Below are 230,686 nucleotides of genomic sequence, written 5' to 3'. Positions count from 1 at the left end.
CATTTTGTCGATCAGGTAGTTCTTCAGTTTGGCCGGGGTGATCAGCGCTTTGGTTTCCTGATACAGATAGGTTTTGTTGGCGGAACCGCCACCTTTGGCAATACACAGGAACTTATACTCGTCACCATCGACGCTGTAGAGGTCAATCTGCGCGGGCAGGTTGGTGCCGGTGTTCACCTCTTTATACATATCCAGCGCGGCGTTCTGTGAGTAACGCAGGTTATCTTCGATAAAGGTGTTATACACGCCCTGCGACAGTGCGGCTTCATCGCCGCCACCGGTCCACACACGCTGACCTTTTTTGCCCATGATAATGGCGGTACCGGTGTCCTGGCAGGTCGGCAGCACGCCTTTGGCGGCGATTTCGGAGTTGCGCAGGAACTGCAACGCGACATATTTGTCGTTCTGGCTGGCTTCGTCATCCGCCAGAATTGCCGCCACCTGTTTCTGATGGGAGGCACGCAGCATAAAAGAGGCATCATGGAATGCCTGCTGTGCCAGCACAGTCAGCGCTTTGGGATCGACTTTCAGTACTTCTTCGCCATCGAAATTTGCCACGGAAACATAATCGCGGCTGAGCAGGTAGTACTCAGTATCATCTTTGGCGAGAGGAAAAGGATTCTGATAGAAGAAGGGTTTATTCGACATGTTGGCTCACTCAGTTATGTGAAGCCCGCCAGCTACAGAGAAGACGGGCTGCATCATTAGCGATTCGTTATAGGTTTTTTCTCTCGCCAGCCCGGCCTGGGGGCTGACTGGCGAGTATCATAGCATTTTAACATTCTTTCGCGGCTGCGATTTTTAACATCGAAGCAACATCATCAGAACATCAGCACCATCCACGGATAAGCAATCACCATCAGCAGTACCAGGAACAGTGCGCCGAAGATGGTGCCCAGACGCCAGTAGTCTTTGGTAGGAAGATAGCCGCTACCGTAGTAAATCGGGCTGGGGCCAGTACCGTACGGGGTGATGATGCCCATCACACCCAGTGAGGTACACAGCATCAGACAGAACACCGGCATATTGATGCCTGGGATAGCCGCCGCAATGGTCAACATGGCAGGCAGCAGCGCGGTGGTGTGCGCGGTGGTACTGGCGAACAGGTAGTGCAGAACATAGAAGGCAATCAGCAGCACCACGGCGGAAACTTGTGGGTCATAGCCTTGCAGCAATTGGCCACCTTCTTTACCCAGCCAGGCAATAAAGCCAACTTTAGCCAGACCATCGGCCAGTGCCACCAGGGTGGCGAACCAGGCGAAGGTGTTCCAGGCGGCTTTGTTACTGGTGATGTCACTCCAGTTCAGTACGCCGGTCCACAGCATCAGCACAATCACCAGCAGGGCGGCCATCGCCGGTTCAATCCAGTCGGTGGCGAAGATCCACATCAGCAGCGCGGAAATCACGAACACCAGCAGCAGGATTTCATTGCGTGACAGTTTGCCCAGTTTCGCCAGCTCGGCAGTTGCCCAGCGTGGCACTTCGTCATTCAGCTTCACTTCAGGTGGGTAGAGCCAGTAAGCCAGCAGCGGCATGGTCAGGATCAGCAACACACCCAACGGCAGGAAGGCAAGGAACCACATGCCCCAGGTGATATTGAAGCCAATCACGCTTTTTACCAGCGCCAGCGCCAGCAGGTTCGGAGCCAGCGCCGACAGGAACATCGAGCTGGTGATACAGGTGGCGGTGATAGCGACCCACATCAGATAAGAACCAATTTTGCGTGCGCTGGGGTCATTGGGTTTTGAACCATACAGCGGAGGCAGGTTGGCAATAATCGGGTAGATGGTCCCGCCGCTACGTGCGGTGTTAGAAGGAGTGAACGGTGCCAGCAACAGGTCAGCAAAGGTAATGGCATAACCCAGCGTCAGGCTGCGACGGCCCAGATATTTCACCAGGATCAGCGCCAGACGGCGACCAAACTGGGTTTTATCGTAGCCAGCGGCAAACATAAAGGCACCGAAAATCAGCCACACGGTGGAGTTACCGAAGCCGCTTACCGCCCATCTGAAGGACTGGGTGGCCATTTTGAACTTCGGATCGGCGATTTCGGCCGGACTGAACAGCAGAAACTCGCTGAACAGCGCGATGACCACCACGCCGGTCAGACCGATAACCGCACCAGGCAGCGGTTCGAAGATCAGGCCGACAATCACCCCGACAAAGATAGCGAAGAAGTGCCAGGCGTAAGGCTCCAGCCCTGCGGGAGTTGGCACCAGGAGGAGCAGCACAGCGATCACCACCGGCAGGCATAACATAATGAGCCGGTTTTTATTCCCCGGCGCGGCAGGTGGCGCTTTTAGGGGTTCACTCTGGGTAGTTTGTGTTTTCATGGTTTTGGTCTGCAAGTTGTGGAGAATGCGATTAACGTTCCGGGACAACAGGTGTTACCGTTATTAATGCTCAGCTGATACTTTTTTAAGCTGCCGTTACGTCTTTAATGCTTCTTGAATTGCAATATTGAAGAGAGAAGATTGCGTAATGTAAATATGATGCGATTTATTAAAAACTCCATTTTGATCTGGATCAAAAAATCGATTCAGTATTAAATCCTTTTTGTCTTTGTCATATATTTTTACCTTTGCTTAATTCGTTTCTGGTGAAGCCAGAACACCATGAAGCTCAAGGGATAGGGCCTTCCTGCCTAAGATGCGTCTCATAAGGTTATGATTTATCATAAATTAATTTCTATGTAAATGAAAAAATTGATTTTTGACAACCTTTCGCTAACATTTTAAGTGGCGCATATTCAGCTGTTGTGTTTATTTCCAGAATAATTTAAAAGTTAAATAACTAAACTTATTAATTATGTAACTAAAGAAATTGGTATATTGTTGGTATGAAATCGGACCTCTTAAATAAATTTGAAATAACTGCGTCTGTCAAAGAATTCGAAACTTTTAAATTTTGGAGTTGTTATCATGAATACGCTCACCCCGATTCTTAATCCACTCACTCTGCCGAAAGGCGCTGTATTGAAAAACCGCCTGGTGATGGCACCGATGACCACCTGTACCGGTTATTTTGACGGCGGTGTGACCAGCGATCTGGTGGACTACTATCGCGTACGTGCGGGCAGCATCGGTACTGTGATTGTCGAATGTTGTTTTATCGACAACCGAGGCCCGGCCTTCCCCGGTGCCATCGCCATCGATAGCGACAACAAAATCCCTGGCCTGGCGAAAATTGCCGACGCCATCAAATCCCAGGGTTCCAAAGCGATTTTGCAGATTTACCACGGTGGTCGCATGGTGGATCCCGCGCTGATCGGTGGTAAAACCCCGGTAGCGCCCAGCGCCCTTGCCGCCCCGCGTGAAGGCGCACCGACTCCCCAGGCGCTAACGGCGGAAGAAGTGGAGGTGATGATCACCAAATTCGGTGATGCGGTGAACCGCGCCATCAAAGCCGGTTTCGATGGCGTTGAGATCCACGGTGCCAACACCTACCTGATTCAGCAGTTCTACTCACCGAACTCCAACCAGCGCGATGACAAATGGGGCGGCAGCCGCGACAACCGCGCGCGTTTCCCGCTGGAAGTGCTGGAAATCACCCATAAAATGGCGGACCGCTTTGCGGCAGCTGACTTTATCATTGGCTATCGTTTCTCGCCGGAAGAGCTGGAAGTACCGGGCATCCGCTTTGATGACACGATGTATCTGCTGGAAAAACTGGCGGCGCGCGGTCTCGATTATGTGCACTTCTCCGTCGGCCAACTGCTGCGTCCATCAATTGTCGATACCAAAGATCCGACGCCGCTAATCACCAAATATCGGGCGCTGCGTTCACCTGTGCTGGCGAAAGTGCCGGTGATTGGCGTTGGCGGCGTGGTCAACAAAGAAGATGCGGAGAAAGCGCTGGAGTACGGTTTCGATTTGGTGGCGATTGGTAAAGCCTGCATCGCCTACCCGGATTGGGCCGATCGCGTGATCAAAAACGAACATATGGAGCTGTTTATCGACAGCACCAAACGCGAAGAACTGGTTATCCCGGAGCCGCTGTGGCGCTTCTCGCTGGTGGACGCGATGATCCGCGATACCAGTGATACCGGCCGTAAATACAAAGCGGGCGTGTTCCAGGAAAAAGTGGAAGCTGAAGCGCTGAAACTGAAAATCAACGTGACGCTGGATACCGACCGTATCACCGATATCTCGCTGGTGCCGGATGCCACGCTGGACGTCGATTTCACCAGTACCTTTGAAAGCCTGCGTTCCCGCATTCTGGTGGCGAACAGCCCGCATGTGGATGCGGTAACTGGCGCTACCACCCAGAGTGAGGCGCTGAAAAAAGCCGTCTCGCGTGCACTGGCAACCTCCAGCAAAGAACATGTGATTGACGAGGGCGGTAACCCGAATGCGCCAGTTAATTACGATGTGGTGGTGGTGGGTAGCGGCGGTGCCGGTCTGGCAGCGGCGATCCAGGCGCATGATGATGGCGCACGCGTGGTGATTATCGAGAAGATGCCGACTATCGGCGGTAATACCATCAAAGCGTCCGTCGGTATGAACGCGGCAGAAACCCGTTATCAGCGCCTGAAAGGCATCGAGGACAGCAAAGAGCTGTTTTATGACGAGACGCTGAAAGGCGGTAAATTCAAAAACAACCCGGTGCTGTTGCGTGAGTTCGTTGAGCAGGCGCCCGGCGCGATTGACTGGCTGACTGATAAAGGCATCGAGCTGTGCGACATCACCATCACCGGCGGGATGAGTATTGACCGTACCCACCGTCCGGAAGATCGCTCCGCTGTCGGTGGTTTCCTGATCAGTGGTTTGGTGAAGAACGTTAACCAGCGCAATATCGAAGTGCTGCTGGAGACCTCAGTGGCGGAAATCCTGTTCGAAAACGGCGCGGTCAGCGGCGTGAAAGTGGTGGATGAGTACAATGACAGCCGTATCCTCAACGCGAAAAGCGTGATTGTGGCGACCGGCGGTTTCAGCGCCAACCGTGAAATGGTAGTGAAATACCGCCCTGAACTGGATGGCTTTGTCACCACCAACCACAAAGGGGCCACCGGTAGCGGTATCGCCATGTTGCAGAAAATCGGTGCGGATACCGTCGATATGAGCGAGATCCAGATTCACCCGACAGTCGAACAAACTACCTCGTACCTGATTTCCGAAGCGATGCGTGGTGGTGGGGCGATTCTGGTGAGCCAGGCGGGCAAGCGTTTCTACAATGAAATGGAAACCCGCGACAAAGTTTCCGCCGAGATTATTGCGCTGCCGGAAAAAAGCGCGTGGATCATGTTTGATGAACAGGTGCGTCAGAACAACAAAGCGGCGGATGAGTACATTGCCAAAGGTTTTGTCATCAGCGCCCCCACTCCGCACGAGCTGGCGGTGAAACTGAATATGGATCAGGAAGCGCTGCAAACCACCCTGAACCGTTACAACCAGTTTGTTGAGCAGCAGAATGACGAAGACTTTGGCCGTAAAACCGCGCTGCGTCATCCACTCAATCACGGACCTTACTTTGCCATCCGCATCGCCCCAGGGGTGCACCACACCATGGGCGGTGTCACCATCAATACCGACACCGCAGTGCTGGATGCGCAGAAACAGGTGATTCCGGGTGCCTGGGCGGCGGGTGAAGTGGTTGGCGGTATCCACGGTGCCAACCGTATCGGGGGTAACGCTGTTGCTGATATCATCATCTTTGGTATCAAAGCCGGACGTAACGCTGCGGCACTGGCATTAGGCTAAACAACGGCTTACAACAAGCCATTCGTAGCGGCGTGATTTTAAGACCTGCGCGATAAATCGCGCCGCTACACCTGAATGAGGCGATAATGACTACAGACGCAGGCGTCTATGCGTATTCCGCCGTTCTGATGGGTTCGCCCATTCTGCTTAAACTCTTCGAAGATAACCAACCCCTCGCGGCACAGGTATTCCGGCTGATCAAACAGCAGGAGAATCTGTTCACCGTCAATCGTGCTGATTCTGAAGTGATGGCGATCAACCACGCTGCGGGCCGCCATCCGGTGGTGGTCAGTGAGCCGGTGTTTGCGCTGATCAGCATCGCCCACGCGGTCAGCCTGCTGCCAGGCAGTGCCTTCAATTTCACCATCGGCCCGGTGGTCAAGCGCTGGAAAATCGGTTTCCAGGGCCATGAGGTGCCCCCTGCTGAGGCGATCGCGGCGTTACTGCCCCTGACCGATCCGTGTCAGGTGGTGCTGAATGAAGCTGAACGATCGGTATTCCTGCAACAGTCGGGGATGGAGATTGATCTCGGTGCGATTGCCAAAGGTTACATTGCCGATCGCGTGCAAAGCTTTTTACGCCAGCAGGGCGTGCGGCAGGCGCTGATTAATCTCGGCGGCAATGTGCAGACGCTGGGGTCGCCACCGCATGATCCCGCAGGGTGGGGCATCGGGCTGAAAAAGCCCTTTGGCCGGGAGGATGAGCTGCTTGGTGTGTTACGGGTGCAGGGGAAGTCCGTGGTGACATCGGGTATTTATGAACGCTATTTCGAGCGGGATGGCCGCTGCTGGCATCATATCTTCGATCCGCGTACCGGCTATCCGCTCGACAATGAATTGCTGAGCATCACGGTGATTTCCGATCGTTCACTGGATGGCGATATCTACACCACGCTGCTGTATGGCATGGGGGTGGAGCAGGGGCTGGCGTATCTTGCTGACCAGCCCGAACTCGACGCGATTTTTGTCACGCGCGACAGGGAAATTATCTGTTCTTCACCGCGTCAGTTTCGCTTTGAGCAATTGGACACCGCGTGGCCGCTGCGTTACTGACAATATTGTTGCAGCAGCGAATGGTATTCCGGTTGCAGGCGATAGCGATACACCGGGCGGCCTGTGGCACCGTAATGGATGCTGGTGAACAGAATATTAATCTGCGCCAGCCAGATCAGATATTTACGGCAGGAGACGCGGGAGATGTTCACTTCCGCCGCCAGCTCATCGGTGGAGAATTCTGTGCCCGGGTGGGCATCAATCCACTGACACAGCGTGCGCAGCGTCTGGGGTGTCAGTCCTTTCGGCAGGCGCTTGCTGTCGTGCTGGGTTGCCGGGCTACCGTGAATCAGTAAATCGACATCGGACTGCTGATAATAATGCTGGTTATCCATCAGCGATTTTTTCTGCCGCCACTGGGTCAGCGCTTCTTCAAAACGCGGGAACTGGAACGGTTTGATCAGATAATCCACCACGCCATAATGCAGCGAGGTCTTGATGGTGGCGGCATCCGCAGCCGAAGAGATAATGATCACCTCCACCGGGCAGTTGGCTTTACGCAGTTCCGGCAGCAGATCGAGGCCGTTTTCCTGCTGCATATAAATATCCAGCAGCACCAGATCGACCGGTGGTTCGCTGTTGAGGATCTTCTCTTTCGCCTGCTGTAACGTTGCGGCAGTACCACAGCAGGTAAAGCCGGGCACCTGGCCGATATAGCAGCGATTAAGCTCTGCGACCATTGCATCATCGTCAACCACTAACACGTTGATCATGCGGTTTGATTTCCTCCATCCCAGGGTAGCTGAACTAAAAATTGTGTATACACGCCGGGTTCTGACTCCACGCTGACGTCACCGCCCAGGCTTTCGGTCTGCTGCTTCAGCAGGAACAGGCCGACACCGCGATCGTCACCTTTGGTGGAGAAACCTTTGGCGAAAATGGTGGGCAGAATCAATGGATCAATGCCGGGGCCATCATCGCTCACCTCGCACGCCAGCCAGCCATTCTGATAATGCAACATCACATGGATCTCACCTTCAGTCTGGTCACCCAGTGCATCCAGCGCGTTCTCCACCAGATTGCCGATCACGGTAATCAGCACCGCCATCTGTTGCTCGTTGCCACAGTCGGGCAAAAAGCTGGCATCGCTGATGGTCAGACTATGCCCGCGATCCGATGCGCGACTGATCTTGCTCAGCAGGAACCCGGCAATCACTGGCGACTTAATTTTCTGCACCAGCGAACCAATTTCGGTCTGATAGTTATTGGCGGTTTTCAGCACATAAGTTTCCACCTGCGCATAATTTTTCATATGCAGCAGGCCGAGGATCACATGCAGCTTATTCATAAATTCATGCGAGCGTTCACGCAGCGCATCGACATAGTTTACCATGCCGCTCAGGCGCTGCATCAGCTGGCTGATTTCCGTCTTATCCCTGAAGGTGCACACCGCGCCGATAATCCGTCCCTGGCTGCGCACCGGCACCGTATTGCTGAGCAACACATGGCCGTTCACATTCAATTCCTCATCACGGCGCGGACGGCCGCTTTGCAGCACATCCTGCAAATGGGTGTTGATCACCGAGGCATCGTAAATGCGGTCGGCACTGATGGCGCTGGTGGCGATCTCGGCACTCAGCAGTTTTTGTGCCGCCTGGTTGACCAGCGTGACCTCGCCCTGGTCATCCACCGCCACCACACCTTCTTTCACCGAATTGAGGATCGCCTGACGTTGCTCGAACAGCGTGGAGATTTCATGTGGTTCGAGGCCGAACAGAATACGTTTCAGCACCCGCACCAGAATAAAGGTACCGAGTGCACCCACCAGCGCGCCAATCAACACCGTCCATAGCACGCTCCAGCGGCTCTGGTTTATCTGGTCAGTCACCGCACTGAGGGAAATACCAATCACCACCACGCCAATCTGCTGTTTTTGCGCGTTATACACCGGGGTAAATACGCGCAGGGCTTTGACCAGCGCCCCCTGATTCACCGAGACATTTTCATGGCCACGCAGCGCAGGTTCGAGATCGTCACCGATAAAATGCTGGCCGACCAGCTCCGGGTTGAGATGGGAATAGCGAATGCCCTGCATATTGGTCACCACCACAAACAGCAGGTTATTACTCTGCTGGATTTCTGCGGCGATGGGCTGAATTAGCAGGTCATTGGGCGGCAGCAACAGTGCGCGTTGTACTTCCGGCGAATCGGCCAGGGTGCGCGCCACCGCCATGGCTTTATCTTCCAGCTGCGCACGCGTGGTGGCACCAATCTGAAAGAAGTAAATAAGGTGGACGCTGAGCAGCACCAGCGCGATCACGGTGCTAAGCATCAGCGTGACCAGCGTATTGAGTTTCATCGGTCGCTTACGCGGTGGGAAATCCGGTGGAGAATAGGGTTCTGGCATAGGCAGGTATCGTCGCGGTTTTTTTAGGGGTGCGTGCAAGCACGCACCCGGGCGGTCATTCGCTCTGCGGTTTCACGCGGTTAGCAAAGCTTTTTTTCAGCTTCTGCAACTTCGGCGGGATCACGGCGAGGCAGTAACCGTTGCGCTGACCCGCGCCATCCCAGTAATCCTGGTGATAATCTTCCGCCGGATACCATTCCCCCAGCGGTTCGATGGTGGTGACAATCGGATCTTTATTATCTTCCTGTGCGCGGGCGATAGCCGCGATGGCTTCAGCTTCCTGTTCGGCGTTGGCCGGGAAGATAGCAGAACGATACTGAGTACCGATGTCGTTGCCCTGGCGGTTAAGCTGCGTTGGATCATGGGTGACGAAGCTGATATCCAGCAGATCGCCGTATCCTATCTGCGCCGGATCGAAACCGATACGGATCGCTTCGGCATGGCCGGTGGCGCCGCTGCATACCTGCTCGTAAGTGGGATGAGGACGGGTGCCGCCGGTATAACCACTTTCGACTGACTCAACGCCAATCAGACCTTTAAATACCGCTTCGGTACACCAGAAACAGCCACCCGCGATCACCGCGTATTCAATTGCCATGTCTTTACTCCTGTCAGGGCGAAAGCGTTACTGTGGGGGCGCGCTTTCATGAAATCAACCTTGTTCAGATTAACATTTCTGGCTTAAAGTCGCGGTGTTTATCGAGCAACAGATTGCTCATCACGGTAAAACGACCTTCACCGGTATAGTGCAGGGTCGGCGGAAACTCCGGCTTCTCCGCTACATGCGCTTTGACTACCTCAAAGATAAACAGATTGTAGTTATCCACCATCGTATCGTCGTACAGCTGACACTCAAAACTGGCGAAGCACTCCTGAATCAACGGCGCGTTAACTTTTGTCGCAGGTTCTGCGGTCAGCTTAAAGGCAGCAAACTTGTCGATACGATCGCCGTGGCAGTTACCAATCGCCACTACGCTATCGATTAAATCGGATGAGGGAACGTTGATCACGCACTGGCCACTTTGCCGAATCAGTTCATGGCTGTAATTGCCTCCGGCGATCATACAGCCCACCAGCGACGGCGAGAACTCCAGGACAGTGTGCCAGCCGAGCGTCATGATGTCGTGCTGATCGCCAAACTGCGAGCTGACCAGCACCACCGGTCCTGGCTCCAGATATTTCCGCGCTTTGCTGACCGGAAAATCGATTTTATGCAGATTCTGGTTCATTGTGCTGCTCCTTTTTCTTGAAGGATGTTTTAAGTGTAGCGAACCCTGGACAGGGCTTTACCTGCGCGTCAATTGCAGGCATGGTAAGCCGTCATCTTAAAAGGAGCTGCTTTATGGCGTCTGCGCGCGCGTTAACACAATCCCCCGCCACTTTACATCTGCTGTGCGGCAAAGTTGCTGCCGGAAAATCGACGCTGGCACATCGGCTGGCTCAGGAAACGGGTGCGGTGATCATCAGTGAAGATGCCTGGCTGGCGCATCTGTTTGCCGATGAAATGCGTGAGGTGACAGATTATGTCCGCTGTGCCGCGAAACTGCGTAACGCCATGACGCCACACCTGATCTCGCTGCTGCGCTGTGGGGTATCGGTGGTGCTGGATTTTCCCGCCAATACGCTGCAAAACCGGCAGTGGATGAAAACGGTGATCCAGACCGCCGAGGCTGCGCATCAGCTGCATTTTCTCGATGTGCCGGATGAACTGTGCAAAACGCGGCTGCATGCACGCAATGCGACTGGTGAACATGATTTCGCTGCCACCGATGCGCAGTTCGCGCTGATCAACAGCTACTTTGTCGCCCCGCAGCCGGAAGAGGGGTTTAATGTAGTGAGCTGGCCGACATCGTAGCCGCGCAGGTTAACGCACCACCGGCACATCAGAAAACCGCGTGGTATAGGCGGGTGACAGCATTTCTCGTTTCATCGACCAGGTTTTCTGCATTCCCTGACCGGCGAACCACAATGCGCCGCGCTGGTGGGCATTCAGACTGTCGATCAGCTGCATTAACTGTTCGCTATTGCGTCGTGGCTGGTAGTCGGCGAACAGATCAAACTGCGCCACACCGTCACTGAAAAAATCCCCCAGCATCACACCACCTTTCAGATAGCGTTTGCCGGGCATCCAGATTTTATCCAGACAGCTCAATGCGGCATGGATAATGTCACGGCTATCCTGGGTCGGCGTGACCAGTGCGGTGCTGGCTGAATTGGCATAGTACGGATGATGGGGATCGTGCGGGCTGGTGCGGATAAACGTACCGATATGGCGGCAATATTGCCGTTCGCTGCGTAATTTCTCTGCCGCACGTGCGGCATAGTTGCAGATGGCTTCACGCATATCGCCGTAATCGGTCACCCGGTCGCCAAACGAGCGCGAGCAGAGGATGTTTTGCCGATTGGGGATCACCTCCTCAAACGCCAGACAGGGTTCGCCGCGCAGTTCGCGTACCGTGCGCTCCAGCACCACGCCAAATTGCTTGCGGATCAATGCAGTCGGGGTATCCGCCAGTTGCAGGGCTTTTTCAATTCCCATCAGGTTGAGCTTTTTCGCCAGGCGGCGACCGACGCCCCACACTTCATCCACCGGCACCATCCCCATCAGCTTGCGCTGACGCACCGGGGCGGAAAGGTCCATCACGCTCTCCGCTTTGATCCAGCGTTTGGCAGCCCAGTTCGCCAGCTTGGCGAGAGTTTTGGTCGGTGCAATACCTACGCCGACCCGCAGATGCGTCTCTTTATACAGACGATCGCGCATCTGCCGACCAAACGCTTCCAGTGAGATGCAGTTATCGACGCCAGTGAGATCGACAAAGGCTTCATCAATTGAATAGACATCAACGCGTGGTGTAATCAACTCCAGCGTCTCCATCACACGTGCCGACATATCGCCATACAACGCATAGTTGGAGGAGAACACCACCACCTGATGGCGCATTAATTCTTCACGCTGCTTAAAGTAGGGCGCACCCATTTTGATACCGAGTTTTTTGGCCTCTTTACTCAGCGAGATGATGCAGCCGTCATTGTTGGACAGCACCACAATCGGCTTGCCGCGCAGGTCCGGGCGGAACACGGTTTCGCATGAGGCGTAGAAAGAGTTGACATCGACAAGTGCGTACATAATGAATTTCATGTTAACTGTGTTTATATACAGTATTTTTCAATTGCATTTCGCAATCAAGGGGTGAGCAGGAGATAAACGCAAAGGCTTTGAAGTTGTGGAGAATTTAGTTGCCGTATCCGCGAGAAATCCGCGTTATCTTTCATTAAAGATTTTCCGCCTCAGGTCGATGCTCATAAGAGCATTTCCTGAATTTCACCCTTTTTCTGCTCGCCATCCCTCTGCGAACAAGGACACCGCGCCAGATATGTCACTCATCACCCATACATTAGAAAACCTCACAAAAGCCTTACGTACTGCGTTGCGCGTCTCAATTGAATGCAATGAGCGCAGCGAAAATACCCATAAAATTTTAAACGTGTTGCGTCAGGTTGAGCTGACGCTGATGCTGCATCAACAACCTATCTATGCGATTGCCGGTACGCAGGGCGCGGGTAAAACCACCCTGGCAAAAAGCCTGCTGGGCATTGACGATAGCTGGCTTGAGGCGAATCCGGGGCGGGGCGAGCAGATACCGTTATTTATTGAGCAGCGGCACGATGTGCAGGGTGATTATCCGCAATTTATTTATGTCTGTGCGCACCACAAAACCGGTGAAATTTTTGACAGCCAGCCGCGCAGTGGCGATGAGCTGAAACAGATGCTGCGTGACTGGTCGCAAATGGTGAATCAGGAGATAGAAGGGGGAAAAATCCTCTATCCGAAATTAATCATTAATAAGTCAGACAGTTTTATTGATGAAGAGATGGTCTGGGCACTGCTGCCCGGTTACGAGATCAGCAACAGCCAGAATCATCGCTGGCAGGGCATGATGCGGCATGTCATGGTCAACGCCAGAGGCGTGTTGCTGGTCACTGATCCGACGTTAATGGCAAATACGAACCAAAGCCTGCTGGTGAACGATCTGCGCAGTGTGTTCGCCGATCGTTCTCCGGTGATCGTCGTGACCAAAACAGAAAGCCTGAACGATGCGGAGAAGGCCGAGGTAAAAGCGAGTGCCGCCGCACTGTTTCATGCGGCCTCATCACCGGTGGTCGCTGCCGGCGTCGATAATAAAGCGCAGTGGACAGGCGAACTCCGCGCTGCATTTGCTCAAGGTATCCATAATAGCGCCGCTTCCGAAGCGGCCGCGATCGAACGTTTGATGGCCCTGGTCAATGACGATGTTGCGGATATTATTGATAACCTGAATCTGCTGTACGCGGAGCAGGACAGTGGTGAGGAGCGTACCGTTGCTATTCTTGAAGCGTTCGATAAAGCAGCCGAGCGCTATGAACAGCAGCTGCGTAAAGCTATCAAAAGAGAAACGGACGGGCATCGGCAACAAGCCACTGATTATTGCCAGCGTCGTTATCAGGAAGAAGAAGAAGGGCTGACCAATAATTTAAAAGGACTCGGTCGTCGTCTGATATTGCAGGGAGCGGAGATTGATCGTGAACGCAAAAATCGGGTACTGGACGCCTGGCAAGCCCGCTTTGAGCAGCAGTCTCTGGCCGATCACAATATGGTCGCTCTGGAAACGCTCAACCGCCGTGAGTTAAGGCATTACGGTCTTTCTCAGGAGACGCTGTCACCTCAACGGTTGGCTTCGCCCGCGGCGACAATGGGATATTTGTCGGTGGCTGAGGAGGATAATTCGTCCTCGCTGGCCCCTTTGCGTCATCTGCTGGGATCGGCTGCAACAAGGGATGCGCCGCCGCAGTTAGACCAGCTTTCCACGCTATTAAAAGTGCTGCCTGCCATGACGATGGAATATGCACGCGGTTGGGTGGCAATAAACCAGGCGATGCCCGCAGCGTCAGAGCTAACCAGCGCGTTGCGGCCACAGCAAATTCTCGACGCGATTTTTAGCGCTCAGAGTAGCATCCACCCGGTGAAGACCGCGCTGATGGCGTTTATCGGTGCCGACGCAGCGGACGGCACACTGGATGGTGAAGTGGGCACACCGCAGAATGAGGATAGCGGCGTATTTACGCCTGTCGCGATAGCAGGCAAAGCGATGCTGGTCGGCGCGGCGGTTTTTGCGTTGTATCAGGTGGCGGGCGTGGTGAGTGAGAGTGATAAAGCCCAGGCCTGGTATATTGAACGGATGATGAAGGAACTGGCGCAATATAATGAAAACGTCATCATCGAGCGTTATCAGGACACGATGGGCGATCTGCGTCAGCTGATTGAAATCAACCTCAACCGTTTATTTGGTGTGCAGGATGTCCTCACGCAGAAAAGCTATCTCTGGTTAGCTATTCAGGGACTCACGACGGTACAGAAGGAAGCCCGGCAGTATGAAGCCAGTATCAAACAATATCTGGCGTGATATTTGCCGTGAGCGCTATCGTTGGGCGGAAAATAGCTACATCAACCTGCTGCGTCAGGTTGATGCCGAGCGGTTAATCCAGCCTCATGCAGACATCTCCCGCCAGATATCGGTGATTGTCTATGGTCCGACGCAGGTGGGAAAAACATCCCTGATTCTGACCTTACTGGGCGTCAGGGATGAATGTTTTAAAGAGCTTAACCAGCTGCTGCGTGGTGGGCAGACATTAGGTAAAGCGTCAACGGCGCGAACTTACCGTTACCGGATATCACGGGATGATGCCTGGTATTTTAGCCACAAAGACCAGGGAACAACCGCCTGGTCGGATGGCGGGGCGGCAGATATTTTCGCCAGCCTGCGTGAAGAGGTTCAGGCGGGCAGACGCGACTTCGACAGTATTGACGTATTTATTCCGCAACATTTCTTCCATCCGCAGCAGCGGCAACATGGCTTGTTAATCCGCGACCTGCCGGGTATTCAGGCTGCGGATGACAATGAAAGGGAATATGTGTCTCAGCTTGCCAGCCAGTTTATTCGTTCGGCGGATGTGATCCTGCTGACCGGCAAGGCGGATTATTTAGGCTTTCTGAAACCCGAGGAGTTGGGCAATGACCTACTGGCTGACTGGTTCTGGCAGCCACATCGCTACAAAATTGTGTTAACCCGGACTTTTAGCAACAGTTCCATCCGGGAAATGTTGCGCCGTGTTTCCCCCGATAAATGCTGGCTGCAGGCTTATTTGTTTGAGCAAATCAATACGCTGGAATTGCAACTCCCGGCGGAAATGCGCGAACACATTTATCCGCTCGAATGTGGTCACTCCTGGCAAACCCTGATTGAGGGGGGTGACGATTATGGTGACTATTGCCAGCGGTTGCGCGAGCAGATATTAACCGACCTGCGCCATAATATGCTGCAGGCGGTCCATCCGCTTTCTCGTTTACGTACGGGATACGCGTTACCTGAATTAATTATCCGCCACCGGGACAGGTTGCAACAGCAGTACTCGGAGCTGCACAGCACGCTGGACAAAGAACGGGAATATTACCAGCGTAAACAACAGCAGCTGTCGCGCGCTCTGGCTGAATATGCCCCCTATCTGGCAAAGAGCCAGACACGCCTGGACAGATTGCAGCGGCTACGCGAACGACTAAATAAAAGACAGGCGCGCAGCGCGCATCAATCTATCGCTGTGCCGCCGATGGGAGCAAGAAAGGTCAGTGCCTTACTGAAAATGATTGCTGAGGCAAGAGAAGAGATGGCACTTCATCCGGCGTTAAAGTGCCTGCCTGCCCATTTCGCTGCGCAACAGATTAACCACCATGCCTTCACAGCGATTGAGCAAAAGCTGCATGGCTATCATGCGGATAATTATCTCTTTGCCAGCAACTATAAGCATGACTATCAGGAAACGATCAACGCGATCAAACAACACCTGAAACTGATCACCACATTGGCCGCTAATTTCCAGCGTAGTGAGCTGGAGAGACATATCAATGAACATCGCCGTCGCCAGCAACGTTTACAACGCCACGCCACCCGGCGAGACAAGCTCCTGACGGCGGTGGCCAATAAACTGGCGCGCATCATTGCGCAGCAACAGGAATTAACGCACAGCCATACGCGTGACGAGGATCATTATCAGCAGCTGATTGGCGAGAGTCGTCGCTTTCAGGAACTGATTAGGGTGGCAAAAAATGAACGGGCCACCCTGATCGAACAACACATTATGCGTACGGATATTGGTCAGGCTGAGCGACTGGCCTGGGTACTTGCTGCCCGTGCGTTAAAGAAAGACTACGAATATGTCAGAGCATTAGGAGAGTAGTGCATGTCTGTGGAACATGACCCGGTTATTGCGCAGGATAATGACGAGCGGATGCTGGATGAATTGGTGCAGGAACTGTTTCTGACCTTGCTGACACGTGAGCTGGCGCAACAGAAAGCGGTTATTGAAACCATTAATGATAACGTCTCGTATCAGGCTGGCGAGTCATTAAAATCGTTAAAACGGGAGATCAAACTTTCCATCAGCACCCTGGCGGATGCGCAACAGGAATATCAAGAGGAGCAGGCCATCGCCAGGGAGGAATACGAACAGCGACTGGAGAACGGCTTCAGGGAGCAGGGTAAACGTATTATTGCTCACCTGCTGACCTCGACAGAACACCAGACCCGGCTGGAGCAGCAGCTGGCTGCGCAGTTAACAGATTTACAGCAACAGCATGCCACACATCATCAGCGCTCAGGTCAGATGCTGAACAGCATTAAATGGCTGCTGGCAGGGCTGGGGGGCGTCAACCTGCTGCTGTTTGCGGTTGTCATCATGATGTATTTTCTGGGGCATCGATAATCACCCGCGCATGCAGGCTTGTCCGGATATGGTGCGTCTGGTGCACCATGACTTTTCTCTGGCACGGATAAACGGACGCACAGGCAGCGCATGACGCGTCCTGATTAAACTGGCACAACTTCTGCATTCATTTCCTCAGGCTTGTATACAAGGCCGCATACCGGCCAATGACCTGGGGGAATACACCTTGCACAACAATGATAAAGAGAAGATTAACGCTCAGCGTCGCCAGATGATGAAATATTCCATGCTGGCATTGGGTGGCGTCGCGCTCAGCGGCATGCTGGGCAGCCCATCCGCTCAGGCGGCAGATGACGAAATCCTGATTGGCTACTGGCCGATTGTGGGTGGTCTGCCGTTATATGCCGGTATTGAGAAAGGGTTGTTTAAGCAGGCTGGCGTCAATGTGCGTGCGGTGAAATTTGCCAGCCCGCAGCAGGTGGTGGAAGCGATGATCACCGGGCGGATCCATGGTTGCGCTAATGGCACGGCCACCGGCGCGCTCGGCCTGGGAGCCATTACCAGCCCGGACCTGTTCAAAATCATCTGTTCTAACCCCTCCAATGAAAAAATGGTGCTGGACGAGTTTCTGGTACCCGTCAACAGCACCGCAAAATCCATCAGCGATCTGAAAGGTAAGCGTATCGCCAGCGGTCCGGGCATTCAGAACGTCACCATGGCGAAGATCATCCTGGAAAAAAATGGCTTCACCGATACCAAAGTGATTGAGCTGCCGGTGGGGCAGCATGCGCCTTCGTTAGCCGCCGGACAAATTGATGGCGTGTATACGCTGGAGCCGACCGGCACCGTCGCGCGCATGAAGGGCATGGGGAAAGTGCTGGAAACCGGGGTGATTGCAAAATATGTGCTGGGCGATGCCAGCGCGCCGTGGTTTGGTGGCGCGGCGGCACTCACCAGCAGCTTTATCAAGGCCGATCCGGCGCGGGCGAAGCAGGTGATTGATGCCTATGGTGCCGCGGTCAAATTTATCCAGCAACAACCGGATGAGGCGCGCCAGTATGTGGCAGGTTACACCGGGATTGAGGCCGCGCTGGTGAAAGAGGTGCCGTTGCCGGGATTCGTGATGTATGACCAGTTAACCGGCAGCAACCTGCAATGGTTCCAGAAATTTTATGACGTGTTCACTGAACGGAAAATTTTCAGCAAGCCGCTGCAAGTGGAATCCCTGATCTATCGGGCATAAGGAGAAGTGCAATGATGCAGATATGGCGTCGCAGATTGCTGCCGTTGATCGGTCCGTTGCTGTTATTTCTGCTGTGGCAGACGGCGGTTAGCGCCAAATGGCTTAACCCGGTATTGCTGCCTTCACCCGGCGAAACCCTGGGCTATCTGTTTAGCGCGCTGGCTGATGGCAGCATGAATCGGGACATCGGGGATACGCTCTACCGCACGTTGATGGCATTTATTGTCGCCGCAGTGCTCGGCGTCCCTCTGGGGGTGATGCTGGGCAGTAGCGAGCGACTGTATCGTAGTGTCGAGTTTCTGGTGGATTTCTTCCGCTCAACCCCTTCTTCGGCGCTGATCCCGCTGTTTATGCTGATCTTTGGCATTACCGATACCAACAAAATCGCCATTGCCGCTTTTGCGGCGGTACTGGTGATTCTGTTTAACAGCGCCTACGGGGTAATGAACGCAAAGAAGACGCGCATTATGGCGGCGCAGGTGATGGGCGTTTCACGCTGGCATGTGTTTAAAGACATCATGCTGATGGAAAGCCTGCCGCAAACCTTTGTCGGGTTACGGACCGGTGTTTCGATGGCGCTGGTGATCGTCATCGTCGCCGAGATGTTTATTGGTTCGGAAACCGGACTGGGGCATCGCATTATTGATGCGCAGCAGTTATTCAATATTAAAGATATGTACGCATCGATTCTGATCACCGGTGCATTTGGTTATCTGCTGAATCTGGGTTTTCTGTTGATTGAAAAACGCTGTGTGCACTGGAGTGGCAAAGCATGAACAAACCCGATTATCCTCAGCCTAATACCCATGTGACGATTCGTGGACTCGATAAAAGTTTTGCCGGACAACCGTTGTATCAGGATCTCAACCTCGATTTACCGCGGGGGAAGATTGTTTCGATATTCGGCCCCAATGGCTGTGGTAAATCGACGCTGATGAACATGATTGCCGGATTGATTCCGGTCGATCGCGGGCAAATTTTGTTCGACGGTAAAACCCTGGCCGAGACCAATATTGGTTATGTGTTTCAGAACTACCGTGATGCGCTTTTTCCCTGGTTAAGCGCCTGGCAGAACATCGCCTATCCGTTAAAACGGCAGGGGATGAAAGCGGCGGCGGTGAAACAGCGCGTGGCAGAGTTGGCGGAGATGTTTGATATTCGCTTCGATTTGCAGCGTTATCCCTATGAACTTTCCGGTGGGCAACAGCAAACGGTATGCATCATGCGTGCGCTGGCAACCAGACCAGAAGTGATGTTTCTGGATGAACCATTCTCGGCGCTGGATTTTGAGATGACGCTGTTTATCCGCGATAAACTGCAACAGGTCCAACTGGCAACTGGCGTGACAATGCTGATTGTCTCGCATGATCTGGAAGACGCGGTGTTTCTGGCGGATGAGATCCTGCTGCTGACGCGCCGTCCGACGCGTGTTGCCGAAATTGTCCCGTTTGAGCTACCCCGTCCGCGCACTGCTGAGATGATGAGCCACCCGGAGTTCGTCCGGGTAAAAGCGCATACGTTGGCGGTATTTAAACGGGAAATGGCTGGTTAACAATGCGTTTTCTGCAGCGACGCAATTTATTGCGTAACACTAAATTGCGTCGCTGCACCGGGCGTTACATTCAACGTGCGGCATAAATGATAAAAGTCACCACGCCAAATATCTCCAGCTGCTCTTCTTCGCCAGGGATAATCGGCGCGTAGCGCGGGTTCATCGGCAGTAACTGCACGCGCGGCACGCGTTGTAACCGTTTAACCGTAAATTCACCGTTGAGCGCAGCCACCACAATGTCGCCATGTTTTGCGTCCAGCGCGCTATCAACCACCAGCAAATCCCCTTCGCTGATATTGGCATCACGCATCGAATCCCCTTCCACCCGGACAAAATAGGTGGCGTTAGGATGCGCGACCAGATATTCATTCATATCCAGTTTGCGCTCAACATAATCCGCAGCCGGGGAAGGGAAGCCACAGGGTACCGCATCCAGAAACAGCGGCAGGTGTAGGACTTTGGCGGTGAGGGCAGGAGAGAGAAACTTCATAATAGACACTCAAAAATACTGTTGTTATATACAGTGTAATTAATTGTGAGTCGGGATCAAGCCGGTACTCACCCTAAATCGTTAGCCGGTTGTTCCACCAGTGAATTTAGTTGCGGCGGAAAGCTCGTCTGACAAAATCCCCATTGCCGTCTACACTTAACTCTGACGATGTTCTTAGTCTGGTTGCTGTGTTGCTAATAAACTTGTTTGTTTGTGGAGCGTTACCCATCGAAATACCGTCCTGCCGGAAAACCCTCCCCGCCGTTTGTGACTTATCACTGACCCTGGCGGATCACACCCAACCTGCCTCCGAACATCGATATTGCTATCAGCCATTGATACAGGAGGAGTGACGTGACCCCTGCGGTACATGAGAACAGCACCCTGCCGTCGCTAAGCGGCGGGTTATATGCCTTCTTTTTTGATGTCGACGGCACGCTGGCGGCGATTCAGCCTCAGCCCGAGTCGGTTTCGATTCCCGCATCGGTGCGCCAGCATCTGCAACAACTCACCAATCTGAACCATGGCGCACTGGCGCTGGTGTCTGGTCGTCCCGTTGCGCAACTGGATGCGCTGGTTGCGCCACTGGAAGTCCCGGCAGCGGGTGTGCATGGTGCGGAACGGCGTGATGCCAGCGGCAGGATGCATTGCCAGTCACTGCCCGCCGATATTGCGCAAACGCTGCAACGGGAATTGCAGGAGACCATGGATCAATGGCCCGGCACGCAGCTGGAAGTCAAAGGCATGGCGTTTGCGCTGCATTATCGTCGGGCGATGGAGTATGAACAGGCCGTCATCAGTCTGGCTGAAGAGGTGGTGGCACGTTTTCCGGAGCTGGCGCTCCAGCCGGGAAAATGCGTGGTGGAACTGAAACCGCAGGGAATCGATAAAGGCGCGGCCATTCGCGACTTTATGCGGGAAGCGCCTTTTACCGGACGTATTCCGGTATTTGTGGGTGACGATCTGACAGATGAGAAGGGATTTCTGGCCGTTAATGCGCTGGGGGGAATTTCTGTCAAGGTCGGAGAGGGTACAAGCCATGCGCGCTATCGCCTCAGTAGCGTAAATGCGGTGTGGAGCTGGCTTGAGCAATTACTATTACAATCAAAGCATGACAACGTCGGTAAGGAGTCTGGGTTATGAGTCGCTTAGTGGTCGTATCTAACCGTATCGCCATTCCTGATGGGACAAAAGCCAGTGCGGGTGGTCTCGCCGTCGGTTTGCTGGATGCACTGAAAACCACTGGGGGATTGTGGTTTGGCTGGAACGGCGAAATCAGTGAGATTTCTGGCGAAGAGGAGGAGGAGGTCAGCGTCAGCGAGTATGACGGCATTACCTACGCTGCCCTGCCGCTGAATCAAAACGATTATGATCTCTATTATTGCCAGTTTTCCAATACCGTTATCTGGCCTGCCTTTCACTATCGCCTCGATTTGGTGCAATTTCAGCGCGAAGCCTGGGAGGGTTACTGCCGCGTCAATACGCTGCTGGCCGATCGTCTGAAACCGTTGTTACAGGAGGATGATATTTTATGGATTCACGATTATCACCTGTTGCCATTTGCCGCCGAGTTGCGCAAACAGGGCATTAATAATCGCATCGGATTCTTTCTGCATATCCCATTTCCGACGCCAGAGATTTTCAACGCGCTGCCGCCACATAAAGCGCTGCTGGAAATGATGTGCGACTACGATTTGCTGGGTTTCCAGACAGAATCCGATCGCGTGGCCTTCCTCGATAGCCTGAGTCAGCTGACGCAGTTGCAGAATAAAGGCGAGAAGAAACATCGCGCGTTCGGCAACACCTTTATGACTGAGGTGTATCCGATTGGTATCGAACCGGACAGTATTAAAGAGATGGCGGAAGGTGCGCTGCCACCGAAAATGGCGGCCATGAAGCGTGAACTGGGGGATGTGCAAAACATCATTGCCTGTGAGCGTCTGGATTACTCTAAAGGCTTACCGGAACGTTTCCTCGCTTATGAGGCGTTGCTGGAGCACTATCCCCAGCATCGCGGCAAAATCCGTTATTCGCAGATTGCGCCCACTTCGCGTGGCGAAGTGCAGGCGTACCAGGATATTCGTCATCAACTGGAGACGGAAGCTGGCCGCATCAACGGCAAATATGGCACCCTGGGCTGGACGCCGCTGTATTACCTTAATCAGCACTTCGACCGCCGTCTGCTGATGAAGATTTTCCGGCTGACTGATGTCGGGTTAATCACGCCGTTGCGCGATGGAATGAATCTGGTGGCCAAGGAGTACGTGGCCGCGCAGGACCCGGATGATCCGGGGGTGCTGATTCTGTCGCGTTTTGCCGGTGCGGCCAATGAAATGACCTCAGCGTTGATCGTCAATCCTTACGATCGCGACGAAGTGGCGGCAGCACTGGACCGGGCACTGTCCATGCCGCGTACCGAGCGTATTTCACGCTATAACGACATGATGACGGTATTACGCCAGCATGATATCTCACACTGGCGTGAGAGCTTCCTGCGCGATTTGAACTCGCTGCCACAGCGCAGTGCCGATCACAGTACTGCGCATAAAGTCGCGACCTTCCCGAAGCTGGCGTAATGCCGGGTGTTGCGCCGTTACGGTATTTGTAGCGGCGCGATTTATCGCGCGTTTTTCCTGCCGTGCAGGGATCCACTGCACAGCGTTTCCACACGCTTATCCTGCTCACTGTCACCCGACGCAATCGACGTTATTTCTTTAACCAGTAAAAACCCTGCCAGACAGGAGATTTGCGCACCTCTGGCGAAAAAGTAAACGATCAGGGGCAGAATACGGCTTTTTTTTCGATGCAACCCTAAAGCCTGAGCGTAATGTGCCGATAGTTTGGTTACGTCAATGCGTAAGCGCAGCGATTCATTCATATCTCTAATGTAACGCATTGTTACATCCACTGCCGTTCACTAAACACTCCCTACGAACCGTTAACGATAAGTTGCCGCACCGCGCCGACTCTTCACATAATGCTAGCACCTTGCTGTTAGTGCCTTTTCGCAATATTCCCCGTAAGTGATTAATTTGTCAGCGAATAATCCCAATGAATTTTGGAGTTTTATGCTGGGTATTCTTACCAGTTAAGAGAATTGTAGCGACCTAATCGCAACGATACAGATAAAAGATCGCTTTATATTGACATTATGCCGCATAGCTATTTGTAAGCGAATCGACAATGAAATATTAGCGAAATAAAGCAGATCTGCTCAATAAATGAGCAACAGAAAAGCAATGCTGAAGGGTTGAAGAAAAAATTTGCCTTAAAAGTGTGACGTAGATCACACTTTATCTAAAATTTCACACTTATCACGTTGTATGTCGAAATCAGACGATATAGATTTGCCTTGTTTTCAGATTAGTCTTAAAAAACTGTAAGCAGACGTCACGGAAGATGGTTAGAACTCAAGAAAAGATTGGCCTGGAGTTATGACTACTACTGATCAGTGTCCCGGTGGGAAGTGAAACAGTTCAGTACACGTTTGGCTTATGCCTGAATATTTTTTGCCATCTTTAGATTTACCAACCAGCAATCCGAACCATAGAGAAATATTTTCTATGGCCGTATATATGTCGTGTCTATCAGGATGGAAAAAATGGGTACATCAGAATTACTAAAACATATATATGACATCAATCTGTCATATTTACTGCTTGCGCAGCGTTTAATTAACCAGGAAAAAGCTTCAGCAATGTTTCGTCTGGGCATCGATGAATCGATGGCAGATGCATTGGCACAATTAACTTTACCTGAGATGGTAAAATTAGCGGAAACCAATCAACTGGTTTGCCAGTTCCGCTTTACTGACCACAACATTATTAATCGCCTGACTCAGGAATCCCGCGTGGATGATTTACAGCAAATCCACACCGGTATTTTATTATCCAGCCGTTTACTGCGTAACGCGTCGAAAGACGACGTTGGCACGAAAAAGAGGGCGGTATAATGAGCGAAAAAAGTATTGTTCAGGAAGCGCGTGACATTCAGCTGGCGATGGAGCTGATTACGCTGGGCGCGCGACTGCAAATGCTGGAAAGTGAAACGCAGCTCAGCCGCGGTCGCCTGATTAAGTTGTATAAAGAATTGCGCGGTAGCCCGCCGCCGAAAGGTATGTTGCCATTCTCCACTGACTGGTTCATGACCTGGGAACAAAATATCCACGCTTCGATGTTCTGTAACGCCTGGCAGTTCCTGCTGAAAACAGGTTTGAGCACCGGTGTGGAAGCCGTAATTAAAGCGTATCGACTCTATCTTGAGCAGTGCCCACAATCAGACGAAGGCCCGCTGCTGGCGCTGACGCGCGCCTGGACGCTGGTGCGTTTCGTTGAAAGTGGCATGCTGGAACTCTCCGACTGCAAATGCTGTAACGGCAGCTTTATCAACCACGCGCATCAGCCGGTCGGCAGCTTTGTTTGCAGCCTGTGCCAGCCGCCATCACGCGCCGTAAAAAGACGTAAACTTTCTGTCGAATCTGCCGATACCTTTCCACAACTGCTGGATGAACAGGTTAAACACGCCGTTTAAGTTTGTTCGCATCGTGGAAGCCATCCAGCAGCGGTTAATCCGCTGCTTTTTTTTTGCTCTGCGTTTGCGAATAACACCTGCGGCTCTCTGGCTTAACTTCCACCAACACGTTACGGACGTAAGGATTTTTTTGTGCTGATTATTCTGGGTTATATCGTAGTCCTCGGGTCCGTGTTAGGCGGCTACATGTTGGTCGGTGGCCATCTGGGGGCGCTTTATCAGCCGTCTGAGCTGCTGATAATAGGTGGTGCCGCGATTGGTGCTTTTTTGGTCGGTAACAATGGCAAGGCAATTAAAAAGACCTTAAAAGCATTGCCCTTGTTAATGCGCGGCTCGAAATATAACAAAGCCGTTTACATGGATTTAATGGCATTGCTCTATCGCCTGATGGCGAAATCACGACAGCAGGGGATGTTGTCGCTGGAGCGCGATATTGAAGATCCCAGCCAGAGTGAAATTTTCGCTAACTATCCGCGCATTCTGGCCGATAAACAGTTAGTGGATTTTATTACCGATTATTTGCGTTTAATGGTCAGCGGAAATATGAACGCATTCGAAATCGAAGCGTTGATGGATGAAGAAATTGAAACCTACGAGCACGAGTGTGAAGTGCCAGCGCAAAGTTTATCCGCGGTCGGTGATGGTTTACCCGCGTTTGGTATCGTCGCGGCGGTAATGGGCGTGGTGCACGCACTGGCGTCGGCGGATCGTCCGGCAGCAGAACTGGGCGCGCTGGTGGCGCATGCCATGGTGGGAACCTTCCTCGGGATCCTGCTGGCTTACGGTTTCATTTCGCCGCTGGCATCCGTGTTACGCCAGAAATGTGCTGAATCCACCAAGATGATGCAGTGCATTAAGGTGACGTTGCTTTCCAGCCTCAATGGTTATGCGCCGCAGATCGCGGTGGAGTTTGGTCGTAAGACCCTGTATTCCACCGAACGTCCGTCGTTCCAGGAACTGGAAGAACACGTCCGTAATGCTAAAAACCCGGCTAAACAAACCTCGGATGAAGCCTCATGAAGCATGGCAATCGCCCCATTGTGCTGGTTAAACGGCGCAAACATAAAAGGCATGAGGGAGGTCATGGTTCATGGAAGATTGCTTATGCCGACTTTATGACGGCGATGATGGCGTTCTTTATGGTGATGTGGCTGCTCTCGATCGCCAACCCGCAGCAGCTGATACAAATTGCAGAATACTTCAGAACGCCGCTTAAAGTGGCGTTAACCGGTGGTCAGCGGAGCAGTGATAGCGACAGCCCAATTCCTGGCGGCGGGGATGACCCGACGAAGAAGCAAGGTGAAGTGAAGAAAGCCGTGGATATGGATGCACAGAAGCGCCAGCTGGATGATATTCGCCTGAATCGCCTGCGCGAAAAGCTCGATCAGCTGATCGAGGCCGATCCACGTCTGAAGGCGCTACGCCCGCATCTGATTATCAACATGGTGGAAGAAGGGCTGCGCATCCAGATTATCGATAGCCAGAACCGCCCGATGTTTAAGACCGGCAGCGCCGAGGTGGAGCCTTATATGCGCGATATCCTGCGCGCCATCGCTCCACTGCTCAATGCGATCCCCAACAAAATCAGTCTGGCGGGTCATACCGATGACATCCAGTATGCCAACGGCGATCGCGGCTACAGCAACTGGGAGCTTTCGGCGGATCGTGCCAACGCCTCACGTCGTGAGTTGATGATGGGCGGTCTTGATGGCAGCAAAATGCTACGCGTGGTGGGCATGGCTGACACCATGAAGCTGAAAAACCGCGGTGGTGACGATGCAGTAAACCGTCGCATTAGCCTGCTGGTGTTGAACCATGACACCGAAGCGGCAATTGAAAAAGAAAATGCCGAGAGCGATGCCGTTCAGGTGAGCGACCCGGCACAGATCATTCCCGATATTACCGCGCCCGCCGTTCCGGCTGCGCCGACAGCACCAGCAACGTCAGCGACACCGGCAGTGCCGGCTGCAACGACGTCGCCAGCGGCTCCGGCCAATCCGAACGCCAGTGCGGTGACTACTGACCACTCCTCACAGCCGAGGTGATCCCGTGAGCATGGACATCAGCGATTTTTACCAGACGTTTTTTGATGAGGCCGATGAGCTGTTAGCGGACATGGAGCAACACCTGTTGGGACTGGATCCCCAGGAGCCAGATTCCGAACAGTTGAATGCCATCTTCCGCGCCGCCCACTCGATAAAGGGCGGAGCCGGTACGTTTGGCTTTACGGTTTTACAGGAAACCACTCACATCCTGGAAAACATTCTGGACGGTGCGCGTCGTGGTGAAATGGCGCTCAGCACCGACATCATCAACCTGTTTTTGGAAACCAAAGATATTATGCAGGAACAGCTCGATGCCTATAAAACCGCGCAGGAACCGAATGCAGAAAGCTTCAACTACATCTGCGAAGCACTGCGTCAGCTGGCCCTTGAAGCCAAAGGGGTAGCCCCGGCAGCCCCGGCGGTGGTGGCAGTCGCCGAGCCTGTTGCACCCACTGTCAGCAGCGCGGGTTTACGCCTGCACCTGGTTGATCTGAAAGAGAAAGAACCGGATTTGTTGCTGGAAGAACTGGGCAACCTTGGCACGCTAAGCGATGTGGTGAAAAGCGCCAACGCGCTGGAAGCCACCATTGAAGGTGTCGGCAAAGATGACATCGTCGCTGTGCTGTGTTTTGTGCTTGAAGAAACGCAGATTCTTTTCCCGGAAGGCAGCAGCGCGTCGGTGGAAACCGCACCAGCAGCACCTGTCGTGGCTGAACCGGTACAAAGCGCCACCGTCACCGAGATCACCCCGGCAGTGAAGCGTGAAAACAAACGCGCGGCAGCCCCTGCCAAAGCCAGCGAATCCAGCAGTATCCGCGTTGCGGTCGAGAAAGTTGACCAGTTGATTAACCTGGTCGGTGAACTGGTGATTACTCAGTCAATGCTGGCACAGCGTTCTGGCGCACTGGATCCGGTGGCGCATGGCGACCTGCTGAACAGCATGGGTCAGCTGGAGCGTAACGCGCGCGATTTACAGGAATCGGTGATGTCGATTCGTATGATGCCGATGGAGTACGTCTTCAGTCGCTTCCCCCGTCTGGTACGCGATCTGGCCAGTAAGCTGGGTAAAGAAGTGGAGCTGACGCTACTCGGCAGCTCGACCGAACTGGATAAGAGCCTGATCGAACGCATCATCGATCCGTTAACCCATTTGGTCCGCAACAGCCTTGACCACGGTATCGAATCGCCGGAAAAACGTCTGGGCGCGGGTAAAAGTGCCGTCGGTAATCTGACGCTGTCCGCAGAACATCAGGGCGGTAACATTTGCATCGAAGTGATCGATGACGGTGCCGGTCTTAACCGTGAACGTATCCTGGCAAAAGCGATGTCTTCGGGTCTGCCGGTGAGCGAAAGCATGAGCGACGAAGAAGTCGGCATGCTGATTTTCGCACCGGGCTTCTCCACTGCTGAGCAGGTCACCGATGTATCGGGCCGTGGCGTCGGCATGGATGTGGTGAAACGAAACATTCAGGAAATGGGCGGCCACGTTGAAATCGCCTCGAAGCAGGGTAAAGGCACCACTATCCGTATCCTGCTGCCACTGACGCTGGCGATCCTCGATGGTATGTCGGTTCGTGTGGCCGATGAAGTGTTCATCCTGCCGCTGAACGCGGTGATGGAATCGCTGCAACCGCGTGCTGAAGAACTGAAGCCACTGGCCGGTGGTGAGCGTGTGCTGGAAGTGCGTGGCGAATATCTGCCGCTGGTCGAGTTGTGGAATGTGTTCGATGTGCAGCACGCCAAGACCGATGCCACGCAGGGCATTGTGGTGATCCTGCAAAGCGCGGGCCGTCGTTACGCCCTGCTGGTGGATCAGCTGATTGGTCAGCACCAGGTGGTGGTGAAAAACCTTGAAAGTAACTACCGCAAAGTGCCGGGTATTTCCGCCGCCACCATCCTTGGCGATGGCAGTGTAGCGCTGATTGTAGATGTTTCAGCCCTGCAATCACTGAACCGTGAAAAGCGTGTGGCCGGTGCCGCAGCGTAATCGATAACGAAAAGGTAAATACAATGACTGGAATGGCAACCGTGACGAAAATCGCTGGCGAAACCGTGGGCCAGGAGTTCTTAGTCTTCACCCTCGGTGATGAAGAGTACGGTATCGATATCCTGAAAGTGCAGGAAATTCGTGGCTACGATCAGGTAACGCGCATCGCCAACACCCCGGAGTTTATCAAGGGTGTGACCAACCTGCGTGGCGTGATTGTGCCGATTATCGACCTGCGCGTGAAGTTCTCGCAGCCGGATGTGGATTACAACGAAAACACCGTGGTGATCGTGCTGAATCTGGAACACCGCGTGGTGGGTATCGTGGTGGATGGCGTTTCTGATGTGTTGTCGCTGACCCAGGACCAAATCCGTCCGGCCCCGGAATTTGCCGTGACCATGTCAACCGAGTACCTGACGGGTCTCGGCGCGTTGGGTGAACGTATGCTGATTCTGGTCGATATCGAGAAGCTGCTGAGCAGTGAAGAGATGGCGCTGATGGACACGCTGCGTAGCGCATAATTGTTGAGTCACGGGCCGGGATGACCGGCCCGTTATCATTCCTGATAGAAATAATTCCTTATAAATCAACATCAAGTTTGCAATTAATTCACTTTTTGCTCTCAATTTCGCCACCCTCTGGCCGATAAATCCACTGCATTTTTTCACTTTTCAGGGCAAGGTATGTTTACGAAAATCCGTGTTGTCACCAGTTTATTGCTGGTGCTGTTGGTGTTTGGCTTTTTGCAGCTGGCATCAGGCTCGCTGTTTTTCAAAGCGCTAAGCAATGACAAAAGCAGTTTTAATGTTGCACAACTGGCAAGCAAAAATACCGCGGCGATCAACGACGCTTATATGAGTCTTAACCAAAGCCGCGTGTTGCTGACGCGTGTCATGCTGCGTATTGCCAATAGCAAGCTTTCGGGTGAGACCGCCGATCTCGCCAGCATGTTTGAGCAGAGCAAAAGCTTCCAGAACAAGGCAGCGAATTTCTACTCGGTGTTTAAAAGTATTCCGGACACCCCGGGTCAGAATGCGCAACTCAACAAACATCTGGATGAAACCTACAGCGCCTACAGCAGAGCGTTAAACCAGATGCAGGATGCGCTCCAGGCCAACGATGTAGAAGGTGCAGGTAAACTCCCGGTCGCGCCGTCGCAGAGCGCATTTCTGACGGATTACACCCAGTGGCGTGCCGATCAGGACCGTCTGACCAACGCCGGTGTGGCGGCCAACCTCGCAGCCTATAACCATATGGTTTGGCTGCTGGCGGTGGTAATGGCGGCCGTGGTGGCGGTGATTGTGTTGTGCTGGTTTGGTCTGCGCAAAGTGCTGATCAACCCGCTTAACAGCAACATCAAACATATCCAGCACATCGCACAGGGTGATCTGACGCAGACCATCGTGATTGAAGGGCGTAACGAAATGAGCCAGCTGGCGACCAATCTGCACGAAATGCAGCAGTCGCTGGTGCGTACCGTCAGCAACGTGCGCGATGGTTCTGATGCCATCTTCACCGGTGCCAGCGAAATCTCCGCCGGAAATAACGATCTCTCCGCCCGCACCGAAGAACAGGCTGCCTCGCTGGAACAGACCGCTGCCAGCATGGAACAGCTGACGGCCACGGTGAAACAGAACGCCGAAAATGCCCGTCAGGCTTCGCAGCTGGCGCTCAGCGCGTCGGAAACCGCGCAGAAAGGCGGCAACGTGGTGGATGGCGTGGTGCGTACCATGCATGACATCGCCGGCAGTTCGAAGAAAATTGCCGATATTATCAGCGTGATCGACGGCATTGCCTTCCAGACCAACATCCTGGCACTGAACGCGGCGGTGGAAGCGGCACGCGCCGGTGAACAGGGTCGAGGTTTTGCCGTGGTGGCCGGTGAGGTGCGCAGCCTGGCACAGCGCAGCGCGCAGGCGGCGAAGGAAATCAAAGGATTGATCGAGGACTCGGTGAATCGCGTCAATACCGGCTCGGCGCTGGTGGGGACGGCAGGGGAAACCATGAGCGATATCGTCAACGCGGTCACGCGGGTGACGGACATTATGGGCGAGATTGCCTCGGCATCCGATGAGCAAAGCCGTGGTATCGATCAGGTCGGCCAGGCGGTGACCGAGATGGATCGCGTGACACAACAAAACGCCTCGCTGGTGGAAGAATCTGCGGCGGCAGCCGCCTCGCTGGAAGATCAGGCCAGCCGTTTAAGCCAGTCGGTATCGGTGTTTAAGATCCCCCGCACCCAGGTTGCTCCGGCCGTGACGCGCCATCCGCAGATTGCGCCGAAAGTCGCCGATGTACCACGTAAAGCCGTGACGGCCCCGGTGAGCGACAGCAACTGGGAAACGTTCTGACGTTGTTGTCATTCGTGTTAACCCCATGCGCCTTTTAAAGGCGCATTTTTTTTAATGTTAATTTTTTTACTTATAAAACTCTGCCACAGGAATAAAAGGCAGAATTTTACTTTGTAAAGTGGCTTAAACATCCTCAGAAATTCAGCGGCGCGGTCGATAACAGGGGAGCCGAAAACACCTTTTTGGGGAACCCATGTTAAAACGAATCAATGTAGTCACCAGCCTGATTGCCGTGTTGCTGGTATTTGGTGCTTTACAGTTAATTTCTGGCGGGCTGTTCTGGTCTGCTTTACAAAAAGATAAGGAGGCATTTGCTGTCGCACAGGTGTCCACCGACAACGTTGCGGCGATGAGTGATGCCTGGATTGAACTTAACCAGACACGCACGGTGCTGAACCGCGCGATGTTACGTATGCAGGGAAGTATGGCTGCGCAGACCAATGGCGGCCAGCTCAGTGCGCTTATCGCGCAAACGGAAAAACAACTTGATGCGGCGTCAGGCTATTTCCAGCGTTATTACAATCTGCCCGCAACGCCCGGTTTTCCGGTGGAACTGCGCGATCGGCTGGAGGCGGACTACGCGGCCTATAACGACGGCCTGAAAGCGATGCTGGAGCGGTTAAAAGCGGATGATTTGCAAGGCATGTTTGCGCAAAACATCGAAGCTAAACAGGTGAAGATGAAAGCCTCGTATGAGGTCTGGCGTACCAAACAGAGCGAGCTGGCGGCAGCCGGGGCAGAGCAGAATCAGCGCGCGTTCGACACCATGATGTGGCTGCTGGCAACGGTGGCACTGCTGGTGATTGCCGTGATTATTGGCTGCTGGTTTGGTTTACGTTCGGTGCTGATCCTGCCGCTGCAACAGCTGCTGTCGCATATCCGCCACATTGCCTCCGGCGATCTGACGCAGCCGATTCAGGTGGAAGGACGCAACGAAATGAGCCAGCTGGCGGAAGGTTTACAGGAAATGCAGCAGTCGCTGGTGCGTACCGTCAGCAACGTGCGTGACGGTTCTGATGCCATCTTCACCGGTGCCAGCGAAATCTCCGCCGGAAATAACGATCTCTCCGCCCGCACCGAAGAACAGGCGGCTTCGCTGGAACAGACCGCTGCCAGCATGGAACAGCTGACGGCCACGGTGAAACAGAACGCCGAAAATGCCCGTCAGGCTTCGCAGCTGGCGCTCAGCGCATCAGAAACCGCGCAGAAAGGCGGCAACGTGGTGGATGGCGTGGTGCGCACCATGCATGACATCGCCGGCAGTTCGAAGAAAATTGCCGATATTATCAGCGTGATCGACGGTATTGCTTTCCAGACTAACATCCTGGCGCTGAATGCCGCGGTGGAAGCGGCACGCGCCGGTGAACAGGGTCGAGGTTTTGCCGTGGTGGCCGGTGAGGTGCGCAGCCTGGCACAACGCAGCGCGCAGGCGGCGAAGGAAATCAAAGGATTGATCGAGGACTCGGTGAATCGCGTCAATACCGGCTCGGCGCTGGTGGGGACGGCAGGGGAAACCATGAGCGATATCGTCAACGCGGTTACGCGGGTGACGGACATTATGGGCGAGATTGCCTCGGCATCCGATGAGCAGAGCCGTGGTATCGATCAGGTCGGCCAGGCGGTGACCGAGATGGATCGCGTGACACAACAGAACGCCTCACTGGTGGAAGAATCTGCGGCCGCTGCGGCTTCACTGGAAGATCAGGCCAGCCGCCTGAGCCAGTCGGTATCGGTGTTTAAGATTCCGCGTGCGCAGGAAGCGACCATAATGACGCGCCATCCGCAGATTGCACCGAAAGTACCCGATATGCCACGTAAAGCGGTGACCGCACCGGTCAGCGACAGCAACTGGGAAACGTTTTAACACCCTCACCCACTGACACCTTACCGTAGCGGCGTGATTTATCGCGCGTCTTTTAAAACCCGCGCAATAAATTGCGCCGCTACAAATCGCACCGCAGGGTAGCGGCACAGTTGTCACAGCTGGTCCAACCCCTTCCTTTCAACATAAAGATCACACTTCACACGCCGATAACAGAAGCGATCCGCCAACCAATGAGGTGTTTATGTTTAGTCGTATTCGTGTCGTTTCCGGCCTGCTGTGCGTGCTGGTGTTGTTTGCCTTGCTGCAGCTGTTTTCCGGAGGGATGTTTTTTCAAACGGTGAAAGCCGATAAGGACAATTTTGCTTATAACCAGCGCCTCGTCACTCTGCAACGGGCGATGGGCACCTCATGGGTTTCTCTGGTTCAGGCGCGTAACACGCTGAACCGTGCCGGAATCCGTTATCTGCTGGATAGCCAGCAGGCGGGATCGGGCGCAACGGTGAAAGAACTGGTTGCGCTGGCCAGCGAGGAACTGAAGGCGGCCGATCAGGGCTTTGCCGAATTTAACGCCAATCTGTCAGAAAAAGGCAAAACGGCAGAAAACGTGTTGACGTTACAGGCCAACTACAACGCGTTCCACGGTGCACTGGCGGAACTGATTGATTTTCTCAGCGCCGGTAATTTCAAAGGGTTTGTTGACCAGCCGACTCAGGGCTTCCAGGACAAATTTGAAAAGGATTACAACGCGTGGCTGGGTTACAACAAAATCCTCGCGCAGCGCGGTATTGATGACAACCTGGCGGCGTATCACAAGTCCGTCTGGCTGATTATCGCCCTGCTGGCGGTCACTCTGGTCTTGATCGCGCTGGTCTGGAGTGGCATGCGTGCGGCACTGATTCGTCCACTGAAGCAGAGTATCGAACATATTCGCCATATTGCGCGTGGAGATCTGACGCAGCAGGTTGAGGTCAGCGTCACTAACGAAATGGGTGATCTGCTCAGCTCGCTGCAACATATGCAGCAGGAACTGGCACGTACCGTACGCATCGTGCGTGATGGCTCTGACGCCATCTATACCGGTGCCAGCGAAATCGCCATGGGCAACAACGATCTCTCCTCACGTACTGAGCAACAGGCGGCTTCGCTGGAAGAAACCGCAGCCAGCATGGAGCAGCTGACCGCCACGGTGAAACAGAATGCCGAAAACGCCCGTCAGGCTTCCCAGCTGGCGCTGACTGCCTCCGATACCGCGCAGCAGGGCGGCAAAGTGGTGGATGGCGTGGTCACTACCATGAAAGAAATTGCCGGTAGCTCGAAGAAAATCGCTGATATCACCAGCGTGATCGACGGCATTGCCTTCCAGACCAATATCCTGGCACTGAACGCCGCCGTCGAAGCCGCGCGCGCCGGTGAACAGGGCCGTGGTTTTGCGGTGGTGGCCGGTGAAGTGCGCAGCCTGGCACAGCGCAGCGCCCAGGCTGCGAAAGAAATTAAAGGGCTGATTGAGGACTCGGTAAACCGTGTCAACACCGGTTCGGTGCTGGTGGAGAGTGCAGGCGAGACCATGACCAATATCGTCAACGCGGTCACGCGGGTGACGGACATTATGGGCGAGATTGCCTCGGCGTCGGATGAGCAGAGCCGCGGGATTGACCAGGTGGGTCTGGCGGTTAACGAAATGGACCGCGTGACACAGCAGAACGCCGCACTGGTGGAAGAGTCCGCCACTGCGGCTGCCGCGCTGGAAGATCAGGCCAGCCGACTGAAACAGTCGGTCGCGGTGTTCAATATTGGTAAAGAATTTGTCGCCCAGGCCGTTAACGTATCTACAGCGCCAAAATTATTGCATCCGGCGGCGCCAAAAGCACTGGCTCAACCGGCGGGCGCCCGCGCTGACGATAACTGGGAAACCTTTTAAGCCCTGAGGCCGTGGCAACACGGCCCACATACCTGGGTGCGCACTGGCAGCACAGTAGCAACCGCAGTAACCATAATTTAATCAGTTTGTTGCCGGGTGACCTGAGATGAAGAAATCGACGTTATTGGATCAAAATGAAGCGACATCGCTGCTGACGCAAATGGTACAGCGTCTGCCGCTTTCCGATGCGCATTTTCGTCGTATCAGCCAGTTGATCTATCAGCGTGCCGGTATCGTGCTGGCCGACCACAAACGCGAGATGGTTTATAACCGTCTGGTACGTCGGCTACGCATGCTGAATATTGATGATTTTGGCCGCTATCTGGGTCTGCTGGAGCAGGATCCGAACAGCGCCGAGTGGCAGGCATTTATTAATGCGCTGACCACTAACCTGACCTCGTTTTTCCGTGAGGCGCATCATTTCCCGATTTTAGCCGACCATGCACGTAAGCGCAGTGGCAGCTACAACGTGTGGTGTGCTGCCGCGTCAACCGGTGAGGAACCTTACTCTATCGCCATGACGCTGGCGGAAACGCTGGGCACCGGGCCGGGGAAATTCCAGGTCCATGCCAGCGATATTGATACCCAGGTACTGGAAAAAGCGGTGGCGGGCGTTTATCGCCAGGAGGAACTGCGCACACTGTCGCAATCACAGCTACAGCGCTTTTTCCTGCGCGGCACGGGTCCGCATGAAGGCATGGTGCGGGTACGTTCTGAATTGTCCAGTCAGGTGAGTTATGCGCAGCTGAATTTGCTGGCCAATGACTGGTCGCTGCCGGGACCGTTTGATGCGATTTTCTGTCGCAACGTGATGATCTATTTCGATAAAGAGACGCAGGAGCAAATCCTGCGCCGGTTTGTTCCCCTGCTGAAGCCGGGTGGTGTGTTGTTTGCCGGGCATTCAGAGAACTTCAGCCAGATCAGTAAAGAGTTCTGGCTGCGTGGACAGACAGTCTATGGACTGACCAAGGAAAGACGATGAGCAAAATCACCGTGATGTGCGTGGATGACTCTGCGCTGATGCGGCAGTTGATGACAGAAATCATCAACAGCCATCCCGATATGGAGATGGTCGCGACTGCGCCGGACCCGCTGGTGGCACGTGACCTAATCAAGCAGTACAACCCGCAAGTGCTGACGCTGGATGTGGAAATGCCGCGCATGGATGGCCTCGATTTTCTCGAAAAGCTGATGCGTCTGCGGCCAATGCCGGTGGTGATGGTGTCATCACTGACCGGTAAAGGCTCAGAAATCACGCTGCGTGCGCTGGAGCTGGGCGCAGTGGATTTTGTCACCAAACCGCAGTTGGGTATCCGTGAGGGAATGCTGGCCTATAGCCAGATGATTGCCGACAAAATCCGTGCGGCGGCGCGTGCCAAATTGCATGCCCGCGCGGCAACGCCGCCACCCGTCACGCTGAAAGCGGTACCGTTGCTGAGTAGTGAAAAGTTGATCGCTATTGGTTCGTCTACCGGTGGCACCGAAGCGATTCGTCATGTCCTTCAGCCGTTACCGGCTACCAGCCCGGCGCTGCTGATTACCCAGCATATGCCACCAGGCTTTACCCGCTCCTTTGCCGAACGGCTGAACAAGCTGTGCCAGATAACGGTGAAAGAAGCGGAGGATGGCGAGCGCATTCTGCCCGGCCATGCCTATATCGCGCCAGGCGCAATGCATATGGAGCTGGGGCGTAGCGGTGCCAACTATGTGGTGAAACTGAACGACGGACCACCGGTTAATCGGCACAAACCCTCGGTGGATGTGCTGTTCCGATCGGTAGCGGTTAACGCTGGACGAAATGCAGTGGGAGTGATTCTGACCGGGATGGGTAACGACGGTGCGGCGGGGATGCTGGAAATGCATCGTGCCGGTGCCTGGACCATCGCCCAGGATGAAGCCAGCTGCGTGGTATTTGGTATGCCGCGTGAGGCAATTGCCCTCGGCGGAGCCAGTGAAGTGGTTGATTTAGGCCACATCAGCCAGCACATGCTGGCAAAAATTAGCGCCGGACAGGCATTGCGAATTTAACAGGCCCGTCCTGCCGGGCAAGACAACACAGGAGTAGATATGGCTGATAAAAATATGCGCTTTTTGGTGGTGGACGACTTCAATACGATGCGTCGTATCGTCCGCAACCTGCTAAAAGAGCTGGGATTCAATAACGTTGAAGAAGCAGAAGACGGCGCGGATGCGCTGACCAAACTGCGCGCAGGCGGCTTTGATTTTGTAATTTCTGACTGGAACATGCCCAACATGGACGGTCTGGAACTGCTGCAAACCATTCGTGCCGATGCCACGCTGGGCAAACTGCCGGTGCTGATGGTAACCGCAGAAGCGAAGAAAGAAAACATCATCGCGGCGGCGCAGGCCGGAGCCAGCGGATACGTAGTGAAGCCGTTTACTGCGGCCACACTGGAAGAAAAATTAGGCAAGATCTTCGAAAAACTGGGTATGTAAGGAGATGTGATGAGCGACCTTCCGAAACCAACAGAAGAAGTCTCGGCACAGGATATCATTGCCCGCATCGGCTCGCTGACGCGCATGCTGCGTGACAGCCTGCGTGAGCTGGGGCTGGATCAGGCGATTGCTGAAGCGGCAGAAGCGATTCCTGATGCGCGCGATCGTCTGGATTATGTGGTGCAGATGACGGCGCAGGCGGCAGATCGTGCGCTGAACTGCGTTGAAGCGGCGCAGCCGCACCAGGACAAAATGGAAGCCGGCGCTAACCAGCTGAAAGGCCGCTGGGATGCCTGGTTTGAAAACCCGATTGAGCTGGCGGATGCTCGCGAGTTGGTTTCGGATACGCGCGAATTCCTCACCGCCGTACCGGAGCACACCGCGTTTACCAACAAGCAGCTGCTGGAAATCATGATGGCGCAGGACTTCCAGGATCTGACGGGGCAGGTGATTAAGCGCATGATGGATGTTATCCAGGAAATTGAACGCCAGCTGTTGATGGTGTTGCTGGAAAACATGCCAGAAGTGAGTGCCGAGCAGCGTAAGCAAAGCAACAGCCTGCTGAATGGACCGCAGATTCACACCGATGCACCGGGTGTGGTGGCGAACCAGGACCAGGTCGATGATTTGCTGGATAGTTTAGGGTTTTAATTAATCCATAGTGTTTCGTAGCGGCGCGATTTATCGCGCGGGTTTTGCCGATATCGTGTATGGAATGGCGCGATAAATCGCGCCGCTACGGACGGGATGGTGATTTACATCGCCCGACGCTGCGCCACGGCCAGTGGCGGGGCAACCAGCACCTGCACACCCAGCGCTTCAAAGGCAGCGATTTGCGCGGCCGTAATGCCGCTATCGGTGATCAGATAGTGAATATGGCTCCAGTCGCAGGGCAGGGCGAACATCGAAACCTTATCAATTTTACTCGAGTCGGCCACCACAAACACGGTACTGGCTGACTGAATCATCGCCATCTTCACCTTGATATCGGTCTCGCTGGGGAAACTTAAACCCAGACGAGGAGAGATACAAGCCGTCGCCAGAAACAGCTTTTCGGCCAGCACGTTCTCAAAAAACGAGGCGGCTTTTTCTCCCGACGTCGACAGCGTGGGAAACTTAAACGTCCCTCCGGTCAGCAGGATATTGATCCCCGGCTCCCCTCCCAGTTTCAACGCAATGTTTACCGCTGTGGTGATCACTGACAGACGGCGGATATGGCCAATCGCTTCGGCAATCGCCGTAGTGGTGGTGCCGGAATCGAAAATCACCGTATCACCGTTCTCAACATACTGCGCGGCAAGGCGACCAATTGCTTCCTTTTCGTCCAGATGCGTCTGACGTTCCAGCAACAATGCACCGGTATTTTGCTTACCGGTCATCAGGGTGGCCCCCCCATGATAACGCTGCACATGCCCGGCCTTCTGCAACATGCGCAGGTCGGTACGAATCGTCGCTTCCGTTAAGCCAAAGGTTTCTGTCAGCGCTTTTACCGTGACCGTACCGTCTTCACGGATCATCTCAAGTATCTTCTCACGGCGCTGCTGCATGTCGGCCAGCTGCTCAGTTTTACTTTTCAATCGAAACTCTCCCTTTTTCCAATCACGGTCTGATCGTTGCGAAAAGAAACCCGAGCTGATTTTACTCTGCGCTCAGGGGATTTGCGAGGTGACTCGCACAAACATTGATTTTCGAACGAAAATATAAAATCGATATGGAATTGATTTCACAATGACAAAGCAGCGCTTTTATCCATGCTGATTTTTACGTTATTTTATAAATATCAATAAATACATGCATATAAAAATTATCCTGGTAATTTGTATGAAATTTGATCTCACCCACAAACCATTAACAAACGATAGCTTATATTTTTGTTCGAAAATGAGTGGCAAGTGTCATCCGCTGACCAGCCATAACCAGAGCTATCGACTGACAACCAGGGAGAGTAAGGATGAGTGGGGAATATGATGTAAATCTGCGCTACGGCGTGAATTCAGACCAGGACCTGTCCGGTAAAGTCGCGGTGGTGACGGGGGGACTCGGTGGGATCGCCATGGCCAGTAACCAGATGCTGTTGGAAAAAGGTGCCCGCCTGGCGCTGCTTTACCCTCCCTTCGAAAGCGACAAAGTCGCCAGCGTCAGCAGTCAGTTTGATGCTGAGCGCGTGTTGTTGGTCTGCTGTGATGTCACCGATCCGCAATCGGTGGAGGAGGCTTTCTCCCGCGTTGAACAGCATTACGGCCATCTCGATATCCTGGTGAACTGCGCCGGTTACGTGATGCTGCAACCGGTGCTGGAAACCGAGTTTGCCGAATGGCAGAAGCAAATTGCCGTCAACCTCACCGGGCCTTTTCTCTGCTCGCAGGCGGCAGGCAGACGCATGATCCGCGCCGGTCAGGGCGGCAAGATTATTAACATCGCCTCACAAGCTGCGTCTATCGCTATCGATAACCATGTGGCCTACACCTCGGCCAAAGCCGGGCTGCTGGGCATGACCAAAGTGATGGCGAAAGAGTTTGCGCCATATCGTATTAACGTCAACACCCTGTCGCCGACGGTGGTGTTGACCCCCATGGGTGAAAAAGCCTGGCGCGGCGAGAAGGGGGAACAAATGAAAACCCTGATTCCGTTGGGTCGCTTCGCCTACACCGATGAAATCGCTGCGGCAGTACTGTTCTTCGCCAGCAATGGCAGCGACATGATCACCGGCGCCGATCTGATGATCGACGGTGGCTTCACTATTTGGTAGTTCCGCGCCCGCACCAGAGAAGGCGACAACCCTGCAAACGTAATAATTACAATGAGAGACATCACCATGAAAACCCGTACCCTGCTGTTAACCGCCATTGCCAGCTGTCTGGTTTCACATGTCAGCCTCGCGGCGGACAAAGGCACCATTATGATTCTGGTAAATTCCCTGGATAACCCGTATTACGCCTCTGAAGCGAAAGGGGCCAACCTGAAGGCGCAGGAACTCGGCTACAAAACCAGCGTGCTGTCGCACGGTGAAGATGTAAAGAAACAGAGTGAGCTGATCGATGCGGCCATCGGCAAAAAGGTGCAGGGCATCGTGCTGGATAACGCCGATTCCACCGCCAGCGTCGCGGCGATCAAAAAGGCGAAAGATGCCGGTATTCCGGTGGTGTTGATTAACCGTGAAATCCCGGTTGACGATGTGGCGCTGGAACAAATCACCCACAACAATTTCCAGGCTGGTTCAGACGTGGCCAACGTGTTTGTGGAGAAGATGGGTGAGAAGGGCAAATATGCTGAACTGACCTGTAACCTCGCCGACAATAACTGTGTCACCCGTTCCAAATCCTTCCATCAGGTCCTCGATCAATACCCCGATATGCAGAGCGTGGCGCGCCAGGATGCCAAAGGTACGCTGATCGATGGCAAACGCATCATGGACAGCATCCTGCAAGCGCATCCGGATGTGAAAGGGGTGATCTGTGGCAATGGCCCGGTGGCACTGGGGGCGATTGCCGCGCTGAAAGCGGCCGGACGTAATGATGTCACCGTGGTGGGGATTGATGGCAGCAACGACGAACGTGATGCGGTCGAGGCGGGATCACTGAAAGCCACCGTGATGTTGCAGGCACAGGCAATTGCCGCACAGGGCGTGACCGATCTTGATAACTATATTCAGAAAGGCACCAAACCTGAGAAACAGCGCGTAATGTTCCGCGGCATCCTGATCACCCCGGAAAATGCGAAAAACGTTCAGGATTTTAACTACAAATCTTAATTTCACGCAGGTGCGCCCGCGCGTCGGGCGCCAGGGAGAATGTGATGTACAGACGACTCTGGCTGCTGCTTCCTGTTGTGATCCTCAGCGGCTGCCGCATTGTGTCGCAGCAGGAGCTGGCCGACCTGAAGAATCCCCCCAATCCGCAAATGACAAATATTGCGGGCACATGGCAACAAAAGCTGGTGCCACAGGTGGCGCATGACGCGAAGCCGCTGGCGCAACTGATGAAAGAACTGCAATCCGCGAAGGATTTTGATACCGCCTGTAAAACCTTGGGTTATCGCAGCCAGGAAGAGAATCCCTGCGTGTTCAGTGTGAGCGTGCAGGGCGAAGTCACCGGCGTTAACACCACTTCACGCAGTGGAAAAATGACGGTGAAAGATGCGTCCGGCGAAACGGTGACGGTGCAGATGGGGCCAATTATCCGCGGTACCGCCCTGCGTGATGTCTACAAAGGGGCCAGCTATCAGGACTTCAACGATCAGGTGTTGTTTGGTGACTATGGCCGGGCCATCAATCAACAGGCGTCTAACATGATGCAGACCTTTAAACCGAAAACCGGCGATAAAGTGGCGCTGGCTGGCGTGTTCAGCAGCTGGGATATTCCGCAACAGGCACCGGATATCACCCCGGCGCAAATCACCCGGCAATAAGGAGATGGCGATGCACAATCCTCAGCCCGCCGGACAGCCGGATGTGATTATCGAAACCCGCAATGTCTCGCGCATTTATCCCGGCGTCACCGCGCTGGATCAGGTTAACTATCGTGTCTACCGCAACAAGGTTAACGTGCTGATTGGTGAAAATGGCGCGGGCAAATCCACCATGATGAAAATGCTGGCGGGGGTGGAGACGCCCTCGTCCGGTGAGATTTGGCTTGATGGTGCACCGGTCACGCTCAGTTCCACCCATCAGGCGGAACAGCATGGTATCAGCATCATCTTTCAGGAGCTGAACCTGTTCCCCAATATGAATGTGATGGACAACATCTTCATCGCCAACGAGTTTTTCCAGCGTGGCGTGATCAATGAAAAATATCAGTATGCGTTGGCGAAATCCCTGCTGGAGCGACTGGAGCTGGATGTGGATCCCTATGCTCCGCTGGGGGAGCTGGGCATCGGCCATCAGCAACTGGTGGAAATTGCCCGGGCGCTGTCGAAAGACACGCGGGTACTCATTATGGATGAACCTACCAGCGCCCTGAGCCAGTCCGAGGTCAAAGTGCTATTTAACGTGATTGACCAACTGAAGCGGCGTGGCGTCACCATCATCTATATCTCACACCGGCTGGAGGAACTGATGGAAATTGGTGACCACATCACCATCTTCCGTGATGGACGTTTTATCAGTGAACGCGAAGTTCGCGATGCCTCTATCCCGTGGATCATTGAACAGATGGTCGGGGACAAGAAAAAACATTTTGATTACCAACCTGCGCCACAGGGCGAGACGGTGCTCGATGTCACGGGGCTGACGGCGTTACATCAGAACGGCGGCTACAAACTGAATGATGTGTCGTTTTCATTGCGCAAAGGTGAGGTTATCGGCATTTACGGTCTGCTCGGTGCCGGGCGTACCGAGTTGTTTAAGGGGCTGATCGGCATGATGCATTGCCAGTCGGGCAGTGTCTGTCTGAATGGTGCCATCCTCGACAAACAAAGCTTTCAGCAGCGGCTGAAAAAAGGCATCACCCTGGTGCCGGAAGATCGTCAGACCGAGGGTGTGGTACAGCTAATGTCGATCACCGCCAATATGACCCTTACTGAACTCAGCCTGCGCGGTTTTCGTCGTGCGTTGCGGATGCTCAATCCGCAGCAGGAGCGGGGCCGGGTGGATGAGATGATCAGTCAACTGGCGATTAAAGTCAGCGATGCGGAACTTCCCATCACCTCACTCAGCGGCGGGAATCAGCAAAAAGTGGTGCTGGGCAAAGCGCTGATGACCGGTCCACAGGTGGTACTGCTGGATGAACCCACGCGCGGCATTGACGTGGGGGCGAAAACCGATGTCTATCACCTGATTGGCAACCTGGCGCAACGTGGGCTGGCGGTGATGTTCTCTTCTTCCGAGCTGGATGAAGTGATGGCACTGGCTGACCGTATTCTGGTGATGGCCGATGGCCGTATCACCGCCGATCTGCCCCGAAGCGAAGCGACCAGGGAAGCCCTGATTAGCGCTTCGACACCGCATGATTAAGTGAGGCAAACAATGAATCAAAAATATCTGCTGTATATGTATTTGCTGAAGGCGCGCACGTTTATTGCCCTGCTGATCGTTATTGGCTTCTTCAGCCTGATGGTGCCGAACTTTCTCACCACCTCCAACCTGCTGATCATGACACAACATGTGGCGATCACCGGCTTACTGGCCATCGGCATGACACTGGTTATCCTGACCGGGGGCATTGATTTGTCGGTGGGGGCGGTGGCCGGGATTTGCGGCATGGTGGCCGGTGCATTGCTCACCAATGGACTGCCGCTGTGGGGCGGTAACGTGATGTTCTTCAACGTCCCGGAGGTGATTCTGCTGGTGGCGTTGTTCGGTATCGCTCTCGGTTTGATCAATGGCGCGGTGGTGACACGGCTGGGTGTGGCTCCCTTTATCTGTACCCTCGGCATGATGTATGTCGCACGCGGCTCGGCGCTGCTGTTTAACGATGGCAGCACTTACGCCAACCTGGTGGGGATGCCGGAACTGGGTAATACCGGTTTTGCGTTGCTGGGTTCGGGCACCGTATTGGGCATCTATATCCCTATCTGGCTGATGGTCGGTTTCCTGCTGCTCGGCCTCTATCTGACGCGTAAAACCCCGCTCGGTCGTTATATCTATGCCACCGGCGGTAATGAATCGGCCGCCCGGCTGGCCGGGGTGCCGATCATCAAGGTGAAGGTGTTTGTCTACGCCTTCTCTGGTCTGTGTGCGGCGTTGGTGGGGTTGGTGGTGGCATCACAGTTACAAACCGCGCACCCGATGACTGGCAACATGTTTGAGATGGATGCCATCGGGGCCACGGTGCTGGGCGGCACGGCGCTGGCGGGCGGACGTGGCCGGGTGTCTGGCTCGATTATCGGCGCTTTCGTTATCGTCTTCCTTGCCGATGGCATGGTGATGATGGGCGTCAGCGATTTCTGGCAGATGGTGATCAAAGGTCTGGTGATTGTCACGGCCGTGGTTATCGATCAGTTCCAGCAAAAATTACAAAGCAAGGTGGTGCTGCTGCGCAGACACGAAAAAAAGCAGCAATCAGCCGCCCTGTCTGAAGTCACTCATGGATAACAGGAGGCAATATGACACGCGATTTTAGTGGAAAGACAGTGGTGATTACCGGGGCCTGTCGCGGCATTGGGGCAGGCATCGCCGAACGTTTTGCCCGCGACGGTGCCCGGCTGGTGATGGTGTCCAATGCCGAACGGGTATTTGCCACGGCGGAAAAATTAACGCAGGAATATGGCAGCGAGATCCTCGCACTGCAGGTGGATGTTACCAATGAAACCGAAGTGCAGCAGCTGTATCAGCAGGCTGTCGGGCGTTTTGGCAGCATTGATGTCTCGATCCAGAACGCCGGGGTGATCACCATCGATCGCTTCGACAGCATGCCGAAAAGTGACTTTGAAAAGATTCTGGCGGTCAATACCACGGGCGTCTGGTTGTGTTGCCGTGAAGCGGCAAAATATATGGTGAAGCAGGGGAGCGGCAGTCTGATCAATACCTCATCCGGGCAGGGACGGCAGGGGTTTATCTACACGCCACATTACGCCGCCAGCAAGATGGGGGTGATCGGCATTACACAAAGCCTGGCGCTGGAACTGGCTCCCTGGCACATCACCGTTAACGCGTTTTGCCCCGGTATTATCGAGAGCGAAATGTGGGATTACAACGACCGCGTCTGGGGCGAGATCCTCAGCAATGATAAGAAGCAATATGGCAAAGGCGAGCTGATGGCGGAGTGGGTGGAGAATATCCCACTGAAACGTGCCGGACAGCCGCAGGACGTTGCCGGGCTGGTGGCATTTCTGGCATCGGATGATGCGCGTTATATCACCGGGCAAACCATCAATGTGGACGGTGGTTTGATCTTTTCCTGAACGTCAATCCACCCGGTGCGAATGCATTCGCACGTGACAAATGTCGGGTCGGCATTTATGCCGACCAGGCAAATATTGCACGACATCAAATCGGCTATTCAGACAGAGTGACACTGCGGAAATTGAGAAATATGTTAAGGTTATCTTTACGCTGTTTTGTGAGAGACCTCTAATTTTTATCTGAATTGAACCCGATTTCGTTATGTTACCAGCTGTTTTGATACCTCAATTCCTGCGTTTTACCCTCGGTGCTGCGGCACTGCTTATGGCTGTGCCTACTGCCCAGGCGCTGATGCCTGACAACAATATTTCCGCTACCCCATTTGATGACGCGGCGCATTTCGTGAAGATGGCCGATGATTTACCCGCCCTTGGTTACCAGGCTGACAGTGAAAACCTCGCGAAAAAGCTGGCAGATATGGCGAAAAGCATCGGCGAGGCGAGCGAGAGCAGCAGCGATACCACTTTTGGCCATCAGGCGGGCGTCTGGGCATTTAACCATTTCCGCGATGAAGTGGCAGAACGGGTGCAGAGCGAAGGACAGTCAATGCTCTCACCTTATGGCACTGCGCAGATTGATTTGAATGTCGATATGGATGGCAACTTTACCGGCAGTGGTGCCGAATTGCTGACACCCTGGGCCGATCGCCAGCGTTATCTCACCTTTAGCCAGCTGGGATTTCATCAGACGGATGACGGCCTGGTGGCCAACGCCGGGCTGGGCCAGCGCTGGGTGGCCGGTAGCTGGTTGCTCGGCTACAACGCGTTTGTCGATCATATGTTCGATAGCAGTTTGCAACGCGGTTCGCTGGGTACGGAGGCCTGGGCGGATTATCTGCGTTTTTCTGCTAACTATTATTACCCGCTTTCAGGCTGGCACAACGGCGATCCTAATCAGCAGCAACGCATGGCGCGTGGCTATGATTTTACGACTCAGGGGTATCTGCCGTTTTATCGTCAGCTCGGCGTCTCGGTCAGCTGGGAACAGTATCTGGGGCAGGATGTGGATCTGTTTAATTCAGGCACCCGCTATCACAACCCCTCGGCACTGACCTTCGGTCTTTCCTACACGCCGGTGCCGCTGGTTACCGTCTCCGCCAGCCACAAAACCGGCAGTGAAGGGGAGAGTCAGGACCAGTTCGGCCTGCGGCTGAATTATCGTTTTGGCGTGGCCTTAAGCCAGCAGCTGGATGCCGCTAATGTGGCCGCTGCCCGCTCGCTTCGCGGTAGCCGCTACGACACAGTCACGCGTAATTACACGCCGGTGATGGAGTACCGGCAGCGCAAAACGCTGGCGGTATTTCTTGCCACACCGCCGTGGCAGCTGAACGGGAGTGAAAGTTTACCGTTGAAGCTGCAAATCCACTCGGTCAATCCGATCATTGCGGTCAGCTGGCAGGGCGATACCCAGGCGCTGAGTCTTACCCCGCCAGCCAACCCGAATGATCCCCAGGGATGGAGCATCATTATGCCCGCGTGGGACAACACGCCAGGGGCGAGCAATCATTATCGCCTCGCGGTAACGCTGGAGGACAGTAAGCATAATCGTGTGACATCTAACTGGATCACGTTACAGCTGCAACAACCGTTCACGCTGAATCAAACCGAAGGCACACGTTTTGATGTGCTGGAGCCGTAAAAGAAAAGGGCAGCTTACGCTGCCCTTTGGGGACGTCCGGTTGACACGGGCCGGACGACAATGAGGGTAAACCAACTTAGAACTGGTACACCAGACCCACAGCAGTGATGTCGTCGGTAGCCAGACCCAGCGGGTTGTTGTCCTTCAACAGGTTGATGCGGTATTCCGCATAAGCAGACATGTTTTTGTTGAAGTAGTAAGTTGCACCAATTGAGGTGTACTTGATGATGTCCGCATCGCCGATGCTCTCAATGTCTTTACCTTTCGAAGACACGTAGCCCACAGACGGACGGAAACCGTTCAGGAACTGATACTGGGCAACCGCTTCGAAGTTCACCGCTTTGTTGGCGAAGCCACCAGAAATCGGCGTGGCATTCATGGTCTGACCGTACATGGTCGCCAGATAGATCTGATTAGCGTCGTATTTGATACCGGTTGCCCAATGCTGCGCTTTATCACCGTGACCACGGGTAGCGGCATTCTGCGTCTCAGTACGATCGAGGCTGGCGTAAGCACCAACCAGGCTCAGGCCGAAGTCGAAATCGTAAGAAGTCGAAAGGGCGAAACCATCACCATTCGAACGGCGTACCGCGATGGTAGAATAATCGGTGCGGTCGTTTTTGCCTTCGTACTGAGCAGCAACGTTCAGGCCTTTAACCAGACCGAAGAAATCTTTGTTACGCCAGGTCAGCACGCCAGTAGAGCGGCCAGACAGGAAGGCGTCGGTGTAACCTGAGTCACCGCCGAAGAACGGCAGCATATCGGTGTAGCCCAGCACGTCATAAACCAGACCGTAGTTACGGCCGTAGTCCAGTGAGCCGAACTCACCATATTTCAGACCTGCGTAACCCAGACGGGTACGGTTACCGGTTTGTGAATCAGTACCGCCTTCGGAGTTGCTCAAGCTGTACTGATACTGCCAGAAACCATAGCCGGTCAGCTGGTCAGTAATTTTGGTTTCGCCTTTGAAACCCAGACGGGTGTAAGAGGAAGTTTCACCGTTGTTGTTGTCATCATCAGAAAACAGGTGTGAAACGTTGATTTTCCCGACCAGGTCAAGTTTGTTGCCATCTTTGTTATAGATTTCCGCGGCGTGAGCAGTAGAAAGTCCCAGCAGTAACGGCATTACTGCTGCCAGTAAAGAACGCTTCATCATTTAATTTTTACCCTATGTTATTTTTTAATTGTTGCCCTGCTATGGGGCGAAACGAAAATGACACAAAAGGTTCAAGATCGAAAGTGCAATAAATGTAACAAATTATTTCATGTTGGCTTTTTGTGCGAATGTCGTTCACGTATTCCAATATATGGAAATGGTTATTGTTTTTACTTATCTGTGAACATAACCGAAATCATGAATTTAAAATAACTAAGTGAATGAAATTAATCATTTTATTGTTTTTCTACTTTGCCATGTTATTTGATTTTATAATGTCCGTATATAGGATCTGTCTATGTGATTTTGTTCAATAACATATTAGCGAAGTCACCTAATAGTTAGCCTGATCACTTTTTCTATAAATACGCTGTTTCTGTTTATTTCTGAAATTATAATAACCTTAGTCACTATAAAACTTTCCATCCTCGCGCCATTCCACAATGGCGAAAATAACCGCAATGGCGTTATTTGTTTGTTAAAATCTGTATTAAAAATAGCCAGTTCAATGGGGCGTTTTCGCGCACTAATATCGTGCCATTACGCACCATAAGTGATCATTGCGCCCTGAATTGGTGCTTTCTTTGCCTCGCACTGGCGAAATATTTGCTGGCTGGTCACAAAAGCAATATTTCATTTTGTGAATGCATAAATCCTCTTAAGAATTCTCTGACATATAGACGCCATCAGACTGATATTCACTTTTTATGCATTTAAAGTGAATAGTGACATGGCGTAACTCATTGATATTTCGTTGCATGAATCCATTTATGCATTTTTTCCTCTGGCTGGCACGGTTACTGCAATATACAGTTAAGTCGAGGGTTACTAGTTTTTAACATTTTTAAAACAATGGCTTCACGTTAAGTGGAGCAGGAGAAGGGTTATGTCAATGCAGGTTTCACGTCACGATTTCGATCAATGGATGATGCCAGTTTATGCTCCCGCCGCGTTTGTTCCGGTGCGCGCTGAAGGTTCAACACTCTGGGATCAGCAGGGTAAGGATTATATCGATTTCGCCGGAGGAATTGCCGTCAATGCGCTGGGACATGCGCATCCGGCACTGCAACAGGCGTTGCAGGAACAGGCCAGCAAACTGTGGCATACCGGTAACGGCTACACCAATGAACCTATCCTGCGTCTGGCAAAACAACTGATTGATGCCACCTTTGCTGACCGCGTGTTTTTCTGTAACTCCGGTGCTGAAGCCAATGAAGCGGCGTTGAAGCTGGCGCGTAAAGCGGCTCATGACCGCTTCGGTGCAGAAAAAAGCGGAATCGTTGCTTTTAATAACGCCTTCCATGGTCGCACCTTATTTACCGTCTCGGCGGGTGGTCAGCCTGCTTATTCCCGCGATTTTGCGCCGCTGCCGCCGGATATCCAGCATGCGCCGTATAACGATCTTGCTGCGGCGGCAGCCTTAATTAATGACCAAACCTGTGCGGTGATCGTTGAACCGATTCAGGGTGAGGGCGGCGTGGTACCGGCTGATCCTGCGTTCCTGCGTGGCCTGCGTGCACTCTGTGACCAACATCATGCCGTACTGATTTTCGACGAAGTCCAAAGCGGCGTAGGCCGTACCGGTTCGCTTTATGCTTATATGCACTACGGCGTGACCCCGGATGTCCTCACTACCGCCAAAGCTCTGGGTGGTGGATTCCCGATCGGCGCGATGCTGACGCGTGAGGACCTGGCACTGGTGATGGGAGTGGGTACCCACGGCACCACCTATGGCGGCAACCCGCTGGCTGGCGCGGTCGGGGGCAAAGTGATGGAGCTGATTAACCAGCCCGCCTTTATGGCCGGGGTGAGTGAACGCCATCAGTGGTTTGTTGACGCCCTGGAAGAACTGAATCAACGTCTGCCGCTGTTTAAGGAAATCCGTGGACTTGGTCTGTTGATTGGCGCGGTGCTGAACGACGATTTCGCCGGTAAAGCCAAACAGTTCAATCTGGCCGCAGCGGAAGAAGGTGTCATGGTATTGATTGCCGGTGCCAGCGTGGTGCGCTTCGCCCCGGCGCTCAATATCAGTGAGCAGGAAGCGAAAGAAGGGCTGGCGCGTTTCGCCCGTGCCTGTGAACGCGTGCTCAAAGGAGCAGCATTATGATGGTAATCCGTCCCGTCGAACGTGACGACCTGGCGCAGTTGCTGTCGCTGGCGGGCAAAACCGGTGGCGGCCTGACGTCGCTGCCGGCGGATAGCCATACCCTGCAGGCCCGTATCGAACGCTCATTGCTGACGTGGCAGGACGCTCTGCCGCGTGCCGAACAGGGCTATGTGTTTGTGCTGGCTGACAGCGAGGATAATCGTGCGGTGGGGATTTGCGCGATTGAGGTGGCCGTGGGGTTACAGGATCCCTGGTACAACTTTCGTGTGGGTACGCAGGTGCATGCGTCAAAAGAGTTGAATGTCTATGCCAGCCTGCCAACGCTGTCGCTGAGTAACGACCATACCGGCAGCAGTGAGCTGTGCACCTTGTTTCTCGATCCTGATTATCGCGATGGTAAGAATGGCTACCTGCTGTCCAAATCGCGTTTTCTGTTTATGGCTAATTTCCGCAACCGTTTTATGCAGCATGTGGTGGCGGAAATGCGCGGGGTCAGCGATGAAAACGGCCATTCGCCGTTCTGGGATAGTGTTGGCAGCCGCTTTTTCTCAATGGAGTTCAGCAAAGCTGACTTCCTTAGCGGCACCGGGCAGAAAGCCTTTATCGCTGAACTGATGCCGAAGCATCCGTTGTACATCCATTACCTGAGCGAAGCCGCACAACAGGTGATTGGAGTGACCCATCCCAAAACTGCGCCTGCGCGGGCGGTGCTGGAAGCCGAAGGGTTTCGCTACCTCAACTATGTCGATATTTTTGACGGCGGCCCGACGCTGGAGTGCGAAATCGACCGCATCCGCGCCATCCGTAAAAGCCAGCTGCTGACGGCGGTAGCCGGAGAAGCCAGCGACGAATGGCCGCTGTGTCTGGTGGCGAACCTTAATTATCAACAATTTCGTGTTGCGCTGTTGCCGGTGGATATCGCCTCTGGTCGCGTGCGCCTCAACGACAGCCAGCGTGATGCGCTGTGCTGTGGCTATGGCGACAACCTGCGTGTTGTGACGCTCGGTCGCGAGGAGAAAAAAGCATGACGCATTTTATTAATGGTCAATGGTTGACCGGTGGCGCAGACGCCTTCAGCAAACAAAACCCGGTCAGCGGTGAAACCCTTTGGCAGGGCAAATCGGCATCGGCGTCTCAGGTCGCCGCCGCTTGCGAAGCGGCGCGTGCCGCGTTTCCGCACTGGGCGCGCAAAACCTTTGCCGAGCGCCAGGCGCTGGTGGAGGCATTTGGTCGCCAGCTGGAAGCCCATAAGAACGAACTGGCGGCAACCATCGCCTGCGAAACCGGTAAACCCCGCTGGGAAACGCTGACTGAAGTCCAGGCGATGATCAACAAAATCGCTATTTCCGTGAAGGCCTACCATACCCGCACCGGCGAGCAGGCTGAGGGTGAAAGCTCGTTGCGCCATCGTCCGCATGGGGTGCTGGCGGTATTTGGCCCTTATAACTTTCCCGGTCATTTGCCGAATGGTCATATTGTACCGGCGCTGCTGGCAGGTAACTGCGTGGTGTTCAAACCCAGTGAACTGACGCCAATGACCGCAGAAAAAACTGTGCAGCTGTGGCAGAAAGCGGGCATCCCTGCCGGGGTACTCGGTATGGTGCAGGGCGGTCGTGACACCGGGCAGGCACTGGCGGCGGAAAGCCAGATTGATGGCCTGCTGTTTACCGGCAGTGCCGCAACGGGCTATCACCTGCATAAGCAGTTTGCCGGGCAGCCGGAGAAAATGCTGGCGCTGGAGATGGGCGGTAACAATGCCCTGATTGTTGAGGATCCGGCTGATATCGACGGTGCGGTGCATATCGCTATTCAGTCGGCGTTTATCACCGCCGGGCAGCGTTGCACCTGTGCGCGCCGCTTACTGGTGAAACGCGGAGCGGCGGGTGATGCGTTTCTGCAACGTCTGGTAGAAGTGAGTGGCCGTTTACACCCTGCGGCCTGGAATGCTGAACCTCAGCCGTTTATGGGTAGTGTGATCTCCCCGGCTGCGGCCGGACAGATCTTTGCTGCCTGGCAGAAGCGGGTGGATATGGGCGGGAAAGTGCTGCTGGGTATGCACTGGCCGGATCGCGACAGCGCCATCATCACGCCGGGCATCATTGATATGACCGATGTCCGTGCATTACCGGATGAAGAAGTCTTCGGCCCGCTGTTGCAGGTGGTGCGCTATGACAGCTTTGAACAGGCGATTCGTCTCGCCAATCAGACGCGTTATGGTCTCTCCTGTGGCCTGATTTCTCCGCAGCGCGCGCAGTTCGATCAACTGCTGCTGGAAGCGTGCGCTGGCATTGTTAACTGGAACAAACCACTGACCGGGGCGGCCAGCTCTGCTCCGTTTGGCGGCGTTGGTGCCTCTGGTAACCACCGTGCCAGCGCCTGGTATGCGGCGGATTATTGCGCCTGGCCAATGGCATCGCTGGAAAGTCCCAACCTTAATCTGCCGGGCAGTTTATCGCCGGGCCTCGATTTTTCTGCGACGGAGGCCTCTGAATGAATGCGTTCGAAGCTAACTTTGATGGCCTGGTCGGCCTGACGCATCATTACGCCGGATTGTCGTTTGGTAACGAAGCTTCGACGCGCAATCAGCTGCAACCCTCGAACCCGCGTCTGGCGGCGAAACAGGGACTGCTGAAAATGAAAGCGCTGGCGGATATGGGCTATGTGCAGGGGGTAATCCCGCCACATGAGCGGCCCAATCTGCCGTTACTGCGTCAGCTCGGATTCAGCGGAAGCGATGAGCAGGTACTGGCCCAGGCGGCAAAGCAGGCGCCACAACTGCTGTCGGCAGCCAGTTCAGCGTCGGCGATGTGGGTCGCCAATGCTGCGACGGTTTCTCCCTCCGCCGACAGCGCCGACGGCCGTGTGCATTTCACCGTTGCCAATCTCAACAACAAGTTTCATCGCGCGATTGAAGCGCCGGAAACCGCCGATTTGCTGCGGGCGATCTTTCGCGATCCGCAACACTTCAGCGTGCATGATGCGCTGCCGCAGGTCGCACTCTTTGGTGATGAAGGCGCGGCTAACCATAACCGCTTCGGTGCGGCTTATGGTGACGCCGGGGTCCAGCTGTTTATTTATGGTCGTGACGGGAAGCAGCCGGGGGCTGAACCGGCGCGTTATCCGGCGCGGCAGACGCGTGAAGCCAGTGAGGCGGTGGCGCGTCTGCATCAGCTCAACGCGGAGCGGACGGTTTTCGCGCAGCAAAATCCGCGCGTGATTGACCAGGGAGTGTTCCATAACGATGTGATCGCCGTCAGTAATCAGCAGGTGCTGTTTTGCCATGAAGAGGCGTTCGTCAATCAGCCACAGCTGCTCGCCGATTTAGTGTCTCGGGTGCCGGGTTTCTGCGCGATTGAAGTGCCGGGCAGCAAGGTTTCCGTGGCCGATGCGGTGAATACTTATCTATTCAACAGCCAGCTGTTGCAGCGCGCCGATGGCGGCATGCTGCTGGTGCTGCCGGAAGAGTCGCGTCAGCACAGCGGCGTCTGGCGTTATCTGACCGAGCTGGTGGCGAGCGGCGGGCCAATTCGCGAACTGAAGGTTTTCGACCTGCGTGAAAGTATGTACAACGGCGGCGGTCCGGCGTGTCTGCGTTTGCGTGTGGTGCTGACTGAAGCGGAGCGTCAGGCACTGAATCCAGCGGTACTGATGAACGATCGCCTGTTTGCCACCCTGAATGACTGGGTCGATCGTCATTATCGTGATCGCTTAACCCAGGCGGACCTGGCCGATCCGCAACTGTTACGTGAAGGACGCACGGCGCTGGATGAACTGACACAGCTGCTAGACTTAGGCAGTGTCTACGCGTTTCAGCGCTAATGTCGGGGGCGAATATTTCGCCCCTGGCTTTACGTAAGGAGAGAGAATGCAGGATTTTTTACAACAAACACTGTCTGGCCGGGTGCCGCAGGAACGTCAGGGGAAAAATGCCCACCTGAGCTGGCAGTGGCTTGATGAGGGCATTCTGTCCTTAACCCCGCACGCACCGACGTCTCAGGCGTTGGTACTGTCGGCGGGGATCCACGGTAATGAAACCGCCCCGGTTGAGATCCTTAACCTGCTGCTCACGCCCCTGCTGCGGGGAGAAAAACCGCTGGCGGTGCGCCTGCTGGTGTTGCTGGGGAATCCACAGGCGCTGCGTAGCGGCAAGCGCTATCAGCAATATGATATCAATCGGTTATTTGGTGGCCGCTGGCAGCAGGTATCTGACGTAGCGGAAGCGCGACGTGCGATGCGGTTGGAACAGGCACTGGAAACCTTCTGGCGTAACTGCATCGGCTCTGAGACGCGCTGGCATCTCGATCTGCATACCGCGATTCGCGGTTCGTATCATGCCCGCTTTGGTGTGATGCCACAAAATCTGCGTCCGTGGCCGGATGACTTTATGCACTGGCTGGCGGCGGCGGGTCTGGAAGCGCTGGTGTTCCATCGTTCACCTGGCGGTACTTTTACCCATTTCAGCTGTGAACATTTCTCTGCGGCCAGCTGTACGCTGGAACTGGGTAAAGCGCTGCCGTTTGGCGAAAATGATCTTACCCAGTTCAGTGCGGCACAGCAGGCACTGGCGGCGTTGTTATACGGTGATGTGTTGCCGGCGATCGAGGCGTCACCTCGTCATTATCGTGTTGCCCAGCAAATTACCCGACATGGGGAAGATTTTGTGTTGCACATGGGGCCGGAAACCCTGAATTTTACCGCCTTTCCGCAAGGTACCCTGCTGGCGGAGGAGGGGGACACCCGTTATTACGTGCAGCAGGCACGTGAATATGTGCTGTTTCCCAATCCCAATGTGGCACCGGGTTTACGCGCTGGCCTGATGCTGGTGGAAGAGAATGAACAGACCCAGGCGCTGGCGTTGTAACGATCGCACCTGGCCGTAGCAGCGTGATTTATCGCGCTGCACCCTTTCGTTTTACCGACAATAACGTTACACTCCTCCTTAATTCCTGCGTTTTTTACCTTATTTGTCATACTCTTTTGCAATTCCTCACGCATTTCTTCTCAATCTCTCCATGATCGCCTGATATCTGTCTTTTATGCTTTCAGGGCTTTACTCAGCCTCTGAGTAGTTGACGTTCAGCGTCGTATGCTTGTTTCCGAAGACGCGACACAGGCTGTCGTCATGAAACTGAAAAGTAAGGACAATATTATGCGTAAACTGACTTCCCTCTTCCTGGCTACCGCGATGGCTCTCGGTGCTGCCAATATCGTCCATGCTGCGGCAGACAACCTGACGCCTCCGCCAGCCGGCAGCGAGAAACCCATGCATAAGCCGCCGATGATGCGCCATGGTGGCATGAACATGATGTTCAAGGGTCTGAACCTGACCGACGCACAGAAAAAGCAGATGCATGACATCATGCGTGAAAGCCATAAAGACTTTAAACGCCCGTCGCTGGAAGAGCGCCGCGCTAACCACGCCATCATTGCGTCTGACAGCTTCGACCGTGCGAAAGCCGAAGTGCAGGCAGAGAAAATGACCGCCAACGCGAAAGACCGCGCCGTGGCGATGATGGAAACCCAGAACAAACTCTATAACGTCTTGACGTCTGAACAGAAAAAACAGTTCAACGCCAATTTTGAGAAACGTCTGACAGAGAAAGGCCCGCACGACGGTAAAATGCCACCACCACCGGCTGATGGCGAATAATCCATTTAGCCTGACGGTTTGAGACCGCCGACGTTGTCCATCGCACCAGGTGCTTTGGGCAGCGTCGGCGGTTTTGTTTTTACAGCGGAATCAATGGGTAATCGCCCGACAACAACGGGCGGCAGAGAATTTTATAGCCATCGTGATCAAAGCCCTGTGATGCCCGCTGTAGCTGGCGTGCTTCTTCTTCGCTGCTCACCGAACCCAGCCAGAACCAGTGATCAATCACATGGATCTGCGTCATCCCCTCTCCACGTTCGACCATGCCGACGGCGCCTGGCCATGGCCAGCACACTACGCGTAAATCCTCCAGCGCCGACTGCAAACGCTGTTGATGCGCGCTGATCGTCTCGTGACCACAGCAGGCTCCGGCGCAGCGTTTCAGCGCAGCACGAAAACACCCCCGACCGCTGCGCAGACTCTCCAGACCGAGCAAGCCGTGGCACAGTCGTTGTTCATCGGCGATGCTTTTCAGTTTTTCCAGCGCCGCATGGCGGCTGCGAAACAGGCCATACAAATTGGGGGAAGATGAAAAATCGAGATCGCGGGCATAAACCACCTGCGGGGCGGCATCGCTCAGCTGGAGCGAGCAAAGCTGGCGGTTTTTTCGCAGACGTTTATTAAATAACGGCTGTTGCGTTTTGATCATCTGCGCTTCCAGCAACTGCGCGCCGAGATCACCCGCCGTTGGGATCCAGCTGACCCGCCGGGCCTGGCGCAGCATGCTGGCTTCATCGGGGGTGCGGAAATGGGACATCACGCGGCTGCGCAGATTGACGCTCTTACCGATATACAGCGGCAGGCTGTCACTCTCGCCGTGGAAAACATAGACGCCGGGCTGGTTGGGTAAACCTTCCAGCCACTGACGTAAATGTTCGGGATATTGATAAATGGCCGCCGCATCAAATTCGAGGCGGCTGCGGGTGGATTGTCTGACCAAAGAACACTCCGATTACTGGTTACCTATCCAGTATATCAGCCGGGCGTTTTTCTCGCCAGCGACGACAGGCGGCGCGTTGCCAGCCAGCAAACCAGTGAACCCAGGGTGATCATTAACACGCCCTGCCAGAAGGCCAGCGAGGGCGTCAGACCCAGCCACAGCGAGGCCAGCAAGGCAGACAGCACCGGGGTGAAGTAGGAGGCGGTCGCCAGCAGCGTCAGGTTGCCGTGCTGGATGCCGTGGTTCCAGGCTGAATAGGCAACGGCGGTCGATATCCCCATAAACAGCACCTCAAGCGCCGGAATCAGGCTGAAATGCAGCGAACTGAAATCTTCCGTCACAATAAATTTGATCCACAACGCCAGCGCAGTGATGACAAAGAACAGATTGACGCCGCTTTTGCCGCTGGCGTATCGACGCGTTACATTGTTGTACAGCCCCCAGGCGATCGCGGCGATAAATGCCAGCCCATAAGCCAGCGGATTGCTGAGCAGGTTATGTCCGAGTTGGCTGAGTGAACTGCTTCCGCCGCTTTGCAACACCCAGATAATACCCGCCAGTGACAACAGTAACCCCGGCCATAACCACACACGAAACCGCTGTTGATTCATCGGAATAGCGAACACAATCGTCAGGCACGGCCAGAGATAGTTGATCATCCCCAGTTCCAGCGATTGAGCGCGATCCTGTGCCAGACCAATCGCCAGTGCGAGGCAGATTTCATAGCCAACGAACAGCACCCCGCCACCCCACAGATAACGTGCAGGAAGCTGACGCAAATCCGGCAGGCCGCGCGTCAGGCATAACAATACGGCGGTAGTGGTGTAAATCAATGCTGCCCCGCCCGTCGCACCAAAGGCTTCACTGACGCTGCGTAACAGACCAACGGTGGTGCTCCAGAGTAAAATCGCGCTCAGCCCTACCAGGGTGGCACGCGGTAAATTTGCAAGCATAGCAACGTTTCAAATGAGGCTGAGAAAGGCGTTTTCCGTCCAGGGTGGAAAACGCCGGATGGGGTTATTTTTTCCAGAAATCGTCGAACACGGTAATCGGTGGGCGACGTTTGTGTTCAGTTTTCAGATACCAGCTTTCGATGGTTTTAGCCGCAGCGGCATCGATGGTTTTCCCTTCCAGGTAGGCATCAATCTGCAGATAGGTCACACCGAGTGCCACTTCATCCTGCAGGCCAGGACGATCGTCTTCGAGGTCGGCAGTGGGATGCTTCAGGTAGAGATGCTCCGGGCAGCCCAGCAGCTTCAGCAACTGTTTACCCTGGCCTTTATTCAGACGGAAAATCGGGTTGATGTCGCTGCCGCCATCACCGTATTTGGTGAAGAAACCGGTGACCGCTTCTGCCGCATGGTCGGTACCTACCACCACGCCTTTGGTCATTCCGGCAATGCTATATTGCGCTTTCATTCGTTCGCGCGCTTTTTCGTTGCCGCGAATGTAATCGGAAAGGGTAATGCCCGCGTCCTGCAAGGCGCGCTCACTGGCCAGCACCGCTTCTTTGATGTTGACCACCAGCGAACGGTCCGGCTGGATAAACGCCAGCGCATCCTGACAATCCTGTTCATCTGCCTGCACGCCATACGGCAGGCGCACGGCGATAAAGGTGTAGTCCTGATCCCCGGTTTCTTCACGCAGTTCGCGGATGGCGGTCTGCGACAGGATACCGGTCAGCGTGGAGTCCTGACCGCCGCTGATACCGAGCACCAGGGTTTTGATCCCCGGATTGGTTTTCAGGTACGACTTTAAAAAATCAACGCTGACGCGGATTTCCTGCTGGGGATCGATAACGGGTTTAACGCCTAAGGCTTCAATGATTTCCTGCTGCAGTGACATGAACCTCTCCTCAAGTCAGTTGCCGGGCGGCACAATACGAATGATGTCCTAAAGCTAACGCGGCTGGGCCAAAACAACAAGCCGTATGGCTTGTTGTCTCAGTTATTTGCTGGTAAATCAGGCGCTTTTCGGCTTCATTGCCAGCAGGAAAAACATCACAATCGCCAGCATAAAACAGCCGAAAATCGTACCCGTCATGCTGATAACCGAGGTGCCGCCGAGGCCGGTGACCGGCACGCTGATGGCACCGAGGGTGAACATCGTCACGCCGATAACCGCTGAAGCACTGCCCGCGCGATGTCCCTGGCTTTGCATCGCCAGTGATGAGGCGGTGGTGGCGATGACGCCGTTACTGGCGATGGTGAAGAACAAGGCCACCAACAGCAGCGGCAGCGGTGCGCCGCTGATGCCTGCCAGCAACAGGCCGAGTGAGGCGACGAAGGCCAGCACCAGTCCGCCCTGCAACACCCGATACTCGCCCCACAATGGGCACAGGCGTGCGCTGGTCTGCGAAGCAATAATCAAACCGACGCCATTGGCAGCGAAGCAAAGGCTGAATGCCTGCGGTGACAAACCATAAATCTGCTGCAATACAAAGGGGGAGGCGCCGATATAGGCGAACATGCCCGCCATCATAAAGCCCTGGGTCAAACAGAAACCCATAAAGGGACGATGGGTGATGACCTGGCCGAGTGCCGCCCAGGCGGAGAACACCGATCCTTTACTGCGTCGTTCCGCTGGCAGCGTTTCATGCAATTTCCAGCGTGCCAGCAGGATCAGCACAATCGCGATTGCGGCCAGCACGACAAAAATACCGCGCCAGTTAAGCAGCGTCAGGAGTACGCCGCCCAGTACCGGAGCGGCAATCGGTGCCAGGCCGTTGACCAGCATCAGCAGCGCAAAAAAGCGCGTCAGTTCGTGACCGCTGTACATATCACGCGCCACGGCACGTGACAGCACTGCACCACCGGCACCGGCTAAGCCCTCAAACAGGCGTGCCACCAGCAGCTGGTTAATATCTTTGGCCAGTGCACAACCAATTGAGGCAATAAACAGCAGCACCAGCGAGAGCAGTAACGGGCGCAGGCGGCCAAATTTGTCACTCATCGGGCCAAACAACAGCTGACCCGCTCCGAGGCCGAGCAGGCCCGCTGTCAGGCTTAACTGCGCGGTGGCCGTTTGGGTATGCAGATCCTGCGCCAGCTCAGGCAGCGCGGGGAGATAGAGATCAATACACAGTGGCCCAAGTGCTGCAAGCAGGCCAAGGATGATGGCGTAAACCAGGCGATTCGAATGTGCAGGTGTCATTTATCCTCTGTTTTTATTAAGTGTGAAATCAGGTTCTGATAAAGGTGTTGCAGGGTTACCGCTGACGCTTTCTGTGGCGTTAGTCGGCGCAGAGCGGTGCCATCAAACAGCACCGCCAATACTTCAACGCAGCCATCAACCTGGTCATCGCTGAGTTCCGGATGGCTGGAACGAACCTTCTGTCGGGCATGGTTAAACATACGGGCATCGGCGGCTTCCAGCATGGCGGCGACGCGCGGATTACGACCTGCTTCGGCAGCGACATCCAGCATCAGCAAGTCATCTTCGCTATTCAGGTTTTCACGTCCGGCGAGCAGGGCGGCGAGCTGATCGCTGTCGACCCGATCGCGCATGGCCGCCACGCGCCCATCAACGATGCGTTTTACCATCTCTTCAATGATGGCGTGTTTGCTGGGGAAATAACGGTAGATCTGCCCGACGCTAAGATTCGCTGCGCAGGCTAAGCGCGCCATACTGGCGGCATGGAAGCCTTCCCGGCGGAAACACTCGCGTGCGGCGCGAATGATTTCATCCTGGCGCTGGCGGTGGCGCTGGTCTTTGTTTTCGCGTTGTTTGGTCATAACCGTCCTGAAAATAGTTTTGAGAGTGCTTATTCTCATTGGGCGATTATACGGTGGCGTATCGATGATCACAGGTACTTTTACGCAATCCTGACGCTTCGGAACTGACCGAATCCACAGCCATAAAGTTGATTAATCTGGATTTATGTTCCAGGCTTATAGCTACATGGACAAAGCGATGAGGAACAACAAGATGAATAAAGTGCTGGGATGTATCGTTGCCGCGATGACGCTGGCCGCTCTCTCTGGGTGTACGGCTTACGATCGCGCTGAAAGCTTCGTGACGAAGCCTGTGGTGAAGGATGTGAAAAAAGGCATGACCCGTGACCAGGTGCGTCAGATTGCCGGGCCGCCGTCAACGGAAATCACCATGGTGCATGCGCGTGGGACTTGCCAGACTTATGTTCTGGGTGAGCGCGATGGTAAGCCGCAGACCTATTTTGTCAGCTATAGCGACACCGGTCGTGTAATGAACTACGGTTTCCAGAGCTGTAAAGATTACGATACCGATCCGCAGGCCGCACAGTAAGCGCAGCAAAACAACAAACGGCCCGTCATTGACGGGCCGTTTTTCATTGGGGCTTACAAACCATAAGGGCGGGGGACTTCAGTGTAGCTGCCGTTGATATCGCGCTGGTAGTAATGACCTTCCTGCACGTAATAACGTCTGCCGTTGAAATCGAGTACGCGCATCCCTTCTACCGGCACTGGCTGCGGTGGCTGTACCACCACATAGTTTTCTCCCTGACGCTGATAATAGCTGCCATTGAGCAGATAGTAGGTCAGGCCGCCAATCAACACTGCTGTCGCGGCATCGGGTAAGAAATGCAGCGGGCCGGGTCCTCCCCAGTGTGGTCCTGGACCGGGTCCCCAGGGACCAGGATGGGCGAGGGCGATGGCTGGCGTTAATAACGTTAACGCCAGCACCGAGGCGATAACTTTTTTCATGGGTAGTTCTCCTGCTATGACTGGTAGCAGGATTGGCTTTTCACCGGTAAAACTCAAGCTAAAAGTGGCTGATTTTTCCTCTATTTACCATGTTTAACACTTTCCTGACGGTAGCGCCATGATTGGTAGAGATTAGGGAGGAAAACCTGAGGGGGATTGACCAGATGCGCACTGAGTCGCATCTGGTATCGATGGCTTAACGATGCGCCAGTTCGGCGTGTTCGTCGCTTTCCAGCACTTTCTTATCGGTCAGACCGAGCCAGCGACTGGTGAGAGAACCGGCGGTCATCGCACCGTTGACGTTGAGCGCGGTACGGCCCATGTCGATCAGCGGTTCAATGGAGATCAGCAGCGCAACCAGCGTCACGGGCAGACCCATCGCAGGCAGCACAATCAACGCGGCAAAGGTGGCACCACCGCCGACACCGGCAACGCCCGCCGAGCTCAGCGTCACAATGCCTACCAGGGTGGCAATCCACAGCGGATCAAACGGGTTGATGCCTACCGTCGGCGCAACCATCACCGCCAGCATGGTCGGATACAAACCGGCACAACCGTTCTGGCCGATAGTGGCACCGAACGAGGCGGAGAAACTGGCGATAGATTCCGGCACACCAAGGCGGCGGGTCTGGGTTTCCACATTCAGCGGAATGCTGGCTGCACTGGAGCGGCTGGTGAAGGCAAAGGTAATCACCGGCCAGACTTTACGGAAGAAACGCAGCGGGTTGATACCATTGACGGACAGCAACAGCGCGTGCACGCCAAACATAATGGCGAGACCAAGATACGAAGCCACCACAAAGCCACCGAGCTTGATGATGTCCTGCAAATTAGAACCCGCCACCACTTTGGTCATCAGCGCCAGCACACCGTAAGGCGTCAGCTTCATGATCAAACGCACCAGCTTCATCACCCAGGATTGCAGGGTATCGATGGCAACCAGTACGCGCTCGCCTTTGGTCTTGTCATCTTTCAGCAACTGCAAGGCGGCAACACCGAGGAAGGCCGCAAAAATCACCACGCTGATGATCGAAGTCGGGCTGGCACCGGTCAGGTCCGCAAACGGATTTTTCGGGATAAAGGAGAGCAGCAGCTGCGGCACGGTGAGATCGGCCACTTTGCCAATGTAGTTGCTTTGAATTGCGTTCAGACGCGCGGTTTCCTGCGCCCCTTGCACCAGGCCCTCGGCACTCAGGCCAAACAGGCCGGTTACCATCACGCCGACCAGCGCTGAGATAGCGGTGGTAAACAACAGCACGCCAATGGTCAGGACGCTGATTTTACCCAGCGAAGAGGCATTATGCAGACGCGCTACCGCGCTGAGGATCGAGGCGAAAACCAGCGGCATCACAATCATTTGCAGCAGCTGCACATAGCCATTGCCCACAATATTGAACCAGCTGATCGAGGCTTTAATCACCGGGCTGTTCTCACCATAAAGGGTTTGCAGCGCCAGGCCAAACAGCACGCCGAAGACCAGGCCTGTCAGGACGCGTTTTGACAGGCTCCAGCGATCATTACCGATGCGAGCCAGCAGCACCAGCAGCGCGGCGAACACCACGAGATTAATAATCAGGGGAAAATCCATGCTCTACTCCAGAGATTTGCCGCGCCTCTGCATGTGCGGGCGCGGAATACAGGGTGATTCCTTCGCAGGAATGGCGGCATGTTATCAGTTCATAAAACAGCAGGCTTATATCCAAATGGAATTGATTATAACAATATGCTGATTTTTGTCTGATTATCGTTCGTTCTGGCTATTAATTAATCGGCCAACGCCATTTTGTAGCGTGCTGAACAACTGTTCCGGCCAGCCGTTTGCACCAAAAGATGGCAGGCCGGGTGGAAACCACAGGGCATAACCCACCAATGCCAGGCACAGGGCGCGCTCCAGTTGGTTGCCTTTCTGGCTATTGAGCACTGGCAGGCGAAAGCGCCAGCGGCAGGGCCACAGCAGGGGAACACCCGCCGGGGTGAGCATATCGGCGACAATATGGCTGAGATAGCCGAGGGTCATGCCTTGCAATACATCGGCAGGAATCGGCCAGCTGGCGGGAACATTAATCTGGAATAGCCAGAGACTCACCGCCACCGCCAGTAAACTGTGGGTAAAGCCACGATGACCAAAGGCACGTGCAATCGGCTGAGAAAGCCATCGCAGCCGTTGTCCCAGCACCGATTTAGGGTGATCGATATCCGGCAGCAGGCAGGTCAGCAGCGTAGCAGGCACCAGATGCCACCAGTCGGCACTGGCCATCACGGGTGTCAGCTCGGCGCGTTTGGCAAAAATAGCGCTGGCAATGGCGAAAATGATGTGGCCTTCGGCCGTCATGATAAAACCTGGCTGCAAACTGTCGATGCATCCAGTATAGGGATTTATCCAGTGAATGAGAATATGTGACGCTGTAACCAGGCGTGAATTTAAGACGATACCCGCGCCAGAATGACGCGGGAAATGAGAGGCTTAGCGTGCCAGCCAGCCACCGTCCACTGCCACGGTGTAGCCGTGGACGTAGTCAGAAGCGCTGGAGGCGAGGAACACCACTGGCCCCATCATATCGTCCGGCAACCCCCAGCGTCCGGCCGGAATACGGGCGAGGATCTCTTCACTGCGCGATTCATCATCGCGAATCTGTTGCGTGTTATTCGTCGCCATATAGCCGGGGGCAATGGCGTTGACATTGATGCCATGCTTCGCCCATTCGTTGGCCATCAGCCGCGTCAGCCCCATTACCGCGCTTTTGGACGCCGTGTAGGAAGGAACGCGAATGCCCCCCTGAAACGACAGCATCGAGGCAATGTTAATGATCTTACCGCCACGCCCCTGAGCAATGAATTGTCGGGCGACCTGCTGTGAGAGAAAAAACAGGCTCTTGCTGTTAATGTTCATGACATCATCCCAGTCTTTTTCACTGAAATTCAGGGCATCTTCACGGCGGATAATGCCAGCGTTGTTGACCAGAATATCAATGTGACCTGCCTGTGCCACCGCCTGTTCCACAATGTGCGGCACGGTGGACGGCTGAGTGAGATCGGCTTGAATTGACCAGAAACGGCGACCCAGCGTGATGACTTTTTCTGCCGTATCATCAGGCCCGGCACGGTTTACCCCGATAATATCGCAGCCAGCCTGCGCCAGTCCGAGCGCCATCCCCTGGCCCAGCCCGGTATTACAACCGGTGACCAGCGCCACTTTTCCTTCAAGACAAAAAGCATTCAGAATCATGGTATTTCCCCTGTGCTTTAACGCAGCGCGCTGACGCTGACGTGGTCCATGTCATCAAACACCTGATTTTCACCGACCATGCCCCAGATAAAGGTATAACGCTGGGTACCGACACCGGCATGAATCGACCAACTGGGTGAAATCACCGCCTGCTCGTTATGTACCAGCAGATGACGGGTTTCCTGCGGCTGGCCCATCATATGGAATACCGCGCTGTCGGCGGCCATATCGAAATAAAAGTAGACTTCCATTCGGCGTTCATGGGTGTGGCAGGGCATGGTGTTCCACAGGTTGCCCTCGTCAAGACGGGTCAGTCCCATGGTGAGCTGACAGGTTGGCAACACATCCGGCACGATAAATTTATTAATGGTGCGACGGTTAGAGGTGGCAGCATCACCCAGCGTGGCTTTTACGGCGTCGTCGAGGGTGATTTTTTTATCGGGATAGTGGGTGTGTGCCGGGGCGCTGTTGTAATAAAACTTCGCCGGATGGCTGGCATCGCTGCTGCGGAAAATAACCTGCTTTGCCCCCTGGCCGACATACAGCGCTTCCTGATGACCGATTTCCCAGGTTTTACCCTCCACCTCAATCATGCCGGGGCCACCGATATTGATCACCCCCAACTCACGGCGCTCAAGAAAATAGCTCACACCGAGCTGCTTACCCACCTCACTGCCAATGGTGACTGCCTGCTGAAGCGGCATCACGCCACCAATAATGATGCGGTCAATGTGGCTGTAGGTGAGGGTGTAATCATCCGGGGTGAATATGTTTTCAATGAGAAATTCGCGGCGCAGGGCGGCGGTATCGAGGGTTTTAGCATGCTCGCTGTGAATGCTTTGACGTACGTCCATCTCAGGCCTCTTGATTAAAGAAGGAATAGGTCCCGATGCGGGTCTGTTGGCATCTTAGGCAGGATGGGATATGAATTCAATAAAAATGAAACGTTGTTTTATTTATTTGTGTTGGCGATCAAATCGGCAAAAAAAAGCCCGCTGTCAGAGCGGGCTATCGGGTTGTCAGCCATGCAGATGGGGAGCGGTAAGCTGGGTGAGATCGTCCAGCCGAACATTCGCCAGCGCCCAGCGCGCATCAGCGCGATGTTCGGCTGCCGGGACGACGATTGAACGCATTCGCGCCGCTTTGCTGGCAACCATGCCGTTAAAGGAATCTTCCAGCGCCACGCAGTTCAGCGGGTCGATACCCAGTTTTGCCGCCGCATCAAGATAAACCTGCGGATGCGGCTTGCTGTAGGGGAGCAGCTCCGCTGAAGCCAGCACGTCAAAATAGTGACGCAGGTTAAACATCTCCAGCACTCGCTCCAGCATATGCATCGGTGAGGCGGAGGCGAGACCAATTTTCAATCCCTGCTGGCGGCATAACAGCAGAGCCTGCTCAACACCAGGCAGCAGCGGGCGGGTCTCTTCCACCAGCGTCAGTGCGCGCGCAATGATACGGTCGGTGACTTCCTGCTGGTCCGGTCCGTTCCACGGCAGCGCTTCGTACCACATGCGAACAGTCTGATCGATGCGCAAACCTAAGGTGTCCGGCAATTCGTGGCGGCGGGTGAGATCCACCCCCAGGGTGGCAAAAACATCCAGTTCGGCGCGATCCCACAGCGGTTCTGAGTCGATCAGCAATCCGTCCATATCAAAAATGGCGGCCAGAACAGGGCGACGATATGACATACAGCGGCTCCGTTTGAAATTTGGCTAACCTTAACATGACTCAGCATGAAAACCGACCCGCCATCATGCCGCGCATTTTTCAGGAAAAAAAGCCGCAGTACAGGTAGACTTAGGGCAAATCTTATTCTGTTCAGGGAGACACCATGACTTACCAACAGGCTGGCCGCATCGCCATCCTTAAGCGAGTGGCTGGCTGGGTGATTTTTATTCCGGCGCTTTTGTCCACCATCATCTCCGTCTTAGGTTTCATGTTTAAGCACAGCGAAAAGCAACCCGGCATCGACGCGGTGATGCTCGATTTTGTGCATGTCATGATTGATATGGTGAAGTTTAATACGCCGTTTCTGAGTTTTTTCTGGCAAAACTCCCCGGTGCCGGAGTTTAAAGGGGAAACAAATATTGGTTTCTGGATTATCTACTTTCTGATTTTCGTTGGTATTGCGATGCAGGCCTCGGGCGCACGCATGTGGCGTCAGTCACGCCATATAAAGGAAGGCATTGAAGACCAGCTGATTCTGGAGCAGGCGAAAGGCAGCGAGGGACGTAACCGTGCACAGCTGGAGGAGAAAATCCACGTGCCGCGTCATACCATTCTGTTGCAGGTCTTTCCGTTGTACATCCTGCCGATTGTGATTGCGATTGCCGGTTACTTCGTACTGAAATTGCTCGGTTTGCTGTAAACCGTCAGGCCGGTCTGGCCTGACGTTGTACCACCGCATCTTCATCCAGCAACTGGTCGATGGCGAATTGCGCTTCGTCCGACCAGTTGCCACCGAACACGTTAGCGCGGTTCAGCAGATAGTAAAGCTGATACACCGGCTGACGCTGTGAGAAACCTTCCGCCAGCGGCCATACGGCGTGATAGCCTTCGTAAATCTGCCGCGGCAAATCGGCGTAATAGCTTAGCATTGCCAGGTCACACTCGCGATCGCCCCAGTAGCAGGCAGGGTCAAAAATCCAGGGTCCGCCGGGACTACCGGCGCAATTCGCCGGCCACAAGTCGCCATGCAATAGCGAAGGTTGCGGATGATGGTTCGCCAGGGCGCGTTGCACGCAGTCAACGATCCGATCCATATCGCCATAGCTGACGCCTTTCTCCGCCGCCAGCTGCAACTGCCAGCCGATACGTTGTTCGGCAAAAAACACCGACCAGCGGCGCAGCCAGCTATTGGGTTGTGGCGTGGTGGTGATGTTGTTGTCGAAATCAAGGCCAAACTGTGGCTGTTCGCTCCACTGATGCAGATGCGCCAGCTGCTGGCCAAGCTGAAAGGCGGTGTGTTCATTAAGCGGGTCGGGCGGCAGATACTCCAGCAGCAGAAAACTGGTATCACGATCGTTACCTACGCCGTATACCTGAGGTACGCGTACCGTCTGGGTTCGCGACAGCAGTGCCAGCTGGTCGGCTTCCCAACTGAACAGGGTGAGCATATCGCGGGTATTGCATTTGACGAACACGTCGAGGTTGCCATAACGAATGCGCCAGGCAGGATGGACATCACCCCCGGGGAGTTCATGGCGCTCGGTGATTTCGGCATCGCCGGCATACTCGCTTAACAGTCGACTAATGGCTGACCACATGGGGTAATCCTCTTTATTCGCTGCCTGAGTTCAATTGTAACGCTCAAAACCTGAACAAAACCAGTATGGACGCGCGCTTTTCACACCAATCAGGATTGTTCTTTCAAAAATGCTTCCAGGGTGGTGATTTCAACCTCCGGTTTCTCGCCCAGCGCAACGGAGGCTAATCCGGCGGCCTGCTCAGCCAGCTCTTGTTCTTCCAGCGCACTGACCAAACCAAAACTGTTGGTGCCCAGCTCGTGCGGATGTCCATCGGCATCATTCAAGGTGGTGTTGTAGCCGCCATTGACCATGACACTGTTCAGCGATTGCACATCGCTCAGACCTTTTTCCTGATAAAGGATGGTCACAATGTAACGCTTCAGGTCGCTCATCTTTCACCTCATTGTTCTGGAACAGATTTCAGCGTAGACCAGCGTGATGAATTGAGCGAATTTGCATCAATTAGCGCAAGTATATGGCCGGATTTTCTCTGTCCGGGGTTCAGAAAATTCTTGTAGCAATTCGGCTGCTATTTCGCTAATTGCCCTCTATAATGCGCGCCGTTAATGAGAATAATCCCATTAGCGGCGCGGCCTCAGCGCAAAACCTGGCTTTTCCGGTGACTTCATACTTTTTTACAAAACTTACAGTAAATTGCGTTGATCGTCCGGGAAAACTCTTCAGACTCATCACTTTTTAAACCGTCGTACGGGTCACACTTAAATGAAAGCCTTTAATAAGCTGTCCGCTGTTCTCTTGCTCTCTGTTGGAGCATTTTGTCACCAGGCATTTGCAGATAACACCGTATTCACTTCCATGGATGACCCATCAACGGCGAAAAAGCCGTTTGAAGGCAGCGCGTCAGCGGGTTACATGGCGCAGACCGGTAACACCACCAGCTCCTCACTGAGCGCAGCAACCTCTATGACATGGTACCAAACCAGTACCGCATTCAGTCTGTGGGGTAACGCGGCGAACAACTCATCCAACGATGTGCGTTCTTCTGAGACTTACAATATCGGTGGCCGTTCCCGTTATAACCTCAACAGCGCTGACTATCTGTTCGGTCAGGCCAGCTGGTTAAGCGATCGTTTCAACGGCTACGACGCACGTGATGTACTGACTGCCGGTTATGGTCGTCAGCTGATGAGCGGCCCGATTCACTCACTGCGTGCTGAATTCGGTCCGGGTGTGCGTTATGACGATTTCCACGACGGTGGACATGAAACCAAGGCGTTGGGTTATGGCGCGCTGAGCTACCAGTGGCAGCTGACTGACACCACCAAATTTATTCAGGGCGTGTCTGTTCTGACCAGCTTTGGCGAAGATACCACCCTGAACTCCGAAACCGGTCTGCAGGTGGCGATCAACGAGCACTTTGCATTGAAACTGGCCTACAACGTGACCTGGAATAACAATCCGCCGGAATCTGCGCCGGATCGTACCGATACCAAAACCACCATCCAGCTGACTTACGCGATGTAACCAGCTAAAGGTGAACACCGCTGCCTGGCCTGCGCCACGCAGCGGTTTTTTTTTAGCTGACGCAGGCTTAGCGCATTTTCTGCGGGTTTTGCTCGCCGGTGAAAGCTGTTATCATCACCGGCGCTTTATCTCCCAGGCGTCATTCCGACAATGTGGGTCTGACATTACGCCGGGTTACCCTTATTTAAACTCAATGTTGCATGTAGGCTTTCGTGTGGCTTACCACTGCAATTAAGGATATGAAATGCCAGTAATTACTCTTCCTGATGGCAGCCAGCGCAGTTTTGATCGTCCGGTAAGCGTGATGGATATCGCGCTGGACATCGGCCCTGGTCTGGCGAAAGCCTGTATTGCCGGTCGTGTGAATGGCGAGTTGGTGGACGCAGTCGATCTGATTCATGACGATGCGCAGGTGGCGATTATCACCGCCAAAGATGACGCAGGTCTGGAAATTATCCGTCACTCCTGTGCGCACCTGCTGGGCCATGCTATCAAGCAGCTGTGGCCGAACACCAAAATGGCGATCGGGCCGGTGATTGATAACGGCTTCTATTATGATGTCGATCTGGAACACACCCTGACGCAGGAAGATCTGGATCAGCTGGAAAAGCGTATGCACCAGCTGGCTGAAACGAATTACGACGTCATCAAGAAAAAAGTGAGCTGGCAGGAGGCGCGTGACGTCTTTGCCGCACGCGGTGAGAACTATAAAACCACCATTCTTGATGAAAACATCAGCCATGATGACCATCCTGGCCTGTACCATCATGAAGAATACATCGACATGTGCCGTGGTCCGCACGTGCCGAATATGCGCTTCTGTCATCACTTTAAGCTGCAGAAAATTTCTGGTGCTTACTGGCGCGGTGACAGCAACAACAAAATGCTGCAACGCATTTACGGCACTGCCTGGGCGGATAAAAAGCAGCTGGCTGCGTATCTGCAACGTCTGGAAGAAGCGGCGAAGCGCGATCACCGTAAAATCGGTAAGCAGCTCGATCTCTACCATATGCAGGAAGAAGCACCGGGCATGGTGTTCTGGCACAACGACGGCTGGACCATCTTCCGTGAGCTGGAAGTGTTTGTACGCAGTAAGCTGAAAGAGTACCAGTACCAGGAAGTAAAAGGTCCGTTCATGATGGACCGCGTGCTGTGGGAAAAAACCGGGCACTGGGAAAACTATAAAGAAGCGATGTTCACCACCTCTTCTGAGAACCGTGAATATTGCATCAAGCCGATGAACTGCCCAGGGCATGTGCAGATCTTCAATCAGGGTTTGAAATCCTATCGCGATCTGCCGCTGCGGATGGCGGAGTTCGGTAGCTGCCATCGCAATGAGCCGTCAGGCGCGCTGCATGGTCTGATGCGCGTACGTGGTTTTACCCAGGATGATGCTCACATCTTCTGTACCGAAGATCAGGTACGTGATGAGGTGAACAGCTGTATCCGTATGGTGTATGACATGTACAGCACCTTCGGCTTTGAAAAAATTGTGGTGAAACTCTCCACTCGTCCGGAAAAACGTATCGGTACTGACGAAATGTGGGACCGTGCGGAAGTGGATTTGGCGGAAGCACTGAATGAAAACCAGATTCCGTTTGAATATCAACCGGGTGAAGGTGCATTCTATGGCCCGAAAATTGAGTTCACCCTGCATGATTGCCTTGATCGCGCCTGGCAGTGTGGTACCGTTCAGCTAGACTTTTCTTTGCCGAAGCGTCTGGATGCCACTTATGTTGGTGAAAACAATGATCGTCAGACGCCGGTAATGATTCACCGTGCGATTCTTGGCTCGATGGAGCGTTTCATCGGCATTCTGACCGAAGAATTTGCTGGCTTCTTCCCAAGCTGGCTGGCTCCGGTCCAGGCTGTGGTGATGAATATCACCGACAGTCAGGCAGAATATGTCACCGAATTGACAAAGAAATTGCAAAATGCGGGCATTCGTGTCAAAGCAGACTTGAGAAACGAGAAGATAGGCTTTAAAATCCGCGAGCACACATTACGTCGCGTCCCTTATATGCTGGTTTGCGGTGAGAAAGAGGTGGAAGCAGGCAAAGTTGCTGTGCGCACCCGCCGTGGTAAAGACCTCGGAAGCATGGACGTAGATGTGTTTGTTGAGAAGCTGCAACAAGAAATTCGCAGCCGACATCTTCACCAATTGGAGGAATAAGGTATTAAAGGCGGAAAACGAGTACAACCGACGCGTCCTAATCGTATCAACGGCGAAATTCGCGCTACTGAAGTGCGCCTGACAGGCGTTGATGGCGAGCAACTTGGCATTGTGTCTCTGCGCGAAGCTATCGAGAAAGCAGAAGAAGCTGGCGTAGATTTAGTTGAAATCAGCCCTAACGCCGAACCGCCGGTTTGCCGTATTATGGATTACGGCAAGTTCCTCTATGAAAAGAGCAAATCTTCTAAGGAACAGAAGAAGAAGCAGAAAGTTATCCAGGTTAAGGAAATTAAATTCCGACCGGGTACCGACGAAGGCGACTATCAGGTAAAACTCCGCAGCCTGATTCGTTTTCTGGAAGAGGGCGATAAAGCCAAAATCACGCTGCGTTTCCGTGGTCGTGAGATGGCGCACCAACAGATCGGTATTGAAGTGCTTAACCGCGTGAAAGAAGATCTGGTTGAACTGGCAGTGGTCGAATCCTTCCCATCGAAGATCGAAGGCCGCCAGATGATCATGGTGCTCGCACCTAAGAAGAAACAGTAGGCTTTCAAGTAATAAATTCCGCGCAGCGTTCGCGTTGTGCGGTTTTTTATTCGCCTGTCTGATTCATTTTATTAACAATGCGAAGTGGATATTTGTAAAAATGCCAAAGATTAAAACTGTACGTGGCGCGGCTAAGCGCTTCAAGAAGACCGCTTCTGGCGGCTTCAAGCGTAAGCACGCGAACCTGCGTCATATTCTGACCAAAAAATCAACTAAGCGTAAACGTCACCTGCGTCCGAAAGGCCTGGTGTCTAAAGGCGATCTGGGTCTGGTTATTGCCTGCCTGCCGTACGCATAAGTTAACTTTTTTTTAATTCAGAATAGAAACAGGAGAGTCACATGGCTCGCGTAAAACGTGGTGTAATTGCTCGCGCACGTCACAAAAAAATCTTAAAACAAGCTAAAGGCTACTACGGTGCACGTTCACGTGTATACCGCGTTGCCTTCCAGGCTGTTATCAAAGCTGGTCAGTATGCTTACCGTGACCGTCGTCAACGTAAGCGTCAGTTCCGTCAGCTGTGGATCGCACGTATCAACGCTGCGGCGCGTCAGAACGGCATCTCTTACAGCCGTTTCATCAATGGCCTGAAAAAAGCGTCCATTGAAATCGACCGTAAAATCCTGGCTGACATCGCTGTATTCGACAAAGTGACATTTACTGCACTGGTTGAAAAAGCAAAATCAGCTCTGGCGTAAGTCAGGTAAAAAAGGGAGCTTGCTCCCTTTTTTATTATCCGCAAGCCACGCAAAAGATTGACATTTTACGCGCCGCGCTTTTCAATAGTGCCGTTGAAATCATGACAAGGTAACGCAAGCATGCACGCTGCTATTTTCCGTTTCTTTTTTTACTTTAGCGCCTGACATTCGGGGGCTTTTGCGCATAAGAAAAGAAACGAAAAATCGCGCTGAAAGCCTCCCACGTGGAGGCTTTTTTGTTTCTGGCGACACTACATTGGATCCACGGATCCCAACGAGAACAGACCAGCCTGACTGGAAGAAGAGGAAATCATGTCCCAACTCGCAGACCTGGTGGCCCGTGCCACGGCCGCCATCGACGAGGCGTCGGATATCGCCGCTCTGGACGCCGTGCGCGTCGAATTCCTGGGTAAAAAAGGACATCTGACACTGCAGATGACCACCCTGCGCGAGCTGCCAGCAGAGGAACGTCCTGCTGCCGGTGCGGTAATTAATGAAGCCAAGCAACAGGTGCAGGATCGCCTCAACGCGCGCAAAGATACGCTGGAAAGCGCGGCGCTGAATGCGCGTCTGGCAGAAGAGACGATTGATGTCTCATTGCCGGGTCGTCGTTCTGAGAACGGTGGGCTGCATCCGGTAACCCGTACCATCGATCGTATCGAAACCTTTTTCGGTGAATTGGGTTTCGCGGTCGCCACCGGGCCGGAAATTGAAGATGACTACCATAACTTCGACGCGCTGAATATTCCGGGTCACCACCCGGCGCGTGCCGATCACGACACCTTCTGGTTCGATGCAACCCGCCTGCTGCGCACGCAGACCTCTGGCGTACAGATTCGTACCATGAAAAACCAGCAGCCGCCAATTCGCATCATCGCGCCGGGTCGTGTTTATCGTAACGATTACGATCAGACGCACACCCCGATGTTCCATCAGATGGAAGGGCTGATCGTGGATAAAGACATCAGTTTTACCAATCTGAAAGGCACGCTGCACGATTTCCTGAATAACTTCTTTGAAGAGAACCTGCAGATTCGCTTCCGTCCGTCTTACTTCCCGTTCACCGAACCCTCCGCTGAAGTGGATGTGATGGGCAAAAACGGCAAATGGCTGGAAGTGCTGGGTTGCGGCATGGTGCACCCGAATGTGCTGCGCAACGTGGGTATTGATCCGGAAGTCTATTCTGGCTTTGCCTTCGGTATGGGCATGGAGCGTCTGACCATGCTGCGCTATGGCGTGACCGATCTGCGCGCCTTCTTCGAAAATGATTTACGTTTCCTCAAACAATTTAAATAAGGGCAGGTTATCCAATGAAATTCAGTGAACTCTGGTTACGCGAATGGGTAAATCCAGCCCTGGACAGCGCTGCGCTGGCTGAACAGATCACCATGGCCGGTCTGGAAGTGGACGGCGTGGATGTGGTTGCCGGTGCCTTTCATGGCGTGGTAGTGGGTGAAGTGGTTGAATGTGGCCAGCATCCGAATGCCGATAAACTGCGCGTCACCAAAATCAATGTTGGCGGCGATCGCCTGCTGGATATCGTCTGTGGTGCACCGAACTGCCGTCAGGGCCTGAAAGTCGCCGTCGCCACCGTAGGCGCGGTGTTACCGGGTGACTTCAAAATCAAAGCTGCCAAACTGCGTGGCGAGCCGTCAGAAGGAATGTTGTGTTCCTTCTCTGAGCTGGGTATTTCCGACGACCACAGCGGCATCATCGAACTGCCTGCTGATGCGCCAATTGGTACCGATATCCGTGCCTATCTGCAACTCGACGACAACACCATCGAAATCAGCGTAACGCCGAACCGCGCCGACTGCCTTGGCATCATTGGTATCGCCCGTGATGTGGCGGTGCTGAATGGTTTACCGTTGAATGCACCGGTTATTGAGCCGGTGAAAGCCACCATTACTGATACTTTCCCGATTCGCGTTGATGCGACAGCTGCCTGCCCGCGTTACCTTGGCCGTGTCGTCAAAGGTGTCAACGTGAAGGCCGCTACGCCACTGTGGATGCGTGAAAAACTGCGCCGCTGTGGTATCCGCTCTATCGATCCGATCGTGGATATCACCAACTATGTTCTGCTGGAGCTGGGCCAGCCGATGCATGCCTTCGACCTTGACCGTATCGAGGGTGGCATCGTAGTACGCATGGCGAAAGAGGGCGAAAGCCTGACGCTGCTGGACGGTAGTGAAGCAAAACTCAGCAGCGATACGCTGGTGATTGCTGATCACCACAAAGCGCTGGCAATGGGGGGCATCTTTGGTGGTGAGCATTCCGGTGTAAATGAAGAGACGCAAAACATTCTGTTCGAATGTGCCTACTTTGATCCGCTGGCGATCACTGGCCGTGCACGCCGTCAGGGTCTGCATACCGATGCTTCGCACCGTTACGAGCGTGGTGTGGACCCGGCACTGCAATACAAAGCCATTGAACGTGCTACCCAACTGCTGCTGGAGATTTGCGGCGGAGAAGCTGGTCCGGTTATCGATCAGACTGACGCGGCTGCATTGCCGCCACGCGCCACCATCACGTTGCGTCGTGAGAAGCTGGATCGCCTGATTGGTCATGTGATTGCTGATGAGCAGGTGACTGATATTCTAACCCGTCTGGGCTGTGAAGTGACCGTTGCCGCCGGTGAATGGCAGGCAATTGCACCGAGCTGGCGTTTCGATATGGCGATCGAAGAAGATTTGGTTGAAGAAGTCGCGCGTATCTACGGCTACAACAATATTCCTGATGTGCCGGTGAAAGCGGGCCTGGTGATGACCCAGCACCGTGAAGCAGACCTGTCGCTGAAACGTGCGAAAACCCTGCTGGTAGATAAAGGTTATCAGGAAGCGATTACTTATAGTTTCGTCGATCCGAAAATGCAGCAACTGCTGCATCCGGGCGAAGAAGCGCTGATTCTGCCGAGCCCGATTTCCAGCGATATGTCGGCGATGCGCCTGTCCCTGTGGACCGGTTTGCTGGGTGCGGTGGTGTATAACCAGAACCGTCAACAGAGCCGTGTACGCCTGTTTGAGAGCGGTTTGCGCTTTGTTCCTGATACTCAGGCCGATCTCGGTATCCGTCAGGATCTTATGCTGGCGGGCGTGCTGAGCGGAAATCGCTATGAAGAGCATTGGGATCTGGCGCGTCAGACGGTTGACTTCTATGATTTAAAAGGCGATTTAGAGTCGCTGCTGGATTTAACTGGCAAACTGGATGAGATTTCTTTCCGCGCAGAAGCGAATCCTGCCCTGCATCCGGGACAAAGCGCCGCAATTTATTTACGCGACGAACGAATCGGATTTATCGGGGTGGTTCATCCGGAACTGGAACGTAAGCTGGATCTCAACGGCCGCACCTTAGTGTTTGAACTGCTTTGGAATAAGGTCGCAGACCGCGTCCTGCCTGACGCGCGCGAGATTTCACGCTTCCCGGCGAACCGTCGCGATATCGCTGTGGTAGTGGCTGAAAACGTGCCCGCAGCAGATATCATCGCAGAGTGTAAGAAAGTTGGCGTAAATCAGGTAGTTGGCGTAAACTTGTTTGACGTGTACCGTGGTAAGGGCGTAAACGAAGGTGAAAAGAGCCTTGCGATTAGCCTGATTTTGCAGGATACCAGCCGGACACTCGAAGAAGAGGAGATTGCCGCGACCGTTGCCAAATGTGTTGCGGCATTAAAAGAGCGATTCCAGGCAACCTTGAGGGATTGAACCTATGGCGCTTACAAAAGCTGAAATGTCAGAGTACCTGTTTGAAAAGCTCGGGCTGAGCAAACGCGACGCCAAAGAGTTGGTCGAGCTATTTTTTGAAGAGGTTCGCCGCGCGTTGGAAAACGGAGAACAGGTTAAACTGTCCGGATTTGGTAATTTTGATCTGCGTGACAAAAACCAGCGTCCGGGTAGAAACCCGAAAACCGGGGAAGATATTCCAATTACGGCCCGCCGTGTGGTGACCTTCCGTCCCGGTCAGAAGTTGAAAAGCCGCGTCGAGAACGCGTCACCCAAGGATGCTGACTGATTTCAGTAAAACAAAAAGGCCGCGCTTAGCGGCCTTTTTTATTTTGGTCAGAAAATCAACGTTCTCCATGCTTTTTCCACAATGTCAGGATTTCGTCAGTGCGCGGAAAATAGCATGAAAATCGGCACTTACTGATAGTGACCTCTTCCGCACTTTTGTTATAACAGCGGCAACACAAAACAAGAGGTTAAGCTGATGAAAAAGACAGCACTTTTATTAAGCATCCTGTTAGGGTTGCCGCTGCTCGCCAATGCGAATGTTTCCGTAAATATCAACACCCCGGGCGTATCGATTCATATCGGTGACCAGGATAAACGTGGTTACTTCTGGGATGGTTATGACTGGCGTTCACCGTCATGGTGGCAGCAACACCACAACCGCCGCGTCGGTACCAAAGGCCCGCACGGTTACTGGAACGGTAACGGCTGGCAGGCACAGCATCCGGGCAATAAAGCACCGCAGCAACGTGCGCCGCAGCACGATAACAAGCCGCAGCACGATAACAAACCTCAGCAACAGCCGAAGCATGACCAACGTGACAACCACAATGGTCAGCCGATTCCGCCACGGAATTAATGCCTGATCCTGCGGCGTCGCCCTGACGCCGCAATCGTGACCTTTCTTTTTGCTGTAATCTCACTACAATCAAATCTCTGTTTTCTCAGCCAATCTTATTTATGACTCTGCTGGATCAGCTGGGCCGCCGGGCAGATCGCCGCAGCCAACGCTGGCTTATTGCGCTCTGCGCGTTACTTATCATCCTGATGGTTATCAGCCTGTGCGCAGGCGATAGCTGGATTGCACCAACGCGCTGGTTCTCCAGCGATGCGAAGCTGTTTGTCTGGCAATTACGCTTGCCCCGTACGCTGGCGGTGCTACTGGTGGGCGCAGCGCTGGCAGTATGCGGAGTCGTGATGCAGGCGCTGTTCAACAATCCGCTGGCTGAGCCGGGGCTGCTTGGGGTGTCCAATGGTGCCGGTATTGGCCTGGTGCTTGGCGTGATGCTCGGTAATGGCTCATTATGGAGTCTGGCGCTGGCAGCAATGGCCGGGGCGCTGGTGATTACCCTGATCCTGTTACATTTCGCCCATCGCCATCTTTCCGTCAGTCGTCTGCTGCTGACCGGTGTGGCACTGGGCATTATTTGCAGCGCAGTCATGACCTGGGCGGTTTATTTCAGCACCAGCCTAGACCTGCGCCAGCTAATGTACTGGATGATGGGCGGTTTTAGCGGCATCGACTGGCGCTATGGCTGGATGATGCTGGCGTTAATCCCCGCCATCCTTGCGCTGATTGCGACAGCGCGCGTGCTCAACCTGCTGGCGTTGGGAGAAACATCTGCACGTCAGCTGGGATTACCGCTGTTACTGTGGCGCAATCTGCTGGTGCTGACCATGGGCTGGCTGGTAGGGGTCAGCGTGGCGATGGCCGGTGCCATTGGTTTTGTCGGGCTGGTGATCCCGCATCTGTTGCGGTTGAGTGGCTTTAGCGATCACCGCTATCTGCTGCCAGCCGCGGCGCTCGCCGGTGCGGTGGTGTTGCTGGGCGCGGACATTATCGCCCGGCTGGTACTGACTTCAGCTGAATTGCCGATTGGTGTGGTCACGGCCACACTCGGTGCTCCGCTCTTTATCGTGTTATTAGTAAAATCCTCGCGCTAGCTGCGGCTGGCTCCCTTTGTATTCACAACAGGAATTGACAATGAGCATTTATCAAACAGAACTGGTGACGCTTGATGGTGAAAAAACCACACTGGCGCAGTGGCAGGGTAAGGTCCTGCTGGTGGTGAATGTGGCGTCGAAATGTGGCCTGACACCGCAGTACGAGCAGCTGGAAGCGTTGCAAAAAGCCTGGCAGGCAGAAGGTTTCAGTGTGCTCGGTTTCCCGTGCAACCAGTTTCTGGAGCAGGAACCGGGTAGCAGCGAAGAGATCAAAACCTTTTGCAGCACCACCTATGGTGTGACTTTCCCGATGTTCGAAAAAACCGACGTCAATGGTCCGGCACGTCATCCGTTATATAGCCAACTGGTGGCCGCACAACCGGAAGCGTTGCGTCCGGAAGGCAGCGGATTTTATGAGCGTATGGAAAGCAAAGGCCGTGCGCCGAAAACCCCTGGCGATATCCTGTGGAATTTCGAAAAATTCCTGATTAACAAACAGGGTGATGTCGTGGCGCGTTTTGCCCCGGATATGACCCCGGATGATGCGACCATTATTACCCGCATTAAGCATGCGCTGGCGTAATCGATGCTGATGCAGTGCCAGGGTGTCAGCGTCAAAGGACGTCTGGCCCCCGTTGACCTTCATCTGCAGACGGGTGAGCTGGTCCATCTGGTGGGGCCGAATGGGGCAGGGAAGAGTACTCTGCTTAACGTGCTGGCGGGATTATTGCCCGCTGCCGGGGAGATACGACTCTCCGGCCAGCCATTAGAGCAGTTGAACGGCGCGGCGCTGGCCCAGCAGCGTGCCTGGTTGCCGCAGCAGCAACCACCGCCCGGTCAGATGCCGGTGTGGCATTATCTGCGTATGCATTTATTGCAGGTGACGCCGGAGACGGACCGGGTGTTGGTGCTAATCCTTGAACTGATGGGTTTACAGGACAAGCTGATGCGCCACCTGACGCAACTTTCCGGTGGCGAGTGGCAACGGGTGCGGCTGGCGGCAGTGGCGCTGCAAATTCATCCGGCGATTAATTCGCGTGGCAGGTTGCTGATTCTGGATGAACCCATGAGCGCACTGGATGTGGCGCAGCAGCGTGCGGTCGATACCTTACTGGCGCAGCTGTGCCAGGCGGGAATTAGCGTTGTTGCCAGCGGCCACGACCTTAACCATAGCCTGCGTCATGCCGGGCGGGTGTGGCTGATGCATCAGGGAGCGATGGTGGCACAGGGTACGGCTGACAACGTGCTGACGGCTGAACAACTCGGCCCACTCTACCAAATCGATTTCCAACGCATCGAAACGCCGCAAGGGGCGCTGCTACTGGTGTCCTGAAGGGCAATGCCTTGCACGGGATAGGCTTTTGCCGCTAAAGTATTGCTCGGGCAACGGATTTAAGGATTTTTCTGATGCGGCTGATGATTCTGATCCTGGCATTACTGCTGGTGGGCTGTAGCCATCATGCGCCGCCGCCCAATGGTCGCTTGTCTGATTCCATTACCGTCATTGCTCAACTTAACGACCAGCTTAGCAACTGGCACGGTACTCCTTATCGCTACGGTGGACTCAGCCGGGGCGGTGTCGATTGCTCTGGTTTTGTTTACCTCACCTTCCGCGATAAATTCGATCTGCAATTACCGCGTTCTACCGATGAGCAAAGTGATATCGGCACCCGAATTGATAAAAATGATCTCTTACCTGGTGATTTAGTCTTCTTCAAAACCGGGAGCGGTGAGAATGGCTTACATGTTGGCATTTATGATACCGATAACACCTTCATTCATGCTTCAACCAGTCAGGGTGTCATTCGGTCATCGCTTGATAATGTTTACTGGCGGAAAGTCTTCTGGCAGGCTCGCCGTATTTAGATTCTATTTACCTTATACGCTCATTTAGCCAAAACTCTGCTGCTGATTTCTGTACTTAAATTAAATTTCTTAGCCCCAAAAATGCTCTTTTTTAAAATGGCACTTTACCCCAGGGGCATTTAATACTATCTATAATGCCTTAATGTAATTAATCGGTATGGATAATGTTCGTTGGTTATTTGGCTTAAGGATTATTTCAGCATGAAAAAGACGCAATCAGGCATAAAAGCAACTGTCTTCTAACGTTTGCTCCTATTGCCTGAGCGTTTTCATTGATATACGATGCGCCAATCGCCACTGCTTCTGGCTGTTAAAAATGAAAGTTCATTTATCTGCCGACTATCAGTCGGAAACCTGGTTTTATCCAGCCTATTCATTAGCGGGTCAGTTAACTGCGGTTGAACTGGTTACGCAATTTGTCCACGACAGCGCACCAATCACGCTGCCGCAGGATTTGCTATTGCCGCAATTAGACGATGCACAGCAATTGCGCCTGTTGCAAAGCCAGCTGACAGTGCTGGAAAAGTATCGTGACTTTTTTGAGTTAAATCAAATTACCGCGTTGGTTCGTATTGATGATTCAATGGCAGAAACGCTGCTGGCGAGTGAATTTCTGTTAAGAAAATTCAAACAATTGCCGTTTATTGTTTTGGATATCAGTGAAACATTTCCCCAATTATCGCAGGGGAAATCGCATCCGCTTTTGAGTGCACTAAAAAGTGAATTTCGTTTATCGCTTTCACAATTCGGTGCCGGAGCGACCCCGGCAAATGCGGTTTATGATAATCTTTTTAGCGTGTTAAAACTGGATAAGAACTTTATTCAGGGACTGGCGAAACGTGCATCTTTTATACCCTTTATTCAGACGGTTATAGACAATTTCGGCAGCAATGCATCGCAGATTATTATTTGCGGTATTGATGATGCCACCATGCTGGAGAAAGTGACGGAATTGAGTGGTGCCCACCTGCAGGGCAGCCTGTTTCCGGTGGTCAAAGCCGAACGCTTAAACGATCTGATATATCCCGACGTTACCCTGACTTCTCCGTCACAGCAGTAAACCTTTCGTCTGTCGCCCCGGTAGTGCCCGCGTTACAATAGCCATTGATTCTCAAACCAATCGTGGTGTCTGAACACTGAGCACCTCGCGGAGTGACTATGCAGTTTACCAATAGCTGGCGGCGGGAGTTGCCGGGATTCTACAGTGCACTGGTCCCAACCCCGTTACAGGGCGGACGTCTGTTGTATCACAACGCGCCTCTGGCGACAGAGATGGCGCTGGACCCATCCTTATTCACTGGTGACGGACATGGCGTGTGGGTTGGGCAGGCGCTATTGCCGGGGCAGGAGCCACTGGCACAGGTTTACAGCGGACATCAGTTCGGTGTCTGGGCCGGACAGCTCGGTGACGGACGCGGTATCCTGCTCGGCGAACAATTGCTGGCGGACGGACGTAAACTTGACTGGCATCTGAAAGGTGCCGGGCTGACGCCTTATTCGCGCATGGGCGACGGGCGCGCTGTCATCCGTTCCACGGTGCGTGAATTTCTCGCTTCAGAAGCCCTCCATCATCTGGGTATCCCCACCACGCGCGCCCTCAGCCTGTCGATTGGTGATGAACCGGTGTTGCGTGAAACTCAGGAACGCGGTGCGATGCTGATGCGTATCGCCGAAAGTCATTTGCGGTTCGGTCATTTTGAACATTTCTACTACGGTGGCGAGCAGGATAAGGTGCGTCAGTTGGCGGACTATGCCATTCGTCATCACTGGCCGGCATTGCAGGATCAGGCTGACCGTTATCTGTTGTGGTTTACAGACATTGTGAAACGCACCGCCAGCCTGATCGCCCAGTGGCAGAGCGTCGGTTTTGCCCACGGGGTGATGAACACCGATAACATGTCGCTGCTGGGGCTGACCATCGATTACGGTCCCTACGGTTTTCTCGACGATTACCAGCCAAACTTTATCTGCAATCACAGCGATTATCAGGGGCGTTATGCCTTCGATAACCAGCCTGCGGTGGGATTGTGGAATCTCAACCGTCTGGCACATGCGTTGTCCGGGTTAATGACCACCGATCAACTGAAGCAGGCGCTGAGCCACTACGAACCGGAACTGATGCGGGTGTGGGGCGAGAAAATGCGCGCTAAACTTGGGCTGCTGACGCAGGACGTCAATGACAACGTGATTCTCACCGGATTGCTGGCGCTGATGACCCAGGAACGCAGCGACTATACGCTGACCTTCCGTCTGCTCAGTGACACACAACAGCAGCAAACACGCTCACCGCTACGGGATGAATTTATCGACCGGGATGCGTTTGATCGCTGGTATGAAGGCTATCGTCAGCGTCTGTTACTGGATGAAGCCAGTGATGAAGAACGGCAGAAGGTGATGAAAGGCGCGAATCCGGCGCTGGTGTTGCGTAATTATCTTGCCCAGCAGGTGATTGATGAGGTTGAACGCGGTGAAACTGCTGCGCTTGAGCGTCTGCATCTGGCTTTGCAGCAACCGTTCAGTGATGAAGCCGTCAGCGCGGAACTGCGCCAACGGCCACCTGAGTGGGGGAAAACGCTGGAGGTGAGCTGCTCCAGCTAAATCAGGTGATTAGAAGCGGCTGTCGACGGCGGCAGCCAGTTGCGCCAGCACTTCGGCGCTATCGTCCCAGCCGAGGCAGGGATCGGTGATCGATTGGCCGTAGACCAGCGGTTCGCCGCTGACCACCTTCTGGTTGCCTTCCTCGATGAAACTCTCAATCATCACCCCGGCCACGGCGCGAGAACCGGCGCGGATCTGCGCTGCCACATCCTGGGCCACGTCACGCTGACGGCGATGTTGCTTCTGACAGTTGGCATGGCTGAAATCAATCACCAGCTGTTCCGGCAGATTGAAATCACGCAGGTTTGCTGCCGCTGCTGCCACATCATCGGCATGATAGTTAGGCTGACGGCCGCCGCGAAGAATCACATGACCATGCGGGTTGCCGCTGGTCTGATAAATGGTCATCTGGCCATTTTTATCTGGCGACAGGAACATATGGCTGGCGCGGGAGGCGCGAATCGCGTCCACGGCAATTTGCACATTCCCGTCGGTGCCATTTTTAAAACCAACCGGGCAGGACAGCGCCGAGGCCATTTCACGGTGGATCTGGCTTTCGGTGGTGCGGGCACCAATTGCGCCCCAGCTGATCAGGTCAGCAATAAACTGGCCGATCACCATATCGAGAAATTCAGTGGCGGTAGGCATCCCCATGGCATTGATATCCAGCAACAGCTGACGCGCAATGGCAATGCCGCGGTTGACATCATAGCTGCCATCCAGATCGGGATCGGAGATCAGACCTTTCCAGCCCACCACGGTACGCGGTTTTTCAAAATAGGCGCGCATCACAATTTCCAGTCGATCTTTATACTGCTCGCGCAGCACATTGAGGCGTGCGGCGTACTCCAGCGCTGCCCTGGGATCGTGCAGTGAGCAGGGGCCGATAATCACCAGCAGGCGTGGATCTTCTCCGGTGAGGATGCGGGCAATGCGCTGACGCGCGGTGGTGACACTGGCGGCAATCTCTGCCGAAATGGGGTGTTGTTGCGCTAAAGCGGCTGGCATTATCAGGCTGCCAATGCGCGCGGTACGCAGTTCATCAGTTTTGTTCATTGGGATTCTCGAAAATCTGTTCTTCGCAACGGTGAAATACCGGGAAGTGATGGTGGTCACAATAAACCATTAACCTGCGATTTCAACCTGCTAAAGCGAAAGGAAATAAAATAAGACGGCAGCCACGCTTTACAAGCGTGCTGACAGTACGTATTTGTCGCTACCGTCCAGAACGTTAATACATACGGCGCGTCAGCCCCATAATGTCGAGGATTTTGGTGGCGATCTCTTCTACTGAGTAATTGGTGCTGTTGAGGTAACGAATCTGGTGGGTGCGGAATAACGCTTCTACCTCACCGACTTCAAGCCGACACTGGCGCATTGAGGCATAACGCGTATTTTCGGCGCGCTCCTGGCGGATGGCTGCCAGGCGCTCAGGGTCGATGGTCAGGCCAAATAATTTATGCTGATGAGCACGCAGTGCGGGCGGCAGTTTCAGGTTATCCATATCATCGGCGATAAACGGATAGTTGGCAGCACGTACGCCAAATTGCATCGCCAGATAGAGGCTGGTGGGTGTTTTACCACAACGTGACACCCCGAGCAGGATCACCTGAGCATCTTCCAGGCCGCGCAGGGAAATCCCATCGTCATGGGCCAGGGTGTAATCGATAGCGGCGATACGGGCATCGTATTTGCCGAGATTGCTGGCTGTCAGCCCGTGGGTGCGATGGGCAACCGGCATGGAAGGCACCCCCAGCTCACTTTGCAGCGGACCAACCAGCGCCTGCACGATGTCCTGACAAAACCCCTCGCTCTCCAGAATAATCTCCCGCACATCGGGCGTCACGATAGAAAAGAACACCAGCGGGCGCACGCCACTTTGCTGATAAAGCGCGTTAATTTGTGCTTTAACTGCCTGTGCACGCTGTACATTTTCAACAAAGGGCAGGGTTACGCTATTGGTATTGACCGGGAACTGCGATAGCACAGCATGGCCCAGCACTTCAGCAGTGATGGCGGTGCCATCGGAAATATAGAACACGCTGCGTTCAGCACTCATAATGGGGAATATCCTCATGGTAACTTTTGCGTAACATTAGCGTTGTTGAAATTTCATTTTACAGGATAATAAAACGAAATATCCATATGACCCACAACATCGCCGACCTGCGTATTAATCTAAATACCAATATAGATGAAATGGCGTTTTGGAAATCATCCTTTTTCCCGGTTATTTTGCTTCGCGCACAAAATAAAGTCCGTTTCTGTTGCGCAACAAAATGCAACAGCTAACCCTCTGAAAATGAGAAATTTATCGCTACAGCAATCTGTTAGCGTTATTTTTCCGCGTTGCGCAACTCTGCTAATTGCGGGTACTAATCCGATTTTTCATATCTTTCACTGCTTTAACGATTCAACACTTAGTCTTTATTTAACGCTTGTGCCAGGCTGTATTTGCGAATAGCAAAATGTTCCATGTGCCCCCAATCATTTAAAAGGATAATCTCGATGTCCAATAAAGGCGAACAGCCGCTAGTGCTCTGGTACAACCAGCTTGGCATGCATGATGTTGATCGGGTGGGAGGAAAAAACGCCTCTCTGGGTGAAATGATTACCAATTTGTCGTCGCTGGGTGTGGCTGTACCCAATGGCTATGCGACCACATCTTATGCTTTTAATCAGTTTCTCGATCAAAGCGGGCTGAACCAGCGTATCTATGACCTGCTGGATAAGACCGATATTGATGATGTCGATGAACTGGCGAAAGCGGGTAAGCAGATCCGTCAATGGGTGGTGGATACCCCATTCCAGCCAGAGCTGGAAACGGCGATTCATGATGCTTATCAGCAATTATCCTCTGATGATGCAGACGCTTCCTTTGCGGTGCGTTCTTCTGCAACCGCAGAAGATATGCCAGACGCCTCCTTTGCCGGACAGCAAGAAACTTTCCTTAATGTGCAGGGCATTGATGCGGTGATGGTGGCGGTGAAGCACGTTTATGCTTCCTTATTTAACGATCGCGCCATCTCTTATCGTGTGCATCAGGGCTACGACCATCGCGGGGTAGCGCTGTCGGCGGGTATCCAGCGCATGGTGCGTTCCGATCTCGCCTCATCAGGCGTCATGTTTACTATCGATACCGAATCCGGCTTTGATCAGGTGGTGTTTATCACGGCGGCACTGGGTCTGGGTGAGATGGTGGTGCAGGGTGCTGTTAACCCGGATGAATTCTACGTGCACAAACCAACGCTGGCAGCGAATCGCCCGGCGATTGTGCGACGTAATATGGGTTCGAAAAAAGTTCGCATGGTCTATGCCGACTCCCATGAGCACGGCAAGCAGGTACGTATTGAAGACGTGGCTGAGGCAGAGCGCGATCATTTCTGTCTGACTGATGAGGAAGTGCAGGCGCTGGCGCGTCAGGCGGTCCTTATCGAGCAGCATTACAAACGCCCGATGGATATCGAGTGGGCCAAAGACGGCCACACCGGCAAATTGTTTATCGTCCAGGCGCGCCCGGAAACGGTGCGTTCTAACGGCCAGGTGATGGAACGTTACACTTTGCAGGGTAAAGGCAAAGTGGTGGTGGAAGGACGCGCCATTGGCCATCGTATCGGTGCGGGGGAAGTGAAGGTTATTCAGGACATCAGCCAGATGAACCGTATCGAGAAAGGCGATGTGCTGGTCACCGACATGACCGACCCGGACTGGGAACCAATCATGAAAAAAGCCTCAGCGATTGTCACCAACCGTGGTGGACGTACCTGCCACGCAGCGATCATCGCGCGTGAGCTGGGTATTCCTGCGGTCGTGGGTTGCGGTGATGCCACCGATCGTCTGAAAGACGGCCACAAAGTCACCGTTTCCTGCGCGGAAGGTGATACCGGTTACGTGTATGACGATTTGCTTGATTTTGAAGTGACCAGCTCTCAGGTGGATAGCCTGCCGGACCTGCCGTTAAAAATCATGATGAACGTCGGTAACCCGGACCGCGCTTTTGACTTTGCCTGTTTGCCAAACGAAGGCGTTGGCCTGGCGCGTCTGGAATTTATCATTAACCGCATGATTGGCGTGCATCCGAAAGCGTTGCTGGAATTTGATCAACAGACCCCAGAACTGCAGCAGGAAATTCGTCAGATGATGAAAGGCTTTGACGATCCGGTTGAGTTCTACATTGCGCGCCTGACCGAAGGAATCGCGACACTGGGGGCGGCATTTGCGCCAAAACGCGTCATCGTGCGTTTGTCTGATTTCAAATCAAATGAATACGCCAACCTGGTGGGTGGCGAGCGTTACGAGCCAGAAGAAGAAAACCCGATGCTGGGCTTCCGGGGTGCGGGTCGTTATGTGGCTGACAGCTTCCGCGATTGTTTTGCCCTTGAGTGTGCTGCCGTGAAACGCGTGCGTAATGACATGGGGCTGACTAACGTAGAAATCATGATTCCGTTTGTTCGCACCGTGGCTCAGGCGGAAGCAGTGGTTGAGGAGCTGGCGAAGCAGGGGCTGAAACGGGGTGAGGATGGTCTGAAGGTGATCATGATGTGTGAGATCCCGTCAAACGCGTTGCTGGCCGATCAGTTCCTGCAACATTTTGATGGTTTCTCGATTGGTTCCAATGATATGACGCAGTTGGCGCTGGGTCTTGATCGTGATTCGGGCGTGGTTTCAGCGTTGTTTGATGAACGTAATGATGCGGTGAAAGCGCTGCTGTCAATGGCGATTCAGGCGGCGAAGAAACAGGGTAAATACGTCGGTATCTGTGGTCAGGGGCCTTCTGATCATCAGGACTTCGCCGCCTGGCTGATGGAGGAGGGGATCGATAGCCTGTCCCTGAACCCGGATACGGTGGTTGAAACCTGGCTGAGTCTGGCGGAGCTGGATGCGGCAAAAGGATAACTTAACCCGCTAAAGACGTGTCCGGAGATATTCCGGGCGCGTCTATATCTATATAATCAATTCAGACATATCCCTTCTCTTCAGGTAAATTCCAGGGTGTTTTCACCATTTCTCAAATAATTGCAGAAAATGCAGTTTCATTGTATCCACTATTCTCCATTCTGCTGTATTGATATCGCATATGACACATTCCGTTACTTTTATAAAATAACTCCATCTGGCTGAGATTCTTCATTTATTTCAGCCCTGTTGCGTATTCGTGATGTTCTTGAGTGCCAGATATGTCGCTTTATACGTGTCTAAATTTATGTGATTTCATCAGGGTTATTTATTTTGTTAATATTCAAAAAGAAGTTTCTATTTGCCGTTATTGCCTCGGCACTCTCATCCTCAGTTTTTGCTGCGCCACCCTTATTTAGCATTGTAGATGAAAATGTTAACTACCAGGATGCACCACTATTAAGAAGTTTCCAGGAAGAACACAAAGATTATAAACTTGTTAACATCAATAGAGATGTTTTGTTAGGCAGGTCTGGTTCTTTCCTTTTCAAGGCGGATGGCGAGCCAGCATCAGCTGAGATTCGCGCAACTTCCCTACAGAAAGACCATGCAGGAATTGAAATGTGGCACGGGAGTTCAGAAGATGAACAAAGCACGGCTACGTTTGCGATTAATGGAGCAAACATTACCGGCGGAATCCGGCTTAATAATGGTTCTTTTTACGAGATATATCCGGTTGCACAAGGATTACATGCGTTAGTCAAAATAGATACTTCACACATTTCTGCAGACGAACATGATGATGTCTGGGATGAAACGTCAACGGCTAAGCAGCAGGCATTTAATGAGCAGTTGAATAATCATGAACATTATAATACCAGTTCAGAACCTGCCAAAATAAAAATATTATATATTTATACCAACCAGACTCGCGCAAAATTCCAGGCTGACCCAACAGGTTATGCCTCTTACCTTACCGATGAATTAAATATTAGCCATGCAAGAAGTGAAACCTTCGCTCAATTTGAATCCGTAGGTGCTGTCGATTCAAAAATGAATGAGGCAACCATGAATACCATGCTGCACCAAATGGACAATCCCAGTACTGCGCTGGGTAAACTGGTGGCGGAGAAGACCGCAGCAACCCGGGCAGACCTTGTGGTGTTGATATCGCATGCAAGTGAATTATGTGGCACGGCTAAAAGCTGGAGTCCCTGGAGCGTTGTTAATGTGGAATGTGCTGTCAGCAATCGTACTTTAGCGCATGAAACCGGGCATAATTTCGGCCTCAAACATAATGAAGATGAGGCGACATGGCCAGCCTACGCAAATGGTTATAGTGTGCCGGGTAAATTCAGGACTATTATGTCAAAAACATGTTCGCCATCCTGCCCGAAGATTGATTATTTTTCTACACCCTATAAAAGCTCTCATGGTCTGCCAGTAGGTACTGCGGCAAGTAATGATGCGGTACGTCACATCAAAGAAACACGTTTTAATGTTGCGAGTTATTATCCAGACTGGGAAAGTCAGCGTCAATTAAATGATGGTGATCTTCCGCAGAATCAATACTTTGAAATAAGCCTGACTGAAAATGCGACGAATAAAAAAATTATTCGTGATGAAATCGTTACCAGGCCGGGTTTACGTGATTGGCCGTACGATATTTCCATAGCAGTTAACAAATATTTTCCTAATGATGTAATCATGGCGGGTGGGCTCGATACTAACATAGTGAAGCCCATTGTTGGGACCAGCTATCAAAACCATATCTGGCTGCATCAGGACAAAATTGGTGCATACAAGGTTGATGTGCAGCGTAAAACCTATGCCGTGGTGCGTAATAATAACTGGGGTGATGCTATGGCGATCAGCGGCGGCGATGGTTTGGCTGCCAGCGCCACGGTGATGCTCACCATTAAAAATAAAACCTCAGGTCAGGCACTGGAAAAATATTATTTCAATAATGGCGACCAGAGTCTTGGCGGGTCATCATGGCCGCATCATTTGGCGCAGATTATCAACGGCCAGAACTCATCTAACGTGCTTGCCGGAGAACTGAAAGACGGTAATTTCAACACGGTTACGGGTAGTGTTTATCGCAATCTGCTGTGGTTCCCGCTGGATAAGAAGAAAGACCTGACGGCAGAGTTTACCACGCTGACTATCGCAGAGAATCCCTGGTTAAAAGAAGAGAATGTTTTTGGGGATAAATTTCAGACTGATTTAACATCAGGCAGTGTCATCACCGTTACGGTGAAAAACAGTAATGGCACAGTTGCAGAACAACGCAGTGTGGCAATTCCTGCTGATAGTCTTAGCAGATATGACTGGCCTCCCTATCTGGCGCGCGAAGTTAATGCAAACCTGACACAAATCAAAATGGCTGAAAAAACGGGTGATAACAGTTTTGTGGTGATTGCCGGATCGCAATACCGCAACTACATCTGGAAGAAAGAGCGTGCTAACCAGACGGTAGTGGTGACGTTCAGTAAATAAAACCTGAACTCCGGCTGGGTGCTTTTATATGCAGCCAGCTGGAACAAGTTACAGAATAATATTTTCATCTCAGGATTAATGATTTTGTTCACATTCAAACAGAAACTGCTATATACTCTTATTGCGTCAACACTATCTTCCCCGATTTTTGCCGCGCAGCAATTGTTCAGTATGGTGGCGAAAGATCCCAACGGGCCGAATACGCCGCTGTTAAGAAGTTTTCAGACTGATCACCGGGATTACCAGCTGATTAACATTAATCAGGATATTTTATTAAGCCGATCTTCATCCTTCCTGTTTAAATCAACTGAGAACGGGCAGGAAATCGAAATTAAAGCCAGCTCGCTGGAAAAAGATAATATCGGCAATGATATCTGGCACGGTAAGGCGGAAAATGACCAGGGTGAAGCCACTTTCTCTGTTCGCGATGGAAAAATTAATGGGGGCATTACCTTAAGTGATGGGTCTTATTATGAAATCTATCCGGTGGATGAGGGTTTACAGGCTCTGGTGAAAATCGATGCCTCACGTTTTCATGAGGACGAAGATGATTTCTTGATCGATGAAGGAAATAAAATTCATCAGCATGAATTACTTGAGGATAAGGGTGAGAGAGAAAAGCTAAGCACGGATACTACGCCAGCCAGGATAAGAGTTTTATATCTTTATACTAACCAGACTCGTGACGATTTTGGAAGTAACCCAATAGGTTACGCAGGTTACCTCAACGGTAAATTGAATCAAAGTTATGCGGACAGTGAAACGTACATTCAATTCGATGTTGCCGATGCTATTGATTCAAAGATTGATGAGACGCAAATAACCACAATGCTTGATCAAATGATTAAGCCAAACACACCTTTGGGTAAATTGGTCGCTGAGAAAAAGGCAGAAACACACGCTGACCTTATTACTTTAATCGTAAAAGTCGATTCCACTAATTGTGGAATGGCTCATCTGGGTCAAAGAACGAGTGTGGTGGCGTTAGGGTGCTCTGTTGCCACAGGATGGCATACCCTGGCTCACGAAATAGGGCATAACTTTGGCCTGGGTCATAATGTAGGCGCGCAATCGAAAGGACCGTATGCACATGGTCACCGGGTGGAGGGTAAATTCCGCACGATTATGTCTTCGACTTGTTCTGTAGCATGTCCGCGAGTCAACCTTTTTTCTACACCACTAAAAACGCAGTATGGTCTGCCAATGGGGACGGTATCTCAAAATGATGCGGTGCGTTTCCTCAGAGAAGTCCGTTTTAACTTTAGCGACACTTATCCCTACTGGGACAGTCAGTATCAGCTGGCCGACGGTGAGCTTCCCGCGCATCAATATTTCTCCATCAGTCTGACAGAACGCCAGACCAATAAAACGCTCTCTCTGGATAAAAAAATCACCAGCACGGGGCAGTGGAGCTGGCCATACGAGGTCGCGAGTGCGGTCAATGGCTATTTCCCCAAAGGAATCGTTGAGGCCGGGCGTGTCAGAGGGGGTGCGATAATCCCTGTCAGTGGCTCCAGCTACCTGAACCATATCTGGCTGCATCAGGACAAAAAAGATGCGTATAAGGTTGATGTTCAGCGTAAAACTTATGCCGTGGTGCGTGGTAACGAATGGGGTGATGTGATGCCCATCAGCGGTGGAGAGGGGCTGTCACCGAATAACACGGTAATGCTCACCATTAAAAATAAAACCTCAGGTCAGGCGCTGGAGAAATATTATTTCAATAATGACGGCCAGAGTCTTGGCGGGTCATCATGGCCGCACCTGCTGGCACAGATAATCAACCGCCAGAATTCGACCAACGTGCTTGCCGGAGAACTGAAAGACGGTAATTTTAATACTGTCACGGGCAGCAGTTACCGAAACCTGATCTGGTTCCCGCTTGATAAGAAAAATGAGCTGACAGCGGAATTTACCACGCTGAGTATTGCAGAAAATCCCTGGTTAAAAGAAGAGAATGTCTTTGGGGATAAATTCCAGACTGACTTAGCGGCAGGCAGTGTCGTCACCGTTACGGTGAAGAACGGAGATGGCACGGTTGCGGAACAACGGAGTGTGGCAATCCCCGCAGCGAGTCTTAGCCGGTATGACTGGCCTCCTTATCTGGCGCACGAGGTCAACGCTAATCTGACACAAATCAAAATGGCGGAAAAAACGGGCGACAACAGTTTTGTTGTTATTGCCGGGTCGCAATATCGCAACTATATCTGGAAGAAAACGCGCGCCAACCAGACGGTGGTGGTGACCTTCAATAAGTAGCACCTTATGGCCTGTTGGCGGCGATAGCCGCTGACAACAGGCGATTTGGCTGTTAGGCGGCAGCGTTCAGGATAGAAAAAAGCAAAAAAAAAGCCCATCACAGGGGATGGGCAAAGACTACACACAGCAATTCTTCACTTTACTCAGGGGAAAAAGGTTGTTTTAAAATCAGTGGTTTGATCTCAAACATAGGAAACATGTTATTCACAGCCGCTGATGGCGTCTTTAAGAATCCTCTTATTAGTTTAAAGCTGATAATCTTTTATCGACGTTTTTGACCGGTTTAAACCGCGATTCAGTACGAAAAATAATCTTTCCGTAATCAAAACTGACTTAAACAGGGTGAAATTGCGGTTTTTCTTAAAATTCACTTATGGAAAATTTTGCTTGCGGCGGGGAATTCAGTGACGGCGATTAACTGAGGCTAATCGCCGCCAGGCAGGGGATCAGGCAGTGTGGTCGTCGTGTTCGGTCAGTTCTTCAACCACATCAACAGGATCGTCATCCGGGGGCGGCACTTCGTGCATCCATACCGATACCAGGCGATAAGAAACCGCCAGCACCACCGGACCAATAAACAGGCCAATCATGCCAAAGGCCACCAGGCCACCAATCACGCCGGAGAGAATCAAAATCATCGGCAAATCGGCACCCATGCGAATCAGCATCGGGCGCAGGACGTTATCCAGCGTGCCCACGACACAGCTCCACACCAGCAACACCGTGCCCCAGGTGGTATCGCCGCTCCAGTAAAGCCAGATAATGGCGGGTACCAGCACGATCAGCGGACCCAGCTGCACCAGGCAGGAAAGGATCATCACCACGGTTAACAAGGTGGCGTAAGGAATACCGGAAATGGCTAACCCGATACCGCCCAGCACACCCTGTACCAGCGCGGTGACCACCACGCCGAGCGCAACGGCACGAATCGCCTGACCAGCGAGCAGCACGGCAGCGTCACCACGGCGTCCCCCCATACGACAGGCAAAGTGACGGATACCCTGTCCGACCTGTTCACCGCGCCAGTACAGCAGCACGCTAAACAACAGCATCAGTCCCAGATGTAACATAAAGCGGCCAAAGTGACCCGCCTGCGCCACGAAGAAGCTGGTGGTGCGACCAATGTAGGGTTGTAACTTATTCATGATGGCGGTGCCGCCACCGTCCACCAGCAAGTGATAGCTGGAGAACAGCTTGTCACCCACCATCGGGACTTCTTTCAGCCAGTCCAGCTGAGGCAGTACCAGGTGGCCCTGGGTCGCCCAGGCAATCACCGGGGCGCTGTTATCGATCAGGCTATTGACCAGTACGGCGATAGGAATAATAAACAGCAGCAGCAACAGGATGGTCATTGCCACCACCGCCAGTGAACGGCGTCCCCACAGCAGATGTTGCAATTTGATCATCAACGGCCAGGTGGCGATCACCACCATGCTGGCCCAGGCAAAGCCCAGGATGAACGGCTGAACCACCCAAAGACAGGCGGTGATCATGATCAGAATAAACATCAGTGAGAACAGCATTTGCGGTAAATCCAGACCGCGTTGCAGGTTTTTCATAACAGCGTCTTGACCTCAATGGAATCCTTTACGGAGGGGCTTGCTGGCCCTGATTAATCATGATCTATTTCCTGGCGATTAAACAGAGGGATGCCGGGTGCTTTTTACGTTTCCTGAAAAAACAGCGGGCGACAAAAAAATGTGATAAAACGAATGGTTCATAAAAATCGACTACGCAAACGTTTACAACATCTCGGTCACCCAATAATGATCCCACAGATTTCCCAGGCACCGGGCCTCGTTCAACTGGTGCTGACATTCCTGCAATCCTTAAAAGAACAAGGATTCACTGGCGACACTGCCACCAGCTACGCCGATCGTCTCTCCCTTTCAACCGATAATAGTATCTATCAGTTGTTGCCGGATGCGGCCCTCTTTCCCCGTTCTACCGCCGATGTGGCGCTGATTGCCCGTCTGGCCGGTGAAGAGCGCTTTACCAGCCTGGTGTTTACCCCGCGTGGCGGTGGTACCGGCACCAATGGACAGTCGCTTAACCAGGGGATTGTGGTCGATATGTCGCGCTACATGAACCGCATCCTTGAAATCGATACCGAGCAGGGCTGGGTACGTGTTGAAGCAGGGGTGGTGAAAGACCAGCTCAATGCCTGGCTGAAGCCATATGGCTTTTTCTTCTCGCCGGAGTTATCCACCAGTAACCGCGCCACCCTGGGGGGGATGATTAATACCGATGCCTCCGGGCAGGGTTCGCTGGTGTATGGCAAGACCTCCGATCATGTGGAAGGCCTGCGCGCCGTGCTGATGGGTGGTGATATCCTTGACACCCGCGCGATGCCAACCGATTTGGCCGAGAAGCTGGCGCAAACCCCGACTACTGAAGGCCGCATTTATCAGCAGGTGATGAGCCGTTGCCGTGAACAACGCGCGCTGATCCTTGAAAAATTCCCCAAGCTGAACCGTTTTTTGACGGGCTACGATTTACGCCACGTGTTCAGTGACGATTTGCAAACCTTCGACCTGACGCGCCTGCTGTGCGGGGCCGAAGGCACGCTGGCCTTTATCACCGAAGCGAGCCTCGATATCACCCCGATCCCAAAAGTGCGTCGTCTGGTGAATATCAAATATAACTCCTTCGATTCGGCGCTGCGTAACGCCCCTTTTATGGTCGAGGCGAAAGCGCTGTCGGTGGAAACTGTCGATTCCAAAGTGCTGAATCTGGCACGGGAAGATATCGTCTGGCATTCGGTGAAGGAACTGATCACCGATGTGCCCGATAAAGAGATGCTGGGACTGAATATCGTCGAGTTTGCCGGGGATGACGGTGAGCTGATTGAACGGCAGGTTTCGACGCTGTGCCGTCGCCTCGATGAGCTGATGGCGCAGCAACAGGGCGGCGTAATTGGTTATCAACTGTGCAATGACTTAAGCGGCATTGAGCGCATCTATAATATGCGCAAAAAAGCGGTGGGTTTACTCGGTAACGCCAAAGGGCGTGCCAAACCGATTCCGTTTGTCGAAGATACCGCCGTACCACCGGAGCATCTGGCGGATTACATCGTCGATTTCCGCGCGTTGCTGGATAGCCACGGATTAAGTTATGGCATGTTCGGCCATGTGGATGCCGGGGTGCTGCATGTGCGTCCGGCGCTGGATATGTGCGATCCGCAGCAGGAAATGCTGATGAAGCAGATCTCCGATGAAGTGGTGGCGCTCACCGCGCGCTACGGTGGCTTGCTGTGGGGCGAACACGGTAAAGGTTTCCGTGCGCAATACAGCCCGGCGTTTTTCGGTGAAACCCTGTTCAACGAGCTGCGTCGTATTAAGGCGGCATTTGACCCCAATAACCGCATGAACCCAGGCAAGATCTGTACCCCGTTCGACAGCAATGAGCCGATGATGCAGGTCGATGCGGTGAAGCGTGGCACTTATGATCGCCAGATTCCGCTGACGGTACGCAACGAATGGCGCGGGGCGATGGAATGTAACGGTAACGGCCTGTGCTTCAACTTTGATACGCGTAGCCCGATGTGCCCGTCGATGAAAATCACCCGCAACCGTATCCATTCGCCCAAAGGACGCGCAACCCTGACGCGTGAATGGTTACGCCTGTTATCGGAGCAGGGCGTTGATCCGCTGCTGCTGGAGAAAGCCTTGCCGGAGCAAGGTTCCAGTCTGCGTACATTGATCCAGCGTACCCGCAACTCATGGCATGCGAAGCAGGGCGAGTATGACTTCTCCCACGAAGTCAAAGAGGCGATGTCGGGGTGTCTGGCGTGTAAAGCCTGCTCCACCCAATGCCCGATCAAAATTGATGTGCCGAACTTCCGTTCACGCTTCCTGCAGTTGTACCACACCCGCTATTTGCGTCCGATGAGCGACCATCTGGTTGCCACGGTGGAAAGTTACGCGCCGCTGATGGCGAAAGCGCCGAAAATGTTTAACTTCTTCCTGAAACAGCCGTGGGTGAGGGAACTGAGCAAAAAACATATCGGCATGGTCGATCTGCCGCTGCTTTCCTCGCCGAGTCTGAAGCAGCAATTAAGCGGACACCCGGCCATGAGCCTGACGCTGGAGCAGCTCGAAGCCCTCAGCAGCGCTGAGCGGAAAAACTGTGTGCTGGTTGTGCAGGATCCCTTTACCAGCTACTACGAAGCGCAGCTGGTGACGGATTTCGTCAAACTGATCGAGAAGCTGGGTTACCGCCCGGTGCTGCTGCCGTTCTCACCGAATGGCAAAGCGCAGCATGTTAAAGGCTTTCTGCAACGTTTTGCCCGTACGGCTTCCATCACCGCTGAGTTCCTGAACCGTGTGGCGCGCCTTGGCATGCCAATGGTGGGCGTCGATCCCGCCACCGTGTTGTGTTATCGCGATGAATATAATCAGGTGCTCGGCGATAAGCGCGGTGAGTTTAACGTGCAGCTGGTGCATGAATGGCTGCAGCAGGCGGTCGCCGAACGCGCGGTGCAGAGTACCAGCGGGGAAGCCTGGTATCTGTTTGCTCACTGCACTGAGGTGACGGCACTGCCCTCAACACCGAATCAGTGGCAGGATATCTTTGCCCGCTTTGGCGCAAAACTGGAAAACATCAATGTCGGCTGCTGCGGTATGGCAGGCACCTACGGCCACGAAAGTCAAAACCTGGAGAATTCACTGGGGATTTATGCGCTTTCCTGGCATCCGCAGATGCAAAAGCTGCCGCGTCAGCGTTGCCTTGCCACCGGATTTTCCTGTCGTAGCCAGGTGAAACGGGCAGAGGGGAATGGCATGCGCCATCCGCTACAGGCATTGCTGGAAATGTTGTAAACAAATTGTAGGCGTCACAACGCAGCTGGATTAGAATATCCAGCCTGCGTGGCGGACGAAATCACTCTGCAGGCTGGTGGCTTGATCCCACTCGCCGCTCAGCGCCAGTTGATGACACAAGCGAGTCAGCGACAGGCGCGCCAGTTGATAGGCCTGAATACGGAACAAACGGTCGCGATCGGCATTGCCCATCTCCTGCACTAAGCGGTGATGGAGCTTGCCCATGGCGTGCAGATAGCTTTGGTCATCGCCATTCAGCTGGCAGATTTCTGCCATGTCGAGACAGGTGTCGTTAAAGCGACGCAGTTGTTCGATAGTACAGTCGGTGCGGTTGAGCTTTGCCTGAGCCATATAGAAGTCGACGGTGATATCACGTACCGAAAACTTATATTCATCGATTTTGTGTTGTAACCAGGCTGAGACGGTAAGCGTCATATCGCCACCTTAAATAGGTTAATGATAATCATTATCATATTCAACCACATCAGGAATGCAATTCCCTAGAGAAATTTTATTGATTTACTTTGCCTGTTAGTAAAATTGGCAATAACAATTTCTTTACATTGTAGAAAGGCGTAACCTATCAATCATGAGAAAAACGTAAAGTGTAAAAACAAAATTTTGCGGGTTTTTAACGGGTTACAGCTATCACTGCGGAGCCGTTTTGCCGCCCGCAAAGCAATGCGAAGCGACTATGCTTAATAAAGCAACAGTAAAAAATAGCACGAGATGATTATCCCTGCAAAACAAGAGGTTGAAGTGATACCTGATATCACTACCATAGGGGGATAGCCTGAAAAGGCCCAGACTTACGAGGTAGCACTATGTCATCAGTAAATGCAGCTTCTTTCTCACCCGAAGATTTCGTCTGGAAAGGGCTCACGCTGACCGAATCGGCAGCAAAACAGATTCTTAACCTGGCCGCTGAAGACCCGGAAGTCAAGGGCCTGCGTCTGGGGGTGAAACAGTCCGGCTGTGCCGGTTTTGGTTATGTCATGGACCTGGTGAAAGCGCCTGCCGATGACGACCTGCAGTTCTCCTTCTTTGGCGCAACGTTGTTTGTGCCGCTTCAGGCAATGCCGTTCGTCGACGGAACCGAAGTGGATTATGTCCGTGAAGGCCTGAATCAGATCTTTAAATTTAATAACCCTAAAGCTCAGCACGCCTGCGGGTGTGGCGAGAGCTTCGGCGTCGAGTAAGTCAACTATGTCACGACACAGCGAAACATCTGACGATGTACAAATGTGGGAAGGCAAGCTCAATTATAAAGAGGGCTTCTTTACCCAACTGCAAACCGAAGAATTTGCTCACGGCCTCAATGAAGATGTGGTGCGGGCAATTTCGGCTAAGCGTAACGAGCCAGAGTGGATGCTGGAGTTTCGTCTTAAGGCCTTTCGTGCCTGGCTGGAAATGGAAGAGCCGCACTGGCTGAAAGCGCATTATGAGAAACTCGACTACCAGGATTACAGCTATTACTCGGCGCCATCCTGCGGCAACTGCGATGACACCTGCGCTTCCGAGCCAGGCGCTACCCAGGCCTCAGGTTCAACCCCGTCCAGCGAATATTTGACGCAGGAAGTGGAAAACGCCTTTAACCAGCTGGGTGTGCCGGTGCGTGAAGGCAAAGAAGTGGCGGTCGATGCCATTTTCGACTCCGTTTCCGTTGCCACTACCTATCGCGGCAAGCTGGCGGAGCAGGGCATCATTTTCTGCTCCTTTGGCGAAGCGATTCAGGAACACCCTGAGCTGGTGAAAAAGTATCTGGGTACCGTGGTGCCGGCCAACGATAACTTCTTTGCTGCGCTGAACTCAGCAGTCGCGTCGGATGGTACCTTCGTGTACATCCCGAAAGGCGTGCGTTGTCCGATGGAACTGTCAACCTACTTCCGTATCAACGCGGCCAAAACCGGTCAGTTCGAGCGCACCATTCTGGTGGCAGACGAAGACAGTTACGTCAGCTACATCGAAGGTTGCTCGGCACCGGTGCGTGATACCTATCAGCTGCACGCGGCAGTGGTGGAAGTGATTATCCACAAAAACGCGGAAGTTAAATATTCTACCGTGCAGAACTGGTTCCCGGGTGGTGAAGGTGAGGGCGGTATCCTCAACTTCGTGACCAAGCGCGCCCTGTGTGAAGGCGACCACAGCAAAATGTCGTGGACGCAGTCAGAAACCGGTTCAGCCATCACCTGGAAATACCCGAGCTGTATTCTGCGCGGTGATTACTCCATCGGTGAATTCTATTCCGTGGCGCTAACCAGCGGACATCAGCAGGCCGATACCGGCACCAAGATGATCCACATTGGTAAGAACACCAAATCGACCATTATCTCTAAAGGTATCTCGGCCGGTAAGAGCCAGAATACCTATCGTGGTCTGGTGAAAATTATGCCAACCGCCACCAACGCGCGTAACTTTACCCAGTGCGACTCGATGCTGATTGGCCCGGATTGCGGCGCGCATACCTTCCCGTATGTCGAAGCGCGTAATAACACCGCACAGCTGGAGCACGAAGCCACCACCTCGCGTATCGGTGAAGATCAGATGTTCTACTGTCTGCAACGCGGTATCAGCGAAGAAGATGCGATCTCAATGATCGTGAACGGCTTCTGTAAAGATGTTTTCTCCGAGCTGCCACTGGAATTCGCCGTGGAAGCGCAAAAATTGTTAGCAATCAGCCTTGAGCACAGCGTGGGCTGATGGCCCGTTGCCGGAAGCAATGTGAAGGAAAGAGTATGTTAAGCATTAAAGATTTACAGGTTAGTGTTGAAGACAAAGAAATTTTGCGCGGCCTGAACCTTGAAGTGAAGCCGGGTGAAGTGCATGCCATTATGGGACCCAACGGTTCCGGTAAAAGTACCCTGTCTGCAACCCTGGCTGGCCGTGAAGATTATGAAATCACCGGCGGTTCCGTCACCTTCAAAGGCAAAGATTTGCTGGAGCTGGAGCCGGAAGAGCGTGCGGGCGAAGGCATCTTTATGGCGTTCCAGTATCCGGTGGAAATTCCGGGCGTCAGCAACCAGTTTTTCCTCCAGACGTCCGTCAACGCGGTGCGTAAATACCGTGAGCAGGAAGAACTGGATCGCTTCGACTTCCAGGACTTTATCGAAGATAAAATCCATCTGCTGAAAATGCCGGAAGACTTGCTGACCCGTTCTGTGAACGTGGGCTTCTCCGGTGGTGAGAAAAAGCGTAACGACATTCTGCAGATGGCGGCACTGGAGCCGGATCTGTGCATTCTTGATGAAACCGACTCCGGTCTGGACATCGATGCGCTGAAAATCGTGGCGAATGGCGTTAACAGCCTGCGTGACGGTAAGCGTTCATTCATTATCGTTACTCACTATCAGCGCATCCTGGACTACATCAAGCCAGACCATGTACACGTGCTGTATCAGGGAAAAATTGTGAAATCTGGCGACTTTACGCTGGTGAAACAGCTGGAGGAGCAAGGCTATGGCTGGCTTACCGACGAAGAGTGATAATGCCCTGCAACAGTGGCATCACCTGTTTGAATCGCGCGGTGAAGTGCGTTCATTGCAGGCACAGCAGCACTGGCAGCAACTGATGCGTCTCGGCTTGCCAACCCGCAAGCACGAGAACTGGAAATACACCCCGCTGGAAGGTTTGCTGGGTCAGCAGTTTGTGCTGCCACAGCCGCAGGACGTGACCACTGAACAGGTTGAGCAGTTAGCGCTGCCAATTGAAGCGGTGCGCCTGGTGTTCGTCGATGGGCGTTTCCAGCCCGCGCTGAGCAGCCGCGATACCGGTCTGTTTGAAATCCAGCATTCGCAGGCGGCAGAACGCCGTCCACTGCCGGCAGCGATTCAGCCGGAAGTGTTTCTGCATCTGACCGAAAGTCTGGCAGAAGAAGCCACCAGTATTCGTCTGGCGCGTGGTAAAGCGGCGGCACTGCCGTTGTACCTGCTGCATATCACCAGCGGCCAGGATGCCGGGATGAATACCGTGCATCACCGTCACCATTTGCAACTGGAAGCCAGTGCAGAGGCGGAAGTGATTGAGCACTACGTTACGCTGAACGATGCACCTCACTTTACCGGTGCGCGTTTCACCTTCGACGTGGCCGACAATGCCCGACTGTCGCACATCAAACTGTCGTTTGAGAGCGAGAAAAGCTACCACTTCGCCCATAACGATGTGGTTCTTGGTCGTGATGCGCAGGTCAGCAGCACCAGCTTCCTGCTGGGTGCCGGTTTGTCACGTCATAACACCAGTGCACAGCTGAATGGTGAGAACACCAATCTGGCGATGAACAGCCTGGCCCTGCCGGTGAATCAGGAAGTGTGCGATACGCGTACTTACCTGGAGCACAACAAAGGCTACTGCATGAGCCGTCAGATGCACAAAACCATCGTGCGTGACAAAGGCCGTGCGGTGTTTAACGGCATGATCAAAGTGGCACAGCACGCGCTGAAGACCGACGGACAGATGACCAACAATAACCTGTTGATGGGGCGTCTGGCGGAAGTGGACACCAAGCCGCAGCTGGAAATCTACGCTGATGACGTGAAGTGCAGCCACGGTGCTACCGTAGGTCGCATCGATGATGAGCAGATGTTCTATTTGCGTTCGCGCGGTATTGAAGAGTCTGCTGCACAGCGTATGATCATTCATGCTTTTGCCGCTGAGCTGACCGAATCCTTAAAGAATCCGGTACTGCGTCAGGCAGTGTTGCAGCGTATTGCTGCGCGTATCCCGGGAGTTGAGTCATGAGTTTCGATCTCGAACGAGTCAGAGCGGAGTTTCCGATTCTGAAACGCGAGGTCAACGGTCATCCGCTGGCTTATCTGGATAGTGCGGCCAGCGCACAGCGTCCGCTGGCCGTCATTAATGCGGAAAGTTATTTTTATCAGCACGGCTATGCGGCCGTGCACCGCGGCATTCATTCGCTGAGTGCGCAGGCCACCACGGATATGGAAAACGTGCGCATCCAGGCGGCGCGTTTTCTCAATGCTTCTTCGCCGGAAGAGATTGTTTTCGTCAAAGGCACCACTGAGGGGATCAACCTGGTGGCAAACAGCTGGGGCGGCAGTCAGCTCCAGCCCGGCGACAACATCATCATTACCGAGATGGAGCACCACGCCAACATCGTGCCGTGGCAGATGGTTGCTGCGCGTACCGGTGCTGAGATTCGTGTACTGCCGCTCAATGAGCAGGGCGAACTGGCGCTTGAGCAGCTGGATGGATTAATCGATAGCCGAACCCGTTTGCTGGCGGTGACCCACGTTTCCAACGTGCTGGGCACGGTCAACCCGGTGAAAGCTATCGTCGCCCAGGCGAAAGCCGCTGGCGTTACCACGCTGGTGGATGGCGCGCAGGCGGTGATGCATCATGCGGTTGACGTGCAGGACATCGGTTGCGACTTCTACGTTTTCTCTGGTCATAAGATCTACGGCCCGACCGGCATTGGTGTGCTGTATGGCCGCAAGGCACTGCTCGATATCATGCCCCCCTGGGAAGGCGGCGGTTCGATGATCGATCAGGTGCAGTTGCCCACCGGCACCACCTGGAATACCGCGCCGTGGCGTTTCGAAGCGGGGACGCCCAATACTGGTGGCATCATTGGTTTGGGTGCGGCGCTGAAATGGATCACCGAACTTGGGCTGGATACCATCCATCAGCGTGAATCGATGCTGATGCGCTATGCGCTGGACAAACTGGCTTCCGTGCCGGATCTGACTATCTATGGTCCGACCGAACGTAGCGGTGTGGTGGCGTTCAATCTGGGGAAACATCACGCGTTTGATGTGGGTAGCTTCCTCGACCAGTACGGCATCGCTATCCGTACCGGGCATCATTGCGCTATGCCGCTGATGCGCCATTATGCGGTACCCGCTATGTGTCGTGCTTCTTTCGCACTCTACAACAGCGAGGAAGAAGCCGATCGCCTGGCGGCAGGTCTGACGCGTATTCATCGTCTGCTGGGCGGTTGAGCAGATTTCAGGAGTCACCAATGGCAAATTTGCCAGACAAAGAGAAACTGGTGCGCAACTTTAACCGTTGCGCTAACTGGGAAGAGAAGTACCTCTACATCATTGAACTCGGGGCAAAATTACCAGAATCGTCTGAAAGCTTATACCAGCCGGAAAACGTGATTTCTGGCTGTCAGAGCCAGGTGTGGATCACCATGACTCCACAATCAGATGGGACTATTGCCTTCGCGGGTGACAGCGATGCTGCCATTGTTAAGGGTTTGATTGCCGTGGTATTTAGCCTGTATCAGGGGCTGAAAGCGCCGGAAATTCTGGACCTGGATGTGCGCTACTGGTTTGAACAACTTGCGCTCACCCAACACCTCACCCCTTCGCGTTCGCAGGGGCTTGAAGCGATGATCCGCGCGATCCGTCATAACGCACAGTCCCTCAGCTAAGATACACTCTCCAGACCCCGGCCAATCTGACCGGGGTCTGTTTCTTCCGACAAAGAGAAAATTGCATGAGACCAGCTTTACGTTTAGCCGGTGCATTGCTGTTGTCCTGCTGCGGACTGTCTGCACCTGCGCTTGCCACGGAATACCCTCTGCCCGCCGCTAACAGCCGTTTAATTGGCGAAAACACCCTTACGACTGTACCTGATGACAAACGCCCACTGGAAAGCATTGCGAAGCATTATAAGATAGGTTTGCTCGGCATGCTGGAAGCCAACCCCGGCGTAGATCCCTGGCTGCCCAAAGCCGGTACGCAGCTGACGGTGCCGTTGCAGATGTTGCTGCCGGATACGCCGCATGAAGGCATCGTAATTAACCTCGCTGAACTGCGCCTGTATTACTACCCCAAAGGGGAAGATCGGGTGATTGTCTATCCCATCGGCATCGGCCAGCTGGGGGCAGCGACACCGATTATGGTGACCAGTATCGGCCAGAAAATCCCCAACCCGACCTGGACGCCCACGCCGAATATCCGCAAGCGCTACGCGAAAGAGGGCATCACCCTACCGGGTGTGGTGCCTGCCGGGCCAGATAACCCCATGGGTTTGTTTGCCATGCGTCTGGCGCACGGTTCTGGCCAGTATCTGATTCACGGTACCAACGCCGATTTTGGCATCGGTATGCGTGTCAGTTCAGGCTGTATTCGCCTGCGTCCGGAAGATATCGAAGCGTTGTTTGCCAGTGTGCCGAAAGGCACGCGTGTGCAGGTGATCAATCAGCCGGTGAAGTATGCGATAGAGCCGGACGGGAAGCGCTTTATCGAAGTGCATCAGCCGTTATCGCACACCGATAAAGATGATCCACAAACCATGCCGATTGCGTTAACGGCGGCGATGAAAAACTTCCTTAATAGCCCGCAAAGCGATACTGCGCTGATTAAGGCTGCGCTGGAGAGACGTTCGGGAATGCCGGTGCTGGTGAGCAGTGGTGAGCCGGTTACAGCAGATACGGCGATGCCGCAGGTGGTGCAATCTCAGCAGGGGAGTGAGGCCACGCGTGCAACCATCAGTGAAGCGATGGGGACACCTGTCGCGAAGCCCTGAATTCTGGCTGAATCAGGACAAAAAAAATGGCGCCTTAATGGCGCCATTTTTAGTACCAGAACTCTTACTTACGGTAAGAGTGAGCCTGGTTGTCCAGACGCTGGTTAGCACGAGCTGCGTCATCTTTAGCAGCCTGAACGTCAGAACGGATTGCGTTCACGTCGTTGCTCAGCTGGTCAACTTTAGCGTTCAGAGTCTGAACGTCTGAAGACAGCTGGTCGATTTTAGCGTTGCTTGAGCAACCAGCCAGCAGAGTTGAACCCAGGATTACCGCGCCCAGTACCAGTTTAGTACGATTCATTATTTATACCCTCTAGATTGAGTTAATCTCCATGTAGCGTTACAAGTATTACACAAAGCTTTTTGAGTTGAGAATAAATTTTTGATGAGAACATGCTTAAACTTGATCGTTCGCTCAAAGAAGCATCGTTTCGCAGAAGATGATAAAAATATTTAGCTAAAACAGAGGGATTTAATCGGATTAACCTTAATTTTCTGGCTTTTTGAATAGTTATTATCGATTGGCAATTTCCAGTATCTGTATTAGCCACAGAATAAAAAAAGCGCCCGATAAGGGCGCTTTTTAATAAACATTGAATTAAAAATCAGAGTACGTGTACAGACGATGTATTGGTGGTTCCACTTGGCACCAGTGCTCCGGATACCATCACCACTACGTCGCCTTTTTGCCCATAACCGCTTTCCAGCGCCATTTCTTTACCAATGCGGTAGAAATCATCAGTTGAGGCAATTTCGTTAACCAGACGGGTTTCCACACCTTTGCTCAGAATCAGCTGGCGTGCGGTGGTGGCATTGGTGGTCAATGCCAGGATGGTCGCATCCGGGAAGTATTTTCTGATGGCTTTGGCTGATTTACCGCCTTCGGTCGCTACGACAATCAGCGGGGCTTCCAGCTTCTCGGCTGTCTCAACAGCACCACGGCATACCGCTTCCGTGATACGCAGTTTGCGTGAGTCCTGCAGCGAATCAATGCGTGATTTCATGACGCGGTCAGTGCGTTCACAGATGGTCGCCATGATAGTCACCGATTCCAGAGGATACTTACCTTTGGCGCTTTCGCCAGATAGCATCACTGCATCGGTACCATCGAGAATGGCGTTTGCCACGTCACCGGCTTCAGCACGGGTCGGACGTGGGTTTTTGATCATAGAATCAAGCATCTGGGTCGCCGTAATCACCACTTTGCGTGCTTTGTTGCACTTCTTGATCATCATCTTTTGCGCGAAGATCACTTCTTCAACCGGGATTTCCACACCCAGGTCACCACGGGCGACCATGATGCCGTCTGAGGCTTCGAGAATTTCATCGAAGTTGTTCAGGCCTTCCTGGTTCTCGATTTTGGAGATGATCTGGATGTGCTCGCCGCCGTGTTGTTTCAGATGTTCACGGATTTCCAGCACGTCAGAACGTTTACGGATGAAAGAGGCCGCGACGAAATCGACACCCTGTTCACAACCAAAAATCAGATCGCGTTTGTCTTTTTCAGCCAGCGCAGGCAGCTGAATGGAGACACCTGGCAGGTTGACGCCTTTGTTTTCGCCGAGGTCACCGTTGTTCAGCACTTTACACACTACGGTGTTTTCAGTGACTTCAATCACTTCCATGCCAATCAGGCCATCATCCACCAGCACGGTGTTGCCAATCTTCAGATCTTCAGTAAATCCGGCATAGGTCACCGCGACGCGGTCACTGTTACCAATAACTGACTGATCGGTGGTGAAGGTGAAGGTCTGTCCGGCTTTCAGAGACGCATCGTTGCCGCCTTCCAGTTTCATGGTGCGGATTTCCGGGCCTTTGGTGTCCAGCAGAATCGCCGCCTGACGACCGGTTTTTTCGATGACGGCACGCATGTTTTTAATGCGCTGACCATGCTCGGCGTAATCCCCGTGTGAGAAGTTCAGGCGCATGACATTCATGCCTGCTTCCAACAATTGAGTCAGCATCTCTTCCGATTCGGTTTTCGGACCGATAGTACAAACGATCTTGGTCTTTTTCATGTCAGCTTATCTGTAAGTTGTGATGGATGATAAAGGTTGGGATTCGATGCGCAGGCACCGAAGTGGAAATTTGTTTGGTGTTGATAAGGGTAATACAGAGTAAGAATAGGAGACGATGGCTAAGCGTGCAGGGAAGTTGTGCGGTACGCGAGGGAACCGGCCAGGCGGTGTTGCGCAAATAATTTGAGTTCTCGCAATAAACACGTTAGCGCTGAAACCTTTCAAGTGAGACAACGCGGCATAGTATAGACGCTAAGTACGCGAAAACCAATATGAAAGCGGTAACATAAAACGATGCAGATCAAGGAACAGAGTGTTGCGCAACGGGAGAGTAAAAAAGAGTGGTGCGTTCTAATGGACTCGAACCATCGACCCCCACCATGTCAAGGTGGTGCTCTAACCAACTGAGCTAAGAACGCATTTTATCCGTCATACTTCAGGTTGCATCTGCGTTAGCAGCACTCATTCACTCCAGTCACTTACTGTTGTAAGCTCCGGGGATTCATTCGCTTGCTGCCTTCCTGCAACCCGAATTATTTAGGATAAAGAAATGGTGCGTCCGAGTGGACTCGAACCACCGACCCCCACCATGTCAAGGTGGTGCTCTAACCAACTGAGCTACGGACGCACTTGGTGCGCTCTAATGGACTCGAACCATCGACCCCCACCATGTCAAGGTGGTGCTCTAACCAACTGAGCTAAGAGCGCAACACGCTGTCAGGGCGACAGCGGGGACGAATATTAACGGCACGCTGGTAAGCTGGCAAGGGGAAAAAGTGATTTTTCATCATGACTGACCAGCATCTGTGCTATGCGTCGTTTTTTTAGGCGTTGCGGGCCTTTTACGGCCCGCTCAGCCACTTAGCGGGCGGCACGTGTCAGAATCACCTGGGCAGGCAGACGTTGCAAACGACGAATGCGCCAAATCATCATGATCGCCGCCGAGGTTAACCCGACGATAAAGCCACACCAGAAACCGGCCGGGCCGAGTCGGGGCACGACCCAATCTGTCAGCGCCAGGATATAGCCAACCGGCAGGCCCAGTACCCAGTAAGCAATCAGGGTGATAAAGAAGATCGAACGCGTATCTTTGTAGCCACGCAAAATACCGCTACCAATCACCTGAATCGAATCCGAGAACTGGTAAATCGCTGCCAGCAGCATCAGTTGCGCCGCCAGCGTGATGACTTCCGGGTTGGCGGTGTACAACGCGGCGATATGATGGCGGAAGGTCACGGTGAACAGCGCAGTGACGGCGGCCATACTAATGCCTACGCCTTGCGCGGTCCATGCCGCCACCCGTGCCTGTTCTGGCGAACCCTGTCCCAGCCGGAAGCCCACGCGAATCGTCGTTGCCACACCGAGTGACAATGGCAGTACGAACATCAGTGAACTGAAGTTCAGCGCAATCTGGTGCCCGGCCACCTTAACGATACCCAGTGGCGACACCATCAACGCCACCACGGCAAACAAGGTCACTTCAAAGAACAGCGCCAGCGCCACCGGCAGGCCGAGGGTAAACAGACGAGACAGAATCGCCCGCGAGGGTGCTGACCAGCCGGTTGCCATGCGAATATCGCGCATACTGCCCATCCGCTTCAGCCAGAAGCGCATCACCAGAAACATCACCCAATACACTGATGCCGTTGCCACACCGCAGCCGACACCACCCAGCGCAGGCATACCAAAATGCCCGTAGATGAACACATAATTCAGCGGAATGTTAGTCAGCAAACCGAGGAAGCCCAGTACCATGCCGGGTTTGGTTTTTGATAACCCTTCACATTGGTTACGCGCCACCTGGAAGAACAGATAACCCGGTGCACCGAACAGCAGGGCATGGAGATAACCCTCAGCTTTGGCAGCCAGCAACGGATCGATATTATGCATGGAACGGATCAGATATCCGGCGTTCCATAGCACCAGCATAATCAACACCGCCACGAACAGCGCCAGCCAGTAGCCCTGACGAACCTGTTCAGCAATGCGCTCGCGGCGTCCTGAACCGTTGAGTTGCGCAACGGTGGGCGTCAATGCCAGTAGCAAACCATGACCAAACAGAATGGCGGGAAGCCAGATAGAGGTGCCGACCGCAACGGCAGCCATATCCGTGGCGCTTACCGAACCGGCCATAATGGTATCCACAAACCCCATCGAAGTCTGGGCAACCTGAGCAAGGATGACCGGGATCGCAAGGGCCAGCAATTGACGCGCTTCTGTTAAATACTTCTGCACGTATCACCTGCATTTAAAATAAAAAGGAGAGCGGGGAGACATCCCCAAAGAATACGCGGCTTAGTGTAACGGTCGCTTGCGTATCCGCCAAACATTGTTCGCAATTTGTTAAAACAAGCGTGTAAATTTTGCGCACCGGCAAATTAAACCCGCGCGGTTCAGCTGTGATAAACTACGGCAAACTTCGCAGAGGCTGAGATTATGTTTACTGGAATTGTGCAGGGTAAGGCAGAAATTGTTGCTATTGAAGAAAAAGAGCTGTTTCGCACTCACATCGTAAAATTGCCGGAAGAGTTACTGCCGGGGCTGGCGCTGGGGGCTTCGGTTGCTAACAATGGTTGCTGTCTGACGGTGACGGAGATTGACGGCGACCGGGTGAGCTTTGACTTAATCAAAGAAACCTTGCGTATTACCAACCTGGGTGAATTGCAGGTGGGCGATCTGGTCAATATTGAACGTGCGGCGAAATTCAGTGATGAAATTGGCGGTCATTTAATGTCCGGCCATATTATGACCACCGCAGAGATCAGCAAAATTATTCAGTCGGAAAACAACCGTGAGGTGTGGTTTAAATTACAGGACCCGTCGCAGATCAAATATATTCTGCACAAAGGTTTTGTCGGTATTGACGGCATCAGCCTGACCGTGGGCGATGTGACGAAGAGTAAATTCTGCGTGCATCTGATCCCGGAAACGCTGGAGCGCACCACGCTCGGGGCGAAAAAGCTGGGACATAAAGTGAATATCGAGATCGACCCGCATACCCAGGCGATTGTCGAAACCGTCGAGCGCGTCCTGGCGCAGCGTGAAGCCGCTGCACTGGCGTCTGACGAAAGCGAATAAACCCGCAATAAATAAGGCGCCATTTGGCGCCTTTCTGTTACTTAGCGTGCGACACGCAAACCGCCTTCAGCGCCACGGCTAAATACTACCTGCCACAACTGAATATCACGCGCCCGGAATGCTCCGGCACAAGCGCAGAGATAATAACTGAACATGCGTTTAAAGCGATCGCCATATTTTTCTGCCAGCTGCGGCCAGGTTTCGAGGAAACGTTCATGCCAGGCCATCAGCGTGGTGTCATAATCCGCGCCAAAATTATGCCAGTCTTCCATGACAAAATGGGACTCGCTGGCATCGGCAATCTGGCGTACGGAAGGCAGACAGCCATTCGGGAAGATATATTTGTCGATCCAGGGATCCACATTCATATCGGTTTTAACTGACCCAATGGTATGTAGCAGGAAAATACCGTCCGGCTTCAGATTACGGTCGGCCACTTCAAAATAGGTTGCGTAGTTTTTCGGCCCAACGTGCTCGAACATGCCAACAGAAACGATGCGATCAAATTGCAGATTCAGGTCGCGATAATCCTGCAACAGAATGGTGACATCCAGACCGGCACAACGCTCCTGCGCCATTTTCTGCTGTTCAGCCGAAATGGTCACGCCATGCACTTTAACACCGTAATTGCGGGCGGCAAATTCAGCCAGTCCACCCCAGCCACAACCAATATCCAGCAATGACATGCCGGGTTCGAGTTGCAGTTTGCGGCAAATCATATCGAGTTTGGCCTGCTGTGCCTGTTCCAGTGTTTCCGCATCCTTCCAGTAACCGCAGGAATACTGCATAAAAGGATCGAGCATCAGTGAAAACAGGTCATTGCCGAGATCGTAATGTTCTTTACCCACAATCCAGGCGCGTTTTCTCGATTGCAAATTGGTCAAACGCGCTGCAGCGATTCGCAGTGTGTCTTTAAAATGATGCGGTAATTGCTGATCCAGATGGTGTTTCAGTACGCGATGAAAGAACATGTCGAGGTTTTCACATTCCCACCAGCCGTCCATGTAACTTTCACCGAGGCCCAGCGATCCTTCCTGCAGGACCCGTTTAAAAAAATCCGGATGCTTAACCTGAATATCCCAGGGGCGAGTACCATTTATGGCAATATCGGCCCGTTCCAGTAATTCATGGGCGATACGAAACCAGTGGTTTTCTTCAAGGCTCACTTCTTCTATACACGATGAACTCATAGCTTCTCCATCACCTTTCCGATTTCAACCTGAGAAAAGAATAGTCAATTTCTCCAGGCTTGTGAGAGAACTCACGGAAAATCCGTGCGCCAGATATCCGACGTTTTACAGAGGTATGAATCTGAATAGAAATGTCTGGCACAACACCGGGGAGAACATCGTGCAGACACCATCCCAGCGACAGAGTCGCTAAATATTAATACAATTATGTTATTGATTTGTTACAGAAATGCTGACCCACGCAGTATATGCTTCCGTGGGTCAATATTCAACGACTTATCGTTAGTTTGCTAACTAAGGCCGTTGCGTTAGCGATTATCTTCGCAGGGACGGGAGTTGTGAGCAACATCACTTTGTGCGCTTGCCACAGCGGCACGCTGCCAGCCGAAACCAGCCCAGGCAAGCGCCACAGTAGCGAGCATGACCAGGCTGGTACTGTGCAATGCCTGTTGTAAGCCAGCGGAAACCAGCAGGCTGGCGATAAAGCACAATCCCAGTTGCAGCAGATTTTGTAAGGATGCCGCTTTACCGGTGGCCTGAGGGAAGGGCAGCAGTGCGCTGGCGACCACGATCGGATAGATCGCACCATTGGCCAGTGCCATGCCGCAGAACGGCAGCAGCAGCGCCCAGAGCGCAGGTGCTGCAAGCTGGGCAACAGCAAACAGACCGACGATGCTCAGGCTGTAAATCACCAGCAACCATGGCAGCAGTTGTTTGCCCTGGAACCGATTCAACAGGGCACGGCAACCAAAGCCACCTACGAGGAAGGCGATGGTCTGCGGTACATAACTCAGACCAATATCGGCGGGTGAAAGCCCGGCATCAGCAAGGATAAAAGGCGAGCCGGTCAGCCAGGCGAAAAAGCTGGCGGAGCAGGCAGAATAAATCAGCACATTGCCGCTGTAGACCTTTGAAGCCAGTAACGTCAACCATCCGGGCTGTGGTGCGCGTGCCGCCTGAGTGCGGGTAGGATTCGCCAGTTGCAGGGTACCGACCAGCAACACCAGCGTGACCAGCGTCAGCAGCAGGAAAATGCTACGCCAGTGGAAATGGCCCATCAGCCAGGCTCCCAGCAACGGGGCCAGCGCCGGTGACAACGCCACCAGCGGCATAATGGTGGCGAAAACTTTGTTCGCCTGCGCCTGTGGATAGCGATCAACCACCAGCGCCTGCCAGCTGACAGCCGCCGCGCATACACCCAGCGCCTGGACAAAACGCAGTGCCAGCATCAGTCGCACATCGGTTACCCACAACATGCCGAGACAGCCCAGCGCGAAGATCACTAATCCGGCCAGCAGAATGGGTTTGCGACCAAAGCGGTCAGACAACGGACCCCAGAAGACCTGCGCACAGGCAAAGCCACCGAGGAACAGGCTCAGGCTGGCGCTGATGGTGCCAGGGGCAGTGGCAAAATCCTGCTGCATGGCACCGAAGGCCGGCAGGTACATATCCGTAGCAAGAAAGCCGAGCATGCTTAGCAAAGCAAGGTAAGGCAAAAATCCTTTTGATGACAACATGGTGATTCTCATTAGACAAATTGAACGCCGGGGAGTGTAAAAGGGTGCGGCAGTCTTTGTGAAACGCTAATATTTGCGAAGTGCTATCAAAAATTTTGCAGGCAAAATCATGTGGTCTGAATACGCGCTTGAAGTGGTGGATGCGGTGGCTCGCAGCGGCAGTTTTAGCGCAGCGGCGCAGGAGTTGCATCGCGTGCCCTCTGCCATCAGCTATACGGTACGCCAGCTGGAAACCTGGCTGGCCGTGCCTTTGTTTGAAAGGCAGCACCGGGAGGTGGTATTGACGGCAGCGGGTGAGCATTTCGTGCGTGAAGGCCGGAGTGTTATCAAAAAAATGCTGGCAACCCGACGCCAGTGCCAGCAACTGGCTAACGGCTGGCGTGGTCAGTTGAGTATCGCGGTTGACTGTATCGTTAAACCGCAGCGTACCCGGCAACTGGTAAAGGATTTCTACCGTCACTTCCCGGATATGGAGCTGATTATCAGCTATGAAGTGTTCAACGGGGTCTGGGATGCGCTGGCTGATGGACGGGTCGATGTGGCGATTGGGGCCACCCAAGCCATTCCGGTCGGTGGGCGTTTCGCCTTCCAGGATATGGGCGCGCTGAACTGGCGTTGCGTGGTCAGTCCCGGGCATCCCCTGACAAAAAGTACCCAGCTGGATGAAGAAACCTTACGGACGTGGCCTTCGCTGGTGCTGGAGGATACGTCGCGGGCGCTGCCGCGGCGTATGACCTGGACGCTGGATAACCAGCGGCGTCTGGTGGTACCGGAGTGGGAAACCGGGATGGATTGCCTGCGGGCAGGTTTGTGCGTGGGCATGGTGCCGGGCCATTTAGCCCGGCGACTGCTGGATAGTGGCGAGTTAACCGAACTGACGCTGCCTGCGCCTTTCCCGGAGAGTCCCTGCTGCGTCAGCTGGTCGGAACAACGCGCTTCACCGGCATTAAGCTGGCTGCTGGATTATCTGGGCGATGCTGAAACGCTCAACCATGAGTGGTTGAGCGAAACGATAGCTTAGCGACGATAATCGCGGAACGGGCCGTCAGCGACTGAGCGGCGTTCAATCAATGTTGGCTGCACTTCGATGGTCTGCGGCTCTTCGCGTTTACTGGTGATGCGATCGAGCAGCATTTCCAGTGCTTTTTCTCCCAGCTGCGCTTTCGGCTGATGAACGGTCGTCAGCGCTGGGGTGAAATACCGGGCGTTGCGCACGTTGTCATAGCCAATCACCGAAATATCCTGTGGCACACGCAGCCCCATTTCATCGGCGGCACAAATCGCGCCCATCGCCATGATATCGCCGCCACAAAACACCGCCGTCGGACGTTGTTTCTGGTTGAGGATCTGCTGCATCGCCTGATAACCGGATTCTGGTTCGAAGTCGCCCTGCACAATCCATTCCGGACGAACGGTAATACCGGCTTCATGCAGTGCCTGCATAAAACCAGCATGACGACCGCCGCCAGTGTTGCGCTCCATCTGGCCGGGGATGGCACCAATGTCGCGATGTCCACGTTCAATCAGGTAACGTCCCGCAAGATAGCCGCCCTGGAAGGCGTTATCCTGCACGGTATCGGTGAAATCACCGCGAGACTCGCCCCAGTCCATCACCACCATCGGAATATTGCGGTTCTCTTCCAGCATGGTGAGCAGGTCGTCCGGATATTCGGAACACATCACCAATAAACCGTCGACGCGCTTTTGCGCCATCATCGAGAGATAAGCACGCTGCTTTTGCAGATCGTTATGCGCATTGCCGAGAATCAGCGTGTAGCCGCGGTCGAAACAGTGGTTTTCTACCGCTTCGATGATTTCCGCGAAATAGGGGGCTTCGCTGGAGGTGGCGAGCAATCCCAGTGTTTTGGTGTGGTTGACCTTCAGGCTACGCGCCACGGCGCTGGGCGAGTAGTGCAGTTCTTTGATCGCTTCCCATACGGCGTTACGCGTCTCTTCCGCGACAAAACGCGTCTTGTTGATGACATGCGAAACCGTGGTGGTGGAGACACCGGCGCGTTTCGCCACATCTTTAATTGTTGCCATGAAAATGGTACTCCCGGGCTTATCGCAACTTACTGATAAGTATATTGTTAAACGTTTGCGTCTGCTAATGGTTTTGCGCCCCAATTTTTGGGGCAAATGGCGAAGAAAAAGGCGTTAACTCTGAGTCTAAATCACTTTAACAGGCCACAAACACAGCGTGCGCAAAATCTGTTGCGCAACGAAAGGCGGCGATTCTAGCAAGCTGACGCGGATAACACGAGATTTTTGCCGGGGGCTGTGCGAAAATTACATTAACCCTTCAATTAATGTGACTAAGGAGTTGTGATGAGTACAGACCTGAAACTCGCGCTGGGTACTACCGTTGGCGCGCTGTTAATGATCATCGTGTTCAGCTTCACCGCGATCCTTCATTAATAAAAAAGCCGGACCTGAAATTTCAGTGTCCGGCTTTTTATTGCGCGGTGACCGCTTAGCGAATGGTTTTTGGCGTCATCATGCGGCGTGCACCGACATAATGCTTCTGCCAGTAATCTTCACCTAATGCGCTAATCTGAATATCTTTACCGGTACGCGGTGACTGAATAAACTTGCCGTTGCCAAGGTAAACACCCACATGGTCAGCGGTACCGCGATGGTTAATGCGGAAGAACACCAAATCTCCTTTCTCCAGCATATCGCGTTTAATCGGTGCCGCATCACGCAGGTGATACATTTCGTTAGCGGTGCGTGGGAATTTGTATTTCACCAGGTCTTTATAGGCATACCACACCAGACCACTGCAATCGAAACCGGTATGTGGTGAAGTACCACCCCACTGGTAGGGTTTACCGATCTGACCCATTAATTTGTTCATCGCCGTTTCACGCGCCTTTTGATAGCGCTGCCGGTGTGATTTGCTCATCCTGATGGTGGTGAGGTCGCTGGCGTCATCCTGCTCAGATGTGACTTTCGCCACGCGCTGATGACCATATTTTTTGATCGGCGACTTCAGCAGGGTTTTTCTGCGGGTAGTTTTGTGCAGCGCAGTTTCGGTTTTGGTGGGTTTCTTCAGTCTTAACTTATGAACACTGCTGGTAAGGCGTGATTTTTTGGTGCTGGTCTTGACCGGGCGTCGTTTACGGCGCTCATCTTCGCGTGCACTTTTTTTCTCTGCATTATGCAAACTGGCATTGATGGGCGCATGCGGTGACGCAGAAGCCACATTAAAAAACAGTTGGGCGAAAGCCAGCATAAAAAGCGTAATAAGTAAACGCATAGTCCGGTTACAGGTTAAGCAGTCTGCGATAAAACAGCCTGCGGCAAGTTAGAAAAATCTGATCAATGATCAGCGCCGGAATTGATTCTAATCCACTTTTTTTCCAAAAGGTAAGGCATTTTTCGATTAATCTGTTACCAGATGGTATCTGGGGCAAAAATGAGCGATTTCAGCCGGTTAACGCAGCATAATTATTGCCAATTATTAATCGGTTCATGCTTGCTAATGATATGAAAATGTTATTTGTTGCGCTGGAACTTAACAAACATGGCGATTAAGGTCGCTGAGAAGCAAAATCCCGTTTTCAGTGCGGGGGTGAAGTCGCTACAATAAACAAACACGAAGTGAGGAATTAAGGAAGGCAAAAATGAGTACTGTTGAAAAAATTCAGCGCCAGATCGCAGAAAACCCGATCCTGCTGTATATGAAAGGTTCGCCGAAACTGCCAAGCTGCGGTTTCTCTGCGCAGGCGGTGCAGGCTCTGTCTGCCTGTGGTGAGCGCTTCGCGTATGTTGATATCCTGCAAAACCCGGATATCCGTGCTGAATTGCCGAAATATGCCAACTGGCCAACGTTCCCGCAGCTGTGGGTCGATGGCGAGCTGGTCGGTGGTTGCGACATCATCGTTGAGATGTTCCAGCGTGGTGAGCTGCAACCGCTGATTAAAGAAACTGCTGAGAAGTATAAAGAAGCAGAATAATTGCAAAGGCCGACGCATCGTCGGCCTTTCTTTTGGTCATTCTGCGTCGTCTTCCGACACATCGTCACTGAATGCGACCGGCCAGCCGCCAAGGCGCTTCCAGCGATTGACCAGTTCGCAAAACAGCGTCGCGGTTTGTTCAGTGTCATACAAGGCAGAATGCGCCTGGGTACTATCGAAATCCATACCTGCCGCTTTACAGGCTTTTGCCAGCACCGTCTGACCTAGCACCAGGCCGCTTAACGCTGCGGTATCAAAAGTGGCAAAGGGATGGAATGGGTTGCGCTTCAGACCGACACGTTCGGCTGCCGCCATAAGAAAGCCATGATCAAAGGTGGCGTTATGCGCCACGATAATCGCGCGATTGCAGTGACTGTCCTTTGTGCCTTTACGCACCATCTTAAAAATTGCATGCAGCGCTTCATATTCGCTCACCGCGCCACGGAGCGGGTTGCTGGGATCAATCCCGGTAAACGCCAGTGCATCCGGGTTAAGAACCGCACCTTCAAAGGGTTCAACGTGAAAATGCAGCGTTTCGTCGCGATGCAACCAGCCGTCTTCATCCATTTTGAGTGTGGTGGCGGCAATTTCCAGCAGGGCATCGGTTTTGGCATTAAAACCGGCCGTTTCGACGTCGATCACCACGGGATAAAAACCGCGAAAGCGTTGATGGAGAGCGTTTAAGTCGTTCGATTCAGACATCAGGATCTCATAGCAATAAATGGGGCAGCGCGCATTATGGCAAAAATTGCGGGAGGGTGCAGCAGGAGAGAGGAGCGCCAGCCCGTAAATACCCAGGCTGGCAGGCAGGCTTAGTTGCCGATGCCGTGTCCGGCGTGTTTGTTTTCGATCAGTTCGATTTTGTAGCCATCCGGATCTTCGACAAACGCAATCACCGTGGTGCCGCCTTTAACCGGGCCAGCTTCACGGGTCACTTTACCACCGACATTGCGGATGCGGTCACAGGTGGCCGCAACATCATCGACGCCCAGTGCAATGTGTCCGTAGGCGTTGCCGAGATCATAGCTCTCGACGCCCCAGTTATAGGTCAGCTCAATCACGGCACCTTCGCTTTCTTCGGTATAGCCAACAAAAGCCAGGGTGTACTTATATTCGGTGTTTTCGCTCTGACGCAGCAGGCGCATGCCCAGCACACGTGTGTAAAAATCGATGGAACGCTGCAAATCGCCAACGCGTAACATGGTGTGAAGTAAACGCATAACATCCTCTTTTAACAAGCACAAAGGCTAAGTATAGCGAGTTAACGCTCTGAAGAAACAGCATTGCCGCACATCCGGTGCGGCAATCAAACTTTCTTATAACGTCGGGTAATCGGTATAACCTTCGGCACCGCCACCGTAGAAGGTTTCCGGACGCTGCGGATTCAGCGGCGCATCCTGTTGCAGGCGAGCCACCAGATCCGGGTTGGCGATAAAATCACGACCAAACGCCACGGCATCAATCAGGCCACGCTGAATCAGGTTATCCGCTTTTTCAACGGTGTAGGCTCCCGCACCGATGATCACCCCAGGGAACAACGCGCGTACTTTCTCACGGAAAGCGTCGCTATAAGGCTGACCACCCGCCCAGTCTGGCTCTGACAGGTGCAGATAAGCCAGTTTACGTTTGCCTAATTCCGAGATGTACCACAGTGCGGCGGCTTCTTCATCCGCGCCATTTTCCAGATTCTGGAAAGCACCAATCGGTGAAATGCGAATACCGATGCGATCGGCAGACCAGTTAGCAATCGCCGCATCTACCACTTCGAGTGCGAAACGACCACGTTTGGCAATCGAACCGCCGTACTCGTCTGTACGCTGGTTGGAGCCAGGGGCGAGGAACTGATGCATCAGATAACCGTGCGCCGAATGCAGTTCCAGCAAATCAAAGTCTGCTTCGCGTGCGTTGGCTGCAGCCTGGCCAAAATCCGCCACGATCTGCTGAATTTCTGCCACGCTGAGTTCACGCGGAACGGAGGTATCTTCACGGTACACGGTGCCATCGGTGTGCCGCAGTGAGGTACGGGTACCGGCAGCCAGAGCAGAAGGGGCGACCGGCGGCAGACCATCTGGCTGCACGCTATTATGGGAGATACGCCCGGTATGCCACAGTTGCACCGCGCTGTGTCCGCCCGCGCCGTGAATGGCCTCGTTGATGACTTTCCACGCGGCGATTTGCTGCTGGGTGTGCAGCCCCGGCGCACCGGCATAACCTTTCGCCTGGAAAGAAATCTGGGTCGCTTCCGTGATGATCAACCCGGCGCTGGCACGTTGCTGATAATACTCGGCCATCAGTGGGGTGGGGATATCGCCTGGCTCAATGCTGCGCAGACGCGTCAGAGGGGCCATGAAAACACGGTTAGGCACGGTAATCGCACCCACTTTCAGGGGGGAAAACAGCTGTTTACTCGCCATGATGACTCCTGTATTAGACCGGTCGTCTAGAAACTGCGGTTTTTAAAATCAGTGGCTGGTCAGCCACTGTTCAATGGTTTCGAGCGCCAGACGAATCGGGCCTGGCTCCCGTGAGATCTTGCTTTGCAGGCTGGCGCCCAGCCACAAAAGATAGCAACGTTGTGCCAGCTGTTGCGGGGTTTGCCCATACAACAACGCCTGTTCAGCTGCCACGTCATTGAGACAGCGGGCATAGGCATTAATCACCGCCGTTGCGCCATGTTGCAACGCATCCCGCATCGGTTCTGACAGGTCGCACACCTCGGCGGACAGCTTCACCCCGAGACAACCCATGATATGGCCTTGTTCGATAAATAAACGTTCCGCCGAACGAAAGTGTTGCAGGAAACGCTCACGTGCTGTGGCACCAGGCTGATTGAGTTGCTGCTCAATCATCTGCAAATGATGGACAAAATAGCGCTCCAGCAGGGCCACACCGAAGGCTTCTTTCGAGCGGAAGTAGTGATAAAACGAGCCTTTCGGCACTTCCGCCAGCGTCAGCATTTCGCTGAGGCCCATCCCGGTAAAACCGCGTTGCAAACACAGCTGCTCGCCGGTAGCGAGCAGATGTTCACGGGTTTCGTTGCGTTGCAGAGTCTTGTTCATGGACAGCAGAGTAGTAGACCGATCGGTCTAATGCAATCTTTAGCTGGCTGCCTGGCACGATCTGATCATATCCAGTTGCGGCTGATATTCGCGGGTCTGGATGTTGAACATGCCGAGCAGAGTATGAAACAGATTGTCCTGTGACACCGGCTGATCGGCGGCCTGCTGACGTAAACACCCCTGATTAATATGGTATGTGGCGGCGTAGCCCGGCGACATCCACATCAGCAACGGGATATGAGTTTGCTGTGAGGGGGCAAACATATAGGGAGCACCGTGCAGATACATGCCATGTTCACCCAGCGATTCACCGTGGTCAGAAAGATAAACCATCGCCACATTGAAGCGATCGCTCAAACCTTTGAGTTTATCAATGGTGCGGCTCAGCATATCGTCGGTGTACAGCAGCGAATTGTCATAGGTATTCACCAGCGCCTGGTGGTCACAATCCTGGATCTGATTGCTGTCACAGGTTGGGGTAAAACGACGGAATTCAGCAGGATAGCGCTGATAATAAGCCGGGCCGTGGCTACCCATCTGATGTAGCACGATAATGCCGTCGTTATGCAGGCTGCCAATGTAGTTGTCCAGATTGTGCAGCAGGACATCATCAAGACAAAAACCGTCATGACAATATTGCGGCAGGTTCCACAGGGTCATATCAGTATGCGGGACACGATCGCAGGCACCTTTGCAGCCGCCGTCATTCTCGCGCCAAAGTACGCTCACCCCGGCATGGGCCAGCACATCGAGCAGACCTTCCTGATGGTGGGCCAGGTTGGCATCGTACTGCTCACGTGGCATATTCGAGAACATGCAGGGCACGGAAACGGCGGTTTCGGTGCCGCAGGAGCTGGTTTGCGGATAGTAGATCACCTGCTGCTGTTTCAGCTGCGGATTGGTTTCACGCGCATAGCCGCCGAGGGAAAAGTCTTCAGCGCGACCGGTTTCGCCCACCACCAACACCACCAGCGTTTTTTTCTGTTCGGCGGCGATGAATGGGCCTTTATGGGCATCTTCGCCGATCTTCACCAGTTGCTGGCTGCCCTGTAACCAACGCTGATCGACATAATGGCCGGTACCGCTGACGATATTGGCCGGGGTGATCATTTTTACCAGCCCTTTGTTGTTGCGGATCAGCGAGGCGTAATCTTTATAAAACAGCACCGCCATCAGCAGGATTATCAACAACGCCCCGAGGGCACCGGCCAGGCGCTGCAACAGGCTCCACCACCAGCGTTGTCCTGAGCGGATACGGACGCTGGTGATAAACGCCGCAGGCAGAATCCCCATCAGCAGCATCCAGATGACCCATGTGCGGCTGATCAGTGCACCGGCTTCCTGGGCATTCGACTCAAACACGTTTTCAATCATGTTGGTATCGATAACCGTACCGAAGCTGTGCATAAAGTAGTTAGCGGCGGCACTGGTCAGCACCAGCAGGATCAATAGCGGTTTACGGATAAACGGCCAGGCGAGCAGGGTAAAAATAAAGTAGAACGCGGCGATCAGGACCACGGGAATACTGGCGGCGAACAGATAATCATGCAGCCGTGTATAGGGAATAATTTGCCATGCGCGCAGCAAAAACAGGCCATTTAGCACAACACCAAAGAAAAACGCGGCGCTGAAATTAAACCAGCCAGAGTGACACTGTAACTTATTTGGGAATTTCATGAAAACTCATCAATGGAACAGAATCGCGCCAGAGTAGAGACAAAATATGAGGAAAACCTTAACCAAACTTAAACGCCCCCTGGGTCCACAGGGACAGATTAGTAAGTAACGGTAACCCGCTGGCTGGCAGAAAATTGATTGTGCAGAATACGTGCAATTGGCGTTTACTCTGCGCACAATGTCACTAAGCTGTTATCAATATGCTGCAATTTGCCTGTACCGGAGTGGATGTGGCCGAGCAACTTGAGTTTTTTCCTGTCCCCAGCCCCTGTCGGGGGATTTGCCAGAGCGATGCTCGTGGCTATTGTCGTGGCTGCCTGCGCAGTCGCGAGGAGCGTTTTGACTGGATGAAATACAGTGATGCGCAAAAACGCCATGTGCTGCGTTTATGCCGTCAGCGCTGGTTACGCCTGCAACGCAGTCAGAAACCCGAAGAACCTGACGAACCGCAACAACCCTCACTGTTCTGACCGTTGCTGTGGGTCACTTTCCGTTATACTGCCGATTCATCCATTCGGATTTGCGTTTAACGGAGAGCTATGATGTTACAGCCGCAACAAATTGCCCCGCAGGGACCGCTATTTTCACCGCTGATCATGGGTTACTGGCGTCTGATGGAATGGGGCATGACGCCACAGCAGTGCGTGCAGTTTATCGAGCATCATCTTGCGCTGGGCATCACCACGGTTGACCACGCGGATATTTATGGTGATTACCAATGTGAGGCCGCATTCGGTGCAGCGCTGAAACTGGCGCCGGGTTTGCGTGAAAAGCTGCAAATCGTCACCAAATGCGGCATCGCGACGCGCGCTAAACCGGAACACCAGATCGGCCATTACATCACTGATACCCGCCATATTTTGCAGAGTGCAGAAAATTCGCTGCGCCATTTTGCTACCGATTATCTCGACCTGCTGTTGATTCATCGCCCCGATCCACTGATGGATGCGGATGAAGTTGCCGAAGCATTCCTCTCATTGCATCAGAGTGGAAAAGTGCGTCATTTCGGTGTCTCCAATTTCACCCCGACCCAGTTCACCCTGCTGCAATCACGTCTGCCTTTTACCCTGGCGACCAACCAGCTGGAAATTTCCCCGCTGGAACAATCGACATTACTGGATGGCTCGCTGGATCAGTGCCAGCAATTGCGTATGCGCCCGATGGCCTGGTCCTGCCTCGGCGGTGGGCGTTTATTTAACGACCCGCATTACCAGCCGCTGCGTGATGAACTGCATCAGGTGAAACAGGAAATCGGTGCCAGCAATATTGAACAGGTGGTGTATGCCTGGGTGATGAAACTGCCCAGCCGCCCCTTGCCGATCATCGGTTCCGGTAAAACAGCGCGTGTCAGTGACGCGGTGGCGGGCTGTCAGTTGACGCTGGATCGCCAGCAGTGGTTCCGCATTCGTAAGGCTGCACTGGGCTACGATGTGCCCTGAAGCGTAAAAATGCGTCAAAATGCAGCAGCACCGGGAAAAAGCAGCCAGGCTTACAGGGAACTCACCATAAGGAGATGTTATGAACAGAACCCTGATTGCTGTTCTGGCGCTGCTCTGTAGCGGCGTTGCCCAGGCTGCTTCAGAAGAAGTCGAGCTGCACAAAGTGACGGAACAAGGTATTGGCGCGGCGATTGGCAAGGTGACCATCACCGAAACCCCTTACGGGCTGCAATTTACCCCCGCGCTGAGTGGTCTGCCTGCGGGCATCCATGGCTTCCATGTCCATGCTAACGGCAGCTGTGAACCCGGCGAATCGGCCGGGAAAATGGTGGCGGCGGGTGCGGCAGGGGGGCATTTTGATCCCGGAAAAACCGGAAAACATCTGGGACCCTATGCCGAAGGCCACCTGGGCGATCTGCCTGCGTTATATGTCGGCGATGACGGTAAAGCGAATTATCCGGTGCTGGCCCCGCGTATCAAATCCCTGAATGAAATCAAAGGGAAAGCCCTGATGGTGCATGTGGGCGGTGACAATCATTCTGATCACCCGCAACCGCTGGGCGGCGGTGGTGCCCGCTTTGCCTGTGGTGTGATTTAACCGGGGTCGGCGACCTGCCGCCGCCCCGATTTGCGTAACCAGACATTTCTCAGATATTTTTGCACTGTTCCCGCTGATTTTTCCCGCCTATGATACGTGGCAGGGAACAAAACCGCTCAGGGGCAGGAATGAAAACGTGTGGGATCATGTTGTTATGTGCGTTGCTGGTAGGATGTGATCAACCGAATGATACACAATTACGACTGGACGCCAGTCGGCAACTGCAAAGAACGATCGATGTTAATCCGCTACGCGCCAGCTGCGAGGAGATTGCCCGTGGGCGCGAATGGCTGACACAGCGAACGCTGGAAAAGCTGGAAGCGAAAGGCTGTCAGAATGTGCTGCGCAGTGCGACTGAGACCAACTTCATCCATGCCGAAGTTTATCGTCACACCATGACGGTGGTGTGTGGTGCTATCGATGGGAAAAGTTTTACCGGCACCGATCTGCCGCGTCGTTTTATCTATTCCCCGGAGGAGAAAGCTTTGGTGCTGGAACCGATGTCTGAGCAGGATAAAACCCGCTTTGAGGGGCGAAAAACCCTGCAACAGTTGCAGGATGATTTTAACCGGCAGCAGCAACAATATTGTCAGTAGGCACGGCCTGTTTCAGCTGCGCCAGCGAACAGCGTAAACGCCAGAGAATGCCGGCAAGAGTATTGGCTTCGCTGTCTTGCGTGACCGGGAGATGGGCAATCATTTCCTCCAGTTCATCCAGCGTCGCCTGCAAGGAGGTGTGGCGCACACCACGCAGACTCATAATCCGCTGTAAATCCTGCAAACTGCTGTCACGCATCTGGGCCAGGGTGGGAGAGCTGGGCTGCCATTCGCGTAACTGCCAGACAATATGCGAACAATTGAGCAGCACCACGCCCCAGCGCAACAGCCATACTCGCGCCTGTTCATCGCGGCTATTACTTAACTGGCTGATATGATGATAAATCTGTGATTCGAAGCGACTCTCGCTTAAACGAGGGTGGCGACGCAATTGATCGAGGAAGGCATGGCGCAACGCGCGAATATGACGCCGACTGCGACGCGCATCCGAGCTGGGGCGCAGCACCTGAAACGCCAGCCAGGCCAGCATCACACCACAAACTTTTGCCAGGTTATCGTTGAGGAAACTCTGGTAATCCCAATCCGGCGGGTTACTGACGGCAATAAACGATCCCATGAAGACAATAAATTGTCCCCACATCCCGGCGCGCGCTTTCTGCTGCAATTTGAACAGCTGCAATGTCAGCAACAGCGGGAACAGCACCAGCAAAAACTGCCACAGCGCGCTGATCTGCACCATCAAGCCAAACTGCAACACAAAACTGAACACGGACAACCACAGCAGGGTTTTCAGCAACAGAGAGATGCTGCCGGTGGGTGAGGGAGCTGAAGAATACAGCACGCAGGCGATGGCGGTGAGGGTCAGCGCTGCTGCGCCGGAATCCCATTGGGTCGCGATCCAGTACGCACAACCCAGCATAATCACGCTGAAAGTGCGTAACGCACTCCAGCCCGCTTCCGCGTTGTCGCTTTCCCGCGCCAGTGAGGGAACACGCGGTGGTTGAAAGCGCGTATCGGCATCGGCACGCTCAATCAGCCTGATCCAGCGCTGCACGTTAAGGTAAATCCAGGCAAAGTAGCGCAGACGCTGTACAAAGGCACGCTGGCGATAATCGCCCTCAGCGGCGGGGGTGATGCTGCGCAGAATCAGCGCCAGCCGGTATTTATCACATTCCGGTTGGGCCAGTTCGTGCAGCAATTTTTGCATGGCGTCGAATAACAGTGGCGGCGCGTCTGGCCAGTTCAGCAGCATCCGGCGCAGACTGGAAAGCACGCTGGTTAAACGCAACTGCTGATGCAGCACGTAGTTGAGCACGTTATTTTGCCGACGAAAACGATAGTGGCTCCAGAATGCCTGAATACGTAGCAGGTTCATGGTCAGAATCTGGCTGATGACATTTTCATGGGCAGAGCGGACATTATCGGTACTGCCTTGTTGTAACAGCAGCACTGCATGGTCCAGCAACCGGGCATGCATTTGCCGCAGCGATCCCATTAACGCGTGACCATCGGAGGTGCTGGGCAGCACCATCATCATCAGCCCGGCACACAAAATCCCGGAAATGACTTCGCAGACGCGAGCCTGGGTAATGGTCCATAACTCGCTGATATCAGTAATATTGACGCTGCTAAACGCGATGATCGCGGCAGTATAACCGGCCAGCGAGAAGGCATAAGCCACATTATTTTGAAAGTGATTGGCAATCCAGGTACATAGCGCCAGCCAGCCCGCCATAAAAAAGGCAAATAACCAGGGTTCATTCAGCGTATGTCCGGCAATCAGCAGTGCAGCGGTGGCACCGAGCAAACTGCCGACGATGCGGCCCAGGCTTTTGCTGATCGCCCCACCCACAGTGGGAAAGCTGACCACTGCCGCCGAGGTCATCGCCCAGTAAGGTTGGTCCAGTTGCAGTGCATAGGCGACGGAGAGCGCCAGGCACATCGCAATGGCGTTGCGCAAGGCATAGCGCCATTGGCCGCCTGAGGCTTGAATCCACGGCAGATTTTGCCACGCCAGCCACTGAAAATTCATCCGCAGCCTCAGCGCACAATCGAAATGGTACAGGTGGTGCCCGCCACCAGCGGGACATTATCCGGGATAGCATCCAGCTGGATACGCACCGGAACACGCTGTGCCAGCCGCACCCAGGGGACGTTCGGTTTGATATCCGGCACCAGACCGCTGTCGCTATCGACACTCTGGTCATAAATGGCACGGCCAATGCTTTCAACTTTGCCTTGCAAGCGCTGGCCGTTGCTGTACAGCACGATATTCGCGGTGGCACCTGGCTGGATATGGCGTAGTTTGGTCTCTTCGAAATAACCCATCACGTAAAAAGAGTGGCTATCGACCAGAGCAAACAACGGTGTTCCGGCGGTGGCATAGTTACCGGGGCGTAGCGTGAGATTGCTGACCCAACCATCAGTCGGCGCGCTGATTTCGGTTTGCTGCAAATTCCAGCGCGCCTGATCCAGCGTAGCCTGGGCGGCTTTGGTGGTGGCGGTGGCGGCGTTGGCCGTCAGACGGGCGGCGTCGAGATCCTCGGCGGAAATAACGTTACGCGGCAGGTTGCTGCGACGGGCTAGCTCATGCTGGGCCTTTTCCTGGTCCGACTGTGCTTTCGCCAGCTGGGCTTCGGCATTCTCCAGCGCGATTTGCCACGGCACCGGATCGATCGTCAGCAGGGTTTGCCCTTTATGCACAAACTGATTGTCGCGTACCACCAGCGTAATGATGCGGCCAGAGACCTGTGGGGTGATATCCACCAGTTCGGCACGCACTTTGCCATCCCGCGTCCACGGTGATTGCATGTAGTAGTTCCACATCCACCAGCCCGCCAGTAGTGCCAGGGTAAACACGACCAGAGTAGAAAAGTATTTAAAGGGATTGAATTTCATGGCGATTTATCCGAGGCTCAATAACCAAAGTGCGGCGGTGACGCACAGCACAAACAGGGAAAGATCCATTAATGTGGGATGCCAGATATCACCGGAGTACATCCAGCCACGCAGCAACGGATGGATAAGTAGCCAGAAAAAGAAACCCAGCAGTACCGCTTTAAACAGCGGTGGGAAGAACAAGGAGGCACCAAATACCAGGTCGGTAAGCGGGGCGTTAGCGGTAAAGAGGAAAACAGACACGTATCATCTTCCTTAGTTAACCCAGAATCATTCTCAATGAAGCGTAGATGAGTGCGTGTGTCAGCTGGCCTGGGATTTGTATTTTGTCCTGTAAACTCGCAGAATAGTGTAAAATCTGGCTTGATAGCTAGCAAGCTAATTATAAGGAGATGAAATGGATACGACACTCGGAACGGATTTATCTCGCCTGGTGCGCATCTGGCGTGCCTTGATTGACCAGCGTCTTAAGCCGCTTGAGTTAACGCAAACGCATTGGGTGACGTTACACAATATTCATCAACTCCCGCCAGAGCAGTCGCAGATTCAGCTGGCGAAAGCCATTGGTATTGAGCAACCCTCGCTGGTGCGCACGCTCGATCAGCTGGAAGAGAAGGGGTTAATTACCCGCTCGACCTGCGCGAACGATCGCCGTGCCAAGCGCATCAAACTGACCCGGCAGGCCGAGCCAATTATCGAGCAGGTCGAAAGTGTGATTGATGCCACCCGCGACGATATTCTCAATGGTATCAGCCTGGAGGAGGTGAATCAGATGGTGACGCTGATTGCCCGGCTGGAGAGAAATATTCTCGAATTACAAAATCGGGAGAAATAAAAAAACCGACGCGCAGGCGTCGGTTTTTTGTTTCTGGTCGCTTAGCGCGGCGATACGGTAACCTGGCTGCCGTTCGACGCCATGACGACACGCTGGCCGACAGAGAAGCGGGTTGCTGCCTGCTTCTGCACTACCATGATGGTGTTACCGTCATCCTTACGGATTTCCAGCTCTACACCGTCACTCTTGTTCAGAGTACTCTGTACGCCCTGGCCCGCAACGCCACCCAGCACGGCACCGCCTGCGGTTGCCAGTGAACGGCCGCTGCCGCCACCGATGGTATTACCCAGGAATCCACCTAATACGGCACCGCCAATGGCGCCAATCACGTTGTTCTCATCACCGCCCTGAATTTTAACCGGACGGACCGACACCAGGGTGCCGTAGGAAACGCTTTGTACCTGTTTGGCTTCATTGGCACTGTAAACATCGCCGGAGAGGGTGTCATTGCTGACACAACCTGCCAGCGTTAAGCCAGTCAGTGAGACGACCAGGAAACGCTTAATCATCAGAAAGCTCCTTATTGCAAAAATGCGCCATGATCTCATTCTGTCCTGCACAGAGTATAAGACACAAACCAGGCAATTGACTTTAGTCCGAATTATACGCGGCTGGAGGCGAAGCATAGACCATTGCATCTCAACAAAAATTCAATTGGACAACGAAAATATTTTACCCTGGATTACGCATCGCTTTGTGCTTAAAAAGCGGAATTTAATCATAGAATTAGCCACCGTAATTTGCCAGGCTACTCTGAGATGAATCATTTGCCCGCGTGCGAGTAAGGAAAGTATATGAAATCAGGGCGCTATATTGGTGTGATGTCCGGTACCAGTCTTGACGGTGTCGATGTGGTACTGGCGGCGATTGATGAACATATGGTGGCGCAGCAGGCGAGCTACTGCCATCCGATCCCCCAGGATTTGCGTCAGCAGGTGCTGGCGATTTGTCAGGGGCAATCACTGACGCTCTCGCAGCTGGGACAGCTGGATACTCGTCTTGGCAAGTTGTTTGCCGAGGCGGTATTAACGCTGATGCGCCAGCAGTCGCTGGAGGCCAGCGATATCATGGCGATTGGCTGTCATGGACAAACGGTGTGGCATGAACCCTTAAGCGATGCGCCTAACACCTTACAGATTGGTGATAATAACCAGATTGTCGCGGCGACCGGCGTCACGGTGGTGGGCGATTTTCGCCGCCGTGATATGGCACTCGGGGGGCAGGGCGCGCCGCTGGTGCCCGCCTTCCATCAGGCATTATTGATGGACAGCGTAGAACGGCGCATGGTGTTGAATATTGGTGGCATCGCCAACCTCTCGCTGCTGCTCCCTGGCCAGCCGGTGCGCGGTTTTGACACCGGACCAGGCAATATGCTGATTGATGCGTGGATCTGGCGTAACAAAGGTCAGGGTTACGACAAAGATGCCGCCTGGGCGCGCAGTGGACAGTTAGTGCCTGTGTTGCTGGATCAAATGCTGGCCGATCCCTGGTTTGCCTTACCGCCACCGAAAAGCACCGGGCGTGAATATTTCAACCTGAGCTGGATTGAACAACAATTGCAGCGTTTCCCGGCACTGGCAGCGCAGGATGTGCAGGCCACCCTGACGGAGCTGACGGCACAGACCATTGCGCAACAGGTACAACTGAATGATGGCTGTGATCGCCTGCTGGTATGCGGTGGCGGCAGTCGCAATCCGCTGCTGATGGCACGCCTGGCCGCACTGTTGCCGGGTACGGAAGTGAACACCACCGATCAGGCCGGTATCAGCGGCGATGATATGGAAGCGCTGGCCTTTGCCTGGCTGGCCTTCCGCACCCTGTCAGGATTACCGGGCAATTTACCGGCCGTGACCGGCGCGCGCGCGATGAGCGTGCTGGGTGCCGTCTATCCGGCCAATCCCCGGCAGACACGTTAAGGAGTGAGGATGAAAAAAGCGATTATCATCGGTGGCGTCCTGCTGCTGAGTGGTTGTGGTTTAATGCCCAAACAGGCCGGGCAACCGCAAACCCTGCATTACCAGTGCGGAACTTTGCCATTGACCGTCACGCTGGATAACCCGCGGCAGCAGGTCAGCTTTATTCTGGATGGCAAACCCCTGACGCTGACACAGACAGTTTCTGCCTCCGGCACGCGTTACAGTGACGGGACTTATGTCTTCTGGTCGAAAGGTAATGGTGCTTTTGTCGAGCGTAACGATAAGATTGTGATTAATGACTGCGAATTGCAGAATGCGGGCAGTTCCGCCCAGTGAACGGTTGAGAAAGAGTACATAGCATGAGCGACAGTGACAGTTTGCAAACTATTGCCCACCTGCGTCGTGAATACACTCGCGGTGGCTTACGACGTAAAGATTTGCCAGATAACCCTCTGGCGCTGTTTGAACAGTGGCTGCAACAGGCCTGCACCGCGCAGTTGCCCGATCCGACGGCCATGACGGTGGCGACGGTGGACAGCAGCGGTCAGCCTTACCAGCGTATCGTGCTGCTCAAGCACTACGATGAGAAAGGGATGGTGTTTTACACCAACCTCGGCAGCCGCAAAGCGTTACAGCTGGCGGAGAATCCGCGTATCTCGTTGCATTTCCCGTGGCATTACCTGGAACGTCAGGTGATGGTGCTGGGGGAAGTGGAAAAACTCTCGGCGCTGGAAGTGCTGAAATATTTCCATAGCCGCCCGCGTGACAGTCAGATTGGGGCCTGGGTATCGAAGCAGTCGAGCCGGATTTCGGCGCGTGGCGTGCTGGAAGGCAAATTCCTTGAACTGAAGCAGAAATTCCAGCAGGGCGAGGTGCCGTTGCCGAGTTTCTGGGGCGGATTCCGGGTGAAATTTCACACCATGGAGTTCTGGCAGGGGGGCGAACATCGTCTGCACGATCGCTTCCTGTATCAGCGTCAGGACAATGGCTGGTCAATCGACCGTCTTGCCCCGTAAAACTGCGTTTTAGCCCCTTTCAACGCTGGCGCACTTGGCGTCAGCGCTTTATGCTATAGCCCTCATTTTTTTCACTTCCGCAAATCAGCGGAAAGCTATGTACCAGCCTGGGTGCAGTCTGATCAATTTGGAGTCAGTGATGACCAGCAGTAACCTGATACAACAATTGCAAGAGAGGGGCTTAATTGCCCAGGTAACGGACGAGGAAGCGTTAGCAGAGCGACTGGCGCAGGGGCCAATTGCACTCTATTGCGGCTTTGATCCCACCGCTGATAGCTTGCACTTGGGCCATCTGGTGCCGCTGCTCTGCCTGAAACGTTTTCAGGACGCCGGACACAAGCCGGTCGCGCTGGTGGGTGGTGCCACCGGTCTGATTGGCGATCCCAGCTTTAAAGCAGCAGAACGTAAACTGAACACCAGCGAAACCGTGGGCGAGTGGGTGGAGAAAATCCGCAAACAGGTTGCGCCTTTCCTGAGTTTCGATTGTGGTGATAACAGCGCCATCGCCGCCAACAACTATGACTGGTTTGGTGGTATGAACGTGCTGACCTTCCTGCGTGATATCGGTAAACATTTCTCTGTTAACCAGATGATCAACAAAGAAGCGGTCAAACAGCGACTGAACCGTGAAGATCAGGGCATCTCCTACACCGAGTTCTCTTACAACCTGTTGCAAGGTTATGACTTTGCCGAGCTGAACAAACGCTACGGCGTGGTGTTGCAGATTGGAGGTTCCGATCAGTGGGGCAACATCACCTCGGGTATCGACCTGACCCGTCGCCTGCATCAGCAGCAGACCTGGGGTCTGACCGTGCCGTTGATCACCAAATCTGACGGCACCAAATTCGGTAAAACTGAAGGTGGCGCGGTATGGCTCGACGAGAAAAAAACCAGCCCGTATAAGTTCTACCAGTTCTGGATCAACACCGCCGATGCGGATGTCTATCGCTTCCTGAAATTCTTCACCTTTATGAGCATTGAAGAGATCAATGCACTGGAAGAAGAAGATAAAAACAGCGGCACCGCGCCACGCGCACAATATGTGCTGGCCGAGCAGGTGACCCGTCTGGTGCACGGTGAAACCGGTCTGGCGGCGGCAAAACGTATCACCGAAAGCCTGTTTTCTGGCAGCCTGAGCGAAATGACTGAGGCCGATTTTGAACAGCTGGCGCAGGATGGTATGCCGACCATCAGCCTGAACGCGGAAGACGATCTGCAACAGGCGTTGGTGAAAGCCGAGCTGGTACCGTCACGCGGGCAGGCACGCACCATGATCGGTTCGAACGCGGTATCACTGAACGGTGAAAAACAATCAGACGCTGAGTATCGTTTCAGCGACAGTGACAAACTGTTCGGGCGCTTCACGCTGTTGCGTCGCGGCAAAAAACACTACTGCCTGATTAACTGGCAGTAAGCACTTCAGGGCCGGTCTCCGGCCCTTTTTTATGGCAAGGCAGTACAGGGCAACAATGAAAAATATTCTCGCAATCCAGTCACATGTTGTTTATGGCCACGCCGGAAACAGTGCGGCCGAGTTTCCCATGCGTCGGATGGGGGCCAATGTCTGGCCGCTGAATACCGTGCAATTCTCCAACCACACCCAGTATGGGCACTGGACCGGTACCGTGATGCCCGCCACCCATCTGACCGATATTGTGCAGGGCATTGCGGCGATTGACCGTTTGAAGACCTGTGATGCGGTGCTGAGTGGTTATCTGGGTTCCGCCGAGCAGGGCGAGCAGATCCTGGAGATTGTGCGCCAGGTGAAAGCGGCTAATCCGAACGCCTGGTATTTTTGCGATCCGGTGATGGGGCATCCGGAGAAAGGCTGTATTGTTGCGCCCGGTGTGGCGGAGTTTCATTGCAAAATGGCGCTACCGGCCAGTGATATTGTCGCGCCTAATCTGCTGGAGCTGGAAATGCTCAGTGGTCAGAGCATTGCCAATGTCGAACAGGCGGTGGTTGCTGCCCGTGCCTTGATTGCCCAGGGGCCGAGAGTGGTGCTGGTTAAGCATCTGGCACGCGCCGGACGCCGCAGCGATCGTTTCGAGATGCTGCTGGTGACCGCCGATGAGTGCTGGCATATCGACCGTCCGCTGGTGGATTTTGGTGTGCGTCAGCCGGTCGGCGTCGGCGATTTGACCAGCGGCCTGCTGCTGGTGGATCTGCTGCATGGCAAGTCACTGCGTGATGCGCTGGAACACGTTACCGCAGCGGTGTATGAAGTGATGCTGAAAACTCATGAAATGGGCGAGTACGAGTTACAACTGGTTGCCGCGCAGGATGCGATTGCGCAACCGACGCAGCACTTTGACGCCGTTAAAATTTAAAACAGGTTGTCCCTTTGTAGCGGCGCGATTTATCGCGCGGGTTTTACCCCGGCGCAGCATACCTCAATGCGCGATAAATCGCGCCGCTACGAATCAGTGCCACAGGCCGGAGTCACCGGCCTGTCATCATCAAACCAGACCTTCCGCTTTCAATGCGGCCTGCACTGCCGGACGCTCTGCGACGCGCGCAAACCAGCTGTTCAGCGCGGGCAGATCGCTCAAATCCAGTTGCACCGCCTGCGCCCAACGCGTCACCACGAACAGATAGGCATCGGCGACGGTAAAACGCAGTCCCATCAGCCATTGTTTATCCTGCAAGGCGTGATCGACGATTTCGAATTTTTTCTTCAGTTGCTCACGCACCAGCGTTTTGTATTCGGCAGGGGTATCTTTTCTGAACAGTGGGCTGAAGCCTTTATGCAGTTCGGTGCCGATAAAACTTAACCACTCCAGAGTGTGATAACGCGTCAGGCTGCCCGTCGGGGCCAGCAGATGGCGATCGGGTTTTTGATCGGCCAGGTATTGCACTATCGCCGTGCCCTCAGTCAGCAGCGTGCCATCATCAAACAGCAAGGCGGGAACTTGTCCTTTCGGGTTTATCTGCCAGTAATCTTCTCCTCGCTCGGTACGTTTCTGTTGCAGGTCAACATTGACCTGCGTGAAGTCCAGCCCGCATTCGCGCATCACAATGTGTGGCGAAAGCGAACAGGCACCGGGCTTACAATAGAGTTTCATCATGGCTTCTCCAGGTTTTGTTGTGATCGTAACAGCATAAATCGGCATAAAAGTTTTGCCAGTGATACCGATCAGGATTCATCGCTGCGGCGATAATTATCTGCATTGAAACAGGCGAGTGTCGGCAGTTGCGCCAGCGCGAAATCCCAGAACTGGCGCACTTTAGGCGTCATGTTTTTCACCCGTTGCGTCACCAGTTGCACTGGCAAGGCAGCGGGTTCCCACTCGGGTAATAAATGGACCAGTGTGCCATGGCGCACATCGTCCAGCACCTGGTAGGAGAGCAAACGACCAATGCCCTGGCCGTTACGCAACGCCAGCAGCTGGCTTTCGACTTCATTCACCCGCAGACGCGGTGTAATGCGCACGCGCACATCGCGGGCAAAGCGCCATTCCTTCGTCTGTCGCATCCCGGCGATCAGGGTATGTTCGTTCAATGCAGACGGGTGCAGCGGCGTGCCAGCGCGTTGCAGGTATTCCGGGCTGGCAATCAGCATACTCTGCACCTCACCGACACGGCGCGCCACCATCGAGGAATCCTGCAACTCACCGATACGCAAGGCGATATCCAGCGAGTTATCAATCAAATCCTGATAGCTGTCGCTTAACACCAGCTCCAGCTGAATTTCCGGATGCTGATCGAGAAAAGCGTTCACCAGCGGCATGACATGACGGCGGCCAAATTGAACCGGCGCGGTGACGCGCAGCAATCCCTGCAAGCCACTGTGGTGCGCACTGTCCATCGCTGCCTGATAGTTATCCAGTAGCTGGCGTGCCTGCTCAAACAACTGCCAGCCCGCTTCAGTAGGGGCCAGCTGGCGCGTAGTGCGCTCAATCAGCGTGGTGCCAAAACGTTGCTCCAGCGCCGCCAGCGTGCGGGTAATCACCGGTGGGGAACGCTGTAAACGCCGTGCGGCGGCGGCCAGGCTGCCTTGCTGGATGACGGTTACGAACACTTCAAGCTCGTCAAATCTGTCCATCATTCTTCCTGTTTCGGTAACAGTCTCTTGTTATAACACGATCTTCCTTACTTAAATCACAAGAGTAAGCTAAGCAAAACAGGAGACCACCATGAAACTTTACAGCACCCCGCTATCCGGCCATGCCCATCGTGTCCGTCTGTTGCTCAACATGTTACAACTGGACTATCAATGCATCGAAGCCGCTGCCGCGCAGCGTCAGCAGGACGAATTTCGCCTGCTCAATCCGTGGCAGCAAATCCCGGTTCTGGTCGATGGTGACGCGGTTATCTATGACAGCAACGCCATTCTGGTGTACCTGGTGCGACGTTATGCCCCGGGCAGCCACTGGCTGCCGGAGGAGCCGGTGGCGGCTGCGCGGGTGCAGCTGTGGTTAGGTAAAGCCGCAGGGGAAATTCGTTACGGTGTGGGTTCGGCGCGACTGATTAAACAATTTCAGACTCCGGAAGATTACGCCTCGGCCCGCAGTGTCGCCGCCCGTTTTCTGCCGCAAATGGAACAACATCTGAGCCATGGGCGCTGGCTGGTGGGTGAGCAGCCGACGATTGCCGATCTTTCCTGCTACGCTTACGTCGCCTGTGCGCCCGAGGGAGGCATCTCCCTGCAACCCTGGCCCGCGATTCGCCAGTGGCTGGCTCAGGTCGAAGCTTTACCCGGCTTTGAGGCGTTGCCGCCACTGCCACTCCCTGCGGACGAAGATCATGTTTCATCCCGGTGAACAACAGGCACAGCAGCTGGCAGGTTTTCACCAGGTACGTGCTGCCATCTATGATCAGATGCCGCAGCAGCATCAGCTGTTTTATGCTCAGCTGCCTTATCTGTTGCTGGCGCAGCGTGACCAGCACGGCTGGCCGCTAGCCCATTTGCTGATGGCGGCACCGGGTTTTGTCCAGCCGCTGGATGAAAACCACCTGGCAATCCAGCGCAGTGCACTGCAACGTGCGCCGCTGCTGTCATTACCGGAGGAGGGCGAGGCGCTGGCGATCCTTGGCATCGATTTTGCCACCCGTCGTCGTAATCGCGCGAATGGCGAGGTGGCGGCACTGGGTCCGGATCATCTGGTGATGCGGGTGCGCGAGAGTTTTGGTAACTGCCCGCAATATATCCATCAGTATCCCTGGCGAGTGCCTGCGGCGGGGAACATTGCGGTGACGCCGATAACCCAATTGAGTGGGGAAGATCAGCGTGTGCTGGCACGCAGCCAGACCTTTTTTATCGCCAGCGGCGAACCCGGTGGCAGTATGGACATTTCCCATCGTGGTGGTCCGGCAGGCTTTTTGCGCTGGCACGCGAGCGGGCAGTTGTCATTTGATGATTTTCCCGGCAACCGTTATATGAACACGCTGGGCAATCTGTTGCTGGATGCGCGCTGTGCGCTGCTGATCCCCGACTGGCAGCAAGGCACCGCGCTGCATTTACAGGGTGAAATGACCATCGACTGGGAAGCAGAAGATGGGGAGGGGAAAGCCTTCCGTCGTTTATGGTTTACCCCACATCATATGATGCGACTCGGAGCCGGTGCCTGCTGGATCAGGCCATAAAAAAGCCGTCACCCGAGGGATGACGGCTTAATCGTTTTTCCGGAGTTGACCGACGAATTATGAATTCGCGTTAGCGCGCTGCAATTCCGTCTGTGCATCATCCTGAGTCATGCGATTCAGCAGCGGGGCTGTGATCAGCATCAGGATAGCAATCACACCGGTGGCGATGCCGATCTGCTGGAACACATGGCTGTACACCGCCAGTGACATGTGCGGATCGGTCACGTCATTCGGCACGGCCATCAGGTTAGCCACTTTACCGGCGATCATCGCTGCGCCTGCGGTGGTCAGGAACCAGGAACCCATAATGAAGCCCATCAGACGCTGCGGCACCAGCTGTGCCACCATCGCCAGGCCCAGGCCAGAAATCATCAGCTCACCGACACTCTGCAGCGCATAGCTGATGATCAGCCAGTTCACTGACACGATACCGGCATCGTTAGCGAATTTGGCACCAAACGGCAGCACCAGGAAGGCGGCTGAACACAGCACCATACCAATGGCAAACTTGTGCGGCATTGGCAGTTTATCGCCCATCTTGTTGTACACCGCAGCCAGAATCGGGCTGGCAAGCATGATCCAGAATGGATTCAGTGCCTGGAACTGTTCCGGTTCGAAGGTAATGCCGAGAATGGCATGCTCAACGTTACGAATCGCGAAGAAGTTCAGCGAGGTTGGCATCTGCATATACAGCACGAAGAACACAATGGCTTCGACCATCAGCAGGAAGGCGACGATCATTTTGCGGCGTGCCGCACCCTGCAAGGCAAAGGCTTCTTTGGCAAACACCAGCACGATACCAATGGCGATCGCGCCCAGCGCCATACGCGCAATGCTCTGATGATGCAGCAGCCAGGTTGCCAGTGCCACCAGTGCCACGACGCCAACCAGCGTCATCAGCAGTTTGTTGATTTGCAGCGGCGCGAAGTCCGGTTTTGAGCCGTAGCTTTTGACCAGACGCTGACAGAACAGGAAGTTAAGCAGGGTGATCACCAGACCCACCACCGACAGGGAGAAAGCCGCACCCCAGCCGTATTTCGCTGCCAGCCATGGCGTCAGCATCATCGAGAACAGCGAACCGATATTGATCGACATGTAAAACATGGTGAATGCGCCATCGATGCGCGGATCGTCTTTCTCGTAGCAGGTTGACAGCAGCGAAGACGGGTTGGCTTTAAACAGGCCGCTACCTACCGCAATGGTCGCCATACCGACGTACACCATGGTGGTGTCATGACCAGAAAACGCGACAAACGCGTAACCCAGCGCCAGTACCATCACGCCCAATACGATAACGCGTTTGGTACCCAGTACTTTATCGCCCAGCCAGCCGCCAATCGCGACCAGGCCGTAAACCAGGGCGCTGAACGAGGTGAACAGGGTGATGGAGTCTGCTTCAGACATCCCCAGCTGCTTCACCAGGTAAACCGCCATAATGGCCTGCAGGCCGTAGTAACCAAAACGTTCCCACAGTTCGATCGAGAAGATCAGATAGAACGCTTTCGGTTGCTTGAACGCGTTGAGGCTGACTGCCTCATCAGTGTGTTTGTTTGCAGTTGACACGAGTACCTCAGTTTATACATAGCCTGTTTTTTGACAGGAATTAAGTCTGCGTCAGGCTGGGTAAATCCTGCGCAACATTGTTATTAGAAAGGAAAAACGGCGCCTAATTTGGCTGAATCAGACCAGCAGGGCAAGTACTTTTTACACGCTGAAATACCTGCTAAGGGTAGGGTTAAAGCAATAGTAAAAAGTTGTTAATTAGTGTTAAATCCCGAACAATATCATTATATCAGGATAATCGGTTGGTTTGCAGATCCTGGGGATCATTTTCCTGACATAAACTGCGATTATTCCTATTTTTAGCACATATCACTGTTGTATAAAACATAAACAAAAAATTAGTCTGCATATGTCTGATTATTGAGCACAATAGATTGATTATTGAGCGCAAAAAGCCACCTAAAGGTGCCAGAACGCTAATTTGTTGATCCTGCGCACAAAAATACCAATTAATTAAATGCGAAAAAAAAGAAAACGTTTGCGGCGGTGAATTAAAGCGCATAAAAAGTCGCCATGACGGCGACTTGCATACAGAACGACAGGATCAGCGGACTAAATGCAGATACTGCAAATGGCGCTCATAGTGATCGAGGATGTCATTGATAATCTGGTCTTCGCTGTAACCTACCAGGTCATACTCCTGGCTGCCTTCCCACAGATGCACCTCAGCACGGTAATAGCGGCTGGCGGCGTTATTGACATGCTTGCCTGCACGCATAAAGGTGGGGGTGGCATAGCCAATCATTTGCACGCCATAGTGGAATGGCGCTTCATCACCATGCGCCACGCGTATGCCCAGCGTGAAATCCTGCGGTGACAGATCGCTTTCCACTTCCAGCCCTTTTTCCTGCAAAACCGTCGAGACCTTACCCAATGCCGGACGGACGGTATCATCCATAAAGCGATACACGGTGTCGCGTGAGGGGTAGCTGATGGCACGGTTGAGACGGCGACGCCAGCTGCTGGTGTGGCCGGGGCGATAACGATCGTTAATCATCGGCGCGGCAATGGCGACGGAGCGGCTGCGGTCACGCTGTTTTTCATGATGCAGCGCGCGATACATTGCCACCACATACAACACCAGCACCAGCGAAAACGGCAGGGCGCTAAGCACTACGGCGGTTTGCAGCGCGGTGTAATCACCGGCGAACAGCAGTGACAGGGTTAAGATGCAAACCGCAGCGGCCCAGAAAATACGCAGCCAGTTGGGAGCATCTTCCCCGCCGTTGTCGCCCATGCAGGAGAGGTTAGCCACCACCAGTGCGCCGGAATCGGCTGAGGTCACAAAGAAGATGAAACAGATGGCCACCGCCAGCACAATCACCGGTGTCGCCAGCGGGTAGGTCGCCAGCATGTGGTAAACCGCCTGAGCGGGATCGCTGAGCGCCACATTACCGAGAGTTTTCATCCCCTGCTGGAACAGCAACAGCGCGCTGTTACCGAACACGGAGAGCCAGGCGAGGGTAAACCCCATCGGGATCAGCAATACGCCAATCACAAACTCACGCAGGGTGCGCCCACGCGAAATACGGGCGATAAACATGCCAACGAACGGTGACCATGCAATCCACCACGCCCAGTAAAACACTGTCCAGCTGCCGAGCCAGTCATCTTTGCTGCTGCCACTGTAGGCATAAAGATCAAAGGTTTTACGCGGCAGGCTGGTGAAGTAGTCACCAAAGTTTTGCACCAGCGTATTCAGCAGATGCCCGGTAGGTCCGGCAAACAACACAAAGCCAAACATCAGCAGTGCCAGCAGCATATTGGCTTCCGACAGACGACGAATACCTTTATCCACCCCGCTCACGGCGGAAAGTGTCGCCGCTCCCATTACGATGATGATCAACACCACCTGCATAGTGTGTGACTGGGCGATACCGGTCAGCCAGCTGATGCCAGAGTTAATCTGCATCACACCAATCCCAAGGCTGGTGGCGAGACCAAACAGGGTACCGACGATGCCGAAGATATCCACCGCATGACCAATCGGGCCATTGATGCGGTCGCCGATCAGTGGATAAAACGCCGAGCGCAATGCCAGCGGCAGATTGTGGCGATAGGCGAAATAAGCCAGCGCCATCGCCACCAGGGTGTAAATCCCCCAGCCATGCAGACCCCAGTGCATCATGGTCAGCACCATGCCATCACGCGCGGCATCGGCTGAACCGGCGACGCCCTGTGGTGGTTGCAGCAGGTGGTCAAGCGGCTCAGATGCGCCGAAAAAGAGCAACTCGGAACCGATGCCGGCGGAAAATAGCATCGCTGCCCAGGTGCCGTAGCTGAAGTCCGGTCGTGCGTGGTCCGGCCCCAGCTTGATGTCGCCATAACGCGACAGGGCGATAAACAGCACAAAGCCAAGATAAAACGCCACGACCAGCATGTAATACCAGCCAAAGGTGGCAGAGGCCCAGCTCTGCGCCCGTCCCAGCGTGGCGCTGGCCTGCTCTGGAAACAGCAGCACCACTGATGAAAACAGCACGATAATCAGTGCGGCACCCCAGAATACCGCGTTATTGAGTCTGACCGGCTGATTGTCGAGCCGGTCCTGCATCCCCAGCATGTCTCTTCCTCAAAATTGCGATGAAGCTTCCATGCAAAAAATCCCTGTCAGTGACGCGGGTTTGTTACCCGGTTGTTAGAAAGTGTAGTTTTTATTGATTGAACGTTCAATATAAAAAGACTACACTTCTTCACATTCCATAGACAAAACCGATGAACACCATGCCAAAAGTGGGAATGAAAGCCATTCGCCAGGCGCAATTGATTCAGGCGACCTTAACGGTAATTGACCGGGTGGGGCTGGCAGATGCCAGCATCGCGGTGATTGCCAAAGAAGCCGGGGTATCGACCGGCATCGTCAGCCATTACTTTGGCGACAAAAACGGTCTGCTTGACGCCTGTATGCGCCAAATCCTTGCCGATCTTTATCTGGCGGTAGAACGGCAGCGACGGCTGGCGGCAGACACGCCAGAAGCGCAGATCCGCGCCATCATCGATGGCAACTTCGATTTGTCGCAGGTGGAAGGGCCGGTGCTCACTACCTGGCTGGTGTTCTGGACCAACAGCCTGCATCACGACAATTTGCAACGTTTGCAGCGTATTAACGACAAACGACTGTGGTCGAATATTACCGCGCAGTTTGCCCGGGTGATGCCGCATGAGCAGGCGAGGGCCGCAGGAAGCAGCCTGGCGGCATTAATTGATGGACTGTGGCTACGCATGACGCTGGCACCGCAGCCGATGGAGCAGGGCCTGACACATGCCCGTCAGCTCTGTTATCAGAATCTTACCCTGTGGCTGGCCGCCGCAGGGGCAACCCTATCCTGAGGAGGACGCATGGCTGATATCCCGCGCCGTGGCTTATATATCAATGGTCAGGAGTGCCCAGGTAACGGGCCGCTGTTTACCAGCATCAACCCGGCGAACGGCCGGGTGCTGGCGGAAATCACCGCGGCAAGTGGCGAGGATGTGGATCGTGCCGTCGCCACTGCGCGCGAGGGGCAGCGTATCTGGCGCGGTTACACCCCGGTGGAGCGCAGCCGGGTGCTGCTGAAAGCGGTGGCGTTACTGCGTGAGCGCAATCAGGTGCTGGCCGAGCTGGAAACCGCAGATACCGGTAAACCGATCAGCGAGACAGCGGCGGTGGACATCGTCACCGGTGCCGACGTGCTCGAATATTATGCGGGCCTCGCCCCGGCGTTACAGGGCGAGCAGATCCCCTTGCGCGAAACCGCACTGGTCTACACCCGGCGTGAGCCGCTCGGCGTTTGTGCCGGTATTGGCGCATGGAATTACCCGATTCAGATCGCGCTGTGGAAAAGCGCCCCGGCGTTGGCGGCGGGTAACGCGATGGTGTTTAAACCGAGCGAGGTCACGCCGCTCAGCGCGCTGGAACTGGCGAAAATCTACAGCGAAGCCGGGCTGCCGGATGGGGTGTTTAACGTGGTGCAGGGCGCGGGCGAAGTGGGCCAGGCGCTGAGTCAGCATCCGCGTATCGACAAAGTCTCCTTTACCGGGGAAGTGAATACCGGGAAGCGAGTGATGGCAGATGCCGCGCTGGCGAATCTGAAGGAAGTCACGATGGAGCTGGGGGGCAAATCTCCGTTAATCGTGTTTGACGATGCCGACCTCGATCGTGCCGTGGACGGCGCGCTGATGGCGAATTTCTACAGCAGCGGCCAGGTATGCACCAACGGCACCCGCGTGTTTGTGCAGCGCAGTTTGCAGGCCGCGTTTGAGCAGCGTCTGCTGGAGAAAATGCAGGGCATCCGCATGGGCGATCCCACGGACGCCACAGTGAATTTTGGTCCGCTGGTGAGCGAGCAGCACTGTCGCAAGGTGGAAAGCTATCTGCGCTTAGGTAAAGAGCAGGGCGCTCGTTTGCTGACCGGGGGCCATCGCGTGGTTGACGGCCCGCTGGCGCGCGGCTGTTACATCGAACCGACGGTGTTCAGTGATTGTCGCGATGATATGCGCATCGTGCGTGAAGAAATCTTCGGCCCGGTAATGAGCATTCTTACTTTTGACGACGAAGATGAAGTGATTGCCCGCGCCAACCACACCGAGCTGGGGCTGGCCGCAGGGATTTTTACCCGCGACCTGAACCGCGCCCATCGCGTGATTCATCAGCTGGAAGCGGGTATTTGCTGGATTAACAGCTGGGGTGAATCCCCTGCTCCGATGCCGGTTGGCGGGTATAAGCAATCGGGACTCGGCCGTGAAAACGGCATTACCACGCTGCAACACTATACACGCACCAAATCGGTGTTGATTGAACTGGGTGACTACCCAAGCGCATTTTGAGTTGTGACCGGCGGTGCGCCGCCGGTGTTATCTGGAGGTTGAATGCAGAAATTTGATTACATCATTATTGGCGCAGGTTCCGCTGGCAACGTGCTGGCAACCCGTTTAACCGAGGATGCTGACGTATCGGTACTGTTACTGGAAGCAGGCGGACGCGATCACCGCTGGGACTTTCGTACCCAAATGCCAGCCGCTTTGGCTTATCCGTTACAGGGTAAGCGTTATAACTGGGCCTTTGAGACTGACCCGGAGCCCAACATGAATAACCGCCGCATGGAGTGTGGCCGTGGTAAAGGGCTGGGGGGATCGTCGCTAATCAACGGCATGTGTTATATCCGGGGCAATGCGCTTGACTATGACAACTGGGCGAAGAAGCCGGGGCTGGAGAATTGGTCCTATGCCGATTGCCTGCCTTACTTCCGCAAGGCGGAAAAGCGTGACATCGGGGAGAATGATTATCATGGGGGCGAGGGTTATCTCAGCGTCACCACCGCCAAAGCGGGTAACAATCGCCTGTACCGTGCCTTTATCGATGCGGCTAAACAGGCCGGACACCATGAAACCGACGATCTCAATGGCTATCGTCAGGATGGTTTCGGCCCGATGGATCGCACCGTCACGCCGCAGGGACGTCGTTCCAGCACCGCACGCGGTTATCTGGATGTGGCGAAGCAGCGCCCGAATTTAACCATCATCACCCATGCACAAACCGATCATATTGTGTTCGATGGGAAAACCGCGACCGGGGTGCGCTGGCAGGTGAAAGGCCAGCCGCACGAAGCCCAGGCGCAGCGCGAAGTGTTGTTATGTGCGGGTGCTATCGCTTCACCGCAGATTTTACAGCGTTCCGGCGTGGGTCCAACAGAGTGGCTGAGCGAGCTGGATATTGATGTGGTGCACGCGCTACCGGGCGTGGGACGTAATTTGCAGGATCACCTCGAAATTTATATGCAGTACCGCTGTAAGCAGCCTATCAGCCTCTATCCGGCGTTACAGTGGTGGAATCAACCGGCAATCGGAGCCGAATGGCTGCTGAAAGGCAGCGGCGTGGGAGCCAGCAATCAGTTTGAAGCGGGAGGCTTCATTCGCAGCGACGACCAGCCGGACTGGCCGGATCTGCAATATCATTTCCTGCCGGTGGCGATTAACTACAACGGAAGCAGCCCGGTGAAGGAGCACGGCTTCCAGGCGCACGTCGGACCGATGCGTTCCATGAGTCGCGGCCGGGTGAAACTGACCTCGAAACACCCTTATGCTGCGCCATCAATCTTCTTTAACTACATGTCAGAAGATCGTGACTGGCAGGAGTTCCGTGCTGCGGTACGGCTGACTCGCGAAATCATGCGCCAGCCAGCGCTGGCGGCGTATTGCGGTGCCGAAATTCAGCCTGGCCTGGCAGTACAAAGTGATGAGCAGATCGATGCCTTTATCCGTTCGCATGCCGAAACCGCCTACCATCCCTGTGGCAGCTGTGCCATGGGGTACGGCGAAATGGATGTGGTGGATAACGTGGGGCGCGTGCATGGTATGCAACAGCTGCGCGTGGTTGACGCTTCGATTATGCCGCAAATCACCACCGGGAATCTGAATGCCCCGACGGTGATGATGGCGGAAAAAATCGCTGATGCGATCCGTGGGCGTACGCCGCTAGCGCGTTCGGCTGCGGATTATTACGTGCAGTCATAACCGCAGGGAGCCGTCGCGGCGCGATTGATCGCGCTATTTTGTGCACGGTGCCGGTTAACCCAGCACAATAAATTGCGCCGCGACATGACATCTAAACCGCATTGCTGTAACCTTCTTTTTTCCCAGAAAGGACGTTACCATGACGCAGTCAGTTCGTGTCGCCCTTGTTGGCGATTACCGTGCCAGTGCCGTCGCGCACCAGGCCATTCCTCCCGCTGTTCAGCTTGCCGCACAACACCTTAACCTCAACGTCACCGCCGACTGGATCGCGACTCCCGAGATCAATATACCTGCCTTCGCCGACTACGATGCGATCTGGGTCGTACCGGGCAGTCCATATCAAAACGACGCCGGTGTGTTTGCTACCATTCAGTGGGCGCGTGAAAACGGCAAACCTTTCCTCGGTTCCTGTGGTGGCTTCCAGTATGCGGTCATTGAGTATGCCCGTAATGTGCTGGGCTGGGACGATGCTGCCCATGCGGAAACGGATAAAGAGGGGCGCTGGGTGATTGCTCCCCTCAGCTGTTCACTGGTGGAGCAACGCGGTGAAGTGACCTTTAAACCGGGTTCGCGTATTGCCCGGGCTTACGATGCATTGCAAAGTGATGAGGGTTATCACTGCAACTTTGGCGTTAACCCGGAGTTCAGCCAGGCGCTGGAAACGCAGCATCTGCAAATCACCTCATGGGATCTTGAGGGGGATGTACGCGGTATTGAACTGAACGATCATCCGTTCTTTATTGCCACGTTGTTCCAGTCAGAACGCGCAGCGCTGCAAAACCGTCTGTCACCGCTGGTGGGGGCGTGGTTGCAGGCAGCAATGGGTTAATTTCTGGCGGCGCGATGTCTGATATATCGCGCCGCAACTTTGTTGCTACAGGCTATACACCAGTTTCATATTCATCGTTCCTTCCAAATCTTTGATCAAATCCTGAATAAACCTATAAGGCTTATTATTGATTCTTTTCCAGTCCGGTTTGCTAACAAACCAGTTTCCTTCCGCATCTCTGTTAAGCGGTGTATTGACAACAGAGCCATCCCTGGAACGATGCTTCAACATTGACCTTTCCGTATCGAGGGTAAAGTCTCCGGTTTTAAGACGTTTGTTGATTTCGGTTTCTGATAATCTGCCGTTAAGATCTTTTTTAGCGGGAGTCATCAGGACAAAGTCCGATTTGATAAAATTATATGTCATATGTGGACCACTCGACGATGCAGATAATGAAATCTCGCCCTTGTCTGGTTGGATAACGTTTGTTTTACAATGTGTCTCTTTTACCCGTATACCAATGCCGGCTGTCAACTCTGCCAGACCAGGGATTGTTTCAAAAGTATTGACATGTTGATTTCCTACTAAGGCAACCCACTTGCCATGGTGCTTTTCCTGATGATCATTAATCACGCCCTGCGCATAATAATTCATCATACTAATCCGGCAGTTTTTATCAGTGCTTCCTTTATTAATATGATAGCTGGCGGCCGCATCAAGCGCTTTCACTTCGATGCCATTATCTTTTGCAGATTTTACCAACTTAAGAAAATTGTATTTACTCCTGATACCAAAACCCTTATCCAGACATTCAAGGTGATTTTTTAACCCGGGAGGGATCGTTTTAGTCCTGGATGAAAAAAACAGATCCAGTTCGTTTTGATGCATGTCTGTCAATAAATGTTCCATATATAACGTGTTAGTGCCATGTCGTTTTAAAAATGACATATTTTTTATCAGAAACTTTTTACTTCCCGAGTCACCATGAAATTCTCCCAGGACCATGCCATCTGCATTTTTGTATATTTTTTTAATCCAGGTATGTGGTGAATCATTTATTGCTAAATCGGGTATTGCTGGCCTTTTTTGTCTCTGGAATATGTTGGGAAGCTGCGTTGTCGCATTTATCAATAAATTATCTCTGCTGGTAAAAAAATCCATTTTGACTTGCTGTTGTGAATGGTCTGCTTCACCATATTCAATACTAAGTCCGTGTTTTTGATGTATTAGTTTCCTCATGGTTATTCTGTTTTTTTCAGGTACTTCGTAATCCGTCTGGTTGAATGTGTGTCTCTCAGGTAAAGCGGAAGATGTTGATGGCTGGGTAATGGCAGTTGGTAGTGAAGTCAGTCTGGCAGTGGGGTGTATACACTGTGTCTTCTTACGTTGGGGGAGACTCATTAAATGAGAGGGTAAAAGTTGCCGGGGGCCAAAAGGGTTGCTGCGGGGGGAATGCGCCAGGCTGATGCGGGCGGAGGGGGTAGGCCTCCTTGACATGTGTGGCGACAGAGAACTAATGGCCGTGGGGCGTGTTGCTGCGCGGCTCAAATTAGCAGAATTATCCCGACGCAGCAGGGGGTTATCCATTCTGGCAGAGAGCGACTGCGGACTGGAAGATGAGGGCTGTAGCTGAAGATTGGTCAGACTCCTCGCGGCTGTGACGAGCAACGGTCGCTGAATCGAGGGGGGTAATGGTGAGGATGCTGGTGTGACTGAGCGTAAAAGCGCAATACGGTTGTTTTCCATAAAAGAGATCCTTTCTTTTTATCAGGAAGCACAAACTAAGTGTCTGACGTCAGAGCTGTATTTGCAGTAGCGGTTTTCTCTCACGACCAGACTGGTAATAAAAGGCGATCGCATTCTGCCATTGTTCAAGCGGAAAAACTGTGACCTCCCCGCATTCACTCACACGCAACAGTGACCAGATTTCGACAAACAATTGCTGCCACGCCTGCGGTGTCAGGGCGTCGAGATAATGCCGCACATGAAACCAATGTAAAGCGGGCATGGAAGCATTGACGCGCACCGGCTGACCGGTCAGCACGCCATAGGCAACGAAATGCGCCTCAGCAGGCAATGTCTGCCAGATCAACTGACCCAACGTCCCACCGACTGCATCAAATACCAAATCGGTTCCTGCTGCCAGCTGGCGGATCTCATCCTGACTATCCTGCTGCACCGCATGGATACCCAACCGTTGCAAGGTGTGCGCATGTTGAGGTGCGCGATAAATGACGGTGACACGACGCGCCCCACGTTTATGCGCCCACTGCGCCAGCAGCTGTGCACAGGTCGAACCTCCGGCAGTCAGCAGAATATCTTTTCCGGCAGGGGACCAGTGTTGCAACATCAGTAACGCCGCCAGCGGATTGATATAGGCGCGGGCGGCAAGCGGGCTATCGATATCATCCGGTACCGGCACCGCAAGCACCGGGTCGATATCAATAAAGCGTTGCCAGGTGCCAGGGCCACGCAGCGGCAATACCCGTTTCCCGAGCAGATGTTGCCAGGCGGCAGGGGCGGCGATCACCGTACCGACGCCTTCATAACCGGCCACCCGGGGCGGCGTTACCCGATGACGATAGGCACCCGTAATGGGGATGAGATCGGAGGCGTTAACCGGCGCAAACTGCATCTGAACGCGCAGTAACGTGCTGGGCGTTGGTGGCGCGAGGGGATGATTTTCGCAGGCGAGGACATCAAGGGGGTTGCCAAACTGCCGAAAAATTAATGCAACATTCTCAGCCGTGGTCATGGCAGCCCTTACTCAGTTTTGGCGTCGAACTCGCAGAGATCTTCAATCAAGCAGGAACCGCAACGCGGTTTACGTGCCACACAGGTGTAGCGACCGTGCAGGATTAGCCAGTGGTGGCAATCGACTTTAAAAGCCTTCGGTACCACTTTTAGCAGCTTTTCTTCCACTTCTTCGACGTTTTTTCCAGGGGCAAACCGCGTGCGGTTGCTGACGCGGAAAATATGGGTATCGACGGCGATAGTTGGCCAGCCAAAGGCGGTATTCAGTACCACATTGGCAGTTTTACGTCCGACACCAGGTAACGCTTCCAGCGCGGCCCGATCTTCCGGTACGGCACCGCCGTGTTGTTCCAGCAGGATACGGCAGGTCTTGATGACGTTTTCCGCTTTGCTGTTAAACAGGCCGATGGTTTTGATGTACTCCTTCACGCCATCCACCCCCAGCGCCAGGATGGCGGCGGGGGTGTTTGCCACCGGATAAAGTTTGGCGGTGGCTTTATTGACGCTGACATCGGTAGCCTGCGCCGACAACAGCACCGCAATCAACAACTCGAACGGTGAAGTGAAGTTCAGTTCGGTGGTGGGATGGGGATTTTCATCGCGCAGGCGTGTCAGAATTTGTACGCGTTTGTCCTGATTCACACTGCTTTCTCCGCCTGGCCCTGAGGTTCAGCCACAGGTGCCGTCGCGCGATTGGCTGCACGCTGCTTCATTTTCTGGTCGATAAGATATTTGGCCGCCAGCAGCATGCCGAGGCCGATAAATGCGCCCGGTGGCAGCATTGCCAACAGCATCGGCGAATCAAAATGCACCACTTCAATACGCAGCACTTTGGCCCAGGGACCAAGCAGCTGGTCGGCACCGTTGAACAGCGTACCGCTGCCGATGATTTCGCGAATCGAGCCGAGCGTCACCATCGCGCAGGTAGCCCCCATGCCAATAGCAAAGCCATCCAGCGCCGAAAGGGGAACGCTGCTTTTTGAAGCGACGGCTTCGGCACGGCCCACCACGATGCAGTTGGTCACAATCAACGGAATAAAGATGCCGAGGGATTGGTACAGACCGTGGGCGTAAGCGTTGATCAGCATCTGCACGCAGCTCACCACCGAGGCGATGATCATCACGTAAATCGGGATACGGATATCGGCTGGCACCCAGCGACGTGAGGCGGAAATAGCGCTGTTGGTAATGGTCAGCACCAGCGTGGTCGCCAGACCCAGACCGAGGGCGTTGGTGGCAGTAGATGTCACTGCCAGCAGCGGGCAGAGTCCAAGCAGCTGCACCAGTGCAGAGTTATTTTTCCACAGGCCGCCGATCAGTAAGTTTTTCGCTTCACTCATTTGCCTCTCCACACTCGGGCAGCGAAGACAGTTTCGCTGGCAGGGTTTCAATCAGTAACGCGGTACGTTTGGTGGCATTGACCACCGCGCGCGGGGTGATGGTGGCACCGGTAAACTGGTCAAACTCACCGCCATCTTTTTTCACCGCAAAATTCTTGTCGTCGGCACCGTGGACCACTTTGCCGTTAAAACTGTTGATCCAGTCTGAGACGCGCAGCTCGATTTTATCGCCAAGACCGGGCGTTTCATGGTGTTCAATCACACGCACGCCCAGCACTTTACCGTGAAAATCGGCACCGACCAGCATCTCAATCGCACCAGAATAGCCATCCGGCGCGGTGGTCTCAAGTGCGGCAGCCACCGGCGTGTTGCCTTTACGCGCCAGGTACAGATGATGCGGCTTGCCGTTACCGAGGGCCGGATCGGTGACAAGATAGCATTCCTGCTGGATATGGTTGTCGTACATATCGGTCGGCACCACCTGATCCAGCAGATTTTTTTGTTGCAGCGCGGTCTGATGATCCACCGTCGGCTTGGTCACAAAGTTGACCACTGCGGTGACACCAGTGGTGATCACCGCGAAAATTGCCAGCGTCAGCGCATTTTTACGAATAGTTTCGAACATCGGTTAATCCTTACGATGGCCGTAAACGCGCGGCTGGGTGTAGTAATCGATCAACGGCACACAGATGTTGGCCAGCAAAACCGCAAACGCAACGCCATCGGGATAACCGCCAAAGCTCCGAATCAGCCACACCAGCAAACCAATCAGTGCACCGTAAATCAGGCGACCGCGATTGGTGGTGGAAGCCGTCACCGGATCGGTGGCGATAAAAAATGCGCCCAGCATGGTTGCGCCAGAGAACAGATGAATCAGCGGCGAGTTCAGCGACTCCGGGGAAAACAGCCAACCGAGGGTGGCGCAGAACGCCAGCGACAGTAGGAAACTGACCGGAATGTGCCAGCGGATGGCGTTTTTTGCCAGCAACAACAGGCCGCCGAGCAGATAACCCAGATTGACCCACTGCCAGCCCAATCCAGCCAGCACGCCGTGATAAATCGGCTCTGCCAGCAGCTGTTCGGCGCTGTGTCCGGCGCGCAGACCGGTTTTAAAGGTGTCGAGCGGCGTGGCCTGGCTGATGCCATCCGCACCGAGTTGCAGCTGTTGCATGGTTTCACCGGCCAGCGTGTGATGGGTGAAAACCATACTGAGGGAATCAAGCAGACCCGGTTTAATGGTTTGCAGCGCATCCGGCGGCATCCAACTGGTCATCTGCACCGGGAAGGAGATCAGCAGCACCACATAACCGACCATCGCCGGGTTAAACGGATTCTGCCCAAGGCCGCCATACAATTGTTTGGCGATCACGATGGCAAACACCGTACCAATCACCACCAGCCACCAGGGGGCCAGCGGCGGCAAGCTGATACCCAGCAGCAGGGCGGTCAGCAATGCCGAGTTATCGGCCAGCGTCGGCACTACCGGGGTTTTGCGTAAACGCAGAATCGCGCCTTCAGTTGCCCATGCGGTGATAATCGCCAGCGCCACCTGAATCAGAAAGCCAACACCAAAAAAATACCATTGTGCCGCCATGCCTGGCAGCGCAGCCAACACCACCAGCAGCATGATATTGCCAGTGCTGCGGCGGTTATGGGTATAAGGGGAACTTGCGATACGAAAAGCCATTTAATCCTCAAACGTCGAAGGCTGCTGCTGCGCGAGTTTGCGCGCTTTGGCACGGGCGACCGCCGCGGCAATTGCCGCTTTGCGTGGGTCGGCGGAGTCAGGAGACGCAGCGGCCTCCGTTTCCGGGGAATCAACAGCGGCAGAGGCGTCAGCCTGTTGCGCGGCGGCAGCGGCTTTCTTCGCCTTAGCGCGGGCAATCGCGGCTTCTACTGCGGCTTTGCGTGGATCAACCGGCTCTGCGGCAGGTGCTTCAACAGGGGCAATCGCTGGCTGTGCCGCAGCGGCTTTCTTCGCCTTAGCACGGGCGATGGCAGCCTCTACGGCGGCTTTACGGGGATCGACCGCCTCAGCAGGGGCTTCGCTAACCGGCTCGGTAGTGGCCGCTTTCTTCGCTTTGGCGCGTGCAATGGCCGCTTCCACCGCCGCTTTGCGCGGATCGCCAGCCTGACGGCTCAGTGCCTGAGTTTCGGCCTGGGTTTCCGCCTGACGTGCCAGCGCCTGAGCATGGCGCGCTTCGCTTTCTGCGGCGGCCTGTTCAGGCGTAATGGTCTGACGTGCTTTGATGCGCGCGACAGCAGCATCCAGTTCACCCTGATCGCTACGTGCAACACGCTGTTTTGCCTGTTCATGGCGTGCTTCACGCGCCAGTTTTTCCCGTTCCAGACGTGACTGGCGTGCTTCAAAGCGCGCTTTGGCTTCGGCAGTGCGTTTCGCTTCCAGGTCGATGGCGCGCAGTTCAGCCTTCTCCTGGCGATAATATTGCACCAGCGGAATATTGCTCGGACAGACATAAGCACAGGCACCGCATTCGATGCAGTCATCAATATGATGCGCGCGTGCTTTGTCATGATCGCCGCCCTGGCTATACCAGTACAGCTGCTGTGGCAGCAGTTTTGCCGGGCAGGCATCGGCGCAGGCGCTGCAGCGGATGCAGGATTGCTCATCCTGATTGCTGCCCATCTCGTCAGCCGAGGGAGCCAGAATACAGTTGGTAATTTTCACCACCGGCACATCCAGCGACGGCAGGGTAAAGCCCATCAGTGGGCCGCCCATGATCACCATCTGGCGCGCACCTGGGGTAAACCCGGCATGATGCAGCAGGTGGCTAACCGGGGTACCAAGACGACCCCAGACGTTACGTGGCTGGGCGATCGCTTCGCCAGTCACCGTCACCACGCGTTCGGTAATCGGTTCGCCGTTGATGATGGCGCGTTTCACCGCCCAGGCGGTGCCGACGTTTTGCATCAGTACGCCGATATCGGTGGAGCGGCCGCCATGCGGCACTTCCAGCCCGGTAAGAATTTTGGTTAGCTGTTTGGCACCGCCGGACGGGTATTTAGTGGGGATCACCCGCAGTTGCATATCGCGTTCACCGCCCAGCGCCTGTTTCAGCGCCGCGATGGCTTCCGGCTTGTTATCTTCCACGCCGATCAGCACCCGCTCGGCCTGTAACAGCCAGGCCAGGATACGGCAGCCTTCCAGCACTTCCGCTGCGCAATCCTGCATCAGGCGGTCATCAGCGGTGATATAAGGTTCGCACTCGGCAGCGTTAATAATCAGCGTTTTCACGCCACGCAGACCACCGCGCAATTTGGTCGCTGTCGGAAAACCCGCACCGCCGAGCCCGGCAATCCCGGCATCAAAAATGCGTTTCACCACCTCTTCGCGTGGCAGGGAACGGTAATCAGGCTGTGGGTCGAGCGCTGTCCAGCGGTCCTCGCCATCGGCAGTGAGAAAGATACACAGCTCAGACAAGCCAGACGGGTGCGCAGTCATATGCGGCGCAATAGCTTCAATGGTGCCGGAAGTCGGCGCATGAACGGGCAGCATACGTCCGCTGCCAAAGGTCAGCGGCTGGCCGCGCAGTACACGATCGCCAGGTGCGACACAGATCTCGCCCTCATGGCCGATATGCTGCTTTAGCGGAATGATAAAACGTTCAGGCAGCGGTAACTGACTGAGCGGCGTACCGTTTGACTGTGTTTTCATTTCAGGCGGATGGATGCCGCCCTGAAAATCCCACAGCTTCTCTTTGCGGAACAGGTTGAGCAAATTAAGCATGACTTTCTACCGGGATCACCCGTACAGGAATGGCTTCGAGATCCCACTTCCAGTTGGCCGTGGTGGTGGCAACCGGGCGCATCTCAATGCAATCAGTTGGACAAGGGGCAACGCAAAGGTCGCAACCGGTGCAGACATCGCTCAGCACGGTGTGCATCGCACGGGTGGCACCGACAATCGCATCTACCGGGCAAGCCTGAATGCATTTGGTGCATCCGATACAGTTGGCTTCATCAATCCAGGCAACGGTACGCACCGGGGCCAGTACCTCTTCACCGCCGTCCAGTGGTTGTGGCTCGACGTTAAGCAGCGCAGCCAGTTTCAGCATGGTCTGTTCGCCACCGGGCGCGCATTTGTTGATGGCTTCGCCGTTGTTACCGACGGCATCCGCATACGGACGGCATCCAGGGTAGCCGCACTGGCCGCACTGACTTTGCGGCAGAATGGCATCAATCTGTTCAACAATCGGGTCTTCTTCGACCTCGAAACGACGCGCGGCGTAACCGAGCAGGGCGCCAAATACCAGGCTCAGAGCACTTAATACGGCAATAGCTATCCAAATCGCGGTCATCAGAATTTCACCAGACCGCTAAAGCCCATAAACGCCAGCGCCATCAGGCCAGCGGTAATCAGGGCGATGGAGTTACCTTTAAACGGGGTGGGCACATTGGCCAGCACCAGGCGTTCGCGAATACCGGCAAACAGCACCATCACCAGCGAGAAGCCGAGTGAGGCGCTGAAGCCATACAGCGCAGCCTGCAAAAAGGTGTGGTTCAGGTTGACGCTCAGCAATGGCACGCCCAGCACCGCACAGTTGGTGGTGATCAGCGGCAGAAAGATACCGAGCAGACGATAGAGGGACGGGCTGGTTTTACGCACCACCATTTCGGTGAACTGCACAACGACGGCGATCACCAGGATATAGGCCATGGTACGCAGATAAACCAGATCGAGCGGAACCAGAATCAGATGGTTAACCAGCCAGGCACAAATGGAGGCCAGCGTGATCACGAAGGTGGTGGCAAGTCCCATGCCGATGGCCGTTTCCAGTTTTTTTGACACACCCATGAACGGGCAAAGTCCAAGGAACTTTACCAATACGAAGTTGTTCACCAGCACGGTGCCAATAAAGAGCAGTAAATAATCGGTCATGACGAAACCTGGGAAGCCGAAAGGCGTCTATTATCCGGAATTGAGAGCTGCATCTCAACCCAGGCGGCGTTTACAGTGGGGTTGAGAGCACTCAGAATTAAATTCCTGACGAAACTTGCGCCATTACGGCTGGATAAACGTCTGTTTCACGCGTTTAGAACGCTTGAAATAGGGAACAAATACCGCCGCTGCCAGCAGCGACAGCAGTAAAGTCTGGATTGCTTTACTATCGGATACCGGCGTGAAAGCGAAGGTTTTTACTGCCAGCAACACCGTCATTAGCAGCCAGAGAATGTAGTGACGCGGCAAACGCTGTGAGCGTTTACAGAAAATCCAGCAAACCCAGATGCTGTAGGCCCACACCAGCCCGGCAGTCAGCAGTGAAACCGACCATTGCGTCAGCAGGATGCCACCGTGCGAGAATAATGTGGTGCGCAGTTCAGGGTTGAATAACGGGCTGAGATACATCGCCACCACCAGTGCGCTGGTGAGCATGGTCATAATCAGCCACGCCAGCGGAAATAATAACCAGCCAGCTATACGTGGTGGATTCACCTGTTCAGTCATCGAAAAAGTCCAGTTACCGGGATTAGGGCCGTAAGCGTATCATGTCCAAACGGGGCACGCCCGACCTGGACAAAGCAATAGTAACGGAAAGCAGGAAGTTGAAACGTATTAAACCACGTAGCGCCAGACAGATTTAGGCACGCGGCCCAGATCAAACAGACGGCCACCGGAAGCCAGTTCGGCGCGACGGTGATCGGCAGCACGATACATATTGATGATTTCGTTATCATCAGTCAGTGAATAGTTAAGATGGTCGTAGAGTTTTTCCAGACTCTCAAGATTATTCACTTTACGGAATTTCAGCAGGTAATCGAGCGCAGTCATGATTGCCATTAAAAAATAAAGAACAGGGAAGCGCCAAGTATAGGGAGCACGGTGCCAGAGTCCATACACCAATCATAAAAAAATGCAAAAATCAGACAAAGTAAGCCATTCCGCGCACCAAAAGACACTTTTTTACCGTTTACACAATTAAATGCGCCTCGTTATGGTGCAATTAAACCCAATTTACGTTGGTTATTCAGGCGATGGAGTAAAGCCATCCTTCAGGATGGCAGAAAATAGTCAGCGTTATTATTTGCGTTTTATAACGCTATTTCCTGCCAGCCGCTCAACTGAATTTGCGGATTATTATCGACCGGTCGATAAATTTATGTACACAGATTGAAACCATACATCTCGAACTGTGCGGGCAGTCACAAAACGATCAATTCCTTTCCCCCAGGCAGCATAACCATTATTTACGCGGTGTCTGTAATCGTTTCCAGCATAATGCAGCATAAGCGATTCTCTTTATTACATTTATTTAACGGCATTGACGAAAAGTACCAGGCGTTTTGTCCATAACTCTAACCAGGATTTTGCCTGTTATCTCATCGTAACCCCTTTAATTCACTCTATTTTGTGAAGCAGGTCGCTCTCAGCGACGCACTTTTACGCCAGGCTTAAACCGCGTTTGTACCCCCTACAGCACACTCCCTTCAGAGGAATGAAATTATGTGGAAACGTTTACTCTTGTCTGCCATGGTGAGCGCCGCTATCAGCGCCCCGGTTCTGGCTGCTGATATGACAGTAGGATTCTCACAGGTTGGTTCGGAATCCGGCTGGCGTTCAGCGGAAACTAACGTGGCAAAAAGTGAAGCGCAAAAGCGTGGCATCACGCTGAAGATCGCTGATGGTCAGCAGAAACAGGAGAACCAAATCAAAGCGGTGCGTTCGTTCATCGCTCAGGGTGTGGATGCCATCTTTATCGCGCCGGTGGTGCAAACTGGCTGGGAACCCGTTCTTGAAGAAGCCAAAGATGCCAAAATTCCGGTCTTCCTGCTCGACCGTGCCATCGTCGTGAATGACAAGTCACTGTATGAGTCAGTAGTGACCGCGGATAACGTGCTGGAAGGTAAATTGATCGGCGACTGGCTGGTGAAAACCATCGGCAGCAAGCAGTGTAACGTGGTGGAATTGCAGGGTACGGTGGGTGCCAGCGTGGCCATTGACCGTAAGAAAGGCTTTGCTGAAGCGATCGCCGGACACCCCAACATCAAGATAATCCGTTCGCAGTCCGGTGACTTTACCCGCAGTAAAGGTAAAGAGGTGATGGAGAGCTTTATCAAGGCTGAGAACAACGGCAAAAACATCTGCATGGTGTTCGCGCACAACGACGATATGGCTATCGGTGCTATTCAGGCCATTAAAGAAGCGGGCCTGAAACCGGGCAAAGATATCCTGACCGGCTCAATTGACGGCGTACCGGATATCTACAAAGCGATGCTGGCCGGTGAAGCCAACGCAAACGTCGAACTGACGCCAAACATGGCAGGCCCGGCCTTTGATGCGCTGGAAAAACTGAAAAAAGACGGCACCCAGCCGCCGAAAATCATTCGCACCGAGTCAAGACTCTTCCTGCCTGCTGATGCTCAGGCGCAACTCGATAAGAAAAAAGGCATGGGTTACTGATCCCCGCACCGCCCTTCGGGGCGGTTTTCATGACGTAAGGCGAGGCAGATCCGTATGAGTACATCACAAGAAGAAGCACTGCTGACCATCAGCGGCGTCAGCAAAGGTTTTCCGGGCGTTAAGGCGCTGGATAACGTTTCTTTCAGCATCCGTAAAGGCGAAATTATGGCGCTGCTGGGAGAGAACGGTGCCGGTAAATCGACGCTGATTAAAGTGCTGACCGGTGTTTACACCCGCGATGCCGGGGTGATTACCCTTAATGGCCAGACCATCGCGCCGCACAATACCGGCGATGCGCAGGCGATGGGGATTGGCACCGTTTACCAGGAAGTGAACCTGCTGCCGAACATGTCGGTGGCGGATAATTTATATATCGGTCGCGAACCACGTCGTTTTGGCATGATCGATCGCAAGCGCATGGTGCGCGATGCCGATGCGCTGATGCGTAAATACGGTTTTGCGCTGGATGTGACACGGCAGCTGGGCCATTACTCGGTGGCGATGCAACAGATTATCGCGATTTGCCGGGCGGTAGATCTCTCGGCGCAGGTGTTGATCCTCGATGAACCCACCGCCAGCCTCGATGCCAGCGAAGTCGAAATGTTATTTGCCCTGATGGCGCAACTGAAAGCCAAAGGGATGAGCCTGATTTTTGTCACCCATTTTCTGGATCAGGTCTATCGCATCACCGACCGCATCACGGTGCTGCGTAACGGGCAGTTTATCGCCACCCGTGATACCGCCTCACTGCCGCGTATTGAGTTGATCAAACTGATGCTGGGGCGTGAACTGCTGGAGAATGCGTTACAGCGTCAGGGCAGTACCTTACGCAGCAATCAACCGGTGGTGGCGTTTGAAGATTACGGTAAGAAGGGCACCATCGAGCCGTTCAGTTTGCAGGTGCGGCCAGGAGAAGTGGTTGGGCTGGCCGGGCTGTTAGGTTCAGGGCGTACCGAAACCGCCGAAGTGCTGTTTGGTATCCGCCGTGCCGATCGCGGTACTGCCACCATCAAAGGCAAAGTGCAGCAGATTCGCACCCCGGCAAAAGCCTCCAAACTGGGCATGGGGTTCTGCCCGGAAGACCGCAAGACCGACGGCATTATTGGTAAGGCGTCGGTACGGGAAAATATTATCCTCGCGTTGCAGGCGCAGCGCGGCTGGCTGCGTCCGATTAAAAAGCGTGAACAACAGGCGATAGCCGATCGCTTTATTAAAAGTCTGGGGATACGGACACCGAATGCCGATCAACCGGTTGAGTTATTGTCCGGCGGTAATCAGCAGAAAGTGTTGCTGTCTCGCTGGCTGGTGACTAAACCCCAGTTTCTGATACTCGACGAGCCGACGCGTGGTATCGATGTTGGTGCCCATGCCGAGATTATTCGTCTGATTGAATCCCTGTGCGCCGATGGACTGGCGCTGCTGGTTATCTCCTCTGAACTCGAAGAACTGGTGGGCTACGCCGATCGCGTGTTGATTATGCGTGATTTGAAACAGGTGGCGGAAATCCCACTCGAGCAGCTGTCGGTGGCGTCAATTGTCAACGCCATCGCCCACGGAGGAGCACAACATGCTTGAATCCGATATGACGTCTGAAAAAACCAATCGGCGTAAACCGAAACTGCCTCCCGGCATGCCGCAAATCGCTGCCCTGATCCTGGTGCTGCTGGTGGATAGCCTGGTCGCCAATAACTTTTTTGCTGTGCATGTGCAGGATGGCCGCCTGTTCGGCAGCCCGATCGATATTCTCAACCGCGCAGCGCCAGTGGCGTTGCTGGCGGTGGGGATGACGCTGGTGATTGCCACTGGCGGCATTGATTTGTCGGTGGGGGCGGTGATGGCAATCGCTGGGGCCACGGCGGCAACGCTCACCGTGGCAGGACACAGTTTATCCTTTGTGATTCTTGCGACGCTCGGCACCGGTCTGGCATGCGGTTTGTGGAACGGGGTGCTGGTGGCACTGTTACGTATCCAGCCGTTCGTCGCCACGCTGATTTTGATGGTGGCGGGGCGCGGTGTCGCGCAGCTGATCACCCAGGGGCAAATCGTCACCTTCGATAATGACAATCTGGCGTGGTTTGGCAGCGGGTCATTGTGGCTGTTGCCGGTACCGGTGTGGATAACGCTGGTAGTGGCGCTGGCTGTGTGGCTGTTGACGCGCAAAACCGCGCTCGGGTTGTTTATCGAAGCGGTCGGGATCAACCTGCGTGCGGCGCGCAATGCCGGTGTCACCGGTTGGCTGGTGGTGATGTCCACTTACGTTATCAGCGGTGTCTGTGCGGCGGTGGCGGGTCTGATTGTCGCCGCAGATATTCGTGGCGCGGACGCCAACAACGCCGGTCTGTGGCTGGAGCTGGATGCGATTCTGGCGGTGGTGATTGGCGGGGCATCGCTGATGGGCGGGCGTTTTAATCTGGTGCTGTCGCTGATTGGTGCGCTGATTATTCAGTCAATGAATACCGGGATTTTGTTGTCAGGATTCCCGCCCGAACTGAACCAGGTGGTGAAAGCGATTGTGGTGATGTGCGTGTTGTTGATTCAGTCACCACGCTTTATCGCTATGCTGAAACGGAGACGTCCATCATGATTAAACGCCATCTTCCCCTGATGATTACCCTGCTGGTGTTTGTCGCCGGGTATCTGTTCTGTCTCAGCCAGTTTCCCGGCTTCGCTTCAACGCGGGTGATTTGTAATATCCTGACCGATAACGCCTTTCTCGGCATCATTGCCGTCGGGATGACGTTTGTCATCCTGTCCGGCGGGATTGACTTGTCAGTGGGCGCGGTGATCGCCTTTACCGGTGTGTTTCTCGCCCGGTTGATCGGGGATTATCATGTTGATCCGCTGCTAGCGTTTGCGCTGATTCTGGCATTGGGCGCGGCATTTGGTGCCATGATGGGCTGGCTGATTGATGCGCTGAAAATCCCGGCGTTTATCATCACCCTGGCCGGGATGTTTTTCCTGCGCGGTTGCAGCTATCTGGTGTCGGAAAACTCCATTCCCATCGACCATCCGCTGTATACCACGCTGTCGAGCCTGGCATGGAAAATCCCGGGTGGCGGGCGTCTGAGCCTGCTGGCAGTCATTATGCTGGTGGTGGTGATTGGCGGCATCCTGCTGGCGCACCGTACGCGGTTTGGTAATCAGGTGTATGCCATCGGCGGCAACCTGACCTCAGCCCAGCTGATGGGGATCCCGACGCGTGCCACCACCATCAAAATCTACATGTTATCGACCACGCTGGCGACGGTGGCAGGCATTGTGTTTTCTATCTATACCTCGGCGGGTTATGCGCTGGCAGGATTAGGGGTGGAACTCGATGCCATCGCCTCGGTGGTGATCGGCGGCACGCTGCTGTCGGGTGGCGTAGGTACGGTACTCGGCACGCTGTTTGGCGTGTTGATTCAGGGGCTGATCCAGACCTGGATCAACTTCGACGGCACCCTGAGTTCCTGGTGGACCAAAATCGCCATCGGCATTCTGTTATTTGCTTTTATCGCGCTGCAACGCCTGCTGACAGTGATGTGGGATCGCCAGCAGAACGCGCCAGTAAAACGGTTATCATCCTCGTAGCCTTGCACCACCATTAGGGAAGCTTGTGACGATGTTTCTGGAATACCGTCCGCTGCGACGATCTTTGTGAAACACCGTTGTGGAGGCCCAACCGGGCCTCCTGTTTTTTCCGGGTCTGTGTATCCGTAGCGGCGCGATTTATCGCGCAACTCTAGGTAATGGTGTGACTTTTTGCCATCAGCGCCGCCAGATTCGGTCGCACCGGATAGCCATTTTCCCAGTGACAGTTGTCAATGTCATCGAAGGTACAGAACATCAATTGATTTATCGCTTCAATGCCCAGCGTTTCTCTGACTGCGCGGAACCAATCCATCACGATTCTTTTGTCCGTCTCGTCTTTCAATGCCAGCAACCAGATATTGACTCTGGCGAAAGCAAACTCATTATCCAGATTGGCATACATGTTGCGTTGATCGATGCCGTCGCCAATTACCACCACCGGCATGGAACTCAGCAGGTTAGTGGTTTCCTGCGCGGCTTTGCGGGCAAATTCTTCGGCATCATGGAAGTGGCTACTTGTGCACCTGAGCTTTGTCGCGCGAACCGCCAGGCTGAGCAGATACGCCAATTCCGGGTTGGTTTTACTGGTGTATTCATGCTGTTTACCCAACAGCAACTGCTGCATGATGCCCGGCACCAGTTGCAGACCGCAGTTAATAATTGAATGGGTAACCACATCCAGATTGGTGCCATGCGCCACGTTGTTCTCAGCATGGGGATCAAAGATAGCAGGGCGGTAATTGATGGTGCCGGGCTGTGGCGTACGAACATGGGAAAGATACTCGCCCACCGTCTTATAAGGGAAATTGCCATCGGCAAATTGTCTGATTAATCCCTGGCGGATTGTCTCTATTTCGTCTCTGATATGCCCTGGCGGAAAACGGAGGAGAACAGCATCATTATTGAAATCGTAACTTTCAAACGAGATCGGCGTATCTTTGGCGATATGATAATCAGCTAATAAGTTTGCCTGATTATTTTCAATATGGGTCAAATTCAAAGTGGGGTGTGACAGCGTTTCTATCGTATCACTACTGGCCAGTACATAGGCGAGATCGGGTCTTCTCAGACTGTCTGTTTTGAGAATGGTGTTGTCGAGAACATCAAAGGTACAAACCCGTATTTCTTTGATTCTTTCATTTTTTGTTGTGTCATAGATTTCTTTGAGACATTGCAGCAGGATGTTTTTTTCCTGCGTGTTTCTGCATGCCAATCCGCGGATGTTCAACCTCTTCGTCGCAATTTGGTTATCAACATTTTGATATAGACGACCTGCTTCAATACCATCACCAAAGGCAACCACAGGCATAGATGAAAAAAAAGTTTCGTTATTTTGTGCTGCTGCTTTGGCAAGTTCCTGTGCGTCACGAAAACTGCATATACTCGATAACAGGCTGGCCCTGACACCCTTGCAAAGTTTATAATAATTACCCTCGCTGAGCGTTTTAATATAGGGGTGCTCCATGCCCAGCAACTTCAGTTGCTTAATGACCGGGACAATTTGTAGATTGCAATTGATGACGGAATAGAGAACCACCGCAGCATTGGTGCCATGTGCCAGCCGATTGTTGCCGGTAAGAATCCACTTCGCCGGCCGGTGATCAATGCTGTTGCCAGCGGGGTAATGTTTTGCCTGACGATAAGTGCCCACGTTAGCGTGGCGATAGGTTTTATTCTCATGCTTTTCTTTTAATGCCTGACGTAGCGCAGCCATATCCTCTCTCCATCCTCCGGCCCACATATTTGCGTACGACAGATCATTAAAATCAAAATTATCGAATGCGATGGGGGTACTCATAGGAATATAAAAAGAGGACAAGTCATAAGTGGGTTGGTTTTCGACATGGCTGACATTGATCGTCGATTGGGATGTTCCGGGTACTGATTCAATGACCGACTGACTTACCGGGCTTGTTGTATATCTGTTCACGTCCATCGTTTACGTTCTCCTGATTTTGTTGCGGCGAATTGATGCAATAAATTATACAAGGGTATGACTTTTTTCCATCAGTGCAGCAAGATCGGGGCGCGTTGCACGGCCTGTTTTCCTTCGGCAATCGCTAATATCTTGAAGGGTACAAAACATTAATGAATTGATTTCCTCAATGCCCAGCACATCACGGACTTTTTTAAACCACTCCATCACAATTCTTTTATCAATTTCGCCCTTAAGCGCCAGAATCCAGATATTCACTCTGGCGTAAGCGAATTCATTACTCAGACCGGCATACATATCACGTTCATTGATCCCCTCACCAATCACTACCACCGGGATGGAACTCAGGATATTGGTATTTTCCTTCGCAGCATCAACGGCAAACTGCTCGACATCACTAAAGTTGCTGTGTAACGCTCTGAGTGCTGTCGCGCGTACCGCCACGTTCAGCAGCCAGGTTAATTTGGGGTCGGCTTTATAGGTGATGTCATGCTGCTTACCCAGCAATAGCAACTGGGTGATGCCCGGCACCAGTTGCAGGCCACAGTTAATAATGGCGTGTGTCACCACATCCAGATTTGTGCCGTGGGCGACATTATCATCATCATGCGGATCAAAGGCATCGGGGCGATAATCGATATCGTCTGGCCCTGGCGGGGACGTGTAGGCCAGATATTCTCTGATCGTTTTATAGGGAAACCGGTCATCCGCATATTTTCTGACGAATTCCTGACGTATCTCCTCCAGATCGACTCTCATAAATTCTTCTGACAGCGTTCTGTGGCGGATATCGTTGAAATCCAGTTTATCAAAGGATATTGGTGTGCTTTTGTCTATGTGAAACAGTGACAACAAACCTGGCAAATTATTTTCAATATGGTTCAGGTTCAATGCCGGTTTTGCATGTGTGTCTATTGTATCGCTGCTTGCCAGAACATAGCCAATATCTGGCCATCCGTGGGCATTTTTTTTCCATAAAGTGTTATCGAGTTCAGCATAGGTACAGACGCGGATTGCTTTTATTTGGTCATTTTTTGTCACGTCATATATTTGCTGAAGGCAGTTGAGTATGATGTCTTTATCTTTATTATCCCGACATGACAATATACGGATGTCGAGACATTTCGTGGTGCCCTGCGCATCCATATTGGCGAAGAATTCGCCTTGCCCGGTTCCATTGCCAATGATAACCACCGGTATTGAGTCAAAAAACGCATCGTTATTCTGTGCTGTCTGATTAGCAAGCAGCTTCACATCATGGAATGAGCAGTCTCTCATATTTAGCAGGTTGACTTGTACCTGAGAACAAAGCTGATAAAAATTTTCCTCGTTAGTGAGTTTAATATAAGGATGGATCATGCCGAGTAATTTCAGCTGTTTAATGGCGGGAACAATTTTTAGATTACAGTTGATCACGGAATACAAAACTACCGCCAGATTAGCGCCGTGCGCCATCACGGTTTTACCGTTGAAATCGAACTCCGAACGGTAAAAATCCTTGCCGCGTGCAGAAGGATATTTTTTGGCTTTGATATATTCATCGATCGTAGCATGGGGGTAAGTATTGTTCTGATATTTTTCTTTTAAGTTAACTCGCATAACTTCCAACGCATCGCGGCAGAATTTATCAAATGATTTTTTATGCGATAAATCATTGAAATCAATCTGTTGAAAGTTTATCGGCGTATTTTTATCAATATAAAACGAGGATAAGTCATAATTTTTGCGGTTCGCCAACTGACTTATATTGATGGTGGGGGATGGAGCGGCCTGTGCCTCTTCAACCTGAAGGGGGGCGCCTGCGATATTTCCAATAGGGTCCATATTTAATTCTCTCCTGAAGGACGCAGTTCTTTTGTGAGCCTGCTATGGCATTAAACATTATTCCTTCCTGAGGGCGCTGGGATTTTTTCATGAGAAAAACCGCAATGCATATCTGAATGTATTGCGGTGCAGTTTTTTCTTTCTAACATAAAAAAGGCCGCGATAAATCGCGACCTGAGAAAACAGGAAAAGTAATTAACGCATCAGGCGGTAATAAGCCTCATTCCAGCGCAGCGCATCTTTGAACGCCGGTAACCGCGTCTCGTCATCAATCACCAGCACTTCGATACCGTTCAGCTCGCCATAAAGATAAAGGTCGTCGAGATCCAGAGCCTGGCTGAACACCGTATGGTGCGCGCCACCGGCCAGAATCCAGGCTTCTGATGCCGTTGCCAGTGACGGTTGTGCACGCCACAAGGCACGCGCCACCGGCAGCTTCGGTAACGGTTTCGGTTGTTCAATGGCATCGACCACATTGACCAGCAGACGGAAGCGGTCGCCGAGATCGATCACGCTGGCATTCACCGCACGTCCGGCTGGGGTAGAGAAAATCAGGCGGGCCGGATCGGCTTTGCCGCCAATGCCGAGGAACTGTACATCAATCAGCGGTTTCTCTTCTTTGGCAATGGACGGGCACACTTCCAGCATATGGGAACCCAGCACCAGATCGTTACCTGGTGCGAAGTGGTAGGTGTAATCCTCCATAAATGAAGTGCCGCCGGGGCGATTGCCTGCCTGTATTTTGAGGATGTGCAGCAGCGCAGCGGTTTTCCAGTCACCTTCACCGGCAAAACCGTAGCCCTGGCCCATCAGACGCTGTACCGCCAGACCCGGCAGCTGCGTCATGCCATGTAACGTCTGGAAGTTGGTGGTAAAGGCTTTGCAGCCTTCCGCTTCAAGGAAGCGCTTTAGTCCCAGCTCAATGCGTGCGGCATCCAGCACATTCTGGCGCTTCTCCCCATTGACCGCAGCGACTTCGGTAAAGCGGTAGTGACTTTCGTATTCATCAATCAGGGCATTGACGTCGCCATCGCTGACGCTGTTCACCACCTCGACCAAATCACCGACGCCCCAGCCGTTTACCGCATAACCAAACTGAATTTGCGCCGCCACTTTATCACCTTCGGTGACTGCCACTTCGCGCATGTTATCGCCGAAACGGGCAACTTTCAGTTGCTGGCTGGCCTGACGTGCCTGGGCAGCACGGATCCAGCGACCAATCCGCAGCTGGCTCTCTTTATCCTGCCAGTGGCCGGTAACGACGCTGTGTTGCAGGCCCATACGCGCACCGATAAAGCCGAACTCGCGGCCACCGTGGGCGGTCTGGTTGAGGTTCATAAAGTCCATATCCATGCTGTCCCATGGGATCTCGGCATTGAACTGGGTATGGAATTGCAGCAGTGGCTTATTCAGGATACTTAACCCGCCGATCCACATTTTGGCGGGTGAGAAGGTGTGCAGCCAGGTAATGATGCCGACACATTCATTGGCGTGGTTCGCTTCGCGGCACAGTGCCAGCGCTTCGTCCGGCGATTTCACCAGCGGTTTGAGCACCAGTTGCAACGGCAGGCTGCCCGCCTGATTCAGGCCATCCATCACCTGGCGCGCATGTTGTTCCACCTGGCGTAACGTTTCCGCCCCGTAGAGGTGTTGCGTACCAATAACAAACCACACCTGTTGTGTGTTGTGCTGTTCCATAAAACCACTCCTTTACTTAGCGGAAACGGTGCGTGCGGCATACTGCGGTTCAGCGGCCTGGCACCAATGTTGATAGCGTTGATAAAGCTGTTGATAGCGCGCCACGCGCTGACTATCCGGTTGTAAGGTCACGTCGATCGGGCTGGCCATTACCTGCTGTGCCGCCGGGACATCGGCGTAAACCTGGGCGGCGACCGCGGCAAAAATGGCCGCACCGAGTGCGCAGCATTCGTCAGAAGCGACGATATCCAGTGGTCGGTTCATCACGTCGCAGCAGGCCTGCATGATGGCCGGGGATTTACGTGCAATGCCGCCGAGAGTCAGCACGCTTGCCACCGGAATCTGCTGTTGTTCGAAACATTCCATAATGGCGCGCGCGCCAAAGGCAGTAGCAGCGATAAGGCCGCCAAACAGCGCCGGGGCATCGGTACCGAGATTGAGGTCGGTAATCACGCCTTTGAGGCGTTGATTCGCATCAGGAGTGCGACGACCGTTGAACCAGTCCAGCACCACTGGCAGATGATCGAGCTGCGGATTAGCGACCCAGGCATCGGTCAGTTGACGGATCAAATCTTTTTGCAGCTGCTCCAGCTGGGGTTGCAGCTCAGGGTGTTGCTGCGCGGCCTGTTGCAGTGGCCAGCCGAGCAAGCGGCTGAACCAGGCGTAGATATCGCCGAAAGCAGATTGTCCTGCTTCGCAGCCAATTGCACCCGGTACCACGCTGCCATCGACCTGGCCGCAAATACCTTTGATGGCGCGGTCACCGACTTTTTCGCTGTCGGCAATCAGGATGTCGCAGGTTGAGGTGCCGATCACCTTCACCAGCGTATAGGGTTGTGCTCCGGCACCAACGGCACCCATATGGCAGTCAAACGCGCCGCCAGACAGCACCACCTGGGGTGACAGACCGAGACGCTGCGCCCATTCGGCGCTCAGGGTGCCGACTGGCACATCAGCAGTCCAGGTATCGCTGAACAGCGGAGAGTCGAGTTGTTCGGTCAGCAGCGGGTCGAGCGCATTAAGGAATTCAGCGGGAGGCAGCCCCTGCCAGTCCGAGTGCCAGAGGGACTTATGCCCGGCGGCACAGCGGCCACGGCGCAACTGTTGTGGCGCGGTGGTGCCGCTCAACAGGGCAGGTACCCAGTCGCACAGTTCCACCCAGGAGACGGCGGCGTCACGAACGGCCGCATCGGCACGGGACACGTGCAGAATTTTCGCCCAGAACCATTCCGACGAATAAATACCACCGATATAGCGGGTGTAGTCGGTGAAGCGGCCGCTGTGGCACAGCTGATTGATCTCCTCCGCTTCTTCTATCGCGGTGTGATCTTTCCACAACACAAACATGGCATTGGGGTTATCGGCGAACTCAGGACGCAGCGCCAGCACGTTGCCATCACGGTCGATCGGTGCCGGCGTTGATCCGGTGCTGTCCACACCAATCCCCACCACGGCGGTACGTTGTTCCGGGCTGAGTTTTTGCACCACCGTCACCAGCGCCTGTTCCAGCGCGTCTATATAGTCCTGCGGATGATGACGAAAGCGGTTGGCATGCGCATCGCAAAACAACCCTTTAGCCCAGCGCGGATAGTTAACCACGGCTTTTTCCAGTTCTTTGCCACTGTGGCAGTCCACGGCCAGGGCCCGGACGGAATCGCTGCCAAAATCCAGCCCGATGGTAATAGCGCCAGCGCCCATTGAAATTCTCCTGTGTCAGTTATCTGCGCTTATCCTGGAATGGGTGGGCTGGAGCGGTTAGTCATCCCCGGCTGAGAATATGCACTTTTCTGCCATCAACAGGCATTTCGTGATCCACTGCAAAAGTTAATGACCGGTTAATTTTGCTGAATATATGGAGAATTTTGTCGTCGTTCCGGGATGTGATACCGCTCTACATTTTTATCACCTTTTCCCGCTACAACTAGCCCAGCGTTTGCACAGCCTTTGTACAAACCTTGTTCTAACGCGCTGATTTTACGCTGTACCCGTAAGAGAAGTCAGTGTGGTAGCGTTTACACCGATTCGTTTAAAGCTCGCTAAAAACATCATTGTGCCGGAGAGCATCATGCATAAATTCACTAAAACGCTGGCGGCAATTGGTCTCGCCGCGCTTATGTCACATTCCGCTATCGCCGAGACCATGAAGCTCGGTTTTCTCGTCAAACAACCGGAGGAACCCTGGTTCCAGACTGAGTGGCGCTTTGCCGATAAAGCGGGCAAAGATCTCGGCTTTGAAGTGATCAAAATCGCTGTACCCGACGGCGAAAAAACCCTGAACGCCATCGACAGCCTGGCGGCCAGCGGTGCGAAAGGGTTTGTGATCTGTACCCCGGACCCGAAACTGGGATCGGCGATTATGGCGAAAGCCCGTAGCTATGACCTGAAAGTGATTGCGGTCGATGATCAGTTTGTTAATGCCAAAGGCAAACCGATGGACACCGTGCCACTGGTGATGATGGCGGCAACCAAAATCGGCGAGCGTCAGGGCCAGGAACTGTATAAAGAAATGCAGAAACGCGGCTGGGATGTGAAAGAGACCGGCGTGATGGCGATCACCGCCAACGAGCTGGATACCGCGCGTCGCCGCACCACCGGTTCGATGGATGCATTGAAAGCGGCAGGTTTCCCGGCAGCTCAGATTTATCAGGTCCCCACCAAATCTAACGATATCCCGGGTGCTTTCGACGCCGGTAACTCGCTGTTGGTGCAACATCCGAAAGTGAAACACTGGTTGATCCTCGGCATGAATGACAACACCGTTCTGGGCGGCGTGCGCGCCACTGAAGGCCAGGGCTTCAAGGCACCAGATGTGATCGGTATTGGCATCAACGGCGTGGATGCGGTCAGCGAGCTTTCCAAAGGGGAACCGACCGGTTTCTACGGATCGCTGCTGCCCAGCCCGGACGTACACGGCTATAAAAGCAGCCAGATGCTGTATGAGTGGGTAACCAAAGGACAGGAACCTGCGAAGTTTACTGAAGTCACCGACGTGGTGCTGATCACCCGCGATAACTTCAAAACCGAACTGGCGAAAAAAGGGCTGATGTAATCCCGTTGCGTGCGCTCTGTGCCTCGCGGGGACAGAGCGCCTTATTCACCATGATATGGAGTTCCCATGAACACTGATTCTGACTTTCTGTCGTTTCATGGTATCAGCAAGACGTTCCCCGGTGTGAAAGCGCTCCAGGATATCTCGTTCAACTGCCGCGCCGGTGAAGTGCATGCGTTGATGGGTGAGAACGGCGCAGGCAAATCGACGTTGCTGAAAATTCTCAGCGGCAGTTATCAGCCCACCGCGGGCGAGATCCACATCAAAGGCCAGCCGGTACGGTTTAATCACACCACCGAGGCGCTGGATGCCGGGGTGGCGATCATTTATCAGGAACTGCACCTGGTGCCGGAAATGAGCGTGGCGGAGAACATCTACCTCGGTCAGATTCCGCATCGTCATGGCCTGGTCAACCGCAAATTGCTGCGCTTTGAGGCGGGTTTACAGCTGAAAAATCTGGGCATGGATATCGATCCTGATATGCCGCTGAAATACCTGTCGCTCGGCCAGTGGCAGATGGTGGAGATTGCCAAAGCGCTGGCGCGTAACGCGCGCATTATCGCGTTTGATGAACCCACCAGCTCGCTGTCGGCGCGTGAAATCGAACATCTGTTCCGCGTGATCCGCCAGCTGCGCGAGCAGGGCCGGGTCGTGTTGTATGTTTCGCATCGCATGGAAGAAATTTTTGCGCTAAGTGACGCCATCACCGTGTTTAAAGATGGCCGCTACGTGCGCACCTTCACGGACATGAAAAACACCCATCATGAAGACCTGGTACAGGCGATGGTGGGACGCAATCTGGGGGATATCTATGGTTACGCGCCGCGTGATTTGGGCCCCGTGCGTTTGCAGCTGGACCAGGTGGAGGCGAAGGGTGTGCGTATGCCCATTTCGCTAGAAGTACGGGCTGGCGAAATTGTCGGGCTATTCGGCCTTGTCGGGGCTGGGCGCAGTGAATTGATGAAAGGGTTATTCGGTGCCACCCGCCTGCGTGGCGGCAGTGTGTCGCTGGATGGGAAAAAACTCAATATTCGCCAGCCGATCGATGCGATTCGTGCCGGCATTATGCTGTGCCCGGAAGATCGTAAGGCGGAGGGCATCATCCCGGTGCATTCGGTACGCGACAACATCAACATCAGCGCGCGTCGCCATAATCTCACCGCCGGTTGCCTGATTAAACCCGGCTGGGAGGCGAAAAATGCCGACAGCCATATCCGCTCGCTCAATATCAAAACTCCGCATGCGCAGCAGCTGATCATGAATCTGTCGGGTGGTAACCAGCAGAAAGCGATTCTGGGCCGCTGGTTGTCGGAGGAGATGAACGTGATTCTGCTGGATGAGCCCACTCGTGGCATTGATGTGGGTGCGAAACACGAGATTTATAACCTGATTTATCAACTGGCAAACAAAGGTATTGCCGTGTTGTTTGCCTCCAGCGATCTGCCCGAAGTGATGGGCCTGGCCGACCGTATCGTGGTGATGCGTGAAGGCGAAATTGCCGGTGAACTGCCACACGACCGTGCCACGGAGCAGCTGACGCTGGGCCTGGCGATGCCGAAAACGACTCAAGCGGCCGCCGTGGCCTGATGTAAAGGAGAGCAATTATGGCTTCATCTACCACTTCTAATACGCCACCGGCGCAGCGCAGCGGCCTGCAACTGGGACGTATCTGGGATAACTTCGGCATGCTGGTGGTGTTCGCACTGCTGTTTATTGCCTGTACCCTTTTTGTCCCCAACTTTGGCTCCTTTATCAATATGAAAGGGCTGGGGCTGGCGATGTCGATGTCGGGTATGGTGGCGTGTGGCATGCTGTTCTGTCTCGCCTCCGGGGATTTTGACCTGTCGGTCGCCTCAGTGATCGCCTGTGCAGGCGTGGTCACTGCGGTAGTGATCAACATGACCGAAAGCCTGTGGATTGGTGTGGCGGCCGGTTTACTGCTGGGTATGGCGACCGGTTTTGTTAACGGTTTCGTGATTGCCCGGCTGAAGATCAATGCCCTGATTACCACACTGGCCACGATGCAGATTGTGCGTGGTCTGGCGTATATCTTTTCAGACGGTAAAGCGGTGGGTATCGAAGATGAACGTTTCTTCGCCCTCGGCTATGCCAACTGGTTTGGCTTGCCAGCCCCGATCTGGCTGACTATCGCCACCATGATCGTGTTCGGGTTTCTGTTGAATAAAACCACCTTTGGCCGTAACACGCTGGCGATTGGTGGCAACGAGGAAGCGGCGCGTCTGGCCGGCGTGCCGGTGGTGCGTACCCGTATCATCATTTTTATCCTTTCCGGGTTAGTCTCGGCGGCGGCGGGCATCATTCTGGCGTCGCGCATGACCAGCGGCCAGCCAATGACCTCTCTGGGCTACGAGTTGATCGTGATTTCTGCCTGCGTGCTGGGTGGGGTGTCACTGAAAGGCGGTATCGGTAAAATTTCTTACGTGGTGGCCGGGGTATTAATCCTGGGTACGGTTGAGAATGCGATGAATCTCCTGAATATATCGCCTTTCTCACAGTATGTGGTGCGCGGTTTGATACTGTTAGCGGCGGTGATTTTTGACCGTTACAAACAGAAAAATAAAGCCGCCTGAGTCGGTGACAACAACGGAACGGTAACAGCCGTTCCGTTTCGGTTATCAATCACGCGAAAAGTGAGGGCATTATGTACCACCGCGAACCCCCCGTGGCCCAACAAAACCCGTTATTACCGGGGTACCCCTTTAATGCCTGGCTGGTGGCCGGGCTGACGCCGATTACCGCCGATGGCCCGCTCGATTTCTTTATCGACCGTCCGCTCGGAATGAAAGGCTATATCCTCAATCTGACCATTAAAGGCGAAGGTCGGGTGTTTGATGGTGAACAGGCATTCGACTGCCTGCCTGGCGATATGCTGCTGTTTCAGCCGAAAACCCCGCATTACTATGGCCGTGCGCCAGATAGCCCGTGCTGGTTTCATCGCTGGGTCTATTTTCGCCCGCGTGCCTACTGGACTGACTGGCTGCAATGGCAGGACGAATCCCAGGGGGTGGGGCGTCTGCGTCTGCCGGAAGCCCAGCGTGCAGAATTTGATCGTCTGTTTGCCAGCATTGAACAGACGCATAACTCCGGACGGCGTTTTGCCGAAGAACTGGCGATGAACCTGCTGGAGCGATTGTTGCTGCGTGCGGTGGAAGAAGATCCACGCAGTCATCAGCAAATCCGCGATCCACGCGTGATTGAAGCCTGCCAGTACGTCACTAATCATCTGGCGAGTGAGGTGAAAATTGAGGAGGTGGCGCGCCATGTCTGTCTGTCACCGTCACGTCTGGCGCATTTGTTCCGCGAGCAGATGGGCATCAACCTGCTGCGCTGGCGCGAAGACCAGCGGGTGATCCGTGCCAAACTGCTGTTGCAGACCACCCAGGAGCCGATTGCCTCGGTGGGTCGCGAAGTGGGCTATGATGACCAGCTGTATTTTTCGCGCGTGTTCCGTAAACGTGTGGGCGTCAGCCCCAGTGATTTCCGGCGCCGCAGCCAGGATGCACAGGATGCACTGGTGGCCCAGGAAAGCTGGCAACCTGCAAGGAGTGCGATCTCCTGAGCTTTCAGGTGATTCCTTCTTGTCCTCACTGACTGATTCGTCTTAAATCAGTCAGGTAACGAACAAGAGGAATGATAATGAGCGATAAACTTCGTGTCGGCCTGATAGGCTACGGATTTGCCAGCAAAACTTTCCATGCACCGTTGATTGCCGGTACGCCAGACGTTGAACTGGCGGCGGTCTCCAGTAGCGACGCCACAAAAGTGCACGCGGACTGGCCTTCGGTGCAGGTGGTTGCCGATCCTCAGACGCTGCTGGACGATCCGACTCTGCACCTGATTGTAATTCCTACCCCGAATGATACCCATTTCCCGTTAGCCAAAGCCGCGCTGAACGCGGGCAAGCATGTGGTGGTGGATAAACCTTTTACCGTCACCCTGTCGCAGGCGCGTGAGCTGGACGCACTGGCAAAAGCGAAAGGTCTGCTGCTGTCGGTGTTCCATAACCGCCGTTGGGATAGCGATTTCCTGACGCTGAAGTCTCTACTGGCTGATGGCTCTCTCGGTGAAGTCCGTTATCTGGAGTCGCATTTTGACCGCTTCCGCCCGGAAGTTCGTCAGCGCTGGCGTGAGATGAAAGGGCCGGGTAGCGGTATCTGGTTTGATTTGGGGCCGCATGTGCTCGACCAGGCGTTGCAGCTGTTCGGTGCACCTGTTGCCATTAACGTCGATATGGCTGAACTGCGTACCGGTGCGCAAACCACCGATTATTTCCATGCCACGCTGACTTATCCGCAACGCCGTGTGGTGCTGCACGCCAGTATGCTGGCGGCGGCGGAGTCGGCGCGTTTTATCGTGCACGGCACGCGTGGCAGTTATGTGAAATTTGGTCTCGATCCTCAGGAAGATCGTCTGAAGGCGGGCGAACGTCCACCGAAGGAGGAGTGGGGTTATGATATGCGTGATGGTGTGCTGACGCTGGCCGATGGTGACGTGATGGTGGAAAAAGCCCTGCTGACGCTGCCAGGCAACTATCCGGCTTATTATGCGGCCGTGCGTGATGCCATCGCTGGTACTGGTGTGAATCCGGTCACAGCGGAAGAGGCGATTCAGGTGATGGAGCTGATTGAGCTGGGCCTGCAATCGGCAGAGCAACGCCAGACCATGTCGTTGAAATAATCGTTACTCTCTCCCGCCAGCGGGAGAGAGTCTTCGTACAGGAACAATTAATCCTTAATTACCACATCCGGGAAACTCGCTTTAACGCAGCGAGTATAATCACCCTTGGTTAACGCGCTAAAATCGTTTTCCTGCCAGTTAACCAGTTTACATGCATAGGACTTCCCGCCTGGGTTTTCGGCAACATAGCTGTCATCTTTCACCCAGAATAAAGGCATCGCCGCTGAACTCTCTTCGCTGAATTGTTTCATACCCTTACAACCCAACACTTCACTGTCCGGTATGGATACACCCAGCTGTTTGGCAAAGGCTTTGTAATACTCGATACGGTTTAGCGACTGCTGGATTTCTACGCTGCCACCACATTCGACACCCCCGTTAATGATTTGGGTGGTCACACCAAAGCCGGGAACCAGTCCATTGGCCTTGTCTGCCGCATTTGGCTGCCAGCTACCGTCCATCACGGCCTGCATACTTGGCTTAGGCGGTTGCGGTTGCACATAGAAAAATATCGCACTGGCGAGGTTGAGCCAGGTATCAGCGACCAGATGAGGTTCTTTCAGTAACACATTCACATCACCATACATGGCTTGTGAGAAGACGCCGTAGTTAAAGTTATAACTTAGCTGTTTAGCGCCGCGCCCAAAATAACTGAGCGCATTGCCCTGGCTGTCTTTAGCACACGGCCAGGCTTTGCCCTGCCAGGTGGTGGGATCACAGGTTGCGCCTGTGTATTTATCGTAGCTGGTTTCGTCAAGGCCCATTTCCCTGACCCAATGTAATCCTTGTTGCCACTGAGCAACGTCACTCTCGCTGGCATGCTCACCGGTTTCCTGCACAAAATGCGCAAACATGGTGGCGAGAGTCTTTTTACAAATCCCTTCCGCATCCTGCCCATTGTCGCTATCCGCACAAAGAACCGGGAATTTACCTACTGCTTTCAGGAAATTTTCATAGGTGTAAGCGGGAGCGCGGTGCGGGAAGAATGTGTCCCATTTAGCGGCTGTGACTAGCGCTTCTACGCGTTTCACGTTGGCCGGATTGTTTGACGCGCCCGGCTTAATCTGCTCAACCTGATCGTTACTCAGTGTGCGAATGGCTTTTTTCACTGCAACCAGTTGTTCCGTGTTCGTCAGGGCGGCTTCATGTTCATCCAGCGCTTTTTGGCTCAGCTCCAGACCTGGTTCAGATGCGCCACCGTGCAGACTCCATGCTGAATCCCATGCCCAGCCCTCACCCGGTGCATAGACTGAAGATTCTCCACTGCACCAGTTAGCGACCTGACATTGATAATCGTTACCGTGGTTACTGACAATCTCGCCCATTTTGTATTGTTTGCCAGGCTGATATTGCGGATAGTCAGACGGCCCGGTTTCAGGGGGAGCAGGTGGTGTTGGTTCAGGATCCGGTGTCGGTTCGGGATCGATATCGGGTACCGTGCCGATTTTTTTCCATACGTTTTCCCAGTTGTGGGTGACCGTCGGGTTCGGTGTTTCACCTGGGTTGGCATACCATTGCGCCTCGAAATCCCCACCCTGCCAGGTTACTTTCGCTCCGCCGGTATAGGCTTTGTTGATATCGTATTTGTCATAGGCATGGAGTTGAAATGATACCAACATGCTGACGGTAAGCAGGGACAATGCCATCCCATGGAGTCTGTGCTTATTTTTCACTTAATAATCTCATTCATTAACGTAATAAGGTGGTTTGGTTAGCGCTGTAACCAGGGGATGAATGAGACCATCCTGAATATCTTCAAATGTTGTTTAATATCAAATTGAATTTTTAACGTATGGATTCTCGGATTAAAAAAGAAATATCCTGTGGGGGGATTTTGGGTACTGATTGATTTGAGAAAATCATGTGATGTCTGACAGCATGAAGAAATCAGCAGTGCTGATAAAGCCAGCACCGCTGAGATAAGATGCAGGAAATGTTTATCCTGCCACGCGCGCGCGCAACGCAGATTTTTCCGCTTCGGTCAAAAACGCAATGGCCACGCCATTTTCCTGCGCCTGGCGCATTTCCGCCACACTCAGCCCGGCCAGGGGGGCCGCGACCTGATATTCATGTGCCAGCTCAATCCCCTGAACTGCCGGATCATCGGTGTTGATGGTGGCGAGAATACCGTGATTGAGGAAGGCTTTCAGCGGATGGCTGGCGAAGGAGGAGACCGTGCTGGTCTGAATGTTGGACGTCAGGCAGGATTCGATACCGATCTTCTGCTCAGCAAGAAAATCCATCAGCGCACGGTCTTCAATCGCCTTCACGCCATGACCGATACGCTCGGCCCCCAGTTCACGAATCGCCTGCCAGATGCTTTCCGGACCTGCTGCTTCACCGGCGTGCACGGTAATACGGAAACCTGCATCGCGGGCGCGGTTAAAGTGGCTGAGGAATTCACTGCCTGGGAAGCCCAGCTCGTCACCCGCCAGATCCACCGCGGTGATGCCATCACGATGCGCCAGTAAACCTTCCAGCTCACGCAGACAGGCTTCTTCGCCAAAGGTACGGCTCATGATGCCGATCAGGCGGATATCCACACCGTATTGCTGCACACCCGCGCGCACACCATCAATCACTGCTTCCACCACACCGGCAATCGGCAGCTGATGTGTCATCGCCATATAGCCGGGTGAAAAGCGCAGTTCGGCGTAATGGATTCCGGCACGGGCCGCGTCCTCGACGTTTTCCAGCGCAATACGACGGCAGGCATCAAGATCGCCCAGCACCTTCACGCCCCAATCCAGTTTTTGCAGAAAGCTCACCAGATCCGGCTCGTTTTCCGTGACCTGCACATGCGGACGCAGCGCTTCAAGGCTGGTGGCAGGCAGGCTGAGATTAAACTGGCGGCCTAAATCAAGAATGGTTTGCGCCCGGATGTTGCCATCAAGGTGGCGGTGAATGTCGGTAAGAGGAATTTTGGAATCAAACATGGCGCACTCGCTGAGTTATTGTGAAGTGCAGAGCATTATAAAAACTTCTTGCGCAACAGCGCCAGCAATTTGCGCAAATGCGTGGGCGGATGCTGCATAAAGCAGCATCGAGGCTGAAATATCGGATGTTGTTACGGATTTCTGTCGGGTTGTCGCGACGCGGTAAATGAAAAAAAAAGCGGCTGGTCAGCCGCTTTTTTAAAGTGGATTACTCAGGCATGCCTTCGCTGGTCTGGCTGCCCAGCATATAACGCGACAAGAACTGCTCCAGCGTCAGTTTGTCACCGTTCATGGTGACCTGGCCATTGGCGTATTGCAGGCTGGTAGTGATGTTATCATCCTGCTGCTGCGTCAGACGGAACATCTGGCCCATCGCCGCCAGCCCTTTCACCTGCTGATCTGCCAGTTTCTGCGCATCATCGCCCTGATAACCTTCCGCCAGGCCAACATGGCGCATCACTTCCGTTGCCATCGGCATATTGATCACCAGCTTGCCATCAAGCGTTTTCAGCACGCGATCAACAGCGGCACTCAGCGTCTGCGCCTCGCCTGTTACGCTGGCCGGATCGTTAAAACCAACATTCAGGTTAAAGGTGCTTTCGCCTTTATCGTTCTTCCAGCTTAGCGGCGCGATGCTGAGGGTCGGTGAACCTTTCAGCAGCGTCGGCAGGTTATTCATCAGGATGGTATGCACGCCTTCCTGATAGCGGATCGGATCATCGATCAGCCCCGGCTGACTCAGCAAATCCTGAATTTGCGCGTTATAACTATCGGAGAAAGCTTTCACTGCCTGGGCATCAAACTGCGCCAGTTTCATGGTGATCTTAGCTTCGCCGAATGGCTGTTTTTGCAGGCTGATATTGCCGACCTGATAGTCAATCTGGCCGCCAATCTTGCCATCTTTATTGTCGAACGAGGATGTACCGTTCATTTTTTCCAGCGTCAGACCTTCCTGACCATTCACACTGGCTGTCAGCTTATCCAGCGCAATGCTTTGATCGCCTACGCGTACCCCTTCCGGGCTAAGGTGGGTGTCGCCATTCACCTTCAGGCCGTTAAGGGTAAACAGCACCGGCTGATTAACTTCGTTCTTGCTGGCGAAAGCGATACTGGAAAAATCGCCCTGCAGGCCAATATTGTCGCCTTTCTCATCGGCACTAATATTCAGCGTGCCGCCGTTAGTCGCCAGACGTACGCCATTCTGTGCGTCCTGATAATCGGCCGGCAACAGCGCCAGCGCGGTGTCAGTGGCACCGCTGTAGCCAATGCGGGTATCAGCACTGACCAGTGATTTGCCGTTGGTCAGCTCAAACAGTTTCTTCACCGCATCGGTGTTTTCCAGTTCGCTATGTACCGATGCCATACTCGGGAGGAAAACGCCGCGCTTCAGCTGTGAAAAAGGGAAGGGACCGTGATCGATAACGGTGTTCAGCACAATGCTTTGACCCGGCTTCAGTAACGGGTTGTCTTCAGTTTGCGAACTGGCCTGCAACACCAGTCGAGCTTTACTGCTGAACAGGCCGCGCTGGTAATCCTGATAGCTAAGCGTCAGGCGGCTGTTCGGCGCGTAAGCGTTGAGCTGCGCATTGGCGTTTTGCACCATCTGATCAATATGGCTTTCCAGTTGCTTGCCGGTGAACCAGGCGGCACCGGTCCAGATTACCCCGAGAGCCACAATCACACCTACGGCAACCTTGGTCTTTTTCATCGCTGAGTCGTCCTTATCCTTGCGTCCGCATACGCTGCTGGCCTGTGCGCGACGGGTGAAGAAAAACGCCCGCAGGCGTTTTTAATTAATAGTTTGAAAATGATAGCAGTTAACGATGCGGGCGTCAGCCGCTTCAGTGGAGGGCGTTGAATACGCGTGCCAGACGGCCAGTGCCTGCTGCGGTGACCGGTGACTCACAGGCCGCGATAAAGCAGGATTCACCCGGCTGTAATACCAGCTGCTCGCCTGATTTCTCAATGATTGCCTGGCCTTCGATGCAAAACAGCAATGCGGCGCTTTGCTGGGCCAGCGCCTGGGGCTGAGCGTGCAGGGTATGAATGGCGAAAGCAAAATCCTCGACCGGGATCGGGAAATTCAGGGCGTCTCCCTGTTGCTGTGGCTGGGTCAGCAGCGTAGCGGCGGGTTTGGCGTGGAATTTCAGGTTTGCCAGCAGCTCAGGGATGTCGATAAATTTCGGCGTCAGGCCAGCACGCAGCACGTTATCCGAGTTCGCCATCACTTCCAGTGCCACGCCCTTCAGGTAAGCATGCGGGGTTTCGGCAAAAAGGAACATCGCTTCGCCCGGTTGCAGAGTAATCACGTTCAGCAGCAGCGGCGAGAACAGGCCGCTGTCGTCGGGATAATCGGCAGAGATGGCTTTGATAGTCTGCCAGGGTTCACCCTCACGGGCATTAAGCGCGGATTTCAGCACGCCAATTGCCAGCGACCTGGCATCACCGGTCAGTGACAGCAGAGTGGCGAACAGTTTGGCCAGATTGTCTTCATCAGCATTTTCCAGAAAATGGGCAATTTGCGGATGGGCTCCGGCCACTGGCTCCAGCAGCGAAACGATTTCATGCAATTCGCGGAAGCCATTCATGGCCTGAAAGGGTGTCAGTGCGTACACCAACTCGGGTTTGTGGTTGGCATCTTTGTAATTACGCTCGGCAGCGCTCAGCGGAATCCCGGCAGCGTTTTCACGCGCGAAGCCCACTTCAGCCGCGCTTTTACTGGGATGTACCTGAATGGATAACGGTTGGTCGGCGCACAGCACCTTAAACAGAAACGGCAGTTCGCCGAAGCGATCCGCCACCGCGGCACCCAGCATGGCGGTTTTGTCGGCATCAATCACGTCACGCAGTGAACGGCTTTCACCATTGATCTCCACAGTGGAGGGGCTTTTCGGGTGTGCGCCCATCCACAGTTCCGCCATCGGCAACCCCTGCGGGTTAGCGATGCCGTAGAGTTCTGTCAGTGCGGTTTTGCTGCCCCATGCGTAGTTTTGCAACGAATTGTTCAATTTTTGCATCATTTGTCCCCAGTAACGATAGGCTTATAAGCATTTTAAGGCATAAAGTGCCATTGAAAATACATCAACCAGTGCAATAAATGCGAATGACTCTCATAATGTAAAATTCTGAAAAGTGACAATCTTGCCCGCTCAGTTGGCCTTGCAGCAAGAGGATGCTGGGCGTAAACCTCAAAAATATGAGTTAAGGAGACGCAGTCATGGCAGCCCATCGCATTGAAAAAGACTCAATGGGTCCGATCGAAGTTCCGGCAGATAAGTTGTGGGGAGCGCAGACACAGCGCTCGCTGGAGCATTTCCGTATTTCGACCGAGAAAATGCCGGTCGCTCTGGTACATGCGCTGGCGCTGACCAAGCGTGCCGCCGCTCAGGTTAACCGCGATCTGGGCCTGTTACCGGCTGAACGTGCCGATGCGATTATGAAGGCTGCTGATGAAGTGCTGGCCGATAAACACAGCGAAGAGTTCCCGCTGGCGATCTGGCAGACGGGCTCCGGCACGCAGACCAACATGAATATGAACGAGGTTCTGGCTAACCGCGCCAGTGAAATTCTCGGCGGTGAGCGTGGTATGTCGCGACTGGTACACCCGAACGACGATGTCAATAAAAGCCAGAGTTCTAATGATGTGTTCCCTACCGCTATGCATGTGGCCGCCGTGATTGCGGTGCAGGAACAGCTGATTCCGCAATTGCAGGTACTGAAAAAAACGCTAAACGACAAAGCCGTTGCGTTTAAAGACATCGTCAAAATTGGCCGTACTCACCTGCAGGATGCCACGCCGCTGACGTTGGGCCAGGAGATTTCTGGCTGGGTGGCGATGCTGGAACATAGCCTCAAACATATCGAACACAGTATCCCGCACCTGGCGGAGCTGGCGCTGGGTGGCACGGCGGTGGGCACTGGCCTCAACACCCATCCCGAATATGCGGTGCGTGTGGCTAAGGCGCTGGCGGAACTCACTAAACAGCCGTTTGTGACGGCTCCGAATAAATTTGAAGCGCTGGCGACCTGCGATGCGCTGGTACACGCGCACGGTGCGCTGAAAGGTCTGGCATCCTCGCTGATGAAGATTGCCAACGATGTGCGCTGGCTCTCTTCTGGCCCGCGTTGTGGCATTGGCGAGCTTTCTATCCCGGAAAATGAGCCGGGCAGTTCCATTATGCCGGGTAAAGTCAACCCGACGCAGTGCGAAGCGGTGACCATGCTGAGCTGCCAGGTTATCGGCAATGATGTGGCGGTGAATGTGGGTGGCGCATCGGGTAACTTTGAGCTGAACGTGTACCGTCCGATGATCATCCACAACTTCCTGCAATCCATCCGTCTGCTGGCTGACGGCATGGACAGCTTTAATCATCACTGCGCGGTGGGCATTGAACCGAACCGCGATCGTATTGAGCAACTGCTGAACGAATCACTGATGCTGGTCACTGCGCTTAATACCCATATCGGTTATGACAAAGCGGCAGAAATCGCCAAAAAGGCCCATAAAGAAGGGCTGACCCTGAAGGGTTCGGCGCTGAAGCTCGGCTATTTGACCGAAGAACAGTTCGATGCCTGGGTCCGACCGGAAGATATGGTCGGCAGCCTGAAGCAGTAAGCTGCACGAGAAGGGAAGGCCAGCGATGCTGGCCTTTTTTATGCCAGCCGATCGCACCACAAATGCAGGCGGGGAATGATCAAATGCAAAGGTTCCGCCTGTGGCTTATAGCGATGCGCCACGTTATCCGCGTCATAATCCAGCAACTCCCCCAGCACCGGCACCTGGCTGCGATCGCGACAGAGCACCAGCAGCGGTGAAGGACAGGCGAGCTGAGTTTGCTTCTTCTCCTCTGCACGCCAGACCCGCGCGACGGGCTGGACTTTCACCGGTCGTTTGATTTTCAGCCTGGCGTTAACCGGCAGATCGCGTACGGTTTCCAGTTCCTGCTGCACTTTCTCTGCCCACTGCTCTCGCGTCCACGGGGCCTGCGCCCGATTGGCTTTCAGGCTGCGTTCCAGTTGCTCGATAATCTCTTCACGTTTGACGTTCTTGATGATGTTCTTATTGGCCCAGCCGAAGCGCAGGCTGTCGGGCGCGTCAAGCACAGTGACGTTGCGGTAAGCATTCAGGGTGATCAAACCACGTAAATGCTGGTGAACGAACTCGAAACGCGCTTCGGCAGGCAGGCCAGACTCCACGGTGATCAGCTGCTCGAGCCGCAGCTTGAGCGCGTTAATTTCCGCGACTAACCGGGTGATGGCGTCGCTGCTGGCTTCATCGGCTTCAATGCAGATAGCACCAGGCAGCCGTACCGCGGCTTTGGTGCTGAGTTTCTCCGACTGATGCTGCATAAACAGTCGGCAATAGTGCGCAAGCGCCATCTCACGCGCGGCTTCCCCCAGATGCTGGGTCACTTTGATGCGCGAAATCTCGTCATGTTCATGGCCTTTTTCGATATCAGGCAGACTGAACACCCGGGCAATCAGCAGCGGTTGCTGCTCAACCTGCTGGCGTAACGCCGCTAAATTCTGCTCCAGCGCGTTAACGCAGGCATGCAGGTCGGAAATCAAATCGTAACGAGCCATGCGATGTCTCCCTAGTTACAACATACCAAATGTGGCAGCGAAATAATTCACTGGCAAGCACGGTTTGTGATTACAACATACTTAATGTGTCTGACTTACCCCCCGATCGGAAGCATTTTTATAAAATGTCGCTGAGCAGGCAGGGCATTGCCCCACCTGCCTGTCATCGCATTTAAGGTGTTAATTTAATAGGATTATAATTGCTATCAAGCGCCTCTAAAGCAAATTCATCAATAGGAATCTCACCCCATCCCATTCCCTTTTGAGTAAATTGTCCCAGATAAAAAGTTTCACGCTCCTTGAAAGCGCAATAAATATTTTGCAGAACGCTTTTCAGGTCTGTCATATCCATGAGTGGCTTGCCGTCCGGACCTATTTTAGACATCAGGTAACCACCATAATGTTTAAGGAGTTTCGGTGTGCTCATAAACAAATCCGGATTTTTTTTAAGGGCGTCTTTGATGTCTATTTCAAGTAATACTTTTTTTAGTTTAGTAGGGTCAGCGTGTTCCGAAAAGAACTCTATTGATTGCTTTATGTCGGTTGAAAATGACAGGGCTTTTCCTCCGGTTCCAGTGCCTCCGGTATGGACGATGATGTTTTTCAGATAATTATCGGGATCGGTCACCTGCTCGCCAACGGAAGCCCTGCGTCGTACACCGATGTCCTTCAGATTAGCCTTCGCATCAATAGTGTGGCCGCGATATAACTTTTTCTTCATTTTATAATAATAATTTTCAATATGTTTAAGGCATGTAATGGGTTCGTGCATCTTTTGCCCTTTTGCCTTTAAATCTCTCTTTAGATCTATCCAGAATTGTTTAATCTCAGGGCTTCTTAGCGCATTGTCGAGAACTGGCCGGTAAGAACGTAACTGTTCCTTAGTTAAATTTAATGCAGAGCAAATACCGGATGGGGTACGCTTTCCGCGTCGGCAGATATTCGCAGTGCCGCCTATTGCTCGTTGGGGTAGATCCGACGTCATGACGACTTTCTGTGGCTTATGTAGCCAGAAAGTACCTAAAGCTTTCTGCTTAGCGACTTTGTTCCTGAAATCACTCAGAGTGGTGACGAAATCGTTCTTTAGGTTAAGTACTTCTCTATCTGTTAATGGTTTTATCATGCCATTTTCTTTTGGGATGATTTTGACATTGTCTAATTCATGCAACTCAAACTGTGAGTTTGATTTGTTGTAGGAAATAGGAATGCCTCGCTCTTTTAAAACGATGCCTTTATCCCTCAATGAGTTGGCAAGATCATCAGCAATTTTTTCTATATCATCCATGTTTTTTATTTTTTGGGTTAACTCTGTGACTGTGTCGAGATCTCCAGTTTTGAGCAGTGTATCTAATGACTTTTGACTATTTTTTGTTTTAACGGCTAAAGATTGCACCAAATCGCCTTGTCGATGGGCGATAACCTCTGCAGTACCTTCGCCATAAATTCTGTTAAGAGCGATGGTGTTATTATTAGCCTTACTTGATGTTATTCCTTTATCAAAAACATTCATATTGTAATCTGTCATTGTATGCAGATCATCTAACTGGTAAATATCACCGGTTCCAGTCTGATTGATTGTTTTTTTATTAGTGTATATCTCGGGTTTGAACTCGTCCGCATTGCTTTTTTTGGCAAAATCGATATGCTTGCTGGCTGTTGCTCCGGCTCCTGCGCTTTCTGATACAATCTCTTTTGCCATTCTTTTTTTAAGAGCTTTGACTGCTATTTCTGCCGAGTCACCCAGGTCCATCCCAAGGCTAAGAACTTCCGTAAATGCCCCCCAAAAAGCATCTTTCTCACCTTCAACGGTATCGGAATTCAGGAATTTCCCTATCTCTGCCCCGAGACTGACGCCAGCGCTGAGTAACTGAAGCACGGCTCCAAACGCAGTTCCGGTGCCAGGAATCGCCATTGCTAACACCGACACAGCAAGTGTTGACCAATCAAGTACAGTATCTATTAATCGCTCATGAGAGTTTTTTATCAGTGTATTAATGTCAGAATTTTTCTTCTCTGAGAATGCAACGGCCAGCTGCTGCTTATAATCATTGGCTCTGGAAAATTCAATCGGATATGGGAAAGGGAGGGGGTGATAAATGCCAGTCATTTTGTCGAAATATTCTGACGGTTGAAATGCTTTAAGCACAGGATCTCTACCTGCATCGTAAAGAGACATATGCTGCAAACACCATTCTTTATGACGTTCACCTATTTTTTTCGCATCACCGGGAATAATCTCACATCTGCCATTTTTTACTGATACTGTCAGGTAGGACCCGTCCTTACCTTTTAAGGCTATGATTTCAGCCAGTCCGGCTGCGTGCTTCTTGCCTGATGAATCTATAAATCTAACCTTCATCAGTTCAGGTTGTTCCACCCCCCTCATAAATTTATCAATAGCATCACTATATATAGCGCTATGCTTTGACCAATCCGCCTTGTTCCTGAATTCTTCAAGAGAAGTTTTAATTGATAATTCATGGTAGGTCGGTAAGGAAATCATGTTTCCTAACTCATTTACTTTATTGGTGAGAAAAGCTTCCACCCTATCCGGGAGATAAAGGAGGAATTTATCAAATGCCGCGCTGTGTTGGACAAACTTTTGTCCGCTCAGCTTAGCAGCATTTTCCTGCACACCAAAGGCATAAACTGTACCAATTCTTGCGGGGCGTCCCAGGCCTATATCACGCATCGTCATGCGTTGCTTGCTCCCGCCAACGAATCCGACTAATATTTCACCATCAGGAGTGAGTTGCTCTGGCCTCAGTTCTGGAATGTCTGTGTCTTTATATTTCATTCCCGCTATGCTTTTGAGTTCATTTGTAATGCAAATGTCAGCTAATTTATTAAGGTCATATTCGTATCTTATGGATTTTATAGCGCTAGCGAGTTTATTGAAAATGTCTGCGGCTTTATCTACATCTGCTTTTTTTACCGGGAATTCCCCAGGGGCTACGTTTCCCACTGCTTTCTGAAAAACATGATTAATCCTTTCATTTGCTTCCTCGCATAATAATTTCGCTGCCTCTTTGGGACCTTCGGAAGTGTGCCAGAATGCATAATTTGACAGATCTGTTGTAAATTTATTACCGTCTGCTGTAGTGACACCTTCATGCATATTTAGATAGCGCTCCGTATAGGTGTTAATTTTTTCATTGAGGAGCAATTCCATCTCTTTCTCTGCCGCAGCAACAACTTCAGCACCACCATCAGAAAATTCATATTTTTCTATTTCATTATGCAGAGCATTGTTTAGTTTTTCTCTTAATGCAATAGTGACATCAGTTTCGAATGGTGGGGTAGGGCTAAATAAATCTGTGGCAATTTCTTTAAATGGTGGATTTACCTGGTTACCATCAATAAAGGTTTTTCCTTCAAAGAGAAAAACGAGTATGTTAGTGTAAAAGAGTCTGTTTTTCCAGAGTTCGTCATCTGATAAGTCGGAAAGGTCTGATTTATCCCGGGCTTTATTAATAACGTCCTTCAAATCGGGATTTGTCCGATTTTGATAGATGAACTCGTATTTTTTCATGTAGTCGTTAACTAACCCGCCGATGTTTTTTTTGACGGAATTAATCACAGCACCGGTATAGCCTGGGTTTGAATGATCATTACGGAAATTATCAATATATTGGGTGAGGTTTTTTTGTATATATCCCGATATATCCTCTTTGACCCTCTTTCTGTTCGGAAAGGAAATGCGAGAAGTTGATATACCATTATTACTGTTTATATCCCGATTTTCTCTGGGTCCATCCGTTGTGGTTGCCTGTGCTTTCGATGCCCACAATGCTGCACCACCGGCAATCGCCACGGCTGCTGCCGTTTTTGGTCCCTGATATTTTGCGGCTACAGCGGTCGTACCAATCAGCAGCGCCGTGTCCAGGTTAGCCGTGATCAGTCCGGCTGCACTTTTGCTGGCTTTTTCTCCCAAATCTGCAAGCGTATTGCGTAATAAAGGACTTTTACTGTTTTTCAGTAAAGACACAATCGGGTCAATATCTTTTAATTTATAACTTTCTCCTGGTTTCTTCGTTTCTAACTGGGAGAAGATGTTATACAAGGCGGGCAAGTGATTAATCAGTGCCGCCCCTTTTTGCGATGATTCACTGGTAGCGAAAGGCTTAGTGATTTGTTGTAACCTTAATTCTGCGCTGACCGGGTTGGTCGTCCATTCTTTCCTTAATTGATTTAATGCCCGCAGGGTAGCCACACCCTCCTTCATATAAGCAACTTTTTTGCCCAGACTCCACATGTTGCCTAAAGGACCGAGGGTTTCTTTGCCAACTTCCATGGTGAGCGCCTTTGCAAATCCCACCGCTCCCAACCCGCCGGGAACCCGGTTATAAGCATTGAGCACCTTGCCCAGATGTTCCAGTGGCGGGTAAGCCTTAGTGACCATCATTAATAATTCTGGATGGGCAACCACATAATCTTTAAACAGAGTACTGAATGCGGAAGCAACCGTTTTGCTGCTTTCTGCAACGGAAGCTGTTTTCGGCAAGGATAGATAGGCATCGAGAACCGGTAACAGGTGCTGTGTACTGCTAATCAATGAATTTAACTGCGTGGGTAAAAAAGTTTTTAGCTGTGTGTTTTTTTCTGCGCATTTAGCAAGATCCAGCAGCCAGCGTAGTTTATCGCCAGGTGAACCTGTTGCCGGATAGGTTTGCGCATTGCGTAATAATTCCAGTGGGGCCAGCCATTGTTTATCGACGATCAGGCTTAGCAAGCCTTGTGTATCAGGTTTACTGAGCAGATTGGCTGCCCATTGTGCTTTCCCACTATTATCAGCATGGGCTGGATAAGACTGGATATCATTAAGAACGTTTTGTCCCTGTTTAAGATAGTCCAATACTTCATTAAGCTTCGTCAGTGCCGACTTCGGGATTACGGCTTCGGTAAATGCTTTTACTGCCGGGTTATTAGCATGTTTAAGAACGTACAGTGACTGGGATACCACGCCAGCAGGTAAATGACCTGACTGTATTTCCTGATGTATATCATGAGCTAATTTCATCATGCCCATACATTTTTCCAGAGATTGTGGCAGGTATTTTTGTGCCTGGACGCTGGTTAAAGAATCCAGCAGCCAGCCGGCTTGTTCTGTTCGGGTTTTTGGCCAGGTTTTTTTACCGGCAGAAAATGTTGATATATCTGCGACCAGTTCCGTTAATGTTGATTCTGGCAACCATGAAATGAGTTCCGGTGTTTCCTTTATTTTGCCGGAAAACCAGGTGATCTGATTGCTGATTTCAGCCGTGGCCGGGAAGTCGCGATATATTTCGAGTAACTTAATGCTATTATCCAGGGCGGAACATACAGGTTGTAAATTGCTGCTAATGTTCTCACTCAATTTTGAACCCAGTTTTCTTTCCTGCACCAGGCGTAGCATACACTCAAGCTTGTGTAATGATGACTGATCAGATTTCAGTGCATTTAATAACTCCATGTTATTATAGATGCTTGATATATCCTCAATCAAAGTTTCTACCAGTGCTGAATCTGTTAAAACTTGCGATAATATTTTCTCTACAATCTCCGGGGATATAAGCAGGTTGACATAATCAGAGACATTGACTTTTTTCGTTTTGAATTGAGACACATCGAGTTTTTTTAATAATGCCTCCGTTACATCACATGCTGCCTTCAGCCTGGTATGCATCGATGCTGGCAGGTATTTAGTTGCCACTTTTCCGGACAGCTGCGTGCTTAACTGGTTGACGGCGCTGCCGATTTGCAGATAGTTGGGTGCAGCCTGCTGTAACCCATTACTGGCTTTTAATAGCGCTGACAATGCCTGAAGTACGGTATTTATCTCTGCAACCTGTGGATCATCTGCATGGTCAGAAAATACCTTTGCAAGCCGGTCGGTACAATTGCTGCTGTCTGACTTATTCCAGTCGCGGTGGATATCTATGAGAGCATTAACCAGTTCAGGCGCTTTTTTGCTTAATGATGCCAGTCCGGTCGATTGTGTGATCCCTTCCAGGCATTGCCCGACTAATTTTGCGGCAATGTTTCTCGAAAAGTCTGTCAGACAGTTTTTTATCGCGGCTAACTCATCGACTGCGGGCGTCTTCTTTGTCGGCGTGATGGTTTCGTTCTGATGAGTGACGGATTCATAATAAATGTCTTCTTCTGCATCAAAAAAAGGCAATTCATCTTCGTCTTGTGTGATGTCTGTAATGAGTTGCTGGATGTTATTCAGGGCGCTATCGAGCTGTAAATCTGAGGTGGTACGATCGCACTCAGGCGTTAATAGCCCACGTAATGATGTGTTTCTCTCCTTTTTCTTGTTCTCAGATGCATGTTGTTTAGATTCATTTTTTGTTTCCCGGGGCGACAATTTCAGACCGATTTATTTTAAGTGCTCATCAGGAATTTCAGCCAGAAAATCCCCGGCTAATGCTAACTCGTCGTTACCCCACTCCCTGAGGGTAAACAGGTTCTCCAGATCTCCGGCGTTTTTTTTAATGAATTCATTCAATGATTTGCTTATTGAATTATGTGAAGGTGAAGGGGCATCCTTCTGCTCATTTGTTGTTGAAGACTGAGTAATATTTGATGTAGAACAAGATTTGATTAACACGATGGTTTTTTTATCCCCGACTTAATAGAAAATTAAGTCGGATGTTTGCATTACAGGCGTTGGTATCCTTTCTGAATTGCGCAGAAATTTATATATTTGGTCCTGTTACAGAGACGATGGTACGTCAGGCAGGGACTTTAGCGTTTTTCACAATAGATTAACGTGTTATAACAACTGCTTTGCCTGCTAACGGAATATTCTTGTGGAGCAACACGCGAAGCCCGGCGTTCCTGCCATCATCACCCTCGGGCTGGTCCAAATCCTCTCCTGGGGAGGTTCGTTTTATCTGATGGCGGTGATGGCTGGTCCGATAGTCGCAGAAACCGGCTGGTCACAGCAGTGGGTTTACGGTGCGTTGTCGCTGGGTATTCTGGTTTCCGGCTTGCTTGCGCCGTTGAGTGGCCGTCTGATTGCCCGCGCCCGGGGCCGTTCGTTGTTAGCCGCGAGCGGGGCAGTGATGGCCATCGGCCTGGTGATGATGGGCGCGAGCCACAGCCTGCTGTTATTCCTTTTTGCCTGGGTGATCATCGGCGTTGGTATGGCAATGGGCTTATATGATGCGTTGTTTGCCACCCTGGGTACTTTATATGGAGGGCAGGCACGCGGGGCGATTACCGGCATCACGCTGATTTCCGGCTTCTGTACCACGCTGGTGTGGCCGGGTACCGCGTTGCTGATCCACTGGCTGGAGTGGCGCGGTGCCTGTTTTGCCATTGCATTGCTGCTGTGTGTAGGTGTGTTGCCCGCTTATCTTTATGCGCTTCCCGCTACGGCAGGTAAAAAGAGCAGCGGGAAATATCCGAAAGTTGCCGTAAAAAGCGATTTGTCACCCGGTTTGTTTTGGCTGTTATGCAGCATTTTCACCCTGGCTTCGGTGATTATGACCGCTATCTCGGTGCAGCTGATTACCCTGCTACAGGCAAGCGGGCATTCCCTGACCGCCGCGCTGGCGATCAGCGCCATTCTGGGGCCTTGCCAGGTCGGATCGCGTATTGTTGACATCGCTTTTAAGCGTGGCCATCCCATCTGGACCACCTTTTTCTCGGTTGGTTTGGTGGCGATAGGCTTATTGCTGCTGGCTTGTTTTCCACAGTTTGCGCTAGTGAGCATGGTACTGTACGGTGCCGGGAATGGTTTACGTGCCATTGTGCGTGGAACTTTGCCGCTGGTGATGGTCAAACCAGAAGCCTACGCCGTCGTAGTGGGGCGCATGGCGCGTCCGGCATTGATTGGTCAGGCACTGACACCGCTGGTTGGCGGCTACGTTTTTCAGCATCTTGGTGCGAGTGCTACGTTGTGGTTACTTTGCCTGCTGGCGCTCATTAACGTGCTGCTGGTAGCGGTGCTGAAGCAAAAATTACCGGCTATTCCCCCGCAACCGGAAAGGGGAGTGGTAAATTAAGCAGCCTGTGCGCTTATGCCTGAGGAAATGATGAATACGTGCCTTGATCACAGACCCTCGCTTCTAAAAAGCAACAGTGTTTGTTATATTTATTGCTCAATGATTACTCACTACCGCGGCATGAAAACAACAAGATAGACCGCAACTCAGGATTAAAGAAATGCTTGATTACCGCTTCCCGACAGCTTTGCAGATGGTTTTGAGCGTAGCGATGGCGGAGCAATTGGGTAAACGCTCGACCAGTGCCATTCTGGCTTATGGCCTGGAAGCGAACCCCAGTTTCATCAGGAAACTCATGGTTCCGCTCACACGCGATGGCATTATCGTCTCGACGTTAGGCCGTACCGGCTCCATTCATCTGGGCCGTCCGGCTGGCGAGATCACCCTGCGCGATATTTATACCTCGGTGATTGAAGACAAAAAACTGTGGGCCTCGCGCCCGGATGTTGCGCCGCGTTGCCTGGTGAGTGCCAACCTGTGCTGGTATTTCAAATCGATAGCCGATGAGGCTGAACAGGCGTCCCTTAACGTGCTGGAAAAACGCACCGTGGCGGATGCTCTTGCGGAACTGAAACAACGCGATACCAGCAACTGCGAACCCCTGCCAGACTTCGAAATCGAAGACCTCTGCAAGAAATCCCGCTGATTTTCCCGGAGCGCATCAATGCGCTCCCTGCACATTTCTTCACACGCAAAAAAATCCGGGCCTGGAGCCCGGATTTTGCACTGTTCTGGAAAGTCAGAGCCATCACACCGTCTGCATTTCACCTTCCGGTTGTTTACGTGTCACCAGCTTACGCAGCGCCACATAAAACACCGGGGTCAGGAACAAACCAAACAGCGTCACACCCAGCATCCCCGAGAACACCGTAATACCGGTGACACCACGCACTTCGGCACCGGCACCTTCACCGAGAATCAGCGGGATAGTCCCGGCGATAAAGGCGATGGAGGTCATCACGATGGGACGCAGACGCAGACGACAGGCTTCCAGCGCGGCTTCGACAATTCCTTTGCCCTGCATCTCAAGTTCACGAGCAAACTCGACAATAAGAATCGCGTTTTTACACGCCAGCCCCATCAATACCACCAGACCGACCTGCACGAACACGTTGTTATCACCGCCAGTGAGCCACACGCCGACCAGTGCCGACAGCATGGTCACCGGAACAATCAGGATCACCGCGAGCGGCAGCGTCCAGCTTTCGTACAGCGCCGCCAACACCAGGAATGCCAGCAACACCGACACCGGGAAGACGATAAAAGCTGCGTTACCCTGAGTGGATTGCTGGTAGCTCAGGTCAGTCCATTCGATATTCATTCCATTCGGCAACAGCTGATTCGCGATGCTTTCCACTTTGGCCATCGCCTGCGAAGAAGAAAGCACGCGTGGGTCGGCGTCACCAATCAGGTCTGCCGCCGGATAACCGTTATACCGGATCACCGGATCCGGGCCATAGGTAGTGGTGATATTCACCATGCTGCCAATCGGCACCATCTCGCCGCGATCGTTGCGGGTGCGCAGATTGGCAATATCCTGCACGCTGTCGCGGAAATCCCCGTCAGCCTGCGCCATCACGCGCCAGGTACGACCAAACTTGTTGAAATCATTCACATACGCGGAACCCAGGTAAACCTGCAACGTACTGAACAAATCGGTCAGCGACACGCCCTGCGCTTTGGCTTTATCGCGATCCACCTGCACATCCAACTGCGGCACGTTAGCCTGATAGGAGGAAATCGGGAACATCATACCTGGCGTCTGCATCACCGCTCCGGACAGGGTATTGATCGCCGTTTGCAGCTGGCCATAACCCAGACCGGCACGATCCTGCACATAAAGCGAATAACCGGAACCCTGACCCAGACCGAGGATCGGCGGCGGCATAATGGAGAAGCCGAAACCTGACTGAATTTTGCTGATTTTAGCGTTCAGTTCCGCGTTAATCTGCGCCGCAGTGCGCTTACGCTGGTCAAACGGCTTCAGACCAAAGAACACCGTGCCGGTATTCGGCGTATTGGTGAACTGCAAGGCATTGAGGCCGGGGAAGGCCACCGCATAAGCCACTCCTTCGGTGTTCATACCGATTTCGCTCATCTTACGAATCACTTCGTCGGTACGCGCCAGCGAGGATCCCTCCGGCATCTTCACGCCACCAATCAGGTACAACTTGTCCTGCGTCGGGATAAAGCCGCCGGGTACGCTGTGGAACATCCAGCCTGCGCCTGCCAGTAACAGCACGTAAACGCCAAATACCGCTCCGCGACGACGCAATGTTTTGCCCACCAGCGATTGATAGCCATCGGCACTGCTCTGGAAAAAACGGTTAAACGGGCGGAACAACCAGCCAAATAAACGATCGATCAACCGCGTCGCCATGTCTTTCGGCGCATGGTGATCCTTCAGCAATTTTGCCGCCAGCGCCGGAGACAGCGTCAGCGAGTTAATGGCCGAAATCACCGTTGAGATAGCGATGGTGACCGCAAACTGTTTATAGAACTGGCCGGTCACACCGGAGAGGAAGGCCATGGGCACAAACACCGCGCACAGCACCAGCGCAATAGCGATAATCGGGCCGGATACCTCACGCATTGCCTGATGTGCCGCCGCTGTCGGCGAGAATCCTTGTTCGATATTACGCTCGACGTTCTCCACCACCACGATGGCGTCATCCACCACGATCCCGATGGCGAGTACCAGGCCAAACAGGCTGAGGGTATTGAGTGAAAAGCCCAGCAGATACAGCACGCTAAAGGTCCCCACCACCGAGATTGGCACTGCCAGCAGCGGGATGATCGAGGCGCGCCAGGTTTGCAGGAACAGAATCACCACCAGCACCACCAGGACCACTGCTTCCAATAGCGTATGCACCACCGCTTTGATCGAGTCGCGTACGAACACCGTCGGATCGTAAGGTGCCGCCCATTGCACATCGTCCGGGAAGCGCGTGGCCAGTTCAGCCATTTTGGCGCGCACCGCATTGGAAAGATCGATGGCGTTGGCACCCGGTGCCTGGAAGATACCGATACCTACCGCATCTTTGTTATTGAGCTGCGAACGCAGGGCATAGCTGCCGGACCCCATCTCAATACGCGCCACGTCGCGCAGACGCACCAGGGAACCGTCATCGGCGGTTTTCAGGATGATATCGCCGAATTGCTGCTCGCTTTCCAGCCGTCCCTGGGTGTTGATCGACAGCAGGAAGTCGCTCTCTTTCTTCAGCGGTTCCGCACCGAGTTGACCGGCAGACACCTGCACGTTTTGTTCCTGCATCGCGCTGACCACATCCGATGCAGTCAGGCCACGCGCGGCCACTTTATTCGGATCGAGCCAGACACGCATCGCGTACTCACCCGCGCCGAAGATCTGAATCTGGCCGACACCCGGCAGGCGTGCCAGCTCATCTTTCACTTTCAGCGTGGCGTAGTTACGCAGATAGAGCGAGTCATACTTACCGTGGGGTGAGAACAGATGCACCACCAGCGTCAGAGTAGGTGACTGCTTCTGCGTGGTGAGACCGAGCTGGCGTACCGCATCCGGCAAACGCGCTTCAGCCTGTGCCACACGGTTTTGCACCTGTACCTGGGCCTGATCGGGATCGGTACCCGGACGGAAGGTCACGGTGGTGACCAGCACGCCATCAGAACCGGCCACTGATTTCATATACATCATGTTTTCCACCCCGTTGATCGCTTCTTCCAGCGGCGTTGCCACCGAATCAGCAATCACTTTGGGGTTGGCGCCGGGATATTCTGCGCGTACCTGCACGCTGGGCGGCACCACATCGGGGTATTCACTGATCGGCAGCAGCGGAATGGCGATCAGCCCGGTGACAAATATCAAAATCGACAGCACAGCCGCGAAAATTGGCCGGTCGATAAAAAAGCGGGAGAAATCCATAACAGGCAGTCTCGATAGTTATTGGGCGGTGCGCATCGCTACCGGTTGCGCGGTGACCGGCATGCCGGGCATAAAGACTTTCTGTAAACCGTTCACAATCACCTTGTCGCCAGGTTTCAGGCCGCTCTGCACGATACGCAGGCCATCAGCCAGGTCACCCTGCTGGATATCACGGCGCTGCGCTTTGCCGCTGGCATCCACCACGTAAACGTATTTACGATCCTGGTCAGTCAGCACGGCTTTATCGTCGATCAACAGGGCGTTGAAATCAGCGCTGCCGGGCAGGCGCACGCGGGCAAACAAGCCGGGAGTGAACTGACGTTGCTGATTATCCAGCGTGGCGCGCATGCGGATGGTGCCGGTGCTGGCTGTCAGCTGGTTATCAAGGAAATCGACTTTACCGACATGGGGATAGCCCTGTTCACCGGTCAGGCCAATTTCCACCGGCAGAGCGCCACGATTTTCTCCCTTGCGTGCCATGGCCTGGTAACGCAGGAAGGTGCCTTCATCCACGTCGAAATAGACGTAGACATGGTCCTGTGAGACCAGCGTGGTCAGCACGCTGGCGCTGTCTCCGGCGGTCACCAGGTTGCCGATGGTGATCATCGCGCGGCTGGCGCGGCCATCAATCGGTGCGGTAACACGGGTGAAGTCAAGATTGAGCTGGGCCATATCCACCGCCGCCTGCGCGGACAGCACGGAAGCCTGTGCCTGGCTGGCGGCGGAACGGCGCTGTTCCGCCTCTTCACGCGATACCGCCAGCGTGCCAATCAGCTTATCGGTACGTGCCGATTCACTGCGTGCCAGCGCCGCCTGACTGCGTGCCTGCGCCAGTTCAGCCTGCGCCTGCTCCAGTGCCGCGCGGTAGGTGCGATCATCGATAGTGAACAGTACCTGGCCTTTCTTCACTTCATCGCCTTCGCGATAGTTAACCTGGTCGATGTAGCCGGATACGCGCGGGCGCAGCTGTACGCTCTGCACCGCTTCGATACGGCCATTAAAATTGTCCCACTGGCTGACTTTCTGCTGTACCACCTGCGCCACACTCACTTCGGGCGGTGGCGGTGGGGCACTTTTTGCCACACCCCGATCACAACCGGCCAGCAGGCTTCCCAGCAGCACCACTCCTGACAGGCTTACGCCCAGACGAACCCCATATGTCTGCAGATGCATTGTAGTTATTCCGCGTTAGTCAAAAAATTGAAAGGTCTTGTACAAAAAATTTTGCAACTTTGACGGTTGCATTAAAACGTGATGAGTGTAGGCTTGTGCAAACTGCATCTGCAAGAATATCTGATACACTTTATGTGCGGTTTTGATCGCAACGGATCATGCAGGGAATAACCCTACGAGAAGTGCGGCATTTAATGCAATAATAAAACTTGCATTAAGTGGCATAGTCAGTACCCTTAAAGTGTAACTGCAATAGATACTGATACTGATCGCCACGGCGACGGGAGAGAATGGAATGATGAGCGACGCATTTATTCACGATCTGATCGACTGGATTGATAACAACATTGAAGCACGTCTGGATCTGGACACCGTAGCGGGTCGCGCCGGTTATTCAAAATGGCACCTGCAACGTATGTTCAAAGAACACACTGGCTATCCGCTGGGTGAATACATCCGGGCTGAGAAACTGAAAAGATCGGCGGACCGACTGACCACCACTAACGAACCGATCCTCAATGTGGCGATTTCGCTGGGTTTTGACTCACAACAGTCATTCAACCGCAGCTTTAAACGCCAGTATGGTGTGGCACCCGGCGCATGGCGTCGTCATGCAGGGCACCAGCCAAGCGTTATGCAATAAACTCCGCCAGGGCCAGCGTTGCTGGCCCGCGTTTTTCCCGCCTGAAAAGCCTGCTATCATCGGCCTCCTGAACTTCAGGAAGGCACTATGTCAAAGAAACTCTGGATTGGATTGATTATTGCGCTGGTCGCCAGTTGGGCCGGGCTAAAACCACATTTCTCCGCAGCACCAAAAACTGATATCGCGCAGCAGACCGATGCCGAAACCGTGGCGCGCTGGTTACAGCAGCATCATAAATTGCCTGATCTCTACATCACCAAAAGTGAAGCCCGCCGTCAGGGCTGGAATCCGGCCAAAGGGAATCTGTGCGATGTGCTGCCAGGCCGGGCGATTGGCGGTGACCGTTTTGGTAACCGTGAGCAGCGGCTGCCGCAGCAAGCCGGACGACAATGGTATGAAGCCGATGTGAATTACGATTGCGGCCACCGTGATGCCGATCGTCTGCTTTACTCTTCAGATGGCCTGATCTTTCTCACCACCGATCACTATCGCAGCTTTAAGCCGGTACCCTGACAATGCTGACGCTGACCTTTGATTTCCACCAACTGCCCGATCGTCAGGCGTTCTATCACGCGCTGGCGCACCAGACTCATTGCCCGTTTGCCTTCGGTAATAATCTCGACGCGTTATGGGATTGGCTGACGGGCGGCATGGCGCTGCCCGCGACGCTGCATTTACGCCATTTCGATGCATCCAGTATGGAATTTGCGCCGGTGCTGGCAGTGCTGGAAGAGGCTGAGGCGCAGCTGGCAGGTGAGCTGCGCCTGGTGCGCGATTAAGCGTGCAGTGGCAGCAACATAATAGCCAGCGTCTGGCGGGCGCTGGCCGGTAAGTCGCCACCGCCGGTGTAGCCATTATTCTCGACAATCACGCTGTTTAGCCCCACCAGCCAGTCATAAATGTAATAGGCGGTGTGGTTAGCCGGTGCGGCAGAGAGTCGCGTCAGGCGCTGACCTGACGAGAAACTGACGCTGGGCGCGGGTGGTCGGGCAAAAATAGTCTGGCCGCGATTGACCCGGCTTGCCGGACGCTCCGCTTCCGGGCGCTGCAAAAAGCCCAGCCAGGCGACAAAATCCCCCAACACCGTCATGGCACGCGAAACCTGACGATCGGTACGCGCCTCATGTGCGCTGGCCTGTGCATCCGGCTCATTCAGTGCCGTCTGTAGTTTACTCAGCATCTGATGACGGAAGCTGGCGGTGATCAACTCCTCCACCAGCAACTCCAGCGTAGGTTTATCGACGTTAAGCAGTGCGAGCAGGCTACGACTTTCCGGCAACTGGCGCAGGTGATCCAGCCACAACGCAAAGACCTGCTGCGGAAATTGCTTATCGTTCGGGCTGCTGTGATGGCGTGGTTCACTGGCGGTGACCGGCTCGTCTTTAAACAGATCGAACTCAAATCCGATACCGAAATAGCTTTGTCCGGCGGGGGTGGCCTGCGTCTTTTGCTGTGTGCCGCCGCTGTTCTGGCTGAGCCACAGCTGACGCACCGCATCACGTGACGGTTGCAGACGCTCCAGCAATTCACCATGCAGACCGGTACGATGTTGCAGACATTTCAGCAGCGTATCGGCGATGGTTTGTTTGCGTGCTGCCTGTTCCGGTGTGGCACTGGCTTCCGTCCAGGGTTGCAGTCGATCCACCAGTTTTTGTTGCAGCGCACTGAGTTGCAACGCCAGGCGGTCGCGACGTGCGTCCGGCTGCATTTCATCCTGCAACCAGCTGCCCATGCGATCAACGCCAGCACGATCCAGCGCCAGCATCGAACCCCAACTCTGGCCGGGTTGACCAATCTGGCGTTGCACTGCTTCATCCACATTGATTTGTTGATGGCGGGCATCGTAGGGGGTGATGGCCCAGATCAGGCGCGGTTTCTCACCGCTGGCAGGGATCGGTTGGTGCAGATGCCATTCGCGCAATGCCTGGCTGGCGAGATCGGCATCCTGGCGCTGGCTGGCAGCGGTACAAATCAATAACAGGTCGATATCCTGCCGTGCAGCGTAAAAACCCGGCAGCAGCGCGCGCTTTTGTTCCAGCAACCTGGCGCGTAGTGCATCACGCGTTTGCAGGCGCTGGCGATCGTCAAGCTGCGCACGGTCCGTTGGCGTGCCGGGTGCCGGTAGCTCCAGCATATCGGCTTCATCATACAACGCCTGACGTGGCGTCGAGCTGAGCGGGATGGTGATTTCCAGCGTCAGCAGGGCCAGTAAGCCAAGTGGCACCTGCTGCGCTTTGCCGACGCGATTGGCGACGATCGGGCACACCTCGATCATCTCCAGCAGGTCGGCATCGCTGGCAATCAGTTTCTCAGCGGGCAGTGACGCATCATCCACCAGCAGGCTGAGCGGGGCCAGCACGCGCGGCGCGTGGCGCAGCTGATGACGCAGGTGCATCAGGCTGCGCAGGCTTTCGCTCAGTGCGGTTTGTCCCGGCCACAGCAACGCGAACAGCTGCACGCGGTCGTCCACGTTCAGCCACGGGGCGAGGGCGACCGCCTGCGGCCAGAAGTGGCGATCCAGCACCTCGGCATGACGATGATAGCGACGGCTCCACGCCCACAGCGTGACCAGCGCATCACTCTCCAGTCCCGGCTCTGGTTCACTGAGACGATGGCGTTGCAGACGCTGCAAAGCGCTATCGATAGTGGCGGTATCCGGCTGCGCTTCGGTGGTGGCACAAGCCAGCATCAGGCGGATCAGTTCTGACTCGCTGAGCAAGGTTATCTCCAGCGGCCAGGCGCTGGATGAGGTTTCCCGCTGGTGGCTGAAACGAGTGGCGCTGGCAAAATCGAGATTGCCGGGATTGATATGCTGAAAATAGTTCAGGGTTTTGTCGCCAAGACGTGCCATCAGTTGCCCCTGCGCGTCGCCGACCATTTCACTCAGCAGCCAGGCTTTACCCGCCTGAGACTGACCAAATAACGCCAGCGTCACCGGCCGCGCCAGCTGACGCGCCAGCGCATGGCTTTCCACCCGGGCGCGACGCAGTTGCAGGCTCAGGGTATCGCCTTCCATCGTCAGACGAGTGGAGTGCGGTTGCTGCTGTTCCACCCAGTTAAGGGCACCATCGAGGGTTTCCTGTAGCAGGCCCAGGCGTTTTGCCAGCGTGGCTGGCGGCTGTTTTTTGGCGGTTCTCATTTTTTGCAGACGCTCCCGCTATCAATCCAGTATTGCGCATTCGCATTGCCCGTGGCGGAAAGCGTGTTCAGTTTCAGGCTCAATTGTTCCAGCGGAATGCGGCTGCCATCATCCAGACGCGCCTCGCTCAGCACCAGACGTTCCGGACCGGCATTATCCGGGCCGGGTTGCACGGCCAGCTTAATCCGCAACACGCTTTCACCCGCCACTTTGCGCGCTAACGCCGGGTCGGTGATGCTCAGGCTGTAAAGCGGCGAAGCGGGCCAGCGGTCGTTTTCCAGCTGGCGGAAGCCGAGGCAGACGTTACCGCGAATACGGAAGCTGCTCTTACGATCCAGCGCGAAGGCACCGTTATCGAGATCGATCTCGCTGTAGCACAGGTTGTCATCGCTCAGCGCCTGGGTTTCATCCAGCACGCCAAGGTAGCGAATGGTGGAGTAAGGTTCGAAATCCCCGGCGCGGAACCAGAAACTGCTGAGGCGCAGATCCAGCGCCAGCAGGCACAGCATGGCCCCGACTGCCGCGGTCGATTTCGGGTTATCAATACGGCCTTGTTTGTTGAACGGATACCAGTCGCTGGTGTGATAGCCTTCCAGCGACAAAATACGGCTGCCCGGCAGCGGTTGCAGGTGGCGTACCAGCGCCTGGATGCCGGGGAAACGCGACGGGCGGCCGGTCAGCAGCAGTACGTCACATTGATACAGCGATACCACTTCACACATGGCACGCAGCGCCGGGATGATCGCCATCCGATGTTGCAGGAATTCGCCATGCAGCTGGGCGAGACTGACCACCAGCGGTACTTCCAGCAGGTCAAAGCGGCTGTCACCGCCGAGGGTACGCTGAATTTCACCGTTGACGAACGCCAGTACAGCGCTGCCCGGTTTTTGCGGCACCAGCTCGCCAAACAGCGCGTTGATCTCGCTGTGGCTGTCGAGCGGGTTCCAGTTTTCATAACGCTCCAGCACCGCCTGCGCCAGCGGAATAAACAGTTGCAGGGTGACCTGCTGACGCAGCGTGGCCTGCCCATCCATGCGGCTGTCGTGGCCGAACAATTTATTCATCAGCGGTTCGGGCAGCAGCAGACCGGCTTTCTGCAAACTCTGCTGCAGGGCGGGCAGGATCCACAGCTGGATCACATCCAGCAGGATGTCGTCTCCGGCCACCTTGAAACCTTCGCGGAACAGCAGGCGTGGGGTGATTTTGACGTTGTTACCCTGGCCGTCATCAAGACGATATTGCGTGATGGCGAGATCGGTAGTGCCGCCGCCAATATCAATCGAGGCGATGCGCAGGCTTTTGCCCGGCAGCTCATCGGCTTCACGCGGGCGATCGGGGCGGGCCATGCTGGTAAAGAAATCTTCGGCGCGACCGGCAAAGTTGACCTGGGTTTCGTTGAACAGCCACACCATCTGACCGCAGGTGGCTTCATCCCACTCCATCTGCACATCCGGCACCGGGCGCAGGCTTTGGGCCTGCGTCTCGGCGGTAAAGGCTTCTTCCGCCGGGTGCCAGCCTTCCGCTTTCCACACCAGTGCGATGGCTTCCTGCATGCGGCGACGGAAAATTTCACGCTCCGGTTTCGGCATCGCGGAAGGCAGGGTGAGGATGACATGGCGCAGCTGACGCGGCGTCTGGCTTTGCGGCATGCGCTGCCGTTGCGCCACGCTGTTCATCTGCATCATCGCCTGTGCCAGTAATTCGCACAGCATAAAGGTCATCAGCGAGCTGCGGCTGTAGCTGGCGGAAAATACCGGCAGACGGTCATCCGCCGCCAGCGCATGCAGTGGCTGGCCTTCATCATTCAGCAGCAGGGTAAAGGGCAGCGCGGTAGCCTGTGGCTCGTCGCCGCTGCCGTTGGCGTTGAAACGCCAGCCTGGCTGATAGCGCGCTTCATCCCACAGATAACGGCGTGGGCTGGAGAGGCCGGTGCTGCCCTCCGTACCGGCACGCAACAGCGCGAGGCGACTGGCTTCGCGGCCAACACGCGTCAGTGACGGCCACATAAAGGCGTTTTCACGTCCGCTTTCCAGCGAGAAATTGGCTTTGCCAAAGCGGGGCTGGGCGAACTCCAGACGGCTGTCGAACAGTTCGTTGTACACCTGATGGGGTTGAGACAGGTCACGCAGTTGTAACTCATAGGTCTGACGCAGGCCATTGCTCTCTTCCGGGTGATCTTCCACCAGAATGCCGCAGGTGTGGGAGTTGCCGACATCAAGAATGATATCGACATTCACCGCCGGGGTTTGGGGTGAAGCCGCCTGAATGGTGATTTCCGCCAAATCGAGCTGTTCACCCAGCAGTTCCAGCAGGTTGAGGTAATGCGCCTGATATTCGAATTCGCGCAGCGCCTGATTCAGTTCCTGCTCGCGGCGTGATTCCAGCGCGCTGACCTGCTGGCTAAAGGTTTCGCGCAGCCAGCCATCAACCCAGGTGTGATCGAGGAATTCACCCAGTTCATAGTTGTGCCAGGCGAGGGCAAAACTGACGCCGTTCTGCGCATCGGCCTGGCTCAGACCCAGTTGCTCGCCACCCTCGCTTTCTGCCACCAATCGGGTGTCAAAGGCGAGGGTGATGCGATGGGTATTGCCTGCGACATCCGGCTGTGACAGCTGAGCCAGGTGCAGACGTGCCCAGTTTTCCGGGCCACCAATAAAACGACGGCCACTGGTGCAACGCAGCACCGGTAATGGCAGCCATTGATTGGCGAGCAGCGTCAGTGAATCGGACAGCGCAATATCGGATTCGGGGCGTACCACTTCCGGTGCGCTGCCATCTTCCGGATACAGCAAAAACTTGCCGCTGTTGCCGTCAACGTTCAGGCGCAGCAGCGGGCCATTGGCTGTCTGACGCACAAACTGGCGACGCGCCTGCAACGCAGGCAGACGCAGGCCAAAATCGAGAAACTGCACACCGCTATCTTCAATCAGCGTGATTTTTTGTTTGTCATCGATGAGGGGTGCCAACATGGTTATTTACTCTCACGCTTGATCGTCAACGGGAAAACCTGATCCGCGCCATATTGCGCGTCACAGCTGGCAATGCCATCGCCCTGTTTACATACCAGTTCCGGCATGCGGTAGCGCGATTTGTCGCTACAGCTGGCGGTGTATCGGCTGCGAACTACCATGGTGCCCGCACTGGTCATGGCAGCGGTGACGTCGGCCTTACAGCGAATACCATCGCCCTGGGTAATCAGCGCGGTGCCTTTGCCGTTTCTGATCTGATAACGCAGGCTCGGTGGCTTGCCGGTGGGCAGATTGGTCTGGCGCAAAGTGACACGCCAGCGGCCATCAAGGAAACGCACCGAACCGACGCGCACATCTTCTGCGGTGATCACCAAATCGTCGGCTTGTGCCGGTGCGGTAGGAACCGGAGCGACAGCCACCGGGGCTGGCGGCGCCACCGCTGCGACTGGCACAGGTTCAGGGGCGACGACCGTGGCGCTGGCCTGTGGCAGAGTGGTGGCGAGTTTTTCTGCCTGGGCCAGTACCGCAGGCGGAGCAATAGCTTTGCTGACCACGGGAGCCGGAGCCTGGACGACCGCAGGCGGTACCGCTTCCGGCGAACTGTGTAGCCAGAATGCCACACCGGCGGTGGCAGCAACGGCCACCGGTAGCAGCAGTAACCACGGACGCCATGAGCGTGCCGCAGGCGGTGGCGGGATGATTTCTGCCTGCTCCGGTTCTGGCGCGACAATCTCCGGCAGCAGTTCTTCGGTGGCGATGGCTTCGGGTTCAGGTTCTGCCACCCACAACGGCGTATCCAGCACCGGCGGCGGTTCCGGCAACAGTGACGGCAGTTGCTCATCGAGGCTGTCACGCAGACAGGCCAGCGCGTCATCACGCGAGCGTGCCTGCGGATCGACAAAGCCCCAGAAAGTAATCACGGGTTTGCCATCCACCAGATAGACATATTGCTGATCGGGGAATTGCAGAGTTTTACTCAGCAACGCGCCAAACAGGCGCATGGCAGGATTCTCGGTGTCGCGTGCGCGCTGGCTCAGAGCCTGGAGATCCTGCTGATTAAGGGTGAGTTGTTCCAGTGCCTGGCGACGTTCATGGTCGCTGGCCGCCAGCCACGAACGCACTTTGCCGCTGAACGGCGCGTACCAGTCGAGGCGATCGCCGCGTTCATTGGGCTGCGGAATGGCGAGGCAGTTCGCCAGCGTGGTTTGGCGGCGCAACCGCAGGGTTTCGCGAATTTGCAGGGCTGAGGCCCAGACCGGCTGGCCGTTCTCACCCAGTGCCAGTACCGCGTCGAGATTGCCGCTACGCAGAAAAGTTTTTGCCACTCGTTGGCCCTTATCGGTGAATGTCTGAGGCAGAAAATCGTGTGTGATTAGCGATGGTGGTGATCTTAAGCCAAATGCGGGCGAATCAAACGGCGGAAATAAGGGGGAAAACAGGGCGGTTTTCCCCGGCTGGGCGATAAATTGTGGAAAATTTAAGCGCGGGAGCGCGGCGACAGCACCAGCCAGGCCAACATACCGCCGACCAGGCCCCAAAAGGCGGAACCGATGCCGAGTATCGATACGCCGCTGGCGGTGATCAGAAACGCGATCACTGCGCTATCGCGATGTTGTGGTTCGGCCAGCGCGCGATGCAGGCTACCGGATAAGGTGCCCAGCAGCGCCAGACCCGCCAGCGTGGCGATCAACACCTGTGGCAGCGCACTCAGCAGCATAGCGATCAGCGCGCCGGTAAAACCGGTCAGAATATAGAAGAATCCGGCCAGTGCCGACGCCATCCAGCGACGGGACGGATCGGCATCGACCTCTTCACCCATACAAATGGCGGCGGTGATGGCAGCAATACACACCGAAAAGCCACCAAACGGTGACAGCACCAGCGCAATCGCGCCGGTCCAGCCGGTGAGTGCAGACACCGGCGGCTGATAACCATGCGCCTGAAGCGTGGCGATACCCGGCGCATTTTGCGACGCCATCGTCACAAGGAAATAGGGTATGCCAACACCGATCAGCGCTGCGAGCGTAAAGTGCGGCGTAATCCATTGTGGCACGCTGATGCTCAATGCCTGAGACGGGATGGCGATGGCGTGTTGACCCAGCGCCACCAGCACACCGGCGAACAACGCCAGGATGACCGCGTAACGCGGCAGCCAAAGGCGGCTGAACAGCCATACCAGGCACATGCTGCCGCACAACGCAAAATTGCCCTGTAAGCCGGTAAAAGTATTCAGGCCGAAGCGCAACAGTATCCCCGCCAGCATGGCGGCGGCCAGCGATTGCGGAATATATTTCATCAGACGGGCAAACAGGCCAGTGACACCGCACAGGACAATCAGCACGTTAGTGAAGACAAATACGCCCACCACTTCATGCAACGTCAGGCCGTGCAGGCTGGTTGCCAGTAGCGCCGCTCCCGGTGTTGACCAGGCCGCCAGCACCGGCATGCGTGTCCATAAGGACAGACCGAGCGAAGCGACGCCCATGCCAATTCCCAGCATCGACAGCCAGCCACCAATCTGCGCCGGTGTTGCCCCCGCGGCCTGTGCTGCCTGGAAAATAATGGCGGCCGAGCTGCTGTAGCCAATCAGTACGGCAACCAGGCCTGAAATCAGTATGGGCAGCGAAAACGAGCTGCGTGTGGTGGTGCTTATCATGCAGGGCGGTCCTTTGTGCGTTATAGCGCACATTGTTGCATGGGACGTTATAGCGCACAAGTGCTACACTGCGCGCGAGCTTGTCAGGAGATCCCATGGAAAATCTGCATCAACACCTGAGCCTGGCGCTAAAACAGTTGCGGCAGGCCAATGGCTGGAGTTTAACGCTGGCGGCTGCACGCACTGGCGTCAGCAAAGCGATGCTTGGCCAAATCGAACGCGGTGAATCCAGTCCTACCGTGGCGACGTTGTGGAAAATTGCCACCGGCTTTAACGTCCCTTTTTCCTTCTTTATCCAGCGTAGCGAACAGCCTCCGGGAATGGCGGCAACCTTTAGCCAGAGCAATGCACAGATGCACGCCAAATCGTTGCTGCCCTACGATGCGCAGCTGTGTTTTGATCTGCTGGAGGTGACGTTAGCGCCGGGGGCGCAAAGTGATTCTTCGCCGCATGAAGAGGGGGTGATTGAACAGGTGGTCGTGATCGAAGGCGAGTTGCTGCTGGGGGTTGAGGGTACCTGGCGCCGTTTACAGCCGGGTGAAGCCAGCCAGTTTGCCGGTGATAAACCACATAGCTACCGCAATCCACAGAGCACGCCATTGCGCTTTCACAGCCTGATCCACTATCCGCGTCGGCCATAAGGCTTACAAATTGATACGAAGGTAAACTACACAGTTTACCTTCGTATTTATATACTCGCGTTTCATTGTAAGGGAGATGTCGTCATGAGCGATCTGAACAGCGCCGCCGCAGCGCTGCGTAGCGTCAACGGCAAACTGGCCAGGCGTTTGCGTGAATCGGCACCACCGGGGGATCTCACCTGGTCGCAGGTGGCGGTACTCGGCTATCTGGTGCGTGATGGCGCGATGACCGTGACGGAGCTGGCACAGTCGGAAGGGGTGCGTACCCAATCAATGGGGGCGACAGTCGCCAGTCTGCTGACTGCAGGCATGGTGCTGGGTGAAGCCGATCCGCATGACGGTCGAAAAACCCGCTACTATCCAACCAAAGCCTGTCGTGAGCTGGTGGCAACTAATCGTGCTCAGCGTGATGACTGGCTGGTGAAAAGCATGGCGACGCTCAGCCCGCAGGAACAGCAAACGCTGCTGGCCGCTATTCCCTTACTGCAACGACTTGCCGACTAATAATCCTGAGAGGACTCAACATGGCTTTAACGACACTCGACGCCAAAACCGCCCTGATTGTGATTGACCTGCAACATGGGATTGTGGCGCTGCCAGTGGTGCATGATCCGAAAGTGGTGATCGAACAATGTGCGCGTCTGACTGATGCATTCCGCGCCAAAGATCTGCCAGTAGTGCTGGTTAACGTGGCTGGCGGTGCGCCGGGTCGTAATGAGCAGGCGCGCCACAGCGGCGAGCTGCCAGCAGACTGGGCGGTACTGGTGCCGGAAATGACGCCGCAGCCGGGCGACATCAGCATCACCAAAAAAACCTGGGGTGCATTCCACAACACCAGCCTGCACGAGCAGCTGCAACAACGCGGTGTGACTCAGGTGGTAGTGTGCGGTATCGCGACCAGCATTGGGGTGGAATCTACCGCGCGTCAGGCGTATGAATTAGGTTACAACGTCACGCTGGCCACCGATGCCATGACCTGCCTGAATGCGGATACGCATCAGAACAGCGTCGAACGCATTTTCCCGCGCCTCGGTGAAACCGGTTCAACGGCGGATGTGCTGGCGCTGCTGGGATAATTCCCGAAAAAAAGCGCGATAAATCGCGCCGCTACGATTGGTTGCATTGATTCGTAGCGGCGCGATTTTTTCGTGCAAATTTAATTACTGGAAGGCGTAGCTTACGGTCAGGCCCACGCTGTAGTTACGACCGGGTGCGGGTTCGTAATAGCGACCGTTGCTCTCGTTAACAATCACCGAACCGATATAGTTGCGGTCAAACAGGTTATCGACGCGGGTAAACGCATCCAGCGTCCAGTTCTCGCGAACCTGCCACTTGTAGCCGGTGTTCAGACCCACCACGGTGTAAGCCGGGGCTTTCACATCGTTTTCATCATCAGCAGCGATATCGCTCATATAACGCACATCGGCTCCGGCATACCAGCCGTATTCAGGCGCGTATGACAATCCGGCGTACGCCATGTTGCGCGCAATACCTGGGATGCGATTACCGTCGCAACTGTCCGTACCACAGGCGTTGCTGCGATAGCGCGCATCCAGCAGGGTCCATGCCGCTTTCAGCCGCCAGTTCTCACCGAACTGCTGATCCAGGCCCAGTTCAAGACCACGACGACGGGTTTGTCCGGCATTTTTATAGCTGGTCCGTCCGTTGCTGCTGCTATCCGCGACGATTTCATTATCCGTATCAGTCTGGAAAATAGCGGCGGTCAGCAGACCGTAACCGATACGTTTTTTAGTACCCAGCTCAACGGTATCGCTGGTGGCGGGTTTCAGACCGAGATTAAGTCCTGACTGCCCGTCAGAGCGGTAAGACAGCTCATTGATGGTCGGGGTTTCAAAACCACGTCCCGCGGAAACATAGGCGTTCCAGCTATCGTCGATGGCATATTTCAATGACGCTGCAGGCAGCCAGCGATGGTAAGTTGCGTTGCCGCTGTCATCACCGTTGCCAGGGGTGATATAGAAATCGTTGGAGTCAAAATTGACGGTGCTGAAACGCACGCCAGCATCCAGCGACCACTTATCCGTCAGTTGCCAGGCTGTTTGCAGATAAGGATCCAGATTCCACATCAGATTGCGTTCATTACGACGCATATCGCCCATCACGCCGTAATCGGTTACGCCGTTACTGGTGGTGAAGTTTTCATAGCCTTTGCGGCGTTCGGTCATGGTTTCATAATCGAGGCCGCCGGTTACCGTGAGCGGAATGCTGAACAGGGTGTCGCGATGGGTCCAGCGGGTGTCGATACCCTGGTAATGACGGGTAAGGGAAATCACGCCACCCGGATGTGCCGCGTTGGTCTGCGCACTGGCCGGAATAGACTGATACTGAGTGGTTTCACGCACACCGGCGTACATCATCACGCTCAGGTCGTCGTTTTCGCTCATCTGACGCTGATAATGCAGACCGCCCTGGGTTTGATCGACGGTTTTACGCGCGTTGTACAAAGTGACATTGCTCGCCACCTGGCGCGGGTTTTGCTCCCACTGTGCTTCCGTTAATCCGCCCGGATCCTGCGCATCCACATGAACGCTGTTGAACAGCAGCGTCAGGGTGCTGACATCATCAATACGTACGCCCAGCTTCGCGTTACCGAGATTTTTCTCTGCCGAGCTATGGTCGCGATAACCGTGTGTGGTAAAGCGTGAAGCGGAGATGGTGTAGTTCACGTCCCCGGCATGGGTACCGTCGCCGGTCGCGCCGCTGGCTTTAATGCTGTTGCGCCAGCTGCCGTAACTGCCGTACCAGCTGCTGGCTTCCAGCGTGGTAGGCTGCTGGCCGGTTTGGGTTTCGACATTGATCACGCCGCCGGACGAGTTGCCATACAGCGCGGAAAAGGGGCCGCGCAGCACTTCAACGTGGTCGATCGATCCGATGTCAACGTTTGAAGTCTGGCCCTGACCATCCGGCATGGTGGCCGGGATGCCATCGACGTACATGCGAATGCCGCGCAGGCCATAAGTGGAGCGTGAACCAAAGCCGCGCACCGAAATCTGTAAGTCCTGGGCATAATTTTGTCTGTTCTGGATTTGCAGGCCTGGTACCCCGTAAAGATTTTCCGACAGGTTAACGCGCGGTGCCGCATGGCGCATATCCTCGCCAGAAACCACGCTGACCGCTGCTGGCGTATCCAGTTCGGACAAACCAGAACCGGCGGGAGTGGCGCTGACCACCATGGTATTGCTGGCGTCATCCGCTGCCAGTAACGGTAAGGGGAACACCGCAGGCAGCGCCAGCCACAGCCCCTGACGCAGTAAAGCTATTTTCATTATGAAAGACCGTAACAAAAGAAGTGAAATGTACCGGACGGAACATTATGGCGCATATGTTAATAGTTTTTTCGCTTGTTTGAAAAGCGTTAATAGTATGACGGGTTATTGCCAACGCTCAGGTTTAAAAATGTTTTTTCACCGCACCTCTGGCCTGGCTGTGCAGCTGAATTCCTGTCAGGCTAGCGTTTTTGTCCGAAACCATAGAAGGGAATGAAGATGAGTCAGCAACCCGTAGTCGCGGTATTGGGGCTGGGCGCAATGGGCCATGCCTTTGCCGCTAACCTGTTGAAGAAAGGCTTTGTGGTACAGGGCTGGAACCGCACCCGCACCCGTGGCGAAGATTTAGTGTCTGCCGGACTGCTCCTGAGTGACAGCGCCGTACAGGCGGTGGACGGGGCGGACGTGGTGATCGCCATGCTGTCTGACGGTGAGACGACGCTCCAGGTCATCAGTGAAGCGCAAGGCGCGTTAAATCACGGTGCCACGCTGTGCCAGATGGGCACCATTGGGGTAGAAGCGACCGATGCGCTGATTGCGCAGCTGGCAGAAGCGCGTCCGGATGTGGTGTTTATTGATGCGCCGGTTTCCGGTACTAAAGCGCCAGCGGAAAATGCGCAGATTCTGGTGATGGCAAGCGGTGATCAGAGCAAAGCCCAGGCGGCAGAACAAGTGTTTGCGGCGATTGGCAAGGGCACCCAATGGCTTGGTGCTGCCGGGGCCAGCTCACGCATGAAGCTGGTGGTTAACAGCTGGCTGATTGGTCTGATGCAGAGCCTGGCGGAAAGTACCCGTCTGGCGGAGCAGTTTGGTTTCAACACTGATGACCTGTGGAAAGTGCTGGACGGTGGTCCGCTGGCCGCACCTTACGCCAAAATGAAACTCGGTATGATCGCCAGCGGCGACTTCACACCGCAAATGCATCTGATCTGGGCATTGAAAGATGCGCGTCTGGCGCTGGATGCCGCCGGTGACGCCAAACTGCCCGCGCTGGAGAACATCGTGGATGTCTGGCAGCAGGCGGTGGACGCCGGTTATGGCGAACAGGATCTGGCAGCGGTTTATCAGTTCCTGAAGCCGTAAAACGATGACGGCGGTGCTGAACTTCGATTTCACCAGCCGTCCGCTGGTGCCCTATGCCCATGATTATGCCCACGGCGATGCAGAGCCGTGGCATTACCATGACTGCGCCCAGCTGATTCACACCCTGAGCGGTGTGGTGAAGGTGGAGACTCAGCACGGCAACTGGATTGTACCGCCCAGTCGCGGTGTCTGGTTGCCCGCCGGTACGCGGCATGCGTTGCAGATTGTGGGTCAGGTGGCGGCGCGCACTCTGTTTGTTGATCCTCTGGCTCGGGCCGATCTGCCTGCCAGTTGCCAGGTGGTGCAGATCTCCCCGTTGCTGCGTGAGCTGATTGTCAGTGCGATTGCCTTGCCTGAAAGCTACTCAGCGGGCAGCCGCGCCGAGCGGATCTACGAACTGATTCTGGATGAAATCCGGGTGATGGATGTGCTGCCGTTCGGTTTCCCCTGGCCGGAAAGTGCACGTCTGATGGCGTTGTGCCAGCAGATCCAGCAGCAGCCCGGCGAAAACTGGACGCTGGCACGGGCAGCGGCAGAACTGTGCGTGGCGGAGCGCACCCTGGCGCGCCACTTCAGTCGCGAAACCGGTTTGCAGTTCAGCGACTGGGTGCGGCGGGTGCGCATCAGCGTCGCTTTAACCCGACTGGCGCAGGGCGACACGGTGCTGGCGGTGGCGCTGGACCTCGGTTATGACAGCCCGGACGCCTTCAGTGCGATGTTTCGCCGTTTACTCGGGGTTACGCCAGCGAACTACTTTCCTGCGGCAGAAAAGCGTGGGCGGCGTTAAGCAATGCCTGCAACGAGGCACGCGCTACGTCATTGTCGATACCCACGCCCCAGGCGCGCTCGCCACGACTATTCACACAACTGAGGTAGGTGACGGAGCGACTGTCACTGCGTTTGCCCAGGGTGTGTTCATGATAATCCTCAATACTCAGCGTCAGGTCATAGCGCTGGCGTAATGCGGTGACCGCGGCGGACAGCAACCCGTTGCCTTTGCCTTCCAGGCTGACCTGCTGTGTCCCTTGCTGCAGCCGGGCTTTCAGGCGCGTTTCTCCTTTGTCATCGCTATGACTTTCCGCTTCCAGCAGTCGCCGTGTCGGTTGCGTCAAACCGTAGTGTTCGCAAAACAGTTGCCACAGCGCGTGGTGGGTCATCTCCTGACCATGCGCATCGGTCTGCTGCTGCACGATACGGCTGAAGTCCTGTTGCAGGCCGCGCGGCAATTGCAGGCCGTGGTTCTGCTCCAGCAGCCATGCCGCGCCGCCTTTACCGGACTGGCTGTTAACGCGGATCACCGCTTCATAGCTGCAACCGATATCTGCCGGGTCGAGCGGCAGATACGGCATTTGCCAAATCGTTTCTTCGCGGTCAGCACGCTCGGCAAACCCTTTGCGAATCGCATCCTGATGCGAGCCGGAAAACGCGGTAAACACCAGTTCACCGGCATAAGGGTGGCGTGGATGCACCGGCAACTGATTGCAGCGCGTCACCACTTCCAGCACCTGCTGGATATCGCTGAAATCGAGTTGCGGGGCGACCCCCTGGGTATACAGATTCAACGCCAGGGTGACGATGTCCACGTTACCGGTGCGTTCGCCGTTGCCGAACAGACAGCCTTCAACCCGATCGGCACCGGCCAGTAACGCCAGCTCGGCACAGGCGATGCCAGTGCCGCGATCGTTATGTGGGTGCACGCTGATGCTCACCTGCGCGCGCTGGCTAAAGTGGCGGCAGAAATATTCAATCTGGTCGGCATAGACATTCGGCGTATTCACTTCAACAGTGGCGGGCAGGTTGATGATCATCGGTCGCTGCGCGCCAGGTTGCCAGATGGCCGCCACCGCTTCACAAATCTCCAGGGCGAATTCCGGTTCGGTAAAGCAGAAGGTTTCCGGCGAGTACTGGAAGGTCCATGCGGTGTCCGGCTGGCTTTCACAGCGGGCACGTATCTGGCGTGCACCGGCGCAGGCCAGTTCGATAATTTCTGCTTTGCTCTGGCGAAACACGCGCTCACGGAACAGCGGGGCGGTGGCGTTGTAAAGATGGACGATGGCGCGCGGTGCGCCACGCAGCGCCGCAAACGTCCGGTCGATCAGATCGGCGCGTGCCTGGGTCAGTACCTGAATGGCGACGTCGTCAGGGATGTGGTGCTGTTCAATCAGCAGGCGCACAAAGTCGAAGTCAGTTTGCGAAGCGGCAGGAAAAGCCACTTCAATCTCTTTAAATCCGCAGCGCACCAGCAGTTGCCAGAACTCCAGCTTGCGTGCGCTGTCCATCGGTGTCGCCAGGGCCTGATTGCCGTCGCGCAGATCAGTGGAAAGCCAGCGTGGTGCCTGGGTCAGCTGGCGTGAAGGCCACTGGCGTTCAGGCAGGTCAATCACCGGATAAGGACGATATTTTTCAGCGGGTTGGCTAAGCATGGGTGTTCTCCTTAGGGTCTGCTGTCAGTCTCGCTGAAGTCATAGCGCTGCGGCTCGCCCATTGCTGACAATTACCCGTGCAAAACTGACAAAAACCTGCACCCTTTGTGCGCCACGATTTGGCGAAAGCGTGGCGGACGCGTAGCATAGAACGATGTTATTTCGTTGTTATCAGCCTATGTCTCTTTCAATTTTCGATGGTCATAATGACCTGCTGCTTAACCTGTGGCTGCATCATCGTGATGCGCCCGCTCAGGCATTTTTCTCCGGCATAGAAAATGGCCACCTCGACTTCCCGCGTATGCAGCAGGGCAGTTTTGCCGGTGGTCTGTTTGCGCTATTCGTCCCGCCGCAACGCTATATCGAGCAGGTTGCGCCCCAGCGCGCGCAGGAGCGCTGGTCGCCGCTGGAGATTCTCTGGCAGCAACTGGCGATCCTGAAAACGCTGGTGGCTGAATCGCAGGGCCGTGCCCGCTTATGTCTGACCCACGCCGATATCGCCGCCTGCCGGGCGCAAGGGGTGCTGGCGATGGTGGCGCATATCGAAGGGGCCGATGGTTTTGATGGCGACGGTGACGCGCTGGCCGCGTTTTATCAGGCTGGCGTGCGCAGTATCGGGCCGTTCTGGAATCTGCCCAACCGCTTTGGCGTGGGCGTCACCGGTAACTTCCCGGGCTCACCGGACAGCGGTTCCGGTTTAACCGCGGAGGGTGGAGCGCTGATTGCCGCTGCGAATCAGCACCGCATGCTGATTGACGTCTCCCATATGAACGCTAACGCTTTCTGGGATACCGCGCGTTTATCCTCTGCGCCGCTGGTGGCGACGCATTCCAATGCCCATGCGCTGTGCCCGCAGCCGCGCAATCTCACCGATGATCAGCTGCGCGCCATCCGCGACAGCGGCGGCGTGGTTGGGGTCAATTTTGGTAATGCTTTTCTGCGTGCCGATGGTAAACGCGACACCGACACGCCACTGATCGAAATTGTTAAACATGTTGATCATTTAATCGCGATAATGGGCAGCGATCATGTGGCCTTTGGCTCCGACTTCGACGGCATCAGCGCGCCAGAGGCGTTGAAAGATGTTTCCGGGTTGCCACAGCTTTGCGCGTTATTGCGTGAAAATGGCTATGATCAGGCGATACTTGAGCAAATTACCTGGGGCAACTGGCAGCGGGTGCTGAAACAGATTTGGGGGGAATAACACAATTCCCTTACCTAATCGGGGTTGATCTGTACGTCACATTGGCGCAACATCAGCCCGCGTTGTGTATTGCGATCGGGATCACAAATCCTGGTGCAAGCATTCCATGCAGAGTTCGCTCTGCGTTATGAGACTTAGAGGAAGAATATTATGTGGAAAAAACCTGAATTTGTTGACCTGCGTCTGGGCCTGGAAGTGACTCTGTACATCTCCAACCGCTAAGACTTCTGCCCGCCACCTGCGCGGGCATTTTGTTTTCCTTCTCCGGTCATTTCTCATGTTTATTAAAGTTCTCGGTTCGGCGGCGGGCGGTGGTTTTCCGCAGTGGAACTGTAACTGCGCCAATTGCAGCGGCCTGCGCAATGGCACGATCCAGGCTCAGGCACGCACTCAGTCATCGATTATTGTCAGCGATAATGGTGAAGATTGGGTGCTGTGTAACGCCTCTCCCGATATCAGCCAGCAGATTGCCCACACGCCAGAACTGAATAAAAAGGGCGTCCTGCGTGGCACGGCGATTGGCAGCATCATTCTTACCGACAGCCAGATCGACCATACCACTGGCTTACTCAGCCTGCGTGAAGGTTGCCCGCATCAGGTCTGGTGCACGCCAGAAGTGCACGCCGATCTCACCAGCGGCTTCCCGATTTTCACCATGCTGCAACACTGGAACGGGGGGTTGCAGCATCACGCGCTGACACCACTGGAACCGTTCCGCGTTGATGTCTGCCGCAATCTTGAATTCACCGCCATCCCGATCCTGAGCAATGCGCCGCCGTATTCGCCATTCCGCGATCGTCCGCTGCCGGGCCATAACGTAGCGTTGTTTATTACTAACCACGCCAATGGTCAGACGCTGCTGTATGCGCCGGGCCTCGGTGAACCGGATGCGGTGATTATGCCGTGGCTGCAAAAAGCCGATTGCCTGCTGATTGACGGTACCGTCTGGCAGGATGACGAGCTGCTGACCACCGGCGTCGGTAAAAATACCGGCAAAGCCATGGGGCATTTAGCGCTTTCCTCAGCCCAGGGCATGATGGCGCTGCTGGGGTCGTTACCGGCCAAACGCAAAATTTTGATTCATATTAACAACACCAATCCCATCCTGAACGAGCAGTCACCGCAGCGCCAGTTCCTGACGCAGCAGGGCATTGAAGTGAGCTGGGATGGAATGGCGATTCATCTGCAGGAGTCTTCATCGTGATTATTACTGAAGCCCTGACGCCAGCCGCCTTCGAACAGGCACTGCGCGCCAAAGGTGCCTATTATCATATTCATCACCCGTACCATATCGCTATGCACAATGGCGAAGCGACGCCGGAGCAGATCAAAGGCTGGGTGGCGAACCGTTTTTATTACCAGACCAATATTCCGCTGAAAGATGCGGCGATCATGGCGAACTGCCCGGACCCGGCAACACGCCGCAAATGGGTGCAGCGTATTCTCGATCATGATGGCAGCAACGGTCATGAAGGCGGCATTGAAGCCTGGCTGCAACTGGGCGAAGCGGTGGGGCTGACGCGTGAAGAATTGCTGTCAGAGCAGCATGTGCTGCCTGGCGTGCGTTTTGCGGTGGATGCGTACGTCAACTTTGCCCGCCGGGCCAACTGGCAGGAAGCGGCCTGTAGTTCGCTGACCGAGCTGTTTGCACCGCAGATCCACCAGTCGCGTCTCGACAGCTGGCCACAGCACTATCCGTGGATTAAAGAGGAAGGTTATTTTTACTTCCGCAGCCGCCTGAGCCAGGCGAATCGCGATGTGGAGCACGGTCTGGCGCTGGCGCTGGAGATTTTTACCAGCGCTGAGCAACAGAATCGGATGCTGGAGATTCTGCAATTTAAACTCGACATCCTGTGGACTATGCTCGATGCCATGACCATGGCCTATGCGTTGCAGCGTCCGCCTTATCATACGGTCACCGACAAGGCGGCCTGGCACACCACCAGACTGGTATAAAAACATGAAAGATAACCTGATCCCTGCTTTCCGTCGCGGCTATCGTCTGCAATGGGAACCCGCGCAGGAGAGCCATGTGGTGCTCTATCCGGAAGGGATGGCGAAACTGAATGAAACCGCCACTGCCATTCTGGAGCTGGTAACGGGCAAACAGGATGTCGCCGCCATTATCACTACGCTGAACGCACGCTTCCCGGAGGCAGGTGGTGTGGATGAAGACGTGAAAGCGTTTTTGCAGTCAGCCGTTGAACAAAAATGGATCCAGTGTCGTGAACCCGAATAAACCCGGCATTACGCCGCCGCTGTGGCTGCTGGCCGAGCTAACCTATCGCTGCCCATTGCAGTGCCCATACTGCTCGAATCCGCTCGATTTTGCCCAGCAGGAAAAAGAGCTGACCACTGAACAGTGGATTGAGGTGTTCCGCCAGGCTCGCGCCATGGGCAGCGTGCAGCTCGGTTTTTCCGGTGGCGAACCCCTGACGCGTAAAGATTTGCCGGAGTTGATCAAGGCCGCGCGCGATCTCGGTTTCTACACCAACCTGATCACCTCAGGTATTGGCCTGACGCAGAACAAGCTTGATGCCTTTGCTGACGCCGGTCTGGATCATATCCAGATCAGCTTCCAGGCCAGCGATGAAACGCTGAACGCCGCACTGGCTGGCTCGAAAAAAGCCTTCCAGCAGAAGCTGGAGATGGCGAAGGCGGTAAAAGCGCACGGCTATCCGATGGTGCTGAATTTCGTGCTGCATCGCCACAACATCGACCAAATCGATAAAATTATCGATCTGTGTATCGAGCTGGAAGCGGATGACGTGGAACTGGCAACCTGTCAGTTTTATGGCTGGGCGCATATCAACCGTCAGGGCCTGCTGCCGACGCGTGAACAAATCGCGCGAGCGGAAGCCATCGTGGCGCAATATCGCCAGCGCATGGAGGCCAGCGGCAATCTCACCAATCTGCTGTTCGTCACCCCGGATTATTACGAAGAGCGTCCGAAAGGCTGCATGGGTGGCTGGGGATCGATCTTCCTCAGCGTCACGCCGGAAGGCACGGCACTGCCATGCCACAGCGCGCGCCAGCTGCCGGTGGAATTCCCATCCGTGCTGGATCGCAGCCTGGATGACATCTGGTATAACTCGTTTGGGTTTAACCGCTATCGGGGTTATGACTGGATGCCGGAGCCGTGCCGTTCCTGTGACGAGAAAGAGAAGGACTTCGGTGGTTGCCGTTGCCAGGCCTATATGCTGACCGGCAATGCCGACAACGCCGACCCGGTGTGCAGCAAGTCGCCGCATCATGACAAAATCCTCGAAGCCCGGCGCGAAGCCAGCTGTAGCGATATCAAAATCGCCCAGTTGCAATTCCGCAACCGCACCAATTCACAGCTGATCTACAAGCAGCGCATTCTGTGATGACCACGCGCAGCCTGCGGCTGACGAACGGCCTGTGTTGCCATTTACATCATCAGCCCGATGCTCGCGCCGCCGCAGCGCTGCTGCGCGTGGAGGCGGGTAGCTTGCAGGAGCCGGACCGCTGGCCGGGGCTGGCGCATCTGCTGGAGCATCTGCTGTTTTGTGGCAGTGAGGGCATCACAGACGACCAGCGCCTGATGCCCTGGGTGCAGCAGCAGGGCGGTCAGGTCAATGCCACCACGCAGCTCAGTCAGAGCGCTTTTTTCTTTCAGGTTGCGGCCAGTGAACTGGAAGCGGGCGTGGCGCGGCTGGTGGCTATGCTGGAGGCACCGTTACTGACGCCCGCAGCGATTACGCAGGAAAGCGCGGTGATCGACGCCGAGTATCGCTTGTTGCAGCGTCATGCTGAAACCCTGAGCGAGGCAGCGTTGCTGGATATGCTGGCTGCCCCCCACGAATTTCAGCGTTTTCGCGTCGGGAGTCAGGCAGTTTTTGGTGACAATGTCACCAGGCTGCGTCAGGCGCTGTGTGCCTTCCATCAGCAGTTCTATGTCGCGGGCAATATGACGTTGTGGTTGCAGGGGCCGCAAACGCTGGATGATCTGGCGGCGCTGGCGGAACGTTATGGTCAGCAGCTGTTACCTGGCGCGTTGCAGGCGTCGCCGGTATCCCCACAACCGACAGCGGTGCGCCAGCGTCTGCTTCAGTTGCCTGGCAGCGAAAGCTGCTGGCTGACGCTGCTGTTGCCGGGTGAGATGGCATCGTTGCGTGATGAAATCAGCCAGTTACGTCGTTTCTGGCTGGATGAAGCGCCCGGTAGCCTGCTGGCGCAATTACGTGCTGCGGGGTTGTGTGAAGATCTGAGTATTCAGTGGCTGTGGCGCGATGCACAGTACAGCTGGCTGGCGTTAAAGTTCACCGGACAAACCCTCACAACGCAGCAGGCACGGCATATCCAGCATCACTTCCGCCAGCATCTGCGCGCCCTGGCGCAAACCAGTTCGGCGCAACGTCAGCATTATCAACAGCTGGCGCGGGAGGATTTCAGCCAACTGTCACCGCTGGAACAACTGCGCGGCCGCGCGCTGGGTTTTGCGCCGGACGTATCGTGTGACTTTTCCGGCGTGCTTAACGCCTTGCAACAGATGCCCCCGCTGGTGCTGCTGACGCAACGCCAGCTGGCGGCTACATTGCATCAAACCCAGGGATTCAGCGTATCGGTTGCTGACTGGCCCGCAGAGGCCAGCGAGCATGTAGAAAGTTTGCCGTTCTGGTTTTATCCGCAGGCAGAGGCGCAAGCTTCCCGTGCGCTGCCTGACCGTGTCTTTCCGTTACTGAACGTGAACCCGGTTCAGCCGCAGGAGACCCTGCTACTGCGTCCGGCGTTTTACCAGCCTTGCAGCGATGAAGATGGCGAGGCGCGGCAGCGTTTGCTGCGTCCGGTGCTGGCTGCGCTACGTCATGCAGGCGGGCGTGGCAGCTGGCAGCTGTTACAGGGCATCTGGCAACTGGTCATGCACCTCCCCAACGATGACGATGCTGCGCTTGCGGCGGTGGCTCAGGCGGTGCAGGCGCTCAATATGCCCTCTGAACCTCAACCCGTCAGGGCTGCGGAAGGCATTGCGATTCGCCAGTTATTATCGGCATTGCCGCAGCAGTTGATCACCCCGCGATCCTCAGCGCGTTGGCAGGCTGCGTGGTGCGGCCAAAGTACCGCGTTGCGTGCTGGTGTAGCGCGGGCGCTGAGTGATCTCCCGGAGGGAGCGACCTCCCCGGCACCTCGCTTAAACCATGGTGTGACCGCCATCCCGTGCACAGGCAGCGATCAGGCGCTGCTGGTGTTTATCCCGCTGAGCGAGGCTGATGATGACGCGCTGGCGGCATTACGCGCGCTGGCGTTGATCTATGAACCGCGTTTTTTTCAGCAGTTACGCGTGGAGCAGCAGATCGGTTATGTGGTGACGGCGCGTTATCAGCGTGTAGCAGATGTTGATGGCATCCTGTTGGCGTTGCAGTCGCCCGATATTCCCTGGCGGGAACTGCTTGGCCATTGCAAACGCTTTCTGCGCACGCTGGATATCTCTGCCGCGCCATTTGAAGCTTTGCAGCAGACGCTGCTGCTGCAATGTGTTGTGAGTGACAATGCGGATGCTGCACTGAGTGCGCTGCGTCAGCAGCAGGGTTTACCCGAACTGACCAGCACGGCGATCCGCCAGTTGGAAAGGGCGCAATTGCAGCAATTGCATCAGCGCCTGCTGCGGCAACGTCGGCGCTGGCGGATTTTATTGGCGATAGGCCAGCCATGAAACTGTCCCTGGTGTGAATTGTTTCATATTGATATTGCTGAATTTTTTTGAAAATTTCGTCCAAAACTCTTCACTGTTCCTGCGCCGCATAATCCCGGACACTCTTCGGTATATTCTGAACCAAGAGGAACAACTGGTGAAAAACGTTACCCGCTTTGCGCTGCCCCTGCTGGCCGCTGCCACCCTGTATGCACCGCTGTCACAGGCTGCGGCTATGCACTACGATCTGAACCCGGAACACACATCAGTGATTGTGACCTGGACCCATTTCGGCTTCTCGCATCCGACTGCGGATATCCCGAACAGCAAAGGCACCCTGGTGTTTGATAAAGACCATCCGGCACAGTCACGCGTTGATGTTACGTTGCCAGTCAGCCAGATCGACACCCACGTCCCGGCACTGACCAAAGAATTCCTCGGCAAAGAGTATTTCGATACCGCGAAATATCCTTCAGCGGTATTCCACAGCACCAAAGTGGTGGCGAAGGGCGACAACAAGTTTGATGTGGAAGGGAATCTGACCCTGAAAGGCATCACCAAACCGGTAACGCTGCACGCCACGCTGAACCAGCAGGGCGAGCATCCGATGGTGAAGAAACAGGCGATTGGTTTTGATGCCACCGGCACCATCAAGCGTTCTGACTTTAAGCTGGATAAATACGTGCCGGCAGTCAGCGACGATGTCACGCTGACCATCTCGACCGAAGCTTATGCCAAATAATTGATACTGTAGCGGCGCGATAAATCGCGCCGCTACAGGTTGGTGTCGTGCTTATTCGGCCCAGAACTTCTTCTTACTGGTTTTGCCGATGCCCGGATTACACGTGTTGGTGGGATCGAGCTGTTTCCAGTGCTCCACATGTTCGCAGGATGCGTGGTACAAATGGCCGACGTTATGTTCTGCCGGATACTTCGCCCCGCGCTGCTCCAGATACACTTTCACCGCTTCTTTGAACGCCTTCGCATCCACACCCGCCTTCAGCACATAATCCTGATGATTAACGTAGCAAAAGAAATGCCCGCAGCAGGAATCGACCTGCACCTGCTCAGCCAGATGGTCTGGCAGGGTTAAGCGCCATGCATCGTCATTACGGCGCAGCGCCACGTCGAATGCCACCAGACGCTCATTCGGGTTATAACCGAGGGCATCACAATAGGAGATGGTGCAGCCGCCCACGCCAAAACGCACCAGAAAGGCATCCGCCGCTTCTCGGGCATCGCAGTGGAAAAAGCCGCCGCTGTGGCTGGCGAAAAACGTCTCCAGCAAGGTCTGCAATTCAGCGGTTTGTGCCGATTCCACCTTAATCATCAGATGATGTTCATATTCGCTGCGGTAATCCATGATGCGCGGTGCCACGAAGCGCGGCGTGATCTGGTTGAAGAATTGCAGCACCCGATCAACAAAATTGCGGGGCAGAAATTTCAGATGGCTGACGCGCACATCCCATTTGGCTTTATTCGCCATCAGACGCGGCAGAGCCTGCGGACCGAGCTTACGAATCGCCAGATACATATGCTTGGCGTAGCGCACGGTGAGGTCAAAGGCGTGGCGATGGATGTACTCCGCCTGCACCGGTAACTCGCTCATCTGCGTCAGCAGATAGCGGCGCAGGGCCACCAGCACCGCTTCATCATTGGTGCCGATATAGAAGGTGTCGCTGCCTGCACTGGCTTCAAAGGTGGGGAGACGGACGGCAAAGACCACCACTTTGCCTGCACTGCCGGAGCTGTCATGCAGGTATCGAATATCACCGTTAAAGCGGGAAGGGCTGTCGGCGGTGACGTCACGCAGGCGCTCGGCGTAATCCTCCGCCCAGATTTTGCCCTGCCAGTCCGGCTGCTCGCCAGTCTGATACTGCTGGCGAGTCAGATTGTCCAGCATGGCTTCCGGCGTGTCACCGAGGTCAATACCCAGATGGTTGACCATCTCCAGTCGGCCATCGTCATGGATGCGAGCAAACAGTGATTTCTCGGTAAATGCCGGACCGCGACGAATCAGCGAACCGCCGGAGTTGTTGCAGATGCCGCCGACCACGGACGCACCAATGCATGAAGAACCAATCACCGAGTGCGGTTCGCGCCCCAGCGGTTGCAGAGTCTGCTCCAGTTCCGTCAGGGTAGTACCAGGGAAGGCAATCACCTGACGTGCCTCGTCGATCACCTGCACACCTTTCAGCTGGCGCGTGCTGGCAATCACCACTTCACGATCATAATCGTTGCCGTCTGGCGTAGATCCGCCGGTCACGCCGGTATTCGACGCTTGCATCAGAATAATGGCGTTATGCGCCACGCATACCTGAAGAATTTGCCACAGTTGCGGTAATGTCTGGGGCAGCACCACGGCCAGCGCCTCGCCGCGCCCAACGCGGAATCCTTTGGTGTACCAGGCTTTATCATCAGAATGGGTTAACAGCTGTTTTTCACCTACCACGTCACTCAGTTGACGCAACATTTCCTGCGGGGATGTCATGTTTTCTCTTCTGTGTCATGTGTCTGCTGGGTTATTGGACAGGCGCAGATGGCGGAATGTCAATGATTGATCGGTAATGACGTTAAAATAACGCACGGAAGCATTATCCCTTTATCTTCCGCGGAGAAACCGCAGCGTAGCGATAAAAATGCGCGGGTTATCACAAAATAGATTTAAAGAAAAAAGACCCACTAAGGGTTAAATATCCCCAGCCATTTTGATAGTCAAAATAAATATAACATCATGAAAAATATAATAATTACCGGAATGGGGAATAATTTATCATGTGATATAAATCACAGAAATTGGCGTTCAAGGCACCGTGTCAACAATCTGAGTGAATAAATACGTAGTGAAAATGTGATCTTCATTGCAAATATAATCCCTCTTCATCGGAAGAATGAATCACAGAAGCACAGCGTGAGGAGTGGGAACAATGAGAATTGGCATGGTGATCAGTGGTGGTGATGTTACCGGCATAAATAATTTTATTTTTCAGATTTCTCGTTTAACGCAGGCAGAAATGGTGTTATTTAACGGCGGCATTCCGGGTTTGCTGGAAAATAAACATCAGGAGATGGCGCAACGTGATTTAGTGGATTACGCCATCGCCGCCATTCCGGTAATGCAGTCGGGCAGGCCGACACGGAAACTCATTCGGCCAGAATATGAGTCTATTGCCAAACAACTTAAATCACTGCGTATCGATGTGCTGATTATGGCGGGTGGTGATGGTTCGCTGCAATTTCTGCATACGCTGAGTGAATTTGGTGTGAATTGTTTTGGCGTCGGCATGACAATTGACAATGACGTATTCGGCAGCGATTACACCATTGGTTTTTCCACCGCCTGCGAACAGGTATTAAAAGAAGTTACGAAGTTACGTAATACCGGCCGTGGTTTGCCGGGGCGGGTATTTATGGTGGAACTGCTGGGGGGCTACTGTGGTGAGTTAACGCTGCAATCGGCGATTAAATCGAATGCGGATTTTGCTCTGATCCCGGAATGTCAGATTCCGTTGCAGGAGCTGGCGCAGCGCGTCTCGCAGCGTCTGGCGGAACAGAATAGCGTGGTGATTCTGTGCTCTGAAGCCTACACCCGTGAATATTCACCGGGGTTTCAGGGGGCGATTGATACCTTAATTAAACAACTGGAACCGATGATTGGCGTGCGTATCCGTAAAACCATCATCGGTTATGGCCTGCGTAATGGCGATCCCACCTGTGAGGAAATTTACCAGGGGACCATTATGGCCAGTGAAGTCGCGCGTTGTATTCAGTCGGGAATGCGCAATAAAGCGGTCATTATTAATGGCAGCAATAAACCGATACCCATTGATTTAATAAGCATGAAAAAACGCCTGGTCGACACCGAAGGGCATCATTACAAACTCGCTAAACAACTGCATATTCTGTGAGGAGATAGCCATGCTGAAAATATTATGTGTATGCGGATGTGGTCTGGGATCCAGTTTCGCCATCGAAATGAGCGCCAAAGCAGTATTAAAGAAGTTGGAAATCGAGGCGGATATTGATCACACCACCATTTCCGAAGCTAACGCATTTAAATCCGACATCATTTTAACCCAGAAAGCATTTGCCGATGTATTAAATGCCGATGCCAGCCCGGAACAAATGAAGCGGGTGATTATTCTCAACCGGTTGACGGATAAAGCGGAAATTGAGCAAAAAATCGTGGCATTTATGAAAGAGCACAACATGAAGGTTGCTAACCATGAATAGTGTGATCAACTTCCTGGTAAAAGATCTGCTGGGGCAGGCATCGATTCTGATTGCCTTTATTGCCCTGGTCGGTTTGTTACTACAAAAAAAATCAGCAGGCAAGGTGGTGGAAGGCACCTTTAAAACGCTGCTCGGTTTCTTAATTATGATGGCCGGTATCAACATTATTGTTGGCACGCTGACCTTCCTCAACACCATCTTTACCCACGGCTTTGGCATGCAGGGTTATATCACCGACGTTGCTGCGATTGCCGGGTTAGCGAACCGCGAGCTGGGTTCAGAAGTGGCGCTGACGCTGTTGGTGATCTTTATCGTCAACATCATTATTGCCCGTCTGACACCGTTCAAATACATCTTCCTTACCGGACAGGCGCTGCTGTGGATGGCGACCATCGGTGCGGTGATCGGCTACAAAGCGGGGCTGACAGGCTTACCTCTGATCCTTACCGGCGGCATTTTTGGTGGCGTAATGGCGGTGGTGATGCCCGCGCTGGCACAACCCGTGGTGCGACGCATTACCGACTCGGACGACGTTGCCCTCGGCCACTTCTGCACCATTGGCTATCTGGTGACGGCGGCGGTGGCGAAGGTGGTGGGTAAAGGATCGCGTTCTACCGAAGACCTGAAGCTGCCGGATAACTTCAAATTTCTCCAGGACACCTATTTGTCGATGGCGGTGGTGATGGTGCCGATGTACCTGATCCCGGCGGTGGCAGCAGGCCCGGCATTTATTGCCCAGTACAGTAACGGTATGAACTACCTGATGTATGCCTTTATGCAGTCGATTCAGTTCGTGGCCGGGGTGTTTGTGTTGTATAGCGGCGTGCGTCTGCTGCTGAATGAGCTGGTCCCGGCATTTCGCGGCATCGCCATGCGCATCGTGCCGGATGCCAAACCGGCGCTCGATTGCCCGGTGATGTTCCCTTATGCGCCAAACGCGGTGATCGTCGGCTTCCTTGCCACTACCCTGGGTTCCGTCGTCGGCATGCTGGTGTTCCCGATGTTTGGTCTGGCGATGATTTTGCCCGGCCTGCTGACTAACTTCTTTGCCGGTGGCACGGCCGGGGTGTTTGGTAACGCACTCGGCGGTCGTCGTGGTGCGATGATCGGCGGTTTTGTCCACGGCCTGTTTATTACGCTGCTGCCCGCGATTCTGGTGCCGATGCTGGAAAGCTACGGTTTCACCGGCGTGACCTTCAGCGATTCGGATGTCATCAGTACCGGCCTGGTACTCGGTCATGCGTTCCAGAATAACTGGCTGTTCGTCGCCCTGTTTATTGTCTTCATCACCCTGATCGCCTGGTTTGTTAACGGAAAATCTACGAAACCTCACGAGGAAAATATTCATGAAACTTTATAACTTTACCGATCTGTTACAGGTGGCTAAACAACGTGAATTTAAAGCGCTCGGATCTTTTAATTTGCACTGTCTGGAAATGTTACCGGCTTATTTTAAAGCGGCAGAAAAAACCAACAGCCCATTAATGATTCAGATCTCCACCGGTACGGCGAAATATCTCGGTCATAAATTGCTGGTCGATGCGATTTGCTCACTGGCAGAAAGTAAAAATGTACCCACCTGCCTGCATCTCGATCACTGTTCTGATCTTGATGCGATCCAGACAGCGCTGGATGCGGGTTTCAGTTCGGTGATGTATGACGGTTCGCATCTGCCGATTGAAGAGAATATTTCCAATACGCGTAAAGTGATTGATATGGCGCGCCCGTTACATGTGTCGGTCGAAGCGGAACTGGGGGCGATTGGCGGCTCAGAAGATGGTAAATCGGTGGAAATGAACGAAACCTCATTCACCACGGTTGACGATGCTAAACGCTTTGTGGATGAAACCGGCGTCGATATGTTAGCCATCTCCATCGGCACAGTGCATGGTCTCTACACCGGTAAAGCGCATATCCAGCATCAGCGCCTGGCAGATATCACCGAAGCGACTCATACGCCGCTGGTGCTGCACGGTGGCACCGGCGTCAGTGATGAAGATATGCGTCTGGCGGTGCGCAGCGGCATTGAAAAAGTGAACGTCGGCACAGAAATGAACGTGCAATGGGTGGCGCGCTGTAAACAGACGTTCGAAAAGGGCAAAGTAAACGACAGTGTGCGCAATTTTCTGGTGCCCGCTAACGATGCCGTTACTGATGTATTGGTCGAAAAAATTCAGTTGTTCCGCTGAGCATCTTTCATGACGTATTAACCTGAGGTGCCCTGGCGCCATTCGGGGCAGGAGACGCTATGTTTGGATTCAGGAAAAAGGCCGCTGAGAATAAAGGGGCGGACGAGCAGGAAATAGATCGTCAGGCTGAAAGCATCAGCGAGAAAATAACCACACTGGAGCAGGAACTGGCAAATAATCCGCGCGCGGGTGAAACGCAAAAACAATTAATGCTGGAATATAATCGGGCATTAAGTTTATTTGCTAAAAGCCGCCGTTTTCGTCAGGAGATTGATCCGCTGTTCGTCAAAATCGATGAGCTGCGCAATACCATTCGCAAATCGATTTAAGGAGGAGGCATGAGCATCAAACAACTGTTGCAGGAGGCGAATGCTATTCAGGTGGGCATTGACGCCCGCGACTGGCGCGAGGTGATTACGCTGGCTGCACAGCCACTGGTCAGCGGAGGGTATGTCAAAGCCTCCTACCCGGAGGCGGTGATCGCCAACACCCTGACGCACGGCGCGTACTATGTGTTTGAAGAGGGGATTGCTATCCCCCACGCGCGACCGGAAACCGGCGTGCTGAAGGATTGTTTCAGCCTGATGGTGCTGGAGGAACCGATATCCTTTGCCGGGAGTGACAAGGCGGATATTGTCATCATGTTCGGTGCGCGCGATAGCAACGCGCATATCGAAGAGGGGATTCGCGCCATTGTCACCCTGCTTGAGGACGAAGAAACGCTGGTGAGGCTGCGCAAGGCCGCCAGTGCCGCGGAGGTCATCGACATCCTATGACGACGCTCACTGAAGAGAAATGTGTGGTGCTGGTCAACGGCATCCCGGCTTCCGGCAAAAGCACCCTGGCGCGCGGTGTGGCGCAGCGCTTTGGCTTACCGGTACTGACGCTGGATAGTCTGAAGGAACCCTTTATGGCCAGCTTTGCGCCGGTGGATCGCCTGCGTAATCGTCAACTTGGCTGTGCGGCCTATCAGGCGATCTGGAAGATCGTCGCCCAGGCACCGGCCAGCTGTGTTTACCTGATTGATGCGTGGTTTGGTTTTCAGCCGAAAGCGGTACTGGAGGAGGGGTTGCAAAGTGCAGGGGTGACGCGGGTGCTGGAGCTATGGATGGCAATCTCACCGGATGAGGTGGTGGCGCGCTATCAGGCGCGCCTGGCACAGCGAATGCCGGGGCATCCAGGGGCAGAATACTTACCCGAGCTGCGGCAACTGGCTGAACGCGCGCAACCGATGGCGCTAGGTCCGGTGTTGCAGCTGGATGCCTGCGCACCGGACGAGGCCGCTGCACAGGCGTGGTTACAACGTCAGTTGCAGCGTCAGCCTGCGCGTTCGCTATCGGTATCCGGGTGAAAAAAGGTGGTCAGCAGGGCGCTGAGTTGCTGATCGCCTTTGCGGTCCGCCGCCAGCTGGCGACAAATATCCCCCAGTGCCTGATAGAGGCGATCGGTTGCCAGCTCACCCTGGTTGAGCGTGGCAATCTCATCCATTTCCGCCGCCCAGCGCCAGGCTTTTGGCAGCATATCCGGGGCGGCTTTTTCCATCCTTTTCAGCATGGCTGCCTGGCTTTCTGCCATCTCTTCACGTAACGCATCGGCCGCGCCAACCCGGCTGGCATTAATCAGCATCGCCGACGTGAGCAGGGTGATGCCTTTATTGATCCCGGCATAGGACATCTTCAGCGCCGATGCCGCCCCGTTTTCCGCAGTCATGATCCGCACCCGCAGGCCCAAATCGCTCAGTGCTGCCAGCTGGCTGGCATGCGGACCGGAAAACCAGAAGCGTGGCCCGGAGGGATTGTTCTCTCCCGGCGGCAGACCAATGATCGCGCCATCGACAAAAGGTGTGCCAGTGGCCTCAATCACCGCTGCCACCTGGAGCAGCGTTTCCGGGCTGATGGCGTTGCAATCGACGTACAACGGTTTACGTGTGGCGGCGGCTAAGTGTGGTGCCATCTGCTGCGCCCAACTGAGAGCCGATTCCGGCGGCAGGATGGAAAAAATAATATCCGCCTCGCATAGCGCGGCTTCACTGGCATCGTTGATCTGTGCGGCACGCGCGCGTTGTTGGGAATCGGCAGAACGCTGGCTTAACGGGCTGATGACGCGGGCACCGTGCCGGGTCAGCACTGCCGCAACTGCCGCGCCCATTGCACCCGGTGCGGCAAAGGCAAGGGTTTTCATGATGTGATCTCACGGGAGTTAAAGAATTGAGTGTGGCTGTATTTTGGTCTGACGGACGTCACTCTTTGGTTACAAAGCATGTTTCGTCAATGCAGATACGCCAGCATCCACCAGGCTTTTGTGATGCTGATCTCAATTTATCGTGCAACATGGAGAATGTTATGAAAATCGATCTACACGGCAAGACAGCGTTAATCACCGCATCCACCGGCGGCATTGGTTTTGCCATCGCTCAGGGCCTGGCAGAGAGCGGGGCAGAAGTGGTGCTGAATGGACGCAGTGAGGAATCCGTTAGCCGGGCGCGGGAAAAACTTAACGCGGCGGTTGTCGGGGCCAAAATTCACACGGTGATTGCGGATTTGGGCAGTGCGCAGGGCGCGGATACCTTGCTGAAGGGACTGCCCGCGATTGATATTCTGGTGAATAACGCCGGGATTTACGGTCCGAAGGATTTTTTTGCCACCGACGACGACACCTGGGAAGCGTACTGGCAGACCAACGTGATGTCTGGTGTGCGACTGTCGCGGGCATTGCTGCCGGATATGGTGAAAAAAGGCTGGGGTCGCGTGGTATTTATCTCGTCTGAATCGGCACGTAATATTCCGGCCGACATGGTGCATTACGGCGTGAGCAAAACCGCACAGCTGTCGCTGGCACGCGGGCTGGCGAAAGTAGTAGCGGGTTCCGGGGTGACGGTGAACAGCGTATTGCCCGGTCCGACTATCTCCGATGGTTTTGCCAGCATGATGGAAGCCGAGGTGAAACGCACCGGCAAATCGCTGGAGACGCTGGCAAAAGAGTTTGTGATGAGCCAGCGTCCGAGTTCGGTGATCCAGCGCGCCGCCACCGTCGAAGAGGTGGCGAATATGGTGGTGTATGTCTGCTCAACCCAGGCATCGGCGACATCCGGTGCCGCGCTGCGCGTCGATGGCGGCGTGGTGGATGATATTGTGTGATGATGACATGGGTCACCAGCCAGGGTGACCCAGCGTTAGTCTGCATAGAATAATATCTGCACAGTAAGTTCTCTGCGGTGCAAAAGCGAAAGATTATGTCTAAATTCGAAAGCCGTCCGCCTCTGACTTCACTATATTCACCTTATCATTACTAATTCTACCAACACGATGAGCCAATATGTCAATCCTGTCCAACGCGATTAATTCCTTTGTGCGATGTATAGATACGAATTCTTATAAAAATAATAATGAAGAAGCGAAACCTGAACGAAGCTTAATAAGTCATGATAATTTTCCGCATGATATGATTTTATCTGCCGATGGGATATCGAAACGGTTAGAATCTTTCAATAATATCATCCTCGATGACCAATCAGTCACGACTATCAGAAGCCAGGTTTATGACCACCTTGAACAGGTTGCGTTTACAGCCAATAATGAGAAAAAGAAGGAATATCAGCAACAGAAGGAAGAGTATGATCAGAAGGTGAAAAATGGCGAACCGGTTGATTTGAACAACCCCCCACAGAAAAAGTATGACCTCTCAGCCCTGTCGGCAATCACCTTGTTATTTAAAAATCGGGGCTTCAGTTTTCCTGAGCTATCAACTATTCGTGACTTACGGATCTATTGCCAGAAGCATGGTAAGTTCGGAGAGAACCCGAGTTTTATGCCTGGTGATTTTTATGGTTTTAGTATCATAGCGGCGCATAATGTCGCCAAGCAAATTGTCATTGATGAGAATAAACATATCTGTGAACTGAATTTGGAAGGTCTGATAGATATTGTTGATGCAAAACAACCGGCAAATAAAGCGGAAGAGAATATCAGAAAGTCCATTGCACAGCTGGATAATGAGATTTTCCAATGGTTAGAAGGTAAATCTGATGAACTGCCTCACATTCTCTCATTGGAAAAAAATGAAAACCAGGCAGAAAGAATCTTCAATATTAAAAATTAACAGGGCCAATCGGCCCCGTTTCTCTCTTATCCGAGAAAATCCTCACGCTGCGGAGTAAAGGTATCCAGCAGCGTGCCTGCCTCCAGACAGACGCAGCCATGCACCACATCGGGGGCTTTATACAGCGTATCCCCGGCGCTGACTTCTTTGGTGACGCCATTGATGGTGAAAGCAAAGCGACCAGAAAGTACATAGGTCAGTTGCTCGTGCGGATGATGATGCAATGGGCCAACAGCCTCAGTCTCAAAATGTACTTCAACTGCCATCATGCGGCCGCCGTGTGCCAGCACCCGGCGGGTGACACCATTACCCAAATCCTCAACCTGTGTGGCATCGCGGTAGATAAACATGGTTGCTCCTCGCGTATTGTCTCGCTGTTGTGTGAGCGATCTCACAACTAAAAAGGGTTTTCACTGCTGCATTTTAGCGTCCTTTGATTAAAATGAAACGGTGTTTCAATTTAATGTGAAGGATGGATCATGAAAATTGCGTTAATGATGGAAAACAGCCAGGCAGCGAAAAACGCTATCGTACTGAAAGAACTGGAGTCAGTGGCACAGCCGCTGGGCCATCAGGTATTTAACGTTGGCATGAGCGACGAGCAGGATCATCATCTTACCTATATTCATCTCGGTATCATGGCCAGCGCGCTGCTGAACAGCAGGGCGGTGGATTTTGTTATCGCCGGTTGCGGCACAGGCCAGGGTGCACTGATGTCGCTGAACATCCATCCCGGCGTGGTGTGCGGCTACTGTATCGACCCGGCCGACGCGTATTTGTTTGCTCAAATTAACAATGGTAATGCGTTGTCGCTGCCTTTCGCTAAAGGCTTCGGTTGGGGCGCGGAACTCAACCTGCGTTTTATCTTTGAAAAAGCCTTTACCGGTGAGAAAGGGCTGGGTTACCCACCGGAGCGCAGAGAGCCGCAGGTGCGTAACGCCGGGTTGCTGAACCAGGTAAAAGCAGCGGTGAACAAGGAAAATTATCTCGATACACTGCGCGCCATTGCCCCGGAACTGGTGAAAACTGCCCTGAGCGGTCCGCGTCTCCAGCACTGCCTGTTCGAACATGGACAAAACGACGAGATCGTGCGTTTTGTGCGTGAGGTGGTGGCCTGATTCGGGTTTTTCCATAAACGACGCGTGATAAATCGTGCCGCTACAACCTGTTCGGAACCGTAGCGGCGCGATTTATCGCGTATGACATCACGCCATTATGGACCGCACCTGTGGATGCCGGCTCGCCTCCACCAGCATCTGCGTATAGGGCACCGTCGCGTTACCCGCCACCAGCGCATCCACTTCCAGCGTTTCCAGAACCCTGCCGTGCTGCATCACTGCCACGCGATGGCACAGATGTGCCACCACCCCCAAATCATGCGTCACCATCAGGTAAGTCAGGTTTTGCTGTTGTTGCAGATCACTCAATAAATTCAGAATTTCAGCCTGTACTGACACATCCAGCGCGGAGGTGGGTTCATCCAGTAACAACACGCGAGGTTCCAGGATCAGGGCGCGGGCGATCGCCACGCGCTGGCGCTGTCCGCCAGACAGCTGGTGAGGATAGCGCGTCTGCCAGGCGCGGTTCAGCCCCACTTTCTCCAGCATGGCAATCACCCGCTGCTGACGCTGACCGATGCCGTGAATCTGCAACGGTTCCTCCAGAATATCGCCGATGGTATGGCGGGGATGCAGT

General features: G+C 54.0%; 205 protein-coding genes, 3 tRNA genes, 1 other RNA gene, 1 pseudogene and 1 other annotated feature (2 of these 211 only partly in view). Of the genes and pseudogenes, 124 read left to right on the top strand and 86 right to left on the bottom strand.

What is annotated here, in order from left to right:
• Positions 1-648: the 5' end (the start) of a class I fumarate hydratase FumA gene (gene fumA, locus RCF31_RS04895; protein WP_310617961.1), read on the bottom strand. The gene continues 996 nt to the left of window position 1, outside the view; only the first 648 of its 1,644 coding nucleotides appear in the window; its start codon is at positions 646-648; its stop codon lies beyond the left edge, outside the window.
• 173 nt (positions 649-821) lie between these two features.
• The gene (locus RCF31_RS04890) at positions 822-2,333 is read right to left on the bottom strand and encodes an anion permease (protein WP_416412676.1); all 1,512 of its coding nucleotides are present in this window, start codon (positions 2,331-2,333) and stop codon (positions 822-824) included.
• 588 nt (positions 2,334-2,921) lie between these two features.
• Between RCF31_RS04890 and RCF31_RS04885 the strand changes: the two genes are divergently transcribed.
• The gene (locus RCF31_RS04885; protein WP_416412675.1) at positions 2,922-5,699 is read left to right on the top strand and encodes a flavocytochrome c; all 2,778 of its coding nucleotides are present in this window, start codon (positions 2,922-2,924) and stop codon (positions 5,697-5,699) included.
• Between the two features lie 86 nt (positions 5,700-5,785).
• On the top strand, positions 5,786-6,751 hold the full coding sequence (locus tag RCF31_RS04880; protein ID WP_416412674.1) for an FAD:protein FMN transferase: 966 nt from the start codon (positions 5,786-5,788) through the stop codon (positions 6,749-6,751).
• Here RCF31_RS04880 and dcuR read toward each other — a convergent pair.
• From dcuR to RCF31_RS04860, 4 genes are all read right to left on the bottom strand, one after another.
• The gene (gene dcuR, locus RCF31_RS04875; RefSeq protein WP_084873982.1) at positions 6,745-7,464 is read right to left on the bottom strand and encodes a two-component system response regulator DcuR; all 720 of its coding nucleotides are present in this window, start codon (positions 7,462-7,464) and stop codon (positions 6,745-6,747) included. The two genes, RCF31_RS04880 and dcuR, sit on opposite strands and share 7 nt — an antisense overlap.
• Positions 7,461-9,050, bottom strand: coding sequence for a sensor histidine kinase (locus RCF31_RS04870; protein ID WP_416413214.1), 1,590 nt, complete (start codon positions 9,048-9,050; stop codon positions 7,461-7,463). Before RCF31_RS04870 ends, dcuR begins: the two co-directional genes overlap by 4 nt.
• A gap of 103 nt (positions 9,051-9,153) precedes the next feature.
• Positions 9,154-9,696: a peptide-methionine (S)-S-oxide reductase MsrA gene (gene msrA, locus RCF31_RS04865; protein WP_299452274.1), complete on the bottom strand. Its 543-nt coding sequence runs from the start codon at positions 9,694-9,696 to the stop codon at positions 9,154-9,156.
• Between the two features lie 64 nt (positions 9,697-9,760).
• Positions 9,761-10,327: a flavin reductase family protein gene (locus RCF31_RS04860; protein ID WP_299452277.1), complete on the bottom strand. Its 567-nt coding sequence runs from the start codon at positions 10,325-10,327 to the stop codon at positions 9,761-9,763.
• A 113-nt stretch (positions 10,328-10,440) separates the two neighbouring features.
• Here RCF31_RS04860 and RCF31_RS04855 point away from each other — a divergent pair, with 113 nt between their 5' ends.
• The gene (locus RCF31_RS04855) at positions 10,441-10,953 is read left to right on the top strand and encodes an AAA family ATPase (RefSeq protein ID WP_416412672.1); all 513 of its coding nucleotides are present in this window, start codon (positions 10,441-10,443) and stop codon (positions 10,951-10,953) included.
• A 9-nt stretch (positions 10,954-10,962) separates the two neighbouring features.
• Here the strand turns inward: RCF31_RS04855 and umuC are convergent, their stop codons facing one another.
• Positions 10,963-12,225 (bottom strand): translesion error-prone DNA polymerase V subunit UmuC, encoded by a 1,263-nt coding sequence (gene umuC / locus RCF31_RS04850; protein WP_416412671.1) that lies wholly within the window; start codon positions 12,223-12,225, stop codon positions 10,963-10,965.
• Between the two features lie 247 nt (positions 12,226-12,472).
• Here umuC and RCF31_RS04845 point away from each other — a divergent pair, with 247 nt between their 5' ends.
• The 6 genes from RCF31_RS04845 to RCF31_RS04820 all read left to right on the top strand — a co-directional run bounded on the left by RCF31_RS04845 (position 12,473) and on the right by RCF31_RS04820 (position 19,648).
• Positions 12,473-14,539 carry a hypothetical protein gene (locus RCF31_RS04845; protein WP_416412670.1) on the top strand — a complete coding sequence of 689 codons (2,067 nt, stop codon included), beginning with the start codon at positions 12,473-12,475 and terminating at the stop codon, positions 14,537-14,539.
• A complete protein-coding gene (locus tag RCF31_RS04840; protein ID WP_416412669.1) occupies positions 14,508-16,367 on the top strand; it encodes a hypothetical protein in 1,860 nt (619 codons plus the stop codon). Before RCF31_RS04845 ends, RCF31_RS04840 begins: the two co-directional genes overlap by 32 nt.
• Before the next feature lie 3 nt (positions 16,368-16,370).
• Positions 16,371-16,892 (top strand): hypothetical protein, encoded by a 522-nt coding sequence (locus tag RCF31_RS04835; RefSeq protein WP_416412668.1) that lies wholly within the window; start codon positions 16,371-16,373, stop codon positions 16,890-16,892.
• Positions 16,893-17,124: 232 nt separating this feature from the next.
• The gene (locus RCF31_RS04830) at positions 17,125-18,096 is read left to right on the top strand and encodes an ABC transporter substrate-binding protein (protein ID WP_415860472.1); all 972 of its coding nucleotides are present in this window, start codon (positions 17,125-17,127) and stop codon (positions 18,094-18,096) included.
• 11 nt (positions 18,097-18,107) lie between these two features.
• The gene (locus RCF31_RS04825) at positions 18,108-18,872 is read left to right on the top strand and encodes an ABC transporter permease (RefSeq protein ID WP_208714729.1); all 765 of its coding nucleotides are present in this window, start codon (positions 18,108-18,110) and stop codon (positions 18,870-18,872) included.
• Entirely contained in the window at positions 18,869-19,648 is a 780-nt protein-coding gene (locus RCF31_RS04820; RefSeq protein ID WP_416412667.1) for an ABC transporter ATP-binding protein, read from the top strand. The genes RCF31_RS04825 and RCF31_RS04820 overlap by 4 nt, the downstream gene beginning before the upstream one ends.
• Positions 19,649-19,718: 70 nt before the next feature.
• Here RCF31_RS04820 and umuD read toward each other — a convergent pair whose 3' ends face one another.
• Positions 19,719-20,138, bottom strand: a complete 420-nt coding sequence (gene umuD / locus RCF31_RS04815) for a translesion error-prone DNA polymerase V autoproteolytic subunit (RefSeq protein ID WP_299452298.1) — start codon at positions 20,136-20,138, stop codon at positions 19,719-19,721.
• Positions 20,139-20,492: 354 nt separating this feature from the next.
• Here umuD and otsB point away from each other — a divergent pair, with 354 nt between their 5' ends.
• Together otsB and otsA are read left to right on the top strand one after the other, a co-directional pair.
• Positions 20,493-21,281, top strand: a complete 789-nt coding sequence (otsB, locus tag RCF31_RS04810; RefSeq protein WP_416412666.1) for a trehalose-phosphatase — start codon at positions 20,493-20,495, stop codon at positions 21,279-21,281.
• A complete protein-coding gene (gene otsA, locus RCF31_RS04805; RefSeq protein WP_416412665.1) occupies positions 21,278-22,714 on the top strand; it encodes an alpha,alpha-trehalose-phosphate synthase in 1,437 nt (478 codons plus the stop codon). The genes otsB and otsA overlap by 4 nt, the downstream gene beginning before the upstream one ends.
• A 41-nt stretch (positions 22,715-22,755) precedes the next feature.
• On the opposite strand, the gene RCF31_RS04800 is transcribed toward otsA, so the two are convergent.
• Positions 22,756-23,034: a hypothetical protein gene (locus RCF31_RS04800; RefSeq protein WP_416412664.1), complete on the bottom strand. Its 279-nt coding sequence runs from the start codon at positions 23,032-23,034 to the stop codon at positions 22,756-22,758.
• 705 nt (positions 23,035-23,739) lie between these two features.
• Between RCF31_RS04800 and flhD the strand changes: the two genes are divergently transcribed.
• From flhD to cheZ, 13 genes are all read left to right on the top strand, one after another.
• Positions 23,740-24,090, top strand: coding sequence for a flagellar transcriptional regulator FlhD (gene flhD, locus RCF31_RS04795; RefSeq protein ID WP_084873996.1), 351 nt, complete (start codon positions 23,740-23,742; stop codon positions 24,088-24,090).
• Positions 24,090-24,668, top strand: coding sequence for a flagellar transcriptional regulator FlhC (flhC, locus tag RCF31_RS04790; RefSeq protein WP_084873997.1), 579 nt, complete (start codon positions 24,090-24,092; stop codon positions 24,666-24,668). Before flhD ends, flhC begins: the two co-directional genes overlap by 1 nt.
• Before the next feature lie 132 nt (positions 24,669-24,800).
• Positions 24,801-25,688 (top strand): flagellar motor stator protein MotA, encoded by an 888-nt coding sequence (motA, locus tag RCF31_RS04785; protein ID WP_208714734.1) that lies wholly within the window; start codon positions 24,801-24,803, stop codon positions 25,686-25,688.
• The gene (gene motB, locus RCF31_RS04780) at positions 25,685-26,713 is read left to right on the top strand and encodes a flagellar motor protein MotB (protein WP_416412663.1); all 1,029 of its coding nucleotides are present in this window, start codon (positions 25,685-25,687) and stop codon (positions 26,711-26,713) included. The genes motA and motB overlap by 4 nt, the downstream gene beginning before the upstream one ends.
• Positions 26,714-26,723: 10 nt before the next feature.
• Complete coding sequence (gene cheA, locus RCF31_RS04775; RefSeq protein ID WP_416413213.1) at positions 26,724-28,700, top strand: chemotaxis protein CheA; 1,977 nt, start codon at positions 26,724-26,726, stop codon at positions 28,698-28,700.
• Positions 28,701-28,723: 23 nt separating this feature from the next.
• Positions 28,724-29,221 (top strand): chemotaxis protein CheW, encoded by a 498-nt coding sequence (cheW, locus tag RCF31_RS04770; RefSeq protein ID WP_084874001.1) that lies wholly within the window; start codon positions 28,724-28,726, stop codon positions 29,219-29,221.
• A gap of 162 nt (positions 29,222-29,383) precedes the next feature.
• Positions 29,384-31,051, top strand: a complete 1,668-nt coding sequence (locus RCF31_RS04765; protein WP_416412662.1) for a methyl-accepting chemotaxis protein — start codon at positions 29,384-29,386, stop codon at positions 31,049-31,051.
• Between the two features lie 193 nt (positions 31,052-31,244).
• Positions 31,245-32,915, top strand: coding sequence for a methyl-accepting chemotaxis protein (locus RCF31_RS04760; RefSeq protein ID WP_416412661.1), 1,671 nt, complete (start codon positions 31,245-31,247; stop codon positions 32,913-32,915).
• 202 nt (positions 32,916-33,117) lie between these two features.
• Entirely contained in the window at positions 33,118-34,794 is a 1,677-nt protein-coding gene (locus RCF31_RS04755; protein WP_416412659.1) for a methyl-accepting chemotaxis protein, read from the top strand.
• Positions 34,795-34,900: 106 nt separating this feature from the next.
• The gene (gene cheR / locus RCF31_RS04750) at positions 34,901-35,776 is read left to right on the top strand and encodes a protein-glutamate O-methyltransferase CheR (protein ID WP_310617006.1); all 876 of its coding nucleotides are present in this window, start codon (positions 34,901-34,903) and stop codon (positions 35,774-35,776) included.
• Complete coding sequence (locus RCF31_RS04745; protein ID WP_299452328.1) at positions 35,773-36,822, top strand: protein-glutamate methylesterase/protein-glutamine glutaminase; 1,050 nt, start codon at positions 35,773-35,775, stop codon at positions 36,820-36,822. Before cheR ends, RCF31_RS04745 begins: the two co-directional genes overlap by 4 nt.
• Before the next feature lie 39 nt (positions 36,823-36,861).
• Positions 36,862-37,251, top strand: coding sequence for a chemotaxis response regulator CheY (gene cheY, locus RCF31_RS04740; protein WP_013508787.1), 390 nt, complete (start codon positions 36,862-36,864; stop codon positions 37,249-37,251).
• A 9-nt stretch (positions 37,252-37,260) separates the two neighbouring features.
• Positions 37,261-37,902: a protein phosphatase CheZ gene (cheZ, locus tag RCF31_RS04735; RefSeq protein ID WP_299452332.1), complete on the top strand. Its 642-nt coding sequence runs from the start codon at positions 37,261-37,263 to the stop codon at positions 37,900-37,902.
• A gap of 104 nt (positions 37,903-38,006) precedes the next feature.
• On the opposite strand, the gene RCF31_RS04730 is transcribed toward cheZ, so the two are convergent.
• The gene (locus tag RCF31_RS04730; protein ID WP_416412656.1) at positions 38,007-38,828 is read right to left on the bottom strand and encodes a DeoR/GlpR family DNA-binding transcription regulator; all 822 of its coding nucleotides are present in this window, start codon (positions 38,826-38,828) and stop codon (positions 38,007-38,009) included.
• A gap of 374 nt (positions 38,829-39,202) precedes the next feature.
• Between RCF31_RS04730 and RCF31_RS04725 the strand changes: the two genes are divergently transcribed.
• The 7 genes from RCF31_RS04725 (at position 39,203) to RCF31_RS04695 (ending at position 46,729) form a co-directional block, all read left to right on the top strand.
• The gene (locus RCF31_RS04725; protein ID WP_416412655.1) at positions 39,203-40,000 is read left to right on the top strand and encodes a GolD/DthD family dehydrogenase; all 798 of its coding nucleotides are present in this window, start codon (positions 39,203-39,205) and stop codon (positions 39,998-40,000) included.
• A 66-nt stretch (positions 40,001-40,066) separates the two neighbouring features.
• Positions 40,067-41,002: a D-ribose ABC transporter substrate-binding protein gene (locus RCF31_RS04720; RefSeq protein ID WP_084874010.1), complete on the top strand. Its 936-nt coding sequence runs from the start codon at positions 40,067-40,069 to the stop codon at positions 41,000-41,002.
• Between the two features lie 44 nt (positions 41,003-41,046).
• Complete coding sequence (locus RCF31_RS04715) at positions 41,047-41,658, top strand: DUF2291 family protein (RefSeq protein WP_416412654.1); 612 nt, start codon at positions 41,047-41,049, stop codon at positions 41,656-41,658.
• A 10-nt stretch (positions 41,659-41,668) separates the two neighbouring features.
• Positions 41,669-43,201: a sugar ABC transporter ATP-binding protein gene (locus RCF31_RS04710; protein ID WP_416412653.1), complete on the top strand. Its 1,533-nt coding sequence runs from the start codon at positions 41,669-41,671 to the stop codon at positions 43,199-43,201.
• A 12-nt stretch (positions 43,202-43,213) separates the two neighbouring features.
• Positions 43,214-44,281 carry an ABC transporter permease gene (locus RCF31_RS04705; RefSeq protein ID WP_299452350.1) on the top strand — a complete coding sequence of 356 codons (1,068 nt, stop codon included), beginning with the start codon at positions 43,214-43,216 and terminating at the stop codon, positions 44,279-44,281.
• A gap of 11 nt (positions 44,282-44,292) precedes the next feature.
• A complete protein-coding gene (locus tag RCF31_RS04700) occupies positions 44,293-45,090 on the top strand; it encodes a glucose 1-dehydrogenase (RefSeq protein ID WP_299452351.1) in 798 nt (265 codons plus the stop codon).
• Between the two features lie 202 nt (positions 45,091-45,292).
• Entirely contained in the window at positions 45,293-46,729 is a 1,437-nt protein-coding gene (locus tag RCF31_RS04695; RefSeq protein ID WP_416412652.1) for a YchO/YchP family invasin, read from the top strand.
• 76 nt (positions 46,730-46,805) lie between these two features.
• Here the strand turns inward: RCF31_RS04695 and RCF31_RS04690 are convergent, their stop codons facing one another.
• Positions 46,806-47,885: a porin gene (locus RCF31_RS04690; protein ID WP_299452354.1), complete on the bottom strand. Its 1,080-nt coding sequence runs from the start codon at positions 47,883-47,885 to the stop codon at positions 46,806-46,808.
• 886 nt (positions 47,886-48,771) lie between these two features.
• Here RCF31_RS04690 and RCF31_RS04685 point away from each other — a divergent pair.
• From RCF31_RS04685 to spy, 6 genes are all read left to right on the top strand, one after another.
• Entirely contained in the window at positions 48,772-49,992 is a 1,221-nt protein-coding gene (locus tag RCF31_RS04685; RefSeq protein ID WP_313688092.1) for an aspartate aminotransferase family protein, read from the top strand.
• Positions 49,989-51,020 (top strand): arginine N-succinyltransferase, encoded by a 1,032-nt coding sequence (astA, locus tag RCF31_RS04680; RefSeq protein ID WP_299452358.1) that lies wholly within the window; start codon positions 49,989-49,991, stop codon positions 51,018-51,020. The genes RCF31_RS04685 and astA overlap by 4 nt, the downstream gene beginning before the upstream one ends.
• Positions 51,017-52,486, top strand: coding sequence for a succinylglutamate-semialdehyde dehydrogenase (gene astD, locus RCF31_RS04675; RefSeq protein WP_416412651.1), 1,470 nt, complete (start codon positions 51,017-51,019; stop codon positions 52,484-52,486). The genes astA and astD overlap by 4 nt, the downstream gene beginning before the upstream one ends.
• The gene (gene astB / locus RCF31_RS04670) at positions 52,483-53,811 is read left to right on the top strand and encodes an N-succinylarginine dihydrolase (protein ID WP_416412650.1); all 1,329 of its coding nucleotides are present in this window, start codon (positions 52,483-52,485) and stop codon (positions 53,809-53,811) included. Before astD ends, astB begins: the two co-directional genes overlap by 4 nt.
• A 46-nt stretch (positions 53,812-53,857) precedes the next feature.
• Positions 53,858-54,853 carry a succinylglutamate desuccinylase gene (gene astE / locus RCF31_RS04665; protein ID WP_416412649.1) on the top strand — a complete coding sequence of 332 codons (996 nt, stop codon included), beginning with the start codon at positions 53,858-53,860 and terminating at the stop codon, positions 54,851-54,853.
• A gap of 288 nt (positions 54,854-55,141) precedes the next feature.
• Positions 55,142-55,642, top strand: a complete 501-nt coding sequence (spy, locus tag RCF31_RS04660) for an ATP-independent periplasmic protein-refolding chaperone Spy (RefSeq protein WP_416412648.1) — start codon at positions 55,142-55,144, stop codon at positions 55,640-55,642.
• Between the two features lie 79 nt (positions 55,643-55,721).
• Here spy and cho read toward each other — a convergent pair whose 3' ends face one another.
• From cho to RCF31_RS04635, 5 genes are all read right to left on the bottom strand, one after another.
• Positions 55,722-56,582, bottom strand: coding sequence for an excinuclease Cho (gene cho / locus RCF31_RS04655; RefSeq protein WP_416412647.1), 861 nt, complete (start codon positions 56,580-56,582; stop codon positions 55,722-55,724).
• A gap of 35 nt (positions 56,583-56,617) precedes the next feature.
• Complete coding sequence (gene yddG, locus RCF31_RS04650) at positions 56,618-57,535, bottom strand: aromatic amino acid DMT transporter YddG (RefSeq protein WP_416412646.1); 918 nt, start codon at positions 57,533-57,535, stop codon at positions 56,618-56,620.
• A 64-nt stretch (positions 57,536-57,599) separates the two neighbouring features.
• The gene (nadE, locus tag RCF31_RS04645) at positions 57,600-58,427 is read right to left on the bottom strand and encodes an ammonia-dependent NAD(+) synthetase (protein ID WP_416412645.1); all 828 of its coding nucleotides are present in this window, start codon (positions 58,425-58,427) and stop codon (positions 57,600-57,602) included.
• A gap of 117 nt (positions 58,428-58,544) precedes the next feature.
• Positions 58,545-59,735, bottom strand: coding sequence for a multidrug effflux MFS transporter (locus RCF31_RS04640; protein ID WP_299452372.1), 1,191 nt, complete (start codon positions 59,733-59,735; stop codon positions 58,545-58,547).
• Positions 59,732-60,316: a TetR/AcrR family transcriptional regulator gene (locus tag RCF31_RS04635; RefSeq protein ID WP_416412644.1), complete on the bottom strand. Its 585-nt coding sequence runs from the start codon at positions 60,314-60,316 to the stop codon at positions 59,732-59,734. Before RCF31_RS04635 ends, RCF31_RS04640 begins: the two co-directional genes overlap by 4 nt.
• Positions 60,317-60,509: 193 nt before the next feature.
• On the opposite strand from RCF31_RS04635, the gene osmE reads away from it, so the two are divergent.
• A complete protein-coding gene (osmE, locus tag RCF31_RS04630; protein WP_299452376.1) occupies positions 60,510-60,845 on the top strand; it encodes an osmotically-inducible lipoprotein OsmE in 336 nt (111 codons plus the stop codon).
• Positions 60,846-60,898: 53 nt separating this feature from the next.
• On the opposite strand, the gene RCF31_RS04625 is transcribed toward osmE, so the two are convergent.
• From RCF31_RS04625 to hxpB, 6 genes are all read right to left on the bottom strand, one after another.
• Positions 60,899-61,264: a DUF6515 family protein gene (locus tag RCF31_RS04625; RefSeq protein ID WP_299452378.1), complete on the bottom strand. Its 366-nt coding sequence runs from the start codon at positions 61,262-61,264 to the stop codon at positions 60,899-60,901.
• A 196-nt stretch (positions 61,265-61,460) separates the two neighbouring features.
• Positions 61,461-62,852: an L-cystine transporter gene (locus RCF31_RS04620; RefSeq protein WP_416412643.1), complete on the bottom strand. Its 1,392-nt coding sequence runs from the start codon at positions 62,850-62,852 to the stop codon at positions 61,461-61,463.
• Positions 62,853-63,005: 153 nt separating this feature from the next.
• Positions 63,006-63,596, bottom strand: a complete 591-nt coding sequence (locus tag RCF31_RS04615) for a metal-dependent hydrolase (RefSeq protein WP_416412642.1) — start codon at positions 63,594-63,596, stop codon at positions 63,006-63,008.
• Positions 63,597-63,728: 132 nt separating this feature from the next.
• Entirely contained in the window at positions 63,729-64,490 is a 762-nt protein-coding gene (kduD, locus tag RCF31_RS04610) for a 2-dehydro-3-deoxy-D-gluconate 5-dehydrogenase KduD (RefSeq protein ID WP_416412640.1), read from the bottom strand.
• A 17-nt stretch (positions 64,491-64,507) separates the two neighbouring features.
• Positions 64,508-65,344 (bottom strand): 5-dehydro-4-deoxy-D-glucuronate isomerase, encoded by an 837-nt coding sequence (gene kduI / locus RCF31_RS04605; RefSeq protein WP_416412639.1) that lies wholly within the window; start codon positions 65,342-65,344, stop codon positions 64,508-64,510.
• 165 nt (positions 65,345-65,509) lie between these two features.
• A complete protein-coding gene (gene hxpB / locus RCF31_RS04600; protein WP_416412638.1) occupies positions 65,510-66,178 on the bottom strand; it encodes a hexitol phosphatase HxpB in 669 nt (222 codons plus the stop codon).
• A 143-nt stretch (positions 66,179-66,321) separates the two neighbouring features.
• Here hxpB and RCF31_RS04595 point away from each other — a divergent pair, with 143 nt between their 5' ends.
• Complete coding sequence (locus RCF31_RS04595; RefSeq protein ID WP_299452391.1) at positions 66,322-66,858, top strand: YniB family protein; 537 nt, start codon at positions 66,322-66,324, stop codon at positions 66,856-66,858.
• 4 nt (positions 66,859-66,862) lie between these two features.
• Here RCF31_RS04595 and RCF31_RS04590 read toward each other — a convergent pair whose 3' ends face one another.
• Both RCF31_RS04590 and ghoS read right to left on the bottom strand, forming a co-directional pair.
• On the bottom strand, positions 66,863-67,756 hold the full coding sequence (locus RCF31_RS04590; RefSeq protein WP_416412637.1) for a fructosamine kinase family protein: 894 nt from the start codon (positions 67,754-67,756) through the stop codon (positions 66,863-66,865).
• Between the two features lie 89 nt (positions 67,757-67,845).
• Positions 67,846-68,130, bottom strand: a complete 285-nt coding sequence (gene ghoS, locus RCF31_RS04585; RefSeq protein ID WP_416412636.1) for a type V toxin-antitoxin system endoribonuclease antitoxin GhoS — start codon at positions 68,128-68,130, stop codon at positions 67,846-67,848.
• 331 nt (positions 68,131-68,461) lie between these two features.
• Between ghoS and RCF31_RS04580 the strand changes: the two genes are divergently transcribed.
• From RCF31_RS04580 to RCF31_RS04505, 16 genes are all read left to right on the top strand, one after another.
• Positions 68,462-69,223: a DUF481 domain-containing protein gene (locus RCF31_RS04580; protein WP_084874037.1), complete on the top strand. Its 762-nt coding sequence runs from the start codon at positions 68,462-68,464 to the stop codon at positions 69,221-69,223.
• Between the two features lie 244 nt (positions 69,224-69,467).
• Positions 69,468-71,396: a threonine--tRNA ligase gene (gene thrS / locus RCF31_RS04575; protein ID WP_299452401.1), complete on the top strand. Its 1,929-nt coding sequence runs from the start codon at positions 69,468-69,470 to the stop codon at positions 71,394-71,396.
• Positions 71,397-71,399: 3 nt separating this feature from the next.
• Positions 71,400-71,942 carry a translation initiation factor IF-3 gene (gene infC, locus RCF31_RS04570; RefSeq protein ID WP_084874039.1) on the top strand — a complete coding sequence of 181 codons (543 nt, stop codon included), beginning with the start codon at positions 71,400-71,402 and terminating at the stop codon, positions 71,940-71,942.
• Positions 71,943-72,042: 100 nt separating this feature from the next.
• On the top strand, positions 72,043-72,240 hold the full coding sequence (gene rpmI, locus RCF31_RS04565; protein ID WP_010275699.1) for a 50S ribosomal protein L35: 198 nt from the start codon (positions 72,043-72,045) through the stop codon (positions 72,238-72,240).
• Between the two features lie 41 nt (positions 72,241-72,281).
• Positions 72,282-72,638, top strand: coding sequence for a 50S ribosomal protein L20 (gene rplT, locus RCF31_RS04560; protein WP_007892678.1), 357 nt, complete (start codon positions 72,282-72,284; stop codon positions 72,636-72,638).
• 115 nt (positions 72,639-72,753) lie between these two features.
• Positions 72,754-72,879: a sequence feature (Phe leader region), on the top strand.
• Positions 72,759-72,803, top strand: a complete 45-nt coding sequence (gene pheM, locus RCF31_RS04555) for a pheST operon leader peptide PheM (RefSeq protein ID WP_121626058.1) — start codon at positions 72,759-72,761, stop codon at positions 72,801-72,803. (Overlaps the previous feature by 45 nt.)
• A 71-nt stretch (positions 72,880-72,950) precedes the next feature.
• On the top strand, positions 72,951-73,934 hold the full coding sequence (gene pheS, locus RCF31_RS04550; RefSeq protein WP_084874040.1) for a phenylalanine--tRNA ligase subunit alpha: 984 nt from the start codon (positions 72,951-72,953) through the stop codon (positions 73,932-73,934).
• 14 nt (positions 73,935-73,948) lie between these two features.
• Positions 73,949-76,336: a phenylalanine--tRNA ligase subunit beta gene (gene pheT / locus RCF31_RS04545; protein WP_416412633.1), complete on the top strand. Its 2,388-nt coding sequence runs from the start codon at positions 73,949-73,951 to the stop codon at positions 76,334-76,336.
• A gap of 4 nt (positions 76,337-76,340) precedes the next feature.
• Entirely contained in the window at positions 76,341-76,643 is a 303-nt protein-coding gene (ihfA, locus tag RCF31_RS04540) for an integration host factor subunit alpha (protein WP_021506246.1), read from the top strand.
• Positions 76,644-76,838: 195 nt separating this feature from the next.
• Complete coding sequence (locus RCF31_RS04535) at positions 76,839-77,219, top strand: DUF2502 domain-containing protein (RefSeq protein WP_299452473.1); 381 nt, start codon at positions 76,839-76,841, stop codon at positions 77,217-77,219.
• Between the two features lie 101 nt (positions 77,220-77,320).
• On the top strand, positions 77,321-78,304 hold the full coding sequence (gene btuC, locus RCF31_RS04530; protein WP_299452475.1) for a vitamin B12 ABC transporter permease BtuC: 984 nt from the start codon (positions 77,321-77,323) through the stop codon (positions 78,302-78,304).
• Between the two features lie 40 nt (positions 78,305-78,344).
• Positions 78,345-78,887, top strand: a complete 543-nt coding sequence (locus RCF31_RS04525; RefSeq protein WP_299452478.1) for a glutathione peroxidase — start codon at positions 78,345-78,347, stop codon at positions 78,885-78,887.
• Positions 78,888-78,890: 3 nt separating this feature from the next.
• The gene (gene btuD, locus RCF31_RS04520; protein WP_416412632.1) at positions 78,891-79,637 is read left to right on the top strand and encodes a vitamin B12 ABC transporter ATP-binding protein BtuD; all 747 of its coding nucleotides are present in this window, start codon (positions 78,891-78,893) and stop codon (positions 79,635-79,637) included.
• Positions 79,638-79,711: 74 nt separating this feature from the next.
• Positions 79,712-80,170 (top strand): NlpC/P60 family protein, encoded by a 459-nt coding sequence (locus RCF31_RS04515; protein ID WP_299452484.1) that lies wholly within the window; start codon positions 79,712-79,714, stop codon positions 80,168-80,170.
• Positions 80,171-80,486: 316 nt separating this feature from the next.
• Positions 80,487-81,230 carry an EAL domain-containing protein gene (locus RCF31_RS04510; RefSeq protein ID WP_416412631.1) on the top strand — a complete coding sequence of 248 codons (744 nt, stop codon included), beginning with the start codon at positions 80,487-80,489 and terminating at the stop codon, positions 81,228-81,230.
• Between the two features lie 98 nt (positions 81,231-81,328).
• Positions 81,329-82,768 carry a protein adenylyltransferase SelO gene (locus tag RCF31_RS04505; RefSeq protein ID WP_416412630.1) on the top strand — a complete coding sequence of 480 codons (1,440 nt, stop codon included), beginning with the start codon at positions 81,329-81,331 and terminating at the stop codon, positions 82,766-82,768.
• A 9-nt stretch (positions 82,769-82,777) separates the two neighbouring features.
• Here RCF31_RS04505 and RCF31_RS04500 read toward each other — a convergent pair whose 3' ends face one another.
• Complete coding sequence (locus tag RCF31_RS04500) at positions 82,778-83,824, bottom strand: 3-deoxy-7-phosphoheptulonate synthase (RefSeq protein ID WP_416412629.1); 1,047 nt, start codon at positions 83,822-83,824, stop codon at positions 82,778-82,780.
• Positions 83,825-83,999: 175 nt separating this feature from the next.
• Positions 84,000-84,827: a pyruvate, water dikinase regulatory protein gene (locus tag RCF31_RS04495; protein ID WP_084874050.1), complete on the bottom strand. Its 828-nt coding sequence runs from the start codon at positions 84,825-84,827 to the stop codon at positions 84,000-84,002.
• Positions 84,828-85,276: 449 nt separating this feature from the next.
• Here RCF31_RS04495 and ppsA point away from each other — a divergent pair, with 449 nt between their 5' ends.
• The 3 genes from ppsA to RCF31_RS04480 all read left to right on the top strand — a co-directional run bounded on the left by ppsA (position 85,277) and on the right by RCF31_RS04480 (position 92,422).
• Complete coding sequence (gene ppsA / locus RCF31_RS04490; RefSeq protein ID WP_416412628.1) at positions 85,277-87,664, top strand: phosphoenolpyruvate synthase; 2,388 nt, start codon at positions 85,277-85,279, stop codon at positions 87,662-87,664.
• 333 nt (positions 87,665-87,997) lie between these two features.
• Positions 87,998-90,163, top strand: coding sequence for a M12 family metallo-peptidase (locus tag RCF31_RS04485; protein WP_416412627.1), 2,166 nt, complete (start codon positions 87,998-88,000; stop codon positions 90,161-90,163).
• A gap of 78 nt (positions 90,164-90,241) precedes the next feature.
• Positions 90,242-92,422, top strand: coding sequence for a M12 family metallo-peptidase (locus RCF31_RS04480; protein ID WP_416412626.1), 2,181 nt, complete (start codon positions 90,242-90,244; stop codon positions 92,420-92,422).
• 82 nt (positions 92,423-92,504) lie between these two features.
• Here the strand turns inward: RCF31_RS04480 and rprA are convergent.
• Positions 92,505-92,612, bottom strand: an RNA gene (gene rprA / locus RCF31_RS04475) — antisense sRNA RprA.
• 256 nt (positions 92,613-92,868) lie between these two features.
• A complete protein-coding gene (gene ydiK / locus RCF31_RS04470) occupies positions 92,869-93,981 on the bottom strand; it encodes an AI-2E family transporter YdiK (protein ID WP_416412624.1) in 1,113 nt (370 codons plus the stop codon).
• Between the two features lie 207 nt (positions 93,982-94,188).
• On the opposite strand from ydiK, the gene RCF31_RS04465 reads away from it, so the two are divergent.
• Positions 94,189-97,242, top strand: coding sequence for an FAD-binding and (Fe-S)-binding domain-containing protein (locus RCF31_RS04465; protein ID WP_416412623.1), 3,054 nt, complete (start codon positions 94,189-94,191; stop codon positions 97,240-97,242).
• A 30-nt stretch (positions 97,243-97,272) separates the two neighbouring features.
• Here the strand turns inward: RCF31_RS04465 and RCF31_RS04460 are convergent, their stop codons facing one another.
• Positions 97,273-97,677, bottom strand: a complete 405-nt coding sequence (locus RCF31_RS04460; RefSeq protein WP_084874057.1) for a hypothetical protein — start codon at positions 97,675-97,677, stop codon at positions 97,273-97,275.
• Between the two features lie 389 nt (positions 97,678-98,066).
• Here RCF31_RS04460 and sufA point away from each other — a divergent pair, with 389 nt between their 5' ends.
• From sufA to RCF31_RS04425, 7 genes are all read left to right on the top strand, one after another.
• Entirely contained in the window at positions 98,067-98,441 is a 375-nt protein-coding gene (gene sufA / locus RCF31_RS04455; protein WP_084874058.1) for a Fe-S cluster assembly scaffold SufA, read from the top strand.
• Between the two features lie 7 nt (positions 98,442-98,448).
• Positions 98,449-99,942, top strand: a complete 1,494-nt coding sequence (gene sufB / locus RCF31_RS04450) for a Fe-S cluster assembly protein SufB (RefSeq protein ID WP_299452516.1) — start codon at positions 98,449-98,451, stop codon at positions 99,940-99,942.
• A 35-nt stretch (positions 99,943-99,977) separates the two neighbouring features.
• Entirely contained in the window at positions 99,978-100,724 is a 747-nt protein-coding gene (sufC, locus tag RCF31_RS04445; RefSeq protein WP_021185257.1) for a Fe-S cluster assembly ATPase SufC, read from the top strand.
• A complete protein-coding gene (gene sufD, locus RCF31_RS04440; protein WP_416412621.1) occupies positions 100,699-101,976 on the top strand; it encodes a Fe-S cluster assembly protein SufD in 1,278 nt (425 codons plus the stop codon). Before sufC ends, sufD begins: the two co-directional genes overlap by 26 nt.
• Complete coding sequence (gene sufS, locus RCF31_RS04435; RefSeq protein ID WP_416412620.1) at positions 101,973-103,196, top strand: cysteine desulfurase SufS; 1,224 nt, start codon at positions 101,973-101,975, stop codon at positions 103,194-103,196. Before sufD ends, sufS begins: the two co-directional genes overlap by 4 nt.
• Before the next feature lie 20 nt (positions 103,197-103,216).
• Positions 103,217-103,633: a cysteine desulfuration protein SufE gene (gene sufE / locus RCF31_RS04430; RefSeq protein ID WP_299452521.1), complete on the top strand. Its 417-nt coding sequence runs from the start codon at positions 103,217-103,219 to the stop codon at positions 103,631-103,633.
• Positions 103,634-103,698: 65 nt separating this feature from the next.
• Entirely contained in the window at positions 103,699-104,733 is a 1,035-nt protein-coding gene (locus RCF31_RS04425; protein WP_416412619.1) for a L,D-transpeptidase family protein, read from the top strand.
• A gap of 64 nt (positions 104,734-104,797) precedes the next feature.
• On the opposite strand, the gene RCF31_RS04420 is transcribed toward RCF31_RS04425, so the two are convergent.
• The 6 genes from RCF31_RS04420 to RCF31_RS04395 form a co-directional block, all read right to left on the bottom strand.
• A complete protein-coding gene (locus RCF31_RS04420) occupies positions 104,798-105,034 on the bottom strand; it encodes a major outer membrane lipoprotein (protein WP_007374746.1) in 237 nt (78 codons plus the stop codon).
• Positions 105,035-105,338: 304 nt separating this feature from the next.
• Positions 105,339-106,751 (bottom strand): pyruvate kinase PykF, encoded by a 1,413-nt coding sequence (gene pykF, locus RCF31_RS04415; RefSeq protein WP_084874065.1) that lies wholly within the window; start codon positions 106,749-106,751, stop codon positions 105,339-105,341.
• 342 nt (positions 106,752-107,093) lie between these two features.
• Positions 107,094-107,170 (bottom strand) — tRNA-Val (locus tag RCF31_RS04410).
• A gap of 132 nt (positions 107,171-107,302) precedes the next feature.
• Positions 107,303-107,379 (bottom strand) — tRNA-Val (locus tag RCF31_RS04405).
• Positions 107,380-107,382: 3 nt separating this feature from the next.
• Positions 107,383-107,459 (bottom strand) — tRNA-Val (locus tag RCF31_RS04400).
• A 153-nt stretch (positions 107,460-107,612) separates the two neighbouring features.
• A complete protein-coding gene (locus tag RCF31_RS04395) occupies positions 107,613-108,986 on the bottom strand; it encodes an MATE family efflux transporter (protein ID WP_416412617.1) in 1,374 nt (457 codons plus the stop codon).
• Positions 108,987-109,187: 201 nt separating this feature from the next.
• On the opposite strand from RCF31_RS04395, the gene RCF31_RS04390 reads away from it, so the two are divergent.
• Complete coding sequence (locus tag RCF31_RS04390) at positions 109,188-109,829, top strand: riboflavin synthase subunit alpha (protein ID WP_299452532.1); 642 nt, start codon at positions 109,188-109,190, stop codon at positions 109,827-109,829.
• 41 nt (positions 109,830-109,870) lie between these two features.
• On the opposite strand, the gene cfa is transcribed toward RCF31_RS04390, so the two are convergent.
• Both cfa and punC read right to left on the bottom strand, forming a co-directional pair.
• Positions 109,871-111,019 carry a cyclopropane fatty acyl phospholipid synthase gene (gene cfa, locus RCF31_RS04385; RefSeq protein WP_416412616.1) on the bottom strand — a complete coding sequence of 383 codons (1,149 nt, stop codon included), beginning with the start codon at positions 111,017-111,019 and terminating at the stop codon, positions 109,871-109,873.
• Between the two features lie 308 nt (positions 111,020-111,327).
• Positions 111,328-112,536, bottom strand: a complete 1,209-nt coding sequence (gene punC, locus RCF31_RS04380) for a purine nucleoside transporter PunC (protein ID WP_416412615.1) — start codon at positions 112,534-112,536, stop codon at positions 111,328-111,330.
• Between the two features lie 109 nt (positions 112,537-112,645).
• Between punC and punR the strand changes: the two genes are divergently transcribed.
• Positions 112,646-113,557, top strand: coding sequence for a DNA-binding transcriptional activator PunR (gene punR / locus RCF31_RS04375; RefSeq protein WP_416412614.1), 912 nt, complete (start codon positions 112,646-112,648; stop codon positions 113,555-113,557).
• Here punR and purR read toward each other — a convergent pair.
• Positions 113,554-114,579 carry an HTH-type transcriptional repressor PurR gene (gene purR / locus RCF31_RS04370; protein WP_084874071.1) on the bottom strand — a complete coding sequence of 342 codons (1,026 nt, stop codon included), beginning with the start codon at positions 114,577-114,579 and terminating at the stop codon, positions 113,554-113,556. The genes punR and purR overlap by 4 nt on opposite strands.
• A gap of 285 nt (positions 114,580-114,864) precedes the next feature.
• Here purR and RCF31_RS04365 point away from each other — a divergent pair, with 285 nt between their 5' ends.
• A complete protein-coding gene (locus RCF31_RS04365; protein WP_139810913.1) occupies positions 114,865-114,954 on the top strand; it encodes a YnhF family membrane protein in 90 nt (29 codons plus the stop codon).
• A gap of 55 nt (positions 114,955-115,009) precedes the next feature.
• Here RCF31_RS04365 and RCF31_RS04360 read toward each other — a convergent pair whose 3' ends face one another.
• Positions 115,010-115,795: a C40 family peptidase gene (locus RCF31_RS04360; protein WP_416412613.1), complete on the bottom strand. Its 786-nt coding sequence runs from the start codon at positions 115,793-115,795 to the stop codon at positions 115,010-115,012.
• A gap of 367 nt (positions 115,796-116,162) precedes the next feature.
• On the opposite strand from RCF31_RS04360, the gene RCF31_RS04355 reads away from it, so the two are divergent.
• The gene (locus tag RCF31_RS04355; protein ID WP_021185244.1) at positions 116,163-116,495 is read left to right on the top strand and encodes a Grx4 family monothiol glutaredoxin; all 333 of its coding nucleotides are present in this window, start codon (positions 116,163-116,165) and stop codon (positions 116,493-116,495) included.
• Between the two features lie 36 nt (positions 116,496-116,531).
• Here the strand turns inward: RCF31_RS04355 and rnt are convergent, their stop codons facing one another.
• From rnt to eptA, 5 genes are all read right to left on the bottom strand, one after another.
• Positions 116,532-117,197, bottom strand: a complete 666-nt coding sequence (gene rnt / locus RCF31_RS04350; protein ID WP_416412611.1) for a ribonuclease T — start codon at positions 117,195-117,197, stop codon at positions 116,532-116,534.
• Between the two features lie 110 nt (positions 117,198-117,307).
• Positions 117,308-117,715, bottom strand: coding sequence for a lactoylglutathione lyase (gene gloA / locus RCF31_RS04345; RefSeq protein WP_299452548.1), 408 nt, complete (start codon positions 117,713-117,715; stop codon positions 117,308-117,310).
• A gap of 96 nt (positions 117,716-117,811) precedes the next feature.
• Entirely contained in the window at positions 117,812-118,909 is a 1,098-nt protein-coding gene (locus RCF31_RS04340; RefSeq protein ID WP_416412610.1) for an alkene reductase, read from the bottom strand.
• Between the two features lie 48 nt (positions 118,910-118,957).
• Positions 118,958-119,554, bottom strand: a complete 597-nt coding sequence (locus RCF31_RS04335) for a TetR/AcrR family transcriptional regulator (protein ID WP_416412609.1) — start codon at positions 119,552-119,554, stop codon at positions 118,958-118,960.
• 39 nt (positions 119,555-119,593) lie between these two features.
• Positions 119,594-121,231 carry a phosphoethanolamine transferase EptA gene (gene eptA, locus RCF31_RS04330; RefSeq protein WP_416412608.1) on the bottom strand — a complete coding sequence of 546 codons (1,638 nt, stop codon included), beginning with the start codon at positions 121,229-121,231 and terminating at the stop codon, positions 119,594-119,596.
• A gap of 230 nt (positions 121,232-121,461) precedes the next feature.
• On the opposite strand from eptA, the gene RCF31_RS04325 reads away from it, so the two are divergent.
• The 4 genes from RCF31_RS04325 (at position 121,462) to RCF31_RS04310 (ending at position 123,864) form a co-directional block, all read left to right on the top strand.
• A complete protein-coding gene (locus RCF31_RS04325) occupies positions 121,462-121,701 on the top strand; it encodes a DUF1289 domain-containing protein (RefSeq protein WP_084878433.1) in 240 nt (79 codons plus the stop codon).
• Between the two features lie 72 nt (positions 121,702-121,773).
• Positions 121,774-122,670: an aldo/keto reductase family oxidoreductase gene (locus tag RCF31_RS04320; protein WP_313686594.1), complete on the top strand. Its 897-nt coding sequence runs from the start codon at positions 121,774-121,776 to the stop codon at positions 122,668-122,670.
• A gap of 79 nt (positions 122,671-122,749) precedes the next feature.
• Positions 122,750-123,268, top strand: coding sequence for a superoxide dismutase [Cu-Zn] SodC (sodC, locus tag RCF31_RS04315; RefSeq protein ID WP_299452557.1), 519 nt, complete (start codon positions 122,750-122,752; stop codon positions 123,266-123,268).
• A gap of 128 nt (positions 123,269-123,396) precedes the next feature.
• Positions 123,397-123,864 (top strand): hypothetical protein, encoded by a 468-nt coding sequence (locus tag RCF31_RS04310; protein WP_299452559.1) that lies wholly within the window; start codon positions 123,397-123,399, stop codon positions 123,862-123,864.
• Here the strand turns inward: RCF31_RS04310 and RCF31_RS04305 are convergent.
• The 3 genes from RCF31_RS04305 to RCF31_RS04295 are packed head-to-tail and all read right to left on the bottom strand — an operon-like array spanning position 123,833 to position 126,966.
• Complete coding sequence (locus tag RCF31_RS04305) at positions 123,833-125,857, bottom strand: FUSC family protein (RefSeq protein WP_416412607.1); 2,025 nt, start codon at positions 125,855-125,857, stop codon at positions 123,833-123,835. The genes RCF31_RS04310 and RCF31_RS04305 overlap by 32 nt on opposite strands.
• Before the next feature lie 8 nt (positions 125,858-125,865).
• The gene (locus RCF31_RS04300; protein ID WP_299452562.1) at positions 125,866-126,723 is read right to left on the bottom strand and encodes an HlyD family secretion protein; all 858 of its coding nucleotides are present in this window, start codon (positions 126,721-126,723) and stop codon (positions 125,866-125,868) included.
• A gap of 6 nt (positions 126,724-126,729) precedes the next feature.
• On the bottom strand, positions 126,730-126,966 hold the full coding sequence (locus RCF31_RS04295; protein ID WP_208714832.1) for a DUF1656 domain-containing protein: 237 nt from the start codon (positions 126,964-126,966) through the stop codon (positions 126,730-126,732).
• Positions 126,967-127,120: 154 nt separating this feature from the next.
• Between RCF31_RS04295 and slyA the strand changes: the two genes are divergently transcribed.
• Positions 127,121-127,558, top strand: a complete 438-nt coding sequence (gene slyA / locus RCF31_RS04290; RefSeq protein ID WP_299452566.1) for a transcriptional regulator SlyA — start codon at positions 127,121-127,123, stop codon at positions 127,556-127,558.
• A gap of 41 nt (positions 127,559-127,599) precedes the next feature.
• Here slyA and slyB read toward each other — a convergent pair whose 3' ends face one another.
• Positions 127,600-128,067, bottom strand: coding sequence for an outer membrane lipoprotein SlyB (slyB, locus tag RCF31_RS04285; RefSeq protein WP_084874340.1), 468 nt, complete (start codon positions 128,065-128,067; stop codon positions 127,600-127,602).
• Positions 128,068-128,352: 285 nt separating this feature from the next.
• On the opposite strand from slyB, the gene anmK reads away from it, so the two are divergent.
• The 5 genes from anmK (at position 128,353) to pdxY (ending at position 132,820) form a co-directional block, all read left to right on the top strand.
• Positions 128,353-129,474 carry an anhydro-N-acetylmuramic acid kinase gene (gene anmK, locus RCF31_RS04280; protein ID WP_416412606.1) on the top strand — a complete coding sequence of 374 codons (1,122 nt, stop codon included), beginning with the start codon at positions 128,353-128,355 and terminating at the stop codon, positions 129,472-129,474.
• Between the two features lie 9 nt (positions 129,475-129,483).
• Entirely contained in the window at positions 129,484-129,810 is a 327-nt protein-coding gene (locus RCF31_RS04275) for an MliC family protein (protein ID WP_416412605.1), read from the top strand.
• Positions 129,811-129,833: 23 nt separating this feature from the next.
• Positions 129,834-130,490, top strand: coding sequence for a pyridoxamine 5'-phosphate oxidase (pdxH, locus tag RCF31_RS04270; RefSeq protein WP_084874349.1), 657 nt, complete (start codon positions 129,834-129,836; stop codon positions 130,488-130,490).
• 139 nt (positions 130,491-130,629) lie between these two features.
• The gene (gene tyrS / locus RCF31_RS04265; protein ID WP_310617249.1) at positions 130,630-131,904 is read left to right on the top strand and encodes a tyrosine--tRNA ligase; all 1,275 of its coding nucleotides are present in this window, start codon (positions 130,630-130,632) and stop codon (positions 131,902-131,904) included.
• A 55-nt stretch (positions 131,905-131,959) separates the two neighbouring features.
• Positions 131,960-132,820: a pyridoxal kinase PdxY gene (pdxY, locus tag RCF31_RS04260; protein ID WP_299452583.1), complete on the top strand. Its 861-nt coding sequence runs from the start codon at positions 131,960-131,962 to the stop codon at positions 132,818-132,820.
• 129 nt (positions 132,821-132,949) lie between these two features.
• On the opposite strand, the gene gstA is transcribed toward pdxY, so the two are convergent.
• Together gstA and RCF31_RS04250 are read right to left on the bottom strand one after the other, a co-directional pair.
• Positions 132,950-133,555, bottom strand: a complete 606-nt coding sequence (gene gstA / locus RCF31_RS04255; protein ID WP_313684914.1) for a glutathione transferase GstA — start codon at positions 133,553-133,555, stop codon at positions 132,950-132,952.
• Positions 133,556-133,626: 71 nt separating this feature from the next.
• Positions 133,627-134,535 carry a LysR family transcriptional regulator gene (locus RCF31_RS04250; RefSeq protein ID WP_299453180.1) on the bottom strand — a complete coding sequence of 303 codons (909 nt, stop codon included), beginning with the start codon at positions 134,533-134,535 and terminating at the stop codon, positions 133,627-133,629.
• 91 nt (positions 134,536-134,626) lie between these two features.
• Here RCF31_RS04250 and RCF31_RS04245 point away from each other — a divergent pair, with 91 nt between their 5' ends.
• Both RCF31_RS04245 and RCF31_RS04240 read left to right on the top strand, forming a co-directional pair.
• A complete protein-coding gene (locus tag RCF31_RS04245) occupies positions 134,627-135,253 on the top strand; it encodes a glutathione S-transferase family protein (RefSeq protein WP_416412604.1) in 627 nt (208 codons plus the stop codon).
• Positions 135,237-136,076, top strand: a complete 840-nt coding sequence (locus RCF31_RS04240; RefSeq protein WP_416412603.1) for a pyridoxamine 5'-phosphate oxidase family protein — start codon at positions 135,237-135,239, stop codon at positions 136,074-136,076. Before RCF31_RS04245 ends, RCF31_RS04240 begins: the two co-directional genes overlap by 17 nt.
• Positions 136,077-136,133: 57 nt before the next feature.
• Here RCF31_RS04240 and dtpA read toward each other — a convergent pair whose 3' ends face one another.
• Both dtpA and betT read right to left on the bottom strand, forming a co-directional pair.
• On the bottom strand, positions 136,134-137,639 hold the full coding sequence (dtpA, locus tag RCF31_RS04235; RefSeq protein WP_416412602.1) for a dipeptide/tripeptide permease DtpA: 1,506 nt from the start codon (positions 137,637-137,639) through the stop codon (positions 136,134-136,136).
• Positions 137,640-138,183: 544 nt separating this feature from the next.
• Positions 138,184-140,199, bottom strand: coding sequence for a choline BCCT transporter BetT (gene betT / locus RCF31_RS04230; protein WP_416412601.1), 2,016 nt, complete (start codon positions 140,197-140,199; stop codon positions 138,184-138,186).
• A gap of 161 nt (positions 140,200-140,360) precedes the next feature.
• On the opposite strand from betT, the gene betI reads away from it, so the two are divergent.
• The 4 genes from betI (at position 140,361) to RCF31_RS04210 (ending at position 144,957) form a co-directional block, all read left to right on the top strand.
• Positions 140,361-140,966, top strand: a complete 606-nt coding sequence (gene betI, locus RCF31_RS04225; protein WP_299453183.1) for a transcriptional regulator BetI — start codon at positions 140,361-140,363, stop codon at positions 140,964-140,966.
• A gap of 9 nt (positions 140,967-140,975) precedes the next feature.
• Positions 140,976-142,442, top strand: coding sequence for a betaine-aldehyde dehydrogenase (gene betB, locus RCF31_RS04220; protein ID WP_299452594.1), 1,467 nt, complete (start codon positions 140,976-140,978; stop codon positions 142,440-142,442).
• Between the two features lie 42 nt (positions 142,443-142,484).
• Positions 142,485-144,128 (top strand): choline dehydrogenase, encoded by a 1,644-nt coding sequence (betA, locus tag RCF31_RS04215; protein ID WP_416412600.1) that lies wholly within the window; start codon positions 142,485-142,487, stop codon positions 144,126-144,128.
• 139 nt (positions 144,129-144,267) lie between these two features.
• Positions 144,268-144,957, top strand: a complete 690-nt coding sequence (locus RCF31_RS04210; protein ID WP_416412599.1) for a CTP synthase — start codon at positions 144,268-144,270, stop codon at positions 144,955-144,957.
• A gap of 45 nt (positions 144,958-145,002) precedes the next feature.
• On the opposite strand, the gene RCF31_RS04205 is transcribed toward RCF31_RS04210, so the two are convergent.
• The 11 genes and pseudogenes from RCF31_RS04205 to ydgT form a co-directional block, all read right to left on the bottom strand.
• Entirely contained in the window at positions 145,003-146,643 is a 1,641-nt protein-coding gene (locus tag RCF31_RS04205) for a membrane-targeted effector domain-containing toxin (RefSeq protein WP_416412597.1), read from the bottom strand.
• Positions 146,644-146,692: 49 nt separating this feature from the next.
• Entirely contained in the window at positions 146,693-147,652 is a 960-nt protein-coding gene (locus RCF31_RS04200; RefSeq protein ID WP_416412596.1) for a zinc-dependent alcohol dehydrogenase family protein, read from the bottom strand.
• Positions 147,653-147,660: 8 nt separating this feature from the next.
• A complete protein-coding gene (nth, locus tag RCF31_RS04195) occupies positions 147,661-148,293 on the bottom strand; it encodes an endonuclease III (protein WP_084874386.1) in 633 nt (210 codons plus the stop codon).
• Entirely contained in the window at positions 148,290-148,991 is a 702-nt protein-coding gene (locus RCF31_RS04190; protein WP_313684906.1) for an electron transport complex subunit E, read from the bottom strand. Before RCF31_RS04190 ends, nth begins: the two co-directional genes overlap by 4 nt.
• Positions 148,984-149,616: an electron transport complex subunit RsxG gene (gene rsxG, locus RCF31_RS04185; protein ID WP_084874392.1), complete on the bottom strand. Its 633-nt coding sequence runs from the start codon at positions 149,614-149,616 to the stop codon at positions 148,984-148,986. Before rsxG ends, RCF31_RS04190 begins: the two co-directional genes overlap by 8 nt.
• A 3-nt stretch (positions 149,617-149,619) precedes the next feature.
• Entirely contained in the window at positions 149,620-150,678 is a 1,059-nt protein-coding gene (gene rsxD, locus RCF31_RS04180; RefSeq protein WP_299452615.1) for an electron transport complex subunit RsxD, read from the bottom strand.
• A 27-nt stretch (positions 150,679-150,705) separates the two neighbouring features.
• Positions 150,706-152,739, bottom strand: a pseudogene (rsxC, locus tag RCF31_RS04175) (electron transport complex subunit RsxC); the annotation flags it as partial.
• Positions 152,732-153,310: an electron transport complex subunit RsxB gene (rsxB, locus tag RCF31_RS04170; protein ID WP_416412594.1), complete on the bottom strand. Its 579-nt coding sequence runs from the start codon at positions 153,308-153,310 to the stop codon at positions 152,732-152,734. The gene rsxB and the pseudogene rsxC, both read right to left, overlap by 8 nt.
• Positions 153,310-153,891 (bottom strand): electron transport complex subunit RsxA, encoded by a 582-nt coding sequence (rsxA, locus tag RCF31_RS04165; RefSeq protein ID WP_021185190.1) that lies wholly within the window; start codon positions 153,889-153,891, stop codon positions 153,310-153,312. Before rsxA ends, rsxB begins: the two co-directional genes overlap by 1 nt.
• 123 nt (positions 153,892-154,014) lie before the next feature.
• Positions 154,015-154,458 carry a DUF2569 domain-containing protein gene (locus RCF31_RS04160; RefSeq protein WP_299452625.1) on the bottom strand — a complete coding sequence of 148 codons (444 nt, stop codon included), beginning with the start codon at positions 154,456-154,458 and terminating at the stop codon, positions 154,015-154,017.
• Between the two features lie 108 nt (positions 154,459-154,566).
• The gene (ydgT, locus tag RCF31_RS04155; protein WP_041525780.1) at positions 154,567-154,782 is read right to left on the bottom strand and encodes a transcription modulator YdgT; all 216 of its coding nucleotides are present in this window, start codon (positions 154,780-154,782) and stop codon (positions 154,567-154,569) included.
• 672 nt (positions 154,783-155,454) lie between these two features.
• Here ydgT and ytfQ point away from each other — a divergent pair.
• From ytfQ to yjfF, 4 genes are read left to right on the top strand one after another with little or no spacing between them, the layout of a single operon-like run.
• The gene (gene ytfQ / locus RCF31_RS04150) at positions 155,455-156,411 is read left to right on the top strand and encodes a galactofuranose ABC transporter, galactofuranose-binding protein YtfQ (RefSeq protein ID WP_299452632.1); all 957 of its coding nucleotides are present in this window, start codon (positions 155,455-155,457) and stop codon (positions 156,409-156,411) included.
• Between the two features lie 54 nt (positions 156,412-156,465).
• A complete protein-coding gene (locus RCF31_RS04145; protein ID WP_313687189.1) occupies positions 156,466-157,986 on the top strand; it encodes a sugar ABC transporter ATP-binding protein in 1,521 nt (506 codons plus the stop codon).
• Positions 157,979-158,995 carry a galactofuranose ABC transporter, ATP-binding protein YtfT gene (gene ytfT, locus RCF31_RS04140; protein ID WP_299452638.1) on the top strand — a complete coding sequence of 339 codons (1,017 nt, stop codon included), beginning with the start codon at positions 157,979-157,981 and terminating at the stop codon, positions 158,993-158,995. The genes RCF31_RS04145 and ytfT overlap by 8 nt, the downstream gene beginning before the upstream one ends.
• Entirely contained in the window at positions 158,992-159,981 is a 990-nt protein-coding gene (gene yjfF, locus RCF31_RS04135) for a galactofuranose ABC transporter, permease protein YjfF (RefSeq protein WP_299452640.1), read from the top strand. Before ytfT ends, yjfF begins: the two co-directional genes overlap by 4 nt.
• Before the next feature lie 151 nt (positions 159,982-160,132).
• On the opposite strand, the gene RCF31_RS04130 is transcribed toward yjfF, so the two are convergent.
• The 4 genes from RCF31_RS04130 to RCF31_RS04115 form a co-directional block, all read right to left on the bottom strand.
• Complete coding sequence (locus tag RCF31_RS04130) at positions 160,133-161,917, bottom strand: hypothetical protein (protein ID WP_416412593.1); 1,785 nt, start codon at positions 161,915-161,917, stop codon at positions 160,133-160,135.
• Positions 161,918-161,962: 45 nt separating this feature from the next.
• Positions 161,963-163,741, bottom strand: coding sequence for a hypothetical protein (locus RCF31_RS04125; protein ID WP_416412592.1), 1,779 nt, complete (start codon positions 163,739-163,741; stop codon positions 161,963-161,965).
• A gap of 195 nt (positions 163,742-163,936) precedes the next feature.
• Positions 163,937-165,439 carry an L-arabinose isomerase gene (araA, locus tag RCF31_RS04120; RefSeq protein ID WP_299452648.1) on the bottom strand — a complete coding sequence of 501 codons (1,503 nt, stop codon included), beginning with the start codon at positions 165,437-165,439 and terminating at the stop codon, positions 163,937-163,939.
• Between the two features lie 12 nt (positions 165,440-165,451).
• The gene (locus tag RCF31_RS04115) at positions 165,452-167,137 is read right to left on the bottom strand and encodes a ribulokinase (RefSeq protein WP_416412591.1); all 1,686 of its coding nucleotides are present in this window, start codon (positions 167,135-167,137) and stop codon (positions 165,452-165,454) included.
• 367 nt (positions 167,138-167,504) lie between these two features.
• On the opposite strand from RCF31_RS04115, the gene RCF31_RS04110 reads away from it, so the two are divergent.
• The 5 genes from RCF31_RS04110 (at position 167,505) to RCF31_RS04090 (ending at position 173,186) form a co-directional block, all read left to right on the top strand.
• A complete protein-coding gene (locus tag RCF31_RS04110; protein WP_208714885.1) occupies positions 167,505-168,488 on the top strand; it encodes an arabinose ABC transporter substrate-binding protein in 984 nt (327 codons plus the stop codon).
• 66 nt (positions 168,489-168,554) lie between these two features.
• Entirely contained in the window at positions 168,555-170,075 is a 1,521-nt protein-coding gene (gene araG, locus RCF31_RS04105; protein ID WP_299452661.1) for an L-arabinose ABC transporter ATP-binding protein AraG, read from the top strand.
• Between the two features lie 17 nt (positions 170,076-170,092).
• Positions 170,093-171,079 (top strand): L-arabinose ABC transporter permease AraH, encoded by a 987-nt coding sequence (araH, locus tag RCF31_RS04100; protein WP_299452663.1) that lies wholly within the window; start codon positions 170,093-170,095, stop codon positions 171,077-171,079.
• A gap of 71 nt (positions 171,080-171,150) precedes the next feature.
• A complete protein-coding gene (gene araC / locus RCF31_RS04095) occupies positions 171,151-172,068 on the top strand; it encodes an arabinose operon transcriptional regulator AraC (protein WP_313683502.1) in 918 nt (305 codons plus the stop codon).
• A 77-nt stretch (positions 172,069-172,145) separates the two neighbouring features.
• Entirely contained in the window at positions 172,146-173,186 is a 1,041-nt protein-coding gene (locus RCF31_RS04090) for an oxidoreductase (protein ID WP_416412590.1), read from the top strand.
• Positions 173,187-173,233: 47 nt separating this feature from the next.
• Here RCF31_RS04090 and RCF31_RS04085 read toward each other — a convergent pair whose 3' ends face one another.
• The 4 genes from RCF31_RS04085 to manA all read right to left on the bottom strand — a co-directional run bounded on the left by RCF31_RS04085 (position 173,234) and on the right by manA (position 179,139).
• Positions 173,234-174,832, bottom strand: coding sequence for a glycoside hydrolase family 19 protein (locus RCF31_RS04085; RefSeq protein ID WP_416412589.1), 1,599 nt, complete (start codon positions 174,830-174,832; stop codon positions 173,234-173,236).
• A 291-nt stretch (positions 174,833-175,123) separates the two neighbouring features.
• Positions 175,124-176,122 (bottom strand): adenosine deaminase, encoded by a 999-nt coding sequence (gene add, locus RCF31_RS04080; RefSeq protein ID WP_416412588.1) that lies wholly within the window; start codon positions 176,120-176,122, stop codon positions 175,124-175,126.
• 208 nt (positions 176,123-176,330) lie between these two features.
• Positions 176,331-177,830, bottom strand: a complete 1,500-nt coding sequence (locus RCF31_RS04075; protein ID WP_416412587.1) for a YdgA family protein — start codon at positions 177,828-177,830, stop codon at positions 176,331-176,333.
• Positions 177,831-177,963: 133 nt separating this feature from the next.
• Positions 177,964-179,139 (bottom strand): mannose-6-phosphate isomerase, encoded by a 1,176-nt coding sequence (manA, locus tag RCF31_RS04070; protein WP_416413211.1) that lies wholly within the window; start codon positions 179,137-179,139, stop codon positions 177,964-177,966.
• 200 nt (positions 179,140-179,339) lie between these two features.
• On the opposite strand from manA, the gene fumC reads away from it, so the two are divergent.
• Positions 179,340-180,737 carry a class II fumarate hydratase gene (gene fumC / locus RCF31_RS04065; RefSeq protein ID WP_416412586.1) on the top strand — a complete coding sequence of 466 codons (1,398 nt, stop codon included), beginning with the start codon at positions 179,340-179,342 and terminating at the stop codon, positions 180,735-180,737.
• A 38-nt stretch (positions 180,738-180,775) separates the two neighbouring features.
• Here the strand turns inward: fumC and tus are convergent, their stop codons facing one another.
• From tus to RCF31_RS04050, 3 genes are all read right to left on the bottom strand, one after another.
• Positions 180,776-181,705, bottom strand: a complete 930-nt coding sequence (gene tus / locus RCF31_RS04060) for a DNA replication terminus site-binding protein (protein WP_416412585.1) — start codon at positions 181,703-181,705, stop codon at positions 180,776-180,778.
• Positions 181,706-181,877: 172 nt separating this feature from the next.
• On the bottom strand, positions 181,878-188,054 hold the full coding sequence (locus RCF31_RS04055; RefSeq protein WP_416412584.1) for a hypothetical protein: 6,177 nt from the start codon (positions 188,052-188,054) through the stop codon (positions 181,878-181,880).
• Between the two features lie 12 nt (positions 188,055-188,066).
• Positions 188,067-188,297: a hypothetical protein gene (locus tag RCF31_RS04050; RefSeq protein WP_416412583.1), complete on the bottom strand. Its 231-nt coding sequence runs from the start codon at positions 188,295-188,297 to the stop codon at positions 188,067-188,069.
• Between the two features lie 202 nt (positions 188,298-188,499).
• Between RCF31_RS04050 and RCF31_RS04045 the strand changes: the two genes are divergently transcribed.
• Together RCF31_RS04045 and RCF31_RS04040 are read left to right on the top strand one after the other, a co-directional pair.
• Positions 188,500-189,699 carry an MFS transporter gene (locus RCF31_RS04045; RefSeq protein WP_416412582.1) on the top strand — a complete coding sequence of 400 codons (1,200 nt, stop codon included), beginning with the start codon at positions 188,500-188,502 and terminating at the stop codon, positions 189,697-189,699.
• Positions 189,700-189,859: 160 nt separating this feature from the next.
• Positions 189,860-190,345 (top strand): RrF2 family transcriptional regulator, encoded by a 486-nt coding sequence (locus RCF31_RS04040; protein WP_084874458.1) that lies wholly within the window; start codon positions 189,860-189,862, stop codon positions 190,343-190,345.
• Between the two features lie 102 nt (positions 190,346-190,447).
• On the opposite strand, the gene oqxB is transcribed toward RCF31_RS04040, so the two are convergent.
• Both oqxB and RCF31_RS04030 read right to left on the bottom strand, forming a co-directional pair.
• Entirely contained in the window at positions 190,448-193,600 is a 3,153-nt protein-coding gene (gene oqxB / locus RCF31_RS04035; protein ID WP_416412581.1) for a multidrug efflux RND transporter permease subunit OqxB, read from the bottom strand.
• Positions 193,601-193,618: 18 nt separating this feature from the next.
• Entirely contained in the window at positions 193,619-194,773 is a 1,155-nt protein-coding gene (locus RCF31_RS04030; protein WP_299452691.1) for an efflux RND transporter periplasmic adaptor subunit, read from the bottom strand.
• 295 nt (positions 194,774-195,068) lie between these two features.
• Between RCF31_RS04030 and RCF31_RS04025 the strand changes: the two genes are divergently transcribed.
• The 3 genes from RCF31_RS04025 (at position 195,069) to RCF31_RS04015 (ending at position 196,195) form a co-directional block, all read left to right on the top strand.
• Positions 195,069-195,416, top strand: coding sequence for a helix-turn-helix domain-containing protein (locus tag RCF31_RS04025; protein WP_084874465.1), 348 nt, complete (start codon positions 195,069-195,071; stop codon positions 195,414-195,416).
• 87 nt (positions 195,417-195,503) lie between these two features.
• Positions 195,504-195,929, top strand: a complete 426-nt coding sequence (locus RCF31_RS04020; protein WP_084874467.1) for a ribonuclease domain-containing protein — start codon at positions 195,504-195,506, stop codon at positions 195,927-195,929.
• Positions 195,930-195,931: 2 nt separating this feature from the next.
• Complete coding sequence (locus tag RCF31_RS04015) at positions 195,932-196,195, top strand: barstar family protein (RefSeq protein ID WP_299452698.1); 264 nt, start codon at positions 195,932-195,934, stop codon at positions 196,193-196,195.
• Here RCF31_RS04015 and RCF31_RS04010 read toward each other — a convergent pair.
• From RCF31_RS04010 to RCF31_RS03995, 4 genes are all read right to left on the bottom strand, one after another.
• Entirely contained in the window at positions 196,192-198,555 is a 2,364-nt protein-coding gene (locus RCF31_RS04010) for a virulence factor SrfC family protein (RefSeq protein WP_416412580.1), read from the bottom strand. The genes RCF31_RS04015 and RCF31_RS04010 overlap by 4 nt on opposite strands.
• Complete coding sequence (locus RCF31_RS04005; RefSeq protein ID WP_299452704.1) at positions 198,552-201,524, bottom strand: virulence factor SrfB; 2,973 nt, start codon at positions 201,522-201,524, stop codon at positions 198,552-198,554. The genes RCF31_RS04010 and RCF31_RS04005 overlap by 4 nt, the downstream gene beginning before the upstream one ends.
• Before the next feature lie 2 nt (positions 201,525-201,526).
• Positions 201,527-202,849 (bottom strand): SrfA family protein, encoded by a 1,323-nt coding sequence (locus RCF31_RS04000; RefSeq protein WP_416412579.1) that lies wholly within the window; start codon positions 202,847-202,849, stop codon positions 201,527-201,529.
• Between the two features lie 152 nt (positions 202,850-203,001).
• Positions 203,002-204,180, bottom strand: a complete 1,179-nt coding sequence (locus tag RCF31_RS03995) for a benzoate/H(+) symporter BenE family transporter (protein ID WP_416412578.1) — start codon at positions 204,178-204,180, stop codon at positions 203,002-203,004.
• Between the two features lie 95 nt (positions 204,181-204,275).
• On the opposite strand from RCF31_RS03995, the gene RCF31_RS03990 reads away from it, so the two are divergent.
• The 3 genes from RCF31_RS03990 to RCF31_RS03980 all read left to right on the top strand — a co-directional run bounded on the left by RCF31_RS03990 (position 204,276) and on the right by RCF31_RS03980 (position 205,897).
• A complete protein-coding gene (locus tag RCF31_RS03990) occupies positions 204,276-204,821 on the top strand; it encodes a helix-turn-helix domain-containing protein (RefSeq protein WP_299452711.1) in 546 nt (181 codons plus the stop codon).
• Between the two features lie 84 nt (positions 204,822-204,905).
• Positions 204,906-205,325: a MarR family winged helix-turn-helix transcriptional regulator gene (locus RCF31_RS03985; RefSeq protein ID WP_416412577.1), complete on the top strand. Its 420-nt coding sequence runs from the start codon at positions 204,906-204,908 to the stop codon at positions 205,323-205,325.
• Between the two features lie 20 nt (positions 205,326-205,345).
• Positions 205,346-205,897: an isochorismatase family protein gene (locus tag RCF31_RS03980; protein WP_299452716.1), complete on the top strand. Its 552-nt coding sequence runs from the start codon at positions 205,346-205,348 to the stop codon at positions 205,895-205,897.
• A gap of 84 nt (positions 205,898-205,981) precedes the next feature.
• Here RCF31_RS03980 and pqqU read toward each other — a convergent pair whose 3' ends face one another.
• Entirely contained in the window at positions 205,982-208,108 is a 2,127-nt protein-coding gene (gene pqqU, locus RCF31_RS03975; protein WP_299452719.1) for a TonB-dependent receptor PqqU, read from the bottom strand.
• Between the two features lie 219 nt (positions 208,109-208,327).
• Between pqqU and RCF31_RS03970 the strand changes: the two genes are divergently transcribed.
• The gene (locus RCF31_RS03970; protein ID WP_416412576.1) at positions 208,328-209,191 is read left to right on the top strand and encodes an NAD(P)-dependent oxidoreductase; all 864 of its coding nucleotides are present in this window, start codon (positions 208,328-208,330) and stop codon (positions 209,189-209,191) included.
• Between the two features lie 4 nt (positions 209,192-209,195).
• Positions 209,196-209,978 carry an AraC family transcriptional regulator gene (locus RCF31_RS03965; RefSeq protein ID WP_416412575.1) on the top strand — a complete coding sequence of 261 codons (783 nt, stop codon included), beginning with the start codon at positions 209,196-209,198 and terminating at the stop codon, positions 209,976-209,978.
• On the opposite strand, the gene leuA is transcribed toward RCF31_RS03965, so the two are convergent.
• Complete coding sequence (leuA, locus tag RCF31_RS03960) at positions 209,929-211,614, bottom strand: 2-isopropylmalate synthase (protein ID WP_416412574.1); 1,686 nt, start codon at positions 211,612-211,614, stop codon at positions 209,929-209,931. The two genes, RCF31_RS03965 and leuA, sit on opposite strands and share 50 nt — an antisense overlap.
• Positions 211,615-211,792: 178 nt before the next feature.
• On the opposite strand from leuA, the gene RCF31_RS03955 reads away from it, so the two are divergent.
• The 8 genes from RCF31_RS03955 (at position 211,793) to RCF31_RS03920 (ending at position 219,213) form a co-directional block, all read left to right on the top strand.
• Complete coding sequence (locus RCF31_RS03955; RefSeq protein ID WP_416412573.1) at positions 211,793-212,818, top strand: dipeptidase; 1,026 nt, start codon at positions 211,793-211,795, stop codon at positions 212,816-212,818.
• 150 nt (positions 212,819-212,968) lie between these two features.
• A complete protein-coding gene (pqqA, locus tag RCF31_RS03950; RefSeq protein WP_010617686.1) occupies positions 212,969-213,040 on the top strand; it encodes a pyrroloquinoline quinone precursor peptide PqqA in 72 nt (23 codons plus the stop codon).
• A gap of 55 nt (positions 213,041-213,095) precedes the next feature.
• Positions 213,096-214,022 (top strand): pyrroloquinoline quinone biosynthesis protein PqqB, encoded by a 927-nt coding sequence (gene pqqB / locus RCF31_RS03945; protein ID WP_084874515.1) that lies wholly within the window; start codon positions 213,096-213,098, stop codon positions 214,020-214,022.
• Positions 214,019-214,774: a pyrroloquinoline-quinone synthase PqqC gene (gene pqqC / locus RCF31_RS03940; RefSeq protein WP_084874518.1), complete on the top strand. Its 756-nt coding sequence runs from the start codon at positions 214,019-214,021 to the stop codon at positions 214,772-214,774. Before pqqB ends, pqqC begins: the two co-directional genes overlap by 4 nt.
• A 4-nt stretch (positions 214,775-214,778) precedes the next feature.
• Positions 214,779-215,057: a pyrroloquinoline quinone biosynthesis peptide chaperone PqqD gene (gene pqqD, locus RCF31_RS03935; RefSeq protein ID WP_416412572.1), complete on the top strand. Its 279-nt coding sequence runs from the start codon at positions 214,779-214,781 to the stop codon at positions 215,055-215,057.
• Complete coding sequence (pqqE, locus tag RCF31_RS03930) at positions 215,044-216,186, top strand: pyrroloquinoline quinone biosynthesis protein PqqE (RefSeq protein ID WP_416412571.1); 1,143 nt, start codon at positions 215,044-215,046, stop codon at positions 216,184-216,186. The genes pqqD and pqqE overlap by 14 nt, the downstream gene beginning before the upstream one ends.
• Positions 216,186-218,492, top strand: coding sequence for a pyrroloquinoline quinone biosynthesis protein PqqF (pqqF, locus tag RCF31_RS03925; protein WP_416413209.1), 2,307 nt, complete (start codon positions 216,186-216,188; stop codon positions 218,490-218,492). Before pqqE ends, pqqF begins: the two co-directional genes overlap by 1 nt.
• Before the next feature lie 136 nt (positions 218,493-218,628).
• Positions 218,629-219,213, top strand: a complete 585-nt coding sequence (locus tag RCF31_RS03920; RefSeq protein ID WP_310617028.1) for a YceI family protein — start codon at positions 218,629-218,631, stop codon at positions 219,211-219,213.
• A gap of 51 nt (positions 219,214-219,264) precedes the next feature.
• Here the strand turns inward: RCF31_RS03920 and dld are convergent, their stop codons facing one another.
• Complete coding sequence (gene dld, locus RCF31_RS03915) at positions 219,265-220,962, bottom strand: D-lactate dehydrogenase (protein ID WP_416412570.1); 1,698 nt, start codon at positions 220,960-220,962, stop codon at positions 219,265-219,267.
• A gap of 436 nt (positions 220,963-221,398) precedes the next feature.
• On the opposite strand from dld, the gene RCF31_RS03910 reads away from it, so the two are divergent.
• The 7 genes from RCF31_RS03910 to RCF31_RS03880 are packed head-to-tail and all read left to right on the top strand — an operon-like array spanning position 221,399 to position 226,244.
• On the top strand, positions 221,399-222,379 hold the full coding sequence (locus RCF31_RS03910; protein WP_313683437.1) for a 6-phosphofructokinase: 981 nt from the start codon (positions 221,399-221,401) through the stop codon (positions 222,377-222,379).
• Positions 222,380-222,389: 10 nt separating this feature from the next.
• Positions 222,390-222,704 (top strand): PTS sugar transporter subunit IIB, encoded by a 315-nt coding sequence (locus tag RCF31_RS03905; protein WP_084874535.1) that lies wholly within the window; start codon positions 222,390-222,392, stop codon positions 222,702-222,704.
• Positions 222,697-224,064: a PTS sugar transporter subunit IIC gene (locus RCF31_RS03900; protein WP_208714967.1), complete on the top strand. Its 1,368-nt coding sequence runs from the start codon at positions 222,697-222,699 to the stop codon at positions 224,062-224,064. The genes RCF31_RS03905 and RCF31_RS03900 overlap by 8 nt, the downstream gene beginning before the upstream one ends.
• Positions 224,051-224,893, top strand: a complete 843-nt coding sequence (locus RCF31_RS03895; RefSeq protein ID WP_299452748.1) for a class II fructose-bisphosphate aldolase — start codon at positions 224,051-224,053, stop codon at positions 224,891-224,893. Before RCF31_RS03900 ends, RCF31_RS03895 begins: the two co-directional genes overlap by 14 nt.
• A 59-nt stretch (positions 224,894-224,952) precedes the next feature.
• Positions 224,953-225,222, top strand: a complete 270-nt coding sequence (locus RCF31_RS03890; protein ID WP_416412569.1) for a hypothetical protein — start codon at positions 224,953-224,955, stop codon at positions 225,220-225,222.
• Positions 225,223-225,231: 9 nt separating this feature from the next.
• Entirely contained in the window at positions 225,232-225,669 is a 438-nt protein-coding gene (locus RCF31_RS03885; RefSeq protein ID WP_299452753.1) for a PTS sugar transporter subunit IIA, read from the top strand.
• Positions 225,666-226,244, top strand: a complete 579-nt coding sequence (locus tag RCF31_RS03880) for an AAA family ATPase (protein ID WP_416412568.1) — start codon at positions 225,666-225,668, stop codon at positions 226,242-226,244. The genes RCF31_RS03885 and RCF31_RS03880 overlap by 4 nt, the downstream gene beginning before the upstream one ends.
• Here the strand turns inward: RCF31_RS03880 and RCF31_RS03875 are convergent.
• Positions 226,211-227,074: a DUF1932 domain-containing protein gene (locus RCF31_RS03875; protein WP_416412567.1), complete on the bottom strand. Its 864-nt coding sequence runs from the start codon at positions 227,072-227,074 to the stop codon at positions 226,211-226,213. The genes RCF31_RS03880 and RCF31_RS03875 overlap by 34 nt on opposite strands.
• 161 nt (positions 227,075-227,235) lie before the next feature.
• Here RCF31_RS03875 and RCF31_RS03870 point away from each other — a divergent pair, with 161 nt between their 5' ends.
• Complete coding sequence (locus RCF31_RS03870) at positions 227,236-228,030, top strand: SDR family NAD(P)-dependent oxidoreductase (protein ID WP_416412566.1); 795 nt, start codon at positions 227,236-227,238, stop codon at positions 228,028-228,030.
• A gap of 178 nt (positions 228,031-228,208) precedes the next feature.
• On the top strand, positions 228,209-228,991 hold the full coding sequence (locus tag RCF31_RS03865; RefSeq protein ID WP_416412565.1) for a hypothetical protein: 783 nt from the start codon (positions 228,209-228,211) through the stop codon (positions 228,989-228,991).
• A gap of 26 nt (positions 228,992-229,017) precedes the next feature.
• Here RCF31_RS03865 and RCF31_RS03860 read toward each other — a convergent pair whose 3' ends face one another.
• Positions 229,018-229,341, bottom strand: coding sequence for a cupin domain-containing protein (locus RCF31_RS03860; RefSeq protein ID WP_416412564.1), 324 nt, complete (start codon positions 229,339-229,341; stop codon positions 229,018-229,020).
• A gap of 129 nt (positions 229,342-229,470) precedes the next feature.
• On the opposite strand from RCF31_RS03860, the gene RCF31_RS03855 reads away from it, so the two are divergent.
• On the top strand, positions 229,471-230,109 hold the full coding sequence (locus RCF31_RS03855) for an RpiB/LacA/LacB family sugar-phosphate isomerase (RefSeq protein WP_416412563.1): 639 nt from the start codon (positions 229,471-229,473) through the stop codon (positions 230,107-230,109).
• Positions 230,110-230,196: 87 nt separating this feature from the next.
• Here the strand turns inward: RCF31_RS03855 and RCF31_RS03850 are convergent, their stop codons facing one another.
• Positions 230,197-230,686, bottom strand: the 3' portion of a protein-coding gene (locus tag RCF31_RS03850) for an ABC transporter ATP-binding protein (protein ID WP_416413207.1). The gene runs 272 nt beyond the window's last position; only the last 490 of its 762 coding nucleotides appear in the window; its start codon lies beyond the right edge, outside the window — the gene reads right to left on this strand; the stop codon is at positions 230,197-230,199.

Source organism: Pantoea sp. App145 (assembly GCF_047947045.1).
Taxonomy (GTDB): Bacteria; Pseudomonadota; Gammaproteobacteria; order Enterobacterales; family Enterobacteriaceae; genus Pantoea.
Note: the sequence above shows the minus strand (reverse complement) of the source record. Positions and strands in the feature narration are given on the sequence as shown.

Coding starts and splice junctions, on each gene's coding strand:
- RCF31_RS04465 (WP_416412623.1), top strand. CDS start 94,189: ATGATCCCACAGATTTCCCAGGCACCGGGCCTCGTTCAACTGGTGCTG.
- cheW (WP_084874001.1), top strand. CDS start 28,724: ATGACTGGAATGGCAACCGTGACGAAAATCGCTGGCGAAACCGTGGGC.
- RCF31_RS04110 (WP_208714885.1), top strand. CDS start 167,505: ATGCATAAATTCACTAAAACGCTGGCGGCAATTGGTCTCGCCGCGCTT.
- RCF31_RS04695 (WP_416412652.1), top strand. CDS start 45,293: ATGTTACCAGCTGTTTTGATACCTCAATTCCTGCGTTTTACCCTCGGT.
- RCF31_RS03955 (WP_416412573.1), top strand. CDS start 211,793: ATGTCTCTTTCAATTTTCGATGGTCATAATGACCTGCTGCTTAACCTG.
- RCF31_RS04725 (WP_416412655.1), top strand. CDS start 39,203: ATGAGTGGGGAATATGATGTAAATCTGCGCTACGGCGTGAATTCAGAC.
- dld (WP_416412570.1), bottom strand. CDS start 220,962: ATGACATCCCCGCAGGAAATGTTGCGTCAACTGAGTGACGTGGTAGGT.
- RCF31_RS04460 (WP_084874057.1), bottom strand. CDS start 97,677: ATGACGCTTACCGTCTCAGCCTGGTTACAACACAAAATCGATGAATAT.
- ydiK (WP_416412624.1), bottom strand. CDS start 93,981: ATGAAAAACCTGCAACGCGGTCTGGATTTACCGCAAATGCTGTTCTCA.
- gstA (WP_313684914.1), bottom strand. CDS start 133,555: ATGAAACTCTATTGTAAGCCCGGTGCCTGTTCGCTTTCGCCACACATT.
- anmK (WP_416412606.1), top strand. CDS start 128,353: ATGAAATCAGGGCGCTATATTGGTGTGATGTCCGGTACCAGTCTTGAC.
- RCF31_RS04480 (WP_416412626.1), top strand. CDS start 90,242: ATGATTTTGTTCACATTCAAACAGAAACTGCTATATACTCTTATTGCG.
- pqqB (WP_084874515.1), top strand. CDS start 213,096: ATGTTTATTAAAGTTCTCGGTTCGGCGGCGGGCGGTGGTTTTCCGCAG.
- RCF31_RS04250 (WP_299453180.1), bottom strand. CDS start 134,535: ATGGACAGATTTGACGAGCTTGAAGTGTTCGTAACCGTCATCCAGCAA.
- punC (WP_416412615.1), bottom strand. CDS start 112,536: ATGTTGTCATCAAAAGGATTTTTGCCTTACCTTGCTTTGCTAAGCATG.
- RCF31_RS04700 (WP_299452351.1), top strand. CDS start 44,293: ATGACACGCGATTTTAGTGGAAAGACAGTGGTGATTACCGGGGCCTGT.
- RCF31_RS03860 (WP_416412564.1), bottom strand. CDS start 229,341: ATGTTTATCTACCGCGATGCCACACAGGTTGAGGATTTGGGTAATGGT.
- RCF31_RS03855 (WP_416412563.1), top strand. CDS start 229,471: ATGAAAATTGCGTTAATGATGGAAAACAGCCAGGCAGCGAAAAACGCT.
- pdxY (WP_299452583.1), top strand. CDS start 131,960: ATGAAAAATATTCTCGCAATCCAGTCACATGTTGTTTATGGCCACGCC.
- astB (WP_416412650.1), top strand. CDS start 52,483: ATGAATGCGTTCGAAGCTAACTTTGATGGCCTGGTCGGCCTGACGCAT.
- RCF31_RS04825 (WP_208714729.1), top strand. CDS start 18,108: ATGATGCAGATATGGCGTCGCAGATTGCTGCCGTTGATCGGTCCGTTG.
- RCF31_RS03965 (WP_416412575.1), top strand. CDS start 209,196: ATGACGGCGGTGCTGAACTTCGATTTCACCAGCCGTCCGCTGGTGCCC.
- fumC (WP_416412586.1), top strand. CDS start 179,340: ATGGCAGCCCATCGCATTGAAAAAGACTCAATGGGTCCGATCGAAGTT.
- pykF (WP_084874065.1), bottom strand. CDS start 106,751: ATGAAAAAGACCAAGATCGTTTGTACTATCGGTCCGAAAACCGAATCG.
- RCF31_RS03990 (WP_299452711.1), top strand. CDS start 204,276: ATGGAAAATCTGCATCAACACCTGAGCCTGGCGCTAAAACAGTTGCGG.
- RCF31_RS04245 (WP_416412604.1), top strand. CDS start 134,627: ATGAAACTTTACAGCACCCCGCTATCCGGCCATGCCCATCGTGTCCGT.
- RCF31_RS04820 (WP_416412667.1), top strand. CDS start 18,869: ATGAACAAACCCGATTATCCTCAGCCTAATACCCATGTGACGATTCGT.
- araG (WP_299452661.1), top strand. CDS start 168,555: ATGAACACTGATTCTGACTTTCTGTCGTTTCATGGTATCAGCAAGACG.
- betT (WP_416412601.1), bottom strand. CDS start 140,199: ATGCTGGGGATGCAGGACCGGCTCGACAATCAGCCGGTCAGACTCAAT.
- sufE (WP_299452521.1), top strand. CDS start 103,217: ATGGCAAATTTGCCAGACAAAGAGAAACTGGTGCGCAACTTTAACCGT.
- RCF31_RS04305 (WP_416412607.1), bottom strand. CDS start 125,857: ATGAATTTTCAGTGGCTGGCGTGGCAAAATCTGCCGTGGATTCAAGCC.
- kduI (WP_416412639.1), bottom strand. CDS start 65,344: ATGGACGTACGTCAAAGCATTCACAGCGAGCATGCTAAAACCCTCGAT.
- sufD (WP_416412621.1), top strand. CDS start 100,699: ATGGCTGGCTTACCGACGAAGAGTGATAATGCCCTGCAACAGTGGCAT.
- RCF31_RS04205 (WP_416412597.1), bottom strand. CDS start 146,643: ATGGAAAACAACCGTATTGCGCTTTTACGCTCAGTCACACCAGCATCC.
- RCF31_RS04390 (WP_299452532.1), top strand. CDS start 109,188: ATGTTTACTGGAATTGTGCAGGGTAAGGCAGAAATTGTTGCTATTGAA.
- kduD (WP_416412640.1), bottom strand. CDS start 64,490: ATGATTCTGAATGCTTTTTGTCTTGAAGGAAAAGTGGCGCTGGTCACC.
- RCF31_RS04200 (WP_416412596.1), bottom strand. CDS start 147,652: ATGACCACGGCTGAGAATGTTGCATTAATTTTTCGGCAGTTTGGCAAC.
- pdxH (WP_084874349.1), top strand. CDS start 129,834: ATGAGCGACAGTGACAGTTTGCAAACTATTGCCCACCTGCGTCGTGAA.
- RCF31_RS04580 (WP_084874037.1), top strand. CDS start 68,462: ATGAAAGCCTTTAATAAGCTGTCCGCTGTTCTCTTGCTCTCTGTTGGA.
- betB (WP_299452594.1), top strand. CDS start 140,976: ATGGCTGATATCCCGCGCCGTGGCTTATATATCAATGGTCAGGAGTGC.
- RCF31_RS04590 (WP_416412637.1), bottom strand. CDS start 67,756: ATGTGGTCAGCCATTAGTCGACTGTTAAGCGAGTATGCCGGCGATGCC.
- rsxA (WP_021185190.1), bottom strand. CDS start 153,891: ATGACCGATTATTTACTGCTCTTTATTGGCACCGTGCTGGTGAACAAC.
- RCF31_RS04615 (WP_416412642.1), bottom strand. CDS start 63,596: ATGACGGCCGAAGGCCACATCATTTTCGCCATTGCCAGCGCTATTTTT.
- umuD (WP_299452298.1), bottom strand. CDS start 20,138: ATGAAGTTTCTCTCTCCTGCCCTCACCGCCAAAGTCCTACACCTGCCG.
- RCF31_RS04510 (WP_416412631.1), top strand. CDS start 80,487: ATGAAAGTTCATTTATCTGCCGACTATCAGTCGGAAACCTGGTTTTAT.
- RCF31_RS04860 (WP_299452277.1), bottom strand. CDS start 10,327: ATGAACCAGAATCTGCATAAAATCGATTTTCCGGTCAGCAAAGCGCGG.
- RCF31_RS04075 (WP_416412587.1), bottom strand. CDS start 177,830: ATGAAAAAGACCAAGGTTGCCGTAGGTGTGATTGTGGCTCTCGGGGTA.
- osmE (WP_299452376.1), top strand. CDS start 60,510: ATGAATAAAGTGCTGGGATGTATCGTTGCCGCGATGACGCTGGCCGCT.
- punR (WP_416412614.1), top strand. CDS start 112,646: ATGTGGTCTGAATACGCGCTTGAAGTGGTGGATGCGGTGGCTCGCAGC.
- sufB (WP_299452516.1), top strand. CDS start 98,449: ATGTCACGACACAGCGAAACATCTGACGATGTACAAATGTGGGAAGGC.
- RCF31_RS04210 (WP_416412599.1), top strand. CDS start 144,268: ATGACGCAGTCAGTTCGTGTCGCCCTTGTTGGCGATTACCGTGCCAGT.
- ppsA (WP_416412628.1), top strand. CDS start 85,277: ATGTCCAATAAAGGCGAACAGCCGCTAGTGCTCTGGTACAACCAGCTT.
- RCF31_RS03870 (WP_416412566.1), top strand. CDS start 227,236: ATGAAAATCGATCTACACGGCAAGACAGCGTTAATCACCGCATCCACC.
- rpmI (WP_010275699.1), top strand. CDS start 72,043: ATGCCAAAGATTAAAACTGTACGTGGCGCGGCTAAGCGCTTCAAGAAG.
- manA (WP_416413211.1), bottom strand. CDS start 179,139: ATGCAAAAATTGAACAATTCGTTGCAAAACTACGCATGGGGCAGCAAA.
- slyA (WP_299452566.1), top strand. CDS start 127,121: ATGGATACGACACTCGGAACGGATTTATCTCGCCTGGTGCGCATCTGG.
- betI (WP_299453183.1), top strand. CDS start 140,361: ATGCCAAAAGTGGGAATGAAAGCCATTCGCCAGGCGCAATTGATTCAG.
- RCF31_RS04495 (WP_084874050.1), bottom strand. CDS start 84,827: ATGAGTGCTGAACGCAGCGTGTTCTATATTTCCGATGGCACCGCCATC.
- otsA (WP_416412665.1), top strand. CDS start 21,278: ATGAGTCGCTTAGTGGTCGTATCTAACCGTATCGCCATTCCTGATGGG.
- RCF31_RS03900 (WP_208714967.1), top strand. CDS start 222,697: ATGAATAGTGTGATCAACTTCCTGGTAAAAGATCTGCTGGGGCAGGCA.
- purR (WP_084874071.1), bottom strand. CDS start 114,579: ATGGCAACAATTAAAGATGTGGCGAAACGCGCCGGTGTCTCCACCACC.
- RCF31_RS03980 (WP_299452716.1), top strand. CDS start 205,346: ATGGCTTTAACGACACTCGACGCCAAAACCGCCCTGATTGTGATTGAC.
- RCF31_RS04145 (WP_313687189.1), top strand. CDS start 156,466: ATGAGTACATCACAAGAAGAAGCACTGCTGACCATCAGCGGCGTCAGC.
- RCF31_RS04640 (WP_299452372.1), bottom strand. CDS start 59,735: ATGACACCTGCACATTCGAATCGCCTGGTTTACGCCATCATCCTTGGC.
- rsxB (WP_416412594.1), bottom strand. CDS start 153,310: ATGACCGCGATTTGGATAGCTATTGCCGTATTAAGTGCTCTGAGCCTG.
- leuA (WP_416412574.1), bottom strand. CDS start 211,614: ATGCTTAGCCAACCCGCTGAAAAATATCGTCCTTATCCGGTGATTGAC.
- yjfF (WP_299452640.1), top strand. CDS start 158,992: ATGATTAAACGCCATCTTCCCCTGATGATTACCCTGCTGGTGTTTGTC.
- tyrS (WP_310617249.1), top strand. CDS start 130,630: ATGACCAGCAGTAACCTGATACAACAATTGCAAGAGAGGGGCTTAATT.
- pheS (WP_084874040.1), top strand. CDS start 72,951: ATGTCCCAACTCGCAGACCTGGTGGCCCGTGCCACGGCCGCCATCGAC.
- RCF31_RS04190 (WP_313684906.1), bottom strand. CDS start 148,991: ATGAGTGAAGCGAAAAACTTACTGATCGGCGGCCTGTGGAAAAATAAC.
- sufC (WP_021185257.1), top strand. CDS start 99,978: ATGTTAAGCATTAAAGATTTACAGGTTAGTGTTGAAGACAAAGAAATT.
- pheT (WP_416412633.1), top strand. CDS start 73,949: ATGAAATTCAGTGAACTCTGGTTACGCGAATGGGTAAATCCAGCCCTG.
- RCF31_RS04010 (WP_416412580.1), bottom strand. CDS start 198,555: ATGAGAACCGCCAAAAAACAGCCGCCAGCCACGCTGGCAAAACGCCTG.
- RCF31_RS04800 (WP_416412664.1), bottom strand. CDS start 23,034: ATGCGTTACATTAGAGATATGAATGAATCGCTGCGCTTACGCATTGAC.
- RCF31_RS04765 (WP_416412662.1), top strand. CDS start 29,384: ATGTTTACGAAAATCCGTGTTGTCACCAGTTTATTGCTGGTGCTGTTG.
- gloA (WP_299452548.1), bottom strand. CDS start 117,715: ATGCGTTTACTTCACACCATGTTACGCGTTGGCGATTTGCAGCGTTCC.
- RCF31_RS04130 (WP_416412593.1), bottom strand. CDS start 161,917: ATGGACGTGAACAGATATACAACAAGCCCGGTAAGTCAGTCGGTCATT.
- sodC (WP_299452557.1), top strand. CDS start 122,750: ATGAACAGAACCCTGATTGCTGTTCTGGCGCTGCTCTGTAGCGGCGTT.
- RCF31_RS04870 (WP_416413214.1), bottom strand. CDS start 9,050: ATGAAACTCAATACGCTGGTCACGCTGATGCTTAGCACCGTGATCGCG.
- add (WP_416412588.1), bottom strand. CDS start 176,122: ATGTTTGATTCCAAAATTCCTCTTACCGACATTCACCGCCACCTTGAT.
- RCF31_RS04360 (WP_416412613.1), bottom strand. CDS start 115,795: ATGCGTTTACTTATTACGCTTTTTATGCTGGCTTTCGCCCAACTGTTT.
- RCF31_RS03890 (WP_416412569.1), top strand. CDS start 224,953: ATGTTTGGATTCAGGAAAAAGGCCGCTGAGAATAAAGGGGCGGACGAG.
- RCF31_RS04625 (WP_299452378.1), bottom strand. CDS start 61,264: ATGAAAAAAGTTATCGCCTCGGTGCTGGCGTTAACGTTATTAACGCCA.
- RCF31_RS04840 (WP_416412669.1), top strand. CDS start 14,508: ATGAAGCCAGTATCAAACAATATCTGGCGTGATATTTGCCGTGAGCGC.
- RCF31_RS03970 (WP_416412576.1), top strand. CDS start 208,328: ATGAGTCAGCAACCCGTAGTCGCGGTATTGGGGCTGGGCGCAATGGGC.
- ytfT (WP_299452638.1), top strand. CDS start 157,979: ATGCTTGAATCCGATATGACGTCTGAAAAAACCAATCGGCGTAAACCG.
- yddG (WP_416412646.1), bottom strand. CDS start 57,535: ATGCTTGCAAATTTACCGCGTGCCACCCTGGTAGGGCTGAGCGCGATT.
- cheY (WP_013508787.1), top strand. CDS start 36,862: ATGGCTGATAAAAATATGCGCTTTTTGGTGGTGGACGACTTCAATACG.
- RCF31_RS03875 (WP_416412567.1), bottom strand. CDS start 227,074: ATGAAAACCCTTGCCTTTGCCGCACCGGGTGCAATGGGCGCGGCAGTT.
- rplT (WP_007892678.1), top strand. CDS start 72,282: ATGGCTCGCGTAAAACGTGGTGTAATTGCTCGCGCACGTCACAAAAAA.
- RCF31_RS04030 (WP_299452691.1), bottom strand. CDS start 194,773: ATGCATCTGCAGACATATGGGGTTCGTCTGGGCGTAAGCCTGTCAGGA.
- RCF31_RS04365 (WP_139810913.1), top strand. CDS start 114,865: ATGAGTACAGACCTGAAACTCGCGCTGGGTACTACCGTTGGCGCGCTG.
- cheZ (WP_299452332.1), top strand. CDS start 37,261: ATGAGCGACCTTCCGAAACCAACAGAAGAAGTCTCGGCACAGGATATC.
- RCF31_RS03865 (WP_416412565.1), top strand. CDS start 228,209: ATGTCAATCCTGTCCAACGCGATTAATTCCTTTGTGCGATGTATAGAT.
- araH (WP_299452663.1), top strand. CDS start 170,093: ATGGCTTCATCTACCACTTCTAATACGCCACCGGCGCAGCGCAGCGGC.
- ytfQ (WP_299452632.1), top strand. CDS start 155,455: ATGTGGAAACGTTTACTCTTGTCTGCCATGGTGAGCGCCGCTATCAGC.
- RCF31_RS04085 (WP_416412589.1), bottom strand. CDS start 174,832: ATGGCATTGTCCCTGCTTACCGTCAGCATGTTGGTATCATTTCAACTC.
- nadE (WP_416412645.1), bottom strand. CDS start 58,427: ATGTCACTGCAGCAGGAAATCATTGAAGCCTTAGGCGTTAAACCCGTT.
- ihfA (WP_021506246.1), top strand. CDS start 76,341: ATGGCGCTTACAAAAGCTGAAATGTCAGAGTACCTGTTTGAAAAGCTC.
- araA (WP_299452648.1), bottom strand. CDS start 165,439: ATGGAACAGCACAACACACAACAGGTGTGGTTTGTTATTGGTACGCAA.
- RCF31_RS04500 (WP_416412629.1), bottom strand. CDS start 83,824: ATGAACAAAACTGATGAACTGCGTACCGCGCGCATTGGCAGCCTGATA.
- RCF31_RS04125 (WP_416412592.1), bottom strand. CDS start 163,741: ATGGACCCTATTGGAAATATCGCAGGCGCCCCCCTTCAGGTTGAAGAG.
- RCF31_RS04845 (WP_416412670.1), top strand. CDS start 12,473: ATGTCACTCATCACCCATACATTAGAAAACCTCACAAAAGCCTTACGT.
- dcuR (WP_084873982.1), bottom strand. CDS start 7,464: ATGATCAACGTGTTAGTGGTTGACGATGATGCAATGGTCGCAGAGCTT.
- RCF31_RS04720 (WP_084874010.1), top strand. CDS start 40,067: ATGAAAACCCGTACCCTGCTGTTAACCGCCATTGCCAGCTGTCTGGTT.
- RCF31_RS04890 (WP_416412676.1), bottom strand. CDS start 2,333: ATGAAAACACAAACTACCCAGAGTGAACCCCTAAAAGCGCCACCTGCC.
- RCF31_RS04005 (WP_299452704.1), bottom strand. CDS start 201,524: ATGTTGGCACCCCTCATCGATGACAAACAAAAAATCACGCTGATTGAA.
- RCF31_RS04240 (WP_416412603.1), top strand. CDS start 135,237: ATGTTTCATCCCGGTGAACAACAGGCACAGCAGCTGGCAGGTTTTCAC.
- RCF31_RS03905 (WP_084874535.1), top strand. CDS start 222,390: ATGCTGAAAATATTATGTGTATGCGGATGTGGTCTGGGATCCAGTTTC.
- flhC (WP_084873997.1), top strand. CDS start 24,090: ATGAGCGAAAAAAGTATTGTTCAGGAAGCGCGTGACATTCAGCTGGCG.
- cheA (WP_416413213.1), top strand. CDS start 26,724: ATGGACATCAGCGATTTTTACCAGACGTTTTTTGATGAGGCCGATGAG.
- RCF31_RS04705 (WP_299452350.1), top strand. CDS start 43,214: ATGAATCAAAAATATCTGCTGTATATGTATTTGCTGAAGGCGCGCACG.
- astA (WP_299452358.1), top strand. CDS start 49,989: ATGATGGTAATCCGTCCCGTCGAACGTGACGACCTGGCGCAGTTGCTG.
- RCF31_RS04880 (WP_416412674.1), top strand. CDS start 5,786: ATGACTACAGACGCAGGCGTCTATGCGTATTCCGCCGTTCTGATGGGT.
- RCF31_RS03995 (WP_416412578.1), bottom strand. CDS start 204,180: ATGATAAGCACCACCACACGCAGCTCGTTTTCGCTGCCCATACTGATT.
- RCF31_RS04335 (WP_416412609.1), bottom strand. CDS start 119,554: ATGAACAAGACTCTGCAACGCAACGAAACCCGTGAACATCTGCTCGCT.
- rsxG (WP_084874392.1), bottom strand. CDS start 149,616: ATGTTCGAAACTATTCGTAAAAATGCGCTGACGCTGGCAATTTTCGCG.
- RCF31_RS03880 (WP_416412568.1), top strand. CDS start 225,666: ATGACGACGCTCACTGAAGAGAAATGTGTGGTGCTGGTCAACGGCATC.
- btuD (WP_416412632.1), top strand. CDS start 78,891: ATGCTGATGCAGTGCCAGGGTGTCAGCGTCAAAGGACGTCTGGCCCCC.
- RCF31_RS04115 (WP_416412591.1), bottom strand. CDS start 167,137: ATGGGCGCTGGCGCTATTACCATCGGGCTGGATTTTGGCAGCGATTCC.
- RCF31_RS04515 (WP_299452484.1), top strand. CDS start 79,712: ATGCGGCTGATGATTCTGATCCTGGCATTACTGCTGGTGGGCTGTAGC.
- RCF31_RS04620 (WP_416412643.1), bottom strand. CDS start 62,852: ATGGATTTTCCCCTGATTATTAATCTCGTGGTGTTCGCCGCGCTGCTG.
- RCF31_RS04340 (WP_416412610.1), bottom strand. CDS start 118,909: ATGGCGAGTAAACAGCTGTTTTCCCCCCTGAAAGTGGGTGCGATTACC.
- RCF31_RS04885 (WP_416412675.1), top strand. CDS start 2,922: ATGAATACGCTCACCCCGATTCTTAATCCACTCACTCTGCCGAAAGGC.
- RCF31_RS03885 (WP_299452753.1), top strand. CDS start 225,232: ATGAGCATCAAACAACTGTTGCAGGAGGCGAATGCTATTCAGGTGGGC.
- RCF31_RS04420 (WP_007374746.1), bottom strand. CDS start 105,034: ATGAATCGTACTAAACTGGTACTGGGCGCGGTAATCCTGGGTTCAACT.
- motB (WP_416412663.1), top strand. CDS start 25,685: ATGAAGCATGGCAATCGCCCCATTGTGCTGGTTAAACGGCGCAAACAT.
- RCF31_RS04355 (WP_021185244.1), top strand. CDS start 116,163: ATGAGTACTGTTGAAAAAATTCAGCGCCAGATCGCAGAAAACCCGATC.
- oqxB (WP_416412581.1), bottom strand. CDS start 193,600: ATGGATTTCTCCCGCTTTTTTATCGACCGGCCAATTTTCGCGGCTGTG.
- RCF31_RS04595 (WP_299452391.1), top strand. CDS start 66,322: ATGACTTACCAACAGGCTGGCCGCATCGCCATCCTTAAGCGAGTGGCT.
- RCF31_RS04635 (WP_416412644.1), bottom strand. CDS start 60,316: ATGACCAAACAACGCGAAAACAAAGACCAGCGCCACCGCCAGCGCCAG.
- RCF31_RS04040 (WP_084874458.1), top strand. CDS start 189,860: ATGCTTGATTACCGCTTCCCGACAGCTTTGCAGATGGTTTTGAGCGTA.
- RCF31_RS04505 (WP_416412630.1), top strand. CDS start 81,329: ATGCAGTTTACCAATAGCTGGCGGCGGGAGTTGCCGGGATTCTACAGT.
- sufA (WP_084874058.1), top strand. CDS start 98,067: ATGTCATCAGTAAATGCAGCTTCTTTCTCACCCGAAGATTTCGTCTGG.
- ghoS (WP_416412636.1), bottom strand. CDS start 68,130: ATGAGCGACCTGAAGCGTTACATTGTGACCATCCTTTATCAGGAAAAA.
- RCF31_RS04830 (WP_415860472.1), top strand. CDS start 17,125: ATGATGAAATATTCCATGCTGGCATTGGGTGGCGTCGCGCTCAGCGGC.
- spy (WP_416412648.1), top strand. CDS start 55,142: ATGCGTAAACTGACTTCCCTCTTCCTGGCTACCGCGATGGCTCTCGGT.
- RCF31_RS04310 (WP_299452559.1), top strand. CDS start 123,397: ATGAAAACGTGTGGGATCATGTTGTTATGTGCGTTGCTGGTAGGATGT.
- RCF31_RS04760 (WP_416412661.1), top strand. CDS start 31,245: ATGTTAAAACGAATCAATGTAGTCACCAGCCTGATTGCCGTGTTGCTG.
- sufS (WP_416412620.1), top strand. CDS start 101,973: ATGAGTTTCGATCTCGAACGAGTCAGAGCGGAGTTTCCGATTCTGAAA.
- cheR (WP_310617006.1), top strand. CDS start 34,901: ATGAAGAAATCGACGTTATTGGATCAAAATGAAGCGACATCGCTGCTG.
- RCF31_RS03910 (WP_313683437.1), top strand. CDS start 221,399: ATGAGAATTGGCATGGTGATCAGTGGTGGTGATGTTACCGGCATAAAT.
- RCF31_RS04320 (WP_313686594.1), top strand. CDS start 121,774: ATGTTACAGCCGCAACAAATTGCCCCGCAGGGACCGCTATTTTCACCG.
- btuC (WP_299452475.1), top strand. CDS start 77,321: ATGACTCTGCTGGATCAGCTGGGCCGCCGGGCAGATCGCCGCAGCCAA.
- RCF31_RS04160 (WP_299452625.1), bottom strand. CDS start 154,458: ATGACTGAACAGGTGAATCCACCACGTATAGCTGGCTGGTTATTATTT.
- RCF31_RS04090 (WP_416412590.1), top strand. CDS start 172,146: ATGAGCGATAAACTTCGTGTCGGCCTGATAGGCTACGGATTTGCCAGC.
- pqqD (WP_416412572.1), top strand. CDS start 214,779: ATGAAAGATAACCTGATCCCTGCTTTCCGTCGCGGCTATCGTCTGCAA.
- rnt (WP_416412611.1), bottom strand. CDS start 117,197: ATGTCTGAATCGAACGACTTAAACGCTCTCCATCAACGCTTTCGCGGT.
- umuC (WP_416412671.1), bottom strand. CDS start 12,225: ATGTACGCACTTGTCGATGTCAACTCTTTCTACGCCTCATGCGAAACC.
- araC (WP_313683502.1), top strand. CDS start 171,151: ATGTACCACCGCGAACCCCCCGTGGCCCAACAAAACCCGTTATTACCG.
- eptA (WP_416412608.1), bottom strand. CDS start 121,231: ATGAAATTCCCAAATAAGTTACAGTGTCACTCTGGCTGGTTTAATTTC.
- thrS (WP_299452401.1), top strand. CDS start 69,468: ATGCCAGTAATTACTCTTCCTGATGGCAGCCAGCGCAGTTTTGATCGT.
- pqqU (WP_299452719.1), bottom strand. CDS start 208,108: ATGAAAATAGCTTTACTGCGTCAGGGGCTGTGGCTGGCGCTGCCTGCG.
- slyB (WP_084874340.1), bottom strand. CDS start 128,067: ATGATTAAGCGTTTCCTGGTCGTCTCACTGACTGGCTTAACGCTGGCA.
- rsxD (WP_299452615.1), bottom strand. CDS start 150,678: ATGGCTTTTCGTATCGCAAGTTCCCCTTATACCCATAACCGCCGCAGC.
- betA (WP_416412600.1), top strand. CDS start 142,485: ATGCAGAAATTTGATTACATCATTATTGGCGCAGGTTCCGCTGGCAAC.
- RCF31_RS04275 (WP_416412605.1), top strand. CDS start 129,484: ATGAAAAAAGCGATTATCATCGGTGGCGTCCTGCTGCTGAGTGGTTGT.
- RCF31_RS04425 (WP_416412619.1), top strand. CDS start 103,699: ATGAGACCAGCTTTACGTTTAGCCGGTGCATTGCTGTTGTCCTGCTGC.
- RCF31_RS04745 (WP_299452328.1), top strand. CDS start 35,773: ATGAGCAAAATCACCGTGATGTGCGTGGATGACTCTGCGCTGATGCGG.
- astE (WP_416412649.1), top strand. CDS start 53,858: ATGCAGGATTTTTTACAACAAACACTGTCTGGCCGGGTGCCGCAGGAA.
- astD (WP_416412651.1), top strand. CDS start 51,017: ATGACGCATTTTATTAATGGTCAATGGTTGACCGGTGGCGCAGACGCC.
- RCF31_RS04690 (WP_299452354.1), bottom strand. CDS start 47,885: ATGATGAAGCGTTCTTTACTGGCAGCAGTAATGCCGTTACTGCTGGGA.
- cfa (WP_416412616.1), bottom strand. CDS start 111,019: ATGAGTTCATCGTGTATAGAAGAAGTGAGCCTTGAAGAAAACCACTGG.
- RCF31_RS04835 (WP_416412668.1), top strand. CDS start 16,371: ATGTCTGTGGAACATGACCCGGTTATTGCGCAGGATAATGACGAGCGG.
- hxpB (WP_416412638.1), bottom strand. CDS start 66,178: ATGTCATATCGTCGCCCTGTTCTGGCCGCCATTTTTGATATGGACGGA.
- RCF31_RS04535 (WP_299452473.1), top strand. CDS start 76,839: ATGAAAAAGACAGCACTTTTATTAAGCATCCTGTTAGGGTTGCCGCTG.
- RCF31_RS04710 (WP_416412653.1), top strand. CDS start 41,669: ATGCACAATCCTCAGCCCGCCGGACAGCCGGATGTGATTATCGAAACC.
- tus (WP_416412585.1), bottom strand. CDS start 181,705: ATGGCTCGTTACGATTTGATTTCCGACCTGCATGCCTGCGTTAACGCG.
- flhD (WP_084873996.1), top strand. CDS start 23,740: ATGGGTACATCAGAATTACTAAAACATATATATGACATCAATCTGTCA.
- ydgT (WP_041525780.1), bottom strand. CDS start 154,782: ATGACTGCGCTCGATTACCTGCTGAAATTCCGTAAAGTGAATAATCTT.
- RCF31_RS04025 (WP_084874465.1), top strand. CDS start 195,069: ATGATGAGCGACGCATTTATTCACGATCTGATCGACTGGATTGATAAC.
- msrA (WP_299452274.1), bottom strand. CDS start 9,696: ATGGCAATTGAATACGCGGTGATCGCGGGTGGCTGTTTCTGGTGTACC.
- RCF31_RS04685 (WP_313688092.1), top strand. CDS start 48,772: ATGTCAATGCAGGTTTCACGTCACGATTTCGATCAATGGATGATGCCA.
- pqqF (WP_416413209.1), top strand. CDS start 216,186: ATGACCACGCGCAGCCTGCGGCTGACGAACGGCCTGTGTTGCCATTTA.
- RCF31_RS04855 (WP_416412672.1), top strand. CDS start 10,441: ATGGCGTCTGCGCGCGCGTTAACACAATCCCCCGCCACTTTACATCTG.
- RCF31_RS04015 (WP_299452698.1), top strand. CDS start 195,932: ATGCTGACGCTGACCTTTGATTTCCACCAACTGCCCGATCGTCAGGCG.
- RCF31_RS04715 (WP_416412654.1), top strand. CDS start 41,047: ATGTACAGACGACTCTGGCTGCTGCTTCCTGTTGTGATCCTCAGCGGC.
- RCF31_RS04020 (WP_084874467.1), top strand. CDS start 195,504: ATGTCAAAGAAACTCTGGATTGGATTGATTATTGCGCTGGTCGCCAGT.
- RCF31_RS04300 (WP_299452562.1), bottom strand. CDS start 126,723: ATGAAATTCAATCCCTTTAAATACTTTTCTACTCTGGTCGTGTTTACC.
- RCF31_RS03895 (WP_299452748.1), top strand. CDS start 224,051: ATGAAACTTTATAACTTTACCGATCTGTTACAGGTGGCTAAACAACGT.
- RCF31_RS04755 (WP_416412659.1), top strand. CDS start 33,118: ATGTTTAGTCGTATTCGTGTCGTTTCCGGCCTGCTGTGCGTGCTGGTG.
- RCF31_RS03985 (WP_416412577.1), top strand. CDS start 204,906: ATGAGCGATCTGAACAGCGCCGCCGCAGCGCTGCGTAGCGTCAACGGC.
- RCF31_RS04525 (WP_299452478.1), top strand. CDS start 78,345: ATGAGCATTTATCAAACAGAACTGGTGACGCTTGATGGTGAAAAAACC.